This window comes from Bacillus sp. FH, assembly GCF_052216825.1.
Taxonomy (GTDB): Bacteria; Bacillota; Bacilli; order Bacillales; family Bacillaceae_G; genus Bacillus_A; species Bacillus_A paranthracis.
In genome coordinates, this window is record NZ_JBQOUU010000001.1 from 2,256,536 (window position 1) to 2,487,221 (window position 230,686).

Sequence of the window (230,686 nt, forward strand, 5' to 3'; positions counted from 1 at the left end):
TACTACATTTGGATTTACGACTACGTTATGTCCCCAAACTTGGTTCAAAAGCATTTCACGGCTCAATATTGTATTTTTATTCTTGATTAAAAATACAAGTAAATCGTACTCACGCTTCGTAAGCGAGAGATTTTTACCACCTTTTTTCACAATATTGCTAGATGCATCAACAAAGAGATCTTTAAACTGATAAAAGGTTATCTCATTTTGCTGGTTACAGTTACTTCTCCTTAAAATAGCTTGCACCCTTGCTACTAATTCTTCTTTCGCAAATGGTTTTCTTATATAATCATCAGCTCCAGCTTGTAACCCTGCTACGCAATCCTTGCTAGAAATATTGTCGGTCACAATAATGATGGGTGTCATTTTAACAAGTCGTATTTTCCTGCAAATTTCTGGTCCAGATATACTTAATGAATCCCAATCTAATATGATAATATCCCAATCTTGTTCATATGCTATATTTAAACCTTCGTTTTCATTGTGAAGTTTTAAAATGAAATGGCCTTCTTCCGTTAAACCGCTTACGATTTTCTTTGCTAAAGACCGTTCATTTTTAATTACTAACACCTGCCTCACCGATGGTTCACCTCTACTTCAATATAACTTAGTTACATAAAAAATTATTTAAGATTTATAAATATTAAATCCCTAAAAAATCCATTAAAACAGCTTATTAGGAGAACTCTATATAATCTTACAATAGGTATAGATAGAAACACAAAACATATTAAGATTTGAATAAAACGAATTTTTAATTTATATCAATCGGACTTTTACAGACATCTCGGCAGATAATAGGATAAAAGAAAACATAACAAAAGCACTTATCCATAGAATAAGTGCTTTTGTTATGTTTTCGCGATTGTATGATATTGATTTCCTTTAGGGAAATGTATAGTCACTTTTGTATATTCATTCTCTTTCGATTCGATAGAAATATCATGCCCTAATTTATGAGATAAACGTTTCGCTAAATATAACCCTAATCCCGTTGACTTCGTATGGACTCTCCCGTTCGCTCCTGTAAAACCACGCTCAAATACACGCCCAATATCTTCAAGCTTAATACCAATTCCATTATCTTGAATAATGAGTCGCTTTTCTGCTTTGTCTTCTTCCCCAATAAACTTAATTTCTCCATGCGAATCAGTATACTTCAATGCATTTGCCACAATCTGATCGACAATAAAAGATAACCATTTTGTATCACTCTCTACTAAAAGTTGCAAGTTTGTGCGTTCAAATTGAATGCGTTTTGCAATAAATGTCTTAGCATATTTCTTCATACTAGCACCCGTAATCGCCTCTAGAGAAACTTCTTGAATGAAATAATCTTTTGAAAAGGAATCAAGCCGTGAATAATACAAAGCTTGTTCAACAAAGTGATCTATTTTTCCTAACTCATCTTCTAATTTATCAATTAAAATATCCGCTGGCTTGCCACTGCGCATCAATAGTTGACTAGCAGCAATCGGTATCTTAACTTCATGAATCCAAGACATAATAAAATCATGATATTCTTTCTTTTCCTCATGCAATACGTACATTTGCTCTTGTTGCTCTAAGTATAGTTTTTTTAATATATCCGTATATAGTTCCTGTTCATATGTATGTGGATTGGGGATTGCAATCACTGTATCCTGCTCTAAATGAAGAGCAATATGAAGTTCTTTATAAAATCTTTTATGATAAAAATATCCGATTATAAGATAGATAAGAATAAAAATTGCACTTACAACATTGATATATATAAGATTTGCTTTTGTATTACTTAATCCCTCACTTAAATAAATCATGGTAGAAATAAATAACATAATCAAAAAGTACAGAAGCATAAAATAACGGCGTTCTTTTATGTAACGAAAAATACTCATGTAATAATGTAACCTTGCCCTTTCTTCGTATGGATAAACTCCTCTTTTCCAAGTTCGGCAAGCTTCTTCCTTACACGAGCGACGTTTACTGTTAATGTATTATCATCAACAAAACTTTCATTTTCCCAGAGTTTACGCATAATATTATCTCGACTTACAATCGATCCTATATTCTGCATTAATATCTGTAAAATTTTAAACTCATTTTTTGTTAATTCCAATATTTGATTATGATAGGTTACTTCCCCGCTCTGTAAATTTAATACGACCCCTTCATATTCAACAACATTTGTTTCAGTTTGTGTATAAGAATATGTACGTCTCATAAGAGCCTGAATTTTAGCCACTAAAACATCTGTATAAAATGGTTTCTGTACAAAATCATCTCCTCCCATATTCATGGCCATTACCATATCCATAGGATTATCACGAGATGACAAGAAAATAATTGGTACTTTCGATACTTCACGAATTTTTCTACACCAATAAAATCCATCAAAATAAGGAAGATTAATATCAAGTAAAACAAGTTGCGGAGATTGAGCTAAAAAATCGTTTAAAATATGTTCAAAGTTTGTACTCGTCCATACTTCAAATCCCCATTTCCCTAACTCATCGGCCACTGTTTCACGAATGGTTGGTTCATCTTCAACTAATAAAACTTTCATAAAAAGTTTGCCTCCTAGTACTATTTTAACCTTACAAGTTTGTAAGGTTTGAATTATAATTTGTAAGGTTGTCCTATGGTTTAGGTTATAAAATTACCATACAATAAGCTTATCATACAATAGAGGAGGATCCATATTGAACCCCGTATTACAGGCAAAACACGTAAGGAAGGTCTTTAGTAATAGAGGTAGCATATTTACTGCCCTCCATGATATTGATCTCACAATTTTTGAAGGTGAATTCGTTGGCATAATGGGTCCATCTGGATCTGGGAAATCTACTTTATTAAATATATTATCGACAATTGATATACCAACCACAGGAGAAATTATTGTTAATGGAAAAAATATTATAAAAATGAAAGATGAGCAGCTTACTACATTCCGTAGTGACACATTAGGCTTTATTTTTCAGGACTATAATTTACTTGATACGTTAACGATAAAGGATAATATACTTCTACCACTTGCTTTAAGAAATATGAATGCACACGAAATTGATGTGCGTGTAGATGAAGTTGCAACAATGTTTGGCATTCAACAATTGCTAAATAAATATCCGTATCAAATTTCTGGTGGACAACAGCAGCGTACTGCAGCAGCGAGAGCTATTATAGGAAAACCAAAATTAATTTTAGCTGATGAACCTACAGGTGCACTAGATTCTAAATCAGCAACTGATTTACTACACAGCCTACAAGTGTTAAATAAAAAACAACTTGCCACCATTTTGATGGTTACGCATGATCCCTTTGTAGCAAGTTATTGCAAACGCATTCTCTTTATTAAAGATGGAAAACTTTTCACAGAACTTGTAAAGGGCGAGATGCCACAAGAAGAATTTTCCCAAAAACTATTACGTATTCTTTCTGCTCTTGGAGGTAGCGGGCATGACTCCATTTAGTATCATCCAAAAAAACTTACAAAGAAATCTTAAAAATTATGTACTCTACTTGGCATCTATGATACTTAGTATTGTCATTTATTTTATTTTTGTATCCTTACAATATAACGACTATATCGTAGAACAAACGAGTACAGCTAAAGGGATTTCAGATGTTTTTAAAGCCTCTTCTGTTATTCTAATCATTTTTGTAGCAATATTCATTTGGTATTCAAACTCATTTTTCACAAAGAAAAGAAAAAAAGAAATTGCATTATATTCCTTACTAGGTGTTCCAAAACGTCAAATTGGTACCATGTTATTTTATGAAAATCTCATCATAGGAATTATTGCACTCATTATAGGAATGAGCATAGGAGCTTTACTCTCAAAGGTGTTTTCCATGTTACTTTTAAAAGTAATGCAATTATCAACTGCTATTTCCTTTTCTATTTCTCTAGAAGCAATCATGCATACCATACTCGTATTTACCCTTATTATTTTAATAACATCTTTTCATGGTTATAGCATAATTTATAAGTTCAAATTGACGGAATTACTTCAGGCTGAAAGACAAGGCGAACTCATTCCAAAGGGATCCATATGGACCGCTTTATTAGGGATTATTTTAGTTATCTCTTCTTACTGGTTCGCACTTCAACCCATCTTCTCTTCTATATGGCTGGACCATAAGATACGGAATATGTGTATTATTTTAGGTGGTTCTATCATCGGTACATATTTCATATTTCGTTCTTTTACCGTTTTTTTATTACTTGGCTTACAGAAGAATAAAACACGCTATTACCGTGGGATTAATGTGGTTAGTGTATCTCAACTATTGGCACGCATTCAATCAAACGCCAAAACACTAACTGCCATTGCGCTATTAAGCACAGTCACACTGTGTGGAATCGGTGCTTCTTATAGTATGTATTATAAAAATAAAGTAATGATTGATAAAACAGAACCGTTTAGTTTTATGTATGTAAAAACAGATTCACAAGTAGATCAACAAATTGAAAATACAATAAAAAATTCTAATCATACAATAAAAGAGAAGATTACTATTCCTTTAATAAAAGTAAAAGCGGATTTACAGGTGAATGGTCTCATGCCAATTAATTTTGAAAGAAATCCTAATGAGTTAAATTTATTATCTGAGAGTACATTCAATATGCTAGCCGATAAGACTAATAAGGATATAAAAGTATCCCTTCAAAATACAGAAGTGGTTGCTCTCGATGCAAATAAAAGTCATACGTTTCAAACTGAATATAAAAACGGCAAAGTAGACCTGCATCTTTCAAATAATGATTATTCATTGCAATTTGTAGGAAAGATTCAAGACAACATCCTAAATGATTCATTACACGAATTTACTATCGTCGTGCCCGACCAAATTTTTTATGATATGAGCAAACAACAAAAACCTTATATGCTACAAGCATATAAGGTTTCCGATGACAAAAATACAAAGAAGCTAACAAAAGCTATTCAAATACTCCTTAAAGATATTCATTTAATATCCAAATACGGTGCTTATAAAAGTGTCGTGGAAGCATCAGGATTAGTCATCTTCGCTGGTGTATTTTTAGGACTCGTCTTTTTAGCTGCAACTGGAAGCATTATTTACTTTAAACAATTAACAGAAGCAACTATAGATCAAGACAAATATATCATTTTACGTAAATTAGGTGTAAGCAAGCAAACCATTTTTAAATCGATTGCAAAACAAATTGCCTTTATATTCATTTTGCCACTTACTATCGGTAGCTTGCATAGTATTGTCGCTTTAAAGGCACTTTCTAATACACTTGGCATAGATATTTTCATTCCAGTTTTAACTACCATTGTCGCATATACACTGATTTATTTTGCTTACTATATACTGACAGTAAAATCCTATAATAATATCGTGAATAAATAAAAAAGCATCTCAACAGATGCTTTTTATTTATTTGTTCTTTTTAAAAGTTATCACATTATACGTTTTACTCATTTTCTCATAGAATAAACGCTTATCTCGTTTGAAAATATGCAATGCAAAATGCAATAAGATTAAACCATTGAAAATAAAGAATAGTAAAAGGAAAATTATCTCTAATTGCTCATTTAATACTCTAGAAGCAATTAAAATATAATTGATACCACCAATCCCGTAATATAACAGGCCATAGCGTTTACATAATTCAATGAAAGTAATTCTCTCTCCTTGCCCTTTTACTCTAAAATGAAGAATCCATTTCCCAATTGTTTTCCCATTTGTGAAATAAGGAACAACAATAAAATAAACGAATATCCAAACGAAGCCAAGTAAAAGCTCGTCCAATTTTTCAGCAGGGTTAAATATAAATGCTATGGAAACTTTCACATTGAATATTAAAGAAGTCACAATCCCAATAACAAACCAATCCATCCAAAGAGCAAGGAAGCGTCGTGTCATACGAACTGGTTTATTTTCAAAATCAACTTTTTCATCCATCGCATGTACATCTGGTAGGAAATAAGTGAATATTGGTGCAATCATATATCCTGCAAATCCACCAAGCGTATTTAAGAATAAATCATCAACATCAAATAAACGATATGGACAATTATATAATCCATAGAATCCAGTTAATTGTGTGACTTCGAAGAATAGGGAAACAAAAAATGTAATAATAACAGTTTGTAACAGATTACGACGGAAATAATATCGCAAATAAACGCCTAATGGTAACAATAAAAGAAAATTAAATGCTACCTGTAAAAATGCACGCTCTTTCAAAATTCCAATGTATGACATTGGATTTGCAAAATTCACCTTTGTTTCTCTCAAAATGTCCATGATTGAAGTAAAAGGTGTTATTTGATAATGCTGTGTTCCTGGACGTTGCATACTACACGTATCAAACGTAGCCGGAAACGGTAAAATAATTAAATAATAGGCCGCCATTGAAAATAATAATAAAGAGTACAAAACAAACATACGTAAATAATTAATATACCCATGCTTCCGATACTGCCAAATTAAAAAAGGAATTAATAAAATAAAACCAGCGATTGGAAAGGTAATTATCGCTGTCTTAATCGGGAATAAATAAGCACCCAATTTCTTCACCTCCAAAATATACAACATTCGCTATTATAACAAATTTTTCTTTTTATGCCATTTTCAGTTTTATTTGTTTTTTCATTCAATTTATTTGGTTTTCAAGTTAACTTATTACTCATCAAAAAGACCCTAAAGAATTACTACTTACCAGTAATTCTTTAGGGTCTTTTCATGTATGCAAAAAAACATCTACATGAAGGTTCCTTACAAAAATGTAAGATTCCAGTTAGATACATCGATGTTTGCAACTTTTAATCACTTGTACACTAACAATAGTTAACCAAGCAACACTTCGACATTAATCTGCTGTCATCGCAAATTTAATACATGCACTAAAAATCATTATAGAAAGGATAGGTAGATTATGAATGTAATAAAACAAAGCTTACCTCAAAAAAATCGAATTGTTGATTTAGATGTCATACGAGGTTTTGCCTTGATTGGTATTTTCTTAGTGAATATAAATATGTTTTTTACCGAAGCGGGTGTCTCCAATAAAGGATTACCAGGTGCCAAGTGGATTGACATTCTTGTCGATGCCAAATTTTACGCAATTTTCTCTTTGTTATTTGGTGCAGGGGTATCTCTATTCCTCACTCGAGCAAAAACAAAAGGTCAACCATATTTGGTATATATACGCCGCATGGTTGTACTAGTCCTCATCGGTTTATTACATGCTAATGTTTGGGGCGGAGATATACTACGTTCGTATGCAATCATTGGCTTGTTATTATTGGCTCTTCATAAATTACCAGGTAAATGGTTGTTAGTAATTTCTTTAAGTTTACATGTAATGGGAATTGTCGTTAATACATTATCCTATGATTATATACTAGGCGGGCATCCCAACATGCCACCTTTACTCAATATTCTTCAACTCATTCTCTCATTATTTGCACCTTTAATATACTTTATAGAAGGTTTCTCATTAATGCAGATTGATGCTCTAAAGAAATTAAAGAAGAGCCCTCAGCTTCATACAGCACTCATTATGATTCTTAGTAGCATTTGTATCGTTGGAGTAGCTATACAGTTTCTAACACCTAGTGCAAAAGCATATTTTATCCTAAAAATTATTTTACAACCTCTTCTTGCATTACTTTACACTTTAATCCTTGTAGCTCTACTGAAGAGTACGATAGGGAGCACTGTGTTAAAACCATTACAAGCTTACGGAAGAATGGGAATGAGTAATTATTTGGGACAGACTATTATGGGGATGTTTATTTTACCAATATTCCTAAACGTATTTTCATCAGCATTCGCTATGGTGAGTGTGTGTTTCCTAACATGGATTCTCCAAATCGTGCTTAGCAACGTTTGGCTAAAATATTTTAGTTTTGGACCTATAGAATGGATTTGGCGCTGCTTAACTTATTGGAACTTAATGCCTATCCGAAAAAATAATAGTAAGAAATAACATATAGGAGGATATAAAAATGCAAAGACCTGTTGTAGACGTAAAAAATGTTCAGAAAGTATATGGTAAAAAAGGTGAGAATCAATCATATGCCTTAAAAGGTGTATCATTTTCAATCCGAGAAGGTGAATTTGTCGGTATCATGGGACCATCTGGATCTGGAAAAACAACATTACTAAATGTAATTTCTACATTAGATAATGCAACGGACGGAAAAGTTGAAATTGCTGGAACTGATATTACAAAAATGAAGCAAGGCGCACTCTCTGATTTCCGCTCCAAAAAATTAGGATTTATTTTTCAAGACTTTAACCTTTTAGAAAATTTATCAATCTATGAAAATATTGCATTGCCACTTTCCTTGCAAGGTGTTCCTTCTCGAAAGATTGGGCCAAAAGTAACAAAAGTAGCAGAGATGTTAGGGATTTCATCATTACTTCAAAAGTATCCTTCAGAAGTATCTGGTGGACAAAAGCAACGTTCTGCTGCTGCACGTGCACTCGTTCATGAACCAGCGATTATTTTAGGAGATGAACCAACAGGAGCACTTGATTCTAAAAATGCAACGAGCCTTTTAGATGCAATGAAAAGTCTTAATGAAGAGCAAAATGTTTCAATTATGATGGTTACCCACGATCCATTTAGCGCAAGTTACTGCCAGCGTATTTTGTTCATTCAGGATGGCGAGCTGTATAAGGAACTACATCGTACAACAAACCGTGAAATGTTTTATAAAGAAATTTTAAATGTACTTGCTGATTTGGGTACACAAAAAGCATAAGAAAGGAATTTACAACATGTTACTTAAACTTTCCATGTCAGGACTAAAAAGTAAAATAAGAGACTACATTGTCTTATTAATTGGGCTTGTTATGTCCATTTCAATCTTTTACATGTTCCAAACACTAGCAATGAATGATTCATTTATTAAAGTAAATTCAATGATTAGCTCTATTGGAATCATCTTCCAAGTCGGTTCATTTTTATTGGCAACTATCACGTTTTTCTATATCCTATATGCCAATTCATTTTTACTGTCATTAAGACAAAAAGAGTTCGGTATGTATATGATGTTAGGTGCGAAAAAATATAAAATTACGCTACTCATGTTTATGGAAACTTTAGCTATCGGGATCACTTCACTTATTATTGGGATTGGAATCGGTATCGGACTTTCTAAGGGAATTGGACAACTTCTCATGAAAGAATTAGAATTTGCTTCCGATGGATACCATGCTCTATACATTCCATCTATTCGTGTAACAGTAATATTTTTCTTCATTCTGTTTTTCTTAGCTGCCATTATGAATATAGCAAAGCTATCTCGCATTACAATATTACAACTCGTTCATTCTGAAATGAAAATAGACAAACCCTCAGTAAAAGGGATTAAAACATTCTTTGTAGCAGTAATTGGTGCTGGCTCATTAGCAATTGGATATGCAGCATTAATAAATATAAAGGCTTTATCATTAGCTGGATTTCCTATCGCTACAGTAGCAACGACATTAGGAACATATCTTATTTTTATCTCTTTATTACCGCTAACTATTAGATTACTGAAAAAAATTAAACCATTAAATGAAAAAGGATTAAACTCATTTACTTTTTCTCAATTAAGCTTCCGCGTAAATGATTTAACAAAGGTATTAGCAACTGTAGCAATGTTAATCGCACTTGCAGTTGGAGCAATTGCTGGCGGAATGGCTTTTAAAAACAATATTAGCCTAACTACTGATATTGCTAGCCTATACGACGTATCAGTTCATAATCCAACAGCAGATGAGAAAAAAATATTAAACAAGATCAAATTTGAAGAAAAAGCGAACTATCGCTACAAAGTAGATCAAAAATTCGTTTATTACTTGAAAGAAGACTTAGAAAAAAATCGCCCTCTTGTTCAAAATGGTTTCGGGCAAAAGAAAGTCGGTCAAGTAGAACGAACTGCAAATGAACTTCCAGTCGGAGCAATTGTAAAGAAAGGTGCAAATGATACAATTGGTGGTCTTGCTCTTTCTGAAGAATGGAAGAATGCATTCAAAGAAATACAACCTGAATACTTATACAAACAACAATATATAAAAATTGTAGACCAAAAAATGTACAATCAAATAAAAACAAAAGAACAAAATGTTGTAATTGGAAAAACAAATGATTTCGCAGCGTATAAGAAAGAATGGAAGGAACTTGATCAATTACAATTGGCAAAATATAAAGATGTAACTAAGGATCAGTTAAATAGTAAATTTAGCTTTTACGAAATTATGTACACTTTCACAAGTGGTACAGTCTTTATGGGCTTTTTCTTAGGAATTGCTTTCTTAGCTATGATGGCAAGTTGCTTAATGTTCAAAATCCTATCTGGCGCAACGAAAGATACAAAGCGCTATCAAATGTTACGTAAAATAGGAGTTCGTCGTGAGCTATTAGCGAGATCAATCTATAAAGAGTTATTGTTAGTATTCTTATTCCCAGCTACCATTGGTATCTCCCATGTAATTGTTGGTATGAATATGTTCTCTTTCATTTTGATTGACCCATACTTCCGTATTTGGGTTCCACTCGTAATTTTTGCGGTAATCTATACTATTTACTACTTAATTACAGTTCAATTGTACAAAGGTATTGTACTTCCGAAAGAAAGATAATAAAAAAGCTGATGACATGCTGTCATCAGCTTTTTTATATCCCATATCAGTGATTTATTTACTATACTAGTATATGTACTTGATTTTATTACTAATTTTCAACACCTTATATAAATGAAAGAAAGGAGCTATGTTATTGCAACATGTGAAACAACTACTGAGAAATTTTTTATATTTTTTCTTCAGTAAACAAATTGAAAAGTTTCTAACCTATAATTTAAGAAAAAAAACAAATACATTTATTCGTATCGCTATTTATATTTATTTGGGAACCAAAATTATTTCCCTACTCTTTAATTTTAAGACATCTTACGGAGTAGGGCTCTTTAATATCGGCTGGCTTATAAGCATGTCACTCTATCTATATTTCGCTAAAAATATTTACTTCGAAATGAAACAAGAGCATCAAAAAGTGAAAGAGCTAACCTTCTTTTCTCTCTTTGACTCCAATAAAGATTTACCTTATCGAAGATATATTTACAAGTGCTATACAAAAATATTGTATAGCTTACTTATCGCTGCATCGAGCTTCAATAGCTTATTACAAATTAATGCATCCATCTCACCGTCTATTTCAGACCTAGTCTCTAATGTGATGCATATGATTTTACTTTTAAGTGCGGTCACAGTAACCAGCCTTTATCTTGCACTACAATGGACAAATATATTAATGACTATACTATTAATACTCTCTTCAGTTATCACTGGAGCGATAATAAGTACTGGTTTATTATCAACAATAGGCAGTTTAACTCATTTTGATCTTTTAAATAACTTTTCCATCATTTTAACAATTTTCATTGGCATTATTGTTCAAATGGGAATTGTATGGATACGCCCTCCTTATCAGCTAAGTCGTACAGAAAATGCTTTTTTTATATCCAATTCAATGATTGCTACAACGCTATTATTACTAGTTATTTTCATTCAAGATATTTCTGTACTAACTGTTGGAGAAACGAATTTAGAAAAGAAAGCTCAATTAGCCTTATTACCTTATACAATTGGTGCAACCATTAATTTTATGTATATAAAGTTTAAATCAAATCGTATCGCCCAAAAAGCAGAAAAAAACATGCTAGAAGTTATTTATTTGTTAGAAGAAAATGATATTGATTGTCTTTCTCCTTCACAAAAACAAAAAATAGTTACTAAAATCAAGAAATGTGTCTATTACGGTGGCACATCATTCCGCTTACTTCTCCTTATGAATCCAGAAACGAAACGATTTATAAAAAACATGAAGTTAGATGAGAGAACTCCATAAAAGCATCTATCTCAGGCCTCGGCTATTCTTTCAATAGAATAGCCTTTTTTCATACTTCTGTAAGATTCCTTACAATACTGTAAGCCAATCGTTAGTTACTTCGATGTTTCCAATCTTACATTTCATATAAACTAAAAGTAGATAATCAATCAACAATAAAAACACTTTTAAAGGAGCGAATTCTCATGAAAGAAAACCAAGACTTATTATTCAACCAAATTGTTACTGTTTCTTGCTTAGGCGGCTTCGTTTTACTAACTGGTGTTGCGGCTATTACTAAAATCGCTCAACAACTTTTCATGTAATATATAAATTCATTGCAATTATAAATTATCAAATCACTTAAAGGAGCGAATTCTCATGAAAGAAAACCAAGACTTATTATTCAACCAAATTGTTACTGTTTCTTGTTTAGGCGGCTTCGTTTTACTAACTGGTGTTGCGGCTATTACTAAAATCGCTCAACAACTTTTCATGTAATATATAAACTCATTGCAATTATAAATTATCAAATCACTTAAAGGAGCGAATTCTCATGAAAGAAAACCAAAACTTATTATTCAACCAAATCATTACTGTTTCTTGCTTAGGCGGTTCCATTTTACTAACTGGTGTTGCTGCTGTTATTAAAATCGCTCAACAACTTTTCATGTAATATTTCTTCATTACTACTTTAAATTTAAAATCATTCAAGATGACTAAAAATCACTTTTTATATAGATAAATTTCAAAATAAGGGTTCCTTACAAAAATGTAAGTTTCCAGTTAGATACATCGATGTTTGCAAACATTTATTCCTTGTAAACTAATAACTAGTTAGTCCAATTTAAACACACAAATAACTTATAGAGGAGTTTTCATATGAAAAAATTACTTGCTTCATGCGCTACTTTCGCCTTATTCGCTAGCTTTGCGGTGGGATGTAATGTATCTTCTCCAAGTAAAATTGGTACAGAAGAATACTACGTTCAAATCCAAGGTGAAGGTGAGATTAAAGATAATAGACGTGTCTATACTTTACCTACTTATAATGAAGATGGAGACGAAAAGAAAGTTACTTTCACTAGTCAAAAACCAAATAATGAAAAAATGAAAGAAAATGCATTTTTACGCCTTTACATTAAACAAGAGGACGAAAAGAAAACAGATATACCAGACACGGAAGTTAAATCTTATGAAGAAGTACAAAAATCAGATTTACCCGCAAAAACAAAAGAAAAATTAGGTGTAAAATAATAAATAATTATTAAAAACACATAAAAGGAGTATTTCTTGTTCAGCAAGAAATACTCCTTTTATTTTTGGAACCATTAGTTTGCCACAAACAAAAAGAACCATAACCTTGCCAACCTAGCAAAGTTATGGTTCATATCATACAAAAATAAAAAAACCACCAAATATGTATTGGTGGAGACGGTGGGAGTCGAACCCACGTCCAAAAATATCGGCACTTAAGCTTCTACGAGTGTAGTCGATATATTAACATTTCGCGAACTCTTCGGCCTATCGACAGGCTTCCAAGTTGCTAGTCTGGTTATTCTCTTCCTTTGTCCTCAGACGGCGAACTCCGGCGTAGTCCACTTAGTTTGAGTCCCTTACCCTACCACATGGACGATGGAGGGAGGAACCTTTAGTGCAATTAAGCAGCTAAAGAAAGATTGTTTTGTTTGCCAATTATAGGCTTTGACGTTTTAACGAGGCCGATCCCCTCGACTCGCAACCTAAGCTCGAACTATCCCTGTCGAATCCGTAACGTCCCCATGATAAAAATGGAGCATACGAAGAAAATTTCGTGATAGCTACTAAGAGCTGTTTTTCAATGTGCAACAATCTTACATAAGTTATTATAACATACGCGCGCCGTTTTACAAATGTAAATATCTGTATTACATCTTTTGGCGATCACGGAACGCGCGTGCAATTTCACGTTTTGCTTCTTTCTCTTTTAAATCGTGACGCTTATCATATTGTTTCTTACCTTTTGCTAAACCAAGTGCCATTTTCGCAAATCCATTTTTCAAATAGATTTTTAGTGGAACTAATGCATATCCTGTTTCTTTTGCAGCTCCTGCTAATTTATCAATTTCTTTTTTATGCAGAAGTAACTTTCTCGTGCGAAGCGGATCGTGGTTGAAACGATTCCCTTGTTCGTACGTACTAATATGCATATTATGAACCCATACTTCACCATTATGTACACGTGCAAACGCATCTTTCAAGTTCACGCGTCCAGCGCGAATCGACTTAATTTCCGTTCCTTGAAGGACAAGCCCTGCTTCGTATGTTTCTTCGATGAAATAATCATGAAATGCTTTTTTATTTTGTGCGATAACCTTACCTGAACCTTTTGGCATATAACGTCCCTCCTCTATTTTTACTATTGTAACAAATGTAAACAAAAAGCGAAAGTGGCTCGCTCAGAATGTGAGGTGGATGGAGCTTCTGACCTTGAGGCGTTCTTTGCCTCTAGAGAAGAAGCGAAGCCGCCGAACATTCTAGCCACTGTAGCTGGATTCCGATAAAAAGCGAAAGTGGCTCGCTTAGAATCTTTGGACATTGGAACTCCCGACAGAGAAGCGCTTTTTGCTTCGTCCGAGGGAGTGAAATGGCCAACAGATTCTAGCCACTGTAGCTGGATTTCAATAAAAAGCGAAAGTGGCTCGTTCAGAATGTGAGGTGGATGGAGCTTCTGACCTTGAGGCGTTCTTTGTCTCTCGGGAAGAAGCGAAGCCGCCGAACATTCTAGCCACTGTAGCTGGATTCCATAAAAAGCGAAAGTGGCTCGTTCTCCAGCCACTAAGAAAAAGAAAAAGCCCCGCTTTTTATCAAAGCGAAGCCATCCTTTTCTTACTTACGCTTTTTCTTCTTCTTCTTGAATCCTGGTACGTTTTCGAAGAATGCTTTTTTCTTCTTGCCGTTACCATCTTTTTTCCCTGGTTGGCTAGCGGACGCGGATGCAGATCCTCTTCCTTTACCTTTGCCACCACGGTCAAATTTTCTACCTGTGCCACGTTCTCCGCCGCGCTCATTACTGCGTTCGCTACGTCCGCCGCGTTTCTTTCTGCCTGTTCTTGGCTGTTCAATCACGACTGGACGATCTTTGAACTTACGACGAGGCGTACCTTTCATGCCAACGATTTCAAAGTCGATTGCTCGCTCGTCTTTGTTTACGTTAATAACGCGAATTGTAATTTCGTCACCGATGCGGAATACGTTACCTGTACGTTCTCCGATCATTGCGAAATGCTGCTCATCATAACGATAGTAATCATCCGTTAAGTAGCTAACGTGTACAAGACCTTCAATTGTATTTGGAAGCTCTACGAATAAACCGAAGTTTGTTACAGAGCTAATCATACCGTCATACTCTTCGCCGATCTTATCAAGCATATATTCTGCTTTTTTCAGCTCGTCTGTTTCACGTTCTGCTTCAACTGCACGACGCTCCATATTAGAAGAGTGCTCTGCAATCTCAGGTAATTTTTCACGCCATTTTGCTTGTGTTTCATTGTCGACTTTACCGTTAATGATGTATTCACGAATTAATCGATGAACAATCGTATCTGGGTAACGACGAATTGGTGATGTGAAATGTGTGTAGAACTCAGTTGATAAACCAAAGTGACCTAAACTTTCTGCATCGTAACGCGCTTGCTTCATAGAACGAAGCATAACTGTTGAAATGACTACTTCTTCAGGCTGCCCTTGAACCATTTCAAGAATTTGTTGCAGCGCACGAGGATGTACTTCATTTGCACGTCCTTTTACTGCATATCCGAAGTTCGTTACAAACTCAAAGAAACGCTCTAGCTTATCTTCTTTCGGATCTTCATGGACACGGTACATGAATGGTACGTTCATCCAGTGGAAATGCTCTGCTACTGTTTCGTTTGCAACAAGCATAAATTCTTCAATTAACTTCTCTGATACAGAACGATCACGCATAACAACGTCTGTCGGTTTTCCTTCTTCATCTACTAATACTTTCGCTTCTTTAAAGTCAAAGTCGATTGCCCCGCGGCGCATACGTTTTTCACGTAAAATTTGTGCCAATTGGCCCATCTCTTTAAACATCGGTACGAGCGGCTCATAGCGTTTAATTAATTCTTCGTCCTCATCTTCTAAAATGCTTCTTACGTCAGCATACGTCATACGCTCTGTCGTTTTAATTACACTTTGGAAAATCTCGTGTTTAACAACGTCACCTAAATTATTGATTTCCATTTCACAAGATAACGTCAGACGGTCTACTTTCGGATTTAATGAACAAATACCGTTAGATAGACGGTGCGGAATCATCGGAATTACACGGTCAACAAGATATACACTCGTCGCTCTTTCCGCTGCTTCTACATCAATTGGAGAACCTTCTTGAACATAATGGCTTACATCCGCAATGTGAACGCCAAGCTTATAGTTACCGTTCTCAAGCTTCGTTACTGTAACAGCGTCATCTAAATCTTTCGCGTCTGCACCGTCAATCGTTACGATCATTTGGTCACGCAGGTCACGGCGATCTTTTAAATCTTCCTCTGAAATCGTTTCTGGTACACTGTTTGCGTGTTCCATCACTTCTTCAGGGAACGCTAAAGGTAAATGATGTTTATGAATAACAGATAAAATATCTACTCCTGGGTCATTTTTATGACCTAGAATTTGAACAACTTCACCTTCTGCACTTAAACGATTCTCTGGATAGCTCGTAATTTTCACAACTACTTTATGACCTTCTACAGCACCCATTGATGCGCTTTTCAATACGAAAATGTCACTTGTCCAGCGTTTATTGTCAGGTATAACAAATCCAAAGTTTTTCGATTCTGTATATGTACCAACTAATTCTTTCGTTCCGCGTTCTAAAATGCGTACAATGGAACCTTCTTGACGCGAACCACTCGATTGGGAACTAAGGCGTGCTAATACTGTATCGCCGTGAAGTGCACCGTTTAATTCTGTAGGCGGGATGAAAAGATCATCGTCTCCTGTTTTCTTCTCGTCTGGTACAACAAATGCAAAACCACGCGCATGTCCAATTAACTTACCACGTATTAAATTCATCTTTTCAGGAAGACCGTAACGGTTGCTACGAGTACGAATAACAAGTCCCTTTTCTTCCATCGTTACAAGTGCTTTTACGAAATCTTTAAAGCCCTCAGAACCTTCAATCCCAAATGCCTCTTCTAACTCTTGTATCGTTAGCGGTTTATACGCTTCTTCTCTCATAAATAATAACAACTTATCAATATGTTCTTGTATGATTTCTTCCAAGCAAAAATACCTCCTTTAAAACCTTATATTATTTAGTGTATCCGAAAGATAGGGGATGTATAAAGCGAAACTTCAATACTCCCCTTATGATTTTTACAGTTTTCACAAAAAATTCCTTATGAAAAAAAGAGGCAACTAGATCTTACCAATCTAGTTGCTCCAAGAAGTTATATACATCCTCATGTAGCTCGTCACGCTGCTTATCAAGTGTAATGACATGCGTAGAGTCTTCATACCATTTAATGTCTTTTAACGTTGATTCTACACCGTTATAAATAATGTTCGCACTATCTGTATTAATCATTTCATCATGACGCGCTTGTACAACAAATGTTGGTGCATAAATCATGTCCACATTGTTACGTACGTCAGCAATTAATTGTTGTAATGCTTTTAATGTATTCATCGGTGTCTTTTGGAATTCCAACATTTCTTGTTCGATTTGCTCTGGTGATTTTTGCTCACGCTTTTTATATTCGCGGGCATATGCCAATATACCTTGGTACATCGTTTCTTCACTCTTAATATACATTGGTGCACACATCGGCACTACACCTAAAACCGGTACTGTATAACCTAATTTTAGTGAAAATACTCCGCCAAGTGACAATCCAACGACAGCAATTTTCTCAAAACCTTTATCTTTTAAAAGCTGATATGCCTCCGTTACATCTTGCCACCAATCTTCAGGACCTGTATGAACAAGCTCTTCTGGTGGTACACCGTGCCCTTTATAAATTGGGGCATGACAAGTGTAGCCTTTCTTTTCTAAGAAACGCCCTAACATACGTACATCAGCTGAGTTTCCTGTGAATCCATGTAGTAATAAAACAGCGCGGTCTCCACCCTCAAATGTAAATGGTTTCGGAGATGCTAATTTCATCATGTACTTCTCCTCTTTCTCTTCTGTAATCTAGTCGTATTCTTTCTATATCTAGTGTACCATATTTATATTTCTATAATCTAATTAGAAACATCTTTCAAATGGCAAAACAAAAAAAGAAGAACCATTAGTACATCCTACTAACGCTCCTTCTTTCAATTCTATAAGTTTAAGTACGTAACACCAATTGTTAATGCGAAGAACAATACAGCTAAAACAATTGTAATACGGTTTAATACCGCTTCAATTCCACGTGCTTTTTGCTTACCAAATAATTGCTCTGCACCGCCTGAAATTGCACCTGAAAGGCCTGAGCTATTACTAGACTGCATAAGTACCATAACAATCATTAAAATCGATACAATAATAAGTAAAACGGATAATAACGTATGCACTTGGCGTACCTCCTACAAAGATTCAGTTATTGTAACTGTAGCATAAATTCTATAGAAAAGCGAGAGCTATAAGGTTGCTCTCGCTTTTCTTCTATTACATGAACATCATTGCAAATAGCGGCCCGAGCAAACATGTCAAAATGGCTGTTAATGTCATTGTTACCGATCCAATAACACCTTCATGTTCATTATTTTTCATCGCTCTCATCACGCCCATAATATGAGAAGCACATCCAAATCCGATACCTTTACCAACTGAGTTTGTAACGCGGCTCCATTTTAATAAAAGCGGGCCGGTAATCGTTCCAGTAATACCTGCAATAACAACGAAAGCTGCTGTTAATGACGGTACACCACCAACTTGCTCCGAAACACTCATCGCAACTGGCATTGTCACCGATTTTGGTAAAGAAGATAAAATTAAGCTTTTATCTGTTCCCATAAGTGACGCAATAGCAAAGTCACTTGCAATGGCAACTGTTGTACCTACTAATACACCACCGGCAATCGGTACAACATACTTTTGCAGAACGTGACGTTGTTTATAAAGAGGAATTGCAAATGCTACAACACCGGGTCCAAGTAGCTTTGCAATCCAGCCGCCACCACTTTCCATATAATGTTGATATGGTATATCAAGCACGATAAATAGGAAAGCCATTAATCCTGTTGCTACAAGCATTGGAATGGTGAATGGTGTTGGAAATAATTTATAGATTTTTTTAGATAATTGATATAATAGCACCGTAAAAAGAACCCAACCGATCCCGATTAATATTTGACTCATCGCGACTCTCTTTCCTTTCTATTCGCAAGATATTGTCCTGTATGTCCTGCGACAATAATGATTAAAAATGTACTCGCTACAACTGTAATGAAAAGAGAAATTCCTTTACTCATAAAAAAAGCACCGTAATTCATTAGGCCAAGCGTTGGCGGAATTAATAAAAACGGCATAATAGCAACGAGTGTTTCTGCTCCTAAATCGAACCATTTCACTGGAAGAACTTTTAGGCTAAGTAAAACAAGTAAGAGGAACATTCCAATCAAACTTCCTGGGATTGGAATATTTAACATTTCTTGTACCCAAGTTCCAACCATATAAAAAACGTAAAGAGCAGCAATTTGGACAAGAATCTTTGTAAATTTCATGTTCATCATCCCTCTTGTTTATACGATCTTCTGTTAATATCTTTATCATAGTATAAATTGTAAAAAGCTGCAATTTATCAACTTGACATCAAAAAACGCCTATGTTATACGCTTACAACCTTGATATGACTACATTTCTAAAAGAAAATTAAGTCAAAAACCTTGACCTAATATAAGAAGTTTTTATTTTCTGAATTTTAAAGGTTGTTATTTCAATAAAATAATCTTTTTACCTTTAAGCTTACATATATATAAACAAGATAGGTGGTGAACATATGCCCAAAAAAGTTCTTATTTTTTGTGATCCTGGCATTGATGATACGATGGCTCTCCTCTTAGCATTCTTTATCGATGAAATAGAAATCATCGGTATTGTTGCTGATTACGGCAATGTTCCAAAAGAGATGGCCGTACAAAATGCTCATTTTCTTAAGAATGAAACAAGGAATAGAAATATTAAGATATTCGGTGGTTCAGAACGCCCTCTTACTGGTGCCCCGCCTGCTTTTTTTACAGAAGTACACGGGAAACAAGGGCTTGGGCCAATTATCCCAAATGGGAATGTGACTAACGGAGAAATGGAGAATTTCTTTGAAGTGATTCCTCTTATTGAACAGTATAAAGATGAATTAATCATTGTAAGTTTAGGAAGACTTACCTCTCTAGCAATTTTATTTATCATGTGCAAACAGTTAATGAAACAAATTAAATCTTACTACGTAATGGGCGGTGCCTTTTTACATCCTGGTAATGTCACCCCTATTTCTGAAGCAAACTTTTATGGTGACCCTACTGCCGCTAATATAGTCCTTCAATCCTCACCTAACATGTACATCTATCCATTAAACGTCACCCAATATTCCATCATTACACCAGAAATGGCTGAATATATTGAAGCAAAAGGAAAAGCCCCACTCGTCAAACCGTTATTCGATCATTATTACTACGGCTATTATAAAAATGCTCTACCACATTTAAAGGGTAGCCCCTTCCATGACACAATGCCAATACTCGCTTTACTTGATAACTCTATGTTTACGTATCACAAATCCCCTATCGTTGTCATGACAGAATCCTCTGCACAAGGAGCAAGCATAGGGGAATTTCGTTCTTTAGTGAACCAAAAGCCATTTATTGATTGGCCGGGTCATCAAATTGCAATTGATTTTGATTATAACAGTTTCTTTAAACATTTCATGTCACTTATGACGGGGGAACAATTTTAGCATAAAAAAACAGACCGTGATTTCTCACGGTCTGTCGTTATTTTCTACAATTATCGTTTGATGTTGTAGAAAGATTTGATACCATCGTAAACAGCGATTTCGCCTAGTTCGTCTTCGATGCGTAATAATTGGTTGTACTTAGCAATACGGTCAGTACGGCTCATAGAACCAGTTTTGATTTGGCCAGCGTTAGTTGCAACTGCGATGTCAGCGATTGTAGCATCTTCAGTTTCACCAGAACGGTGAGATACAACTGCTGTGTAACCAGCACGTTTAGCCATTTCGATAGCTTCGAAAGTCTCAGTTAAAGTACCGATTTGGTTAACTTTAATTAAGATTGAGTTAGAGATACCTTTTTCGATACCTTCAGCAAGTTTTTGAGTGTTAGTTACGAATAAATCGTCACCAACTAATTGTACTTTGCTTCCAAGACGCTCAGTTAATAATTTGTGACCATCCCAGTCGTTTTCGTCTAAACCATCTTCGATAGAGATGATTGGGAAGTCTTTGCAAAGCTCTTCGTAGAAATCAACCATTTCTGCAGAAGTTAAGCCAGTACGGCCTTCGCCTGCAAGGTCATATTTACCAGTTTCTTTGTTGTAGAACTCAGAAGAAGCAACGTCCATTCCTAAGAATACGTTCTCGCCAGCTTTGTAACCAGCTTTTTCGATAGCTTCGATGATTACTTCTAATGCTTCACGGTTAGAACCAAGGTTTGGAGCGAATCCACCTTCGTCACCTACTGCAGTGTTAAGACCTTTGTCATGTAATACAGCTTTAAGTGCATGGAATACTTCAGCACCCATACGGATTGATTCTTTGAATGTTGGAGCACCAACTGGTAAGATCATGAACTCTTGGAAGTCTACGTTGTTATCAGCGTGAGAACCACCGTTGATGATGTTCATCATTGGAGTTGGTAATTGTTTTGCATTGAATCCACCAAGGTAACGGTATAATGGAAGACCTACGAAGTCAGCTGCTGCGTGAGCTACTGCCATAGATACACCAAGGATAGCGTTAGCGCCTAGTTTACCTTTGTTTGGAGTGCCATCTAATTCGATCATAGCACGGTCGATACCAGCTTGGTCAGTTACGTCGAAACCAACGATTTCTGGAGCGATAATTTCGTTAACGTTGTTTACTGCGTTAACAACACCTTTACCAAGGTAACGAGATTTGTCACCGTCACGTAATTCTACTGCTTCGTGTTCACCAGTAGATGCACCACTTGGTACGATAGCGCGTCCGAAAGCGCCGCTTTCTGTGTAAACTTCTACTTCTACAGTTGGGTTACCACGAGAGTCAAGGACTTCGCGAGCATAAACATCAATAATTGTTGACATAATAAATTCTCTCCTTTTTATATAAGCAAATTATTTAATAATTGTTTTACCTGTCATTTCTTTCGGTTGCTCAACACCAAGAAGTGTAAGCATAGTTGGAGCGATATCACCTAAGATACCACCTTCACGTAATTCTACGTCGTTCTTAGTAACAATGAAAGGAACCGGGTTAGTTGTATGAGCTGTCATTGGCTCTCCGTCAGAAGTTAATTCTTCGTCAGCATTACCATGGTCAGCAGTAATAAGTGCTACACCATCTTTTGCAAGAATCGCTTCTACAACTTTTCCTAAACATTCGTCAGTTGCTTCTACTGCTTTAATTGTTGGTTCCATCATCCCAGAATGGCCAACCATATCACAGTTCGCAAAGTTAAGAATGATAACATCATGTTTATCATTTTCGATTTCATTTACTAAAGCGTCCGTTACTTCGTAAATGCTCATTTCAGGTTTCAAGTCATACGTTGCAACCTTCGGTGAGTTAATTAAGATACGTTCTTCTCCTGGGAATTCAGCCTCACGACCACCGCTAAAGAAGAATGTAACGTGCGGATACTTTTCAGTTTCCGCGATGCGAAGTTGCTTTAATCCCGCTTGCGCAACAACTTCACCTAAAGTGTTATCAAGGTTCATTGGCTTGAATGCCACGTAACCATCTACTGTTTCACTAAAGTGTGTCATACATACGAATTCTGGAATGTGAGGTACTTTTTCACCACGATCGAACTCACGGAAGTCTTCGTTTGTAAATACACGAGCAATTTGAATTGCACGGTCTGGACGGAAGTTATAGAAGATAACTGCATCATCATCATTGATTGTTGCAACTGGCGTGTTATCTTCGTTAACAATTACAGACGGCAATACGAATTCATCGTAGATACCATTTGCATAAGAGTCTTCTACACACTCTTCTGCTGATTTATAAGTAGGTCCTTCACCATTCACCATAGCACGGTAACATTTTTCTACGCGATCCCAACGCTTGTCACGGTCCATGGAGTAATAACGACCAGAGATAGTCGCGAATTGTCCTACTCCTGTTTCTTTAATTACTTCATTTGTTGCATCGATATAGCTTTGTGCTGTTTTTGGTCCAACATCGCGGCCATCTAAGAATGCATGAATGTATACTTTCTCAACGCCTTCTTTAGCTGCTAAGCGAAGAAGAGCAAACATGTGGTTCATGTGACTGTGCACACCACCGTCAGAAAGTAAACCGAATAAATGAAGTGCAGTACCTTTTTCTTTTACGCTTTTAATTGCACTTTGGAACGTTTCGTTCTTATCGAACTCACCTTCACGAATTGCAACGTTTACGCGTGTTAAGCTTTGATATACAATGCGGCCAGCACCGATATTTAAGTGACCAACCTCAGAGTTACCCATTTGACCTTCTGGAAGACCTACTGCCTCGCCACAAGCTGTAAGCGTTGTGTGAGGGAATTTGTTCCAGTAACCATCAAAATTAGGTTTCTTAGCTTGTGCTACAGCATTCCCGTAAGTTTCTTCACGAAGTCCGAAACCGTCAAGAATAATTAGAGCTGTTGGCTTTCTCATTTTACCGCCTCCAGAAGACCTAAGAACGAAGCAGGCTCTAAGCTAGCACCGCCAACTAAAGCGCCGTCGATGTCAGATTGTGCCATGTACTCTTTAATGTTTTCTGGTTTTACGCTACCGCCGTATTGGATACGAACAGCTTCTGCAGCAGCTGGAGAAACAGCTTCTGCAACAACTTTACGGATGTGCGCACATACTTCGTTTGCATCTGCAGAAGAAGAAGATTTACCTGTACCGATAGCCCAGATTGGCTCATAAGCGATAACAGTTGCTTTAACTTGCTCTTCAGTTAAACCTGCAAGTGCTTTTGTCACTTGACCTGCTACTAGATCAAATGTTTTTCCGCTTTCGCGCTCTTCTAAAGTCTCACCACAACATACGATTGGTGTTAAACCATGTTCAAATGCTGCGATAGTCTTTTTGTTTACTGACTCATCTGTTTCAGCAAACATTTCACGACGCTCAGAGTGGCCAAGTACTACATAGCCAACTTTTAAGTCGCTAAGTGCTACTGGGCTAATTTCGCCAGTGAATGCACCATTTTTTTCGAAGTGCATGTTTTGTGCACCTACTTGTAAATCAGTTCCTTCAGTCGCTGCTACAAGGCGCTCTAAGAATAGAGCTGGAGAGCAAACTACTGCATCAACAGCTGAAGCTGCTGGGATTTGACCTTTAACTTCCTCTACGAAGCTAACTGCTTCAGATAGAGTTTTATTCATTTTCCAGTTACCTGCGATAATTGGTTTACGCATGCTTTGCACCGTCCTTTTTCTTTGGCTGCTACTTATTTGTCGTTAAGACAAACTACACCTGGAAGCTCTTTACCTTCCATGAATTCTAATGACGCACCGCCGCCAGTAGAAATGTGGCTCATTTTATCAGCCATACCGAATTTTTCAACAGCTGCTGCAGAGTCACCACCGCCGATAACAGAGTATGTACCTTCTGCATCTGCTAATGCTTGTCCTACTGCTTTTGTACCTTGTGAGAATGGAGTCATTTCGAATACACCCATTGGTCCATTCCATACAACAAGCTTAGAGTTTTTAATTACATCTGCATAAATTTCACGTGTTTTAGGACCGATGTCCACGCCTTCCCAGTTAGAAGGGATAGAATCGATATTAACGATTTTAGTTGTTGCAGTTTCAGAGAATTCCTCAGTGATTACAACATCAACTGGCATGTAGAAGTTTACGCCTTTTTCTTTTGCAAGTTGCATAAATTCTTTTGCTAGTTCGATCTTGTCGTCTTCACATAGAGATAGACCAATTTCATGACCTAAAGCTTTAACGAATGTGTAAGCAAGTCCGCCACCGATGATTAAGTTATCTACTTTGTCTAATAGATGACGAATTACACCGATTTTATCTTTTACTTTCGCCCCACCGATGATAGCTGTGAATGGACGATCTGGGTTAGAAAGTGCTTTTCCAAGAACATCTAACTCTTTTTCCATTAGTAAACCAGATACTGCTGGTAGGTAGTCCGCGATACCTGCTGTAGAAGCATGAGCACGGTGAGCTGCACCGAATGCATCGTTTACGAAGATGTCAGCAAGAGCTGCAAATTCTTTCGCAAGTTCTGCATCGTTCTTTTCTTCGCCCGCATAGAAACGTACGTTTTCAAGAACTAATACGTCGCCTTCGTTCATTGCTGCAACCATTTCTTGTGCAACTGGTCCGAATGCTTCGTCTGCTTTTTTAACATCTTTACCAAGAAGCTCGCCTAAACGTGCTGCTACTGGAGTAAGACGTAATTCTTCTACTACTTGACCTTTTGGACGGCCTAAGTGGCTTGCTAAAATAACTTTCGCACCTTGCTCTACTAAATATTGAATTGTAGGAAGAGCTGCACGGATACGAGTTTCATCTGTAATTTTGCCTTCTTTCATAGGTACGTTGAAGTCAACGCGGCAAAATACACGCTTACCTTTTAAATCTACGTCACGAATTGATTTTTTGTTCATTGGATTTCCCTCCGACTACTAGTTAGGATTGACAAAACCCACTCAAAAGCTTAACACATTTGCTTTTAAAACGAAAGAAGAGAGAGAGGGAACAAACCCTCTCCCTCGTTTTGTCATTGATAACTTATATAATTAAGAATTAAAGACCTTTTGAAGTCATGTAAGCTGCTAGGTCTACTACGCGGTTAGAGTAACCAGTTTCGTTATCGTACCAAGAAAGTACTTTAACCATGTTACCTTCCATTACCATTGTAGATAATGCATCGATTGTAGAAGAAGCTGTACATCCGTTATAGTCGATAGATACTAATGGCTCTTCGCTGTATCCAAGGATACCTTTTAATTCGCCTTCAGCTGCTGCTTTGAATGCTGCATTTACTTCTTCAACTGTTACTTCTTTGTCAAGTTCAACAACTAGGTCAACTAGAGAAACGTTAGCAGTTGGAACACGTACAGCGCCACCGTTTAATTTACCTTTAAGTTCTGGTAATACTAATGCTACTGCTTTAGCTGCACCAGTAGATGTTGGGATCATGTTTTCAGCTGCTGCACGAGCACGACGTAAATCTTTGTGTGGTAAGTCTAAGATTTGTTGGTCGTTAGTGTAAGAGTGAATTGTTGTCATCATTCCGCGTTTTACGCCGAATTTTTCGTTTAATACTTTAGCGAATGGAGCTAAGCAGTTTGTAGTACAAGAAGCGTTAGATACTACGTTGTGGCTAGCTGCATCGTATTGTTCGTGGTTAACACCCATAACTACAGTGATATCTTCGTCAGAAGCTGGAGCTGAGATGATAACTTTTTTAACTGATCCACCTAAGTGTTTTTCAGCGTCTGCTTTTTTAGTGAAACGGCCAGTAGATTCTACTACGATTTCTACTCCGTAGTCGCTCCATGGTAATTGTGCTGGGTCACGCTCAGCGATAACTTTAATTTCTTTACCGTTAACAACGATGCTGCTTTCGTTAGCAGATACTTCTGCGTTTAAAGTTCCGTGAACTGTGTCATATTTTAAAAGGTGAGCTAAAGTTTTAGCATCTGTTAAGTCGTTGATTGCTACTACTTCTACCTCTGGGTTGTTAAGTGCTGCGCGGAATACGTTACGTCCGATACGTCCAAATCCATTAATACCAATTTTAGTCATTTGAATTTCCTCCTTGGGGGATTATATTAAAGGGTAATACCCTTTGTTAACTGTTTTGCTGCACCTTCATCTGTAATTAGAATTGAAGTGTGCCCTTGTTTAATTACAGCCTGTATTGCCTTTGCCTTTGAAGAACCTCCAGCGACTGCAACAACGTGAGATACATTTTGTAAATCCTCTAGTTGCATACCAACTGTTCTTACTTTATGAACAACATTTCCTTGTTCATTAAAGTAGTAACCGAAAGCTTCGCCAACTGCTTCGCTTGCCTGAATCTTTAACCAATCTGCTTCTGAAGTATTTCTGCGACGTGCCATTGTTAACGCATCACCTATTCCATGAATGACGATATTGGAAGATCGAATCAACTCAAGAACTTCTTTCACGGAAGGCTCTGTCACAATAGACGCATATGCTTCGCTGCTAACATGGTCTGGAACATACAATAAGCGATAATTACTCATCGTATTTTGCGCCATTTTGGCACAAATGGTATTGGCTTCTAACTCGACGCCTTCTCCAATTCCACCACGTGCTGGGACAAATAGCATATGTAAATCTTTGCAATCAAGCTGCATCATGTCCGCAACAGCAGCTAGCGTAGTTCCTCCAGCCACAGCAACGATATTATTCGCTGTCAGACGGTCTTTTATACAAGTCACACAAGCACGGCCCATCTCCAGTTTGACCCAAGGTGATTCATCACTATCACCAGGGACAACGAAAACTTCATCCAAGTCTAATGTTTCCTTAAGTTGCTTTTCTAAAACCTTTAACCCGGAAATTTCTTTCATAAAGTCTTCCAAAGCAAGAACTAAAGCTGTTCCTTCTTCTGTCAAAGTCATTCCAGAAGAAGCGACGTGAACTAAGTTTTGTTCTTTCAAAACTTGAACTTCACTTCGCAATACTCGTTCTGTCATACCGAGACTTGCTGATAAATTTCTTCTTCCAATCGGCTGCATAAGCCTAATGTATTGAAGAATTTGCATTCTCGTTTGCATAACAGGTAGCAGATCAGGTAATAATTTTTTTGTGTTCTGAATCCATGAGCGCATATCTTTTCTCCTCACTACATCGGTTCATTTTCCCTCGTGGTCACTTTACGTCCCGTAGTGACATTTTGTGTCCCACATAGGTTAAAAAAATAATCCCTGCTACGTGTATTATTGTAACAGGAGATAGAAACTTATTCAACTCTTAACTGCATTCTTTATATAGTTTATTATGACACCTTTGTGAATGTTACCATATTCTACTTGTTTTCCGTCTATTTCTACAACCGGAATCATTAGATGATATTTTTCTAAAAGGTCATTATCTTCATATATATCTATTTCCTCAATTTGAAAAGAATATTCACATTGTACTTCCTGTAAAACTTGTTTCGCCTTCACGCAAAGGCCACAATCTTTTTTTGTATACAGTACAACTTTCATCTTCTTCACCTATCCGATTGTTTTTCGTAATGACGACGCTGGAATGTGCATTTGCTCTCTATACTTCGCCACTGTTCTTCGAGAAATAACGATTTCGTGCTCTTCTTCTAACAATTTTGAAATCTTTTGATCTGAAAGTGGCTTTTTCTTATTCTCTGCCTCAACAAGCGTTTGAATAAATTGTTTTACACGCTTTGTAGAGACTGCTTCATCTTCAGTAGTCGAAACGGCATTACTAAAGAACGATTTCATCTCAAATAAACCGTGTGGTGTTTGCACATATTTATTTCGCGTTGCGCGACTAATTGTCGATTCATGCACACTTAACTCTTCAGCTACTTCTTTTAAAGCAAGTGGCTTTAAATACTCCGGACCTTTCCAGAAGAAATCACGTTGTTTTTCCATAATAATGGTCATTACTTGCAAAAGCGTTTGTTTTCTCTGTTTCAAACTACGCATAATCCACTGCACATGCTGATACTTTTCTGAAACGTAAGATGCTACTTCACTTTCACTATTATTAAGAAGCGCACTATATTCAGAATGAATTTCAATTCTCGGCATATTTCTCTCATTCATTTGTAAAACGAGACGATCACCATCTTTTTTCACCGCCATATCAGGCACAATATAAAGTGGTTTATCAGAAGAAAACGCAAGACCTGGTTTCGGCTGTAATGACGTAATACAGTTCACCGCCGATTGCAATTCCTCATTACTACACTTCAACACTTGAACGAGCTTTCGCCAATCTTTCTTCACGAAATAAGCGAAATGGTCTTCTACAACCTCTTCTGCTAATCCATTCCGCCTTTGTAAGCGCTTCAATTGCAAAGTTAGACATTCCTGAATATTACGCGCTCCTACCCCTGCTGGCTCCAGTGATTGGACAAGCTCTACAGAGCGGTCAACTACATGAAGTGGTACGGAAAGAAGATTTGCTAACTCTTCGTTCGTCTCTTGTAAATACCCATTTCCATCCATGTTCATAATAATGAAAGAAGCTACTTTTCGCTCTTCTTCCTCTATTTTATAATACTGTATTTGATTTAATAAATGTTGCTGAATCGTTGTAGAATCCACACTGTAGATTTCCATCTGATTCTCGACTTGTTTGCTGGTACTTTTACTTGTGTTAGAGCTCTTTTTCTTCTCCCTCTCAAAACCACCTAACTCAATAAGGGGATTCTCTAACGATTGCTCATACAAAAACTCCGATAATTCTTGTACATTATACTGGAGCATTGTAATCGCTTGCCTTAACTCTTGTGTCATTGCCAAACGTAAGCTTTGTTCTTGTAAAAGACTTGCCTTCAAACTAATCTCCCCCTTGTTTCTATTGTACAATAAGTTTGGTAAAAGGAGAATGCTATCACAGACACCCATTCCAAAATATTATTAATTTATATGTATTAATGAGATTTACAACTTACAACCGAAATTTGAATAATATTGAAAGAAAATAATAACGGAATTAATTTATAATCAAGTACTAATAGTAAATCTTATTACCAGATATAACAAGAGGAAAATAAAAAAAGTCCTAACCTACAAAACGTAAGTTAGGACTTTTTGACGCGCCCAGAGGGATTCGAACCCCCGGCAGACGTGGTACCGGAAACCACCGCTCTATCCGACTGAGCTATGGGCGCATGATAATAGAAAACACTTCATTTTCTTCTCATAATAATAGCAATAAAATCCATCTAAATCAATAAAAATATCCCCGTAATCCTTTATGACGCTTAGTTATGAGTATATTAACAAAGCACCCACCCCTAAATTTTCCAATCATAAATTCACCCCAACTCACAAATTATAATCTTTGAATTGATATTCCAAAGGGGGCTTCATTCAATGACTGTAATTACGAAATTAAAACAAACTGTTTCTGGATTAAAAAGTGCACAAGCTAGCTTAGAGGGATTCGCTCTTGATACGGATAACCAACAAGCTAAGCAACTTTTCCAAACAGCTGCACAGCAAACACAAACGATTATCGATTCTTTAAACCCACGCGTTGAAGAAGTCCAACAAGAAGAACCACAATACTCACAGCAATAACGAATCAGTCTTGCTGTGAAATAGAAAAAGGATGATATGCAGTCATCCTTTTTCTATCACATTACATATTGCAATAGAAATGGAATGATAAATATGCAAAAACTCGGACTCATAACCGTATTATTTGCCCTTCTATTTAGCTCTTTTACCGGATGTGATAATAGTCCTTTAGATAAAAAAGTGAAAGAAGAAGCAAAACGAACGGAGAAAGAGAAAGGTCCAAAGTTAACAAAAACGAGTATGGAATCCTTTAATCAATCTATATCACAAGGAGCCAAGAAAAGAGCTCTCACTATGGATGAAATTATAAAAAGTACAGCAGTAAATTCAAATTTAGATCTCTACATAGCAGTTACACCTGAGCATCACGAAAGATTTGGATTAAAACCTCTCCGTAAGAAGCTCCAAAAGCAGCTAAGTGATGAGCACCCCACTTTCGATGTTCGTGTAAGTACAGATAAAAAAATCTTTATGTTACTTGAAAAGCTTGAAAGAAAAATTAAGGAAAAGAAGGTATCTAAAGATGAAATTAATAAACAATTAAAATTCATTGGTAAAAAAATGGAGTCTAACACTTAACGCTTTTTAAAAGAAAAGGAAGGTTTGCAATGTCTAGTAAAGATAAAAACTTAACCCCTGTGCAACAGGAATATAAAAAATTCGAGCAAGAACGCGAACCGAAGCGTCCTGTCTTAAAAAACTGTATAAAAGCCTTTTTCGTTGGTGGTTTCATTTGCCTAATTGGGCAACTCATTTCTACTTTTTATATTACGTATTTCGATTTCACTGAACGCTCAGCAGGGAATCCAACAGTAGCAACTCTTATTTTCATCTCGATGTTACTAACTGGGTTCGGCGTATATGATCGTCTCGGTCAATTTGCAGGTGCTGGGACAGCTGTACCTGTCACTGGATTTGGTAACTCTGTTGTCGCCGCATGTATCGAGCACCGGACGGAAGGGTTTGTCCTTGGCGTTGGCGGTAACATGTTTAAATTAGCCGGCTCCGTTATTTTATTTGGTGTATTTTCAGCTTTCGTCATCGCACTTATTAAAACGATTCTCGTTCAATGGGGAGGGCTATAAATGTTACAAGGACACCGAACGTGGGTATTTGAAAACAAACCAGTTATTATTTCGACAGGAGTCGTCGGCGGGCCGTTTGAAGCAAAAGGAAAAATCCCCGAAGACTTCGATATCCTTCATGAAGATTTATGGCTCGGACAAGATTCCTATGAAAAAGCACATAAAATTTTGTTCGAAGAAGCTTGTAGCCGCGCCACTGAAAAAGCAGAACTTCGTAAAGACGATATCCAATTTGTACTCGCAGGAGATTTAATTAATCAAATTACCCCTACAAGTTTTGCTTGCCGTACACTGGGCACTCCTTATCTCGGACTATTCGGCGCTTGTTCTACTTCTATGGAAGGTTTAGCACTTGGGGCGAGTATCGTAAATGCAAAAGGCGCAAAATATTTATTAACTGGGGCATCAAGCCATAACACCGCTGTAGAAAAACAGTTCCGCTACCCTACTGAATATGGTGGACAAAAGCCACCTACCGCGCAGTGGACAGTAACTGGAGCAGGAGCCGCTATTTTAAGTGATACTGGAAACGGCCCTAGGGTAACATCAGCCACAATCGGAAAAGTGGTTGATATGGGATTAACCGATCCGTTTAATATGGGAGGCGCAATGGCTCCAGCCGCCGTCGATACAATTGAGGCCCACCTACGCGAACGCCAAATCGACGCCTCTTACTACGATTTAATCGTAACCGGTGACCTCGGACATGTCGGCCGCGAAATTGCTTATGACTTATTACATAAACACGGAACGAAAGTAACGAGCGAACAGTTTCAAGATTGCGGGCTGCTCATTTATAGAGAAGGGCAACCTGTCATAGCTGGGGCTAGTGGACCAGGATGTTCCGCAACAGTCGTGTACGGTCATTTATTAAACAGAATGAAAAGAGGAGAGTTCAAAAAAATACTTGTCGTTGCGACAGGCGCTTTACTATCTCCACTTACATTCCAACAAGAAGAAACGATTCCGTGCATCGCTCACGCCGTTTCAATTGAATTCGGAGGTGCAACGCAATGATTTTTTTCTGGGCTTTCGTCATTGGCGGACTCATATGTGTAATTGGCCAACTTATGTTTGATGTCGGCAAACTAACACCCGCTCATACAATGGCAACACTCGTTGTTGCTGGAGCTATATTAGATGGATTTAATTTGTATGAACCATTAATTGACTTCGCTGGAGCTGGGGCAACCGTACCTATTACAAGCTTTGGTAATGCCCTCGTTCACGGCGCAATGGAAGAAGCCGCAAAACATGGCATCGTTGGCGTTATTACCGGCATGTTTAAAGTAACAAGCGCCGGTGTATCCGCAGCTATTATTTTCGGCTTCATCGGAGCATTGTTATTCAAACCGAAAGGATAAGGAGTGTTTGTATGACTGTTATCGCTAGCGTAAAAACCTGTCTCGCTAGTGTAAGGGGCGCTCAAGCAAGTTTAAGTTCCCTTTCACTAAATTCACAGGATGAAGAAACAAAACGTGTATTTCACGAATGCATGCTAGAAATGGACAGCATCATCGCTGATTTACAAAATAGAGTTTCAGTATTAGAACGTGAAGAACCTCAATATAAAGGGTTTTAAGTAGACTGGAGGAAATGACTATGTCTCACCTGCCGGAATGGACACTTGTCATTCTTCGCTCTGTATTCATATTAATTATTTTATTCGCTATTACGAAATGGTTAGGGAAAAGACAAATCTCTCAGCTCTCCTTCTTTGAATACATAGCCGGAATGACAATCGGTGACATCGCTGCCCAAGTATCTACAGGGCTCGATTCAAAATTTTTTCACGGCGTCTTTGCGATACTCATTTTCGCTGTGGTACCTTTTTTAACAGGAATCCTCTCTTTAAAGAACAAAACAGCTCGGGACTTCTTTGAAGGGAAATCTACCGTGTTAATAAAAGACGGAAAGATACTCGAAGACAACTTAAAGAAAGAAAAATATACAAGTGATGAATTACTGGAACTTCTCCGTGGAAAAGGTGCTTTCAGCGTAGCTGATGTTGAATTTGCTGTCTTAGAACCGAGCGGAGAATTAAATGTATTATTAAAGAAAGATTCCCAGCCACTTACAGCAAAAGACATCGGTTTAAAAGTAGCAAACGAAAAAGAACCACAAACTGTTATTATGGATGGCAATGTCTTAGATGAACCGCTATCCGCAAGTGGACATAACCGCGCTTGGCTACATGCTGAACTAGAAAAGCTCGGTGTTGTTATTGAAAATGTCTTTCTCGGTCAAGTTGATTCATACGGACAACTGACTATCGACATTTATAATGACAAACTACAAATGCCTTCTCCTCAAAACAAACCTTTATTATTAGCATCATTAAAAAAATGTCATGCTGATCTTGAACTATTTTCCTTAGAAACAAAGTCGAAATCAGCGAGCGAAATGTATAGTAAAAACGCGAAACAAATCGAAAAGATTTTAAATAAAGTAACCTATCTTTTAAAAGAATAGATATCGAAAGAACGCTTCAGTCAAAAGGCGTTCTTTTCTTTTTTTCTACAGTTTTTATAACGTTTAAATTTATGTAATTCGGTTATGATGTTGAAGATACATAAGCAGGGAATTTCAAAAACATAGCGAATATTTCATGGTACAACTACATATTTTTTTGATTTAAAGTGGTTTCGTTTGACCTTTATTGACCATAATTGTATTATAAGACTAAGAAAGCTTTATAAGGAGGAAATAACAGATGAATTTAATTCCTACAGTAATTGAACAAACAAATCGTGGAGAACGCGCTTACGATATTTACTCTCGACTATTAAAAGACCGCATCATTATGCTTGGTAGCGCAATTGATGACAACGTAGCTAACTCAATCGTTTCCCAGCTTTTATTCTTGGAATCTCAAGATCCAGAAAAAGATATTCACATCTACATCAACAGCCCTGGTGGTTCTATCACAGCAGGTATGGCAATTTACGATACAATGCAGTTTATTAAACCGCAAGTATCAACAATCTGTATCGGTATGGCTGCATCTATGGGTGCATTCTTACTTGCAGCAGGTGAAAAAGGAAAACGTTATGCACTTCCAAACAGTGAAGTAATGATTCACCAACCACTTGGTGGTGCACAAGGTCAAGCGACTGAAATCGAAATCGCTGCTAAACGTATTCTATTCTTACGTGAAAAACTAAACCAAATTCTTGCTGACCGCACAGGTCAACCACTTGAAGTGCTACAACGCGACACAGACCGCGACAACTTCATGACAGCAGAAAAAGCTTTAGAATACGGTTTAATCGATAAGATCTTTACAAATCGTTAATACTTAAAAGCGGAAGCGCCCTATAACAGGGCGCTTTTTTTATATGCTGTTCTCCGCCCGTATACCCCACCTAGTATCAAGTAAAATATATCGGCGATTTTTCAAATATATCGACCGTAACTCCAATTATATCGGCGATTATTTTAATATATCGACGTTTCGACACAACTTATCGACTTACCGACAATTCTCGACAAGAACGCACATCCCACATACCCCCACCAACAAGCCCCAAACAACAAAAAAGCTATCGCACATGCGCGATAGCTTCTTATTGTACATATGCAGCTAATGCCTCTAAAGCCTCTTCTGCATCTGAACCTTCTGTTGTAATTGTTATCATGCTACCAGTTCCAATTGCTAAGCTCATAATCCCCATTATGCTCTTTGCATTTACTGTCTTCCCATCTTTTTCGATGAAAATATCTGCATGAAAGCGATTGGCCTCTTGTACAAACAACGCAGCCGGACGTGCTTGTAAACCGTTTTTTAATGAAACCTGAACTCTTTTTTGAACCACAGCTCCATTTCCCCTTTAACCTCTTATTTTTTTGCTACCGTTTCCCCCGCGCGTAATTTCTCTGCAATATCATCAATTTTACGCAAACGATGATTAATACCCGATTTACTAATTTTCCCCCCGGATACCATCTCACCTAACTCTTTCAATGTTACATCTTGATAATCTCTTCGTAATTGCGCAATTTCTCGTAATTTATCCGGCAATATATCAAGACCAACTGTCTCATCAATATAACGGATATTTTCAATCTGCCTTAGCGCTGCACCAATTGTTTTATTTAAATTAGCTGTTTCGCAGTTCACTAAGCGATTTACAGAATTACGCATATCACGTACGATTCGAATGTCTTCAAATCTTAAAAGTGCATTATGAGCACCTATAATATTTAAAAACTCTGTAATCTTTTCTGCTTCTTTCAAATACGTAATGTACCCTTTTCTTCTTTCCAACGTCTTACTATTTAAATCAAATCCGTTCATCAGTTCACATATAGCATCATTATGTTCCTTATATAACGAAAAGATCTCTAAATGATAAGATGATGTTTCTGGGTTATTTACTGAACCACCTGCTAAAAATGCACCGCGTAAATACGATCGTTTACAACATTTCTTCTCAATTAATTCTTGTGATATATTTCGAATAAATGAAAAGTCGTCTCGAACGATATGAAGATCAGCTAATATTTCGCGTGACTTCTCAACAAGCCTTACGATATATACATTGTTTTTCTTCAATCGCATTTTTTTACGAACAAGTAATTCTACCGTCACGTCATATCCTTTTTTCAAAAGCGTATAAATCCTTCTTGCAATTGCCGCATTTTCCGTTTGAATATCGATTGATAGACGACGGTTTGAAAAAGAAAGCGATCCGTTCATGCGAAGTAACGCTGATAATTCTGCTTTCTCACAGCATTCCTTCATCTCCAGATTCGTCAACTCTTTCTTTGTTTCTGATGCAAATGACACAGTCAACACCTCCTTATACGATTATTGTGGAACAAAAATCTTGTCCTATATGAAATGAGGAGCGTTACCTCAAACGAGGCAACGCACATCTACAACAGTGAATATAAAATAGAAGCTAGTTTTAATGTATCGTGTCTTACAACACGGTCATCATACTTCGCTAATTGATCTTGAATCACATTAATATTATTTTCAGTAAAACGCTCTTCATCTACTACAACTGGTGCTGACATTTCTTCCTCATATAACTGACGTAATTCACAAGGAATATCACGGTTATTTACAATTGCAGTATCGATAAATGGTTCACCTAAATGATCATGTAACGCCTGCACATGATCAAACGCAGTATATCCCATCGTTTCACCAGCTTGCGTCATAACATTACACACATATACCTTCTTTGCTTTTGCAGCAAGAACAGCGTCCCCAATTTTGTTAACAACTAAATTCGGTAATATACTCGTATACAAACTTCCTGGACCGAAAACAAGTAAATCAGCTCGTTTAATTTCAGTCAACGTTTCATGTAACGGCTCTACATCTTCTGGAGTTAAAAAGACACGGTTAATTTTCTTTCCGAAATAAGGAATCTTTGATTCACCTGTTACAATTTCTCCGTCTTCTAGTTCCGCATGTAGTACTGCACTTTGATTCGCTGCTGGTAATACACGTCCTCTAACATTTAAAACTTTACTCGTTTCTGTAATAGCATGGAAGAAGTCTCCTGTAATCGAGGTCATACCTGCCAATAATAAATTTCCTAACGCATGACCTTTCAGCCCATCTCCCGTTGTGAAACGATGCTGGAATAAAGCTTCCACCAGTGGCTCTACATCTGATAACGCAACAAGTACGTTACGAATGTCACCTGGGGGTGGAATTTCTAGCTCATCACGTAATCTACCTGAACTGCCACCATCATCAGCGATTGTAACAACTGCTGTAATATCAACCGGATATTGTTTTAATCCTCGTAATAAAACAGAAAGTCCAGTTCCGCCTCCCATGATGACAATTTTAGGTTTTCTCTCTTTTTCATCCCTTAATGGCCCTTTCTCTTCTCCACATCACGATGAGATACATGAACACTATACTCTGGTTTCAAATGTTTCCCAAGGTATTCTGTAAGCGTAACAGAACGATGCTGTCCACCTGTACATCCAATTGCAATTACAAGTTGACTCTTGCCTTCTCTTTTATAATGAGGCAGCATGAAAGTGATAAGATCAGTCAATTTCTCTAAAAACTTATGCGTCTCATTAAATTTCAGCACATACGATGAAACTTCCTCATCTAGTCCTGTTAATGGCTTCATATGTGGAATGTAATATGGATTTGGTAAAAAACGAACATCAAATACTAAATCGGCATCAATTGGAATACCGTACTTAAATCCAAATGACATAACATTTACACGAAATGCTTGCTCAGTTTCAGTTGAAAATAGGTGAACAATTTTTTCACGTAATTCTTTCGGTTTTAAATCAGATGTATCAAGCACAATATTCGCGCGTGCCTTCATATCTGTTAATAAATTACGCTCTGCTTCGATTCCCTTTAACGGCAGACCAGTTGGTGCAAGTGGATGCGAGCGTCTCGTTTCTTTATAACGAGTTACAAGTGTGCTATCTTTCGCATCTAAGAATAAAATATGAGGAATAATCCATGTACGTTCTGATAAATCATCAAGCGCTTCCCATAAATGTTCGAAAAACTCTCGGCCACGTAAATCAATACCAAGTGCTACTTTATTCATTTTTCCTTTTGAATCCGCCATAAGCTCAATAAACTTTGGCAATAACATCGGTGGTAAATTATCCACACAGAAATATCCTAAATCTTCAAAACTTTGTAAAGCTACTGTCTTTCCAGCTCCAGACATTCCTGTAATAATTACCATTTTTATATCATTATTCTCTGTCATCGTATCCTCTCCTTGACGGTTTAACTCGGATCTAATCGATATGAAAGCAACTCAAAATCTGGGGTATATACAAATGTACCGTAGATTATGCCATTTCCTTTAATTAAATAATCAATAATGTGATAATCTCCTGGTGCCATTGCTAAATCATCAATTTTATCAAATGTATGCCAACCAATGATGCCTTCTTCGCTCTCTAGTTTGTTTTCTCCTGCAAAATCTGTCGCTAAAAAGGAGAACATCATCCATTCAGAAACAACTTTATCACCTTCTTGGATGACAAAGGTGAAGACCCCCTTTAACGCTGGGTTCTTTAAATAAATACCTGTTTCTTCACGATACTCGCGAACAACGGAATCTCTTACAGTCTCACCACGCTCCATTTTCCCGCCTGGTGCAACCCACCAATTCCGGCGAGGTTTTTGGAGTAAGAGTACTTCATTATCTCTAATTAACACACAGTTTGTCACTCTTTGCATGTTTCTTCACCTCAGCTACTTGCAGCAAATTTCTCACTGCATACTCATTTCATTATACTATCAAAAACAGTTTGCTACAACGAAGGAGCCAGTCCCCCTTTCGCTAAGCACTGCTACTCAACAATTTTAAAAAAGCTTTTTATAACAAGCAATGTAAATGCCTGGACTTTCCGTGAATAGCATGAAAAATCCCCTTAACGACTTTTATCGCCAAGGGGACTCCAGCGCCCTTACTTCTTACCGAAATAAGTAACAATCGCAAATCCTAAAATAAAGGTAATAATTGAACTTATAATTGAAAATCCTCCAGTTGGAATACCAGGGAACACAATTACAATCGAACCGATAACTAGTCCAATAATTGCCGCAAATGTCATACTTTTATATCGATCTAATAAGAAACTAATTCCTTTACTACTTACAACGAACCCTACCATAACGCCAGCACCAATAACTGCAATTAAAGGTAAGTTGAGTGTAGTTAAAGCATTAATTGCTGTCGGATATACACCAATAATTAATAAAATAAACGATCCGCTAATTCCAGGAAGTAACATCGCCATACTAGCCATCCATCCTGCGAAAAATAAACCAATTGCATTTAAAATTGTTAACGTCGTAATTGGATCTGCTGTCTTATCTGGTTTAAAGAAAGCTGTGATGGCAACAAGAATTGCTGCAACGATTAATAAAACAATGTGCTTACCTTTAAACGACGACTTTGCATCAGCTTCTCTCATTAACATCGGTAATATACTAATAATTAAACCGAGGAAGAAAAATTGAGTCGGTTCATAATGATTTGCAAGTAAATATTTAATAACGTGACTTAACGTTAAAAACGCTGCTGCCACACCAGCTGCAAGTGGAATTAAAAATCCTAAATGTTTTTTCCATTCACGACTAAAGAATCCACTAATTGCCGCAAGCAATTGTTCATAAATCCCTAACACAACAGCGATTGTACCGCCGCTCACACCAGGAATTAAATCACTAACGCCCATACAAAATCCACGATATATATTACGCCATTCCATACTGAATAAATTCCTCATTTCTTATAGTGATTTTTTCCGTAAAGTCCAGTATATCAATAAGAAAGCTTATAATCCCAATATTTTTTGACAAAACTTTGACATTTTCACACAAAAAAAGAAGAAAGCTCCTATCGGTAGCTTTCTTCTCAAAAGGTATATTATCCCTTATTTTTCTGATACAGTTTTTAGTTCTTCTAATAATTCTTCTACGTAATGTTGTGCACTTTGTGCTGCAATACTACCATCACCTGTTGCAGTTACAATTTGACGTAGCATTTTTTCACGAACATCACCTGCTGCGAAAATACCAGGAACTTTCGTTTCCATACGCTCGTTTGTTTCAAGGTAACCATTTTCATTTGTAATACCTAGTTCAACAAATGGTTTTGATAGTGGTAACATACCGATGTATACGAATACGCCGTCAGTTTTGACTTCTTTCTCTTCTCCACTGTTTACATCTACAAGTGTTACACTTCCTACTTTACCATTTGCTTCGTTAATTTCTTTTATCGTGTGGTTCCAAATAAAGTCTACTTTTTCGTTTTGGAAAGCACGATCTTGTAAAATTTTCTGTGCGCGAAGCGTGTCACGACGGTGAACGATCGTTACTTTTGATGCGAAGCGTGTTAAGAACACACCCTCTTCAACAGCAGAATCTCCGCCGCCAATAACTACAAGTTCTTTCCCTTTAAAGAATGCGCCATCACATACCGCACAATATGATACACCGCGGCCGCCAAGTTCTGTTTCACCTGGTACACCGATTTTTTTATACTCTGCACCACTTGCAACGATAATTGCACGTGCTTTATATTCTTTTTTACCAGCAATAATTGTTTTGTATTCTTTACCATCGATGACTTCTTTCACATCACCGTATGCATATTCAGCACCAAATTTCTTCGCATGCTCGAACATTTTATTTGATAAGTCTGGTCCTAAAATAGACTCATAACCTGGGTAGTTTTCTACATCTTCTGTATTTGCCATTTGCCCGCCTGGAATACCACGCTCAAGCATTAATGTGCTTAAATTCGCACGAGATGTATATACTGCAGCTGTCATACCAGCTGGTCCTGCACCAATAATAATGACATCATAAATTTTTTCTTCTGACACACTATTCACTCCTATCCATTCCTACACAATTAAGTTACCCTCATTATACTGTTCGCATCATTTTTTTCCCAATGATTTGCTTATCTATGTGTGCGTACGCTTAACAGCTTGCACATACTTTCGAACAGTCGCTACAGATACATTATACACATCTCCGAGCTCCGACTGTGTCATCTTATTTCCTTGTTCACTGCGTACGATATATTCAACCGCAGCTGACCAGCCGTATACATTTGTAAAAACTGCCCCAGATGTATATAAACGTATAAACGTACAAAACCAAAATTGTAAACACTCTTCGATTAATTCATCATCTTTTTTCGTATAATTGTATAAAGCATCCGCGATTCGCGCGCACTGTTCAAATTGCTGTAAATCAGCTGGAATACTCTTATGGCTATTCAGTAAAAAGAAATACTTTGCAAGTTGCGATACGATTGGAACACCATTCTTCGCCTGCGTTACATCAAAGAAGAATCCAACCTTCTCCGGCGTTGATAATTCATTCATTAAATATAAAGCTAGCATTTGTTCCTCTAGCGTCGCACTTTGCTGGAATGATTTTCGTAATTCTTCAAATAACACATTTTGTCCTTCATCCGCTAAATTCAATGCATTCCACGGTTCTTTTCCCTTTTTATCAGGGTGCAATTCTACAACATGTTGCCACATTTTTTCAGCTACTTGCTGATCTTTCACCATATACGCAGAATATGCAAACCAATAATAGAAACTAACGTCTCCTTCGTATCCTTGACGCTTTAATAATTTGAACCATTTATATGCAGGCTCGAAATGACCAATTGTTGCAAGTGTCGTCCCAAGTTTCAAACGATGTTCAAACGAAATCGGATATACCGAAACTAACTGAGCAGCTAACACCTCTACTTGTTTATGCTCTCCAATTGAATATAGAAAAATAAGTGTATTACAAAGCGCATGTATATTACCAGGATTTTTCTCTAAAATCATTTCCGTTAATTTCAGCGCCTTATCTACATTACCAGATTGAAAATGCGCAATAGCTAAATTATTATGCCCCGACCAAAATTCCGGATAGTCTTTCGTAACAATTTCTAATGTAGCAATTGCTTCTTCCAATTGTCCGTTACGAATATAACGATTGGCTTCTTCCTGCATAACAATTAAATCATCTTCATCCTCAATCTCTTCCGCACCCATCGCTTCTTCTTCCATAATTTCAAGTAATTCTAATGTATCTTCAACAAATTCCTTCTCTTCTGCAACTTCTAAATAGCGATCCGCATACTTCTTCGCCTGCTGAAATAGACCCATATACGCATAATTATTTGCAATAAAATAATAACACTGTTCAAGTTCTGGATTAGATCTAACAAGCTTAAAGAAGGTTTGATTCGACTCTTGATATTCACCAGCCTCAGATAATACTGTTGCTAATTGACATAAAATAAACGGCTCCTTCTCGCTTTGTGCCGCTCTTCGAAAATATTTAATTGCATCTTGCAATTTTTGTCCTTTGTAAGCCCTCATCCCTTTTTTATAAAAGAAGTCCGCTAATTGATTAAAAGAGATAACTTGTCCGTTCTCCTTATATATTCTTTGATTTTTCCCCATATATCCTCCAGTTTTTTGTTTTCTTCGTTCACACATTCTTCTATCTATAAGTATAAACGATTCCGTAAAAAACAAAACAGTATATTATACTCAATTATTTCCTTTTTATTCATTAAAAAAGAAGAGAAATGTTACATTTCTAGTATGAACCTTCTCTAGCCTCCATTTGCTCTTTCGTATAAATAACACGCATTGGATTCCCACCCACGAAAGCACCGCCTGGCACATCTTTATGAACAAGTGTGCCAGCTGAAACAATCGCGCCATCCCCAATTTTCACACCTGGTAATATAGTCGTATTTGCCCCGATCATCACTTCGTTTCCAATAACGATTTCCCCAAGTCGATATTCGCGAATTAAATATTCGTGCGCTAAAAGCGTCGTGTTATAGCCAATAATCGAATTATCTCCCACAGTTATCTTTTCCGGGAACATAATATCCGGCATTACCATAAGCGCAAACGATGTTTTCTTTCCTACTTTCATCCGCAAAAAGGTGCGGTATAACCAATTCTTGACCGATAAAAAAGGTGTATAACGTGCAATTTGGATAATCATAAAGTTTTTCATTACCTTCCAAAAAGACACTGTTTTATACACGTTCCATAATGAATTTTCTCCTGAAACAGGATAGCGCGTTGTCCGTCGCACTTCACTCGCTCCTCTACTTATCTTTACGAACGATTCATGTCGGACAAAATCGGCAATAAATCACTCATTTTATCTAGCATAAAGTCTGGCTTGTAAGCCTCTAAATACGCTCTACCTTTCAATGTCCATGAAACCGCAGCTGTTTTCGTACCCGCATTTTGTCCGCCAACAATATCATGATGATTATCCCCAACCATCAATGCTTCTTCCGGTTTCGCATCTAATAACTGAAGCGCTTTTTGAAGTGGCTCTGGATGTGGTTTCACATGCTCGACATCATCAATTGTCACAACAACATCAAAAAACTCATCAAGCTTCGATAACTTTAATCCCATCTCAACAGTTTGTCGTGCTTTCGTTGTAACAATACCAACTTTATAACCTTGCTTCTTCAACTCTTGAACTGTTTCATATACAGTTTCATATTCTTCTACTAATTCATCATGATGATCATGGTTAAATTGACGATAGCTCGTAATTAACTCTTCAACCTTACTTTCATCAATCTTGCTGAAAGTGTCATGTAAAGATGGACCGATAAATGGCAATACATCCTCACGCTTATATTGATTTGGATAATATGTATGTAAAGTATGTAAAAAAGAAGAAATAATAAGTTCATTTGTATTAATTAACGTTCCATCTAAATCAAATAACACTGTATTTATTTTCATTGCCTTAGTCCTTTCTCTTTCCTGAATATGAAAGAAGCAGCATCTTATAATAAGATGCTACTTTTCTCTAATTTTCTAAATATCTTTTATCAGCTTGCCCCATTTTTCGTCTCACAATAATGAAAATAATAGAAATAACAACAAGTCCAATTGACATTACTTGTGCAATACGAAGTGGCCCTAGCATTAAACTATCTGTACGTAAACCTTCTACGAAGAAGCGTCCTATTGAATACCAAATTAAATATGTGAAGAATAATTCCCCACGGCGCAAGTTCACTTTTCGTAACGCTAGTAATAAAATGACACCTGCAAAATTCCATAATGATTCATATAAAAACGTCGGATGGTAGTATACACCATCAATATACATTTGATTAATAATAAAATCCGGTAAATGAAGGCCTTCTAAAAACTGTCTCGTTACTTCATCACCATGCGCCTCTTGGTTCATAAAGTTTCCCCATCGGCCAATTGCTTGTCCCAGTAAAATACTTGGTGCAGCAATATCCGCCAACTTCCAGAATGAAACTCCGCGACGTTTCGCAAAAAGAATCCCTGTAATAACAGCCCCGATTAAGCCACCATGAATCGCCAAACCACCTTGACGAATATTAATAATTTGACTCGGGTTTTGCGCGTAATATTCCCATTCAAAAATAACATAGTACATTCTCGCAAATAGAATAGCGATCGGTACTGCAATTAATACAAGGTCAACAAATGTATCTTTTGGAATACCTAGCCTTTCTCCTTCACGAGTTGCTAGCCAAAGACCTAATAGCACACCTGTACCGATAATAATCCCGTACCAATAAACAGGAAACGGTCCAAGTTGGATAGCTACGCGGTCAAGCTGTGGTACAGAACCTAACAGCATATGTATGACCTCCCTCTCCAATGTTTACTCCTGATTTCCTAACTCAATCGCACTCATTAATCGTTCTGAGAACTGCTGTGCTGCATTGACTCCCATACGTTTTAAACGGAAGTTCATCGCTGCCACTTCAATAATAACAGCTAAGTTTCGACCAGGACGAACTGGAAGTGTAATCTTCGTAAGTTCTGTATCAATAATCTTCATCTTCTCTTCATCAAGACCTAAGCGATCATAATTTTTCTTTTGATCCCAAATTTCAAGATTAATAACAAGTGTAATACGCTTATAATTTCGCACTGCTCCTGCACCGAATAACGTCATAACGTTAATAATGCCTAGGCCACGAATTTCTAATAAATGCTCAATTAAATCTGGTGAGCTTCCGACTAACATGTCTTCATCTTCTTGACGAATTTCTACACTATCATCCGCAACAAGGCGATGACCACGTTTTACAAGCTCAAGAGCTGTCTCACTTTTACCGACACCACTTTGTCCTGTAATTAAAACACCAACGCCGTAAATATCTACTAACACACCATGAACAGCTGTTGTTGGTGCTAACTTACCTTCTAAATAATTTGTTAAACGACTTGATAATCTCGTTGTCGTTTGAGAAGAGCGTAATAAAGGCATGCCCGATTCACGCGATGCTTGCAGCAACTCATCTGGTACATCTTGATTACGAGTTACAATAATACATGGCGTCTCCTCAGTACAAAGCGCTTTCATTCTCTCTTGTTTTTGCTCTGACGTTAACGTGTCAAAGAACGTCAGCTCCGTCTTCCCAAGAAGCTGCACGCGATCAGCTGGATAATATGTAAAAAATCCTGCCATTTCAATTCCAGGTCGTGATAAATCACTTGTATCAATCGGACGATGAATTCCTTCTTCACCACTTATTAACTCCAATTGAAATTGTTCAATTAAATCTTTTGTCCTTACTTTCGGCATATGTATAAACCTCCACTCCGCTGCGGGTTCAGTCTCATTTGATGTAAAATTCCATTCTATCGGATATTGTACCATTTTTTTCTGGAAACAAGAAATACGGTTTCTAATAAATAGAAAAAAACATTTCATACATATCATGAAATGTTTTTCTTTTTGTCATTTTCTCTTTTTTTCATATAAAGGTTCCACAATTGCCTTTTCAATAATCATATTAAAAATTGAAATACAAATTGCCGCAACGATCGCTACACCGAAACCTGATATATTAAATGCGTCTCCTAATAATGAATCTGCTATTTTTAACGTAATCGCATTAATAACAATTAAGAAGAAACCGAAAGTTACAACAGTAATTGGTAGCGTAATTAAAATTAAAAACGGTTTTACGAACACATTTAAAACAGCCAAAATAATACTCGCAATAATTGCAGTTTGTATATTTGCTACGTAAAACGCGTCTGGTGCAATCCCTTTTAAAAGTCCCGATACAGCGATTAACACAACGCTATTTACAAGAAGTGATACAATCCATCTCATTTTCTTACACATCCTTTTAAACATATATCTTTCATCATACGCTAATAGATAATAAACGCAAGTATGATACGAACACTTATATCAACTTATTCTACTCTTCATGCTTGTATACCTACCAACATCTCTTTGCGAAATAAGGCCCACACCATCTATGCTCATGCGTTTTCACAAAGGTCCAAGTGAAATATTTATCTACAATGTAAATATCGCCTTTATACATATCATCCATACTTAATAAACTTGCATCTTTTATTAGTAGTACATCATCACAGTGTTGATAGAAGATGTAGCACTCCTTTTTCACTTCATTATGAAACGCGTTTTCCGCTTCTTCTCCCTCTAAACACTTCTTTTTCTCATAACTAAATATGTGCCAAAGATACCCACATGCATACTTATCTCCATAAAGGAAAATGTCTTCTTTTTCTTCATCACTTAAATGATTTGCAAAATAATCCTCACAGCGTTTCCGAAAATATACACCCCACTTTTGGAACTCTCTTACCTTCATATTTTTCTTTCGCAACACATCTAAAAACTCCACCTTCTCCCCCTATACAATAAAAACCGAGTGTCATTGCCACTCGGTTTTTCATAATACCTTATTGTGATAGTTCTACTTCTTTTATCTTCTCTTTCATTCTTGCTTTATCACGATTTAAAATCTCTTTTAAATACTTACCTGTATACGAGCGCTCTTCTTTCACTACTTGCTCTGGCGTTCCGGAAGCAACGATTTGTCCACCTTTGTCTCCGCCCTCCGGTCCAAGGTCAACGATATAATCCGCTGTTTTTATCACATCTAAATTATGTTCAATTACAAGAACCGTCTCACCACTCTCAACAAGACGTTGCAACACTTCTAGAAGACGTGCAATATCATGAGCATGTAAACCAGTCGTTGGCTCGTCTAAAATGTATAGTGTACGTCCTGTAGAACGACGATGCAATTCAGAAGCTAATTTCACACGCTGTGCTTCACCACCAGATAACGTCGTAGCTGGTTGCCCTAATTTCATATAACCAAGTCCAACATCTACAAGCGTTTGAAGTTTACGCTTAATTTTTGGGATATTAGCGAAGAACTCTACTCCGTCTTCAATCGTCATCCCCAACACTTCAGAAATATTTTTATCTTTATATTTCACTTCTAACGTTTCACGGTTGTAACGTTTACCATGACAAACTTCACACGGCACGTATACATCTGGTAAGAAGTGCATTTCGATTTTAATAATTCCATCACCACGGCACGCTTCACAACGTCCACCTTTTACATTAAAGCTGAAACGTCCTTTTTGATATCCACGCACTTTCGCTTCATTCGTTTGGGCAAACACATCACGAATATCATCGAATACACCTGTATAAGTCGCAGGGTTAGAACGCGGTGTACGACCGATTGGCGATTGATCAATATCGATTACTTTATCTAAATGCTCAAGACCTTTAATCTCTTTATGAGTACCTGGCTTCGCTTTCGCTTTATATAACTTTTGCGCTAACGATTTATATAGTACTTCATTAATCATCGTACTTTTACCAGAACCAGATACACCCGTTACCGCTACAAACGTACCAAGCGGGAATGACATTTTCGCGTTCTTTAAGTTATTCTCCTTTGCACCAACAATCTCCACTTTTCGTCCGTCACCTTTACGTCTTTCAAGTGGAACTGGAATAAACTCTTTACCGCTTAAATACTTACCGGTTAGCGAATTCTCGTCTTGCATCACTTCAGCTGGTGTACCTGCTGATACGACTTGTCCACCGTGAATACCTGCGCCAGGCCCGATATCAAGTAAATAATCAGCTGCCATCATCGTATCTTCATCATGCTCAACAACAATTAACGTATTACCTAAATCACGCATTTCTTGCAATGTACGAATAAGACGATCGTTATCGCGCTGATGCAAACCGATAGAAGGCTCATCAAGAATGTAAAGTACGCCAGTAAGACGAGAACCAATTTGCGTTGCTAAACGAATACGTTGCGCCTCACCACCTGATAAAGTTCCTGCGGCACGACTTAACGTTAAATAATCTAAACCGACGTTCACTAAGAACCCAACGCGCTCCTGAATTTCTCTTAAAATTAAATGAGCAATTTTTTGTTGTTTCTCTGTTAGCTCCACACTTGAGAAGAATTCCTGTACTTCTTGAACAGAATATTTCGTTACATCAGCAATCGTTTTTCCGCCAACGAAAACAGCTAAACTCTCAGGCTTTAAACGTCCACCTTTACACTTCGGACAAGCTTGCTCTGCCATATACTTTTCCATTTGCTCACGAACGTAATCAGAACTCGTTTCACGATAACGACGTTCAATATTTGGAATAACACCTTCAAATAAAATCTCATTTTCCTTTACTTGACCAAATTCATTTACATAGCGGAAATAAACTTTCTCTTCACCGCTTCCGTACAACACTTTATCAAATAAATCTTTCGGTATATCTTTTACAGGCACATCCATATCAACGCCGTAATGATTACATACAGATTGTAAGAGCTGTGGGTAATATTGTGAACTTGTCGGTTCCCAAGGTGCAATCGCATGTTCATTTAATGATAAATCCCAGTTCGGAATAACAAGTTCTAAATCTACCTCTAACTTTGAACCAAGCCCATCACAAGAAGGACATGCCCCGAACGGACTATTGAATGAGAACATACGCGGTTCTAATTCTCCAATTGAAAAACCACAATGCGGACAAGCATGATGTTCACTAAATAGAAGTTCCTCTTCTCCCATAACATCGATTAACACTCGTCCCCCGCCAAGCTTTAATGCACTTTCAAGAGAATCTGCAAGACGGCTTGCGATTCCTTCTTTTACAACAATACGGTCTATTACAACTTCAATGGAATGCTTCTTATTTTTATCTAACGCAATATCTTCAGACACATCAAGCATTTCACCATCAACACGTACACGAACATATCCTTGCTTCTTAATGTCTTCAAGTACTTTCACATGTGCACCTTTACGACCAGAAACGATAGGAGCTAACACTTGTAATTTCGTACGTTCAGGATATTCAAGGACCCGGTCTACCATCTGCTCTACTGTTTGTGATGTAATTTCAATGCCATGATTCGGACAAATTGGCGTACCAATTCGCGCAAATAATAAACGTAAATAATCATAAATCTCCGTTACCGTTCCAACAGTTGAACGCGGATTACGACTCGTCGTTTTTTGATCAATTGAAATTGCTGGTGACAATCCTTCAATCGTATCTACATCCGGTTTATCCATTTGCCCTAAAAACTGGCGTGCATACGCAGATAACGATTCTACGTATCTACGCTGCCCTTCTGCATAAATCGTATCAAATGCTAATGATGATTTCCCCGAACCAGACAATCCCGTTACAACGACAAGCTGATTTCTCGGAATGGTTACATCAATATTTTTTAAGTTATGTGCTCTAGCACCTTTTACAACAATAAAATCCTTGCTCTTACTCACTCTTTTCACCCTTCCGCTTTTAATTCTAATAGTAAATCTCTTAATTCAGCTGCACGCTCGAAGTCTAACGCTTTTGCTGCTTCTTTCATTTCTGCTTCCATCTTCGCAATTGTCTTTTCACGCTCTTTTTTCGTCATCTTCTTAGCTGGCGTTGCTTCATATGTTTCCGGCTCTTCAGCAGCTGTCGTTGCACGGATTACATCACGCACACCTTTTTGAATCGTTTTCGGCGTAATACCATGCTCTTCATTGTAAGCTTCTTGTATACTACGACGACGCTTCGTTTCTTCAATCGCAATTCCCATCGATCTCGTTATACGATCTGCGTACATAATAACGCGGCCGTTTTCATTACGTGCTGCACGGCCAATTGTTTGAATTAATGAACGTTCTGAACGCAAGAATCCTTCCTTATCAGCATCTAAAATCGCTACAAGGGATACTTCTGGAATATCTAATCCTTCTCGCAATAAGTTAATACCAACGAGAACATCAAACTTACCAAGGCGAAGATCTCGTATAATTTCAATACGTTCTAACGTTTTCACTTCAGAATGCAGGTAATTCACCTTAATTCCTACATCTTTTAAGTAGTCTGTTAAATCCTCTGACATCTTCTTCGTTAAAGTCGTAATTAATACACGTTCATTTTTTGCAATGCGATCTTGAATTTCTCCTAATAAATCGTCAATTTGCCCTTCAATTGGTCGTATATCAATTGGCGGATCTAAAAGCCCTGTTGGACGAATAATTTGTTCTATTACTTCTGGCGACTGCTCTAATTCATACGGTCCTGGCGTTGCTGAAACGTAAATAACTTGATTCGTTTTCTCTTCAAACTCATCAAAAGTAAGCGGTCTATTATCTAAAGCTGATGGCAGACGGAATCCATGATCCACAAGTACTTGCTTACGCGCTTGGTCCCCGTTATACATCGCTCTTACTTGCGGCACTGATACGTGCGACTCATCCATAACAATTAAGAAATCTTCCGGGAAATAGTCTAATAACGTATACGGCGTTGCCCCCGCTGGACGAAGTGTTAAATGACGGGAATAGTTTTCAATACCTGAACAAAAGCCCATCTCACGCATCATTTCTAAATCATAACGTGTACGCTGCTCTATACGCTGCGCTTCTAACAACTTGCCGTTATCATTTAATTCCTTTAAACGCTCTTCTAGTTCTTTTTCGATATTTTCAATAGCGACCTTCATCTTTTCTTCACGTGTAACGAAGTGAGATGCTGGGAAGATTGCTACATGATCACGTTCTGCTAATACTTCCCCCGTTAAAGCATTTACTTCGCGAATACGATCAATTTCATCGCCAAAAAACTCAATTCGAATACAATGCTCGTCAAGTGATGCCGGGAAGATTTCAACTACATCTCCGCGCACACGGAATGTACCACGCTTGAAATCAATATCATTACGACCATACTGCACATCAACAAGTTCACGAAGCAATTGATTGCGATCCTTTTCCATACCAACTCGAAGTGAAACAACTAACTCGCGGTATTCTTCTGGAGAACCTAAACCATATATACACGAAACACTCGCAACGATAATTACATCATCCCGTTCAAATAATGCAGACGTTGCCGAGTGACGCAATTTATCAATTTCATCATTAATCTGTGCGTCTTTTTCAATAAACGTATCTGTTTGCGGCACATACGCTTCTGGTTGATAATAATCGTAATAACTAACAAAATATTCAACTGCATTATTCGGGAAAAAGTCTTTCAACTCACTATATAACTGTCCTGCTAACGTTTTATTGTGAGCCATGACAAGTGTTGGCTTTTGCACTTCTTTAATGACATTTGAAATCGTAAATGTCTTACCCGTTCCTGTTGCTCCAAGCAACACTTGCTTTTTCTTTCCGCTATTAATTCCCTCTACAAGCTTCTCTATAGCTACCGGCTGATCACCTTGTGGGGAATACGCTGAGACAATTTCAAATTGATGTTCCACGTAAGATCCGACCTCCTCATAAAAATCTGTATTATTATTTTACCACGAATGCCCATAAAAAACCTAAAAAAACGAACAGATATTCGGTAAAGTTTTCGACAATATATATAGAAAAAGGAAGGAGAGTACACTTCCTTCCTTATCAAATCTTCTTCCGCATGAGCAAACAGTAAGCACCACACTGATTAAGATTCCACTTCATTTAAAATCAGCTCTTTTTCCTACTGTCATCCTCTCCTATACAAACTATCGGTATACTAAAAAAGCTACTTTCCTCTAAGAAAGTAGCTTCTCTTTCCCCTTCTCCTTCTTCGGAAAAAGAACATATGAAAATGAAATAACTGTATCCACTAAAAGTATAATCGCCCAAACTTGGCTAACCCGACTCGCTGCTTTATTTAAAACAATTCCCGTTTCTAACCAATTACGCCATTGTTCAACCGGGGCAAGACCGTACAGAAAGAAAAAGAAAATATGCACAACAACAAACAAACTAAGGTGCAATACCCAATTTTTCATTTCCTGCTTCGCATAAGCTATACCTGTTAATTCTACCTGTTCTTCTATAATAGGCACCGGCTCATTCCGCCATTTCGCAACTAATTTTTGCGCAAATATATCAAGCTTCTTCAAATCCTTTTTCCCGTAGAAGACTGCATACAATAAAATGATTACAGTAATGATTTGAAAGTTAGAAAACTTTCCTGTTTGATAATAGTCCACTACCCCTAAAGTTAAAATAAACACTTCATTTACGAGTAGCACAATTCCCATAATAAAACTCGCCTTTTTCAAACGAAATCCGTAACGGAGTAAAAAGAAACCGATAGCCGCTAACCAAAATACAATTTCTGCCCCAATTAAAAAATACCAACGATATTCTGCGAGTATACTCATTTAGCCCTCTCCTTTTCATCATAGATACGAAAAGCTTCATCCATATATAGTAAAAGTTCTTCTTCAATCGGATACAGGCTCATTTTCTGTGAATCTTCCTTCGATTTTCTAACTTCCCATAACTTATCTAAAAACGCTTCATCACCATTAGCCATTTCTAAACATTTCTGCATTAATTTCTTCGTTGCCCCTTGTACCTCATCACTAGCTACTTCTTTACCGTCTTTCATAAAAGTACGGAATTGCTTTAATAAATCTACCCATTCTAAAACATTCGTATCTTCCTTACTCATGTTTGGTAAATTATGAAGCAATTTTTGTTCTTCCTTTGAAAACACTTCATTTTGAAATATTTCACGTATACGAGAAGACTGCTTCGAAAGCTGAATCAGTTCAAACATAACTTTCCAATCGAGTTCTCCTTCCACATCTACCGAATAAACAACTGCTTGTAAAACACTCTCCATTCGATTAAATTTCTTTTGTTCTTCTTGTACAAACCGAAGTTGTTTTTCAAGAGAATTCTTTAAATCCAACTCACCTTTTACTAACATATTCGCAGTTTCTTTTAACGAAAATCCCATTTCCTTTAAAAACAAAATTTGTTGCAAACGAATAACGTCCGCTTCACTATATAACCGATGTCCACCCTCTGTTTTACCACTCGGCTTTAATAAATCTATTTGATCATAATAACGTAATGTACGTACCGTAACCCCTGTTTCTCTCGTCAATTGTTGAATTGAAATCACTACCATCACCTCTTCTCCTTCATTATAAAAGATGACGTTACGTAACTTTCAAGTGTTTTGTAAAAAAAATACAAAAGGCTGTTTATACGCTTCGTATAAACAGCCTTTACGGAAATAACCCCTTTTGCACAGCACGACCACAAAATAAAATAAGTGCCCCAACAACAACACTCGTTGCTGTTTTATGATAATGAGCTGAAACTAATAAATAATACGATAAACCTACAGTACCAAGCATAATACAAATACTCGGCACTGGATTATGAGAGAAGTTCTGCATTCCCCAAAACAAAGCAAAAATAGCCGTAGCGACACATAATACCGGTAATCCCATCCCAGTTCCCCTTTTTCTATCTATTCCTTGTTGCTAACACGCTCGTCGATGCCATACTTATTAATAGACCAAAAATAGCAATATATAATAACTCATTTACATGTACTACTAGCCTGTCTAAATACTTATTTACACAAAGATACATAATGAACAAGAAAACGAAGCTTGTCATACTAATCGTAAAATATGACTTCATCTTATTCACAACTCGCTCATCAATCGACGGTATTCCCTCTTCTTTCAAACGCTTCTGTTCTCTATATTCCGCAATTCCATATAGAATGACTAACGCTACATTTGATATGAAGATTGTTCCCCATGAAATATTTAAAATCATTAAGCTCACATTTAGCACAAGCCCCGCTAAAAATAAACTTCCTATGAACCGTATAACCTCTTGCTTACTCATACACGATTAACCTCTTTACTATTTCTATATCTCCACTTCGGCCAATAGTTCACAAAGGAATAAACAAACTGCCCTAGTACAAATAACACAAACGGCATACCAGCACTTCCGTAAACAATTAAATTGTACAAACTCCATATGGCTAAACTAATCGCTAAAAACAACCCTAAATATTTAAACGCTTTATCTGACTGAAATCTCTCAAACTCATCCTGCATTTTTCTCTCCCCTTACTCTAGCGTAAATATTTCTTCCACCTTCACTCCAAAATATTTGGCAATTTTTAAGGATAACTCTAGACTCGGGTTGTAATGATGGTTTTCAATCGCCACGATTGTCTGCCGCGTCACCTGCATCGCCTTTGCCATTTCAACTTGCGTTATATGATGTTGCTTTCTTAATTCTTTAATTTTATTTTTTACACCCATAGGCTCCACCTTCAAAAGTAAAGATATCTTTACTTGAATTATAAATTTTTTCCAGTTATAAGTAAAGATATCTTTACAAATTTTAGAAAAATATTTCACTGAACATCCACTCTAACAAAGTACAAGAGTAATTCAATTTATATCGGCGATTTTTCAAATATATCGACTTACTGACGTCCGTAGCAAGATAAGCATAAGAAAAAGCTGTCCCCAAATACCTTCGGGAACAGCTCTCTCCTCTACTACATAAATCCTAACGCATATACAAGAACATATCCAAGCACCGATAAGCAAACCGAGCCAATTAGCCCTGCCACGAATGCTTTGCTTCCTAACTTCCGGAACGTTTTAAACTCTACATTTAAGCCAAGCCCCGCCATCGCCATTGCGATAAGCATATAAGCGATGACTACAATATATCCCGCAACAACTTCTGGGATCACGCCAAGAGAATGCACCGCACTCATCGCTAAAAATCCGAAAATGAACCACGGAATTGGAAGGTCGCGCCATGATCTTTTTTCCTTGCTTCCCTCACTCTTACCAAACCATAATCCAATCAAAATCGCTACTGGTACAAGCATTGCAACGCGCGTTAACTTCACGATAACTGCGATGTCTACAGCCGTGCTTCCTCCTGGCGCCGCAGCTGCGATAACATGAGCGATTTCGTGCAGCGTCGCACCCGAGAATACACCGTAGCCGTACGGAGAAAAGCCAAGCACTGGATATAATAGCGTATAAATAAGCGTAAATATCGTACCTAAAATAGCAATGATTGCAGCCCCAACTGCTGTTTCATCATCTTTTGCTTTCACTTGCGGCGCAATTGCCACGACCGCTGCCGCGCCGCAAATTGCTGTTCCACATGCTGTTAAAATTCCAAGCTTCTTCTCTACTTTAAATACTTTCGTTAGTCCGTATACAACGAAAATCGTAAATGTAATAACAACCGCTGCGATGACCAATACTTTCGGTCCCGCCTTCGCAATATCAACAAGATTTAATCGCATTCCAAGTAAGATGATCCCAAAGCGCAGCAACTTCTTACTCGCAAAGTTCGTCCCCGCAATTGCTTCATGAGGGACTCCAATTGTCGCACGCCAAACCATCCCAATTAGAATAGCAATTACTAATTGTCCCATAATATTTAAAAATGGAAGCTCCGCTAAATATTTCGCCACAATTGCGATTAATAGTGTAATCCCAATCCCTTGCGAAAATCCAAAACGCTTCTTCTTTTGTATAACAAGTGTTTGTTCCACTTTGAACCACTCCAATAATCGTATTGGAACATGCATGTTCTTTCTACTTACATTATAAGAGAGTTTCTATAATAAGTTTAATACCAATACCAAATCTCTATCATCAGAAATACTTATGATAAGATGATAGAAAAAGAATGGAGCAGATGATATGAACGTAGACATTTTAAAAATTTTTGTTACTGTCGTTGAGCAGAAACATTTCTCCCGTGCAGCAGAATTATTAAACCTTTCACAGCCTGGCGTAAGTATGCACATTCGCAACTTAGAAAACGAATTTGGAACTACACTCATTCAGCGATCCCCGAAGCACGTTCAAGTGACCGAGGCCGGAAACATATTATATATACACGCAAAGCAAATGCTCTCTCTTTATGAAGATGCCAAACAAGAAATTAATGAACTACATAACGTTGTAACAGGAACGCTTCGCATCGGTGCTAGTTTTACAATTGGCGAATACTTACTTCCAAAAATACTCGCTAATTATGCCAATGAAAATCCACGCGTCGAAGTTCATACCCTTATTTCAAATACAGAAGACGTTTTGCAAAGCCTTCGCTCTAATCAAATTGATATCGGCTTAGTAGAAGGTCAAGTTGTATACGCCGACGTTGACGTTGAAACGTTTATGCAAGATGAAATGAAACTCGTCGTCCCGCCAAACCATCCACTACTCCGCACAAATGAAATAAATGAAAGGACACTCCAAGATCAAGTATGGGTATTAAGAGAAAGTGGTTCTGGTACACGTGCCTATAGTGACCGTTTTATTCATCAACACCATTTAAAACTAAAGCGTTCCTTTACATTCAGCAGTATTCAAAGCGTGAAGGAAGCGGTGAGTGCTGGGCTTGGCATCGCTATCCTTTCTGATTGGACTGTACGGAAAGAGCTACTGGCAAAAGAACTATTCCACGTCGAAGTTCCAGATGAACAACTCATCCGTCCATTCTCCATCGTGCGCGGCAAATATTTTATTCCGTCTAAAGCTATTCAAGTGTTTCTAAATCATGTAAATTCTTTTGCGAAAAAACAGCATTGACCTTCACATTAGTGTGAAGGTTTACAATACATGTAGAAGGAGTGAAACGTATTGCGAATCGGGGAGTTATCAAAAGAAACTGGCGTTAGCGAAAGATCACTAAGACATTACGAAGAAAAGGGATTACTTCCTTCGAAGCGCCTCGCAAATGGCTATCGTGATTTTGACGAAAGTGCCATCGAAAAAGTGGAGCTTATTCAAATGTACTTACAAATTGGCTTGAATTTAGAAGAGACGGCAAGGATGCTGCGCTGCCTTGAAATTGAACCGCACTTATACGACAATCCGTGCAGCAGCATCCTTACGCTTTATGAAGATAAACTTAATGAAGTAACAAAGCAAATCTCATTGCTTTCCAATATTCAAACGAATTTGCAAAAACACGTTTCACTCCTAAAACAAGCAAAAGAAAAGGAATGATTACATGTTTGTTATACACGGCAGTTCAAGACAAAATGGAAATACGGAAGCTTTAACACATATGATGGTTGATGGAATTGAAACAGAACAAATTTATTTACGTGATCACACAGTCTATCCTATTACAGACCAGCGTCATGATGCTGAAGGATTCCAACCTGTAGATGATGACTACGAGCAGTTAACGAAACGCATGTTAGAGCACGACACAATTATCTTTGCTACACCATTATATTGGTACGGGATGAGCGGTCATATGAAAAACTTTGTCGATCGCTGGTCACAAAGCTTGCGCGATACATCTCTTCATTTCAAAGAAAAAATGAAAGGTAAAAAAATGTATGTTGTCATCGTTGGCGGCGATAATCCAAAACTAAAAGCATTACCGCTTATCTCCCAGTTCCAATACATCTTTGATTTTGTTGGTTCATCATTTGAAGGTTATATTATTGGGGATGCGAATGGATTAGATGAAATCCAAAATGATGCTGAGGCGCTGGCAAAAGCACAAATTTATAATAACGAATTCAAAAATTACAAGCTGAAATAAGTTTGACAAACTTATTTGTATGCGCATACAATAAAAGTAATATTATGAAAGGAAGGTACTTTGACCAATGAAGTTCTAATTCTCTTATTTATTTCATCCATCACAAATAGTGAACAAAAATGATGAAAACTAGCAGAGGATTAGTCTGTCCATTTGTCGATACTTTCTTTCGAAACGATCATGTGAAAAATCGTTTATTTATGTACGATTTTTACATGCAAGGGCGACGTTTATCCTCTCTAGTGAAACTAGGGAGGTTTTTTTATGACTATTTTATTCGCACGTAATATTGAAAAGGGCTTTGGTGATCGTACACTATTTACGTTACCATCACTGGAAATTCAATCACAGGATCGCATAGGAATTGTCGGAGTCAACGGTGCTGGTAAATCTACGTTATTACAAATATTAAGTAAAGAAATAGAAGCTGACAAAGGCATAGTAACTCATCATAGTTCTATCAGCATCATTCCTCAGCTTAGCGAGGAAGTACCGGAAACCACTTCTTCTCTCGCAAAAGGAAAATGGAGCATTTCAAACGTTTCAAATTCAATGAGCGGCGGTGAACGAATGCGTCTAAAGATTGCCCACGCTCTTGAACAGAATGCAGGCATTTTATTCGCTGATGAACCAACAAGCCACTTAGATATGGCCGGTACAGAACAATTAGAAAAGGCACTTTTATCTTATAAAGGGGCACTTGTTTTAATATCACATGATCGTGACTTTTTAGATGCGATATGTACAAAAATCATTGAAATCGAAGATGGTACGATTCAAGAGTATAAAGGTAATTATTCAAACTATCGCAAGCAAAAAGAACGTGAGCGAATACAAAAACAAGCAGAATATGAGCAATATGTACAAGAAAAAAATCGTTTAGAGCAGTCCATTTTACAAAAAAAGCAACGTGCTTCTAGCATGACAAAAATCCCAACACGGTTCAGTTCATCTGAATCTAAACTTTATAAATTAAGTGGGGCTCATGGCCAAGAACAGGTTAGTAAAGCAGCGAAAGCATTAGAAACACGTCTCGAAAAACTAGAAAAGAAGGAAAAGCCAAAGGATCTTTCTCAAGCTCAGTTTGACGTGCAATACCATACACCTATTCATAGTAAAGTGGCAGTACAGTTCAATAAAGCGACAAAGAAAATAGGTAATCGTACACTATTTAAAAATCTGAATGGAACTATTGCTCCAGGTGCAAAGCTTGCTATTTTAGGCGCAAACGGAAGTGGAAAAACGACTTTGTTCAACATGCTTCTCGCAAACGAGCGTGGCATTCAGCTCTCAAAGAGTTGTAAAATTGGATACTTCGAACAAACACTATCCATTTTAAAAACAGATAAAACCATTTTAGAAAATGTTCTAGAAGAAACAAATTATACAGAATCGTTCGTTCGCACAATACTTGCAAGGCTTCTATTCCGCCGTGAAGATGTTCATAAGCCTGTGCACGTTCTAAGCGGGGGTGAGCGAATGAAGGTTGCACTCGCAAAAGTATTTTTAGGAAACTATAATATGCTTCTGCTCGATGAACCGACAAACTATTTAGACTTAGCAACGCAAGAAGAATTAGAAAGCATGTTACAAGAATATCCTGGCACTATACTTTTCATTAGCCATGACCGTGCCTTTATTCGCTCTGTGGCAGACCATATTCTAAAAGTAGACGAGAGTGAACCTAGAGTATTCCACGGCAATTACGAGCAATACACCAAGAGAACAACCGAGGATTCTGTAAATGTTACTGAACAAGAATTGTTACGATTACAAACAAAATTAACAGAAATCATCGGCCGAATTTCCATACAAAATCATCACGATGACATCACATCTCTCGAACAAGAATACGAAACATTATTAGTTCAAATCCGGAAATGTAAAGAAGCGCTCTAATGTCTTCCCTATATATCGACGGGACCTGCCGCATTTCCCAAGAAATATTGAATCTTCGACATAGCATATAAAAAGCCGTGCATCAGCACGGCTTTTTACTTCAGATACGAACAGCAGTCCCGCTCACAGCAACCATTAGCATCCCTTCGCGAACGACTTCATAATCCACATCGATACCAACGATGGCATTCGCATTTTTTTGCCTTGCGAGAGTTTTCATCTCTTCCATTGCAATGTCACGTGCTTCTTTCAATTTGCTTTCGTAAGCGCCTGAGCGACCGCCGACAACGTCACGAACAGAAGCAAAAAGGTCACGAACGATATTCGCGCCCATAATCGCTTCTCCATTCACGATATCGACATAATCAATAATTTCTTTCCCTTGAATTGTAGAAGTTGTTGTTACAATCATACCGTATAGCCTCCCATATAAGATTTTCACTTACTTATGGTGCGCTAATTCGGCAAAAATTATATTTACGAACTAAACTGAGCTTCGTATAACCTACTGTATCCTCCGCCTTGCTCAATTAATTCATCATGTGAACCTTGTTCTGCAATCCCATCTTTATTTACAACGACGATGCGATCTGCATTTTTAATCGTTGCAAGTCTGTGAGCGATAACTAACGTTGTACGGCCGACAGATAGTTCAGCAAGTGATTTTTGAATTGCAAGTTCCGTCTCTGTATCTAGCGCAGAAGTCGCTTCATCTAATATTAAAATTGGCGGATTTTTCAAGAACATACGAGCAATCGCTAAACGCTGCTTCTGTCCGCCTGAAAGTTTCACGCCGCGCTCACCGATAACAGTATCTAAACCGTCTGGTTGTGAGTAAATTAAATCTTCTAATTGAGCTCTCTTTACCGCCTGCCAAATTTCAGCCTCTGATGCTTTTAAATTTCCGTAAGCAATGTTTTCACGAATTGTTCCTGAGAATAAGAACACATCTTGCTGCACAATTCCAATTTGCTTACGGAGTGAAGATAACGTCATGTCTTTCGTATCAATACCATCAATTTGAATCGATCCAGATGATTGCTCATAAAAGCGTGGTAATAAACTACATAACGTCGTTTTTCCAGCTCCAGATGGCCCAACGAACGCAACTGTTTCACCTGCATGTATTTTCAAACTAATATCATTTAAAATCGGTTCTTTGTTTTCATATCCAAATGTAATGTTGTTATATTGAATATCACCATGTACATGTTTTACTTCCATTGCATCTTTAGAGTCCACAATATCTGGCTCTGTTTCAAGAAGCTCTACATACCTTTTAAAACCGGCGATCCCTTTAGGATAGCTTTCGATTACCGCATTAATTTTTTCAATTGGACGGAAGAAAATATTCGTTAATAGAACGAATCCGATAAATCCACCGTACGTTAATTCTCCTTGCAGAACAAACCATGTACCGCATATTAAGACGAAGAGCGTTACGAGACGCATAAGCATATAACTAATTGACGAATTTAGCGCCATAATTTTATACGCCATTAATTTCGTTGTACGGAAACGAGCATTATTAACAGCAAATTGCTCTTTCTCAAACTTTTCATTTCCGAATGCTTGTACAACGCGAATACCACCAACGTTGTTCTCAATACATGCATTGAAATCAGCAACATCTGAGAATAAACGTCTAAATGTACCTGTCATTTTTTTATTGAAGTAAAGTGCTAACCATAATAAGAATGGAATGACGAAGAACGTTAATAGCGCTAACTTCCAGTTGATCATCATCATAAATGAAAATGCCCCAACTAAAGTCATAACGGCAATAAATAAATCTTCTGGCCCGTGGTGAGCAATTTCCCCAATCTCCATTAAATCGTTTGTAAGGCGTGAAATTAAATGACCTGTTTTATTATTATCAAAAAATCTGAATGATAGCTTTTGAATATGATCAAATAATTTCTGCCTCATATCTGTTTCAATGTTAACACCAAGCATATGTCCCCAATATGTAACGACATATTGTAAGCCTGCATTTAACATATAAACTGCGAGTAAACCGAAACAAGCCCATAAAATAAGCGTCCAGTTTTGCCCTGGCAATAACTTATCAATAAATTGATTTACGATAAGCGGGAAGCCGAGCTCTAATAATCCTGCGACGACCGCACAAGAAAAGTCGAGTATAAATAAACCTTTATACGGTTTATAGTAAGAAAAAAATTTACGCAGCATATCTTACCTCCATTTTCCAAAATTAAAAAGACTCCCTAAATGATAACCATTATCAAATAATTATTCAAGTTATCCGTCTATGAAACTGAAAATAAGCTTTGCGATAGTTGTCGTTTTTGGCCGGAAAGTCGATATATTCGAATAATCGCCGATATATTTCGAGTTGCGCTGATATATTTGCAAAATCGCCGATATAAATTTCATGTACTATAACTACCGCCCTGCTTACACAAAAAAAGGCATCACCACAAGGTGATACCTTTTCTTCTATTACATCGCTTCCGAATCCCACTCATGCTCCTGCTGAACAAACACAATACCTAATTCGTGATGTCCACCAGCGTATAATGCCGTTTGAGCAAGGCGAAGTTCTCCATTTGTATCTAAAACTTCTAACTTACAAAATGCTCCTGTCGTCTTCGTTTGAAGCGCATCATAAAATTCCTCAGCACTTCTTGGAATGACTCCATTTACTTTCGTAATCATTTCTCCAGGCAGTAAATTCAGCTCTGCTCCAATTGTATTTGGAATTGTATCTAGTACAACGAGTCCATCATTACGTGCAGCGAAGTACGCTGGTCTTGTTTCATCCGCAATTTTCTCTTGCATGGAAATTGTAAAACGTCCAAGCATTGCAACGCCCATTGCAATAATGGCAAGTACGTGCCACCAATAACTTGCGATTCCTAAAACAAGCACAAGTCCTGCTAATCCGTACACACGTCTTCCTGTAAATAATAAAGCTTCCGTCGGCTCATAACTTCTAATCCTTCTCATAAATCCAATTAAAAATGGAACGAGGAATAGAGAATATGTATGTGAACCGATTGAAACGACAGGCCACCATGAAATAAACTGCGTTACTGCGTCACCTGGCACAAGAATAAAAATAGGAATGATCCATAAACGCTTTGATTCGTGTAAACCAATCTTTAATCCGCGCTTACCCTTCCTAATCTTCGGCGTCGAATATCCTACTGCATTTTTAGAAATCAACAAGCCCTCTACAACGAGCATGATGCCTAGCAAAATAGCAAGGGATACGATTGTATTCTCTTCACCTTCTCCAAGCTGTAAGAAAGAAACTGGTAGCTTAGAAGATAATAGAACACATACAATCGCGATACTAAACGTATAAGCTGCTGATAAATATCGATACATAGCAGTTAATCCAAATAGTAACGTCCAAAGTAAAATGGCCCATAAGCTCGCCTTAGAAACAACAAGTCCGAGCCCAATCGTAATGATAGATACGATTAATCCGTATTTAACTCCCGCCAATAAAGATGTTCGCAGTTCAAACCAAATATCATAAACTTTAAAAGAAAAATCTTTTCGTTCTCGTAACATACGTAAGTATCCAACGAAGATACTACTTATTAAAAATACATAGACAGCAGGGTGTAAGAAAAAACGTCCAACTGCCCGCATTATTTCAAAAATCCATGCCTCCACGAACCCATTCACCACCATTTATATCATTCTTTCTTTTTATATTATCATAACTGGACAAACGTTTGTTTAACACAAAAAAATACAGGCAGCAAACCGCCTGTATTTCTTTTTATCCCACTTTAATGGGCAGTAAGCCTCCCACCTCAAAATTCAGCGAAAACAAAGAATTTAGGTGGGGAGTCAACTGTCCATAAAAGTCCGATTGGTTCAACTAATAATCAGTGGGGGATGAAGCTCCCCACTGATTAAAGTTTCACTTTACTTCGCCATTAATTTTAATGCTGACTGTAATTGTAGATCATTTTCTCCAGAACGGATTTTTTCAATAATTTTCGTTTGAATCGCCTCAGCTGTCTTTTTATCGAGCTGTCCTGTCGCTTCCATCTTATTCGCATTTTGGAATGCTTTCAGTGCTGATTCTGTCTCTTTACTAAAGTAGCCATCTTCACGTCCTGGTACATACCCTAAACTCTTAAGCATTTCTTGGGCATGTTTTACTTGTACATCATTTGCATTGTATGAAAGTGTCTTTTCAATTTGAATTGGTGTCGCATGATAATAATCTGGTTGTTTCACTTCTACAGTTGGCTTGATTCCTTTTTTATGAATCCAGTTTCCATCCGGTGTTAACCATTTGAACATCGTTAATTTGATGTTGCTGCCATCTTTAAATGGAACAGCTTGCTGAACAGTACCTTTGCCAAACGTTTTTTCACCAATTAAATCGTATCCTTCTCCCTCTTTTAGCGCACCCGCTAAAATCTCTGAAGCAGAAGCACTTCCGTTATCAATTAGTACTGAAATCGGATATGGCTTTCTCTCTTTTAGTTCCGTAGAGAATTTCTTCTTCTCACCATTTCTTTGCTCTACTTGTAGCATCGGCTTTTTATCCGTCATAATTTCTCCTAGTATCTCTTCTACACTATTTAAGTAGCCACCTGGATTACCACGTACGTCAATAACTAAGCCTTTTATGTTTTTCTTCTCTAACTCTTTTAACTGATCCTTAAATTCTTTCGCTGTATTTTCAGCAAAAGAAGTGATTTGCATATAACCGATATCTTTTCCACTCTCTTGTTTCACAGAGCTAAACACTGTGAAGATTGGAATTTTTTCACGCTTAATTTTAAATACAATCGGATCAGCTACTCCTGCACGCTTAATTTCAATCGCAACAGTCGTTCCTTTTTTACCACGAATCTTTAATACTGCTTCTTCACGTGATAAATCTTTCACACTATTTCCATCTACAGATAAAATTTGGTCATTCGGTTTAATTCCAATCTTTTCTGCTGGTGAGCCTTTAATTGGAGATACGATAATAAGCTTACCGTCCGTTTTGTTCACCTCAGCCCCAATCCCTTCTAACTCGGGATCAAGTGATTCACTAAACTGTTTAGCCGTTTCTTTATCCATATACGTGGAATAAGGGTCCTTCAGCGTAGACAACATGCCTTGTATTGCACCTTCGACTAATTTTTCATCTTTCACGTCTTCCACATAACGTGAATCAATTAGTGCATACGCCTCATTAATTTTTGCCAAATTCCCTTGCGCAGTGCTAGCGTTTCCATTCGAAATTGTTTGCGTTACTTCTGCTGGGTTAACCCCAAATAAAGACATACCCGCAAACATTCCGCCAGCACCAATTAAAAATGCAACAACCATTCCAATAATTGCAACTCTACGTTTCAATGCGGAATTCCCCTTTCCAAAACACACAGGTGGTGTAGCAAAAGGCATCACACAGTGTGTGATGCCTTTACCTATTTCTACTATATGATAAGCTTGTACGAATTATGTTTGCAACTTTTTATACTTTTAAGAAGCGACGAATTGACATTACACTTCCCCACATACCGATTAAAGCCCCGATTAACACTAGTAAACCAGCTAATTGGAATACGAATGGACTGTATGGTAGAAGTTCGAAAATTGTTCCGCCAAGTTTTTCGTTAAACACACCTTGCAACGAATTATACGTAACTAGAATTAAGCCAATTGGAATAATTGATCCTAATACTCCTAGGAATAATCCCTCTAATAAGAACGGCCAACGAATAAACCAGTTTGTTGCACCTACAAGTTTCATAATTTCGATTTCTGTACTACGAGCATAAATTGTAATTTTAATTGTATTAGAGATTAAGAACATCGCTGTGAATAAAAGACCAGCAATTAACACAATCCCGATGTTACGACCAGTTTTTACAGTATCAAATAATCGTTCAACTTGCCCTTTTCCGTACTGAACATTACTTACAAACTGCATTTTTTCAATCTTTTTCGCAATTGTTGCTGTATCTGTTGGTTCTTTTGCTTTTACAACGAATACGTTTTTAAGTGGGTTATCTTGTTCAAATAACTCAAATGTCTTTCCGCTATCGCCTAAACTTTTAATTAAACGTTTTAACTCTTCTTCTTTAGAAGAATATTTAATAGAGTCTACTTTTGCAATCTTACTCATATCATCTTCTAATTTCTTTTGGTCAGCTTCTTTTGCTGCTGGATCAATGTGTACACGAATTTCTACATCTTGCTCTACTTTCGTCGCAAAATGGTTCATATTCATAATCGCTGTTAAAAAGACACCTACAAGTAATAATGTAACTGTTACCGCACTAACAGAAGCAAACGTCATCCATCCGTTACGTGATAGATTCTTTACACCTTCTCGCAAATGTCGACTAAGGGTCTTAGCCTTCATATCCGTATCCTCCCTCCATCTCATCTCGAACAATTTTTCCGCCTTCAATCGCGATTACACGATGACGGATTGTATTTACGATATCTGCGTTATGTGTCGCCATAACGATCGTTGTACCACGCTCATTAATGCGCGTGAAAATCTTCATAATATCAAGAGCTGTTTCAATATCTAAGTTACCTGTTGGCTCATCGGCAATTACAACCTTTGGTCTATTAACAATTGCTCTCGCAATCGCAACACGTTGCTGCTCCCCGCCTGAAAGTTCGCTTGGAAGTGCGTCTGCACGATCTTCAAGACCTACAAGACCTAACACTTCTGTTACACGCTCACGAATTGCATCTGGCTCTTCTTCAATTACTTCTAAGGCAAACGCAACATTCTCATATACCGTTAATTTAGGTAGTAATTTAAAGTCTTGGAAAATCACGCCTAATTGACGACGGAAATATGGAACGTCTCTTTCTGCTAATGACTCGATAGTAAGACCATTTACATTAATTGATCCTGTAGATGGCTTCTCTTCACGATACATCATTTTAATAAATGTAGATTTTCCGGCTCCACTCGGTCCAACTACGTATACAAACTCGCCTTGTTTAATGTTAACTGTGAGACCAGCAATGGCTTTCATACCATTCGGGTACTCCTTATAAACATTCGTCATTTTTATCATTATTTATCACCCAATACTTAATGATTTTTTTCGAAATACTTTTCTGTACATTTGAAAATAAAAGCTAAACCTTTATTCTCTTTTAAACCACTCTTGTTGAAGGTAGTCTACTTATACTCTTTTTCTAAGCAATACTACTCTATGTAATATATTTCAGCAAAATTCTACAAACCTCATTGTAACATCAAACGGTTTCCAGTTTGGATACATTTTTGTTACAGTTATGTTACATTCCAAAAAAAGGGAAACGAGTTGATTATATGAATCAACTCGTCCATTTTACCCCTTTTTATTTATGTTCAGCTAACCACTCAGCTACTTTTTTCGCATCTTCACCTTGAATAAGTCCTGGCGACATTGAACCGCGACCTTTTTTAATAATTTCTTCGATATCTGCAGCGTCGTACTTCCCGCCTACTTTTCTTAAATCAGGTCCAGTTGCTCCTGATAAATCTGTTGCGTGACACCCAGCACAACTTCTTTGGAAAATTTGTTCTGCACTGTCTGTACTTGCAGACTGGTTCGAAGACTTACTCTCTTCTTTATTTCCACACGCTCCTAAAGCAAAAACGACTGATGTTCCTAGCGCAATAGCCAATAATTTCTTTTTCACTTCTATCGCTCCCCATTGTTGATATTCTTTTCATTCCTAACACACTCATTTTCATTATAAGCATTATCTTTATATAGAAAAACTAAGGTGTATTTCATATTCTTCAAAAATAAAGTGAGAACCCTAATGATATAAAGCTTTTATAAGTTGTTTCAATTCTGTGAACAACTTATAAACTTCTATAAAGGATTCTTTTTGAACGGGAATTTAGAAAAATTCTGTAGAAAGCCTTACTCTATTGCCAATCTGTTTTACTATTTTCTACTTTTTACAAAACAATATACAACATTGTATGCTACATATAATCCCATCAAAAAGAGAAGTTGTCGTTTCCAACTTCTCTTCCTCTGTACTTCATCCATATAAATAAAATAGCACTCTTTATGTCCTCTATATCCTCAACGTGCGCCAACAATTTTGTTGGCTTTTTTTCACTTAGCTTATTAGATGCGAGAACGTAAGTAAGCATCAATAAACGGATCAATTTCTCCATCCATAACTGCTTGCACATTACCGACCTCAGTATTTGTACGGTGGTCTTTCACAAGAGAATATGGGTGGAATACGTAAGAACGGATTTGGCTACCCCATCCGATTTCTTTTTGTTCTCCGCGAATTTCATCTAACTCCGCTTGTTGCTCTTCTAATTTCTTTTGATATAATTTCGCTTTTAACATCTTCATCGCATGCTCACGGTTTTTAATTTGAGAACGCTCTGACTGACACGTTACAACCGTATTTGTCGGTGTATGCGTAATACGAACTGCTGAATCTGTCGTATTAACATGCTGTCCACCCGCTCCACTTGCACGATACGTATCAATTTTCAAGTCTTCTGTACGCACTTCAATTTCAACTTCGTCATTGAACTCAGGTACAACTTCACAAGATACGAACGATGTATGACGACGGCCTGAAGAATCGAATGGTGAAATACGTACAAGACGATGTACACCTTTCTCAGCTTTTAAGTAACCGTAAGCGTTATGACCTTTAATTAATAAAGTAACACTCTTAATACCAGCTTCATCACCTGGTAAGTAGTCAACAGTTTCTACTTTAAACCCACGTTTTTCAGCCCAACGTGTGTACATACGTAGTAACATAGAGCCCCAATCTTGTGACTCTGTTCCACCAGCACCTGGGTGTAATTCTAAAATGGCGTTATTTTTATCATAAGGATCGCTAAGTAGTAACTGCAGCTCATACTCATTCATTTCTTGAATTAAGCCTTTTACTTCTGATTCAAGTTCCTCATGTAAATCTTCATCATACTCTTCTTTTAAAAGCTCATGCGTAATTTCTAGGTTTTCGAACGTCTCATCTAGCTGACGGAACTTTCCAACCATATCTTTCAGTGCATTTGCTTCGTTAATTACAGCTTGTGCGCCTTGTTGGTCATCCCAAAATCCTGCGCCCATCATTTTCTCTTCTAATTCTGCAATTTGTTTCTCCTTAGTAGGGAGGTCAAAGAGACCCCCTAAAAGCCGCTAATCTCTTAGCCATTTTCTCTAATTCCTGTCTAATTTCTACTAATTCCATTTCCTTCACCTCTATGTAATTGCTGTTACTTTCGCATGAAAACAAGGGAAACTCTCTCCACTTATGACGGAGAGAGTTTAATCCTTCTTAATTATACATTTTTGATGTAAAAGTTTGCAAAGCAGCCTGGTCTACCGCCCTATATTACTTCCCAATGCCACAGCAGTTTTTATATTTTTTACCGCTACCACATTTACATAAATCGTTGCGGCCCACTTGGTCACCTTTTACAACTGGTTTTTTCTTCGCCTCTTCGCCATCGCTAGATGGGTGAACAGCTTCACCTTGAACAACTTCTTGACGCTCTAAGTTTTGTTCAATTTCAGCCTTCATAATGTAACGAGAAATTTCCTCTTCAATAGAAGCAATCATTGATTCAAACATTGCGAATCCTTCCATTTGATACTCACGAAGTGGATCAATTTGACCGTAAGCACGTAAATGAATACCTTCACGAAGGTGATCCATCGCATCGATATGCTCTGTCCATTTCGTATCTACAACACGGAATACAACAACTTTTTCGAATTCACGCATTTGCTCTTCTGGCATAAGCTTCTCTTTTTCGTTGTAACGCTCTATTAATTTCGCGATAATTGGCTCGCTCATTTCCTCTGGAGCAAGGCGACGTAATTCTTCTTCTTTCACATCTCCTTCTTGCAGAAGGTTTGTATTTAAGTAGTCAACAAGACCTTTAATGTTCCAATCTTCTTCAATTTCCTCTTGTGTATGAAGTGCAACCGCACGCTCTACTGTAGATTTCATCATACCTTCAATAATACCGCGTAAGTTCTCAGACTCCATTACCTCTTGACGCTGTTTGTAAATAACTTCACGTTGCTGACGAAGTACATCATCATATTGTAGTAACTGCTTACGTGCATCATAGTTATTTCCTTCTACACGTTTTTGCGCAGATTCTACTGCACGAGAAACCATTTTACTTTCGATTGGCTGAGAATCATCCATACCAAGGCGATCCATCATCGCTTTCATATTATCTGAACCGAAGCGACGCATTAGTTCATCTTCCATTGATAAGTAGAACTGCGTAACACCTGGGTCCCCTTGACGACCAGCACGACCACGTAACTGGTTATCAATACGACGACTTTCGTGACGCTCTGTACCGATAACGGCTAAACCAACGTTTTTCACATCGTCTCCAAGCTTAATATCTGTACCACGACCTGCCATGTTCGTCGCAATCGTTACAGCGCCTTTTATACCTGCTTCTGCAATGATATCCGCTTCACGCGCATGGTTTTTCGCATTTAAGATGTTATGACGTACACCTTTACGCGTTAACATTTTTGAAATAAGTTCTGACGTTTCGATCGCAACTGTACCGACAAGAACTGGTTGCCCTTGTTTATGACGATTTACAATATCCTCAACAACAGCATTAAATTTACCTTCCATTGATTTGAAGATTAAATCTGCACGGTCATCACGAATAATCGGTTTGTTCGTTGGAATTACGATAACGTTCATATTATAAATGTTACGGAATTCCTCTTCCTCTGTTTTCGCTGTACCAGTCATACCAGATAACTTTTCGTACATACGGAAGTAGTTCTGGAATGTAATTGTCGCAAGTGTCATACTTTCATTTTGAATTTCTACGCCTTCTTTTGCCTCGATAGCTTGGTGTAACCCTTCGCTATAACGACGACCTTTCATAAGACGACCAGTAAATTGGTCTACAATTACGATTTCGCCTTCTTGTACAACATAATCTGTATCACGATGCATAACAACGTGCGCACGAAGTGCCTGATTAATATGGTGAAGAAGCGCTACATGTTTTAAATCAAATAAGTTTTCAATATGGAAAGCTTTCTCCGCTTTCGTAATACCATCTTCTGTTAACATTACATTTTTCGTCTTCACATCAAATGAATAATCTTTTTCATTTTCTAACGTACGAACGAATGCATTTGCAAACATGTACAGCTCTGTTGATTTTTGAGCTTGTCCAGAAATAATAAGTGGCGTACGCGCTTCATCGACTAAAATAGAATCGACTTCATCGATAATAGCAAAGTGCAGTGGGCGTTGAACGCACTGCTCTTTATATAAAACCATGTTGTCACGTAAGTAATCGAATCCAAGCTCATTATTTGTGCTATACGTAATATCAGCAGCATAAGCCTCTTGTTTCTCTTCGCGTGACATACTGTTTAAATTAATTCCTACTGTTAATCCTAGGAACTCATGAAGTTGTCCCATTTCGCTCGCATCACGTTGTGCTAAGTATTCATTGACTGTAACAACGTGAACACCTTTTCCTGTTAAAGCATTTAAATATACAGGTAATGTAGATGTTAACGTTTTACCTTCACCCGTTTTCATCTCAGAGATATTCCCTTCATGTAAGGCAATACCACCCATTAACTGTACACCATACGGACGCATTCCAAGAACACGAGTCGCAGCTTCACGAACAACCGCAAAAGCTTCAGGTAGTAGATCATCTACTGTTTCACCTTTTGTTAGACGTTCTTTAAATTCAAGCGTCTTCCCTTTTAATTGTTCATCAGTTAATGGCTTAATAGATGGCTCTAATGCATCAATTTGCTCAACTGTCTTCTGCATACGTTTAATTTGGCGTTGATTTACATCAAATACCTTTTTTAAAATACCGATCATAGGAAATACGCTCCTCTTTTTATTAAAATAAAACTTCCGATTGTTTTTTCTTTTTCTCTATTACAATCAGTCGTTATAAAAATCAAATGTATGTTATGCCAATTTTTCTCCTAATTAAAAAAACTAAAATGTATATACCTAATGATAATTGTAACACTTGTCTTATAACTATGACAACAATCGGCAAAATGTCGGGCCTTATATTCAAAAAAAGTTTTTATTTTATTTGTTACGTTCCTTTTCTCTGTCTCGCTATTTCAATTTCACGTTACAAATTTCGTATTAAATCTAAGTCCTATTCTTTCAAGTTTCCTTTTAAAGAACATGACTACCAGAAATTCCTTAATAAAATCTAAATCGACAATTACAAAAAGCCGGAAACTTCGCAGGTGTAGCATCCATGGGTACTTACACCTGCAAAAAAACCCCGACTTTAAAAAATATTGTTATGTTGCAAGATCTACAAACAACATTAAAATATAGCTGTATCAATCATAAATTTTATTAATTTATCGGTATTTCTAATTCATGATATTTCCCTTCCTTATCCTTTATACACGAAATGAATTTCACTTTAGTTGATTCATTTGAAAAGTTTTTATAATTTTTATAAGGGTCATCTCCTATAAAATAATTTGTCCCTATATACCCTCGTACTGTTTTACCAGCAGGTATTACAGGATCAAACTGATATTTTTTAGGTAATTCCATTGAATAAGGGATTACATTATAAAACTCACCTATTTTAGAATAAAACATTGTATCGGAAATAGACTTATTACTAAGCAAGTTAATATCTCGATTTGTTGTATTTGTAATATCTAAAGGTAAAACATACGTCACTACTTCACGGTCTTCATAGGGATCATAAACTTTTGTAGGATCAAGAGGATTAAGTGCATGAAACGTAACTCCTTGCCCATCTTCAAAAGTTCTATTAGATAAAAACTCATCTTTTACCACTTTATAAGATTCATTATTAAGATTTAATGTTTTAAATCTTAATAAACTAGCAAATATACATAGCAACAGACACAATCCAACGCTTATTAAGACATATTTTCTTGCCACTCTTAATCTACCAACTTTCCATTATTAACATGTACAATACGATCTACCATTTCATTATCTAGAACATGCACATCATGACTGGCTACAACAATAGTCGTTCCCTTGGCTTTTTCTACTTTCAAAATATCTAAAACATCTTTTATCCCATCACTATCTAAAGCATTCGTTGGCTCGTCTAATAACAGTAATTTTGGTTGTTCCATTAAAGCTTGCGCTATCCCTAAACGTTGTTTCATACCTAAAGAGTATCTTTTATACTTTCTCTTATCTGTTTTATCAAGTCCAACCCTTTGAATAATATTATAAATCTCCTCATCGGAGATTTTATTGTTAATCGATGATAAAAATTTCAAGTTCTGAAAACCAGTATACCCTGGAATAAAACTTGGATATTCAATCAATATTCCCATAGAATCAGGAAATTGCTTTTGTTTTCCAATTATTTCATTATCTATATAAACAACTCCAGAATTCAAACGCATTAACCCTGAGATAGCGCGTAAAATCATCGTTTTACCAGAGCCATTATGCCCCTTCAAAACTAAAAATTCGCCTTTTTTTACTGACAAACTAATATTATCTAACACAATATTTCCTTTTAATCTTTTCGTCATACATTCACATTTAATATAATTGTCCATAAATTATTCACCTATCACATCTAGTTTTTTAAAACAAAAACTACCTAATAAAATCATTACAACAACAATTACTACTCCGATTAAAAGTAACTCATGCCATTGAATAGATTGATTATTACCTAAAGTCAATTGAATTGAGCTGTGATCAACAAAATACCAACGATTTGGCATAACAAAAGAGCCTAAAAAATAAATACTATGAAAGAAAATAGACAAAAATAGGTATAACAACATTAGTACAAAAACAATAGTTATTGGTATATAAAATGTTAAAAACTCAAAAATCAAAGCTAATAAAAAGCTTATAATAATTTGAATTAGCATAGTACCTACTATCTTATAAGAAAATTGACTATATACATTTGAAAAAGAATGCCCGCCAAAAGTAAGCAAATAATAAACAGTAAACCAAATCAAATACATAACAATCCAAATACTAATTATGTAAAAAAACAAAGATAGTATTTTCGTTAACCAAAGAAAATGCTTCTTCTTAACACGAGGAAATAAATAAACACCATTCTGCTGAATATCTGAAAAAGCAAACTTCCCTACTAGCAACAAAGGAGTAATTTGAAAAAATATCCAATAAAACGGGATAGAAAATCGCCCCTCCTTATAAAAATAAGATAAATCCACAAAGTCTACTCCATGAAAAAATCGATAAAAGGTAACATCTACTAATACAGGTTCTTTACCATTACTCAGAGGCTGATTGTATAAAAAGGTAACTACAATCATAGCGTAAATTAAGAATAAAAAAGCCATTATCTTGACGGAATCTCTAAACCTTACATATAAATCTCTTTTTAACAAATGATATAAAATCATAATGTAAACTAGATCACCTCTGTCTCATCATTCATAGCAATATAACTTTTTTTAGATAAAATCCATACACTTATAAAAAAGATAAAAAAACATCCAAATAAGCGTATAAGTAAACCAGTAGCATCTTCAAACACATTTATATAAAAAGCATTTGTAAATAAAAATCCATGTAATATAAATCTATCTAATAAAACGGCAGTAATCATACATATTATTACAAGTAAACTAGGTAAAAATAATTGCAACAAAGCACTTATCATACATATAAAAATAGTCGCAAATAATTGAATGCAAAATAATAATGGATAATTCACAGAAATACTATTTACAGCCATCATATTTGACATCAAAAATAACTGTAAAATCATACTCCCAGCGAAAAAACAAACGAAAACAAATAGTTTCAAATAATATATAGAAACTAATTTCAATGCATTATTCACTCGGTAAACTACATAAATACTAAAAAAACTCGACATAGAATATACAGAAAAAACGATTGTTAAAGGAATAAATATGGTCGACAAATTATAAAACGACATAACCTTATACAGGGTTTCCAATTCGTTCATTTTCTCTTTTACAATTCCAGATTCAAAATAATTGAACAAGCAACCAATGATACTAGCATTAAGTAAAAAGAGAATACTGAACCAAATATATTTCATCCTTATAGTTTCTTTCATTACATTATAAAAGAACATGCTTCCTACTCCCCCGTAAATAAAGAACTACAGAACAAAACCAAATACATAACAGCACACTAAGAAAAATTTGTAATTCAAAAAAGCCGAAGTCTTTAATTAAATAATCTTTAGGATTGAGAATTCCCTTTCCAATACCAAGCCAAAAAATATGTAAAATAAATGGCACTAAATAAATAAAATAAACTCGTTTTATAAAAAATGACACTGATAAAGCCAAACTTGAAAAAACCGCACCGTATAAACCATTTAAAAATACATACATAAGAAAATATAAAGTCGGATACTCATAATAAACCGTATGAAATTGAGCTGTTGGTGAAACAGTAGCAGCCATATAATTTAATATCGGATGCGGAGCAACTGTCGGATAAGTCATCACATATAAATAAAAATGAAATAGTAAAGGGACACTTATAATAAAAAAAGATACAATAAAATTAATAAAATAAAGTAATCTAAAATAATGACGCGTTCCCATCTTAGAAATGACAGGATAAATAAATCCATAATTTTTATCAATTCTATAAATCCCAGCTACAGCCATTGCAGAAATCACAGGAAATATAAGTAGATAAAATTCACTATAAAATGGTAATCTATTAAAATATAAAATGTTAGATAAATATGGAGATACCTTTATGATCCCAGCATCATTAAATCCTTTCGTTGTTACACACATAGAAATATATTGAGCAATGACAATTACTAACATAATAAATAAAGACAACCAAAACATCCTACCTTTTAAAATCCTTCCTAAAAAGTAACTCATCTACAGCTCCTCCATAAACCATTAATGAAATTTAAATCTTTTTTAACATGAACATTTGATCCGCAACACCATAACATTTATTTTCTTTATTTAACCAGAGGTAACGAAAAGAAACATTTACTCTCTCACCTTCAAATTTAGGAAACTCAACTTCATACTGATAAACATCATTTGTACCTTTTCTTTTTACACTCTTAACTTCTTGTTTCCACTCAATTACTTTTCCATCAGTTTGTTCAATCCGCCCCAAAAGATACGCTGGTTTTTTCTTGTTCGTAACACCCGTTAAAAAAACATAATAATTTTCTGGTATAACTCCTGACTTTAAATTTTTATCTGAAAGCCTATCTTTTATTGCAATATCATTTCTATCTATTTGCCCTTGAAAGAAATCATCACCAGTTTCATTTTCCAAAAATACTTGTTCAAAAACAGTATTTTTATTAATTTCTTTCAACTGAATACTTTTCAAATTATCTTTTTCCGTTAAAGTATCTTCAATATTTACAATAGGTTCATCTACTTTCTTATGGCAAGAAGCTAATAAACAAATAATCAATATAAAACAACAGAATAAAATATATTTTGAAATAAGCTTCATTGCAGCACCTCCTATTCAAAAAATGAAATAGTAGAAAAAGTCGTATAATCCAGATGACGAACTAGACGACTTTTTCTAACGTTACACAATAAATAATTTTAATTTATAATTTCTAAATCAATATTCAGTGTAAGGTCCACTAGGTCTTACACTATCAGGACTCCAAGCAGTAGGATAAGCATTATTTTCTCTAGAATAACCACCGAATCTCACAGGTACATTTTTCCCATAGTTTTCATATGCGTAATTTTGGAAAAGATACGTTTTACCTGGTCGCACCGTTCCTTCATGCTTACCTGACTCACCTGAAACATTTACCCAATCTCTATCACCTTTACCTTTATTTTTATCCGCTTCTGTCCAAACATTGAAAGAACCACCGCCCTTCTCACTGCTCTTCACACGCATATACATAGAAGTAGGTGTCTCTTTAGGACGTGCGTTAGTAAAATCATATGCACTCCAAAGTCTAAAGGTAAATTCTACATGATCATCCCTTGTATCAGCATTAGCTGGTTCGGTTAAAACGAAAGTACTAGCTAAAATACCTAAAGATAAAACAGATCCAAGCATAAAACGACTTTTTTTCTTAATACTCACTAAAAGCACCTCCGATAATTTGTAGCATTATACTAATCTTATTTTTTCACCGAGGGAATAAATAAAATCTCTATAACGCAATATAACAATAACAATCTCTCGATGTACTCTCAATAGCATTCAGAAAACTTAATGTTATATTTATAATGGTAAACATTTTGACAAATTAACAAAAATAATAATACACTCCTAGCAAAAAATTACTTATAGAGATAACTACTTACCTATGCCTGTTCCAAATCATAAAGAGTAACTCACCTTTCGAAAAACAAAAACTAAAATATAAAAAAAGCGCAGCCATTTCGGCTACGCTTTTGAATTATTATTTAGTTTCAATTAAACCATATTTCCCATCTTTACGGCCATATACAACGTTAGTTTCATTTGTATCAGCATTTGTGAAGACGAAGAAATTATGTCCTAGCATATCCATTTGTAAGATTGCCTCTTCAACGTCCATCGGTTTTAAATCGAATCGTTTTGTACGTACAAGTTCTAGTTCATCCTCTTCTACCTCATCCAGAACAGCTACTGCTTCTGGAAGGATAAAGTTCGTTTTCATAGAACCTTTCTCACGTAACTTACGATTTACTTTTGTTTTATGTTTACGAATTTGTCGCTCAAGTTTATCAACTACTAAATCGATAGCAGCGTACATATCGCTATTAGTTTCTTCTGCACGAAGTAATAAATCAGTAAATGGAATTGTTACCTCGACACGTTGCTTGTCAGAGTATACTTTTAAATTAACTTTAATCTCTGGGAATGTATCAAAATAACGCTCTAACTTACTTAGTTTTTTCTCTACATATTCCTTTAATGCTGGAGTTACTTCAATATTTTCACCACGAATGTTGAATTTCATAGATGAATTCCTCCTTTCAAGCCTATGTACTATAATTTCGACACCGGCTTAAAAACTCCTTCTAACTTTTTTAAAAAAATTAGTGGAATTGCGATTTTTTTATCGTTTTTTGTTGAAATGAAAAGATGCATCGTTTCTATCTTTATTTTATCCTATTAACATCGTGAATAACGAATATAACTGTGGACAATTCGTTACAGAAAAGAAACAACTTTTTGACAACTCATTTTATAACAAAAACCCCTTGCAAAAAAACAAGAGGTTCTACTACATATATATAACGTTGCCACAAACGCAGCTTTCTCTTCCCAAAAACAATATACCTACAGTTTTACAACATTAGCTGCTTGCGGTCCACGTGCTCCCTCTACAATATCAAACTCAACTTGTTGCCCTTCTTCCAATGACTTATATCCATCTTGTTGAATAGCAGAAAAATGAACAAACACATCATCACCGTCTTCACGCTCAATAAACCCAAATCCCTTTTCTGCATTGAACCATTTTACTCTTCCTTGCATGTTCATTCCATTCCCTTCACTCTAAAAATCAGGGCATTTGCCCCATAATTTCACTATAACGAATGACAACTTACGAAGTCAAAGAAGACTTATCGTCTTTTTATTATCTCTTTCGACAGTTACAGATCAACTTCTACAGAGCGTCAAACTAGAAACTTCGCTTGCTCCTTTATCATAGAAAAGACTTCCAATTTGTCTCACTGTAATTCCTGTCGTATATACATCATCAACAAGTAAAATATGTTGACCATGAAACATCTCTTCTCTCTGAAAATAAAAAGGATTACTTCCCGAAAGCCTTTCTTTACGCGACTTCTTACTTTGCTTTTCTGTTTCCTTCCTTCTTAATGATGAATAAAAATTTTTGACAGGCAAACAAGCTGCTAATAACTCTGCTTGATTAAAACCTCGTTCATATTCCCGTTCCCTACTAAGCGGAACAGCAATAACGGTTGAAACGTCCGTAAAATACTTTTGAAATAACACCCGAAAAGATTGATAAAAAATACGAACTAACTCCGCATCACCTCGAAACTTAAATTGCGCTAGTATACCTTTCATATCATCATTGTACACGTACAACGAACGATTTTTAAAAGGACGATATCCTTCCTCATTCCTCCATCTTACACAGTCCATGCAAATGTCATTTTCTTTATATCGAGTAGGTAAGTCATCTAAAGGACGACCACAATCCATGCAAATTCCTCCTATAATATAGGAAAGTTTTTGCTCACATCTATCACATACATATTTTTTTGGGGACTTTACAAAAAAGGTGTACCAACTAACTGTTTCCACCATATATTCATCACAAAGTAAACAATGCATTAATCGATCAATCCTTGTTCTTTCGCATTTTTGTTCATACTTTGAATATGTTTTTTCGCGCGTACCATTGCCTCTGTCTTACCGTAATGAAAATACATAACCTCACCATATGGCTCTTCAAAACTACGCCCCGCTCGGCCTGCAATTTGTACGAGCGCACTCTCTGAAAAAATTTCTTCTTCAGCTCCTAACACAGCCACTTGTAAGTTCTTCACAGTTACTCCTCTTTCTAAAATTGTCGTTGTAACTAATAACGGAATGTCTCCCTTTCTGAAAGATGCTACTTTTTCTTTTCTCATCGAATCTTCTGCATGCACGCCATCGATTCTATTATCCAACCCTTTCAACAACTGACTTATTTCTTCTATATATCGCACATGAGGAACAAATAAAAAAATAGGATACTTTTTGTTTAAGTTCATTTTTAACCATTGTAGTAACACACGAGGAATTTTTTTATGATGGAGGCTTTTCTTCCAATTTCCGCACCAACTAAATAGAGGAACTGGTAACGGGTGACGATGGTATCTTCCCGAAACAATGATACCTTTTTGTTTCCCTCTTCTGAAATTACGCTTCCACTTTTCATCAGGGGTTGCAGTTAAATAAATACGCGCTGCTTTCTCTTTCATTGCTTGCCTAACTGCATACTGTAACATTTGATCCGCATGATACGGGAAGGCATCAATCTCATCTACAATCATCACATGAAACGCTCTATAGTAACGTAACAGTTGGTGAGTCGTTGCAACGACTAACGCTGCATCTTTTTTATGATCTACACTCCCTCCGTATAAAGCAGCTACAGTTATACTTGGAAACACTTCTTGTAATCTCGGCGCTAATTCCAGTACAACGTCAGTCCTTGGCGTTGCGATACAAACTCTTTCTCCTTTTTGGAGCGCCTCTTCTATACCGTAAAATAACATTTCTGTTTTTCCAGCCCCGCACACAGCCCAAATAAAAAAAGATTCTTTCTGCTTAATCGCTTCTATAACTCCTTGCGCCGCCAACTCCTGACCAATCGATAAAGCCCCATTCCACTGTAATGGATTTAGCTCCCTGTCTCCGTTTCTTTCATGAATCCCGCGAACAAGTACAGTACATTCGCTAACTCTCCCCATCGTGATACACTTCCGGCAATACGCACATGCTTTACCGCACCTTTTACATAAAAATGATGCAAATAGCCGCTGCTCTATATTTCCGCAGCGCTGACATATATATTTAGAAGTATTCTTTGTTATACCTTGTACACATACAACCTCTCCCTTCTTTTTCAAATCACTTAATTCTCTCCGTAAATCTGAAGAGAGTTCTTCTAATAGCAACTGTTTTCCAGCAAGCATTAGCACTCACCTCCAGCACTACTATAAACCTTTCTTATAATCTCGTAAAAACGCAAAAAAGCCGATAACCTACTTATAAAATAGTAAGCTATCGACTTTATACACATGTTTTATTCGATTATAAATCCTAGAATCTACCGTATCCTAAGAAATGTTTTTGGTTGTAGCTACTGCTTAAGCTAGCATAAGCAATACCTTTATCACCAGCATGAATCATTTGGCCATTACCAACGTAAATACCGATGTGAGATGGGCCTGGTTTATAAGTACCTTGGAAGAATACTAAATCTCCAGGTTGTGGGCTACTTACTTTAGAAACTGAGTTCCAGTAACCTGCAACGTCTTGACGACCTACACCGAATACGTAAGAAATGAATCCACTACAGTCAAAACCACCGTTTGATGGAGATGCACTTCCCCAAACATATGGTAAACCTAAGTATTGTTGTGCTTTACCAATTACGCCAGGAGCTGGAGCTGGGCCTGGTGTCGGTTCTGGTTTTTTATCTTCTTTTTTAGGTGCTTCTTTTTTAGGCTCTTCCTTTTTAGGTACTTCTTTTTGAGCTTGTCCACCGTTGTTTACTGGCGCTGCTGGCTGAGCAGGTGCCGCTTGTGCTGGTTGAGCTTGCGCATCTTTAGCAGCTTGCTCTGCTTGTTTTTGAGCAGCAGCTTCTTGTGCAGCTTTTTCTTGCGCTTCTTGTTCAGCAATACGTTGTAATTGTAATGCTTGTTTTTCAAGATCTTTCAATTGACTTTCCGTACTTGTCATTGAAGTTACAACTGTATCCATTTTACCGCTTAAATCGTTTACTGCCGCTGCTTTTTTCTCTTTTTCAGCGTCAAGTTCTTTCTTAGCAGTTTCAATTTGAGCTTGTGCTTCTTTTAATTCTTTTTGCTTTGTTTTTACCGTTTCAACATCTTTTTTCACGTTCGCTTGATCTTCTTGTTGTGTTTTCATGATATCTTCGTCAGACTCAAGAATTTTAGAAACAGAAGTTAAACGATCAACTAAATCTGCAACGTTTTTAGAGTTTACAAGAACTTCTGTTACAACGTTTGTGTTTGGTTGCTCTTGAAGTGCAACTAAACGTTTTCTTAATAACTCCTCACGTTTTGCAATTTTCGTTTGTAATTCTGCAATATCTTTATTTTTCTTTTCGATTAATTGCTCAGTGTCCGCAACTTTTTTCGTTGTTTCATCAAGCTTTGCAGCATTCTCTTGAACAGACTTATCTAAACCTTGAATTGTTTTGTTTAAGTCATTCATTTGTTTTTGTAATTCATCACGTTCTTGTTGTTGTTTATGTAAAGTGTCATTTTGTGTATTAATTTGTGATTTCACGTCAGAAATTTTATCTTCTGCAAATACATTTGGTGTTAGTCCTGAAAACATTAACCCTGCCACTAATGCGCAAGATGCCATTTTTAGCTTTTTCATTTTATTTTTTACACCGCTTTCTTTTTTCTTTTTCCGTATATAACCTATAAAATTTATACCATAATTCGGGATTTTTTTTGCTAATGTTACGCTTTTGTAAAACAAATGTAATATTATATGTAACACTATCGCAAAATATGCATATTTTTGTATATATGTGTAGAGTTTTAAAAGGTTTTTATAAGCAAAGAAAAAAACGCAAGGTTTCCCTTACGTTTTATTAAATATACTAATACGGATGAAATCAAAACGTTATTTCATCCATTTCTCAGCCCAATTTTGGACTTCATCCATAACACTTTCTAACGCTTTTCCCTTGTCCGTTAAGCCGTACTCGATTCGAACTGGTACTTCTGGATAAACATTACGAACTACAATGCCTTCGCTTTCCAATTCCTTTAAACGCTCTGATAACATACGATCGCTCATATTCGGTATAATATCTGCGATTTCTCTAAAACGTTTTGACTCTTCCAGCAAAGATTTAATAATTAAGCCAGTCCATTTCTTACTAAGCAAAGTAAAAGCTGACTCAAACTTTGGACATAAACAAGAATTATGCTCCATATGTTTCACCTCTCTTCTATTATAATATAGTTTCTTGTAAAAAGTAAGTTATAAAACTTTCCTCATTATTTTATTTTACGTACATTTTACCATTTCCAAATATTAACTTGTCAACTTCACGTAAAATATCCGTAAAAAAACCCTCTTCCGAAAGAGAGCTTTTTATATCTTTATTACTTCGTATACCATCCAAGACCTAATGCACCTTCACCTAAATGCGTTCCAATTACAGCACCGAAATAACCTGTGCGGATTGTAACATGAGGATATTTTGCTTCTAATTCTGCCTTCCATTCATTCGCTTCCTCTTCACGTTGTGCATGAATGATAACTGCTTCCATAGGTACACCTTTACTTGCTTGCTCATCAAAAATTTCAATGATACGTTTTAACGCTTTTTTACGCGTACGAATCTTTTCAAACGGGATAATGATTTTGTCTCTAAAATATAAAACCGGCTTTACTTGTAACAGACTACCGATGAAAGCTTGCGCACTATTTAATCGGCCTCCACGTTGTAAATGGTGTAAATCATCTACTACAAAATAAGCGTCCATCGTTTTCTTCATTTCATCAAAACGGGCGATAATCTCTTTTGGATCCTTCCCTTCGCTTGCTAGCTTTGCACCTTCACGCACGTAGAATCCTTGTACTTCACAACTAATTTCAGAGTCGTACGTATATACATCAATACCCTCTACCATTTGACCAGCTGTCGTTGAAGTTTGATATGTACCACTAATCCCACTTGAAAGATGAATGCTAATAACTGCATCATAATCCTTAGATAATTCTTCATATAGCTCAACAAACTTTCCGATTGCTGGTTGAGAAGTTTTTGGAAGTTCTTCTTGCTCACGTACTTTTACATAAAAATCATCTGCTGAAATTTCAGCTTCTTCTTGATAAGATTCCGTTCCAAACACAACGTTTAATGGAATCATATATATATTGAGTTCATCACGAATATGCTTCGGTATATATGCTGTACTATCAGTAACAATAGCTGTTTTCATTTTCGTACCTGCCTTATAAAAAAGTTTTTATTTCCTAATTTTACACGAAAACTAAAAATGGTGCATCCATACATGAAAATGCGGGTTTGAAATTATACTCATCATCTCGACAAATTACAACAAAAAGGTAAAACACTCACCAAAAATTTCAGCTTATTTATAAAAAATGTTTGAATATAAAAACGCCCGCTTTTAAAATGTAAAGTACTAGTCATTTTGATGGATAGGAGCGTATACAAGTGTTATTACAATATTTAACAATAAAAGACTACGGTGAACACGAAATTGTTATTCAAAAATCAAGATTCATCTGTTATGTTAGTCGTGCTACAACCGAAGAAGAGGCTCAAGAATTCATACAAAAAATCAAAAAACAAAACTGGAATGCAACACATAATTGTTCTGCTTATTTAATTGGCGAACAAGATCAAATTCAAAAAGCAAATGATGATGGTGAACCTAGCGGTACAGCTGGCGTACCTATGTTAGAGGTACTAAAAAAACGCGGTTTAAAAGATACCGTCGTTGTCGTTACCCGCTATTTTGGTGGCATCAAACTGGGCGCTGGTGGATTAATTCGCGCATATGGAAAATGTACAAGCGAAGGCATTAATCATGTCGGTGTTGTCGAGCGAAAATTAATGCGTGTTATGCAGACCGAAATTGATTACACATTACTTGGTAAAATTGAAAATGAATTACGCAATTCAAAATATGCCATTAAAGATATACATTACCTCGAAAATGTCACATTTGATACGTATGTAGAAGAAGATGGAAAACAACCATTCACGGATTGGATGATTGAATTAACAAATGGGAAATGTACAATTACAGAAGGAGATATGTTGTACTTAGAACAAGATGTTATCTAAGAATAAATACTGTATCGCCTTTAAAGATTAATGTAGTGAATTACTTTCCTACAAATGAACTAAGGAGATTATATATGGAAGAACGTTATTATCATCTCCAAAATAGCAGAATAAAAAAGAAACGAAGAAGAAAGTTTTTCTACTTCCTTATTTTCTTATTTTTATTTGGTAGTGTAGGACTTTATATATTAAATTCCTACTCTTCTCTCATGGGGATGTATAGTGGTTTTACTCGTGAAAAATCGGATTTGAGAACCGAAGATGTAGAAATTACAAAGGAGCCTTTTACACTCCTTATTATGGGTATAGAAGATTATGCAACAGACGGCCAAAACGGTCGTACAGATTCATTAATGTTTGCGACAGTCAATCCGAAAACGCAAAAGATTTCGCTTATGAGTATTCCTCGGGATAGTCGCGTTCCAATTGTCGGAAAGAATAAAGAGGACAAAATTAACGCTGCGCATGCTTACGGCGGAGAAGAAATGGCAATCAAAACTGTCGAAGGTTTTCTAAAAGTGCCTGTCGACCATTATCTTAAAATTGATTTCCAAGGCTTTAAAGGTATTGTTGATGCTGTTGGCGGTGTTACTGTTGATGTCCCCTTCGATTTTTGGGAGCGTTCAGACGTGGATTACTACAAAAAAATCGAATTTAAGCAAGGACAACAAGAATTAAATGGTGAAGAAGCACTCGCTTACGTTCGTATGCGAAAGCAAGATCCGAATGGTGACTATGGCCGGGCTGCTAGACAAAGACAATTACTAGCTGCTGTTGCTCAAAAACTAAATTCCACCTCTACCGTATTTAAAATTAAAGATTTGACAGCAGTCGTTGGAAAATATATAAAAACTGACATTCCTATTTCAGATGGCCTTGCTCTTTACAAGAAACTTTCTGGGTTTGACCCTTCCACAATACAAACACTCAAACTTGAAGGAGAAGACAAAAAAATAGGTGGTATTTATTACTTCCTTCCAGATCCAAACGGTGTTGAGGCAGTACGTAACGAAATTAAAAAAGAACTAGGAGAAAAGGTAACCACGCAAGAAAATTCAACAACAAAAACGGAATCCACTCCTTCTTCAAATTCGAACTCTAACGAGAAAGCAAAGAAAGAAACGAATCAGAATCAGAACAAAACACCAACTGATCCCCCTCCTTCTACGAATGCTCATGCAGAGTGGATTATGAGAAATCAGCAATAAAACAGCCAAATCGCATGCGATTTGGCTGTTTTTTTATTTATTAAAATGTTTTAAGATTGCTTCTACAATACGCTCTGATGCACGACCATCACCGTACGGATTAGATGCTTTTGACATCTTATCATGAGCTTCTTTGTCTGATAACAACTCATCTGCAAGACTAAAGATTGTCTCTTCGTCTGTTCCCGCTAATTTCAACGTACCTGCTTCAATACCTTCTGGACGCTCTGTTGTATCACGAAGAACAAGAACCGGTACACCTAATGACGGAGCTTCCTCTTGTACACCACCAGAATCAGTTAGCATTAAGTATGAACGAGCTGCAACATTGTGGAAATCAATTACATCTAGCGGCTCAATTAAATGAATGCGGCCATGATCGCCTAAAATATCATTTGCAGTTTCACGAACAACAGGGTTCATATGAACAGGATACACAACTTGTACGTCTTCATGCTTATCAACAAGACGCTTAATTGCACGGAACATATTACGCATTGGCTCTCCTAGGTTTTCACGACGGTGAGCTGTCATAAGTACAAGACGATCACTTCCAAGTTTCTCTAGTACAGGATGACTATATGTTTCTTTTACAGTCGTTTTTAGTGCGTCAATCGCTGTATTTCCTGTTATGAAAATACGTGATTCATCTTTATTTTCTTTCTGTAAGTTCGTTGCTGATTTTGCTGTAGGTGAGAAATGAAGATCTGCCATTACACCTGTTAATTGACGATTCATCTCTTCTGGGTATGGAGAATATTTATCCCATGTACGAAGTCCTGCCTCGACATGGCCTACTGGAATTTGATTATAGAAAGCAGCTAAGCTTGCGATAAACGTTGTCGTCGTATCACCATGTACAAGTACGATATCCGGCTTTGCTTCTTTCATTACTTTATCCAAACCTTCTAAACCACGCGTTGTAATATCGATTAACGTTTGGCGATCCTTCATAATATTCAAATCGAAATCTGGTGTAATTCCAAAGATACTTAATACTTGGTCTAACATTTGACGATGTTGTGCTGTTACAGTCACAATCGATTCAATTTTCTCTGGATGCTTTTGCAACTCTAATACAAGAGGTGCCATTTTAATTGCTTCTGGACGTGTCCCGAAAATTGTCATTACTTTTAAACGTTCAGTCATTTCATTGCCTCTTTTCTTTCACTAGTTACAAATCCTATTATGACATATAAGAATATACATGAATACATACCTTTTTAACGAATAACGGAAAAATCCCTCTTATGAATACTTTCTCTTCCAACAGAATAATAATCTATTCCTTGTTTCTTAACATCCTCATTAGTATAACAATTTCTTCCATCAAATAAAATAGGTTCTCTCATAAGTTGTACGTACTTTCCTAACGGATACGTTCGGATAGCCTCCCATTCTGTCACGATAAAAGCCGCACTCGCTCCTCTAATCGATTCATCTATACATTCACTATATTGTATAGCCTCCCCAAAGATATTTTTCATATTTTGAATCGCCTTCGGGTCATATAGCACTATGTCTGCACCTATATTCATTAATTCTTGTATCATAATAAGGGACGGTGCGTCTCTTATATCATCTGTATTCGGTTTAAATGCTGCTCCCAGCACTGCAATTCGCTTCTTGTTCATATTCATTACTTTCTTCGCTTTCTCAATCAATAATAGCTGTTGTTTATTATTTACTTCAATGACGGCTTTTAACAAACGAAAATCATGTGCCACATTCCCTGCAATTTGCACAAGCGCTTTCGTATCTTTCGGAAAACAAGATCCCCCGTAACCAATGCCTGCATTTAAAAAAGACGACCCAATTCTCTTATCCATTCCCATTCCTTTTGCAACATCTAATACATTAGCTCCTACCTTCTCACATATATTTGAAATTTCATTGATAAAACTAATTTTTGTCGCTAAAAAGGCATTCGATGCGTATTTAATCATCTCTGCACTTTTTATATCTGTAACATACGTTTGCAAATGTAATTTACTATATAAATTCTCAACTTTTCGCGCCGCTTCCTCATTATCAGCTCCAATTACAATACGATCTCCCTGAAAAAAATCGTAAATCCCTGAACCCTCCCGTAAAAATTCGGGATTCGATACAATATGTAATTCATGCCTATTTTGTAATGTCTCCTCAATCCATCCCCTCATAGCACCATTCGTCCCTACAGGAACAGTACTTTTTGTAACAACAATAATGTCTTTAGTCGCATATGTTCCAATATCAAAACATGCATTTTGAATATATGTTAAATCTGCTGTCCCATCTAATAACGATGGCGTTCCAACTGCAATAAATATAAATTCTGCATCATGAAATGCTTCTTCTTTACTTGTTGTAAAAGTTAAACGATTATTCTCACACGCATCATGTATTAATTCATATAAGCCAACTTCATAAATAGGCAAATCCCCTTGTTTTATCCGTTCAATTTTCTCATCATTTATATCAAAACATGTAACCGAATGTCCCAATACTGCCAATCCTACTCCTGTAATCAATCCAACGTATCCGGTACCTATTATCGTAATTTTCATTTCCTTTTCGCACAGGAATATACAATAGAAAATATACGAATACATAGAATTTCCCCTGTGCTTCCCCCTCTCACATTAAAAATGAGAAAACTTTTTTACTTCTTTATTATATGAATTGCTTTCTTCATTCTTTTTTAAGTTTTTGTAAAATTAAATATTGTCCATAAAACAAATAGAAATTTTACCGAGATTAAAGCTGCACGTTCAGACTTGAAAAATTCCCACATTTTAACACGGAACTTACTCATTTCTACGTGTAACACTTATAATATTGAAATAAAATTATTCGCTATTAAAGAGAAAGAGAAAATGTCATATTCCAAAGCCCAATACGATTAACCTTCTCAAACGATTCAACATTCTGTATACCATTGTCATATATTCTATCTGCTTCCATTTACCATAAAACGAAAAAAAGATTGAATTCTAATCTTTTTGTGATACCATATGTTATGAGCCTGTAAATAAACATCATAATTTTCAGATAAATATATTAAAAAAAATTACGTTAGACTATAAAAGGGTGGGGTATTAATGGACTCACAAGTGATTTATGCCATTTTGGCATCTTTCATCACTGTACTCGTCGTTACTCCTTTAGTTATTAAGTTAGCTTTTAAAATAGGAGCAACAGATAAGCCAAACGCGCGTAAAGTGCACCAAAAGATTATGCCTCGTCTTGGCGGGTTAGCAATATTTATTGGTGTGGCTGTTGGATTTGTTGTCGGTGGCTTATATGAACAAAGAATGTTATCGATAACGCTAGGTGCGATTATCATTGTAATCATCGGTATTTTAGATGATATGTACGAGTTATCTGCGAAGGTAAAATTCGGTGGACAACTATTAGTTGCCATTATGATTGTAAAAAGTGGATTATTAGTGCAAGTATTATATATTCCAATCCTCGGGGATACTGAACTTGGATGGCTTGCTTACCCAATTACAGTATTTTGGATTGTAGGTATTACAAATGCAATCAACTTAATTGACGGCTTAGATGGATTATCCGCTGGTATTTCATCTATCGTACTGGCAACGCTAGCATACATGGCCTTCACTAGCCCATGGGGTACTGGAACGGCTATCATTTTACCGCTAGCACTAATTGCACTTGCAAGTACAATTGGATTTTTATTCTACAACTTCCATCCAGCAAAAATTTTCATGGGAGATACAGGAGCACTATTTTTAGGATACTGTATTTCTGTTATATCGTTACTTGGATTATACAAAAGTGTAACGTTATTCAGCTTTATCGTTCCAGTTATCATTTTAGGCGTACCTGTATTTGATACGGCATTTGCAATTATCCGTCGTATCGTAAATAAAAAACCTATTTCAGCACCAGATAAATCGCATTTACATCACCGTTTACTTGCAATGGGCTTCTCACATCGCAAAACGGTACTAATTATATACGCGTTTGGTATCTTCTTTAGCGTAAATGCTATTATTTTTACTAGTGCAACATTATGGTTATCCATTATTCTTCTTTTCGTTTTAATCTTCTTTACAGAAATTATTGCTGAAGTAATTGGACTTGTACATGAACGTTACAAACCACTTATTTCCTTTTATAAAAAAGTGAAAAAACGCGAAGACTAATTGTAGTATAGCCTTTACTATTATGAAATATTCAAATAGCATCCTCTTTCTTATAAGAGGATGCTATTTTTTATTCATTATTTTACATTTCCAAAATATAGCTTGTTTGAGAGTTCCACTATTGGAGAAAGATATACATAATAAGAAAAGGATTATATTTTCTTTTTTACATCTTGATTGTCAAACTGAGGGTGAATGTTATGATCAAGCGAGTATTTCAATACATTATTTTATTTTTAACGATTACTATGTACGCGTCATCTCATGCAGGAGCGACTACCATTCCCCCTGCTGAACATCATCCAAATACCGAAACTACCTCTTCTACCAAAAAAATCGCGTACTTAACATTTGATGACGGACCAAACAAATATACTACGCAAATTTTAAACATCTTAAAAGAAAAGAACGGAAAAGCAACTTTCTTTGTTATTGGTGGAAAAGTGCCACATTATAAAAAGACAATGCAACGATTAATTAAAGACGGACATTATATCGGGCTTCACAGTATGTCACATGATGTAAAACGCCTTTACACCGGTGATCCATCTGCTTTAATTACAGAGATGGAACAAACACAAAGCATCGTTCAGCAAGTTACAAAATTAAATTCACATCTCGTTCGTGTCCCGTATGGTAGCATGCCTTATTTAAAAAAAAATTACCGTGATGCACTTGTATCAGCCCAGTATAAAATGTGGGATTGGACAATCGATACATACGACTGGAAAAGCTATGATAACCCTTCTGCCATACTAGAAAGGGTACGTAATCAGAGCGATGAACAAGTCGAAGTAATTTTAATGCATGATTCGAGTGTAACCGTACAAATACTGCCACAAGTAATTGATTACTTACAGTCACAAGGATACAAGCTTCTTCCCTATAATCCATCTTCTCATCTCGAAGTAAACTTTTGGAAAGACACAAGATTGTAACAGCTTTAGTGCCTATGTGCTAAAGCTGTTTTATTTTTCTCTTCCCACCCTTCCCATTTTTGTGTAAAATTTTAAATAGTGATGAAGTTTCGAGGTGAATAGAAATGAAACGAATAGATCTCATTTTTAACGCAATACAAAAAAGCAATTATACAGAAGGTGTAACTGCATCAGAACTCGCTACCCTGTTGCAGCTAGATCGAGCCAATGTAAGTAGCGACTTAAACAAACTCGTAAAAGATAAACGTTTATTAAAAACAAATACGCGTCCTGTTCGTTTTTATATAGAAACGAACACTTCGTTGGAAACGCATTCAAAAGAAGCAACTTCATTAGATACATTTGCAGTTGAAAATACGAGCCTTAAAATCGCAATCGAAAAAGCGAAAGCTTCTATTCTCTATCCTCCAAACGGTATGCATACTTTACTGCTCGGAGAAACAGGCGTCGGAAAATCCATGTTTGCTTCTTTAATGCACGAATATGCAATTGAAGTTGAACAGCTTCCTAAAAATGCACCATTTATCGTCTTTAACTGTGCTGATTATGCAAACAACCCACAGCTACTACTCGGGCAATTATTTGGGATTAAAAAAGGAGCGTATACAGGGGCAAGTGATCAAAAAGGGTTAATTGAAAAAGCACATGAAGGGATCCTTTTCTTAGATGAGGTACATCGCCTTCCTCCAGAGGGACAAGAAATGCTTTTCACCTTTATTGACCGCGGAGTATATCGCCGCCTTGGAGAAACAGAAAACGAACGTAAAGCACAAGTATTGATCATTACTGCAACAACAGAAGAACCAAATTCATTTTTATTAAAAACATTTACAAGACGTATACCAATGACTGTCACGCTGCCACCACTTCGTGAGCGTACACATAAAGAACGTTTTGCTTTACTGCAACTATTTTTCACAAATGAAGCAATTCGCTTGCGAAAAGAAATTCACGTTAGCCCGAATGCAATGCGTGCTTTCGTCTTTTACAATTGTCCTAATAACATCGGCCAATTAAAAACGGATGTACAAATTGCCTGTGCGAAAGCCTATTCTGACTTCGTGACAAAGAAACGTGATTCTGTCTATGTTTCAAGCACAGACTTACCTTGGTATATGAAAGAAGGACTATTCATTGAAAGAAAGAGCCGTCATCTATACCAAATACCGAATGAAACATTTATATTTACAGGTGATGAAGGTTGGAGTAATCATAAAATAGAAAATGAAAAACAGTCTTCTATTTACGATTATATTGACTATAAATATGAAGAACTTCAAGCTCGTGGTATTGAAGAGGAAGAATTAGAATTACTAATAGAAAATGATATTCAAAGCTTTTTCGTACAATATTTTAACCAAATGTCAAAAAAGACAAGTCATGAAAATGTTTTTAAAATTGTAGATCGTAATATCGTTTCCGTTTGTGAAAAAATTGCTGAACTTGCTGAAAAACATTTATCCAAAACGTTCGATGAAAAAGTATTTCTCGCTTTAAGTTTACATGTACAGACAACTCTACAACGTTTACAGGCCGGAAAACAAATTCATCACCCGCAATTAAATCAAATTCGTACGAAATATAAAGAAGCTTTTTCCGTAGCTATGCAATGCATTCAACTACTGGAAGACGAATTACAAATAACAATGCCTATCGATGAAGCAGGCTTTTTAACAATGTTCTTCGTTGTTGATCCAATTCCTGCCTCACAAACAGAAGTAAAAGTATTAATATTAGCGCACGGCAACGGCATAGCAACAGAAATGGCAAACGTCGCAAATGAACTGCTCGGCATTGACGAAGTAACCGGTATCGATATGCCGTTACATGAATCGCCGAAAGATTTCTTAGAGCGTGTGAAAGTGTATATGAAAACACTCCAAAATGTAAACGGGCTTCTCTTACTCGTTGATATGGGATCTCTCGCTTATATTGGTGATATATTAGAAACTGAGTTCAAAATTCCAGTGCGTGTTCTTTCCATGACAAGCACTCCACATGCACTAGAAGCGGCTCGAAAAGCTCAGCTTGGCTACTCGTTAGATGCATTATATGAAACGGTGAAGAACTTAACACCGTTTTACTTAAACGTACAAGAAGAAAAGAAAAAACCACTATCACCAATGAAATCTGTTATTTTGACAGCTTGTTTAACTGGGGAAGGCAGTGCTTTAGCTATTCAAAAAATGTTGGAGAACTATTTGCGATTTGACAAAGACTTAATTGAAATCATTCCGATTAGTATCGTCCATGAAAAAGATTTAACGAAAATGATTGAGAACATAAAAAAAGAGCGGAATATCATTTGTATTGTTACGAATTTTGATGTGCAAGTGCCATGCTTAACGTATCATTTCCAAGACATTGTAAACTACACAGCGATTCAGCCAATTCAAGAATTAATTACGTATGAAGAAACATATGCAAAAATGGCTGATATCCTGGAACAACAAATGCAGCGTAACGACGGAGCATTACTTATCAAAACAATTCGTTACGCATTAAATACAATTCAAGAATTAATTTCCTTACAGCTAACTCCTGACAGTTTAATGGGTGTTATTCTGCATATGAGCTGTATGGTTGACCGTCTTCAAAAGGGAGAAAGCCTTCTCCCTCATCCAGATAAAGAGAAACGAAGACAAGATGAATACTGGATGTATATGAAAGTAAAAAAGGCATTGCAGCCAATTGAAAATACATTTGAAATACAAATACCTGATGACGAAGTGTTTTATGTTATGGACTTCTTCATTAAAAATCAGCCTCTAAAAAATTAATCGTGGCAGTTTTTTAGTATATCGATCTTAACTCAGATTTTATCAGCGATTTTCAAAATATATCAGCGCAACTCGAGTTTTATCAGCGATTTTCAAAATATATCAGCGCAACTCAGGTTTTATCGGCGATTTTCAAAATATATCAGCGCAACTCGAGTTTTATCAGCGATTTTTCTAATATATCGATTTACCGTCAATAATCGCTAAAATTCGCACCTTATAACAGAAAAGGCTGTTCAATATGAACAGCCTTTTTGCTACTTCTTTACTTTCCTAATTCTCCCCCTTATTTCACCCTTCTTATGGGACTTCGTATAAACATTTACATATACATTCGCCTGAATGATTTCTTGCAGTAAGCTATCAAACGCTCGCCCCTGTAAAGGCCCTTCAAAATCCCCCACATTAACTACACCAGTGACGACTCCTTCATTAACACTAATACCTTGCTTTAATGGACCAAATAAACTTAAAACAATTGGACCAATTTGATTTGCTTTCCCTAAATGAATTTGGCATGATGTAACTTTTTCGATGTTTTTCAATATGACCCGATATTGCAACTTCTTTAAATCCTCACTAAATATAAACTCTGCTACGCCATAAGCTTCTGTATTTACAGGAGGTATTTCCCTCTTACCTGTTAACCTCGCAAAGAAATGTGTTGTCATACGGGCATTCTCCTTATATAAATTTCCCAGCACTACTTCTACTACTTTATGGTTTATACATAATCATTTATGACTTTTTCAAGTGTTAATTACGAAGAAAAGATTCACATAATCTTTACACTAGAATCGTTCCTTTTTCTTTACTACCTCTTGTATAATGCACTTAGAAAAACATTCTAGGAGGTCGTTTTGGAAAATAACAAATACACTTTTCACACATTATTAGAGATTTTTCTCGTCTCATTTAAATTAGGACTTACTTCGTTTGGTGGCCCCGTCGCCCATCTCGGCTATTTCCACCACGAATATGTACAAAAAAGAAAATGGATGGATGAACGAATCTATGGAGATTTATTAGCACTATGTCAATTCCTCCCTGGTCCTGCTAGCAGCCAAGTCGGTATGGGCGTTGGATTATTAAGAGGCGGGGTATTCGGAGCTATTATTTCATGGATTGGGTTCACTTTACCGTCTGTGCTTGTTTTAGTTTTCTTCGCCTCATTCCTTAATCAGTTCGACCTTGGAAGTGCTGGCTGGATTCATGGGCTAAAACTTGTAGCAGTCGCTATTGTCGCTCATGCAATATGGGGAATGGCGCAAAAATTAACGCCAGACCGAAATCGTGCGACGATTGCAATTGCAACTGCCTCAATCGCCCTATTATGGCCAAGTAGCTGGACACAAGTCACTCTCATTATCATATCTGGCTTTATCGGCTGGCTTTTATATCGCAACGAACCAATTAGTCAATCTCAACATATAAAAGTACCTATTTCAAAAAAGATAGCAGTTTCTTGTCTCGTCTTATTCTTCGGACTATTACTACTGCTACCAATATTAAGACCGTTCTCTTATTACATCGCTTTATTTGATAGTTTCTATCGCTCTGGCGCACTTGTATTTGGAGGCGGACACGTCGTCCTCCCCCTTCTTGAAGGTGAGTTCGTACAAAACGGAATGATGACGAAAGAACAATTCCTAGCTGGATACGGATTAACACAAGCAATGCCAGGACCACTATTTACATTCGCCTCTTATATAGGAGCAGTGTTAAACGGGACGCTTGGTGCCATACTTGCAACAATTGCGATCTTTCTTCCTGCTTTCTTACTCGTTATTGGTGTTTTACCCTTTTGGGACAGTGTGAGAAAAATATCTTTCATACAAGGCGCACTACTTGGAGTCAATGCGGCCGTTGTCGGTATTTTAATTGCCGCTTTTTATGACCCTATTTGGACAAGCACGATTATGAACGCTGTAGATTTTGTTTTTGCATCTCTTCTATTTTGCTTGCTCGCTTTTTGGAAAACACCACCTTGGGTTATCGTTATACTTGGAGCCTTTGGCGGATATATTCTATCCATTTTGTAAATAAAAAAAGACGGCATAATGTAGCCGTCTTTTTTCTATTAAAACTTTACAAGCTCTATTCCTTCAGGCAACTCACTCTCTGTTAAAATACGCAATTCTTTCACGCGATCCATTACGTAAGAAGAACGCTTCACAAGCTCTGGGTCAATATAAGCTGGATGAACCATAATTTCTACCGTTTGTTCACCTTGTACTCTTTCTTTTAACTTCACGAAGTAATCTTCCGTCACACCATCTGCGTAAAAATCACTGTAAAATACGTCAGAAAATGGGCGTACTGCTCGCTCTTCTTCACAACGACGAATTGGAACATTATATTTAACAGCTAACCTTTCAAGAACATCGTGCAAAATTGGCAATCCATGCACGTGATGATGACTATCTAAATGCGTTGGTTGTAATCCGTAAGATAGGAATTTCTCAATTTGAGCAGTCCACTCTCTCTCAACTTCCTCTGGATTTACTTTCCCTTCCCATACGACACTTTGTTTATGAAACAATCCATCGCTACTTACGAGTGACGGTACATCTCCAAGAAGCGGTTTCCCTGCCGTTAATACGAGATGTACTCCTACCCCTAACGTTTTATACTCTTTTGCTAAGCGTACCGCATGCTCTGTTCCTGGCATATTCATCATCATCGTCGTTGAATTTACAAGTCCATTTATATGTCCATCAATAATGCCGTAATTTGTACCTTCTGTAAGACCGAAATCATCTGCATTTACAATTAACTTAATCATCATAATACCTCCTAATAGAATAAAAAAAGCGGGCTAAATAGCGCCGCTTTTATTTCTCTACCTTTTTGAAGAACTGCGGAAGATATTCTTTATGCGCTTCCAACATTTCATCTAAAATTTGTTTTGCCACTTTATCTGATGGTACAAGTGGGTTAATTGTCATAGCAAGCAGCGCTTTATGATAATCCCCTGTAACAGCAGCTTCAATTGTTGTGCGCTCAAATGATTTAATTTGTTGTACTAAACCGCGAACTGGTACTGGAAGATCTCCAACTGCAATTGGTTTTGGACCTTCTTTCGTAATAATACAGTTCACTTCAACAGCCGAATCATGTGGCAAGCTTGCAATTGTTCCGTTGTTTCGTGTATTAACAGGCTGGATATCACCTTTATTATTATAAATAGACGTAATTAAGCTACATGCTGCGTCACTATAATAAGCGCCTCCACGTTTTTCTAATTGTGGTGGTTTAATATCTAAATTCGGGTCTTTATATAACTCGAATAAATCATCTTCTAATTGTTTTACTACTTCTGCACGTGTACCTTTTTCAACCGAAGCTTCTTTCTCTTCTTCTAGCATTTCACGTGTTTTGTAGTAGTAACGATGGTATGGACATGGAATTGCACGAAGGCCGCGAATAAAGTCTGGCTCCCAGTTAAGCGCAGCGATATTTTCCATCGTAATTTGCTTTTCTGGATCTGTTACAAGTTCTAACACACGATCCATTACACTTACGCCATCTAAGTATACGTCTAATCCATATACCATGTGATTTAAACCTGCAAAATCAACGTGAACACGACTTGCATCTACTTCAAGCAATTTTGCAAGACCCATGCGGATTCCGATTGGAACGTTACATAGACCAACTACTCTTTGAATATTTGTATAACGAAGAACAGCTTCTGTTACCATACCAGCTGGGTTTGCAAAGTTAATTAACCATGCATTCGGACAAAGCTCCTCCATATCCTTACAAATATCTAAAATAACAGGAATCGTTCTCAATGCTTTGAATAAACCACCAGGACCATTCGTTTCCTGACCGATTACATCATATTTTAACGGGATTGCTTCATCTTTTGCGCGAGCTTCTAATAAACCTACGCGAAGCTGCGTCGTTACGAAGTCAGCATCTTTTAATGCTTCGCGACGATCAAGCGTTAAATGTACCTCAATTGGTAAACCAGATTTTTTTACCATACGTTTCGCTAAGTTACCAACGATTTCTAACTTTTCTTTTCCTGCCTCAATATCTACTAACCAAATTTCACGAACAGGAAGCTCATCATAACGTTTAATAAATCCTTCAATTAACTCTGGTGTATAACTAGATCCACCGCCGATTGTAGCAATTTTAATTCCAGGCATGCTTTATTCCCCTTTCGCTTCAAGCTTTTTATAAAGATCGATAAACTCTGCTGCTAATTCTTTTACTGTAATCGCATTCATTAAATGATCTTGTGCGTGAATTAAAAGAACACTAATCTCTGTTTTTTCTCCTCTTGCTTCTGATTGTATGAGCTCCGTTTGGAAATGATGCGCTTCATTAATCGCTTCTTTCGCCTTTACCATCGCTTCATCAGCCTCTGCCATTTTCCCCTGTTTGGCAAATTGAAGTGCCTCCATCGCAAAGCTTCGTGCATTACCACTATTTAAAATCAATTGGAATGGAATTTGTTCTGCTGTAGTCATCATAATTACCGCCCTCTCTATTATCGTTCAACCGACTTACATACCCCTTCAGTTTGAACATGTCTATTAAATTATTATTTTATGAATGATAGTTTGGTGTTCTTGTAGATGGATTTCATCTTTTTGAACATGATATAAAAGTTAGTTGTTCTGACGAGCTATAAAAACTCGTCAGAACAATACTTTTTAAAGTGATACTGAATTGTCATTTCCTTTTGTTTCAGCTTTTGCAGCTTGTACATAAGTACGGTCACACATTAATACAAATGGATAGTAAATTACTACCGCAATTGCAAAGTTCACTACTTGTAATGCTGCACCAGCAATGCTTCCGCCCGCTACAAGATAACCACTAAAGATTGGTGGCATTGTCCATGGAACTAAAGCAACTGTTTTTGGTACCCATCCTAAAGAGATTGCTGTATAAGAAGTAATAACTAATACCACTGGTGTAAGTACAAATGGAATAATTAATGCTGGATTTAATACAATTGGTGTACCGAAAATAACTGGTTCGTTAATATTGAAGAAACCAGGTCCGATAGATACGCGACCTACACCGCGAAGCTGCGCACTTTTTGCAACAAGCATTACTGCAACTAAGAATGCTAATGTTGCACCAGATCCACCAATGTACACGTATACATCAAAGAATGGCTTTGTGAAAATATGCGGTACATCATATGCAGACATACCACCATCAAATAGTTTCATGTTTTTTTCTAACGCTGGCAAATAGATTGGGTCAATAATACCCCCAATAATATTCGGACCATGTAATCCGAAGAACCATAATACGTGAATAAGCAACGCTATAATAATGGCACTTGGCAATGTACCTGCTAAACCTTGTAATGGTACTTGAATTGTTTCAAATACGAATTTATGAATACTTGTTCCTGCTAATTTTACTGCTAATTGAATGCCTGCTGTTACGATTAAAATAACGAATGCTGGAACTAATGCTGCAAATGATTTCATTACTGCTGGTGGAACACCATCAGGCATTTTAATTGTAATATCTCTTTGAACAAAGAATCTAAATGCCTCAGTTACAAGAAGAGCCACTATGATAGAAACGAATAGACCTTGTGCCCCTGTCCAAGCTAAATCAATACCACCTTCTTTTGGCGTTGTCGGAGAAATAATAATTAATGCACCGAATGTAATAATTGCTGCTGACAACGCATCTACGCTGTAAGATTTTGCTAAATTATAACTGATTCCAACTGCGACTATGAGGGCAAGTATAGCAAAGGAACCAGTCCACATACCGCCACCGACGTCTTTCCAAACTTCCCCGAATGCACCTTTCATAAATTTTTGGAATGCATCCACTGGTAAGTTATTAATAAGTACTGCAAATGATCCAACTAAAATAAGAGGCATAACTGCGATAAATCCATCACGGATCGCAACTAAGTGGCGCTGCGATCCAATTCTACCTGCGATAGGAACTAAATATTTCTCCATAAATGCAATAAACTTTTGCATTTCGCTTCCCCCCTAATTATTTTTTTAGTGTTAATGCGTGATCTAAAACTGCTTCTCCATTCATCATGCCGTAGTGCATTGGATTGATAACGTCGATTCCAACGTTTTTCTCATCAGCAAGCGTTTTCATTGAAGACAGCATGTAACGAACTTGTGGTCCTAGTAATAATACATCTGCTTGATCGATATTTGTTTTTACTGCATCCCCAGATACAGCCCAAATCTTTCCTTCTAGACCGCGAGCTTTTGCAGCCGCTTCCATTTTTGTAACTAGTAAACTTGTAGACATCCCTGCTGAGCAACATAATAAAATATTCATTTGAAAATCCCCCTTGTGTAGTATAAAAAATTTATATTTTATTTATTTTTCTTTACGCTATTTATTAATGCAATTAGCGTGCCAACTTTTTAAAACCACTAAAATCAGCACTTTTTCGACCATTTTCTTTGTGTGTTAACGCTTTCAATTAGTGTGTCGACCAAAAAACACACAGTGTGTTATAAAACAACACGCTTTTAACACATAACTGTATGAAAATAGATTAGTGTTTAGTTGTCTAGTTGTATTTAAAACAAAAAAACACTAAAAAAATTTTTTTAGCGTGAAAATCTATTAAAAAAACTCCTCTATCTATTGTCCAAGCAAAATCTACTAAATTACATAGAATAGAATAAAATAACACAATTCGAAAGGGGATTCCTATGCCAAAACATAGAAAACAAAGCAAAATAAAGATTTATAGAATAACAAGCTATAAAAAAGACAAACGTTCTGAATTAGACTCTAACAAATTCGAACTAGAACAGCAGGAGGTAGAAAATAAGCAGGACAAGCATGGTAAACAGGACAAACAAGACAAGCAGGATAAACAAGTACAATCCGAAAATGTAGTCATAGTACCCACAGATTCACACAACTTAGATATATGGGATGAAATTTCTCTAAAGCAAATACAAGCTGGTGAACATACAAATTTATTTGCGGAACAAAGTAATTATCAAAATATTAATTTGTTACAAGTTAGCGATATCCGTTTATATTTGGACAAGCAACTACAATTCAGTTCCGTCGATGAGCAAATTTATCATGAAGCACTTGTGCATCCAATTATGTCAAAAGTAATTGATCCAAAACGTGTTCTCATATTAGGCGGTGGCGATGGCCTTGCCCTACGAGAAGTTTTGAAATATGAAACTGTGCTACATGTAGACCTTGTTGATTTAGATGAGGCAATGATTAATATGGCACGTAATGTTCCAGAAATAGTATCTTTAAACAACAATGCATTTTTGGATAGTCGCGTGAATGTGCACGTATGTGATGCGAAAGAATTTCTAAATTCTCCTTCATCCTTATACGATGTAATTATTATTGATTTTCCTGATCCAGCAACAGAAATTTTAAGTACTTTATATACAAGCGAACTTTTTGCTCGGATAGCTACATTCTTAACAGAAGATGGGGCATTCGTCTGCCAATCTAATTCACCTGCTGATGCACCTCTAGTATATTGGAGTATCGGTAATACAATTGAACATGCGGGATTAACTGTGAAAAGTTATCATACAATCGTTCCTTCTTTCGGAACTGACTGGGGATTTCATATTGCCGCTAATTCTGCCTATGTACTCGATCAAATTGAGCAATTATATGTAGTGCCAACGCCTCGAACATTACCTTCCCTTCTTTCTCCTTTATTTCAATTTAGAGAAGAACATTTAGAACAACGTAATCTCGCTCTTTTAAACTCAGAATCGAATCTTATCCTACATCAATGTTACAAACAGGAAATGGAATTTTAACAACATTATAGTAAGGAGCGCTACCTTATGGAATATTCTACTTTCGGTAAGCATATAATAGTAGATTTATGGGGAGTGGATTTTTCCCTATTAGATGATATTTACTTTTTAGAACATCATTTAGTTCACGCTGCTGATCAATCTGGTGCCCACGTTTTAAACGTAAGTACAAAAGAATTTCATCCGCATGGCGTTACTGTTTTAGTTTTACTATCAGAAAGCCACCTTTCTATTCACACTTATCCAGAAAAAAACTTTGCAGCCATCGACTGTTATACGTGCGGTACAACCGTTGAACCGCAAATAGCGATTGATTATATCGTAAGTATATTGAAACCAAATGAGATGCATATAAAAAAACTGATTCGTGGTATAGGAGAAATTGTTACTGTCGATTAAATATCACTCTTACTCATTTGTAAAAAGGAGGATTGTAAATACCATCAGTGGAACAAACACTCCACTGATGGTACAGACACATACATAAAAAACCTTGCATACGCAAGGTTCATTCAGCTACCGACATCTTCTTATATAATTCTACAAATTCACTCGCTAATTCCTTCACCGTAATTGCATTCATTAAATGATCTTGTGCGTGCACCATCAGAAGGGTAACTTCGGTCTTTTCACCACCGGCTTCTTTCTGTATGAGATCCGTTTGTACACGGTGTGCCTCTTTTAATTCCTCTAACGCTTCTTGTAATTTCGCTTCTGCTTCTGTAAACTCCCCACGCTTCGCGCAATCAATTGCTTCCATTGAACAACTTCTCGCATTTCCCCCATGCAAGATTAAGTGAAAGGCCTTCGTTTCTATCGTATCCATTTTAGTTCTTTACTCCCCCTTTTCTTCCGCCACTTTTTGTTTATCCCATATTTTTAAGAACGGTAAATAAATGAAGAATGCAAGCGCAAAGTTAACAAGTTGTAAAACAACACCTGAAATTTTCCCACCTGATCCTAAATATCCACTAAATAGAATTGGTGTCGTCCAAGGAACAGCAGCACCGCTCGGACGAGCAACTAATCCCCATTCCATTGCAAAGTAAGAAACAATTGTTAACACAACTGGAACCAATATAAATGGAATTAATAAAATTGGATTCATGACAATTGGCATCCCAAAAGTTACCATCTCATTAATATTAAATATACCAGGCGCAATTGACAATCTACCTATACTTTTTAATTGCTGACTTCGGGCAAATAATAACATTCCTACAACTAAAGCAAGCGTTGCACCAGATCCGCCCATATAAATCCATAAATCAAAAAACTGTGCAGTAATCGTATTTGGTATATCTTGCCCTGCTTGGTAAGCAATTCGGTTTTGATCCATTAACGACAACCAAACGGGACTCATTACACCACCAACAATAGTAGCTCCATGAATTCCACATGACCAAAGAACATGAACGAGAATAACAGCTATTATTGCGCCCCAAAGACTAGCACCAAGTACACTAAGTGGTTCCTGTAAAATTTGCCCTACAATATTATGGATACTGCCAAAAGAAGTATTTTCTATAATTAAGCGTAAAAGCCAAATAACCGTTACAACAATAAATCCTGGAACAAGCGCGGCAAATGAACGTGTCACAGCTGGCGGAACTGTCTCTGGCATCTTTATAATTATCTTTTTTTGTACAATAAACCGATAAAGTTCAGTAGATATAAGTGCAATAATCATTGCTACAAATAACCCTTGGCTTCCCATTAATACAGCTGGGATAGCACCTTCTACAAGTACACTCTCTTTTGTACTTGGTATAATATATGCAACTTGAAATGGTGTCGCAAGTAAAAACGTCACAAGCGACAATGCCCCGGATGCTAAAGCGTCCACTTTATAATATTCTCCAAGTCTGTAAGCGATTCCAAAAACAGCTATTAAAGCCATTATATTAAAAGTTGCACTAACTGGATACCCCAAAGCCCTCTGCCAATTCTCCCCAAACAAACCTGCCATAAAATCATTATAACCTGGTATTGGTAAAGCACTAATGATGAGGAAAAATGATCCTATAATTAAGAACGGCATCGTCAATACAAGTCCATCACGAATTGCTAGCAAATGCCTCTGCTCTGCAACCTTTCCTGCTACCGGCATTACATATTTCTCTAAAAACCGTATCATCTATCCCACTCTCCTCATGGTTTCATTGACAAAGCTGCTTGCAAGATAGCTTCCCCATTACAAAGTCCGTAATGAACGGATTGAATGACATCAACAGGTACCCCTTTCTCCTTACATAATTCCTTCATTTTCGGTAATAAATAACGTACTTGTGGTCCAAGTAAAAGTACATCGGCTTTATCAATATGGCTATTTACTTCAGAACCTGATACAGCCCAAATCTTTACCTCTATTCCTCTTGCCTCTGCTGCTTTCTCCATTTTAGTAACAATCAAACTGGAAGACATTCCCGCTGCACAGCAAAGCAAAATATTCATCCCGCTTCCCTCCCCCTTCTTCTCAACCTAAATGATGGCGCATCCCTTACCACAACTAGGTTACAAATATATATGTCTAGATTTCCTGCTGTATGCCGAGCTTAAAAACAAAAATTTCTCGGTTTTCACGCTATTCCATCTATCCGTATTCTCCTAGTAAAGAAGGCTTTAACTCGCTATAATAATTCAGTATGATTTTTTTAATTGATAGGAGGATATATTTATGAAGGCATATCGCTTTCCACTTATTTTATTATCTTCTATCCTAATTGGTGGTTTCATTGGTTATTTCATGGGTGCCGATGCAGTTGCTTTAAAGCCGCTTGGTGACATTTTCTTAAACTTAATGTTTACGATTGTTGTACCGTTAGTGTTCTTTAGCATCGCGTCATCTATTGCTAATATGGATGGATTAAAACGTTTCGGTAAAATTATGTCTAGTATGGCTGGGACTTTCTTATTTACAAGTATTTTAGCTGCTATTTTTATGATTATTGTCGTGAAAGTATTCCCGCCAGCACAAGGTGTTGTATTAGAACTAACCCAACCTGACAAAGCTGAAAAAGCAGTTAGTGTTGCAGATCAAATCGTCGGTATTCTAACAGTATCTGACTTCTCGAAGTTACTATCTCGTGAAAATATGTTAGCTCTTATTTTCTTCTCTATTTTAATGGGGATTGCAACTTCAGCAGTTGGTGAAAAAGGAAAACCATTCGCTACATTCTTACAAGCTGGTGCAGAAATTTCAATGAAAGTCGTATCTTTCATTATGTACTACGCTCCAATCGGACTTGCTGCTTACTTCGCAGCATTAGTTGGTGAATTCGGACCACAGCTTCTTGGAACTTACTTCCGAGCAGCAATGGTATACTATCCAGCGTCTCTTATTTACTTCTTTGTATTCTTTACGTTCTATGCATACCTTGCAGGTCGCAAGCAAGGTGTACAAGTATTTTGGAAGAACATGGTCTCTCCTACAGTTACATCTCTTGCAACTTGTAGTAGTGCCGCAAGTATTCCAGCGAACTTAGAAGCAACGAAGAAAATGGGTATCTCTTCTGACGTTCGTGAAACAGTTGTCCTTCTTGGATCTACACTTCATAAAGACGGCTCTGTTTTAGGCGGCGTATTAAAAATTGCTTTCTTATTCGGTATTTTCAACATGGAATTCGAAGGACCAAAAACATTAGCAATCGCACTTGTTGTTTCTCTATTAGTAGGAACAGTAATGGGCGCTATTCCAGGCGGCGGTATGATTGGTGAAATGTTAATCGTTTCTTTATATGGCTTCCCGCCAGAAGCATTGCCAATTATCGCAGCAATCAGTACAATCATTGATCCTCCTGCAACGATGTTAAACGTAACAGCAGATAACGCTTGTGCCGTAATGACAGCTCGCCTTGTAGAAGGTAAGAACTGGATCAAAAACAAATTTGCTTAATAGATAGAAAGAGGATGCTCGTTTTGAGCATCCTCTTTTTGTCGTTATTTGTTGATAAGTCGATATCCCTTGTCGAAACGTCGATATATTGAAAAAATCGTTGATATATTTGAAGTTATGAACGATATATCCGAAAAATCGTCGATATAATCTATTCCGCCACAAATTTGTTAAAAACTTCACAAATATTCCACACCTCTTATCTATTCTCCGTACTATAATCATGTATGGAAAAGGAGATGGACCTAATGACACAAAGCGCACCTGAATTTAAAGTTTTGCAAAGCATTGCATTCCTTGCTGTCGTTTTGCAAAGTTCGTTATTATATACAATGAATCAAGGACATGTTTTACTTGAGCAATCCCTCATTATGGGTATGCTATTTAATCTCGCAAAATTTTCAGCACCTGCATTCATATTTATCGTCGGCTTCCACTTAATTCGTCAATATACAAAGCAACTTGCCTACGCAGAATATATTTATGAAAAAGCCGCACATTTACTCATTCCTTATCTCTTCTGGTCTATTCTTTACTTATTAACAACAAACGATATGATTACACTACAAAGCGGAATAAAAAGTTTATTACTCGGAACAGCCGCACCCCATCTTTGGTATGTGATTATGATGTTTCAAATTCACCTACTGTTCCCTTTACTGTGCACACTATTTTATTGGTTTCAAAAACGAACAGAAAATAAAAAAGACATATATAAATATATGACCGTCTTTGCTTGCCTATATTTCCTCTTAATGTGGTATTCTTCGCACTACATTTTTAATGGCGAGAAATTGACTAGCTCAACCATTTTACATTATACAGACCGTTCCTTCTTCTTCTACTCATTCTATTTCGTCATGGGAGGAATCGCTGCTGTCGCACTAAAAGCGTGGCGTACATTTGTCATAAAACATATTCCGCTTATTACAATCTTATTTTTTATCTTATTTTTATTCATCAATTATGAGTTATTTAGTTTTTACGGAGCAAACTCTATTCATTTAACCGTTTCGACTTATTTAAAACCGTCTATGTTTTTATATATCGTATGCGAAATTATCATACTTTACGTGCTATCTATTACAATCGTACAACGACGCAGTTTCTTATATAAAGCTTTACGATTTATCGGGAATTACACATATGGTGCTTATTTAGCTCACTTTTTCTTCTTGCAACTATGTACAAAGTTTCTTTCTCTATTCACACTGCAAGAAAACACAATATTATATAGCCTATTATTATTTACAATAACAGCCACAATCTCGATTTCAGCAATAGTCATATGCAGTGCACTACCATTTCATACATGGATTACAGGACCTTCTCCTACGACAAATATGAGATGGGCGAAGATTGTACTTCGGAAAAATCACGAAAAGGTATTCAAACCATATCTTTGATATAATAGAATTCCATACACGAAAAGAAAGTAGGACACACCTATGATTAATCAAATTGGACAAATTATGCTATATGTAAATAATCAAGATGAAGCCATGCAATTTTGGACTGAGACAGTAGGATTCCAAATTATTGCGGAAGAAAATAACGGACAAGGTTTTCGCTGGATTGAAATTGCACCGTCAAAAGAAGCAGGAACAAGCATCGTCCTTCACGATAAAGAGTTAATTGCAAAGATGCAACCTGAATTAAACTTAGGTACTCCTTCACTTATGTTCTTCTCTAACAACTTAGATCAACTATATAAAGATCTTTCTGAGAAAAACGTTACTGTTGGACAAGTTGTAGATTTACCTACTGGCAGAGCTTTTAACTTTGCTGATAATGAAAACAATTACTTTGCGGTAATGGAACGCAAATAAAAAAGAAGCTATCCGAAAAAGTCGGATAGCTTCTTTCATTTTAAGAAACTTGTTCTGCATTCGTTTCCCTATGTTGTATATGGCTCGTGATCCAAGCAATTCCGCCAGCAACAACGAGATAGCATAACAATATTAAAATTTGCATTTGTAATTGCGACCAATCCCCTAAAGAAATCACATCTTGCAATCCTCTAAGAGAATGGGACATTGGGAGAAATTGTCCAATCTTGCTAAGAACAGCTATATTTAATTCTCCTGGGAAAGTCCCACCGCTCGTCGCTAATTGCAAGACGAGAAGCGTTACCGCTAAGAACTTTCCAACAAGACCAAATACTGTTACTAACATAAGAATAAATGTCATGAACGTAAAGGAAATAACAATACTTGATAAAACAAAGAGTGGCACACTTGCAACTTCTAATTTCATAACACCTAGCACAACTACATCCACAAGTAGTGCTTGAATAAGTCCAATTACATATACTAACCCTAATTTGTTAATAAAATGTACTGTTCCACTTACTTTCATATTTTGTCTACGGCCAAGCGGTAAAATATTTGATGCCATAATTCCGCCAACATAAAATGCAAGTGATAAGAAATATGGTGCAATACCTGAACCGTAATTAGGCACGTCAGAAACTGTTGACTTCACTAGTTGAACTGGCTCTGAGAACATCGTATTGCGTGCATCATCATTGCGAACATCCGCTATCTTCTCTGCGCCCTCTCCCAATTTCGTAGAAAGTTCTTTCGCACCATCGTCAAGTTTAACAAGTCCGTTCGTTAACTGATCAGCACCATGATTCAGCTCTGTTCCCCCGCTCGCAAGTTGATTTACACCTTCTTGTAATGATGTAAATCCAGTTCCCCATTTCGTAAATCCACTAGCTAAATTTGTAGCACCATCTGCTATCTTTTTCGTTCCAGCAGTAGCTTCATTTAACTTAATTCCGAATGTATTCATACCTTCTTCAACCTTATGCTGACCATCTGCAAGCTTCTGTGCACCTTGTGTCAATTGTTTCTGACTATTATTTAAAGTGTTTGTTGCTTGAGCTAATCCATTAGAAGTAGCGATAATCTTTTGAAAAGCAGGGTCTTGCTGCACCTCTGGATGACTTTTCACGTACTCTTCTAATTGTTGTTTTACACTATTTGCTGCATTGTCCGCTTTCACTTGCCCGTCAGCAAGTTTCTCACTTCCGTTCACCCATTCATTTGTACCAGCACTTAATTCACTAACCCCTGATTGTAAGTTTTTTTCACCTTGTGCTAATAACTCCATACCACTATGAAGGGATTTTGCCCCTTCACTCAGCTCATTCGCTCCATCAGTTAAAGCTGATTGACTAGAAGCAAGTTTTTCACTTCCCTCTTTCACTTTTGATGTCCCGTCACTTAAACGATGAATACCATCTGCAAGCTGATTTGCCCCATTTCTTGCATCTGTCGTTCCTTCATGTAACTTCCCAGCACCATTACTTGCATCACTCAACCCTTGTGCTAAGTCTTGAAACTTTGAAAAGACACCTTCTGTATAAGATTTCGTAATACTATTTGAAATTTTTGTTTTCATATTTTCAACAGCTGTCGTTCCAATTTGCGCTGCTACAAAGTTTTTACCCGGATTTACTTTGTACTGCAATTGTGCTGGTTCTGGTTTTTCATCCATAAGTGTACTTACCTTTTTAGAGAAATCGGCTGGAATCGTAACAACCATATAATACTTATCTTCTTTTAGCCCTTCCTCAGCATTTTTTTCTGATACGAAATGAAAAGCCAGTTCCTTATTCTCTTTTAAATTTTTTACAAAATCGTCTCCTGCATGAATTGTTTTCTCATCCATTGCAGCACCCTTATCTAAATTTACAATCGCAACAGGTAATTTATCTAATTTTCCGTATGGATCCCAATATCCAGCTAAAAAGAACCCTGAATAAATTAAAGGAACGATTAACAAAAAAATTAAAGCGATACGCCCATGTTTATGGTGCCACATCGCTTTCCAATCTTTAAATACAAGTTGAATTCCTTTCATGAAACATACTCCTTCTCCGAATTTCACACCATTAGAATGGTTTAACAGATTTACTATACACGTCCATTTCCATACTGTATAATACATCTTTAATTATCAATCCATTCCTTTTGGTCTATAGAAAGGAGAGTCAAAATGGAACTTCTTCAACTAAAATACTTTCAAACAGTTGCACGATTAGAGCATATGACAAAAGCCGCTGAAGAATTGCATATCGCACAGCCTTCACTCAGCAAAACAATTGCTAGATTAGAAAAGGACTTGGGCGTTCCGTTATTTGACCGCCAAGGGCGACAAATTACATTAAACTCTTTCGGGAAAGTATTTTTAAAACGAGTAGAGCGCATTTTTCATGAATTAAGTGAAGGCGAACGAGAAATTAAAGATTTAGCTGACTTACAACAAAGCTCTATTACGTTGGCTGTTTCTATTCCAAGAATATTACCCGAACTAATTGGTTCTTTTTTACTAGAACATCCTAACGTTCGATTCCAACAATTTCTCGCATCTACTCCTTCTATGAAACGACAACTAGATAATATAGAAATTGACTTTTGCATTTCTTCTGTGCCAATTGAAGGCGAAGAGATTATTTGGGAACCACTTATTACAGAAGAAATTTTCTTAGTCGTCCCTTCTGGGCACCGTTTATCAGAACGTGAAAGTGTATATTTGCATGAAGTAAAAGACGAACCGTTCATTAGTATGAACACTGGTTACGGATTTCGGCACTTAACAGATGAATTTTGTAAAGAAGCTGGCTTCACTCCACATATTGCTTTTGAAGTAGATGAACCAACCGTGATTAGCGACCTGATTAAGCAAGGCCTCGGCATCGCCTTTGTCCCAAGTTTAACTTTATTAAAAAACTCTACTTTAGCATTAAATAAGTTACGTATTATTGAACCAAATTGTGAGCGAACGATTGGGTTAAGCTGGTCAAAAAAACGTTACTTATCGAAAACTGCTCAGAAATTCCGTGAATTCGTAATTGATTACTTCTCCAATATTAGGACTTAAAATGATATTAAACAATAAAAGATGCCATCCCCATAGGGTGGCACCTTTTATTTTTCACTCTTCTCTAATTCTATTTCAGCTAAAAGCGGCAAAACATTATCAAAAATATGCGTATTGTTATTTTCGCCTGTTACATATCCACCGTAGTATCTACTAAATACGTTGTCATTTCGGAATGTGGCCATATGATCATATAATTCCTTTGCGAACTTTGTATCACCTGTTTGTAGTACGTACAAAATCGTTAATCCGTAAGCGGCTGGCGATTCATAATTCACAGTTTGTTTTCCCGTTTCTAAATTGTAACGACCGTATAGCTTTCCATCCTCCTGGAATTTCTTCTTTATAAATTCCAAATAAGCATCTGATGAAAGACCACCTAAACTACGATGATATGCAACGTATGATTGGTCAATCAGATTCACTTCTTTGTCGTACGTAAATGTACCATCTGCTTTATACTCTTTCGGGAATGCCCATCCATGCCTTGGATAATCCGCTAAAAATTGAACAACTTCCTCATATTGCTGAGCAGAAACTTTTCCATACTTTTTCATATAGGAGAATGCATGCGGATTTACATATGACGTTGTTGCAAAATCATTTTGTTTCCTTGCATCTGCATCATAATAATCAACATAATAATTATCTTTCTTATTATAACGAATTACAGCATCACTCAATTGATCTGCCAAGTTTTTATATCGCTCTTCCTTGTACATTTCATAAGCGCGATATAACTGTTCTATAATACGAAGATCATCAATAAGTGCATTTGTAGCTGACTGCATTTCTCCCTTTTCAGAGATTTTCCATAAAACAATTTGGTTCTTATGTACAAAGTTATTTTGAATAACCTTAACTTGTTCATCGAATAACGCTTGATCGTCTTTATCGAGTGTATATTGCAGCCATAGTCCTGCTGATTCCGATAAAGCTTCACGGCCTTTCGCTTCACCAGTACCTGCTTTTGTATCCTCTAAACGATATGTAGCAAGCGTCCCATTTTCATTCACCATATGTCTTAAAATAAAATGTTCCGTACGGTTTCCTTGCAAAGCTGACCAAAATACAATTCCACCTAAAGCGATTAAAAGAATAACGCCAATCACTATATATATACGTTTCCGCAAACTTTTCACCTCCCTAGTAAGGCTATCCTTAATTTTACCAGAACATACGTAAATGTAAAAAAGACAATCTAATAGATTGTCTCCCGTTCCTTTATCCCTCACAAGCCTCTTTAGAAGGTCTATATAGCGATTCTACGAGTCGATCATACTCACTACGCGTAATCTCTTTATTATACAGCTTCAATAATAAATCTCTATGCTCTTTTGAAAATGCCATCTTTTTAATGACTTCAGGATACATAAAACATCCTCTCCATTTCACATAAACTTCTTCACTCCGAAAACAGAACTTATGTTCGCATAAAAGATTATAAAATATTCCTTACTAAAAAACAAACAAAATATTAACTTCTTTCTATTTAGAATATTCAAACACAATATTATCATATCCACTTTTTAAATACATATATATTTTTGGAAGTTTTTTTGAATAAATCTTCCAATTCAATCAGAAAATAATGGCAAAAAAGAAGAGGAGTTTACATATGGATACGGTAACATTAGCAAGAGCATTTTTCGGTTCTTCACTAGCATTCCACATTATCTTCGCAACACTTGGTGTCGGACTTTCATTAATGATTTTTATAAGTGAAATACTCTATCACTGGAAGAAAGATTCCGACTACGCCATTATGGCAAAAAGATGGACAAAGGCCTTTGCCATCCTTCTCGGTGTAGCAATTCCAACTGGAACAATCGTTGGTGTGCAAATCTCACTGCTTTGGCCGGGTTTTGCCAAAATTGTTGGGCAGGTTATTTCTGTTCCCTTTCAAATTGAGATTTTCGCCTTCTTTTTAGAGGCTTTGTTCATGTCCATTTATGTATATGCAGCTGACAAACTACCTCCATTCATGAGATTAATCTCGCTATTCTTCGTCATGATTGGTGCCACGGCATCCGCCGTGCTTATTACATCGGCAAATACATGGATGAATACACCCGCGGGCTTTTCAATGGGACCAGATGGATCAGTTTTTAACGTTGATCCGTGGAAAGCTTTCTTTAATCCGAGTTTTGGCACGAGCGCATTCCACGTTGTGATTACAGCCTACGCAACTGGAGCTGCCGTCATTGCCTCTATCGCCGGATTTAAATTATTAAAGAAGAATGTAAGTGAACGTGAAGTGGCATATCATAAAAAAGGACTACTGTTAGGACTCGTCGTAACATTTATTACAGGCGCTACGATGTGGCTTTCGGGACACGAATCGGCAATTGCTTTACATAAGCATTCCCCTGAAAAACTGGCATCTGCTGAAGCTTTATTTGAAACGACATCACATGCACCGTTATCAATTGGCGGCGTTGTAGATCCTAACACACTTGAACTAAACTATGCACTAGAAATCCCGAACATGCTTAGCCTACTAGTAGGACTAGACCCTAACACTGTCGTAAAAGGACTAAAGGAATTTCCACAAGAAACATGGCCACCATTTTACACGCATACACTGTTCAATTTAATGGTTGGCACTGCTGCTTTTACCTTTGCAGTTGCAGCAATTGCCCTCTTATATTGGTACTTTGTTTACCGAAAAAAAGGAACAGAGCTACCGAAATGGCTTCTTTGGGGAGCTGCCGCATGTGGACCAGTTATGATGCTCGGCATTGAATTTGGGTGGATTTTCAGCTGTAGCGGTCGTCAGCCATGGACCATTTACGGTATGCAACGTACAGTCGACGCTTCTACACGCGCTGATTTTGTCGGTCCTTTATTTATTCTATTCATCATTTTATATATTGGACTCGGTATTTTAACAGTTTTTGTACTACGGACATTCTTTAAGAAACATCCGCTTACAAATGATTTACATCACGAAGGAGGCGATTCTCGTGCATGAGGAAAGTATTGCAATCATCATCTTATGGGCTCTTATTTTCGTATACAGTATATTAGGGTCCATCGATTTTGGAGCAGGTTTTTGGGGCATGGTATACGCAAAACATCCAACGCTAGCTGCCAAGCTTGCCAACCGATACTTATCACCGACTTGGGAAGTAACAAATACATTTCTCGTCTTTGTCGTTGTCGCTTTTCTTGGCTTCTTTCCGAAAGCTGCTTTTACCCTAGCAACGGTAATGTTCGTACCCGTTATGTTAATTCTAGTACTCGTGGCAATTCGCAGTACATTTATGGTATTTGCTTATTCCCTGCCGAAGTACCAACACCTTCTTCGTATTATTTCAGGTATTACAGGACTCTTAATTCCAGCCCTATTAATTACCGTTTTACCTGTTACAGAAGGTGCCTATATTACAATGTCTGAAGGAAAAGAAGTACTCCTATATGGAAAACTTCTTTCTAGTCCTGTTATTTATTGTTATATGCTCTTCGGACTAACTTCGGAACTATTTCTTTCCTCTCTCTTTCTTGCTGATTTTGCGAGAGAACAAGGTTCAGAAGATGCATATAGAATTTATAGAAGAAACGCGATTATCCTTGGTCCTGCAACGCTCGTTACGGCGATTATTGCCCTCGTTGTAATGGATCCGGAAACACACTGGCTTATGCAAGGGCTAATAAAGCAATTCACATGGTTTACAGTTTCTATCGTTTTATTCATTATCGGATACTCTTCTCTTTGGTGGACAAACAAGAAGTATGACACACTAGGATACCCTCGCATTGCCGTTTTAGCAGTCGTCGCTCAATATGCATTTGCAAGTTATGCTTACGGCGTTGCGCATTTACCGTATATTATTTATCCTGATGTAACTGTATTTACAAGCTTTACAACGGTCGAAACATTCTATGCATTGCTTATTCTATATGCAATTGGGATTGCAATTTTATTACCAGGATTTATTTTCTTCTGGAATTTATTCTTGAAGGATCGAACTTTTTTGAAGGAAAAATAATATTGTAGGGCCTGTTCCAAAAGGTATTTTGGGGTGGGCTCCTTTTGTCATGTTTTGTCGATAAGTCGATATAATTTAAAAATCGCCGATATATTTCAATAATCGCTGATATATTTTGAGTTGCGCCGATATATCTCCATAATCGCCCATATAAATTTCATTTACTATCTTACTGCCCCATTAATTTCTAGACTCCTCTCACAATAGTTATTTCACTAAGAGAGATACTTGTCCCATAACTTGAAAAACACATATTTATTGCACTCCGTTATACGTCTAGTTCTTCTTATTTTTTGCTGAATATACTACCAATACAAACCTTAAGACAAGCTACATTACTTTAAGGAAAAGTAGAAAGGTAGGTAAAATATGAGCATTGAAATATGGATTACTATTATTGTATTCTTCTTAACAATGATTGTTATCTTTTGGCGACCTCGTGGTTTAAATGAGGCGTGGCCGGCAGCAATTGGCGCTGGCATTATCCTGATTACTGGACTTGTATCAAAACCAGACGTCATGGACATTATTAGTAAAATTGGCGGTGCCTCCATAACAATATTAGCGACCATCGTTATGGCGGTTATATTAGAAAGCTTCGGATTCTTCCACTGGTCCGCAGCAAAACTTGCAAACCTAGCAAAAGGCTCCGGGCGCCGATTATACTGGTATATTCAATTATTATGTTTTCTTATGACTCTTTTATTTAATAACGACGGTAGTATTTTAATTACAACGCCAATTTTAATTCTTCTCCTAAAAAATCTTCAATTAAAACCGCATCAACAAATCCCTTATTTATTAAGCGGTGCTTTAATCGCTACTGCATCTAGTGCACCAATTGGTGTAAGTAATATCGTAAACTTAATCGCATTAAATATCGTAAATATGACTCTTTATATGCATACTGCTATGATGTTTGTACCTGCAACATTAGGACTATTGTTTATGTCATGGCTTATGTATACGGTTTTGAAGAAAAAACTTCCGAAAAAATTGCCTGTTTCTTCATATGATATTGAAGAAATATTCTTCACGAAAAACTTTCATCCGTTAAAAGGAAAAAATTCGGTTGATACGAAACAAAAACGGACAAGGTTCATGCTAAAAGTATTAGGCTTCGTCTTCCTTATGCGCTGTCTTCTATTCGTTGCATCCTTCTTATCCATCCCAATCGAGATTGTTGCCGTACTCGGTTCACTCGTTCTTCTTATTTGGAGATGGTACTACTTACGAACGAACCCTGTCGACATTTTGAAAAAGACACCTTGGCACATTTTGATTTTTGCTTTCTCTATGTATGTCATTATTTACGGGCTCCACAACGCAGGATTAACAGCAGCGCTTGTCCAATGGCTTGAACCAGTTGTAAGTCAACATCTGCTTTATGCTAGCTTTGCAATGGGTGGACTCGTTTCTCTCCTCTCCAATGTCTTCAATAATCACCCTGCACTTATGATTGGGACCATTACGTTAACAGAAATGGGATTAGATCCAGTCACATTAAAAACTATCTATCTCGCAAATATCATTGGTAGTGACATCGGTTCACTATTATTACCAATCGGTACGCTAGCTTCTCTCATTTGGATGTATATCCTGAAACAAAACAAAATTAAAGTAAAATGGAAAGACTATTTAAGTGTATCCCTTATCGTTATTCCACTCACAACAGTCGTTACATTATTCCTCTTATTCTACTGGGTACATCTCTTCTTCGCCTTATAAAGTGAAACTTTAATCAGCCCTAACTAATCGGGCTTTTACGGGCAGTTGCCCCCCACCTAACTTCTTTGCTTCCGCTGAATTTTGAGGCGGGGGTCTTACTGCCCACAAATAGCGGAATAAACAACAGAAGCCCGCTTTGCTACCGTCTTAGCAAAGCGGGCTTCTTCTATATTTAAGTTAGGTACTACAGTGTGATCAATCAAGTAAAGAGGTGTAACGTGTTATTGGTATAAATGACTACCTGTTTCTTTAAATTCTTTCGCTTTCTCTTTCATTCCTTTTTCAATTGCTTCTGTCGTTTCTAAATCATTTTCTTTTGCATATTCCCGAATATCATGTGAAATTCTCATACTACAAAACTTCGGTCCACACATGGAACAGAAATGAGCCGTTTTCGCACCTTCTGCTGGCAACGTTTCATCGTGATACTCCATCGCGCGTTCAGGATCTAAAGATAAATTAAATTGATCGCGCCAACGGAATTCAAAACGAGCTTTTGAAAGTGCATCATCACGCTGATGAGCCGTTTTGTGCCCTTTCGCCAGATCAGCTGCATGCGCAGCGATTTTGTACGTAATAACACCTTCGCGTACATCATCTTTATTCGGTAAACCTAAATGTTCTTTCGGCGTTACATAACAAAGCATCGCTGTTCCAAACCAGCCAATCATCGCAGCTCCAATTGCGGATGTAATATGGTCATAACCTGGTGCAATATCTGTCGTTAACGGTCCAAGTGTATAGAATGGTGCGCCCTGGCAAATATCAAGCTCTTTCTCCATATTTTCTTTAATTAAATGCATCGGTACATGCCCAGGCCCTTCAATCATAACTTGCACATCATGTTTCCAAGCAATCTTCGTTAATTCACCAAGTGTTTCAAGCTCAGAGAACTGCGCTTCGTCATTTGCATCTGCAATCGAACCTGGACGTAATCCATCTCCAAGAGAGAACGAAACATCATACTGCTTCATAATTTCACAAATCTCTTCAAAATGAGTGTATAGGAAGTTTTCTTTATGATGGTATAAACACCACTGCGCCATAATTGAACCACCGCGCGAAACGATACCTGTCGTACGCTTTGCAGTAATCGGAATGTAACGAAGTAATACGCCAGCGTGAATCGTAAAGTAATCTACGCCTTGCTCCGCTTGCTCAATTAACGTATCACGATACACTTCCCACGTTAAATCTTCTGCAATTCCGTTTACTTTTTCAAGCGCTTGATAGATCGGTACAGTTCCAACTGGTACAGGCGCATTACGAATAATCCACTCACGCGTCGTATGAATGTTTTTACCTGTAGATAAATCCATAATCGTATCTGCACCCCAGCGAGTAGCCCACGTCATCTTCTCTACTTCTTCTGCAATAGAAGAAGATACAGCAGAGTTTCCGATATTTGCATTCACCTTCACGTGGAAATTACGTCCAATAATCATCGGCTCTGCTTCAGGATGGTTAATATTCGCTGGTAAAATAGCGCGACCTTCCGCAATTTCCTTACGAACAAACTCAGGTTCTACCCCTTCACGAATCGCAACATATTCCATCTCAGACGTAATGATGCCATTACGTGCATAATGCATTTGCGTAACATTTGCACCTTGCTTCGCTCTAAGTGGTTTACGATCCATTTGCGGGAAAACAGGTGTATGTTTCGAAGCCACCTTCACACCGTCATCCTCTGGTTTCACTTCGCGCCCTTCGTATGCTTCTACATCATTACGCTCCAGTATCCAAGAGTGGCGTGGCGTTGGAATCCCCTTTTCCAGCTCCACTTTATACGCGGGATCCGTATAAGGACCGCTCGTATCATATACGCGAATTGGCGGATTCGGAACGCCGTTTGTATCGCTTTGTTCAATCTCACGCATCGGCACTTTCATACCTTCTCGTGGTCCATCCACATACACTTTCTTACTTCCTGGTAAACTCGATTTCAATTCAATTTGCTCAGCTGAAACAGACTGTTTCATAACCTTTGTTGCCCCCCTGTACGTGACAAGGACGAGATATGGCCAGCGTATGCCAAAATAAAAAGAGCCAGGTCCATAAAAAAATAAGGACCTGGCTCATAAAGACATCATTATGTAAAGCCGTTAACTTCCCTACGCTGGTACGAGCCAGATCAGGTCCAAAGGGTTAAGAAGTTCACGCGCTTCTCTCTCAGCCTACGCATACGTTAGGCACCCCTAGTTTATCACTGATTTAATTTTCAATACTTTCTCATCATACACGATAATCTGAAAAATGCAAAGTTTATTTCTTTTGTTGTTTATGGAATCATCCACGTTAAATAATATGCCTGTACATACGTCATAATACCAACAATAATTACGAAGAATAAACTATGCTTCACTGTAAACCGGAATAAATCTGATTCTTTTCCAGCAAGTCCAACTGCTGCACAAGCAATGGCAATCGATTGCGGAGAAATCATTTTTCCGGTTACACCGCCCGTTGTATTCGCTGCAACGAGAAGTACTTCAGATACACCGACTTGCTGCGCTGTAATTGCTTGTAAATTTGAAAATAATGCATTCGCTGAAGTATCAGACCCTGTTAAGAATACACCAATCCATCCTAAGAATGGTGAGAAGAACGGGAATAGTCCGCCAGTTCCTGCTAGTGCTAACGCTAGTGTAGAAGATAGCCCAGAATAGTTTGCGATAAATGCAAATCCTAATACGAATCCAATAGATAGAATTGGCATTTTAAGTTCACTTAAAGTTTCTTTAAATGTTACCACTGCATCTTTTACACTCATTTTCAAAATAAACATGGAAATGAGACAAGCAATTAAAATTGCTGTTCCCGTTGCTGATAATACATCAAACTTCAAAATTGCCTCGTAAGGCGTCGCTTTATTTACAATAGGCTCTGCTTTCATTACTAAATTGTGCAAGCCTGGAATTTCAAACTTAAATACAAGACTTTCTAACGCGCCTCCTGGAGCAAATAATGCTTTAAAGAAACTTTGACTCCAAATGACTACCATAACCGTTAATACGATAAATGGAGACCATGCCTTTACTACTTTTCCTAACGTTAATTTCGGCATCGATGCCGCTGTTGTTGCAGCTACTTCTCTATTTGCTTGCCCTGATTGATAAATTTCTTTTGGTTGCCATACTTTTAAGAACAGCGCTAAACTAACTAAACTTACAAGTGCCGACGTAATATCCGGAAGTTCTGGTCCTAAGAATGTCGCTGTTATGAACTGCGTAATTGCAAATGAGCTACCTGCTACAAGTAAAGCAGGCCACGTTTGTCTTACTCCTTTCAACCCGTCCATTAAAAATACGATAAAGAATGGAACAAATAATGATAAGAACGGTAATTGATGTCCAGCCATTTGTCCAATTTTATGTGGATCAATACCTGTTACTTGTCCAGCAACTGTAATCGGAATACCCATCGCTCCGAACGCTACTGGTGCTGTGTTTGCAATTAAACAAAGACCTGCCGCATATAAAGGATTTAGCCCAAGGCCTGCAAGAAGCGCTGCCGTAATCGCTACTGGTGCACCGAATCCCGCTGCCCCTTCTAAAAATGCTCCGAATGAAAAACCGATTAAAATAACGAGTAAACGATGGTCATTCGTAATGGATAATACAGATGCACGAATCACATCGAATTGACCTGTTTTCACAGATATTTTATATAAAAATACCGACATAATGATAATCCAAGCAATTGGCCATAGTCCGTATAAAAAACCATATCCAGTCGCTGCCATTGCCATCGTGAACGGCATCTTATAAGCGAATAATGCCACTAAAATTGTAAGTACAACTGTAATAACTCCTGCCACATACCCCTTCATGCGGAAAACTGCTAAAGCTAAGAAAAAAAAGATAATCGGAATAAGTGCGACCGCCGCCGAAATCCAAATGTTTCCGAACGGATCATAAACTTGTGTCCATGTGTTCATTGTTCTCTCCCCCTAAAGAATCCCCTTTTAAGTAGAATAACCTCATCAATAGACTATCAGGTCATCATACCTTTAAGTCTAAAAATAAAAAAACGTTTAAGAAAACGTTTTCAATAACTTTCATTTATACTGTACCATAACAATTTCCATTTAAAAAGATTTTTTTGAAAATTTTATTATTTAACAAAAAAATCTTACAAAACCGTCATGTTCTTGTAATGTTCATCGATAGAAAGCTTGCCAAAACTATTGCATAATAATAGTATAACAACGGACATTATTTATGAGGTGATATATATGAATGGAAACAAAATATTAGCAGCTTTATCATACTTTAGTGTATTATTTGCCCCTATCTTATTCCCTATTATTGTGTGGATTGTAGGCGATGCTGAAACGAAACCACATGCAAAACGTGCTCTATGGACACACATTATCCCAAGTATCGCTACATTCATTGGCGTAACTATTTTAGGAATTATGGGTCTTGGATCTGATCAACCGGATGTAACACTGGGCATCGGTACAATGATTGTCTTATGTATTTGCGGAATCATTAGCTTATACTACTTCATTTGGAACATCGTGAAAGGTATTAAAGTACTGAAAGCTTAATCTCTTTTTAAACAAACGTTTGATTAAAAAGAAAAACCGTCCCAAAATACCTTTTTGGGACGGTTTTTTTATCTTCTGCGTTTCTTCTTTTTTCTCATCATTTTCTTACGGCGCGTATTCACTTTATCCGCTATAATGTGAAGCGTGCTTGCCACAACAATTCCCATTACGAACGTTACAATTTCAACCTCATGTTCCTTCGCCATTTCTATTAAATTCCCGTCAAGCGCGATTACATTTAATAGGAATAAAAACGGAGAAAACACAATTAACATGTATGCAATACGAATCACATCACCAAGTATAATTGTGTGTGTAAAGAAGGAGCGATGCGGCATCACCTTCTTATACGGATACCAAAATATACGCAGGAATCCCCATTTATTATACGCATTACTATACGTATCTAAATCCGGTGTTAAAAATGTAGTACCTACTAAAAAGCCAATTGCAAAAGTTAATAAAAAATCAAAATTTGTTAGTCCATACGAAAAGAGCAGAAACAAAACAACCGGAAGGGATATTAAGTTTATTTTCGTATGCGTTCTTCCTGATGGCATAATACACTTCCTCGCTTACGTTCGCCCTGTCACCATGTGACAGTTCTCACCTATTGATCTAATTTCTGATCGATAAAGGATGTGTCTATATCCGAACCAAACCATTCTGCCAACTTCACTCGCGCCTTATCTTTTACATCATCATCGACGTATAGCGACGCTTGTAATAATGCAGCCATTAACGCCCCTAAATCATCCGTATAACCAATTCCAGCAACGAAATCTGGAATCGCATCAATCGGTGCAATAAAATAAGCAAGTGCTCCAATTACAATAATTTTCACTCGTTTTGGAACATCTGGTTTCTGCAAAACGTAAAACAACAATAAACTTGCATAAATAACTGACTGCCCTGCCTGCTTTGCGACATGTTTTACTTTCTTCCAAAATGCTTCAACTGAAAATTTTTGCTCCATGTAAAGGCCTCCCTATTTTTTAAAAGAAATAAGCTACAATATGTTTTCAGTAAAAGTTCATCAAAATTACACATAATCTATCAATGAACTTTCATTGTAACAAACAAACTCAAAAAGAACAAGTGTTCGTTAATTTTTACATATTTCCCTTCATATAATAGGTTTCTAGATAACCACTTACCCATTGTCATTTCTTATTTCTCAACAAGAGATTTTTCACTTTCACTTAACATTCTGCTCTACCTTTGTTATATTTTCTAGTTGACGGACATATAAACGAATGTTAAAGTTTTCTCTGGTAGTGACAAATCTCATACAAAAAATGTAAAATGTTATAGTGTTTCTCAGAAATGAATTTTGTTGTATAATACAGAAATGACGTTATGCTTATGAGTAACACAGGAAACTAAAAGGGTATGCATAGTTATAGTCGTATATGGGTGAATATAGAACCTCTAATTATGGCCAAGAAAACTATGTATTTTTTATTTTAGCATTTTTCGCTCCAAAATCGACCAAGCCTGATAGAGAAAGGGTGGAAATGAATGAAAGAAACCTTGAAATCACAATTTCAAAATGTGCGTTTCACTGTATTCGTAGCTTTAGCCTTATGGTTGAAGACATATCTTATTACACGCACAAGCTTTGATTTAAAACTTGAATCTTTCATGCAAGAATTCATTTTATTCCTTAGCCCATTAGCAGCATCATTACTGCTTGTTGGTCTTGCATTATTTGCAAAAGGGAAAAAACGTAACTATATAGCACTTGGAATTAATTTTATTTTAACAATCGTTCTTGTTGGTAACGTAATGTTCTACGGATTCTACAATGACTTCGTTACTTTACCAGTACTAGGACAAACATCCAACTTCGGAAGTTTAGGTTCTAGTGTAAAAGAATTGTTTAACTACAAAATTATCCTTGCATTTGCTGATATTATCGTATTCTTCATTTTATTGAAGAAGATGAAGAATTTTGCACCGACAGAACGTGTAGCACGCCCAATGCGTTCCCTATACTTCGTGTCAACAATTGCTATTTTCTTCGCAAACTTAGGACTGGCAGAAGCTGAGCGTCCAGAACTATTAACACGTTCATTCGACCGCGTTATGCTTGTTAAAAACTTAGGTTTATATGTACATCAAGTGTATGATCTTGGCTTACAAGCAAAATCAAGTTCACAAAAAGCATTTGCTGACGGTAGTAAGTTACAGGAAACAGAGAACTACGTAAAAACAACGCAAAGCAAACCAGATCCAAATATGTTTGGTACTGCAAAAGGGAAGAACGTAATTGTTGTCTCTCTTGAGTCATTACAAACATTCTTAATTGGTGCAACAGTTAACGGACAAGAAGTTACACCATTCTTAAACCAATTTACGAAAGAAAGTTATTACTTTGATAACTTCTTCCATCAAACTGGGCAAGGAAAAACATCTGATGCTGAATTCTTAGTAGATACTTCAATGTATCCACTAGACCGTGGTGCTGTATTCTTCACACACGGTAACAACGAATATACAGCAACTCCAGAAATTTTACGCCAGCAAGGATACTACACTGCAGTATTCCACGCAAACAACGCAACATTCTGGAACCGTAACATTATGTATCCGGCACTTGGTTATGATCGTTACTACAACGAGCTTGACTACAAGATTACGCCAGAAACGAAATTAAACTGGGGATTAAAAGATATCGAATACTTTGATCAGTCAGTCGATATGTTAAAACAAGTGAAGCAACCGTTCTATACTCGCTTCCTTACTTTAACAAACCATTACCCGTTCACTTATGATGACAATACAAAATTAATTGATGAATACAATTCTGGTGATGGTGTATTTGACCGTTACATGGTAACAGCTCGCTACTTAGACGAAGCAATGAAACACTTTATTGAGCGTCTAAAAGCAGAAGGTATTTACGATAACTCAGTTATCGTATTCTACGGTGACCACTACGGTATTTCTGAAAACCATAACCGTGCAATGGCACAGTTCTTAGGAAAAGAAGAAATTACTGCATTTGACCATATGAACTTACAAAAAACACCGATGTTTATTCACGTTCCAGGTCAAAAAGAAGGTAAAACAATTTCAAAACCAACTGGTGAAATTGACATTAAACCAACTATTCTAAACTTACTTGGTGTAGACTCTACGAATGACGTTCGATTCGGTCATGACGTATTCTCACCTGATAATAAAGGCTTCGTTGTTCTTCGTGATGGTAGCTTCGTTACAGATAAGTACATGTACACGAACAGTACATTCTACGACCGCGCTACTGGCGAAGTTGTACAACTGCCAAAAGAGGAATCTCAACCACTTATTGATCGTGCCCAAAATGAATTGAACATGTCTGACAAAATCATTGAGGGTGACTTACTTCGCTTCTCTGAAAGCAACAAGATCAAAACTGGTGAAGTAAAGACAGCTATTAAAGAAGAAAAGAAGAGCGCTGAGTAATCTCAGCCTCTTTTTTTATATTTCTCCATACAATTACTTATATTCATTAACTTTAACATTACATAACCTTTACCAAATATTCATATAAAATTAATGAAGTATCTCTATAATAAAATATGTAAACGAGGTTCTATATATTTCTTATCTCTCATCTGTAATAAGATCCCTTAAAGAAATATGTGAATCGTTTATTTCTACTTTCTTATAATTGTCTTTCAATATGTTTTGTTTCCATACACAAAACATTCAATAAGACGATGTCCCTATGAAAGATAGCTACCCTCCTTGTGCAGCATTCCATAAGAATGTTGCTTTTTTTTATTTAAAAGCAGGATTCTTATTTCTTATTTTCGAATTTGTATATACGAAATGCTGTAAATCACTACCACTTCTCTACCATTTACAAATACATATACGTCATATGTAAAGAATTACTCACATAAAAATTAGTATTGTGACTTCTTTACTTACGAAAGGATGGGATCGAAATTGGCATATGAAAGATTTGTACTTTGGAATGATGCAGTTATTGATACAACGAAACAGAAAACGTACATAGACCTTGAAGAGAGAGGCTTGCAGTTTGGGGATGGTGTCTACGAGGTTATTCGTCTATATAAAGGGAACTTTCACTTATTAGATCCGCATATCACAAGATTATATCGCTCCATGGAAGAAATAGAATTAACACTCCCTTTCTCAAAAGCGGAACTGATTACCCTACTTTATAAACTAATCGAAAATAATAATTTCCACGAAGATGGAACGATTTATTTGCAAGTATCTCGTGGTGTACAAGCTCGTACCCATACGTTCTCATATGACGTCCCTCCAACAATCTATGCCTATATTACAAAGAAAGAAAGACCAGCGTTATGGATTGAATATGGTGTACGTGCCATATCAGAACCGGATACGCGTTGGCTACGCTGTGATATTAAATCATTAAATTTATTACCAAATATATTAGCTAATACGAAAGCGGAACGAAAAGGTTGTAAAGAGGCCCTTTTCGTACGAAATGGTACTGTAACTGAGGGAAGCCACTCTAACTTCTTTCTAATTAAAAACGGAACTCTTTACACACATCCAGCTAATCACCTTATTTTAAACGGCATTATTCGTCAATATGTCCTTTCTTTAGCGAAAACCCTTCGTATTCCAGTACAAGAAGAGCTTTTCAGCGTTCGTGATGTTTATCAAGCGGATGAATGCTTTTTTACAGGAACGACGATTGAAATTTTGCCGATGACTCATCTTGATGGAACCGCAATCCAAGATGGTCAAGTTGGCCCTATCACTAAAATGCTGCAACGATCATTTTCTCAGAGTTTGTTACAATCCAATATGTCATCTTCTTAAACACGAATAATTTCTATCCTTTCTACATTCAATATATGTATTTAAATGGAAATCAAGGTATAGATTTATGCCTTGATTTTTTCTTGTAATCTTTTTGTCATATTCAGATTCCCGCATAAGTCTTGACAGTAATCGACATGCTCTTTAGAATTTTTAACAGTTGGTAAATATTTCTTCACTACATTACAGACAGAAAGGAATCGACAAATTATGAAAAAATACCTTGCCGGTCTTGCGGCAGTGTCTGTAGCAGGAGGAGCAGCACCTACACTTGATAGTGTTCAAGCTGCCCCTGAACAAAATACACAAAAAGCTGCTACAACTGTCCAAGCTTCTGCATCAAACAGCTCATCTTATACGGTAAACGCTAGCGTATTACATGTTCGTGCAGGATCAAGTACTTCTCACGACATCATCTCGCGCGTTTATAACGGTCAATCATTAAACGTGATTGGCGAAGAAAATGGTTGGTTCAAAATTAACATGAATGGACAAACAGGCTTTGTTAGTGGCGAATTTGTATCAAAAAATGGTGCAAGCAATTCCAATGTAAGTACAACAGGCGGAAACAATAAAGTTACTGCTGATGTATTACGTGTACGTACTGCTCCTAACACTTCTAGTTCTGTTTCAGGACGTGTATATGCAGGACAAACATTAAACGTAATTGGCCAAGAAAATGGTTGGGTGAAAATCAACCATAATGGACAAGTTGGCTATGTAAGTGGCGAATTCGTATCTGGTGTTTCTGCTAATGCAGGTTCTTCAAACAACAATACGAATAATAATAACCAAGAATCTGTAAAACCAACAAGCGGAAACTATACAGTAAATGTATCTTCCCTTCGTGTTCGTACAGGTCCTAGCACTTCTCACACAACTGTAGGTTCTGTTACAAAAGGACAAGTCGTACAAGTTGTTGGCGAAGTTCAAGATTGGTTCAAAATCAATTATGCAGGACAAACAGCTTACGTAAGTAAAGACTACGTAACAAAAGGTGGTTCTAGCGATAACGTTACACAAGGAAACAACCAAGATAACAAACAAGAACAAAATAATAATGTAACTGTTCAAACTGGCGGTACTTACGTTGTTAACGCAACATCTCTACGCGTACGTACAGGCCCTGCTACTTACCATAGCGTAATTGGTGGCGTATTAAATGGTACGACATTAAACGTAATTGGCTCTGAAGGTAGCTGGTTTAAAGTTAACTATCAAGGAAAAACAGGCTACGTTAGTAGCGAATTCATGAAATTCGTTAAAGGTGGCACTACTACTCCTGAGCAACCAAAACAACCTGAACAACCTAATCAAGGTGCAATTGGTGACTACTACATTAATGCTTCTGCCTTAAATGTACGTAGTGGTGAAGGTACAAATTATAGAATCATAGGCGCACTTCCACAAGGACAGAAGGTTCAAGTAATCTCTGAAAACTCTGGATGGAGCAAAATTAACTACAACGGTCAAACTGGTTATATCGGAACACGTTACCTTTCTAAAACACCAGTTGGCGGCGCAGTAGATAATAAGCCTAACAACAATCAAAATAACAATCAAAACAATAACAACAATACAGGTAATAATAGCGGCAACAGTTCTTCTATACTTGCATATGCAAAAGGAATGCAAGGCGTACCATACGTTTGGGGCGGAACTTCTGCTAACGGTGTGGACTGCAGTGGCTACATCTACCACGTATTTAAGAAATTTGGTCATAACATTAGCCGTCAAAGTGTTGCGGGATATTGGGGTAGCCTACCACAAACTTCAAATCCACAACCAGGCGACTTAATTTATTTCCAAAACACTTATAAATCGGGTCCTTCTCACATGGGTATTTACCTTGGGGGCGGATCATTTATCCAAGCTGGAGACAAAGGTGTAGCAATCGCTTCATTAAGCAATTCTTATTGGAGTAAGCACTTCTTAGGTTATACGAAAGCACCTTAAGTTATATTTTTAGAGCCTTCTAGATTACTAGAAGGCTCTTTTTAATGTGTATAACCTATTTCCCTAAAAAAATAATGTATCTATTTTCCTATTTCATACACTATATTCTACAATAATGATCCATAACGTTATCATAATGTATATTTTCACATAAAAAACATAACCTATTTCATGTCTAATCATTTTATATGTGTTTTTTTGAAGAATTTTCTTTTTATTTAAACTTTTCGTTAGACGTTTGACCTCTGATGTCCATTATGATAAGTTACTTAAGATGTTATATTTGCAGAAGTATAGACAACTGTTTTATACATTTTTTTACTATGAGGAAGGAGCATACACTGCATGAATCTTTTATGGGGAATTGGCGGCGTGATTGGAGTATTAGCAATCGCTTTCTTACTATCTTCCAACCGCAAAGCTATTAATTGGCGCACGATTTTAATCGCGCTAGCATTACAAATGTCATTTTCATTTATCGTATTACGATGGGATGCCGGAAAAGCAGGTTTAAAACACGCTGCAGATGGCGTTCAAGGATTAATTAATTTTTCTTACGAGGGAATTAAGTTCGTTGCTGGGGATTTAGTCAACGCAAAAGGACCTTGGGGATTTGTATTCGTTATTCAAGCACTACTTCCAATCGTATTTATTAGTTCATTAGTAGCAATCTTATATCATTTCGGTATTATGCAGAAATTTGTTAGTATCGTTGGTGGCGCATTAAGTAAACTTCTTGGAACTTCTAAAGCAGAAAGTTTAAACTCAGTAACAACTGTATTTTTAGGACAAACTGAAGCTCCAATCTTAATCAAACCTTACTTAGCACGTTTAACAAATAGTGAATTCTTCGCTATTATGGTAAGCGGTATGACAGCTGTTGCTGGATCAGTTCTTGTCGGCTATGCAGCAATGGGTATTCCGTTAGAACACTTATTAGCAGCAGCAATTATGGCAGCTCCATCAAGTCTATTAATTGCAAAACTAATTATGCCAGAAACAGAAAAAGTAGATAATAACGTTGAACTTTCTACAGAGCGTGAAGATGCAAACGTTATTGATGCAGCAGCACGTGGTGCATCAGAAGGTATGCAACTTGTTATTAACGTAGCAGCAATGTTAATGGCTTTCATCGCATTAATCGCTTTATTAAATGGCCTATTAGGATGGATTGGCTCTTGGTTCGATATTAAACTTAGCCTTGATTTAATCTTCGGTTACTTACTATCACCATTTGCAATTTTAATCGGGGTTTCTCCTGGTGAAGCCGTACAAGCAGCAAGCTTTATCGGTCAAAAACTTGCAATCAACGAATTTGTTGCATACGCAAACTTAGGACCACATATGGCAGAGTTCTCTGCAAAAACAAATCTAATTTTAACATTCGCAATCTGTGGATTCGCAAACTTCTCTTCTATCGCAATTCAATTAGGTGTAACAGGAACATTAGCTCCTACTCGCCGTAAACAAATTGCACAATTAGGGATTAAAGCAGTTATCGCTGGTACACTAGCTAACTTCTTAAACGCAGCAGTTGCAGGTATGATGTTCCTATAAAATAAAGCAAGTCCCCTCTTTCTAAAGAGGGGACTTTTTATTTTCTTAGTATATATTAAATACTTTATGCCGAAATATAAAAACATTATGATACAATAATTATCAAGTCTGTTTATTTTTTCTTACAAAAGAGGGATACTACTTATTGTTGCTCTCTCAAAAAGAATATAGTCATCCGGTCTATTTCTTAATAATTGCGCATACTACAAGTATCCTTGTATGAATTATCTTTAAGGAGGAAAGTTTTGTGAAAGATAACTTCTATAAAGTCCTCTCTATGTGGATTTTACAAATTTTATTTTATTTTACAACTGTACATGTAACGCAATATGAGCATGCTCTCATTTTTACAATTATATATGTAATTGTTAATGTACTATTTCTATTTTTGCCTGATAAAACTGCATTTGTTTTCTTCATATTAGGAACCATTATTTCGGTATTCTACCTGTTCTACCAAGCATGGCTTTACTTATGGAGTACATCAGAACAATGGGAATACATTATTACTCACTTCCTAATGGCAGCAAATTTCTTCATTGTATATATCTCCACTCATCTATTAAAGAAGGTTATTCATGAAAATAAAGAATTAACCGAACGTGTGAGAACGTTAGAACAATACATCGGAGAATCGAAATTATTAACAAGACAAGAATTTGAGAGACGACAAGCATTATTAATCAATGCAATGAATCGTCGTAATGAAACAGGCGTTATGATTTATTTTGATTTCACTTCCTTTAGTAAATATACGAAGGAAAGTGTTATGGACCGTGTAGCTTCCTTATTAATTGAAACGGTAAGAGCTGACTTCGACCTTGTTGCTGAGTATGATAACAACACATTAGTCACTTTATTACAAAATACAAATGAAGCGGGTGCTGATATTGTAATGAACCGTCTACAGCCTAAAATGGAAAAATGGCTTGCAGATGAGGCTATTCAAGACATCAAGATTAAACGAGAACAAATCGCTACAAAAGGACCGAAGTTATTATGATGACACTCGTTATACTTCTTTTATTCCTTCTATTTTGCGTACTCGTTTTTTGGATCAGCATCACATTTTCAATTAAGTATGTACTTATTTTTACAGCCTTTCTATTCTCTGGCTTACTCGTTTACTATTCTTTCTTAACACTCGCAGGTTTAGTTCACCGAAGTAGGAAACAAAAAGATCGTACGCTAGAACATTACCCAAGCGTCGATATTTTAATACCAGCTCACAATGAAGGCGTCGTTATTAAGGATACTTTAGAGGCGATGGCAAAGATTGAATATCCAGGCAAACTAACTGTTTATTTATTAAACGATAACTCGCAAGATGAGACACCTGAAATTGGTGACGATTTTGACAAAGCTTATGCTCATATTCGTCACATTCGTGTTCCACCTGGTGAACCAAAAGGAAAATCACGTGTATTAAACTATGGCCTTAGTATTTCAGATGGTGAATACTTCTGTGTTTATGATGCAGATAACCAGCCTGAACCACATGCATTGCGAATGCTTGTAGAACACGCTGAAACAACCGAGGATGCTGTTGGAGCTGTTGGGCATGTTCGTACTGTAAATGAAAAAAGAAACTGGCTAACACGAATGATTTCGTTAGAATTTCAAATCTTCCAGCTCCTTATGCAATCCGGACGCTGGTTACTATTCCAAACAGGTTCACTAACAGGAACAAACATGCTTCTTCGTCGCGCTGCATTAGAAGAGCTTGGCGGCTATGACCCTTATGCAATTGCTGAAGATGCTGAATTAACATTACGAATTACACAAAAAGGTTATCTCCTGCCAATCGTTCCAGAGTCAATTACATGGGAACAAGAACCTGAGCATTTAAAAATCCTTATTAAGCAGCGTACACGTTGGCTTCAAGGGAACTTGTACATTTTAGAAAAAATGTTTTCTTCATTAAGTTTCTTTAAAGGAAAACTGCTCGTCCATTCTTTACAACAAGTTTTAGTGTATGTTGTATTTTGGTTATTCTTAATCATTTCGAACGTTTGGTTTGTAATTGGGTTACTCGGGATATTCCAAATTCAATATAGCATTCCACTACTATTTATGTGGTATGTCGCATATGTTACATATGTTTCTCAATTATTTAGTGCCCAGAGTGTGGAACGAACCTTTACACCAACTAATATTTTTATTAGTGTGATCATGTACTTTACGTACGCACAGCTCTTTACGTACTTATTCATTCGTAGCTTAATTTTATACTTACGTGCAAAAAGCAAGAAACAAGTCATTGGCTGGGATAAAACTGTTCGATTCAAAAAAGATAAATAATAAAAATAAGCACAGAGCGCCGTATGCTCTGTGCTTATTTATTGCCGTATAAAATATATATCAGACAATACCCCTTAGCTGAAAGTAATTTCACGTCCATCCCCCAACGAACGATCGACCTTCATTTATATACGAAAAAGTGATTGCTATTTTTGTAGAACCAATTGCTTCTCTTGTTGCTCTTTACGCGTTTCAGTCTTAGGTTCCGTGCTTTCTTGGACACTACGATGTGCCACACGTTTCAAACAAATATGCTTCCACTTTCTTTCGTAACGTTTCATTATTCTAGATGTCCCCCTTGAATACGCTTTAAAACTATTTGAAATCGCTTACAGGAAATAATATAGCACATATATATAAACGTGACAACACATTTCCGACAATTTTTTGTCAAAAATATGAATAGAATCCGCCATATATCGAACATTGTCGAAATGTATCGATTTTTCTCCATATAAAAGGCATACTACTAATATATTGACACTCCCACGGCTAAAGCCGCAAGCTGACTAACGTCAGTGGGATTCTTGCTACCAAAGGCGACGTCTATTTCTAGTATTGCTGACGTGCAAGATTGCGGTGTGCCATCAACACTCCGTATCCAGTTCATCTAGTAGATACGGCACTCGTTCTATTACCAAACGAGTCAGATTTTGAGTTCTCAAATGTGTTTTAGCGTCTTGTACTTGACGACTCAATACATTTTACGGAGCAGAAGAATTTGTTACTCCAACCTCATATGTATTCTGTTTTCAGAGAACAAGATTGTTTTAGAGACTTTTACTTGTCTGTTATGAAAATTATACCATTTCAAATACTTGATGTGCAGAACATACTTTAGGTATTTTATCTGTACATCGCATTTGACCTCACTATCATCCCACCCCCTAAAGGGGGTACTATCGCACCGTAGTGGGCTTTCCTATTCGGAAAATCTGTAAAGTATTTTATTTCCCTTACTTGCAGTTCAAGTTCCTTCTATATAAAAAAGAGCTGATACATAATCAGCTCTTTTTCCTTCTATTATTTATGACGCTTCATACGCCCTTCTTTTTGTAACTCTTTAAATAATGCTGCCATCATAAAGAAAATAACGAAGACGAATGGGAATGCTGCAATGATAGCTGCCGTTTGTAAGGCCTCTAAGCCACCTACATATAATAAAATAGAAGCTAAGGCTGCTAAAACGATACCCCAGATCATTTTAATGCGGTTTGGCGGATTTAAACTACCATGTGTCGTTAACATTCCTAAAACGAATGTCGCTGAATCTGCAGATGTAATAAAGAATGTAGAAATAAGAAGAATAGCTAGAACAGATAAAGCCGATCCAAAGCTTCCCATCTGGTCAAACATAGCGAATAACCCTACTTCTGTTCCCATCTCTTTCACTTTTTCAAAAATATGTGCATCACCGAACAGCTCCATATGAATACCAGTTCCGCCGAAAACAGAGAACCAAAGGGCACCAATTACGGTCGGTACGAGTAACACACCGATAACAAACTCACGAATGGTACGTCCTCGTGAAACACGAGCAATAAATGTACCTACGAATGGTGACCATGCAATCCACCATGCCCAATAGAAAATTGTCCACGATTGAATCCATTGGTTTCCACCTTCATCTAATGGACTCAATCGGAAACTCATGCTTGGTAATTCCTGAATGTAAGCACCAATTGTTGAGGTGAAGTAATTCATAATAAAGTTTGTTGGACCTGCAAATAATACAATAATCATAAGTGCAAATGCCAAAATAATATTCGTATTACTTAAATATTTAATTCCTTTATCAAGACCTGTTTGCGCAGATAACATAAATAACACTGTTACGATTGCAATAATAACTAACTGAGTCGTTAATGAATTCGGGATGGATGTTAAATAACTAACACCACCGGCAATTTGTTTTGCACCAAGACCTAATGATGTTGCCACGCCAAACACAGTCGCGAAAACAGCTAACACATCAAATAAATGAGCAATACGTCCATGGTCCCCGCCTTTAAATAACGGTCCTACTGTCGCACTAATTGTACTTGCTTTTCCTTTTCTAAAAGTAAAGTAAGCAATACAAAGCGCTACAAATGCATATAGTCCCCAAGGATGTAATCCCCAATGGAAAAATGAAAAACGCAGTGCAAGACGTGCACTTTCCTCAGTTGCACTCTCTCCAAACGGAGGTGCATACAAATGGTTTAATGGTTCCGCAACGCCCCAGAAGACTAAACCGATACCCATACCAGCACTAAATAACATAGCAAACCATGTCATATAACTATAATCAGGCTCGTCATCATCTTTACCTAAACGAATAGAACCGTATTTCGAAACAATTAAAAAGATAGACACACCTAAAATAATAGAAACAGAAATAATATAGAACCATCCAAACTTACTAACTAATGCAGTTTGAATTGCGGTTGTTACATTTCCTAGGCTACCTTTTCCCATAATAGATTCGGGAATAATCCCCCAAAGTGTAAATGCAATACATAATGTTAATGAAACGATGAATGTTTTTGTCAGTTTCCTCATCAAATCCCCCTTCGTAGGTTTCACTTTTGTAAATAACATAAATTCCGATATGTAAAATCGGATAGAAAACTATGATTTTTGTGGTGTTTTTCTTACTTTCACCTTCACCAATTCGAATTCTTATGGACAGCCTTACCTTCCGTATAACCTTTTTCACTCTGCAAGAGCTATAAGATCGAAATACTGCTGTCAAATTGTGCGAGAAAAATGCGGATGGGAATATATTTCCCCAAAAAAAGGTGTGTTACAGATGTAAAAAAGGGCATTTTTCTTCCTTGCAACCCTTTCTTTTTGTAACAATTATGCGGTTTTTTTGCTAGTATATAGCACGTGTTTATAATTTCACAAATGAAATGTTTATGTTTATATAACTATATTACCCATAAAACGGTAAAATACTCAAGGAATGTAATCGTTTAGTAAACATCATGTAACACACCTGTAATATTTTTATTTACGTCGAAAACAATATGTTGTATTAAATATTTTGAATATAAGTAGAAACCTACTAATCATATAGAATGAAAAACGCTTTCCTATATTTTTTGTTATATTACAGCATGTTAACGACTTATTACGAATGGTTTGTAATTGTGTGTTTTCCCCAAATCCGAAAAAATCTGTTGCTATAATGAGGACACGAAAACAAACGCAATGGAGGCTATCATGAAAAAATTAATTGGTATAGCAACAGCAGCAGTTTTTGGTCTTGGGATTTTCACATCATCTGCTAATGCAGAAACTGTTGTAACAACAGACGTACTAAATGTACGCGAAAACCCTACTACTGAATCAAAAGTTGTCGGTAAATTACTAAACGGTAATAAAATAGATGTTCAAAATACAGAGAACGGATGGTCAAAAATCACTTTAGATGGTAAAGACGCATTCGTAAGTGCAGAGTTCACTAAAAGCATCTACTACGTAACAGCTAACGTATTAAACGTACGTGCTGAAGCGAACACAAACTCAGAAATTCTTGGGACGCTTAAGAAAGATGATATGATTGAAACAACGAACCAAGTACAAAATGAGTGGTTACAATTCGAATATAACGGAAAAACAGCTTATGTTCACGTTCCTTTCTTAACAGGTACAGCACCTGTTATTGAGAAACAAGAACAACCTGCTCCTGCTAAAGCTGTAGCACCAGCTAAAGCACCTGCAGCACAAGCAAAACAAGCTGCTAAGCCTGTTGTAAAAGCTGCTGAAACTAGCACACCTTCTGGTGGTCGTGAGTTAACAGTTGTAGCTACAGCATATACAGCTCATCCGAGCGAAAACGGTGGCACATATGGCGGCCGTGTATTAACTGCAATGGGTCATGACTTAACAGCGAACCCAAACATGAAAATGATCGCTGTTGATCCGAAAGTAATCCCATTAGGATCTAAAGTATGGGTAGAAGGTTACGGAGAAGCTATCGCTGGAGATACTGGCGGTGCAATTAAAGGTAACCGTATCGACATCCTACTTGGATCAGATAGCGCTGCTCAAAAATGGGGCCGCAAAACTGTTAAAGTGAAAATTTTAAAATAACCAATGACTGCTGAAGCCAGTTCTCCTTGTTGAGAGCTGGCTTTTATTTTTTTATAATACATATAAGGAGGTTATATCCATGAATGTACAAGCAAAAGTAGACTGGATCGGTACACCAAAACCGTATATATATAAAGATGAAGTAACATATGACGCTACTTCTATTGATTTTTCACTCGCTGGCGACGACAATCGCTATAAATTAATTGTGCTCAAGTCTGAAGAAAATACACATTACAAATTTGTCCAATATGGAGTCAAACCCGGCTCACAAAAGCCATTCCCTATCGACATTCCATTCGAACAAAATATGTTACCAATCATAGAGCAAATATTACATGATCCGTATGTACAAGCGATATTAAAAGAAACGCGCTTCTAATCGAAAAAAGACTATCTCAATCATGAGATAGTCTTTTGCATTAATGAGTTGGACCAGATACTTCCTCTGATTTCAACGTATTATTCGCTCCAAGAGAATGGTACAATATCTTTCCATTTCCATTCACAGTAACGATATGATCATTATTAAAGCTTTTGAACTTCACAGAGCCATCACCGTAACGAATATGATACTCTTCATATGTCGTTACTTTATATTTCGTAGCACTTTGACGCTCTACATTACGAATTTCCATTGTTAATAAATCTTCTGTAATTCCTTTTTTGTGTAAATACTGTATATAATCACGGTCTTCCTTGTACGATTTCCCGCTCTTATCATAATTATTTTCAATTAGGCTAAAATCATTTAATGAAATCGCACGTACATTATCATAAATATGATTTCGTACAAAGTCACCAACAGCCGAACTTGATGTTTCTTTCGGGAATTTTAAGTAATACGTGCTCTGGTCTCCGATTTTAACACTTTCAGATTTCATCACACCAAAATCAGTAGTTTTCTCTAAATGTACTTCTACTGTTTCATCTGTGGATACAGGACCAAGCTTATAACTTCCATAGCTTAATTTTCCACGTTTTTTTCCATTCACAAATACAGTTGCATCATTTTCATCAGAAGAAATGGTTACATAATTTCCTTCTAATGATAATGTCACATCCACTTTCGCCTCTTTTTCATCTGCCAAGTCCACTTCTTTTTCTGTTTCTAACTCAGTTAGTTCCGTCTTCGCTTTTGCCTTTACAACGTAAGAACCAGGGAAATATGGACCAACTTCTTTTGAAGTTTTATCACTTGATAACTCTGTCTCTTTCTTATCATTCACATATATTTCAGCGCTTTTCGCAGTTGTGCTTACATTCATATAATAAGATTTCATATTAAATTTATATTTCGGATATAAGAACCATTCTTTACCGTCTTCTATAATTTGACCATCTTTAAATGATGCTTTATCACTTGCTAGTTTTTGATCTACTGTCTCTCTTTGTAAATAAGATAGCAGTTCTTTATTATAAGAAGGATTTTCTTTTAAATAACGGATATATCCTTTAATATCGTCAACTTTCACTTTCAAACTCGGATCATCTACTTTTACAAACTCATCAATTGCATTCGCATCTTTCTTTTGGAATGCTTCAATCATAGCATTGACCTGCTTTTCTTTCGAAAACTTGCTTGCTCCAAATTTATACGCACCAAACAATATAGCAAAGATAACAACAAAGCCTATAAGTAACATTATATTTTTCTTACTTTTCACTGGCTTTATTTCTCGTTGTACTTCTGAACGAGAAGAAGTTGCCTGATCAGCAATTACATCTACCTTACTTCCACACTCGGAACAAAAGTTCAAATGATCTGCAACTTGTTTATTACATTTCCCACAAAACTTCAAATGGCTCTCCCCCTTATTTTTTCCCTAACTTCATACCGGCGAATGTTAATGCGTAAGAAAGAAGAAAACTACCTACAATTAAATACAGCGCGCTACTTTGAATAGAAAACAATGGACCGGAAATCCCAGCAAATTCTTTCATCACTTCTTTACTCCCTGAGGCCTCAACATGAATTTTGGCCAATCCATTTACACAAAGCATCATCACAGTATACACCACACTAAACACAGCGATAGTTACGTACATATTTTTCATCGGATATTGAGCCAATTTCATTCCAGCTCTAAATAGTAAAATACATGGTAATAAAATTAATAACCCCCACCAGTGCATATAGGAATTAAAGTCATCAATTTCTTTTACTCGTTGAAGATTAGCTCCGTTAGCAATTTCCAAATCTTTTAATGACGTACCATTTATTGATATTCCTGACGTATAAGATAAATGCAATGGCCCTTTTTCCATTGCGTATCTTCTCATTTCTCTATCCATATCTCCCCATTCAATTGCTGTTGGAGCAAAGTGAGCCATATTCCACATGTATGGTGTTGCTTCTAATGAAATGAATGTTTTATATGTTTTCTCTGGAAAATCAATTGGTCCCACTGACTTTGAACTGCTAAATAAAATTGTAATAAGTATAATACCAAATGTAATAAGCAATCCTTTTAATACAGTTACCACACTATAATAAATAGATGTTGCATATGGAATACTTCGACTTATAGAAGATAATAGACGGTGTGGCCCGGCTTGAATACACATACCAATAAAGGTAAATAATAAACCAAATATAATGCCATACAATAAACTACTAACATGTGAATAACCAATACTGATTGTCATCGTTTTATAGAATTGAGAAATTGTCGTAGAAGAACCTGCAATAAAGCTAACAATACACAAGAAAATTCCATATACGATACCGATGACACTCGATGTTAGTAACTTCTCACGCCAAATAGCAGAAGGGTTGCTTTTCTCTACAAAGAATCCAATTCCACCTAATATAAGTGCCGGAATTGCTAACAAGATGAACAATGGGAAATGAAGGATAAATGACATCGTATATGCTCCGCTCCCACTAACTTCAAGGCCTATTAAATGATACATTAAAATTAATGGTGCTATGCCAATGAAAGATTGATTAACAGTAGTCTCATTCAGCATACCGTCCATCTTTGTGAGCATCGTTCTCACTAGATCGTTAATCGCCGCATCGACAACTAAGCTACCAATCCAACCGGCTATAAACATACATGCAATTGCAAGCCCACCACCAAGTAAACCCTTTTTCAAAGTGCTTCCAGATGGACTTACATGCAATTGTAAACCTTCGTCTGGTAATCTCGTTTTCATTTCTTTTTTTATAATACCTAATAAGGAATCCCCGCATTTCTCACAATATGTAGCGGTCCCTTTACTTTCCACTCCACAAGTTCGGCAATACTTTGAGTCTTTCGGTGCTAACATAACTTCACTTTCTACACTACCTGTACTTGATCCATCATGTGTACAATAATTCGCTACATCCGATTGTTCTAAACCACAAGTTTTACAATACATGTTCCTCACTCCTTACTTTGCTTCATACCACAAACTGGACAGAATGTAGCCTCTGTTGCAATTTGTTCACCACATGAAGTACATGATTCATTTTCATCATTTTTTGATTGAAGGAGTAACTCATTTTCTTTCCCACACTGTCCACAAAACTTATCATTTACTGATAAGGGACCGCCACAGCTACATTGCCCTTTCTGTCCTTGATTCTGTAAATTAGCTATTTGCTTACGCGTATTATAAATAGCTACATCCAGCTCTTGTACTGGTTCTATAATATTTTTTAACACATCTACTCGAACTTCATCATTGCGGAGTTGCATATAGGCCATTTGACCAAGTTCCAGCAAAATTTCCGTTTTCGCCTGTAGTTTCTCTTGCGTAATTTTCTTTAATTGCGCAACCTCTTGAGCTACTTGTAATTTCATCTTCCCTTGCTCGATTCCCTCTTGCAATTTGTTCATACCGCTACCAAACTTCGATTGTAAATCTGACAAAACCTAATCCCTCCATAAATATATAGTAATATACAAAATTAACATTTTATATATTACCATGATTTTCAAGTAATGTAATCTAAATTTCATTTTTTCTGTTTTGAGCATTTTTTGTTTATAATGGTAAAGGAAAGAAATATGTGTACGGAGGAATATTATGCTGCAACACTCAATTACGAAAGATGAAATTATGATGATTGCGAATGAGTTCGTTCAAGGACTAGATCCACAGCAAACAGCTGATCAGGAACATGTCGCTACAGCTCGGCACCTATATCGTAGTGGTGTTGTCTACAACGTTGACTTTGATGGCTATACGCTATCAGGAACTGTAGATGCTGAAGGCAGCGTATATAGCGTCCATATCCCGATTCGTAACGTCGCTGAAAGCTATTGCGATTGCTTCGCACCAACGCAGTGTGAGCATATGCTCGCTGTGTTACTATCGGCAGCATCTAGTTTCGGGCAAGTAGGAGATGTATTAACTTTATTCAAAAATAATACGAAACCTTCCCTTCCTCCTATTCGAACTGCAAGACAAGTATTGCAATCATCAGCTTTTGAAGAAACGGATTATAAAAGTTGGCAATCATATTTTGATAACGAATATGATTCATTTAAAAAAGAACAAGCTCGGCTTACTTATAAACAAATGTATTTTCTTATGAGTATTTTTACGGACTTCTATACGAAACTCGAGCGGAAAGCCCCGCGTATCGTTGTAATACATGAGTTGTTCAGGCTACATGCAGCGCTTTATTGCTTTCAAAAATTATTAGAAGAAATTCAGAACTTTGAAGCAAATAAAACGTATTCTTATCATCAGCCTGTTAACGTCGTTCGCTTATTTGTAGATAAAGTGGAATCCATCGTTCGGGACTTACAATCAGAATCGATTCCTTCAGAGTCTAAATCAATTCTACAGGAAACAGCTCGTCTCGTTCACGAAGTATTCTTCTCCACCGATGCCTATACGCAAGAGAGGTTCTTTATTTATCGTCACATATGGAGTGAACTGTTACACAATAACGAGCAACTACAAGAAGAAGAAAAACGAATCGATACGAAAATGAATCCACTTTCCAAAGCATTAGCATCTTCTCATCTACTCTTTTTAAATGACGAAGATCGATTAGCGATGGACTTACTAAAGAAACAACCTGCTTCTGTTGTAAGTCTGTACTTCTATTGGTTAGAGGAATTATTAAATGCAATGAAATGGGATCGTGCGAAAAACTGGCTTTCCTTTACGTATAAACAAGTGAAGAAAACGATACATGAGCACGAAAATACAATTTTCATAAAAGATATCGTTCGCTTATTCGTCATCATGTATGAAACATATGCAACCCATACAAATGAACAAGCAGGACTCGAAATGATTTTGCAAGAGCTATTACCATATAGTTTCGCAAACTATGAACAATACGTACTGGCGAAAAAGCAGTATCGCACATGGACGGAACTTCAGCTCTTACACGGTTTTGAAGCAATTGAACTTTTGAAAGAACCGCTGAAAGATATTGAGAAGGAAGCACCAGAAGCAGCCCTTCCTCTTTATCACCTTGCTGCTACCGAAGCTATTGAAGAGCGAAATCGCAAATCATATAGACGTGCAGTTCGTTACTTAAAGAAATTACGTACATTATATAAACGATTAAAGCGTACCGATGAATGGGATGCTTTCATTATTCATATCGCAAACTTACATTCACGTCTGCGTGCACTACAAGAGGAATTACGGAAAGGAAAATTAATCGATGATCAATCAAACTGAAGTAACAATTAGGCTCCAGCACGTTAGTCACGGTTGGTTCCTTTGGGGAGAAGATGATAGCGGTACTCCATTATCCGTAACAAGTTGGAAACGAAATGCATTTACATGGCACTCCACTTCCTTCTACGGCACGTTTCTAAAAGAAGCAAGCTTTGAAGGAAGACAAGGTGTTATGCTAACAAACGCACAAGCATTTGAATACATCGCGAATAAACCGATGAACTCCTTTGCCCGTATTCAAATGAACGGCCCTATTACAGCACTTACGGAAGATGCGAACGAATTGTGGGATGCCTTCACAAGCGGTAGCTTCGTACCTGATATGGAGCGCTGGCCTAAACAACCATCTTGGAAAGTTCAAAATACTCCAATCGAAGATGAAACATTGGCATCTCTTTTCTCGGCTGCAGTAAATGAAAGCATATTACAAGATAACCGTTCAAATGACGGATGGGAAGATGCAAAGAGACTTTATGAACATTACGACTTTACGAAAAGACAATTAGACGCAGCACTACATGAAGAAGATTGGCTTCGAAAAATTGGTTACATTGAAGATGACCTTCCCTTTACAATCGGACTACGACTACAAGAGCCGCAAGAAGAATTTGAAATGTGGAAGCTTGAAACAATTGTTACACCAAAGCGCGGGGCACATCGCATATATGTATATGAAAGTATCGATTCTTTACCAAAACGATGGCACGATTATGAAGAACGTATTCTTGAAACACAAGAAGGATTCAGTAAGCTCGTACCGTGGTTAAAAGAAGGGGATACATTCCGAAGTGAACTCTTTGAAACAGAAGCGTGGAACTTCTTAACAGAAGCAAGTAACGAATTACTCGCCGCAGGTATTACAATCTTATTACCATCGTGGTGGCAAAATTTAAAAGCGACAAAACCAAAATTACGTGTGCAACTGAAGCAAAATGCTACGCAAACGCAATCTTTCTTCGGTATGAATACACTCGTTAACTTTGACTGGCGCATTTCAACGAACGGCATTGATTTATCAGAAAGCGAATTTTTTGAACTCGTTGAACAAAACAAACGGTTATTCAATATAAATGGTCAATGGATGCGACTAGATCCAGCCTTTATTGAAGAAGTACGAAAGCTCATGAACCGTGCTGATAAGTATGGACTTGAAATGAAAGATGTCCTTCAGCAACATTTATCAAACACTGCTGAAACAGAAATTGTAGAAGAGGATAGTCCATTTAACGATATTGAAATTGAACTAGATGGATATTATGAAGATCTATTCCAAAAACTATTGCACATTGGAGATATTCCAAAAGTAGATGTCCCTTCTTCACTAAACGCAACACTCCGTCCGTATCAACAACATGGCATTGAGTGGTTATTATATTTAAGAAAGCTTGGATTCGGTGCATTATTAGCTGACGACATGGGACTTGGAAAAAGTATTCAAACGATCACTTACTTACTATATATAAAAGAAAACAATCTCCAAACAGGTCCTGCCTTAATCGTGGCACCGACATCTGTTCTTGGAAATTGGCAAAAAGAATTTGAGCGTTTCGCACCGAATTTACGCGTTCAGTTACATTATGGAAGTAATAGGGCGAAAGGAGAATCATTTAAAGACTTCCTTCAATCAGCAGATGTTGTATTAACGTCTTATGCATTAGCTCAGCTTGATGAGGAAGAACTTAGTACGTTATGCTGGGATGCTGTTATTTTGGATGAAGCACAAAATATTAAAAACCCACACACGAAACAGTCTAAAGCAGTGCGAAACTTACAAGCAAATCACAAAATCGCATTAACTGGAACACCGATGGAAAACCGCCTTGCCGAGCTTTGGTCTATTTTCGACTTCATTAATCATGGATACCTTGGCAGCTTAGGACAATTCCAGCGCCGCTTCGTCTCACCAATTGAAAAGGACCGTGACGAAGGAAAAATCCAACAAGTTCAACGTTTTATCTCGCCGTTTTTACTGCGTCGTACGAAGAAAGATCAAACAGTCGCATTAAACTTACCAGATAAACAAGAACAGAAAGCTTACTGTCCACTAACTGGTGAACAAGCTTCCTTATATGAACAACTTGTTCAAGATACATTGCAAAATGTAGAAGGATTAAGCGGAATTGAACGACGCGGATTTATATTACTCATGCTGAACAAACTTAAACAAATTTGTAATCACCCAGCTCTTTATTTAAAAGAAACAGAACCGAAAGACATTATCGAACGTTCCATGAAAACGAGCACGCTCATGGAACTTATTGAAAATATAAAAGATCAAAATGAAAGTTGTTTAATCTTCACGCAATACATCGGTATGGGGAACATGCTAAAAGATGTGTTAGAAAAACATTTCGGTCAGCGCGTCCTCTTCTTAAACGGTAGTGTACCGAAGAAAGAACGTGACAAAATGATCGAACAGTTCCAAAACGGAACGTATGACATCTTCATTTTATCGTTAAAAGCAGGTGGTACAGGGTTAAACTTAACAGCTGCCAACCATGTCATTCACTACGATCGTTGGTGGAATCCAGCGGTAGAAAATCAAGCAACAGATCGTGCATATCGTATTGGTCAAAAGCGTTTCGTTCACGTTCATAAACTGATTACAACGGGGACACTTGAAGAGAAAATCGATGAAATGTTAGAAAGAAAACAGTCATTAAACAACGCCGTCATTACAAGCGATAGTTGGATGACAGAACTATCTACAGATGAGCTAAAAGAATTACTTGGTGTATAAACAAAAGGAGCTAATCTTTTCGAGATTAGCTCCTTTTTCTATTCCAAAACCAATTACTTATTATAATACCTGTTAATCCGCCGCACGTATCCAGTAATGAATCTTGCCACATCGGTGTACGATCGCCCGTAAACCATTGATGAATTTCATCAAATGTTGCATATCCCGCAACGAAAAGGAGAGCGTATATAAAACACCTTTTTCTCGAACAACCTGATCGATGAAAAGCGTAATACGTCAATGAACCGAGCATAAAGAACACCATAAAATGAGCACCTTTACGAAGGAAAAACTCAATAAATCCACCTACACCTTTATTTGCAATACTAACAGGTGTACCACCGCCGTAATCGATAGATACCCATGAAAAATGCTCTTTCACAAACTCCACATTTACATATTGTTCAATATCCGAACGCATATCCTGCTTTTTATACGGTTGTGCCGAGGAATAGAAAATCAGCCCCATCCATAGTAAAACAGGAATCCAAAATAACCATTTACGATTCATTCTTCCGAAACCCCTCTCTTATTCTTTTAAGAGTACCAAAAAAAAGAATAAATTTCACGCCAAAACATGACATTTGCATCCTATTTATATAGTGAAAGGGGGTGATAAACATGGCAGTCGAAACAATCGTAATGGATTTAACTTTACGTCTCGTCTTAAACAATGGATTAGATAAGAATGGAAAAACAGTTTTTAAGAACAAACAATTTAAGCGCGTAAAAACAAACGCAAACTTAGAGAAAGTACAAACCGTAGCTCGTGCTCTAGCTTCTCTACAAGCATCACCACTTCACGCTGTACAACTTGTTAGCACATCAGATCTTTCTAACCTTTAAGGTGGCAATGTAATCAGTGGGGATGTCCCCACTGATTACAAGATAAATAAAAAGGAGGAAACAACGTATGCAAGTACTAGAATTAATTTTCGCGAAAGAAGATGGAAAAACAGTTGTCTTTTCTATCGAGAAGCCGATCACACCTATTGATGCACAAGTCGTAAATCAAGTAATGGATACGATTCTTGCCTCATCTGTATTTTCATCAATTAATGAAAATACCCGAAAAAAAGGAGCTCGTCTCGTAGAAAAGACTGTATCTGAAGTTCCCATTACCTTATAGACAAAAAGACGAATCTGCATCATTTTGCAGATTCGTCTTTTTTCTTCGGCATTTCAATTGGAATAAAGATTTTTGAAAAACCGACGCATACATATTTATAATGTTCTCCGCCGATATCAAATTCCGTCTTATATGTTGAGAAGAATATATAATCATCTCGCTTCGTATAATGATCGATTAATAATCCAACTTGCGGCTCAACATATTTTTTCGCCAACTTCTTACCAGCCGATGCTAAATCGCCAAGGAGACCCTCTTCATTTTCCTTTTGAACTTCATCTAGCTTCTTACTTACATCATTACGTTTCATAAACTGCTTTGCTGCCCAATCTGTATATTCACCTTTACTCGGATTACTATTTGCTAAATATACTAGAAGAACAACAACTAGAGCCATAATAATATACCTTTTCTTCATACTATCTCACCGCCTACTCTTTTCTATTTTCATATATATGTACAAGCGATGCAAATTAGAAAGACTATCATCTATTGATTGTAAACGAATAGCCAAAATTTACAATATGAAATAAAAGATTAACAACCAATTTACTTAATTCGCATATAATTATATTGAGAATTATTATCATTTATAAAGGGGGAATTAAATTTATGAATGACGAAAATGCTATTATTATTTCTAATTCAACAATGATGTTAGAACCTTGCAAGCACCCTTCTTATTACACAAAAGTGATCGACAGTAGTGGGAACCATCTTTACTCCTGTCAAACCGCTCTCCAGCTCATAAAAAAATCTTGTTTAACCAATGTTCACTCTACTTATCAAGGCAGACGGAAAGCAGTTCAAACAAACTTTCATTTCAAACAAAATGTCCCGATTCCAATTAATCATCGAGAATATATTTGTGCTTTCCCAACAGAGTCTCCTTCTTCTCCAAACTGTATATGGCTGTTTTATAACCATATAGATGACATAGAGTTTTTCAAAAAAAGTAAAAAAGCTACCATTCATTTTTCAAATGGCACAACTACAACTATACATATCAGTCCCCATAAGTTAAAACAACAATTATTAAAAGCTGGATATGTATTATCACGTATGAACATGCAAGATTCACTACAATTTAAAAACCTCTTATTACATTTACTACCTTAACAAAATAAGTAGAATGGAAAGCAATATCCCTTGCCTTCCATTCTTATGATACTATTTATCCTCTTAAGCTATTTCGCATTTTCTCAAGCGCCTGCCGATATATCCACCTCACTTGATAATAGGACATCTCTGTCTCTAAAGCGATTTCCCCCATCGTCTTTCCTACAAAAAAACGTTCAAAAATAATATACTTCTCCTTCTCATCTAATACACTCATAAAATCCTTCACTTTCATTTCAATATCTTCAAAACGAAAGATATCCTCATACTCTCCTACACATACACACTTTTCTTGCACTGTGAATTCTTTTTTCAACCTCTCTAATATATAACCACGTACCGTTATAACTGCATATGCAGGAAAACTCCCTTTCTCCGCATCAAACTTTTCATACGCATGCCAAAGACCGATTAACCCACATTGATAATACTCTTCATAATCTTGATAAATCCCTAACTTCTTTATTCGATTCACAATCATACCTTCATACAACACAACTGCCTCTTTAAAAGTCGCTGGTTTCACACAGTACCCGTTTCTAAAAGGTATACCTTTCTAATATTCCGCGGTACCTTCACAATATAAAAATAAAGAAAGGATTGCACTGTGGGTAATTTTAAATACTATCACTGAAATTTGAAATTACATGAAGTAGAATTTGAAATTCTGTTAGTGGTATTTGAAATAGGGGTAAAAATAAAAAAGGTGACTCTAAAGAGCCACCTTTTTAAAATAATATGTTATGCACCAAAATCAGAGAACATGCCGCCTAACACACTAAACCCAATTGTCAAGATAAAGAATATAGAAATTAAAATTATTGCTTGTTTTTTACTTAAACCAGCAACAATATGCAAGCCTAAGCCAGTTAAAATTAAACTCCAAATGTTAAAGACTTCAAATGCAGAGCCAATGCCATATGCAATTGTTCCTTGTTCAAATAAAGGTCCTAAACTTGTATATTTATCAGCGCCATTCCCACCTAAAATATATCCTAAAGCTACATTAAGAAGACTACCAACATAAAAGACAACATTGGCATATATATAAATAGATAGTATCTTCATATATGGAGTATCATTGCTCATAAACATCATAATAATTTTATAAAATCCTGCTACTACAAAAAGACCAAAAGCAGTTCCAACTAGACCTCCAATAGCTCCAAACCCAAGTGTAGTCCATTTCATTATACCTGTCGTATCATTCTTAACCAGCTTCGCCAACTCCGGGGTATTAAGTAATCCTAAATAAGATACCGCTGCTGCCAAGATTGTCCCCATTAGAAGAAATAAGAAAAACCCTCCCCATACAGGACTTTTCGTCTTCATTCTCTCAAACTGCTCACCTGGAGAAGTAATCATTCCAAATAATGATGGCTTTTTTGAACCTGCATCTTGCGTATTAATATTAGCTTCCATTATAACGCCTCCTTCTATTTATATAACCCGTTCTAACGGGCGGTTCACTTCCTCATATAGAGGCTACGAACCGCCCACTAGAACGGTAGTGTGTAGTTTTACTACACTATTAATTACTCATAACGAAGTGCTTCAATTGGATCTAATTTCGCAGCTTTGTTTGCTGGAATTAATCCAAAGATAATACCAAGTGTCATAGAGAACAGTACGCCTCCAACGACAACTTCCCATGAAACGAGTGGTGGCCATTTTGCGAACGTGGAAACGATATATGCTCCGCCATATCCAAGACCAATTCCGATCAAACCACCTAGAAGCGTTAACATAACTGCTTCAATTAAAAACTGTAATAAAATTTTACTACGCGTTGCTCCAAGTGCTTTACGTATTCCAATTTCGCGCGTACGCTCCGTTACGGATACGAGCATGATGTTCATAACACCAATACCACCAACGACTAATGAAATACCAGCAATACCGCCGATAATCATCGTCATGATGCTAGTGACTTTAGAAACATTTTCTTGTAATTCTTTTAAATTTACCAGTTCATATTTACCTGGAATTTCACTTGGCTTACGACTATTCAGTACATCAACAGCTTGTTTCCCAGCTTTTTCTAAATCGTCTACATTTTTAGTTTGAATTGCGATATTTTGGATATCATCTGTTCCGAATAAAACAGGCCATAACGTAAGGGGGATTAAAGCTTCTTCCATTTCAAATCCCATAAACTCATTATCAGATGTATACACACCAACAATTTGCATTGGCTGTCCCTTCATCTCAATAATTTGTCCGACTGGGTTTACATCCTTAAATAACGTCTTTTCTGTTTTTGTACTAATCATCACAACATTATTTGCATGAGAAATATCTGATTCACTTAAAGTACGTCCCTTTACGACCTTTACTTTATTAACCGCAAAATATTCATTATCAAGACCAATAACATTCAGATTTGCTTTTTTATCATTTACATCCAATATCTCTGTTGTCGAATTTGTCGTAATAACATGTGAAACATCTTTCACTTGTTTTACTTCCATAATATCCTCTTCTGTTAACTTCGGTATTTCAAATCCGCCTATAGCAAACTCATCATTCATATCTGGTTTAAATTGAATTGGCATTAGGTTATTACCACCAGAACCTGCGAATTTCGACTTCAGCATCGCTTCCCCGCCTTGCCCGATTGCAACGACAGTAATAATAGAACCTACCCCGATAATAATACCGAGCATCGTAAGAGCTGAACGCAGTTTATGAGCTAAAATAGAAGATAGGGCAATTTTTATACTATCTAGTAAACTCATACCGCACACCTTCTATCTTCTGTAATTTTCCCATCTCGCAGCACAATGCGGCGGGAAGAATACGCTGCTACTTCCTCTTCATGTGTAACCATAACAATCGTTGTACCTTCTGCATTAAGCTTCGTGAAAATATCCATAACTTGCTCACCAGACTTCGTATCAAGCGCACCAGTCGGCTCATCGGCCATAATGAACGTTGGATTATTCGCAATCGCTCTTGCAATTGCGACACGCTGCTTCTGTCCACCTGACAATTCGTTTGGTAAATGATGCACGCGGTCCGCTAATCCGACTTTACCAAGCGCCTCTAAAGCACGCTTGCGACGCTCTGCTTTCTTCACGCCGCCATATACGAGCGGAAGTTCAACATTTTCTACTGCCGAAAGACGCGGGAGCAAATTAAAGTGCTGAAACACAAAACCGATATATTCATTACGAATTAAAGCAAGCTTTGACTCGTCTGCTGTTAAGATATTCACATCATTCAGCATATATTCGCCTTCTGTTGGACGATCTAAACAACCGATAATATTCATAAGCGTTGATTTACCAGAACCAGACGGTCCCATAATCGAAACGAACTCACCGCCTTGAATCGTTAAACTAATACCGTGCAAAATCGGTACTGCCAATTTTCCTTGATAATACGTTTTAGCGATATTATTTAACGTAATCATTTCTCTTTCACTTCCATTCCGTCATACACATCGTCGGAAGGATTTTTAACCACCTTTTGCCCCACTGTTACGCCTTCTACAACCTCTGTCCAGTCTCCATCAGTAGAACCTTTTTTCACATTTTGTTTGCGAAGCTTTCCTATATCCTCAACGTAAACAAATGCATCCTCATCTTTTTCTACAATGCTCTTAGTTGGAACAGCAATCATCTTCTTATTCTCTAAATTTACTTGCAATGAAACGTGATAACCTGGAGATAAACCATCTTGACTATCAAGACTTGCTTTATATGTATATTGGGACATATTTTGAGTCGCCTCACCCATACCGCCTGCTTGCGCCATCTCTGCACTCGTTGGGAATTCACTTACTTCTGTAATCTTACCTGTCCACTTCTTCTTACTATTTGCTTTCGCAGTTACAGTAAATGTTTGATCCTTTTGAATTTGTGATTTTTGAAGCTCAGTTAACGTTCCTTGAATTTGGAACGGATCTTTAGAAGCCACTTGTAAAAATGCTTTCCCTTGACCACCTAACGCTTGAGATGAACTTTGCGCCGCATCTTTATCTAACTTTTGAACAACACCAGCAAAATTACTATAAATCGTAAGCTCTTTCTGCTTTTTACTTAACTCTTCTTTCTGCAACTTCCCTTTTTCTTTCTCAAGATCAGTTGTCTTTTGAGCTATCTCCAGCTCACTTACTTGCTCTTCCATCGGATCTGTTACTTCTTTCCCAGCTCCGCTATCTTTCGCCTTCTTAATTTCTTTCTTGAGCGAATCAATCTTCTTCTTCCCTTGATCATAACGCATATCAGCCATCTTCTGATCAAGCTCAGCTTGCTTCATTTGCAAATTAATCTCTTCATTATCATAAGAGAATAACTTCGCACCTTTCTCTACCTCTTGTCCTTCTTTCACCTCAATATCTTTTACTTTTCCTTTAGTCGGATCCGCATAAAAACTTTCGATATTCCCTGGCTTTACCTGACCAGAAATTAACTTCGTATTATTCAGCTTTCGCTCCGTTACCTTCTCAAAACTTACAGCATCAGCAGATGTTGATGCCCCCTTCTTCTTGCCTTGCATAATAAAAATATTAACTGCTGCTACAATAACAATTAGTGCAATAACCCCGATGATAATCCATTTCTTCTTCTTGTTTGGAGTACGAACCGTATTTGGTACCATATTCTCTCTCCTTTTTATAACTTAATAGTTTAATTTGAAATTGTATAAAACTTTCTGAAAACAAAATACATATTATTACATTCTTTTTACAAAGTTTTACACATTCATTTTTATTGTAACAAAAATTTCCATGATTAGAAATATGACATTATATCTTTTAAGATAGATTTAAGGAAAGATTATCTTAATATAAGAAAAGCCATCCAAAATGATAATTGGATAGCTTTTCAAACAAAATATTACGCTGCTTTAGGCGCTTTGCTTTCATGTCCACGTTGAACGATGAACAAGAAGATCGTTGATAAAATAGCACCTGTTAATAGTAAGATGAAGCAACCATCCCAGCCAGAACGATCAACAATAACACCAATTGCTGCGTTTGCTACAAGACTTCCGCCTACGTAACCGAACAGACCACACATACCAACTGTCGTACCTACTGCAAATTTCGGTACTAATTCCATCGCACTTAAACCGATTAAGAATTGTGGTACATAAATTAAACAACCGATAATAGAAACTGCAATACTTACAACAAGTATGCTAGTTGCTTGCCAATATACAAACGTACCAATAACAACTCCGACCATACTAATGATACATAATGGCATACGTTTTCCTTTAAATAATTTATCACTTAAAAGACCAACGATTAATGAACTTGGAATTGCCATACCTTCAAAGATTGCGTACGCCGCGTGTGCTTCATTTTTTGAGAAACCTTTAACTGTCGTTAAATAAAGTGGAACCCAGTTAATAACACCGAAGCGAATTAAATAAACAAATGCATTTGCAATACATAAGAACCATACAAATTTATTTTTCACTACATACTTCATTAAAATTTCTTTTGGTGACATCTTGTTAGCATGATCTGCTTTTTCAAGATTTTCATAGTCATTACGATACTCATCAATTGGAGGAAGACCTTCTGATTCCGGTGTATCCTTCGCATTAATCCAAACAAGAACTGCAATTACCATTGCGATAATCGCTGGGAAAATAAACACGCCGCCTTGCCAATGGTTTTCACCAAAAATACCTACACCAATTCCGACAAGTGGTGGCACAAGCATTCCACCAACGTTATGTGAAATATTCCAAAGACCTGTTTTCGTACCACGTTCTTTCTTCGAGAACCATTTCGTCATAACGATACTACAAGGAGGTGCACCCATACCTTGTACAATACCATTCACAACAAGTAATGTAACGATCATCCCAAATGAAGATGCAAAACCGAAGCAAATATTTACAAGCCCTGATAAGAATAAACCGACTGCGATAAAGCGCTGGGCGAAAGCTTTATCTGATAAATTCCCCATAAAGAACTTACTAAATCCATAAACAATTGCCATTACTGAACCTAGTAGACCAATTTGAGCTGTACTAAAACCATATTCTTGTACTAAATACGTACTTGATAACGTAAAGTTACTACGAACTAAATAATAAGCAGCATATCCAACTGAAATTCCGATTAACACACGAATACGTAGTAATTGATATACACGGTCGATCATATCCGCAGGCAATCTTTCAATTGCAGGTGCTGGCTTGAGCCATTTAAACATATTCTTTCGTCTCCTTTTCTCACTTCTGAGAGAGACGTTGTCTATTCCATATCTCGATTATTCCACTATTTGATATATGTTGGTTCGTTCTTCTAACCGGCTGTCCTTCTATTTCTTTCTCGTTCTTCGCAAACATCGTTGGTACGCCAAACGAAACCTTTTCTAAAATGTGACCCGCTTCTTCTGATAAACAATAATCAATAAATAAATCCGCAATAATACCATTCGGTGCACGCTTTAGTTTCGAAATCGCATTAACAGATAGCCCTGTTTGCTCAGGTACGATACTTACAACTGGAAAGCCTTGTTTTTGAAGCATTCTCTGATCTCCCATGAAATTGATGCCGATCATATACTCACCACTCGCAACAAGCTCTACTGGCATGTAACCATTCACCGTTACTTCACCAACTTGCCCTGCAAAACTCTTAACATATTCTTTCGCTTTCTCTTCACCTACAGTATCAATAAGTGATTGAAAAAACGTATAAGCTGTTCCTGAAACATTTGGATCTGGCATAACAATCTTTCCCTTATATACTGGATTTAATAAATCTTGCCACCTTGATGGATAAGGAAGTCCGAGCGGGGCTAATTCTTCGTTCCACCGCTCTTTATTGATTGCAATTGCCAGCTTCTCCACTTCATAACCGTACCAATAACCATCTTTATCTTTCACAGTTTTTGAAATACGGTTCGCATGCTGACTCGTAACAGGAATAGATAGATTTTTTTGCTTCATCATTTGATGCGCGTCTACCGTACCGCCAATAATAATATCCGCTTTCGGATTTCCAGCTTCCTCTTCTACCCTCCGAAGAAGCTCTTCTGTCGAAAGACGAATAAATTCATACGTACAGCCGCGTGGTTTACAAAATGATGAAAGCAACGCTTCCCCAACTTCCTCGCGAGCCGCTACATACGCAACAAGATGACGATCATTCAAAATAGGGAGACCACTTTTATTATATTTAATAGAGGTCGTATCTCGAGAGCAACTAGACATCGCTCCTCCAATTACTAGCAAAAAGAAGAAAAAGGCTATCTTTCTCATGACACATTCTCCTTTACAAATACATTTGCGAGGGAGCTTTTCATATACATGACATTCCCATTATTATCACCGAGATATTGCACAACAAAATACGATGGATACACAGAAATAGTAAGAATGTCTTCACGCTCATTCTTTATACGCTTACCAGTTTTATAAGCGGTAACATAAGCGATCGGTTCATTCTGTGATTGTAATAACTTCTGAATTTCTCCGTAATCTGTAATTTGCTTTGCATACCGAATCGAATCAAGTATGTGCGTAACATTCACCGCACGTTCTACATCACCTTGGCGTACTATGACATCCTGTGCTGACGCAAAAAAATCATGAATACGTTCCGGTGTGTAATACAGGCTTAACAAATACGTTTGCAATGCTGAAATCATTGGATCCGTACCATTCTTTCCGTACATATCAGCCCCGTACTGGAACAAGTCACCTACTGCAAAAGTACGTTTCTGACCATTCAAGTACGTTACTTCTCCAGTAAATACTTGTTCTTGATTCTTAGCTTCACTCGGATTGATTTGAATTCGGTCAAAGAATGAAACAATCGTATGCAAACGAACTTCATCCGTTATAACAATTTCTCCCCACTTTTCATGCCTAACCTTCATTTCAGTAGGCAGGGATTCATTCACTCTTTGTAAAACAGCTTGTTTGTCATTCACAATTGTGATCCGATTATATATTTGCTTCTCCATCACATAAAACAAAATAAGAGAAACAATGATACAAAAGACAAACATAAGAATTTGAAATGATAGCCTTTTCATTTCTGCCTACCTCCAAGATAAAAAAACGTTGTTTCGAAAATACCGCATAATTGTTTCATAAATGTATCATTTAACCGCTTTCAAGTTTTTTATGTCTTCCATCCGTCTCGGAAGTAAGAATGTAATAAATATGGTAGTACCAACCTCTTCACTACTCTCAATCCGCATACTTCCGCCCTGCTTATTCATAATCTCCTGACAAATATACAAACCATACCCATTCCCGTAACTAGAAGAAAGTACCTTCCCTTCTGGCGATTCATTCCACTCTGCCAGCACCCCTTCATCGATACCAATGCCATCATCATGAACAAACACCTTCGCCTCACGCTCATTTACAATGACATTCATACGAATTTGCGTAGCATCGCTATATTTTATCGCATTATCAAGCACATTTAAGAAAATCTGTTTCGTCTTATCGAAATCGGCAACAACATATACATCTGTTAACTCATTAATAACTTCAATCTCAAACTTCTGCAGACGAGGTTTCACGATTGAAACTGCTTCTTCGGCTAACTCCTTTATATTCACAACTGTAGGTGATATTTCAAACGTACTCGTACCGTACTTTGAAGACTTAAGTAATTCCTCTACAAGTGATAATAAACGCTCACTTTCTACAGCTACATAACGCAAGCTCTCCTGTACATCTTCCTTCGCCTTTAACTTCGGAATTAAATCCACATAGCCAATAATCGCCGTTAGCGGTGTTTTTAGCTCATGCGTAATACGGTCTAAGAAATCTTTCTGCTTCTCTTTCTCTTCCTTCAATTGCTTAATATGTAGTTCAATCCCATCAGCCATCGCATTAAAAGACGCTGAAAGCTGCGCAATTTCCACATATTCATTTAACTCAATCTTACTTTTATAATCACCATTCGCAAGCCGGTGCGCCATTTGTCTTAACTGATCAATCGGCTTATGAAGAGACTTTGCCAAACGAATTGCAAAGAAAATACCTGCAGCTACGAGACAAAGAGACGTCATTAAAAACGTCCAACCAACATTTGTTAAAACTTCCTTCTCACCCGTTAACTCATTTATAAAACGAACACTACCAATGACATCGTTTCCATAATAAACCGGGCTTGAAAACAAAAGAATTGGAGCTGGGTCTCCCTCTTCAAACACATAAGATTTCTTCCCCTTCAAGGAACTCTCAATATCAATATTCCGATGAAGAAGCGCTCCCTTTTGCGTATCCGCCACAACATCTCCATTCTTCCCAATCATCTGTACACGGACATCCATGCGCTTCGCTAAATACGAAGCAATTAAAAGTGAATTCGGACCGAGCGTCTCTACCTCTGCTTCCTTCTCTAAATAATTCATCGTATAAATTTGTGCTTCTACACTTAACTTTTCTAAAGAATTTGCCGCATTATGATACATATTCTTTTCTAACGTAATATAAACAACTGCGTACAAAAGGACAAAAATCGGGATTAACAGTCCAACGATTCCAAACACCATATTTCTTTTTAAAGACATACCATCACCACTTAACAATCCAGTTTATAGCCAACGCCATAAATCGTCTTAATATATTCCCCGCTCTTCCCGAGCTTCTTCCGCAATCTTTGCACCATAATATCAACCGCTCTCGTATTTCCGATATACTCAAATCCCCATACTTTCTCAAGTAACTCATCTCTCATAAATACACGTTGCGGATTGGAAACAAACAACTGACATAAATTAAACTCTCTGTACGTTAACTGAATCTCTTGTCCACTCACATGCACTTTTCTTTCCTTAGGACAAATCGTTATCTCTCCCGCCCCGATTACTTCATGGCTTACCGTTACCTCTTTCTTCTTCACGCGTCGCGTCATATTCTTAACCCGAAGAATAAGCTCCGCATAATTAAATGGCTTCGTCACGTAATCATCAGCTCCAAGCTGCAAACCAAGCAATTTATCATTCATCTGACTCTTCGCAGTTAACATGAGCACTGGAATATCCCGATCCTTCTCCCGGAACAAACGAAGTAACTCATACCCATCTGTATCCGGAAGCATAACATCCAAAATCAAAACATCCGGCCCTTCCCTCCATCTCTCTAAAGCTTCTCTCCCGTCAGCCGCCGTAAGCACTTCATATCCTTCCATCTCAAGCTGCATCCGAATCAAATTACGAATACTCGACTCATCATCCACTACAAGTATCTTCATTATTCTCCTCCTTCCACCCTGTATTATAGTACAGTTTAGTATAGCAAAAATCTTATAAAAAAAGAGAGGGTATTGTCGAACATATATTGAACGACAATACCCCTCTTTCACTTATTATATTTTATTTCTCATACCCATTAGGTTTCTTCTGATGCCAATTCCAAGCATGCTCAATGATTGTCTTCACATTTACATACTGAGGATCCCAACCTAACTTCTCTTTCGCTTTCTGAGAAGAAGCAACTAAACGTGCTGGATCTCCCGCACGACGTGGTGCTACTTCAGCAGGAATTTCATGATTTGTAACTTCACGAACTGCATCAACGATTTCTTTTACACTGAAACCATTACCATTTCCTAAGTTATAGAAATCACTCTCTCCGCCGTTCTGCAAGTCTTTAAGACCTAAGAAGTGAGCTGCCACTAAATCTTCAACATGAATATAATCACGGATACAAGTACCATCTGGTGTATGATAGTCATCACCAAACATCATAATCTTCTCACGTTGACCTAACGCCACTTGCAATAAAAGAGGAATTAAATGCGTCTCTGGACGGTGATCTTCCCCAATAATACCATTTGGAGTTGCACCAGCCACATTAAAGTATCTGAAAATCTTATAACGTAAATTAGAAGCTTGGCTATACCAATGAAGCATCTTCTCGATTGCTAACTTCGTCTCTCCATACGTATTCGTTGGATTTGTCATCGTTTCCTCAGTAATAAGGTCTACATCTACCTCACCATACGTCGCCGCAGTAGAAGAGAAAATAAACTTATCTACCTTAAACTCATCCATTACCTCTAATAAGCAAAGTGCACCATACACGTTATTATTATAATATTGCAGAGGCTTCTCCATACTAACTCCAACTAAAGAATCAGCTGCGAAATGCATAACCGCCTCAATATTTTCTTGTGTAAACACATCTCTTAAAAATGTTTTATCACGAAGGTCGCCATTATAAAACTTAGCACCTTCCGTAATTGCATCCTCATGACCCGTTTGTAAGTTATCTACTACTACTACAGATAAACCTTCGTCTACTAATTTTTTCACAGCGTGAGAACCGATGTATCCAGCTCCGCCGCAAATTAGGATTGAACTCATTGTCTTCCTCCTACTATATATTAGGATTTTTTATTCACTCTCTTATTATAAAAGGTATACGATTGCTCGTATACCTTTTGTGTACCTTTATTACTTAGCAACGAAATAATCCGTTACATATTGTGCCCAAACTTCGTGACCTTTAGCACTTGGGAAACCAAACTCTTCTGTTAAGTACGGCAGGATAGCCTTCGTTGATGCATCAGGCCATGCTCCCCAATGATCCACATATGTATAACCATTTTGTGTCGCAAATTGCTTTAACGCCTCAATTGCTTTTGGATAATTCTTCGCACCATACACTGGGTTTGGTGGTTGAATCATAATTGTAGCACCCTTTGCGCTAGTAGAAAGTGCTTGTACAAACTTCTGTGTACTCGCAACAGAGTTTCCATTACCAGTTTTACCATTGTCAGTAATAAACGGTGGCTCAAATAAGATCACATCTGGCTTTTCTTTCGCAATCTCTTTATCACGTTTATTCGCAATCAACTCGTCTGTACTTTCACCCTTATATTCTTTTACCGTCACATTCCATAAACCTTTACCATAAGAAGCATCTAGGTTAGCCGTTAACTTAGCTGCCCAAGCATCTTTTGCAGATGAAGAAGCTTCATCACCAACAATAACAAGGTTTACTGCCTTTTTATCCTCAGCGGCTTTCTTTAACTTCTCTTTCACTTCATCTGGTAAATTCTTCGCATATGCTTCATTAAAAGATGCTTTCGCATCTTGTTTCTTCTCTGATTTCTTCGTTCCACTATCTTTAACTTCAGACTTCGTTTTCGTTACTTCACTCGTCTGTCCTGTTGCATTCGCAACCTTCTTATTCCAGTATAATTTACCGCTCACAACCGAAGCGACAAACAATACAAAAATAACTAGGACAAGTACTGCTTTCTTATTCATCGATTCACCTCATCTATTATTCTCACAACATATAATACTAATATAAATTCACGCAAAAATAAACCCAACTCCTACCAAAGGAGTTGGGTTATTCCATAATTACTTAATCACTTCAAGATGTGATCTTAACTTATTCGTAATATCTTGTTTCGCTGCATCTGGAACATAGTAGTACCAAATACCATCAGCGGCTTTGTGGCCGTCACCTGGGATTTGGATTTCTTCACTATTCTCCATGCAGTCTTTATAGTTCTTTTGAATCTCAAACATTTGATCCTGAGTTAAACTTGTTTTAACGTTTTTCTCAATCGCTTTTAACACATCACCGTAACTAGCTAGAGAAGATACACTTGCACCTTTTTTAATTACAGCTTGGATGACTTGGCGTTGGCGCATTTGACGACCAAAGTCACCGCGTGGGTCTTCGTAACGCATACGAGTATATTTTAATGCTGTTTCACCATTTAAATGGATATTACCTTTAGCAAAATGTTGATCTCTCGATGTAAACTCCAAATCGTTATTTACATCAACACCTCCAACAGCATCTACAATATCTTTGAACCCAGCCATGTTTACCTCAATATAATGATCAACTGGTACATTAAGAAAATTCTCTACTGTTTTTACAGACATATCAACGCCACCAAAAGCGTACGCATGATTGATCTTGTCCTTTTTATCCTTACCAATAATCTCTGTATAAGTATCACGAGGAATACTTGTTATCTTCATTGATTTTGTTTTCGGATTCAATGTAAATAACATTAAAGAATCCGATCTAGAAGTTTCACTTTCTCGTTGATCAGTTCCCATTAGTAAAATTGAAATTGGTTTCTGATCAGAAATATCTACCTGTTTATCACGTTTTTCAGATTTATTACGATCCAATGGTTTGTGTACTGCATCTAAAGTATTAGATACATTAGAGTAAACAGTATATGCATAGACACCGCCAGCAATAACAAGAACACCAATGATACCTAGAATCCAAAATAGAATCTTTTTCTTCATCGTTTTTCCTTCTTTCGGGTAACAATTTCAACATTATAAATTTCATTCCATATAATACTATACGGATATACACATAACTTGTAAATGACTTGTAAACTAAATGCTACTCTACTATTTCATTAATAGAAGGCATACATGTTTATATATCAAGAATTTAAAAATAAACTCTCATAATCATTTACTATTTTCTCCCATGAATATTCATGATTAATTCGATCTTTAGCTTTGTTACTTAAATTATCAATTTTATCTCCAGAATAAGCCTCTACTTCTTGAATTAAATTAGCTAAAGAGCCTTCTTCTTTAGAGAAATAAACCGCACCTTCTTCGCCAACTTCTTTATTGAATACTACATCCAAAAGCAGATTCAACTTCGTAGACGCTAACGCCTCTAATAATGATGGGTTTGTCCCACCCACTTCATGTCCATGGAAATAAGCAAATGCATCTTCACGAATTTTTCTTAACAAATCTTGGTCATATACAGTACCAACGAATTTAATGCGAGGATCTTTATTAAAATTCGTTTTTGTTAATAATTCTTGATAAAATTGGTTTTCTTCAACATTAGAAATAATAACAAAATCCTTTTTAGAATTGGATTTCATAAATTCACGAACCATTAACTCATAGTTATTCTCTGGAACAAAACGACCAACTACTAAATAATATTCACCCGCAGCTACATCATGTTTCTTATACCATTCAATTAATGTGCTGTCATCTTCATTTAAAGAAGAAGTTGTAACATCTGCACCATAAGCAATAAATGTTGTCTTTGGTTCATGCTTTTTATAATCCTCTTGAATATAAGACTCAATACCTTTAGAATCACATACCAGTAAATCAGCATGCTTGACCATTAGATTTTCAGATATTTTCCAATAAGCTCTAATAGCTGGACTCCATTTACTTCTTTTCCATTCGTGCCCATCTGGATTTACAAAAACTTGAACACCCATTTTTTCTAATTTCCTTTTATAGAAAGAGAAAAATGGACCAATACGACATGCGAGTATATATACAATACAGTTTTTAAGATTATTTTTTTTTATATAACTAATACACTCTCTTAAACTCAATATATCATATGCTACAGCTTTCGCACTCCCAATTTCAGGTGTCTTCACATTGAAGCATCTCGCCTTATTATGCTCAAATTCTTCATTGTTATCCGCTAAGCAAGACACATGATACTGAATATCCTTACTTTGCCTACGTTCTGTTAAATACTCTACAAATGTTTCAAATCCCCCATACTTAGCTGGGATTCCTTTCGATCCAATAATAAATACGTGTTTCATCTATTCTTCTCCCGCTCTTACCTCTTGATACAGGTTTATTATTTCTTTAGTATGTTGCTTCATTAAATGAGGAAAATCCAATTTCAATAAATTTCCATTTACATAATCTAATAATGAAGTGTCGTCAAGAATCATTGATAATTTATCAATAAAATCGTGCTTATTTACTTTATATATAAAGCCAGTTTCTCCATCTTGTACTAAGTCCTTGAAACCAACATATTCAGAAACCATAATTGGAACACCATACGATTGTGCTTCTAAACCAATAAACCCAAAAGTTTCTTTCCAAATACTAGGGATAATTAATAAATCAACTTCATTAAAAATATCTTTTAACTGACTATAAGTATAACGACCATAAAAAGTATAATATTTAGGATTATATGTGTCTGGATCATTTACAAAATCACCATAAACTCCTAGGTGCCAATTAGTATATCCCTTTTCCTTTAAAGAATCCAATTGATCTTTTAAAGAGTAAAATCCTTTATAGGTATCTATGGGTCCTAAATATCCTAATCTAACTACTTCATTTCCTCTTTGTTTAACATTACGCTCTTGACGATAGTCAGAAATATCTTGATGACTAATAGAGACTATCTTCCCATTTACCTCAAGATATTTTTCAAATTGCTCTTTTGCTATAGAGCTATTGAAATGGAAATAGTCTATCAATCTGAATATTGTTAAATAATAGTCGCGTAATTCTATATAATGCGTTGCTAAATTCACATCTACTTCTTCGATTTCTCGTTCTACACTAGTACCTATAGTATTATTTTTAGTCTGATTCTTTTTAATTTTTCTAAGCGATTTTACGATACTACTATCTTTTAAATAACGATATGGATACGATTGCATCACATGAACCATCGGAAGACTTAATGCATTCACATTACATTCTATACAGCTTTTCCCATCATCAAAATCATTACAAACGTTACCTTTTGAGTCCATCAAATTTACTTTTGGACAAAGACCAAAATAATCATGTGTAGTAAATACAATTTTTATATCTAATTTCTTTGCCGTTTCAAAAAATTCTTTGTGTATCCCCATCAAGGTATGTACATGAATTATCTCTGGTTTTAATTCTATTAAAAATTCCTCATATACCTTATGATCTATTTCCTTCATAAAATGTTCAGGTTGATTAATCCCATTTAATAAAGGAATCGGTAAAGGGTTAACTAATTCATATACCGATATACTTCCATATGGTTTATTTTTCTTAATAGCTGTCTTTTTCGAAAAGGTAAATTTTCCCGGATACAAAAGAAACACTTGATGCTCTTGTCCTTGTGAATGCATTAAATCTACTGAGTATTTCGTTAAGCCACCTGTGCGATAAGGTGGTAAACCCAGTGAAATATGCAATATTTTCAATTTGTTCCCTCCCCATTCTCTATTCGATTTTTTACAATCTTGACAGGGTTCCCCACAGCAACACTAAAAGGTGGAATATCTTTATTTACTAAAGTATTAGCACCTATCACAGAGCCCTCTCCTACTTTAACTCCATCTAAGAAAACTGCCCCGGATCCTATCCAGCAATCATCTCCAACGATTATACCCTTATTAGTAACGCCCTGTTCTTTAATAGGAATATCTAATCTATCAAAATTATGATTTTCTGAATGAAATCTCACATTTTGTCCCATAATAACATTCTTCCCAATTCTAATTCCACCTGCTGCTCCAAAAAAGCTAAAATCTCCAATACCACTATTATCTCCGATAGTCATACCTTTTCCAAGGTGCTTCAGACTCCCTGAGCATGCAATAATTGTATAAGAACCAATATTCACGTTATTACCAATCTTAAGTCCTTCTTTAGATAATCCATCTAAAGATACATAATTACCTAAAGTTACTCCATTCCCTAACTCAATTGCATTTTTATTTTTTAAAATTACCCTTCTCCCTATAAATAACACCTTTCCACACTTCTTTAAGCCAATACGTTTAAAAAAACCGCGCCATAAGCTTATTGTTCTAGAAGAAACAATACCTAGTATATTAATAGTTGTTATACTACTATCTAACTTATATTCTGTTTTCTTTAATTTACTTATGAGAAAATTTAAAAGTGAAATCATACGTAATTATAATCCTCTTATTTCTAATTTTTTAATATCAATATCCCAAAATAGAAACTAACATAAATTTTTACACAATAAAAAAATAAAAGAGATAAGTTATTCAAAACTTATCTCTTTTACTTAATAAACTGTTTAATTCAATTTTTTATAATGATGAATATTGCTTAGCAAAATACCCCTGATACTCACCGGATACAATTGCTTTCCACCATTCTTCATTATCTAAATACCACTGAATTGTTTGAGCAATTCCTGTTTCAAATGTGTAAGTTGGTTTCCAACCTAATTTCTCTAATTTTGTTGGATCAATTGCGTAGCGCTTATCATGACCTAGTCGATCTTGAACAAACTCAATTAGTTCTTCCGATTTGCCAAGTGTACTAATGATAGTTTTGACTACCTCTAAATTTGTACGCTCATTATGTCCACCAACATTATAAACATCTCCATTTGCACCCTCATGCATAACTAAATCAATTGCGGCACAATGATCAATAACGTGTAACCAGTCGCGAATATTTTTACCGTCCCCATATACAGGAACTTTTTCATCATTCAATACACGTGAAATTGTTAATGGAATTAATTTTTCTGGGAAATGGAATGGTCCATAGTTGTTTGAGCAACGTGTAATGTTAACTGGTAAACCAAATGTCTCATGATATGCTCGAACTAATAGGTCAGAAGAAGCCTTACTTGCACTATATGGGCTATTTGGTTGTAAAGGTGTATCTTCTGTGAAGAATGTAGTTGGATCAAAATCTAATTCACCGTATACTTCGTCTGTTGATACGTGAACGAATTTAGTAATACCATATGCCTTTACTGCATCTAATAACACTTGTGTCCCTAATACATTTGTGCTAATAAATACTTCAGGTTCAGTAATTGAACGATCAACATGGCTCTCTGCAGCAAAATGAACAACATAATCGAATTTTTCTTGTTCAAATAGTTGGTTTACCGCTTGACGGTCTACGATATCAACCTTAGCAAATGAATAGTTATCTTTATTCTCAATATCTTTATGCTTTGTTAAATCTCCAGCATATGTCAGTACATCTAAATTAATAATATGATATTGAGGATATTTATTTACCATATATTGAACAAAATTACCCCCAATAAAGCCTGCGCCACCTGTAACTAATACTTTCTTTTTTTCCAACTTATTTCACCTCTTGTTGTAATTGTTTAATATAATGTTTTGTCGCTTTTTTCCAATCTTGTAATGGCTCAAATCCATTATCAATTAATTTCTGCTTAGACATACGTGAATTTTTAGGACGTACTGCACGAGTAGGATATTCTTCTGTTGTAATACTATTTACTTTTACATCTTGTCCTGCAATCTCAAAAATTTCTTGTGCAAATTCAGCCCAACTGCAAAAACCTTCATTTGTAGCATGATATGTACCATATTTCTCTGTTACGACCATATCAACTAACAAACGAGCTAAGTCATATGTGTAAGTTGGTGATCCTATTTGATCGCCCACAACGTTCAGTTCGTTACGTGTTTCACCTAAACGAAGCATTGTTTTAATAAAGTTATTTCCATTAATACCGAATACCCATGAAATACGCACAATAAAGTTTTTATCTATTAGGCTTCTAACTACTTTTTCTCCCTCATACTTTGTTAAACCATAGTATCCAACCGGATTAGGTGTGTCATTTTCTACAAATGCATGAGTTCCTTCTCCATCGAATACATAATCCGTACTAATATAAACAAATTTAGCATTTAATTTTTTTGCTGCTGTAGCAAGGTATTTTGTACCTTCTACATTCACATTCCAACAAAGATACTTATCATCTTCAGATTTATCAACAGCCGTATATGCCGCACAATGAATAATTGCATCTGGTTTTACTTTATCTACAAATTCATAAACCGCAGCTTCGTTTGTAATATCTAAGTCTTCTATTCCAATACCTTGCATTTCTAGTCCTTGCTTCTCTCCACGTTTTACTACGTCATATCCAAGCTGACCATTATAACCGGTTACTAAAATTTTCATTTTTTTTACTCCCCGTATACAAAGTTAGTTTCTGCTTCTTTTAATGAAGGTGCTTTTTCATCTTTTTCAGATAACACTGGTTGAATTTCCATTGGCCAATCAACACCAATTTCAGCGTCGTTCCAAACAATGCCTCGATCACATTCCGGAGCATATAATTCATCAACTTTATACTGAACCTCAACATCGTCTGTTAATGTCATAAATCCATGTGCAAATCCTTTTGGAACTAATAACTGTTTTTTATTTTCTGCACTTAGCTCAATACCGAACCATTGACCGTATGTAGGACTTCCCTTACGAATATCGACCGCTACATCAAAAATTGATCCGCGTGTACAACGTACAAGCTTAGTTTGTGCTTTAGGATTTAACTGATAGTGTAAACCACGAAGTGTTCCTTTTGTTGCAGAAAAGGATTGATTGTCTTGTACAAATTGCAGATCAATTCCAGCTTCTTTCATTGCCTTATCGCTATAAGTTTCCATAAACCAACCACGATGATCTCCAAATACTTTTGGCTCAATTACTTTTACACCTAATAGATTCGTATCTAACACTTTCATTACATTCACTCCAAATTAGTATTTAATGCTACCGTTTGCTACTTTTAATAAATATTGACCATAACCATTTTTAGAGCACTGATCACCTGATTCAATTAAAGTTTCTTTATTAATCCAACCATTAATAAAGCCAATTTCTTCAAGTGCTGCAATTTTAATTCCTTGATGATCTTCAACTGTTTTTACAAAGTTTGTTGCATCCACAAGACTTTGATGTGTACCTGTATCTAACCATGTGTAACCACGGCCTAATAATTCAACTTCTAACTCACCATTATTTAAATATGCTTCATTTATAGATGTAATTTCTAATTCTCCACGTGCCGATGGTTTAACATTTTTCGCAATTTCAACTACGCGATTATCATAGAAATATAAACCAGTAATTGCGTAATTTGATTTCGGCTCTTTCGGTTTTTCTTCTACACTCAATACTTTCCCGTTCTCATCAAATTCAACTACACCAAAACGCTCTGGATCATGTACATGATAACCAAACACTGTAGCTCCACTTTCCTTCTGAGCTGCACGCTGTAACATTTTGCGCATTCCGCTACCATAATAAATGTTGTCCCCTAGTACCATCGCTACAGAATCATCACCAATAAATTCTTCACCAATAATAAATGCTTGTGCTAATCCATCTGGACTTGGTTGTACTTTATATTGAAGAGAAATACCAAATTGAGATCCATCTCCTAACAAAGATTCAAAACGTGGTGTATCCTCTGGTGTTGAAATAATTAAAATTTCACGAATTCCCGCTAACATCAGTGTAGATAGTGGGTAATAAATCATTGGTTTATCGTATATAGGTAACAATTGTTTACTTGTCACCATTGTTAATGGATATAATCTTGTTCCACTTCCACCTGCTAAAATAATGCCTTTCATGTTCACTTTCCTCTCTTAACCAATTTACTATTAATAACATTTACTAATTTACCAATCATTGAATCTCTAATTATCAGTAATCCAGCAAGATAAAATGCCCCACCAACAAGCAATTGTATTACCGTAATTAAAAGAGGTGAGCAACTCATAATATTACCGATTAAGATAACTAAAATATAAACTCCTATACTCAAAACGGAGTATCTACAAAATAATTTCATGAAATAACTCATAATAAAATATTCTCTAGCATAAAACATTAAAATTAGCGCTCCTATTACCTCTGCCACCAATAGGGCTACTACTGTGCCGATACCTCCATAAGAAGGTACTAGTATTAAGTTTACTACTAAACTTAATACAGCTCCGACAGTCACAGCTATAGAATATTTATTTGACTGATTGGTTGGGATTAATATTTGAAGTCCAAAGATATTTGCTAAACCTACAAATAGAATTACTGGGCTCATCAAAATAATTAATGTAGCTACTTCCGAATACCCTTCACCAAAAAACCAATTTACAAAATTAGGTGCTATCGACATCATTCCAAAAGTCATTGGCAGTGTTATCATTAATACAAATTGTAATGTATACTTTGTATACATCTTTATTTGAGATATATTTCCTTTAGAAAATTCTAATGCCATTCTAGGTAATAACACTGTCCCTAACGACGTTATTACACCTAAGGCTAATTTTATGATTTTATTAGCTTGATTATAATAACCCACTTCTGTTTCACCAGATATATTTCCAAGTACAACCTTATTAGCTAGTACATATACTTGAATCAATAATTGTGGTATGAACAAGGTAATTATCGGTAAAATATGAGGCTTTATATTTAAAAAAGTAATTTTCACATACCTAATCTCTTTTAATAATGGAATCCACATTATTAGTTGTCCTGCAAATAATGTTGTAGTATTAATTATTATATACAACGATAAATCATTATAATCTTTTACTAACGCAAAGACTAAAAATATTCCTAGTAATCTAATCAAAATATTTCTTATTGTAATTTTTTTTATTTGTTCTTTCCCAATAAAATACCATGAAATATCTATAGCAGCAGCTACTAAGCTAAAAATATGAATAAAAAATAGTTCCTTATAATCAGTAGTTACACTAATAAATAAAAAATACATAATACAAGTAAATAATGAAACTATTATTTGAATTATATAAATAGACCAGAATTCTTTTGATGTTTCTGTTATATTTTCTTTTGTTGCAACTTGCCTACTCCCATATAAGGGTATACTTAAAATAGCAAATACCAAAAAAAGTTGAACAACCGACATTACATATGCATCAATCCCAATTCCTTGTGGCTTTAAAACCCGTGAAACATATGGTGTCGTAATAAATGGTGTTATCATCAAAAGTAACTGGTACGTTACTGTGAACAAATAATTTGATACAAGTTTACCCATAAACTAATTACAACCCTTTTATAAGATTTTTCATCTTGTATTTTCGATGTTGTAACTCGCATTTAAGATACGCGAAAATTAAGCTTTTACGTTTATTCAAACATTCATATGTCAACTTTTTCCTGATTTTCTTGATTTCATTATCTGACTTTTCGAAGTGGTTCAATTCATTATAAAAATGAGGATACCTCTCCTTTATAATTTTCGTGGCATTTTTTCTTAAAATTTCCTTTTCTGCACCAAATGAAACTCCCCCGATATGAAAGACATATGATTTAGGGGTAACTATTAATTTATACCCCTGCTTTCGCGCACGTCCACACCAATCCGTTTCTTCTCCGTATCCTCTTGGAAAAGATTCTTCATCTAATAATCCGACTTTATTTAATATTTCTCTTTTAAAATACATACAGAATCCGACCAAGCATGGGACTTCTATATAATCTGGAATATTATCCATTAATGCCAATAATTCCACTACATTTTGGTAATCCATCCCTAAATTAAACCCCTCAAACTTAGTGGGTATGGAAGAAAACTGTCCATAATTACTAAATGGATTTACCGCAGCTATCCAATCGTCTTTATATGCTACTTGTTCTAATTTTTCCAACCATCCTAATGTTACAATTGTATCGCTGTTTAAAATCACTACATCATTTTTGGTATTTTTCAATCCAAAATTCACATTTTTAGTGAAACCCATATTCTCTTCTTGGTGATAAGTAATAATATTTTCACTAGCATAACTATCTAATGTCTCTTTTACCAATGAATCCGTGCTACAATCATTTAAAATATGCAATACATATTTATCTTTAGGAGTATTTTTTACAATACTTTCAATACATTGAATTGTTTCTTGTATTGAATTAAATACAGGTAAAAGTATATCTATTTTATTCATTTGAAACTCCTCGAAAAATTTATTTTTCAACTATCTCTAATAATTTTTCAATCTGTCTATTCCAACTAAAATTTTCTAAGCAAAACTCTCTTATTTCAGAGCCCTGACTAGTGATTGAATTATAGAACTTAACCACTTGTTCTAAGTCTATAGGATTCCCATTACTAGGTATATCAAGAACAAACTCCTTACCTAAATAGTATTTCTCATTCTCATCAACTATTATAGGTAGTCCTGCCAACATATACTCTTTTGCTTTTAGAGAATCCCCAGCCCCGCCTTTTTTAAATAACCCTAGGCTTGAAACTCCAATATCAGATTCCCCATAAATTTCTTCTAATTCATCACCGTTTTTATAGCCATAGAAATAGATAAATTCATTCAGTGATAAATCATTGGTTAAATTCTCTAGATTATTTCGTTCTGGCCCCTCCCCCACAAAATGTAGCTTTATAGTATATTCATTAAGTCCCTTATCTTTATATTCATTTAATCCTAGAATCAATCTGTCATATGCATGCCAAGAAACTAACGTAGATACAGCTAGAATATTTATTTCTTTTAAGTTTGATTTTTCCTTTTTAATTAGTGGCATCTGACTTTCACTAATACCATTTACTAATTTAATATTTTCGATACCAAACACCGTATCTTCAAAGTAATTAAATGTAACAATATGATCAATATACTGTGAAATCAACTTACTAAAACAAAATTGATCCAAATAGAAGTTAAGCTTATTCTTCACGCTTTGTGCATTACTTCTTTCTCCGTAATATGGAAAAGTTGGAATTTCGAGAATAACCTTTAAATTCGGGTTCTTTTTGATCCCTCGTAAAAAATTAAAATAAGAAAAACTCATCGGTGGAAGATGTCTGATATAACACAAATCATATTCTGAAAGAAAGCTAGAATTTAAAATATAATTATATATATCTTTATAATTCAAAAAATCTAATACTTTTTCTTGATTTAAATATAAACCATTTGCCCTAACATATAACAAATCGCATTTTCCTAAAAAATTGAGTGCTTCTTTTTGACCCATTACTTTCTTTTTTATGCCTACGAATTCTTTAGCATCTAAATCTACCAATGCTAAATACAGTACTTTTCTAATCGCTACTCAATCCCCTCATGAAACTTATGAATCCACAATTAAAGAGTCATTATTTATAGAGAACTCATTAATCTCCATAATTTTTAAACTATTATCTTCTAAAGCTATTAATTGGATCATAAATATTTTGTAATGATTTTATAAACCATATAGACTTTCGCTTACTGCCATAAAAAATTATATTATAATGCATAATAGTTTTTTATATTATATTCTTGCCATATCCCTTTGACGTCTATGATATTTTGATTAATATCGATTTCATCTTCTTTAAAAATTTCATGTGCCACAGCGTAAATAATTACATCTACATCATCATTATATTCCTTTAGCGCTTCAAATCCGTAATACTGCTTTAAGTCTTTGTTATCCACTATCGGATCAACAACAATGACCTCTGCACCACTTTTCTTCAAGGCTTCAACAATGGTAACAGTTTTACTATTACGAACATCTGGGCAATTCTCCTTAAACGTAATCCCTTTGACTAAAATTTTTGAAGTTGATAGGGCCTTCCCACTCTTATTTAACAATTCCATTGTTTTAACAACAATATGGCGCGGTACTTCTTCATTAATATAACGTGCTTCTTCTAATAATGTGAATTTATTCCCTCTACTACGTGTTTTATGAATTAAATATTGAGGATCTTCAGCAATGCAATGTCCACCAACTAATCCACTTGTAAAGCCTAATGCATTCCATTTTGTATTCATAGCTTTTACAACCGCATTCGTATCAATTTCTGGGTATAACATTGCAAACTGATTAATTAATGCTATATTCAAATCACGCTGCGAGTTTTCCAAAACTTTACAAGCCTCTGCTGCTTCTAATGTATCCACGGGATAAACTTTTTCAATAACACTTCTGTAAAATTCCCCTAACTTATACGTTGTTTCTTCATCATAGCCAGCGACAACTTTTGTAATATTCTTGATTGTATTTTTTTTATCCCCTGGATTGACACGCTCTGGAGAGTAGCCAACAGAAAAGTCTACTCCGCATTCTTTCCCACTATATTTCTCTAGAATTGGAATGCACTCTTCACGTGTGAAGAATGGATATACCGTACTTTCATATACAACTATAGCTCCTTGTTTCATATAAGGTGCTATCATTTCAGATGCTTTTTTAACATAAGATGCATCAATTGTTCCAGCTACTGTTGGTGTTGGTACAGTTACCAAAATAATATCTGCTTCTTGTATATCTTCAATTTTAGTTGTAAAGTCAATTCCTAATTGATTAACCCTTTTTCCAATTTCTTCAGTTCTATCAATGCCTAATTTATATTCTTCAACTTTTTCTTTATTCACATCAAATCCAATAATATGATGCTTCTCTGAAAAATATCCTGCTAAAGAAATACCTACATATCCTAACCCAATTACAGCTACCTTCATTTTCTATTCTCCTTAAGCCTTTTATTCTCTCCCATATTGTTAAAAATAAAATCTCGTATTCCCCATAAAGTGCTCTTTAATTTCGAAATTTTATTTCTTTCAAATAGAATGATAAAAAAGGTTTCTTTTATAAAAGCTTTTAACTCTAAAAAGCAATATTTTTTATCAAAGTCAATATAATCTTTGACCATCCTTAAGCGGTTTCTTGAAATGTAATATCTACGAATATAACTATGATTTGTTGGATATACTATCTGCTTTAAAAATTTTTTAGGCGTTATATTACCTAATTCATGTATTAGATAAATCTTATTTATTTGAACAATTTTATATCCATGTTTTCGAAGTCTCAAACAAAACTCGTGATCAACGTTATCAATAAAATAATCCTCCCTAAAAACACCTACTGACTCTATAACAGATAGTTTGAGAAAGTTTCCCGAAGTCATAACCGCTTTCTTGTACTCGAAATCCTCATCTTTATGCAACAAATCGAACTTTGTCTTATGATAAGGTGTAAAAAGTGCTACATCTGATTTCTTATCCTCAAATTCCCCAATATAATTTATATATTCTTTAAAACTATCTCCTTGAAATAAACTATCCTGATCCATTGTTAATAGCCAATCAGAATTATACTTTTTTGCCAATTTAATTCCTTGATTTAAAGCATGAGCAATTCCAAAGTTCCCATTTTGAAATATATATTGAATATTACAATCTGATTTTTGCTCTTCACAAAAAGAGATTAACGATTGGCTGGGCTTTTCAGAGTTATCTACTAAAAATAAATAATCAAGCTGTCCATAAAAAGTTTTTATATTTTCTACAAGGTTTTCGACATCTGGATTGTATAAAACCACTACCCCTGAATAAATCAATTCTTCACCTCTTTAATTCTTGCAAAAGATAAATAACAAGTAAAATAAATAAAAACTAACATAGCAACAACATAATGATCTCTAAATGGTTGTGTAGCGTACGAAACAATTAGCATTGTTACAAAAACAATTATATACATGACAAATTTTGTAACCCGCTTATTTATAGAAATTAAATCTAATATAATCAATGTATAAAAATTAACTATAGCAAAGAAATACACTAGACCGCCTTGCATCATAATAAACGATGAACTACTAATCCCTAAATGTTGATGAATTGACTGGTTATTTAAATCAATACTATTTAATCCTATACCGGAGGTTGCTGCATTATATACCTCAAATGCCAAGTAATTTAAATACGCTCTCTCATTATGATGATCGGGAATATCGTTAGATATAAAATCTTTTAATAAATTAAAAACATTATTTATTTCGTTTGCTATATTTTCATTTAAAATATACAAAATAAAAAATCCTAAAATTGAGAAACAGACCACCTGAAAAAATCGCCTAAAATGTTTCGCGCCTATCCCTACTCTTACTAATTGAATAAAGAAGAATAACAGTAAATATATAATTACTGTTACAAAAAACATTTTATTTTCATTTACAACAGAAAGCCCCATCATAGTTATCATTTCTACTAAAATTATAATTAGTCTTTTTACAGATTTTTTATCAAAGTAAAAATAAAGATTAAAGAGGAGCGTCGCAATCCATAAAAAATTTAAGATATTGCCCCCACTCATTCCAATAAAACCTGTCATATGATCTTCAATTAACGGATTAATTTTAAAAAATTGTACCATCATAAAACTTCCAGTAAGATACTGTACAACGATAATGCTAGAATTAAATAAAAAATAGATATTTAAAAACTTAGTAAACCGAAATGCTTCTGCGTGAAGTACTTCATATCCATAAACTGTTTTTAAATATATTGCATAAAAAATTATTGTTAATGGCATAAAAGTCATTAGCAAGTTATCTATTGCTACTGCCCCTATCCCAAATTTCATAATATTAATACAAACAATCAAGACTAAAAAATAGAAAGACAACACAATACTTAACTTTAATTTAAATTTAAACTTCAATAATCTCATGCACAGATAAATCATAATCAAGAAATCAATTCTATACCATTCTGGATAAAGAACCTTAAAATATCTCGCAAAAAAAGTCGTAATAATTAGCCCAACTATTATTAATGTGTCTATTTTTTTTAATTTGTTCATTTCAAACCTCTACATTTCTTTTTGAATCCTCTTACATATATTTTTCACTTTTTTATTAAAATACAAAAAGACCCTCACATTAATTGGGTACCACCAATGATTTTTTAAGAGCTTCTTCTTATTTTCAAAAATCAGTTGTGCTTTTTCATCTTTAAATGAAGTACTTCCGTAATGAAAGATGAATGTATCGTCTGCTAAAATATTTTTGTACCCTTTTCTAATTAAACGACAAGAAAAATCCATTTCTTCCCCATATCCCATTCCAAAAGAATCCTCATCAAAAAAACCAATCTCATTAATCATGCTTCTTTTAATGTACATCGCATGCCCCACAGCTGTAGGTATAGTTGGATAAGCCCTTTCCGAGACCCTCTCCACCAAATTTGCAAATCCTTCTATTGTATATCCTTTGGGCAGTTCGTTGTCTTGATTAAAATACGGAACTGAAGCAATCGTGCCATTATTAGTTAATGCCGTCACTGTACCAACTTTTTCATTAGAATAAGCGGCCTTATACATTTTATCAATCCAATTTTCTGTAACAACAGTATCCGAATTTAGGAGAATCACATCATTCTCCGATGCACTCATTCCTCTATTAACTGTTTTAACAAACCCTAAGTTTTCCTCATTATTTAAAAGCGTAACACGGCCATCATCAATACTATTTAATAATTTCAAAATATCCTCATTTGGTGACTTATCATTTATAAAAACAAATCGATGCGCTATCTTATTATTAGATTTCAATAACGCTTCAATGCATTCTCTTGTTTCTTCGTACCCATTATATATAGGTATAATCACATCTATCATTCTACACCTCTGGATTATCATTTTAATTTTTTATCCATTATCATTATTTACGATTACATATAAGTTTTATATTGAAAATCTCTTCTATAATGAATAAAATATTTATTAATATGCTTCTTTACTACAAAATACTTCTTTCACTGTCTTGAAAATAATAATAATATCAAATAGGATCGACCTTTTTTTTATATATTGTAAATCTAATTGAACCATCTCTTTAAATCCAAGGTTATTTCTACCACTTACTTGCCATAGCCCCGTACATCCTGGAATTACTAGCAATCTTTGCTTATCATATGTTGTATATTCCTTTACCTCCCGTGGTAAAGGCGGCCTTGGTCCTACAAGACTCATTTCACCTTTTAAAACATTAATTAGCTGAGGTAGTTCGTCTAGGCTTGTTTTCCTAATAAACTTTCCAATTTTTGTGATCCTCGGATCTTCTTTCATTTTAAACATAGCACCGTTCACTTCATTATATTGCAGTAAATCTTTAAGCCTTTCTTCCGCATCTGCAACCATAGAGCGAAATTTATACATATGAAACTCTTTTCCATCTTTACCTACACGAATTTGCTTAAAAAGTACTGTTCCATTTGGATCCTCATATTTAATAATTAACGCTATAATTAAAAAGAGTGGTGATAATAATATCAATCCACATAAAGCTCCTATAAAATCCATGCAACGCTTAGCAAACAAATACCCTTTACGAGCATTTACCGCTTCCCAATCTATTTTTTTCTCATTTACCTCTGTGACATCCCCATCAGATAATTTTACCAAGGTCAAAACCCTTCCACCCCACTTTTATATATGTATATTTTCTTTTTCAACAAGCCCACTCATATATTTCATTAATTCATCTTTCAAATCTTCATTCTGAAGTGCCATTTCAATCGTTGTCTTAATAAAGCCAAACTTCTCACCAACATCATAACGAGTACCTTCAAAATCATAAGCAAATACACGTTGAATTTCATTTAACCTTTGAATTGCATCTGTTAACTGAATTTCCCCACCAGCACCTGTTTGTTGATCTTCCAAGAACATAAAGATTTCTGGTGTTAATACATAGCGTCCCATAATTGCTAAATTAGACGGTGCAGTACCTTCTACTGGCTTTTCAACAAACTGGCGCACTTGATAACGACGTTCATTTTGTTCAACTGGATCGATAATACCGTAACGATGTGTTTCATTTTCAGGCACCGTTTGTACACCAATTACAGATGATTGTGTTCCTTCATATTGATCCATTAGTTGTCGTAAACATGGTGTCTCTGCTTGTACAATATCATCACCAAGTAATACCGCAAATGGTTCATTTCCAATAAACTTACGTGCACACCATACTGCGTGCCCGAGCCCTTTTGGTTCCTTTTGTCTTATGTAATGAATGTTAATTCTTGAAGAAGCTTGTACCTTTTCAAGCATTTCATACTTTCCTTTTTCTAAAAGGTTTTGTTCTAACTCAAAAGAATGATCAAAATGATCTTCAATTGCACGCTTTCCTTTTCCAGTAACAATAATAATATCTTCAATTCCTGATTCTATCGCTTCTTCTATTATGTATTGAATCGTTGGTTTATCGACGATAGGTAACATTTCTTTTGGCATTGCTTTCGTTGCTGGTAAAAACCTCGTCCCAAGACCAGCCGCTGGAATAATCGCTTTTCTTACTTTTTTCAATTGTAGACCCCCAATATCGTTTTATTTGTATGTAACAATAACAAAAACCCTACCTATAAAGTCATGTTTATAACTCCATAGGTAGAGTTTCTATTACAAATAAATTATGGGCATCTAACCCATCCTCACGTCATACTCCCGACGACAAGCGTCTAAGGTAGGTTCGAAATAAAAATTTCTACCCACAGCACGACCGAGTGCCTCCGTTGATAACGGTTAGGAGACATCACCAGTTCTTTATTTAAAAAATACCGAACAATTTTTTACGACGGATTTGTTCTGGATCTTCTTTATAAATTGCTTTCCCGCTAATTATTAAATACGGATTCTCTCTTAAATCATACATAACACTTGCGCCGAATTCTTTCTCTATTAGTTCATAACTTTCTGCTAAATGAAATCCTCTTGACGTTGTATTATGTGCATCTGATGCGATCATATGGGTTAAGTTATGTTCGACAAGTTGTAGTGAAAACTTTTTGATTTTTTTACCAAACTTACCTAGTAAACAACATGCCGTTACTTGTGTTAATGCGCCTTTATTTACAAGATTATATAACTTATCTGGCCGCTCGATTAACTCGGCATTACGTTCCGGATGAACGATAATTGGAATCATTCCTTTTACACGTAATTCATAAAATAATTGTTCTGCATAACGAGGTACATGATTAGATGGAAATTCAATAAATATGTATTTGTTTGTTTCATTTAAAGTAACGATTTTATCAGCTTCATAGTCTTCTAATATGTCACCATATAACCTGACCTCTTGCCCCGGTAAAATGGTAAGTGGAATATTATGTTGTTGTAGTTCATCATTTAGTTGTTTTACTTGATGAATAATTGAGGTACGTTCATTTATATATTTTCCATTTTGATGGTGTGGTGTTGCGACAATTGTATGAATACCTTCCTCTATTGCCTTTTGTGCCATTACTAAACTATCTGTTACTGTCTGTGCACCGTCATCGATACCAGGTAAAATGTGACAGTGTAAATCTATCATTTGTTTCATCCTCCCTCTCTCATATAAATCTTTTTTCCCTTGAATATGAGATTTCTCATATTCAAGGGAAAAAGGAGATATGTTCTTCCCATATCTCACTCTTTCAATTAATTTGCACCGTAGTAATAATATAAGCCCTGTTCACGTTCACGATCATTCAGAACAACGCCTAACAATTTACCTTTTGCTGATTCTAATAAACCCTTTGCTTTTGCTGCTGATTCTTTTTCTGTTGATTCACTACGAACAACTAGAATAGAAGCATCACATACATTTGCCATAATTTGCGCATCTGTAACAGCTAAAATTGGCGGTAAATCAAAAATGACTAAATCGTACATACTGTATGCTTGCGCAAGAAGTTCTTGCATTGATTTTGAGCCTAACAATTCCGCTGGATTCGGCGGGATTGGACCACAAGCTAAAAAGTATAAATTATCAACTGATGTTGTTTGTACACATTTTTCTAAACGCTCACTATGCGTTAACACATTTGTTAATCCAAAAATGTTATCTACTTGAAACATTTGATGCATCGCTGGTTTACGCATATCTGCATCAATTAATAATACTTTCTTTCCTTGTTGGGCAAACACAACTGCCATATTCGCTGTCGTTGTTGTTTTCCCTTCACTTGGGTTCGCAGACGTAACCATTAACGAATGTAAATTCGTATCAACAGCTGCAAATTCGATATTTGTTCGAATATTACGATACTGTTCTGAAATTGGTGATTTCGGCTGTTGATGAGCAATTAATTGACGACGTTGGCGATGATTTTTTTTCTTTTTAAATAAATTAAGAGCCAATTGTTTGTCCCCTCACTTTTCTTGATGATGGAGCATGTGATTTCACACTTGTTGTTTCTTCATCCATACGAGCTACAATACCTAACACCGGTAATCCAAGTAAGTTCTCTACATCTTCTTCTTTTTTTACTGTATTGTCTAAGTACTCTATTAGGAATGCAAGGCCAACTGAAGCCATTAAACCAAAAGCGAAAGCAATTATTACATTTAACATTGGATTCGGTTTAATTGGTGATTGTTTCTCCACAATTTCTGCTTTTGATAATACTGTTACATTATCTACACTCATAATCTTTGCAACTTCACTCTTAAAAACTTCTGCTGTTGTATTTGCAATATCACGAGCTAACTTCGGATTTTTATCTTGTGTAGTTACTGAGACAACCTGCGAATCTTTTTCATTCGTCACTTCAATTTGTTTATTTAATTCTTGCGTTGTTATATTTAAACCTAATTTTTCTTTAACTTGGTCTAAAATAACAGGACTCTTAATAATAACCTTATATGTATTGGTCAATTGAATGTTTGTTTGCACTTCATTAAACTGAATTGCTGCACCTTCTTGCTTCTTCTGATTCACAAGAATTTGCGTCGAAGATTGATAGATTGGTGTCATAAAGAAGAAGCTAATGATAGCACTTACAATAGCTGCACCAAAGGCGATTACGAGGATCATTGCTAAACGTTTTTTTAAAATATGAAATAACTCTTTCAAACTAATTGTTTCTTCCATAAGTTCCTCCAACTTTCTAAATTTTACACATAACAAAAATTATAACATATAATCTTACATTTTTTTATTTTAGTAATATCTATGTACGATTGTTATTTAAAAACATATATAATCTTACAAAATAATCTTAAATATGACAACACATTCCATCAATTTGCCAAAAATTCTATTATATCATGTTTTTTATATAATACGATACTAAATTTCAAAACAATTCAAAAAAGCTAGCAAAAAAATTACTAGCTTTAAAAAATACTATTTCATACATTATTTTCTAATAATATCCATATTGTTCTTGTTCTTCTCTTTTATCGTTTAATATAACACCAAGTAGTTTTCCAGATGCTTTATCTAATATTTGTTTTGCTTTTATTAGTTTATCTTTTTCTGTTTTTTCACTGCGTGCTACTAATACAATTCCATCACATTTATTAGCGAGTATTTGTGCATCTGTAACGGCCAATATAGGTGGTGTATCGATCAGAACGATATCAAACATCTTATATGCCTCTAGAAGTACTTCATCCATTTTACGATATCCAAGTAGCTCTGCTGGGTTTGGCGGGATTGGACCTGCTGACATAACATATACGTTCTCTATGTCTGTTTTTTGAATACATTGCACAAATGATGCTTGTCCTGATAATAAATTCGTTAATCCATTTGGATTGTGTGCAGCGAATAAATTTTGCAATGTTGGCTTACGTAGGTCAGCTCCAATTAACAATACTTTTTTCCCTTGTTGCCCAAAAACAACTGCTAGATTAGAAATGGTCGTTGTTTTCCCATCACCTGGATCTGCTGAAGTAACAATGATAGAACGAATATGGTTATCTACAGATGTAAATTCAATATTTGTACGGATATTACGGTACTGTTCCGTAATGCGTGATTTAGGCTCTTTATGTGTAATTAATTGTCTTAATGGCTTTCTTTTCTTTCTTCCGAACATGTTATGGTCTCCTTTTTTCAGAATACGATATTTTCCCCTTTTTCTCTTTTATGCTCGATATGCTACGCCAATTTTTTATTTACTTCTACCGTTAAATTTCTCCATTACATCCCTCTACTCTTCATCATAGCGAATCAGAATAATCTTTGTCCTATCCCACACCTTCTATAATGTGACAACGATATCTCTATTTTTATCGTGCTATCATTTATCTTAATTTCAAGATATTTATAGCGCCATTATATACAAATTTCCATTCATTTACAATAAAAATTCTGATTAATCTGCATTTTAATATTTCGAACAAAAAAGAGGAATTAAAAAATCCTTCTGCATTTCACAGAAGGATTTTTTATTACTCTCTATTCTTTTTTATCACCAATCGCAAATGTAATTTCAGCTTCACATGCAACTTCACCATCTACTGTTGCGATTGCTTTTCCTTTTCCGATTGGACCACGTACACGCGTCATTTCTACTTCTAGACGAAGTTGATCACCTGGACGTACTTGTTTTTTGAAACGACAATTGTCGATACCTGCGAAGAAAGCAAGTCTTCCGCGGTTTTCTTCTTTCTTTAATACAGCAACTGCTCCAACTTGTGCTAATGCTTCTACAATAAGTACACCGGGCATAACTGCGTAGTCAGGAAAGTGCCCGTTAAAGAATTCTTCGTTGGCGGATACATTTTTAATTCCAACCGCTCTTTTTCCTTCATCTACTTCTAATATTTTATCAACAAGTAAAAATGGATAGCGGTGAGGAATGATTTCTTTAATTTGTTCTATATTTAGCATATAACAATCGCCCCTTTTGTAATATTGGTCTTACCACTTGGACATATTGTTTATTATCCCATTTTGTTTATTGTTTGTCATTATAAAGTGAAACTTTACTTCCTATTTATAAAAAAATGCATACACTCTATTCTCTTAAAATAGTTGCATATCCTTGCAACTGACACGGAGGTAGAAAAGAGTGTATGCCCAGATTAGGGAAAGGCAATATGTATTTGAACATGATTTGCCTTAATGTCGTATTCGACTCATTATATTACAAACGTTTTCAAATACGGAAATATTAAATTTAACCATATATATGAATATTTTACCTATATTCTTCGTTTTTCTTTATTTTTCTTCTATTTTCTCAAAAAATCGAAATAAAAAAATAAAAATACAAAAAAAGAACTAAGGTTTACACCTTAGTTCCTTTCACTTTATCGTAAAGCACGCTTTGGTAATCTATCGATATTCTCTAACATAATACCTGTACCAACCGCAACGCAGTGCATTGGGTTTTCAGCAATTAATACTGGTACTTTTAGTTCTTCTGCTAGAAGCATGTCGATACCGTGTAGTAAAGCTCCACCGCCTGTTAGAATCACACCGCGGTCGATGATGTCCGCTGATAGTTCTGGTGGTGTGCGCTCTAGTACGCCTTTTGCAGCTTGTACAATAACAGCCGCATTTTCTTTTAATGCTTCTGTAATTTCTTCTGAGCATACTGTAATTGTACGTGGTAAACCTGTTACCATGTCACGTCCGCGAATTTCAAGTTCTTCGCTACGTGCACCTGGGAATACTGTACCAACTTTAATTTTAATATCTTCTGAAGTACGTTCTCCAATTAATAGCTTATACTTACGTTTAATGTAGTTTAAGATCTCCATATCAAACTTATCGCCAGCCATTTTGATAGAGGAAGAGGTAACAATATCACCCATAGATAGTACAGCGATATCTGTTGTACCTCCACCAATATCAACAACCATGTTACCGCTTGGTTGGAAGATTTCCATACCAGCACCAACTGCGGCTACTTTTGGTTCTTCTTCTAAAAATACCGTTTTACCACCTGAACGTTCAGCAGCCTCACGAATTGCTTTTTGTTCTACTGATGTGATATTTGTTGGACAACAAATTAAAATGCGAGGTTTTGAAAAGAAGCTCTTTACGTCCAATTTGTTAATGAAATACTTTAACATCGCTTCTGTAATTTCGAAATCTGCGATTACACCATCTTTTAGTGGACGAATGGCTACAATATTACCAGGCGTACGTCCCACCATACTTCTTGCTTCTTCACCTACTGCTAATACTTTACCTGTGTTACGATCAATAGCAACAACAGATGGCTCATTTAATACAATACCCTTACCTTTAACATGGATTAATACGTTAGCCGTACCTAGGTCAATTCCGATATCTCGCGCAAACATTCCCGTTTTTTCCTCCTCGATATTCAAAATCAGGTTACACCCGAATTCTTTTACACCTAATTTCTGATTTTATCATAAATTTAACAGAAACGTAATATTCGCAAAAAGAATTTTTCTGAAAAATATTACCGAATTGAAACGGAATGTTTGCGATCGCATATTTATTGACGTACCGGCTTTTCTACATCTTCTTTTCTATACTTTTGTTTTGTTGCTTCTCCGCCTCTTAAATGACGAATAGACTTATGATAATCAAGAATTTCTTTCACTTCATTTGCGAGCTCTGGATTAATTTCTGGTAGACGTTCCGTTAAATCTTTATGGACTGTACTCTTTGATACCCCAAATTCCTTTGCAATGACACGCACTGTCTTTCTTGTCTCCACGATATACTTACCAATCTTGATAGTTCTCTCTTTGATGTAATCGTGCACACCACTCGCCTCCCTAAATTGGATGTGAGAAGGGTGAAATGAGCCTCGCTGCATACGACTAAGAAGTAAGTGTGAGTGCTGTTTGTAAGCGTTAAACATTCTTGGATTTATAATGAAATGATTCACGATTTCTCACCTCAAACACTCTCTTTGCTTTGGTTTATACCATTGTATTGCCCGCACTACTGATATATGCTACATGTTCACTATTTTTGCGGACTAAGTTAAGAAAAATTACGTTTTTTTGTGAGAAATACGTTAACAGTGACTATTTTGACAAAAAAATGACACCTTATATAAGGCGTCATTCTTCTCGTTCAAACTCTTCTTCTAACAATTGATGGTGGGGAACCTCTTTCTTACTGGCAATGTAATAATATAAAGTGAATAAAACAAACAATAAAATAATAGCGGTCGACAGAACAAACAAAAATGACACAGTATCCCCTCCCTTTTGTAATATATATTCGAGAATCTCGTCATTTTTCCTTGTTATTGCAACTTTTTTCTCGAAATTGAGTATTTTTATATAAAAATAAAAAAATCAGCTCTCTAGTGAGAACTGATTTTTTCACTTTCTTATTCTTGTGAAGAAGAACTATTAGATGATTCTGTAGAACCATTTGTTGATTTTTCTTCTTTCTTCGGTTCTTCTTTTTTGTCACTAGTCGAACCGCTTGTTGATTTCTCTTCTTTTTGAGACTTATCTTCTGTTTTACTTTCTGGTGTCGTGCTCGTTGACTTCTCTTCTTTTTGAGATTTGTCATCAGCTTTTTTACCAGAAGCATTCGTTGCCTTTGCAGCACCTGCATCAGCTTTAATTTCTGCTACTGATTTATTTAAGTAGCGCTCAGGGTTCACAGCCACGTTGTCTTTACGTACTTCAAAGTGAACGTGAGAACCTGCTTCTTTATTCATTGCACTTAGACCGGATTTTCCTAATACTTCACCTTGTACAACTCGTGCACCTTTTTCTACTTTTACACTGCCTAAGCTTTGATAAGAAGCTGCTACACCATTTCCGCTATCAACTGTTACAACATAACCAAGAAGTGAATCTTTTTCAGCTTTCGTTACTGTACCACTTAAAGCAGCTGTAACATTGAATTCTTTTCCATTCTTCGCAGCAATGTCAATTCCTTTATTTGGGGAATATGTGTTGTTATAAAAGACAAGTGCTTTTTCTTGTTCCGCCTCAGTTGCTGCATCTTCATAGAACTTCTTCTGTACGACTACTTCCGCATTAGCAGGAGCTGGCATTTTCACTACTTCTGAAGACTTCGTTACTGGTACTGCTGGATCTTCCGTTTGTGTATACGGTGTTGCTTGATCTTGGTTCGGAGTCTTCTTCGGATTAGCTCCTTGGAACCATAGCGCAACCATTAAGATTACCGCTGCACAAGCAATGTATAGTGCCGGAAATACCCATCTTTTTTGAAATAAATGTACTACCTTTTGCGACTTTTTATTATTTCTTCCTCGCATTCCATCATCACCTCAGCAATCATTTTGAACAATATTCACGTATCCTATACAACCTATAACTAATTACTTTTCGACAAAATCTGTAAAAATATGTATAGGAATTGTAAAATTTCCGAGGAAATGATAGAAAAAGAAAAAACTGAGCGTTTTGGCTCAGTTTTTAATCTAATTGTTTCTTTTTATATACGATTAAACATGCAATAAGTGAAACAATAAGCCAAGCTCCAACATTTATCATATGCCCACTAATACTACTAAACCCAGCGCCCTCTACTAAGCTTTTAATTGCCTTTTCAAGATGAGATGTTGGAAGATAACTAATTATTGTCTTAATGACTTTATTTTCAACCATTGGTTCAAATTGCACAGCTAAATACATCGTCATTAATATCGGCATTCCAATTAATGATGTTTGTGGGACAGAATCAGCTAGTAATCCAATCACCGTTCCAATTAAAGTAAATAAAATTGTTCCACATAAGAAAACAAATGCTAGTAATAAGAAATTTCCACTTAATTGATCTAAAATGAATAAGTTTACAATAGAAATACCTAGCGTTAAACATGTTGTTAATATACTTTTTCCAAGAAGGACTTCAACAGAAGAAGCTGGTGATAGCATTAACACACGTAACGTATGTTTTTCTTTCTCTTCCGCAATTACCATTGATTGAACAAACCCTGCAACGAATAGAAAGGCCATTAAAGTAATAATGCCAACCCCTGCACTCCCTTGTCCAAACCTGCTATATATAAATGCAAATATAATTGGTAAAGATGCCATTAGCAGCACTTGTGAATTTGCCTTAAAATCTTGTACTTCTTTTCTAAAAATAGCTGATACACGTCTCATTGAAAATGTCATTATAATCCCCTCCCAGTAACTTCAATAAAGATATCGCCTAGCGTTGGCTCGTGAGAATGGATAGATAATAGCTCTCCTTTTTTCATCCATTCTGAAATGCGTTTTGCACCTAATTCATCTTTTTGTACCGTTTCTTTCTTCTTATCCTTTAACACGACTTGTATTTGATCTTTCGCGTATTGTAAGCGAAGGTTCTCCGGTGTATCAAGCGCTACAATTTCTCCGCCACATAGAAAGGCAATGCGATTACAAAGCGTTTCTGCTTCGTCCATATTGTGAGTCGTTAAGAAAATCGTCGTTCCTTCTTTATTTAAATCCTTTAAGATTTTATGAATGTTTTGTACGTTAACTGGATCAAGTGCAGATGTTGGTTCGTCTAAGAAGAGGATATCTGGTTTATGAAGGATTGCTCTAGCTAATGTAACGCGCTGCTTCATTCCCTTTGATAGTTTCTTTACTAATGTTTTTTTATCATCTAATAAGTTTACTTGCGCTAATACTTCATCGATTCGTTCTTTTTTGCAATCGTATAAGTCACAAAATAATAGTAGATTATCATAAATGCTAAGTCTCTCATATAAACCGCTGTTGTCTGTTAAAATACCAATTCGTTTGTAATCGATACTACTTGGCCCTGTAATATCTTTCCCTAATACTTTTACCGTTCCAACGCTATGAAGTAATTGAGAAGTTAATATTTTTACTGTCGTCGTTTTCCCAGATCCACTCGGTCCGAGGAATCCAAAAATTTCTCCTTGCTTCACTTCAATATTTACATTTCGAAGTGCTGTTTTTTCGTTGAAACTTTTCATTACATCTTTCATTTCAATTGCCAATGTCATCTCGTCATCCCCTTTGTTTTTTTCTTTTATAGATGAAAGTCGCTTTAGCGCTTTTCGTTTGTTTGTTTCGCTTTTCTTGACTCAATCATATGAAAATCAAAGGGTTTACGCAGTAAAATACCGGTAAAAGGAGTATTTTTACCGGTGAATGAATCGTATTTTGAGCTTATTGGAGTACTTTTTATAGCCCAATTACACCTTTCAACTCATCCATTCGTCCTTTCGAAAGCGGAATTGAACTTTTTCTTTCGTCGTCTAAAATTAAGCTGAAACTGTTACGAGTCCAAGTAATTACTTCTCGTACTCTTTGTAAATTCACAAGATAAGAGCGGTGACATCTAAAGAAACCAAAACCTGTTAATCTCGCTTCTAGTTCACTTAATGTTAATGCACATGCGAAATCACCTTCACGCACATGAATATGTGTTACTCCGTTTTGCGTTTCAATAAAATGGATTTCCATTGGGTCTAATAAAATGATTTTATCGTTTACTTTCGCTGGTATTCTTTCTAACTTCATTTGCGGAATCATTTGAACGACTTTTTCTTCATCGACCTCTTCTGCTTCCTCTTGTTCGATTTCTACTTTTTTCACACCATCATTGTTTAATATGTATACATCTTCTGTTAACGAAAGGGCGTCCGATAGAAACGATGATGTAATAAAAATTGCCTTTCCTTGCTCTTTCATTTTCATAATTGCTTTTCGAATCATAATCGTACTCTCTGTATCTACATTTTGCTCCGGCTCTTCCAAAATAACTAAATCCGGATTATGGATCATAACTCGCCCAATATGAAGACGACGTTTCTCTGAAAATGATAGTTTTTCTATTTTAACGTTTAATTTATCTAAAAGGCCGACATATTGTACAACTTCTTCCGTACTCATATTTGATTCATAAAGTCCTATTAAGAACTTGAAGTATTCCTTTACCTTCAAACGATCATATGCTTCATCTTTCAAAAAACAAAAGCCGATGCGAGAATAATTTCTCTTTCCAATCACTTCATCTTCAAATAGCACATTGCCAGTTGAAGCTTCTTCCTCACCAATAATAATACGGTGTAACACTTTAGCTGTATGGTTATTACATTGCAAAACAACACATTGCCCCTTCTCAACCTTCAGTTCAACTGCCGGTAACTGGTTCGTCTTACCTAATTGTTTCAACTCCAGCAACGCCATTTTGTCTCCCCCAAATACTTTTTATCTTATTATACCAAACAATTAATGGAAAATTATGATATTTTAAACAAAAAGCAGGTGCCAGGAGACCCTGACACCTACTTCTTCACCATCAACTTACCTTCATAATCGTTCATCGTCTTTATTTCAACGCCTTTGTAGTAATGAGCGACGATATCTGTATATTTCTTGCCTTCTGCTGCCATGCCGTTCGCGCCGTATTGGCTCATGCCAACGCCGTGACCGAAGCCCTTCGTCGTAACAACGATTTTATCTCCCTCTTGTTTCCACGTGAAATCAGAAGAGCGTAAATCTAATTTGTCACGCACATCTCTTCCGGTTAATGTTTTCCCTTGAAATGCTACATCTTTTACACGTTTTCCTTCCGTACGCCCTTTAATGTCGCCAACTTTTCCGTCTGCTAACACTTTCACACCGAGACGTTTTTGAAAGTCAGCTACGGTAAAGGTTTGCTCACTCGTAAATTTCGGAGAAGCTTGATCCCACGGACTATCTACACTCTTTAAGTACGGATAATCATTTCCCCAATAATCGGCTGCATTTTCTGTCCGGCCATTACTCGTTGAGAAGAAGGATGCTGAGATTGGTTTTCCCTCATACGTTAAAACTTGTCCTGCGGTTTTCGAAACAGCTTCCTCGATTTTCTTGAAATTATTTTCGTAGTTATTGCCCCATTGTTTTTTCAATTCTTCTTTACTTTTGTACACTTGATCTTTCACCGTATCTGTCACGTCCGCATTGTTTTTCTTACCTCCGCTTAGCATACGCTGGACTACAAATGTTCTCGCTGCTAATGCCTGCGCCTTTAGCGCCTCTATTTCAAAACTGGCATTCATCTCAGAAGCTACTACACCGGTCACATACTCCTCCATAGGTAATGACTCTACCTTTTTCTGTTTCTCGCGATATACAGCAACTTGAACCGCTGTATCCACTTTCCCTGGAGCTGGTATACTTTCTATCGCTGGAGGAGTTTTAGAAGCTGCTTTTTCCTCTACTTTTGCTTTCGCAAACGGAATCACAAGAGCAGCAGGTACAATGATAACGAGCGCTATGAGAAGCGCTACTGTAATAAAAAGTGGCTTTGAAAATTTCATCTTATTTCCCCCAATATGAAAAAGCTTTACTCCATTCATTCTTATGGAACAACTCTTTCTTTTAGAACATACTTAAGGGGAACCATATAAAACAAAAATTTTCTAAATATTTTTACTGGTACGTGCATAAGTATAGAATTTCTTGACTATAACAGTAATAAGCCCAAAAAAATAGCCTCTATGTCAAAAGACATAGAGACTATTTCAATTAAGCGTGAAGATCAGAAACTTCTTGTTCTTTCACTTCTTCTACTTTTTCGTTTACACGTTCAATAGTTGCACCTAATGCAGCTAATTTCTTATGGAAGTTTACATAGCCACGGTCAAGATGTTTTAACTCAGTTACACGAGTGTAACCTTCTGATACTAAACCAGCTAAGATTAATGCAGCTGCAGCACGTAAATCAGTTGCTGCTACTTCAGCACCTTGTAAGCTGTTTGGACCGTTCATAATAACAGAACGACCTTCGATTTTAATATCAGCATTCATACGACGGAATTCTTCAACGTGCATAAAGCGGTTTTCAAATACCGTTTCTGTAATCATACTTGTTCCATCAGCTTGTAGTAATAATGCCATCATTTGTGATTGCATGTCTGTTGGGAAACCTGGGTGAGGCATAGTTTTAATATCAACCGCTTTTAACTTATCTGGGCCGATAACACGTACACCTTCATTTTCTTCGATAATTTTAACACCCATTTCTTCCATTTTCGCTGTAATTGAGCGTAAATGTTCAGGTACAGCATTTTCAATTAAGATGTCTCCACCAGTAATTGCCGCTGCAACCATGAATGTTCCCGCTTCAATACGGTCAGGAATAATAGAGTGGTTTGCACCATATAATTTATCAACGCCTTCGATACGAATCGTTCCAGTTCCAGCTCCGCGTACTTTCGCTCCCATCGCATTTAAGAAGTTAGCTAAGTCAACGATTTCTGGTTCTTTCGCTGCGTTTTCAAGGATTGTTGTCCCTTTTGCTAATGTAGCTGCAGACATAATGTTTTCTGTCGCGCCCACGCTTGGGAAGTCTAAATAAATTTTAGCTCCTTTTAGTTCTCCCTCAACGTATGCCTCAACAAAACCGTTACCAACCTGTACTTTTGCTCCCATTGCTTCGAAGCCTTTTAAATGTTGGTCAATTGGACGTGAACCAATTGCACATCCACCAGGAAGTGCAATACGAGCACGACCGTTACGTGCTAATAAAGGTCCCATTACTTGAACAGATGCACGCATTTTACGTACATATTCAAATGGCGCTTCAATGTTTAGCTCTTTAGAAGCATCGATTGTTACTTTGTTATTTTCAAATACGACTTCAGCATTTAAATGACGTAATACCTCATTAATTGTGTATACATCAGACAAAACTGGTACTTCAGATAGTACATTCTTTCCATCACTCGCTAATAGGGCTGCAGCGATTATAGGTAATACAGCATTTTTTGCGCCCTCAACACGCACTGTGCCGTTTAACCGCTTTCCGCCACGGACGATGATCTTTTCCAAATTATTCCCCTCCGTGTCCTTTTTTCAGTATCTATTCACTCAATACTCAGAAGTTATGATCGGTGTGCCAACCACAATTGTATCTTTGTTGTCTGTAGAACGTATTGCTATTTGCACATTTATTTTCTCTCTATTTGTTGAAAGAGCGTCATCCCACTTTTTATTGTATGCGGAGACTGACACAAATGCTCTTTCTTCTATCTGTTCGATCGCTCTTGCTGAAAGATCTTTCAAAACCTGATTGGTTTTATTTTGCAAAACACCTTCAATCTTATCATTCAGTACACCTTGAACACAAGTGTAAATTATAGGTTTTTCACTAAAAATTTTATTCGTTTTCTGAATATACTTCGGGTCCCATTTTGCCCCGCTTACTTCAAAGATAATGAAAGTGTTTTCTTTAGTATTTTCCTTACTCCAAGTTACTACTACTCGTTCTTCATAGGAAGAAAATTTTTTATAGGATGTAGCTTTATATCCATCTGGAGATTGCTCTAATTCCCACTTTTGAATATTTGCCTTATCCTTCACATCGTTTAACAACTTTTGAAACGTATGTATATTAGAAATTGTTTTTGTTTCTCTTGCTAACCATGACCATTTCTCTACTTTCGCATCATTTTTCTCTAAGGATGCGATCATGCCCTCCATCTTCTGTTCATCACTGATTGGTTTCATCTCTCTATACCCAACCAAAAATAAAACAACACTAAGTGCAACAATAAGAATGGCTTTAAGCTTCAATTTCATCCCCTCCTATCCCCATTGTTAACGGAGATATGAGGTTCTATACACTTACTTTACTAAATACGTTAAACTCTTTGAATAGCCTAAATAATCAAGGAAAAAGTTACTTACAGATGTCCCAATTGCAATTGTAATTAAGATGAGTAATACTCTCGTCTGCATCACCTTTCCAGGCTTCATTAAACGCTCAATGTGAATACCTTGTAAGGCCCACCACGTGATGGTAATAAACAATAAATGCGAAACAATGGCAATCAGTGCTTGTTGCCCTAAAAGATGTGCCAAAAAACCGACCCCTTTTTACCCAGCTACTACTTACGAAATACTATAAAAACGATACCATAATAAGTAGGAGCCACACTTTTTCAAATACAAATAAGCATCTTACATTTTACATCGAAATTTTTCTCTTTAAAAACGTATACCTATATGTATTTTCAATTGTAGTTCACACAAAATAAAAAGCGCAGAGTAACGACTCCACACCTTTTATTTTCACTATTGTACCACGTTCCCTAAGAAGAAGAAATCTTTCATTAATGGAAAATATTCATAAAAGAAATTGTATCCAATCATCGGCACAATCCCTAGTATTACAATCGAAATTGCACAAAAGCTCATCACAATCTTTATGTTGAGCGGCAAGCGAATTTTCTCTTCTACTTCTCCCGTACGGAAAAACATTTGCTGTAAAATACGGAAATAATATACGAATGAAATGACTGTCGTCCCCATCATAATAGAAGCTAGTACGTAATGAGCTGGCTCTACATGAAGAGCCCCTAAAAAGATGTTAATTTTCCCAATGAAACCAGCTGTTCCTGGTATCCCCGCTAGCGATAAAATAAAAATCGTCATCACAATCGCTGTAAATGGCGACCTTTTATATAATCCAGTGAAAATGGTGATATTTTCTTTATCGCTTTGTAAGATTAAGCCGTGGATAATTGCAAACGCGCCTATATTCATAAGCATATACGCAAGCATGTAAAACCACATGCTATCCATCGTAAATGGTGATAATGCGACAAGCGGAACGAGTAAATATCCCGCATGCGCGATTCCCGAATAAGCAAATAGGCGTTTTACGTTATATTGCTTTAATGCGACTACATTTCCAATAATCATCGTAATACTAGCTAGCACAGCGATGTATATGCTCATACGTCCGTATAAAGATTGCATGTCTCCTTGCACCGATACACTTGCAAAAACCATGAGGAACAAACGAATAATGAGTAAGAAACCCGCCATTTTAGAAATCGTTCCAAGAAAAGCAGTAACAGGTGTAGCCGCTCCCTCATACACATCAGGCGCCCACATATGAAACGGCACTGTAGCAATTTTGAATGAGAGCCCAACGAGTAAGAGTAGGAATGCGAGAGCTAGCAATAACTGAATACCACCAGCCAGTTCTCCGGCAAATACTTTTTGCATATCCACGATATTAGTTGACCCTGTAATGCCGTATAAGTAACTCATTCCAAAGAGTGTAATTGCCGTTCCAATTCCTCCATTAATGACATATTTCATGGCCGCCTCATTTGATGCACGGTTCTTTTTTCGTATTCCTACTAAAATGTAGGAAGAAAGTGAAAGCAATTCTAAACCGACGAAAAGTGTAACGAAATCAACGCTAGAAGCCATAAACATCGCCCCAAGAAGCGCCATTAAAAATAAGTAATAATACTCTCCCTTATCTTCAATTGGATTTTTCTTATCATCGCTCATTGCGGTGCACAAAATGAGGGCCGCCCCGCCTAACAACAACGTTTTAAATCCTTTTGAAAATCCATCTAACACAAAAGATCCATTTAAAATATCTCCCGCTGGTTCACCGTATAGCGTAATTAATGATACGATCGCTAATACGATAGCTGCGATTGCACCAAGCGCTACATACCTATGGTTCAGCTTAAAAAACAAATCACATATGGAAAGAAGGATGGCAGCTCCGAGAATGATGAATTCTGGCACCATGAGATGCCATGATAAGCTAAGTAACGTATTCATATCCACCCTACTTCACCCCCAATGTTTTCAATGTATTTTGAAGCGGATCCCCTAGTATTTCTGGCATTACTCCAATTGCAATAATGCAGAAGATAAGTAGCAAAATCGGGACATACTCCCATCCGTGTATATCAGCTTTCGCTTCCCACTCTTTCTTACCAAATGTTACTTGAAGGGTTGCTCTTAATACGTATACAGCAGTTAAAATGATGCCAAGTACTCCGGCCGCAGCAATAACTGGCTCCCCTTGGAATAAACCGAGAAAGGCAAGAAACTCGCTAACAAATCCAGACATTCCCGGCAATCCAAGCGATGCCATTCCTCCCGCTAAGAAGAAACCGCTAAGTACTGGTACACTTTTCGCAAGTCCGCCAAGCGCTGTAATATTTGATGTTCCAAAACGCTGTTCTATAACACCAAGTAAGAAAAAGAGTAAGGCTGCAATTAAACCGTGCGAAACAACTTGGAATAAAGCGCCTTGTGTACCTGGTGCATTTAACGCCGCAAGGCCCATTAATACAATACCCATATGCGAAATACTAGAATAAGCAAGCACCTTCCGAAAGTCTGTTTGAATGAGCGCTAAGAAGGCTCCGTACAATAAGTTGATAACTCCTAAAATCGCAATGAGCGTTGCAAACTCGCGAAAGTATTCCGGAAATAGTCCCTGTCCGAAGCGGATTATACCGTATGCTCCAATCTTCAATAAAACACCTGCATGAAGCATAACGACAGCCGGATGTGCTTCAATATGTACATTGACCATCCAGCGATGTAACGGGAAAACGGGTAGTTTAATCGCAAAAGCAATCATTATGCTAAGAAACAAGCCGAACTGTAAGCTATTTGGGACAGCCATTCCTCCACCAGCACCTACACTCGTTAATATTTCTTTAAGCTCTGTAATATTTGTTGTACCTGTTTTCGCAAATAAAACCGAGAAAACGATAAGCAAAATAGCGGAGCCAATACCGTTATATATTAAATAACTATAAGCAGCCTTTTCACTCGACAATTTCCCCCACTTCCCAATTAATAAAAACATCGGTGGCAATGTAATTTCAAAGAAGATAAAGAACAACATTAAATTTTGAGCAGCGAAGACACCGAGCATCCCTATTTCTAACATGAGTAACAGCATATAAAATGCTTTCAAATTCCTTTTAATCGTAAATGCCGCAATTGCTGCAAGCATCGCTAGAAGGGCCGTCAGTACCATCATAACGAGCGATAAACCATCAATACCAAGTTCGTAATAAATGGAAAACCACCTTTTATCCACCGCTGCAAAATCCCCAAATTTAATCCATTTCACTTTTTCATCAAATAGAGACAAACTCTTTCCAGAAGCATATGTACAAGCGAGGACGATAGCCATTCCGAATGGAAGCACCGTTCCAAATAAACCGAGCGCTCGCACTGTACGTGATTCTTTTTTCGGTGTTAATGTAAGTAAGAGAATTCCTAAAAGCGGGGAAAAAATGAAGAACGTTAATAACAAATCATTCATCGTAAATCCCCTCCCGTATAGAGCAAAATAATGAAGAGTACTGCAAGTGAAACAGCTGTTACAGTCCCGTACACTTGTACATTTCCGTTTTGGAGTCTAGAGCCAATTGCACTTATCCCTTTCACTAAACTCCCTATTAAAACGGCAATTCCTTCGACTACATACACTTCAAATAGGCGAAGCACATGAGCGATTCCTTTCGTAATAGGAAGCACCGTCATATTGTATAGTTCATCCACATAATATTTTTCTTTCAAAAGTTTATAAAGAGGCGAGTCCTCGCTACCAGCCCAATCTCTAGCAATAGATTTCTTGCCATATATGAAATATGCAAGAGTAATCCCTGTCAAAGAAACGAGCGTCGCAACAATCATAATCCAAACTGGTCCGTGTGCCTCTCGCACTTTAAATGCTACATCTTTCGTAAGCCAATCCCCGAGAAACGTTCCAAACCACGGTGTATTTATATAGCCTGCCACGACTGCAAGAACGCCAAGGACAATCATCGGATACGTCATGATGCGGGGCGATTCATGCACATCTTCCTTCGTCTTCGCTTCCCCAGTAAAGACAAGAAAGTATAGGCGGAACATGTAGAACGCTGTTAGGAATGCTGCAATTATCGCTAAGACGAATAAAACATAATTGCCGTTCATCCAAGCTGCCGCTAAAATTTCATCTTTACTAAAGAAACCGGAAAGGAGTGGCACACCACTAATTGCAAGAGTACCGATTAAAAATAAGGCACCTGTTACTTTCATCTTCTTCTGTAAACCGCCCATTTTATTAATGTTTTGCGTATGCACGGCATGAATGACACTTCCTGCCGCCAAAAATAGCAACGCTTTAAAAAAAGCGTGTGTCGTTAAATGGAACACACCAGCTACATAACCGGCAGATCCTAATGCAAGCATCATATACCCGAGCTGGCTAACTGTAGAATAAGCAAGTACTCTCTTTATATCCGTTTGTACAAGACCGATGGAAGCTGCAAAGATTGCAGTAAAGGCGCCAACAATTGCTACCGTCTGCATCGCCACCGCACTTGCTGAAAATAGCGGAAACATCGTTGCCACTAAATATACGCCAGCTGCTACCATCGTCGCCGCATGAATAAGTGCCGAAACAGGCGTCGGCCCTTCCATCGCATCCGGTAACCACGTATGAAGCGGGAACTGACCTGATTTCCCCATCGCCCCGATAAAAATTAATATCGCCGTTATTGTAATCATTGTCGGAGTCAGATCACCCGTATGAATCGCTCTAAAAATTGCGTCATATTCAAAACTACCTGCATGCCAGAAAATTAAGATCATCCCAATAAATAAACCGACATCGCCAATACGTGTCATAATAAAAGCTTTTTTCGCAGCAGCCTTCGCTTCTTCTTTAAAGAAATAAAAACCGATGAGTAAGAACGAACCAAGGCCGACTAACTCCCAAAATATATAAAGCTGTAATAAATTCGGTGATATAACAAGCCCGAGCATCGCAAATGTAAAGAGTCCTAAATAGGCATAAAAGATTGGTAATCTTTCCTCACCTTTCATATAACCTTTCGAATACACGTGTACAAGTAAACTCACAAGTGTAACGATAAACAACATTAAAGCCCCTAATGCTGTCACTTCAAAGCCAAATGATATATCAATATCTCCAGCTCTAAGCCATACCCACTTATGCTTCACTGGTACTGTCGTAAATCTTTCTATTAATACAAGTACCGCACATATAAAGGAGAGAAAGACGAAGAAAATACTAAGTACACTGCTTCCTTCTCTAATTTTCTTCCCGAATATAATTAATAACAAAAACGAAACAAGCGGGAAAAGCGGTATGAGCCATGCATAATCGATCATTGTTTCCTTCCCCCTTTTCGGTCACAATGTTATCCTTTGAGCGTATCCATTTCATCTACATGAACTGTCGTACGATTACGATATAAAGCAATTAAAATGGCGAGTCCTACCGCCGCCTCCGCTGCTGCTACAGCCATCGTAAACAGAGAGAAAATTTGCCCTGTTAAATTTGGGAACAAACCTAATTTACTAAACGCTACTAAGTTTAAATTGGCTGCGTTCAGCATTAATTCAATACAAACTAATACAATCACTGTATTTCGCTTCGTTAAAGCTCCAAACAAACCGATGCAAAATAAAATAATCGCAAGCGTTAAATACGCAGAAGCAGGAACGCTACTCATTGGAATCCTCCTCTTTCTCATCCTTCTTCGCAAGAATAATTGCACCGACAAGTGCTACAAGTAAAATAACTGAGGTTAACTCAAATGGAATGATATATTTTGAATAGAGAAGCGTACCGATTTGAAGTGTGTTTTTTTCATGGAGAGGTAAACTTCCTTGTGTGCTTTCATTTGCGAAATCAATATTGTTAACAGCGAAATACATAACTGCCCCAAATGCTACAACCGCAAAGAAGATAATCCATTTTCGAAGAGTAAGACGCGATTCATTTTCCGCGTTATGTTTCGTTAACATAATGCCAAAAATCATAATAATTGTGATCGCACCCGAGTAAAGTAAAATTTGTGCAACCCCGATAAATTCAGCTGATAAAAGAAAGTACAAACCTGCAATGCTGAGAAATGTTAGAACGAGAGCTAGCATCATATGCATGACCTTCGTTAAATTCAACATAAGAACGCCGCCGATAATTGCAGACAAGGATAGTATAAAGAATGCTATAAACTCGCCATTCATGCTTTATTCTCCTTCCTGACGTTTTCGTCGTTTTCATCAAGCCACTGCAAATTTTTAAATAAGTCATCCCGTGAATATTCCGCGAGTTCAAAGTTATTTGTCATAACAATCGCTTCTGTCGGACAAACTTCTGTACATAAATCACAAAGAATACAAATTTCAAAATTAATATCGTACGTGTCAATAATTTTTCCTTTTTTCGTAGGATCCGGATGTTTTTTCCCCGTTAACTGAATACAGTCTGTCGGACAAATATTGGAGCACTGGTTACAAACGATACACTTTTCTGGATAAAACTTTTGAATCCCTCGAAAACGATCTGGCAATGGCAACGGTTGATTCGGATAGTCATAAGTCACCTTCTTCTTACTCAAATTGCTTAATGTATATTTTAATCCTTTAAATAGCCCTTTCATCTCTTACTGGCACCCCCTTCATAGATTAGAAGAATAACTCCTTAATCAATGCCGTTAAGAAAATATTTGCAAGTGCAATTGGCAATAATACTTTCCAGCCAAATTCCATTAACTGATCACCTCTTATACGCGGAAACGTAACGCGGAACCAAATTAATAGAAAAACTACACTGCTAAACTTTAAAGCAAACCATACGGCACCTGGGATGAATCCAAGGAACATAACTGGATTCCATCCGCCTAAAAAGAGCACTGTAATTAAAGATGCCATCCCGAAGAAATATACGTATTCTGAAAGCATAAAGAACGCCCAGCGAAACCCTGAGTATTCCGTATGATATCCAGAAACAAGCTCCGACTCAGCTTCTGGTAAATCAAACGGCGTCCTATTTAACTCTGCTACTGCTGCGATTAAAAATACGATGAAACCGATTGGTTGCACGAAAATGTACCAAACATTTTCCTGCGCTGCTACGATTTCATTTAAATTTAAACTACCAGCTAACAAAACGATCCCAATTACACTCATTACGAGCGGAATTTCATAAGAAATCATTTGCGCCGCTGCACGCATCCCTCCTAAAAGGGAATATTTATTATTCGATGCCCATCCTCCGGTTACGACACCAATCGTCGTAATGCCAGAAACAGCAATGTAATACAGTAAGCCTACGCCAATATCCGCGAACTGAAATTTATCAGTAAACGGGATGACTGCAAGCACCATAAATGCTGGTGCGAACGCAATGACAGGTGCTAATATAAACAACGGTTTATCTGCCGCCTTCGGAATACTATCTTCTTTCAATAATAGTTTTAAAACATCGGCTACCGTTTGCAACAGACCAAACCGGCCCCCGACTTGGTTTGGCCCAATCCGCCCTTGCATAAAACCCATCACTTTCCGTTCTGCCAAAATACCATATGTAACGAAGCCAAGGACTGCAAATAATAGGAGCACCGCTAATCCGAAAAAAATGAAGAAATTCGTCCAGCTAGAAGGTGATTGTAAGAGCGTTTCAATCATTAGCCATCAACCTCCCCAAGTACAATATCCACTCCACCTAAAATCGTAATTAAATTGGCGATGTTTTCACCTTTCAATAACTTCGGTAAAATTTGCAAATTGTAAAAAGACGGCCTGCGAAACTTCAAGCGGTACGGCTCTTTCTTTCCGTCACTAGCAATATAGCAACCAATCTCTCCTCGCGGCGACTCTATACGGACGAATGCTTCCCCTTTAGGAGCCTTAATAATTTTCGGTACTTTCGCAAGTACTGCTCCTTCTTTCGGGAACTGCTGGACTGCTTGCTCGACAATTTTTAACGACTCCTCAATTTCCTTCATGCGGCAAACGTAGCGATCCCAAGCATCCCCCACGCTCCCAACAGGAATATCGAAATCAAAACGGTCGTAAATGGAGTACGGTTCATCCTTGCGAAGATCCCAGTTTACTCCGGTGCACCGCAAATTCGCTCCGCTTAAAGAATACGAAATCGCTTCCTCCGCGCTATATATACCAACGCCTTTTACACGATTTAAGAAAATCTCATTGCCGCTAACAAGATCATGATACCCTGCCAATTGTTCTCTCATATACGGAACAAATTCTTCCACTTTTTCAATCCAACCATCCGGTGCATCCCACTTTACACCGCCGACTCTCATATAGTTAAAAGTAAGCCGGGCACCGCATAATTCGTTTAATAAATTTATAATCATCTCTCGTTCACGAAACGCGTACAAAAATGGGCTGACCGCTCCTATATCGAGAAGATTTGTCCCCCACCAAACGAGATGGCTTGCAATCCTTCCAAGCTCCATTGCAAGCACTCGTAAGTATTCGGCCCGCTCTGGGATTTCAAGCCCCATCATCGTCTCTACAGCATGGCAAATGACGTAATTATTCGTCATAGCCGATAAATAATCCATCCGATCTGTATAAGGGATAATTTGCGTATACTGTAAGCTCTCTGCAATCTTTTCGGTCCCGCGATGCAAATATCCAATAACCGGTGTAGCTTCTTTAATAATTTCCCCGTCAATTTTAATAACGAGCCTGAACACACCGTGCGTACTCGGATGCTGAGGACCTACATTCAAAAGCATTTCTTCCGTACGGATCATTTAGCTACACCTCCACATCATACGGTTCATAATCTTTCCTAAGCGGGTGCCCTACCCAATCATCAGGCATTAAAATACGTGATAAATTCGGATGCCCCTTAAATACGATACCAAGCAAATCATACGCTTCCCGCTCTGGCCAATCTGCCCCTTTCCAAAGCGCTGTCACCGATTCCACTTGCGGTGCTTCCCTATCCAACTTCACCTTCACCGCTACTGACTGTTTCTTTCCATATGAAAATAAATGAACATACACTTCCATATGTGTCATAAAATCCGTCGCATGTAGCTCTGACATATAATCAAATGCAAGTCCCTCATGGAATCGCAGTAACTCCATTACTTCATAATATTTTGAGGGCTCCACTACAAGAGTTGGTACATCTTTGGAAAGTTTATTAATGTAGCAATCTACTAAAGCATCCTCTCCTACTTTTCCCTTAATAACTTCAACATACTGATTTAAATACGGTTGATTCACAGATGGCTCTTCCTGCTTCGTCTCTTCTTCCTTCTTACCTTCAGCACCCTTCATCTTCGCCCTTACAGCCGCTGCCGCTTTTGCCTTCGCTGCTGCAATTGCCTTCGCCTTTTCATCCCCCGAATCCCCATCACCTTGCGATGCTTTCTGCTTCGCTAACGCCGCTGCTTTTGCTTTCGCGGCGGCGACTGCCTTCGCTTTCGCCTTGGCCTTTTCTTCTTCCGTCACTTCTTCTGTTCCTTCTCTTTTTTGCTTCGCTAACGCCGCTGCTTTCGCTTTTGCGGCTGCTGCTGCCTTCGCCTTTGCTTTTGCCTTTTCTTCTTCTGTTCCTTCTTCTGTTCCTTCTCTTTTTTGTTTCGCTAACGCCGCCGCTTTCGCTTTTGCCTTTTCTTCTTCCGTCACTTCTTCTGTTCCTTCTCTTTTTTGTTTCGCTAACGCCGCTGCTTTTGCTTTTGCAGCCGCTGCTGCCTTCGCCTTTGCTTTGGCCTTTTCCTCTTCCGTCACTTCTTCTGTTCCTTCTCTTTTTTGCTTTGCTAACGCCGCTGCTTTCGCTTTTGCCGCGGCTGCCGCCTTCGTCTTCGCTTTGGCCTTTTCCTCTTCCGTTACTTCTTCTATTCCTTCTCTTTTCTGTTTCGCTAACGCCGCTGCTTTTACTTTTGCCGCCGCGGCTGCACGTCGTTTTGCTTCTTCTATAGTCATATCGTCATTTTTTGGTAGCGCTTTCTCTTTTTCGCGATTTTCTTCCTCAAGTTTACTTATTTCCACACCATGTTTCGCAACAAGACGCTTTCTCGCCTCTTCTTTCGCACGCCTAGCCGCTTCTCTTTTTAAATCCTCTAAATCTTTGTTAGGATCACTCATTTATTCGTCACCTGCTTTCCAGTCTTTGCTTCGTAACGAATTTTTTCTTTTAATTTATTAATTCCATAAATTAAAGCTGCAGGATTTGGTGGGCAACCAGGGATATACACGTCAACTGGCACAATTTGATCTACACCTTTCACAACAGCGTACGAATTTACATATGGACCACCTGCTGTCGCACAAGATCCCATTGCAATAACCCATTTCGGTTCAGGCATTTGGTCATATAAGCGCCGAACAATAGGAGCCATCTTCTTCGTTACCGTTCCCGACACAATCATAACGTCCGATTGCCTTGGTGAAGTCCGAAAAAATGACCCAAATCGATCTAAATCATAATGTGATGAACCTACTCCCATCATTTCAATTGCACAGCATGCCAGTCCGAATGTCATCGGCCATAAAGAATTACTTCTCGCCCATCCTTTCAACTGTTCCAATGTAGAAAAAAAGATATTTCGTTCTAATTCCGCTCGCTCATTTGGATGTAATTCCTCAAAATTTATAACCATTGTAACACCTTCTTTTTCCAAGCATACGCTAATCCAACTAGCAACATTACAACAAAGATGAGCATTTCAATCAGTGCAAATAAACCGAGGTTGTCATATGCAACAGCCCATGGATATAAAAATAAAGTTTCTACATCAAAGATGACAAACAATAAAGCAAAAATATAATAACGAGCATGAAACCGAATATTCGCATCATGAAAAGGCTCAATCCCGCTCTCATACGTCGTCGCTTTCGCTGCACTTGGTTTATTTGGGCGCAGCATCCTTCCTAATGTAAGAGCCACTACCGGCAGCAATATACCTAATAGCAAGAAAATCAAAACGATCATATAACTATTTTCATATACACTTGCCATTGTGAAACCCTCCCCCCTAAATTAAGAACAAGTTCACTTAGTAAACAATATGTCCTAGTTGCAGCAATTATTATTTTTAAATTTTTCTAAATAATGCAACTATTTTAATCATTATAGCAAACTTCAAATTCCTATGTCGATATGTTGGGGACAGAAACGAGAATTATTAAAATCTGTTTTTATAACTTGCTATACTTGCGCAAAATAAGTATATAGGTTATATATGTTTTTTAAGAAACTATAAAAAATACAAAAGAGGAATTTATATGTATATACCGTGGGTGAGATAGATGAAAAAACAAACACATGTAAGTATTCTTATAAGCATTACATTGCTACCTATAGTAATTCATTACGTGGCAATGCCTTTTCTATATGAATACTCATTTCCCTTTCAAATATTAATTGGAATGAGTACTTTATTCATTGATATTATCGCTTGTAGTTATATACTTTATTTTTCAAATATGAAAGAAGGGTTACCTCGTTTATTTTGGACGATATTATGCGTTGGAACTCTCTCTTATTTCATCGGGGATATCGTCGTTGCCTATCAACGTTTAATTTTAAAGGACTACTATACATTCGTTGATCCGTCCGACTTTTTTTATTTACTTTTTTTAATTAGCTTTGCATTCGCCTTTCTATATGAAATCATTTATAACCGAGATTTATTAGAAAAGCTTTTTATGATATGTGATATTTGTATTATTGTTACAGCACAATTCACTTTAAGTTACTACTTACTTATTGAAAGAACCATTCACATTTCTTCAACATCCTATATCGACATATTTGTTCAACTTACTTATCCAATGACCGATTTACTCTTTTTCCTCATAGGAATTAATCTGTTATTCAAGCCTTTATCTTTATTATCCAAAAAGGTTGGCGCACTTCTTGGCAGTGCTTTACTTTTATATGCTACTACAGATGCGATTTATGCTTATATCAAATACTTCATACCCGAGTATTCTATGTTTACAGTTACTCCTCTTTATCAAGTAACTTTAGTACTAGTAGCAATCGCATGTATTATCCATACAAAAGAACCTGAAAAACAAGAACAAGTGCTATTAACACCTAAATTTGGGGAAGCGATCAGATTATCATTACCTTATATTTCTGTCGTAATGCTTATTGTTTTCATATTAGTCGAATATGTTTTCGCGCCTATTGTAGTAATTGGGCTTATGATAACTTTCTCCTTCGTTCTCATACGCCATAGTTTAGTTCGAAAACAAAATAAAATATTATTATTAGCCCAAATGCAATTCAACTCAGAACTCGAAAAACAAATTGAACTGCGTACAGAAGATTTAGTAGAACAAAAAAATGAACTGTATCATAACCAACAAATGTTTAAATCTTTATACGAGCATCATCCAGATCCAATCTTCACATTAGATTTATACGGTAATTTTCTTAACGTGAATAACGCTGGTACGACTTTACTCGGTTATCAAACGAATGAATTATTAAATCAGCCTTACTATTCACTTACGTATGAAGAAGATTTGGAAGAAATCATTAATGCCTTTCATCGCGTAAAAAAGGGGAAATCTATTTCTTTAGAAATACGGGCATATCATAAAAATAGAGATATTTACTACTTGCATGTGACAGCTGTTCCTATCTTTTTAAAGGATCATATTTCCGGAGTTTATTTAATGATTAAAGATATTACGGAAAGCAAACAACAACAAGAACAAATTAATTTTTTAGCATATCATGATACACTAACAGAGCTTGCAAATCGACGTGCATTTCATCAATATGTAGAACAAGCAATTGCGCGATCCAAAATATCAAAAATGCCTTTTGCTGTTATGTTTCTTGACCTAGATCGCTTTAAAGTTATTAACGATACCCTCGGTCATAGGGTAGGAGACCTTCTATTAATTGCAGTAGCAAAAAGACTCGAAAGTATAGCGACACCAAATATGAAGCTTGCCCGATTAGCTGGAGATGAGTTCACAATCCTTATCGAAAATTATAAAAAGAGGCCAGACGTAAAAAAAATAGCTGATACAATTGTAGCAGCCATGAACGAACCATTCGAAATTGAAAATCAACATTTACAAATCTCACCGAGCATCGGGATTGCAATATATCCTGAAGCAGGTGAAGATCCGTTATCAATTTTACAACATGCTGATATGGCCATGTACGAAGCAAAAAATAAAGGAAAAAATGGTAGCTCTCTGTACACGAAAGAATTGTATAAAAAAACGGAACGAAAAGCCCGAATTGAAAAAGATTTACCACTCGCTTTAGTAAACGAAGAATTTTATCTCGTCTATCAACCACAAATTGATATTACGACGAAAAAGATTATTGGTGCTGAAGCATTACTACGCTGGAAACACCCACTCCTTGGTGACATTCCGCCATGTGAGTTCATTCCAATTGTAGAGGAGACTCCTCAAGTCATTCCACTTGGTCATTGGGTATTAAATGAATCTTGTCGTCAGCTAAAAATATGGCATACTTTTGGCTACAAAGATTTAAAAATAAGTGTTAACTTATCAGCTAAAGAGTTCCAGCAAAATAATTTAATCGAGAACATTTTACAAATAATAACAGACGTTAAAGTCGATCCAAAAGATGTAACACTTGAATTAACAGAACGAATTGCAATGATCGATGAAAAGGAAACGTTATCCAAGCTAAAACAATTAAAGGAATATGGTATTCAAACGTCCATCGATGACTTCGGAACCGGCTATTCTTCTCTCGCTTATTTATCTATTTTCCCTATCGATACATTAAAAGTACCGAGAGAATTTACACAACTAGCTGATCATCGACCTGAAGAGAGAGCCATCGTGTCCACTATCCTTTCCCTTGCAAATACGTTAAACCTATCTGTCGTTGCTGAAGGAATTGAAACAGAAAAACAACTTAAGTTTCTACAAAAGAACAACTGTAAATATATGCAAGGTTACTATTTCAGTAAACCACTTACTAGTCATCAATTTATAAAATTTCTACAAAAAACACCTAGTATGAACCAATAACTTGAAGTGAACCCGAATAGTGGCACATGAAAAAAACACCTCCTGAATTCGCATACTAAGTATGCAAATTCAATGGAGGTGTTTTTGGTTTGAAAACAAGAGTTCATTACCCAGAAGAAATAAAGTGGAAAGTGATTGAAATGAAAAAGGATGGATATTCCAATCGGATAATTATGGAGAAGCTTGGAATTAAAAATGTTTCCCAAATTAAGACATGGATGAAATGGTATCGTACCGGTCAAACGTACCGTTTTCAACAACCTGTAGGAAAACAATATTCTTATGGAAAAGGGCCAAAAGAGTTAAATGAATTGGAACAGTTACGCTTAGAAAATAAACATCTAAAAACAAAATTACTTGTATGGGGAAAGTATCTAGAAATCGAAAGGGGCTGAAACCAGAAACTGTAGTTACTTTATGGAACGATTTAAAAACAAAGCTAACGGTAAAAGAATTGTGTAACGTATTAGAATTACCCCGGTCCACATTTTATCGTTGGTTACAACGAACGGAAGATCTAAAAGAGGATATAGAAGAGAAAGTAAAGGATGTTTGTCTTAGGCATAGATTCCGGTATGGATATCGAAGAGTGACCGCTACTCTTCGAAAAATGGGACTGTGTGTCAATCATAAAAAAGTATTACGAATCATGAGACAAAATCATATTCTTTCAAAAGTACGTCGAAAGAAAAAGAAATATATCAATGGTGCGGAACCAATGGTAGCCCCTCATCGATTGGAGCGCCAATTCGATGCATCCAGACCAAATGAAAAGTGGTTTACGGATGTAACTTATTTATTATTTGGAGAGCGTACCTTGTATTTATCAACGATTATGGATGCCTTTAATCTTGAAATTATTAGTTGTGTCATCAGCGAGTCGCAAACACTAACATTGGCGATGAAGACATTAAAACAAGCAATGAGAGGGCGAAAAGTAAAAGGTGTCCTTCTTCACTCGGATCAAGGAAGTATTTATACAGCAAAAGAATTTCAAGCGTACGCCAAAGAAAACGGCATTATCACCAGCATGTCCCGGAAAGGAAATTGCCATGATAATGCCGTCATGGAAAGCTTCTTTGGTCATTTGAAAAGTGAAGCTTTCTATTCACAAAAGATAACAAAAGTATCCAACACAACTGTGCGAAAGATTGTGCTAGAATACATTCATTACTACAATTGTGTGCGAATTCAAGAAAAATTAAACCACCTATCCCCTAAAGAATTTAGGGAACAAGTGGTTTAGGTGTTTTGATTGGTGTCCCGTTTTCAGGGTTCACTTCAACTCATACTAGGTGTTTTTATCATGCTATTTGCGCACTACAAAGCTATTCATCGACGCAGAGTGTCCGACTCACTTTATAATGTCGGAATTTTTTTTTCGTAATATTCCTCTGCAATCTCTTCATAAAAAGCTGCTGACGTCGTATAAAAATATGGAATTAGCCATAAGAATCCAATCCCGAGTGTAATACAACTTAATATAAACCAACCAATAAAACTCAAACATAAAATGAAATACTCCATCTTATGTCCATCCATCATACGACGGCTTTCTGTAATCGCTTGATTTATAGAATACTCCGGGTGATCATTTATAATAAAGTACGTCATCGCATAAGAAAATGATTTAATAATGCCTGGGATAATGAACAGTAACGTCCATAAGAAAAGATAAAAATTTACTAATAAATATAATAAAAATGACTTTAAAAATCTCTTTCCCTCTGAAAACCAAATGAACACATTACCGATACTAGCTTGCTTTTCACGAAGGATATTTAAAGCAAGATAATATCCACCTAAAGTTAAAGGCCCAGTAACAAAAAATGTAAGGATATTTATTGAAATTGAATTTTTCGTTTCTTTCCAATCAAAAATTGAAGAAAATCCCCACTCAATACTAAAACTAAAAATCATGATTAGAATTGAAATAAGTAATGTCGCCCCGACAGCTAATCCCCATTTCCCTTCTAATGAATCTAATGCTTCTCCTTTTAAATCACCAATCATACGTAACCTCCTATACACAATAACTCTATTAGTATAGCATGTTCCTACTACAATTCATCTTTTGAAATATAGCGGTAAAAATGCGCTGTCGTTGTACTCACGTACGGACTAAGCCATAGAAAACCTATTCCAAGTGTAAAAATCGCTAAAATAGCCCACCCTATAAAGCTTAGCCATAAAAGAAATAGATCTAATTTATGCCCCTTCATCAGATTCTTACTTTCTTTCATTGCTTGCGAAACACTGTATTCCGGTTTTTCAACCATCACATAATATGTCATCGAATATGAAAAATACAAAATAGCCATTACAATAAACGAAATAGCTAATAAAATAAAGAAAACAATTATAAATGATGGATTTGCATTCTCATCAAGAAAACCTAATAGCCCAAATACAATCGTTCCTAACATCGGAACCCATATACCTGTATATAACAAAATTGCAAGCATAGCCCACATTGTTTTCATCATTCTTTTAAAGCCACGAAATCCTTCAAATAAATAATCCACTCTAGCATCTTCTCGTTTGCTTATTTGTAGAAACAAATTCGTATGACCATATGTGGTAATGCCATAAGCCGCATAACTTAAAATTATCATAAGGCAGTAAAAAACCCCAAACGTAATAGCAGCTCCAATTGCCATTGTTTCTTCTTCAATTGAACCAGTTAAAATAGATGCTAAAATAAATATTATAACTCCTGGAATTAATACTATAAGCATTACAGCCATTGAAACGACGTAACTTACAATATGATATAAAATCGTTGATCCAACACCTAGTCCCCATTTTCCTTTTAAAGAGTGCAATGCTTCTCGCTTCATTTCACCGATCATTTATTCATCCCCTTTATAAATTGTTGTACATTCTCTACTTATACGAGCACCAATATAATTATACCATTTTTGTAAAATTATCCATTAACTACATAAAAAAAATCCGTAAAGGCTTTGCCTTTACGGATTTTTTTATTTCATATCGGAAACGTTTAAACGGTTCACAGCGCGTTGTAATGCCATTTCTGCACGTTTAAAGTCAACATGTGCTTGTTTATCTTGCAGACGTTGCTCAGCACGACGCTTCGCTTCATTTGCACGATGGATATCGATATGGTTTGCTTCTTCAGCAGATGATGATAATACAGTTACTTTATCTGGACGAACTTCGATAAAGCCACCACTTACCGCTACATAATCAGTGTGTCCACCATTTTTCAGACGAACTGCACTAATTTTTAATGGTGCAACAGTTGGAATGTGACCTGGTAAAATCCCCATTTCCCCACTCTCTGCTTTTACACTTACCATTTCTACTTCTTTTTCGTAAACCGGTCCATCAGGAGTTACAATACTGACTGGAAATGTCTTCATACTTCGTCCCTCCTAAGGCCTTACGCCATCATTTTCTTCGCGTTTTCAATAACTTCTTCAATGCCACCAACTAAGCGGAATGCATCTTCTGGAAGGTCATCATATTTTCCTTCTAGAATTTCTTTGAAACCACGAACTGTGTCTTTTACAGGTACGTAAGAACCTTTTTGACCTGTAAACTGCTCCGCTACGTGGAAGTTTTGAGATAAGAAGAATTGAATACGACGAGCACGATGTACAACTAACTTATCTTCTTCAGATAACTCATCCATACCTAAGATAGCAATGATATCTTGAAGCTCTTTGTAACGTTGTAAAGTTTGCTGTACTTGACGAGCCACTTCATAATGCTCTTCTCCTACGATTTCTGGAGAAAGTGCACGAGATGTAGATGCTAATGGATCTACGGCTGGGTAAATACCCATTTGTGTTAAACGACGCTCTAAGTTTGTTGTTGCATCTAAGTGAGCGAACGTTGTAGCTGGTGCTGGGTCAGTATAGTCATCGGCTGGTACATATACCGCTTGGATAGACGTGATAGACCCTTTATTTGTAGATGTAATACGCTCTTGTAATTGACCCATTTCTGTTGCAAGTGTTGGTTGGTAACCTACCGCAGATGGCATACGGCCAAGAAGGGCAGATACTTCAGAACCTGCTTGCGTGAAACGGAAGATATTATCGATGAACAGAAGTACGTCTTGTCCTTGCTCATCACGGAAATATTCAGCCATTGTTAAGCCTGTTAATGCAACACGTTGACGTGCTCCAGGTGGCTCGTTCATTTGTCCGAATACCATCGCAGTTTTCTTAATTACGCCAGAATCGCTCATTTCGTGGTATAAGTCATTACCCTCACGAGTACGCTCACCTACACCAGCGAATACAGAGATACCACCGTGCTCTTGTGCGATGTTGTTGATTAACTCCTGAATTAATACTGTTTTACCTACACCGGCACCACCGAATAGGCCGATCTTACCACCCTTAATGTAAGGAGCAAGTAAGTCTACTACTTTAATACCAGTTTCAAGAATTTCTACTTTAGTAGATAATTCTTCGAATGCAGGTGCTTGACGGTGAATTGGATCACGGCGTACATCCGCAGGAACCTCACCATCTAAGTCAATAGCATCACCTAATACGTTAAATACGCGACCAAGTGTTGCATCACCAACTGGTACAGAGATTGCTTTACCAGTATCTTCTACTTCTGTGCCACGAACAAGTCCATCTGTGGAAGACATCGCAACTGTACGAACTGTATCATCACCTAAATGAAGTGCAACTTCAAATGTTAAGTTAAGTTCACCGTTTTCGTTGCTCTGTTTTACCGTAAGGGCGTTGTAGATTTCTGGTAGCTTTCCGCCATCAAACTTAACGTCTACAACCGGACCCATGATTTGCGTAACGCGCCCTTTATTCATCGGGTTCCCTCCTAGCTTTCTTTTAATTAGCTAACTTTCTACGAGCAGCTAGCTTTTCATTTTTTATTAGTTTATAGCTTACGCGACTCTTTTGACAGAGCCGCCTACGCTTTTTATTACTATTCTAACGCTGCTGCTCCACCAACGATTTCCGTAATTTCTTGCGTAATCGCTGCCTGACGCGCACGGTTGAATGAAAGTGTAAGTGAATCGATAACTTCCATTGCGTTGTCTGTAGCACTCTTCATTGCTGTCATACGCGCTGCGTGCTCACTTGCTTTACCGTCTAGTAATGCACCGTACACTAAGCTTTCTGCGTATTGTGGCAATAGTACTTTTAAAATTTCTTCTTCAGAAGGTTCGAATTCATAAGCTGTCGTCGGTTTATCAGACGCCACATCAGTAAGCGGTAAAATTTTATTTTCCGTTACTTCTTGTGAAATTTTACTTACGTAATGGTTGTAGTAAATATACAGCTCATCATAAGCACCATCTGCGAACATCGCAATTGCTCGAGAAGCAAGGTCTTTAATATCAGTAAATGATGGGTGGTCAGATAATCCAACTACTTCATCAATGATGTTAAAGCCGCGACGTTTTAAATAATCACGTCCTAGTCGTCCAAGCACAATAATTGAATATTGGTTTGAATCCATATTATGACGTTCACGAATTACGTTACTTACTGTACGTAATACGTTACTGTTATAACCACCTGCTAGTCCGCGATCAGATGTAATAACGATGTATCCTGTACGCTTTACAGGACGCGCATTTAGCATTGGATGATTAATTCCTTTACTTCCTTGCGCAATGCTCGCTACTACTTCTTGAATCTTTTCCATATACGGAACGAAAGATTTAGCATTTTGCTCTGCACGGTTTAACTTAGATGCAGATACCATCTCCATCGCTTTCGTAATTTGACTCGTTTTCTTTGTCGAGTTAATCTTCGCTTTTATATCGCGTAAAGATGCCACAGGTTTTCACCACCTTTTTTCCGGAAGTTGGCACGATTAGTAAGAATCCTCTTCCTAATCTACGTTGCAAGATATTCTTGCTCATGATTGAAGGAAAAGAATAGGTGCACCTACTCTTTTCCTTTACATAACCGTCAGCAATCTCAGAAATTGAGATGCCTTTATATATTATCTAGCTCCAGCGGCTTCCGCTTTTATTAATCTAGTTCCGCCTCTTAGCCGATGGGGCTAAACAGTCGGCTTCACTTTTTATTATTCAGAAGCTACGAATACTTTTTTAAATCCGTTAATTGCTGCTGCAAATTTGTCGTCATCCGCAAGTTTCTTAGTTGTGCGGATTTCTTCTAATAAGTCAGTCGCATTAGAATCTAACCAAGCATGGAATTCTTCTTCGAAACGAGTGATATCTACTACTGGGATATCATCTAGGAATCCACGTGTTAAAGCGTAAAGAATGATAACTTGTTTCTCTACACGTAACGGTTTGTGTAATCCTTGTTTTAATACCTCAACAGTACGAGCACCACGGTTTAGTTTCGCTTGAGTTGCTTTATCTAGGTCAGAACCGAACTGAGCGAACGCTTCTAACTCACGGTAAGATGCAAGGTCAAGACGAAGTGTACCTGATACTTTACTCATTGCTTTAATCTGAGCAGATCCACCTACACGAGATACAGAAGTACCCGCATCGATCGCTGGACGTACGCCAGAGAAGAATAGGTCAGATTGTAAGAAGATTTGTCCATCCGTAATTGAGATTACGTTTGTTGGGATGTAAGCTGATACGTCCCCTGCTTGTGTTTCGATGAAAGGTAGTGCAGTTAAAGAACCGCCGCCTTTTGCATCACTTAATTTTGCTGCACGCTCTAATAAGCGAGAATGTAAGTAGAATACATCCCCTGGGTAAGCTTCACGACCTGGAGGACGACGTAATAGTAATGACAGCTCACGGTAAGCTGCTGCTTGTTTTGATAAGTCATCATATACTACTAATACGTGTTTACCATTGTACATGAACTCTTCACCCATTGTTACACCAGCGTAAGGAGCTAAGTATAATAATGGAGCTGGTTGAGAAGCAGATGCAGTTACAACGATTGTGTACTCTAATGCACCATGCTTACGTAGTGTTTCTACTACGTTACGTACAGTTGATTCTTTTTGTCCGATAGCTACGTAAATACAAATCATATCTTCATCTTTTTGGTTAATGATTGTATCTAGTGCAACTGCTGTTTTACCTGTTTGACGGTCACCGATGATTAACTCACGTTGACCACGGCCAATTGGTACAAGAGCGTCAATCGCTTTAATACCTGTTTGAAGTGGCTCATGAACAGATTTACGATCCATTACACCTGGTGCTGGACTTTCGATTGGACGAGTGTTTGTTGTATTGATTGGGCCTAAACCATCAACTGGTTGACCTAATGGGTTTACAACACGACCAATTAGTTCTTTTCCTACTGGTACTTGCATGATGCGACCAGTACGACGAACTTCGTCACCTTCACGGATTTCTGTGTAAGGTCCTAAAATGATAATACCTACGTTGTTTTCCTCTAAATTTTGTGCTAGTCCCATAACGCCGTTAGAGAACTCTACAAGTTCACCAGCCATAACGTTATCAAGACCATGAGCACGCGCGATACCGTCACCAACTTGGATAACTGTACCAACATCACTAACTTCGATTTCAGACTGATAGTTCTCGATTTGTTGCTTTATCAGTGCGCTAATTTCTTCAGCTCTGATGCTCATGTGCTTCACCCCTATCTATTCTTCATTAATTCACGCTGAATACGTGCTAATTTTCCTTGTAAACTTCCGTCATAAATGCGATTTCCAATACGTACTTTAATGCCGCCTAGTAAATCTTCATCTACAACATTTTTTACGCGAATTGCATCTTTTCCTGTTCTCTTTGCAAATGCTTCTGCAATGTTAAGCTTCTCTTCTTCTGATAGAAGACGAGTAGAATATACAGTTGCGTCCGCTACGTTACGTTCTTCATTAGCAAGAACAACATATTCATCTGCAATTTCAGGTAAGATATCAATGCGCTTGTTATCAATTAAAATATATAACGTATTTAAAATAGATTCAGAAACAGACCCGAATACGTTTGCAAGAAACGTTTTCTTTTGTTCCTTTGAAATGTTCGGTTGCGTTAAAAAGCTATGTAGTTCTCCGTTCTTTATATAAACGTTTTGTACAAGGCGTAATTCCTCTTCAAACATTTCTAATACGTGTTTTTCTTTAGCAATTTTAAAAAGAGCGACAGCATAACGTTTTGCTACAATCCCATTGCTCATCGCGCTTCTCCTACTTCTTTAATATAATCGCGAATTAACTTCACTTGATCTTCTTCTTTTAATTCTTTTTCAATTACTTTAGAAGCAATTTGAACAGATAAAGAAGCAACTTGTTCTTGTAAAGCAGCAATCGCTTGCTCTTTTTCGCGTTGAATTTCTTGTACAGCAGATGCTTTAATTGATTCTGCTTCTTCTTTCGCAGCAGCAACAATAGCATCTTTTTGATCTACAGCTTGTTTTTTCGCTCTTTCGATTAACTCTTGTGCTTCAACACGTGATTGTTTTAACATTTCACGTTGTTCTTCTACTAACTTCTTCGCTTCAGCGTTACTTCTTTCTGCAGCGTCGATTTCATTAGTAACATGCTCTTCACGTTCTTTCATAATCCCCATTAAAGGACCCCACGCGAATTTGCGTAGCATTACTAATAGAAGTAAGAAAATGAACAATGTATAAGCAATCGTTCCAAATGGAATGGCAGCCCCTAATAATAAAGTTGGCACAAGGATTCACTCCCTTCAAAATATCTAAATTGATCATATGAAAAAAAAAGACATACGTTTCGTTCATAAAGCAATGGCGAAGAAAGTTCGGAAAAACACTCTTCGCCATCTATGTAAGGGGAGTCTCCCTTATTTGTTCATTACGATGAATGCAATAACTACACCGATGATTGGAAGTGCCTCAACTAAAGCAACCCCGATGAACATAATTGTTTGAAGTGCGCCTTTTAATTCTGGTTGACGAGCAACACCTTCGATTGTACGTGATACGATAAGACCGTTACCAATACCTGCACCTAATGCTGATAAACCAATTGCAATTGCAGCTGCGATTACACCTAAACTCATTTAATTTGTCCTCCTTTGTATTATAAAAAAATAAATTTTTTCTTACTTAAATTATATTAATGGTCATGACTTACTTTATGAGCCATATAAACCATCGTTAACATAACGAAAATAAATGCTTGGATTGATCCAACGAATACACTGAATCCCATCCATGCTAACATCGGCACAAGTGCACCTAATGCTCCAAGGAATGATGCTCCGCCCAGCTTAGCAAGTAATCCTAATAAGATCTCACCTGCATAAATGTTACCAAATAAACGAAGACCTAACGTTAATGTGTTAGCAAACTCCTCAATAACCTTTAATGGGAATAAGAATTTCATAGGTTGGAAATAACCTTTTACGTATTCTTTCGTACCCTTCATCTTAATTCCATAATAATGGGTGAGGGTAACTACCATCACGGCTAATGTTAATGTAACTGCTGGATCAGACGTTGGTGATCTCCACCATGCAATATGTTCGCCAGCTTCAGTTGCTGAATACATGAATGGTAAACCAAGGAAGTTCGATACGATGATAAACATGATAAGCGTAACGCCAAGCGTTAAGAAACGTCCACCTGTTTTCCAGTCCATCGTACTATTGATAATCCCTTTCACGAAGTCAAACACCCATTCCATGAAGTTTTGCATTCCTGTTGGGCGAAGAGCTAAGCTGCGAGTTCCGATAACAGCGATTAAGAAAACAATAACTGCTGCTACAGTAACCATCATAACTGATGACAAATCGAACGTTAAACCTAGAAATTCAACTAATTTACCGTGTTCCACTAGTAATTCACCTCTCTTCCCTGCTCTTATACTCTAAATAAAGAAAATCTATGATCATGACAAGGTATCCTGTCAGCAATCCTACACCTAAGCCCCACATCGCAATTAACTCTTGATATTTGGCTGCAAATAAAATTAATAACCCAATCGTGGCGAATCTTGAATATGTACTTACCGCTGTCGCCTTAAACTTCACGTTTTCTCCATTTGTCACGCGATCCAACAGCTTGTCTGTCCTGCGTGCAATGATGCGCAAACTAAGAAAACTGAAAATCGTTCCGATAATCAGTCCAAGAAATACATCCTTGTAAGAGGTGAATCCCCATCCTAGCACTAGAAGCGCAAGCAAGTAGTACATATATTTCTTTTGTCTTTGGACAAGTCCATGTACGTCTATCATCATTGCTCTCCCGAATAGTAATGTCGAATGAGTCGAATCATTGCGTATACCCCTGTTCCTAATCCGAGTAATAACCCTATAATAAGAAACAATGGAAACGTTCCAACCTTATTATCAATCCACTGCCCACCAAAGATCCCAACAAGAATAGAACCGACTAACTGAGCAAGAATACCTGACATTAAAGCATAAGCTTTTATATGGCTGCGATCGTTTTTTTGCAAGGATTCATCCCTCCAATATGTAACCCTCATTCACGATGTGTTAATAATAACTCATTTTTTTGCATAAATCCTATACAAAATAAAAAGTTTACATTTTCGTCACGGAATAGATGTATTTTTGTCACTGAAAGCCCTACCATCTATCCCCGTTGTTAGCATACAATAGGGTATTAACAGTGTCAACGAGAAATCGTAAAAAATCAAAAAATTTGAGTATTAGTCATTTCCTCCCAAAAATGAAAACGTTCCCCTTCTAAATACTGGTTAGAGATATGCAATTTCTAACAGTTTTCTCTTTATAATAGAAGGAAATGTTCACAAGTTTGTCACTATTATATTTTTACGATATAACGCTTTCCTTCCATAATATAGTGCTCTTTAGACGTAAGACTTCTATATTATATGTGATGTGTATGCAACTTATGTTGTATATACTATGTATATTTATCCTCTCCCCTCCCCTACTTGCTTACATCAAAAAAAGACGAGCTGAGGAATCCCCCTGCTCGTCAGTTGTCTTACTTCGTTCCGAATAAACGGTCACCAGCATCACCAAGACCTGGTACTACATATCCGTGGTCATTTAATTTCTCATCTAATGCTGCTACATAAATATCAACATCAGGATGTTCTTCTTGTACTACTTTTACTCCTTCTGGAGCTGCAACGATACACATTAATTTAATTTGTTTTGCGCCGCGCTTTTTCAGAGAGTTAATTGCTTCAGCTGCAGAACCACCTGTTGCTAGCATCGGATCTAGTACGATAAAGTCACGCTCTTCTACATCCGTTGGAAGTTTCACATAGTATTCTACCGGTTGCAATGTTTTAGGGTCGCGGTATAAGCCAACGTGTCCTACTTTTGCTGCTGGAATTAATTTCAGAATTCCATCAACCATTCCTAAACCTGCACGTAAAATCGGAATTAAACCAAGTTTTTTACCAGCGATCACTTTTGTTGTCGCTTTGCTTACAGGAGTCTCAATTTCAATGTCTTTAAGTGGAAGGTCGCGAGTAATTTCAAAAGCCATTAAGCTTGCTACTTCGTCCACTAATTCACGAAAATCTTTCGTACCTGTATTCTTGTCGCGAATATATGTAATCTTATGTTGAATTAACGGGTGATCAAATACATACAGTTTTCCCATGTGAATCTCTCCTTTAGATGATATTCATGCGTTTGCACGCTTTTTTACACTATTTACGATTGTAAAGAAAACGCTACTAATATTCAAGGGCAAATTTGGAAAAGTCATGATTTACGATGAATCTATCTAGTATCTTTACCAATTATGGGAGCTGTATCCTTCATTATATCGCCAAAATTTATTCATCATTTGTATACATACTTAAAGAACAATATATGTCCACAAAAAAAACTGCCAAAACAATTATGTCTCAGCAGTCTTCTTCAATCTATTATAGATTTGGATACATTGGGAATTTGCTCGTTAACGCTTCTACACGCTTACGTGCTTCTTCTAATGCAGCTTCATTTTCATGATTTTTTAATGTGTAAGCAATAAGTGACGCAATTTCATCCATTTCTTCTAAACCGAAACCACGAGATGTTACAGCTGCTGTACCGATACGTACACCACTTGTTACAAATGGGCTTGCTGTTTCAAATGGAATTGTATTTTTGTTCACTGTAATACCAACTTCGTCTAATACGTGCTCTGCTACTTTACCTGTGATCTCTAGGTTACGAACATCAATTAGGATTAAGTGATTGTCTGTTCCACCAGAAACAAGTGTAAGTCCTTCTTTTTGAAGACCTTCAGCTAAGCGGTTCGCATTGTTAATGATATTTTGTGCATATGTTTTGAAATCATCTTGAAGTGCCTCACCAAACGCAACAGCTTTTGCAGCGATTACGTGCATAAGTGGACCACCTTGAATACCAGGGAAGATTGATTTATCAATTTGTTTTGCAAATTGCTCTTCACATAAAATCATACCACCACGTGGACCACGTAATGTTTTATGTGTTGTTGTTGTAACGAAATGTGCATGTGGCACTGGATTTGGATGTAAACCAGCCGCTACTAAACCTGCGATATGTGCCATATCAACCATTAAGTATGCGCCCACTTCATCTGCAATCTCACGGAATCGTTTGAAATCGATAACACGAGGGTATGCACTTGCACCTGCAACGATTAATTTTGGTTTATGTTCTTTCGCTTTTGCTAATACATCATCGTAATTAATACGGTGAGATTCAGCATCCACGCCATATTCTACGAAATTATATTGTACTCCACTGAAGTTAACAGGGCTTCCGTGTGTTAAGTGACCACCATGAGATAAATTCATACCAAGTACTGTATCGCCTTGCTCTAAAATCGTGAAGTATACTGCCATGTTCGCTTGTGCACCAGAATGCGGTTGAACATTTACGTGCTCTGCGCCGAAAATTTCTTTTACGCGATCACGTGCGATATCTTCTACTACGTCTACATGTTCACAACCACCATAGTAACGTTTCCCAGGATATCCTTCAGCATACTTATTCGTTAAAACAGAACCTTGCGCCTCCATTACTGCTTCACTTACGAAATTTTCCGAAGCAATTAACTCAATCTTCGAACGCTGTCTTCCTAGTTCTGCCTCAATTGCAGCAAATACCTTTTCATCTTGACGTTTTAAATGATCCACCAAAATCCCCCTTTTCTGAACGAATTACATCGATTCCCAACAGTTTTTTCTTATTTATTCAGAAAAAACGAAAATTCAGGTTGTAATTCTTTCGAACCTTCATGTTTTCAACTACATTCTAACATGACTTTCTATATCATAAAAGAAAAAAAAGACCGAAAATCGGTCTTTTCTTTCTTCTATAATAAAGTCAGACAACATACCTTATTCATAACTTTAACGGCAAGTGATAGTCTCTTCCTTCGCCGCATAAACAGCACGTGCTCCACCAATTAGCTTTCCACGTGTTGTTGCCATCGTTACATGTGCACTTCCAATTTCCTTCACACTAGTACGAACCGGAACAGCTACGTGCTTTAAATGCATACCGATAAATGTATCACCAATATCCATTCCCGCATCTGCTTTAATAAACTCAATTACTACCGGATCTTTCAAATTGTGATAAGCATATGTTGCTAATGCACCACCTGCTGATCTAACAGGCGTAACTGTTACAATTTCAAATTGATATTTCATCGCCAACTCTTTCTCAACTACTAAAGCACGGTTTAAATGCTCACAACATTGAAACGCCAACTCAATACCTGTTTGTTCTTGAAATTGTTTTAACTCAGAAAAAATCGCCTCTGCTACTTCCATCGTTCCTGATGTCCCAATTCTTTCTCCTAGCACTTCGCTCGTACTACACCCCACTACAAAAATTTGACCACTTTGTAATGAAGCTTGTTCTTGGAAATCAGAAAGCGAAATTTGTAGCTGTTCTCTTACCTTTACGATTTCTGTCATTACGCCTCTTCCTTTCACAGGTTGGTTCACCAAATTATATTTCCTACTGCTTCTAGTTAGAATCTATTACTTTGCTTCGTATGTTTTAATTTTTCCTACGCGGTTTTCGTGACGGCCGCCTTCAAATTCAGTTGTTAACCAAATTTTTGCGATGTCGCGTGCTAGACCAGCACCAATTACACGCTCGCCCATTGCTAACATGTTTGTATCGTTATGCTCTCTCGTTGCTCTCGCACTGAAAGTATCATGAACTAACGCACAACGAATACCATTTACTTTGTTTGCAGCAATTGACATACCGATGCCTGTCCCACAAACTAAAATACCACGATCTACTTCGCCATTTGCTACCATTTCCGCTGCTGGAAACGCAAAATCAGGGTAATCAACAGAACCAGCTTCACATTCACAACCTAAATCAATATATTCAATATTTAACTCTTCTAATAAACTTACAAGTTCTTTACGGATATTCATACCGCCGTGATCAGATGCTACTACTACTTTCATTTTTACCCCTCCAAAGTTTCAATCCATTATCTTCATTCTCACTTAATCCTTTAATGGGACGAAGTGATCTCCAATATCGTATTATACACGAAACATCAACCTTCTGAATGTTTTTTCAGTAAAGTTTGTACAAGTTTTTCCATCTCTTCTAATGTTTCTTTATAAATAGAGAGAGATCCGCCGAACGGATCTGAAATATCCTTACTCATCCCCTCAGTTACTCCATATAATGTATCTACTTTCCCTTCAACACTTGGATAATGCCCAAGGATAATTTCCTTATGGTTTTCCGTCATTGTTACTACAATATCTGCCCAATCAATTAAGGCTTCGTTTACCTGCTGCGAAGCATGATCGATTGCAATTCCCTTTTCAGCTAAAGCTTCCTTTGCATGTACCGACGCATCACTTCCAGGATAGGCGAAAACACCAGCAGATTGCACTTCAAACTTACCTTCCCCATAATGGCGCAGTAACGCCTCAGCCATCGGACTACGGCATGTATTTCCAGTGCAAACAAATAATACTCGTTTCATCTAAACCCACCCCTTTTCTCTATTTCCTTCCTTTTATCATAGCGTACATTACAATAGAACAAAAGAAATGTGAATATACGAAAGGCGCATTTCTCTTATATTTTTTCTAAGAAAAATGCGCCTTATCCACATATATGTGAAACCCTATTTCCAAGTGCCCAAAGTATTTTACCATATATAAGGAACAGACTACAAAACAAAATAAGGAATCCATTTCATACGAAACGGATTCCTTTCATGTGATAATTATTTCATTGTAACTTTCATTACTTCTGTTGAACCTTTTGTAGCAGTTACACCTACAGTTGTCTTAATAGACTCAGCTGCATCTGTGTTTGTAATAACGATTGGAGTAATTGTGCTTTTCGCTTTTTCACGAATTAATTCTAAGTCGAATGAGATTAATTTATCTCCAGCTTTTACAGCTTGTCCTTCAGAAACGTGAGCTTCAAAACCTTCGCCTTCCATTTTTACAGTTTCTAATCCAACGTGGATTAAAATTTCTGTACCGTTTTTCGCTTTAATTCCAATTGCATGTTTCGTGTGGAATAATTGTACGATTTCGCCATCAACTGGAGATACAACTACACCTTCAGTAGGATCGATTGCAACACCGTCACCCATCATACGACCAGCGAATACTGGATCTGGTACTTCTTCAATATTTTTCACCGCTCCAGTTAATGGAGCTACAATTGTTTCTTCATTTGTTTTTGAACCAAGACCGAATAATTTTTTAAACATAGGATAGTCCTCCTTATAATTTACCTAAAAGTTTATAGGGCAATCTCTATTAAAGATCAGAATAAACGTAAGACTTCATACTTCGAATATTATACTGTAAAAACGCTTTCGAAATAAATTACGTCATTACTACTAGACTCTTATTGTAGCGTCTCACAAAATTCCAGTCAATTCTGATTGTCTGAATAACAATAAGAAGTTAACTTCTACTTATATTTTCTCTTTTTTTACCTAACTTGTCTAGAGGTCTTTACTACATTTTATTTTTTGTTGTTAATTTGTAAAATTTTTTTCAAACTTTTTTCGAAATCCACTTGACTAAAGTAAGTAACTATTTTATTATTACTTACGTAAGGTAAGTTAATAACTTTTAGGAGGTTTTAAAAAATGATGGATTTCGGTCTTCTTATTATTCGTCTTATTATAGGTATTACATTCATGGGTCATGGTGCTCAAAAATTATTTGGTTGGTTCGGCGGTTACGGTTTAAAAGGAACAGGTGAGCTGGATGGAATCAATCGGTTTACGCCCTGGTGTATTTATGGCATTTATGGCTGGTGCAACTGAACTATTAGGTGGTTTCTTATTCGCATCAGGTATTTTCACTGCAATCGGTTCATTATTTATTGTTGGAACAATGTTAATGGCGATCTTCACTGTTCATGGAAAAAACGGTTACTGGGTAACTCAAAATGGATATGAATATAACTTAATGTTAATCGCTGTTGCTATCGGTGTAGCTTTAATCGGTCCTGGCGCATACGTTTTACTATAATTTTTATCTTGAATTCGAGATTATTTAGGTGGAACTTACTTCATTGTGGTTGAAGTAAGTTCTTTTTATGTAATAAAAATATTATTTTCAGCAGGAGTTTTCCACTAACATCTTGTAAACAAACAATAAGTCGTCATATTTAGAAAGGGGATTTCAATCATGTTATCCATTAATCCAAATGAACAATCGGAAAAAGAGAATTACAAATTATTAACGGGAAGTATCATCCCACGCCCTGTTGCATTCGTTACTTCTGTAACAAAAGACGGCGTATTAAACGGTGCACCATATAGTTACTTCAACATCGTTGCTGCAAATCCACCACTTATTTCAGTTTCTGTACAACGAAAAGCTGGAGAAAGAAAAGACACTTCCCGAAACGCAATTGAAAAAGGAGAATTTGTCGTACATATCTCTGATGAATCATATGTAGCGGCAATTAACGAAACAGCAGCAAATCTCCCTCCAAATGAAAGTGAAATTGAATTAGCAAAATTAACACCAATTGAAAGTGATGTCATCTCCGTTCCAGGTGTAAAAGAAGCAAATATTCGAATGGAATGCGTACTAGAACGCGCAATCCCCCTTGGCGGAACAGAAGACTCACCAGCTTGCGATCTACTAATCGGACGCGTCGTTCGTTTCCACGTCGCAGACCACCTATACGAAAATGGACGCATTCACGCAGAAGGACTAAAACCAGTAAGCCGCCTAGCAGGACACAACTACGCAAAACTAGGAGAACAATTTGAATTAGTGAGGCCAATCTAACAGCGGAAGCGGCTCGCTCAGAATGGGAGGAGGATGGAGCTTCTGACGTAGAGGCGCTTTTTGCCTCGCAGGAAGACGCGAAGCCACCGACCATTCTAGCCGCTGGAGCTGGATAACAACTAAAAGCGGAAGCGGCTCGCTCAGAATGGGAGGAGGATGGAGCTTCTGACGTAGAGGCGCTTTTTGCCTCGCAGGAAGACGCGAAGCCACCGACCATTCTAGCCGCTGGAGCTGGATAACAACTAAAAGCGAAAACAGCTCGTTCAGAATAGAAGTAACAATAATATAAAAGGGTGTACCAAATTAATTTGGTACACCCTTTTCATAGAAGAAGAAAAATAATTTTTCATTATTGGTCATCGACCTCTTTTCCCATTATTGGTCATCGGTAAAAAGTAACAGTGTGATCGGTTATTGGATGATTGGTTGTCCTTTGGCCATCACAAATCTCATTTTTACAAAAGTGGTCTTCTTCTATGCCTTGAAGCGGAGTCTCACCACTTCAAGGTTTAAAAGTATTTTTCACCATCAAAGTCTAGTTCAATGGCGTAGTTTTTCGCATTAATTAAGTTAGATAACCTATTAGCTTGTCTCTCTAACTCTAAACCTTTTACACGATATACTTCAGGATCAAACATGGCTACTTTTACAAGCGACGATGTTTCACCGTACGAATATACATGTTCTTCTTTCTTACTCACGCCAAACTCTTTACACTTTCGAGCTTTTGCACGTAACTGCGTTGCAAGTTCTATCGCTTCAACAATCGTTATATTCTCTCCGTTGAAATTCACTTCATTTCGGATATTTGCTTCATACATTAATTTATCTAAAAGACGAAAATCAGCGCGAACTTCATCTAGCTCCTGTTCAACTTGTACCAATGTACGCGTCTGTTTTGGAAGTGTATCACCTTTTTCAATTTCAACAAATCCAATTTGGTTCATCTCTTCTTCTAATTCATGTATTCTTTTCGATAATACACTTTTTAATTTTACAGCTTCTGCCAAAGAAATGTTAGACATAGTATCCCCCTTATATCTCTTCTTTCTGCTCCTCTAAAGTAGGTACTTTCTCTTTTTTCGGTTTCCCAAGCTTAATGACTAAGAAATATAGGGAAAGCAATGTAATAAGAAAAACAATTATAAATGGATACGGAGAATAAAAGGCACGCGCTGCCTCCGTTTTCCCCGCAACAAACTTCAATGACTCAATATCTAAAAACTCAGCAAACATTTGTACACCGAGCATACTAAACCAAAAAACAAAAAAACTAATAATAATACCAAAAACTTGCTTCAATCTCGTCATCCATCTCATCCTTTCTATATGTTTAATTTTTTAGCGCAATCAGTATAGTACAAACAAAACTATGCACAGAAAGGAACTATCTTACCATTCGCGAATTAATTTAATCCAACCTAAAATTGAAATTTGTAAAATAATACCCCAAATAACAAGTAGTCGTAACCATCTCGGAAAAAAAGTTACAAATCGAATATACCATTCCAATAATTTGTTCATAACGCCCTCCCCCTAAAATTATATAGGAAAAAGGAGATATAATCCAAATCCAACCAAAATGATACCACCTACTATCTCACCATATGTACCGAGCATACCTTTCGCATGCCTACCAATGAATAAACCAGTCCACGCTAATAACATACTAATAAATCCAAAGAGTAATATCGTAATAACTGTCTGTGCTCCGTAAATACCAAGACTAAGCCCTACTGAAAAACTATCTATACTAACACCAAATGCAAATACGAATAAACTAATTCCAATAGGGGCTGTTCTAGTCTCTTCATTCTCTAAAATAGAGGAATACACAATATAAAATCCTAGTCCTATTAATAAAATAGCACCTGCAAAATGTGCAATTTCTCCATACTGCTCTGATAAAAAACGACCTAATACCATCCCAATAAATGGCATGATAATATGAAATATCCCTATCGTCACACCGATATACAGGATCTGTCTTATCTTTAAGGCCATCATTCCCATACCAAGACTCACCGAAAATGCATCCATCCCTAAGGCGAATGCCATAATTATTAAAGGTATTAGCTGTTCAAACGTCATTCATGTCCCTCCTCGGACGTGCTACTTCACAATATGCTTATCCGAGGAGAAATATTCTGTTTGCTAATCGTACCTTATCATTCAGTAATAATATGATGTCCTGCCGCTTTTGTTAAGCGATTCATAATCGCGTTTCCTATTCCTTCATTCGGGAACGATTCACTAAAAATAACATCCACTTCACTTGCATCAAACGTTCTAAGTACATCATATAATTTAGTCGCAACGCTAGCTAAATCACTTCGAACACCACATGATAATACAACATCCGCATTATATATATGGTGATACTCTTCTGTCGTTAATACACCTACTTTGAATCCTTCTTCCTTCTTCTCATCCACAAGGCGCTGGATAAACTCACGTGATCCTTCAACAATACTGAGCGGCGCTTTCGGTGCATAATGTGTATACTTCATTCCAGGTGATTTCGGTTTTTCCTTCTCATCCTTTAGAGCTGGATCTAAAGAAACCGTGCCAATCACCGCTTCCAATTGTTCTTTCGTAATCCCACCCGGGCGTAAAATCGTTGGAATAGCGCTCGTACAATCAATTACAGTCGATTCAACACCGACTCCTGTTGCACCACCATCTACAATACCTGCGATTTTCTCATTTAAATCTTCATATACGTGAGATGCTAACGTCGGGCTTGGACGACCTGAACGATTCGCACTCGGTGCTGCAACAGGTACATTTGCCTCTTCAATAAGAGCAAGAGCTACCGGATGATCAGGCATCCTCACTCCAACTGTATGAAGGCCTGCCGTCACCTTCTCTGAAATTCCTTCTTTTCTAGGTAAAATAATTGTTAACGGACCTGGCCAAAAATGCTCCATCAACTTCTCTGCAACTGGCGGAATTTCCTTCACAATACCATCTAACTGCGATTTTGTACCGATGTGGACAATAAGTGGATTATCACTCGGTCTTCCTTTCGCCTCAAAAATTTTCGCAATCGCTTCATCATTCATCGCGTTTGCACCTAGTCCATATACCGTTTCTGTAGGGAAGGCAATCGCCTCATTTTCCCTTAATAATTTTGCTGCTTCTTGTAACTGTGGATAATATTTTTTTCTTTCCACAACATTATCCACAACCCACATATTTGTATGCATTTTTTCCCACGTCCTTTTCTACCCTGAAATACTTGTCTATTTTTAGTTTACTATGAGATTTATCCAAAAGACAAACAAGGTTTATCCACAAAATGTGGATAAACCTTGTTAATCCGTGGATAACTTTGTGAATAGCTGACAATTTAGTATTATTGCATTTGGCTCTTTTATATTTTTACAAAAGTGTTCTAACTGTCGAATTCCCTCTGGTACGTTCTCTTTCTCTATCGTAACAAAGTCAAAAAACTGAAAGATCGTTATAGATTGTGGATGATTTGTTAGTAAGTACAATTGTCGAATATTTTTTTCTTTCATATACTGCAAAAACATTTCAAAAAAATATAAGAAAGTCTGTTTATCCACATTAGGTGTGAATAAACAAGAACGAATAAGTGCGTTTTCTTCACTTTGTTCATATCCAATGACTGCCCGTATTTCTTCCGCCTCTTCCAAAATCATAAACTGTGCGTACAACTCATTTATTTTATCATCTTTTTTATTAGCTTGTCCGAAAAAAGAATGCAATCTTTCCACATCTGCCTTCGTCGCAAAATATACCTTCTTCATAATAAATCCCTCCTCTTTTTTATATATGAGAAGGGATTTACGAATAGTACTATTTAGAGAATAAAGATGTAAAAGCTTCTACAATAAATAACTTAACTTCCGGCTTTTCTTCTTCCTCCTCTACTTTTACATACTCATTTCGCTTTTCTTGTTTTTGTTCCACAGGTTTCTCCACTTTTTCCACAGTTTTTGTTTCCTCTTTACTTACAGGTTGTTCTTCTACTTTCGTTTCATTTTTTACTACTTTCTTTTCAGAAGCTGTTACTTTTTTTGCGACTTCTTGCTTTACAACTTTCTTTTCTTTCACCTCATCCTCTTTTTTCTCTTCTGCATTTACTACTTCTTCATCATCTATTTGTTTCACTTGCTCCTCTTCAGGAGATTCAGCCTTCACAACATGTTCTTCTTTCCTTACAGCTGTACCACTTGAAAAATCTAAGAAACACATTGGTGGAAATAGTACACACCACCAGTTTGCCCCTTCACCTTCCCCAATTGTAATTAAGACTGCTTCATATTCCCCTGCCGGATAAATAAAATTCCCATATACCTTTGTAGGAAACTTTACATTTTTACTGAAATTCACTTGAAATGAATCTTTACTTCCTTCTTTTTTCAACGTATTTGCTACTGTTTTTTCGATTTCTGGAATATGACTTTGAATGACCTTGCGTGCCTCTTCAAATGAAGTTAAATCAGCTACCCATCCATCAATTTGTGCTTTTACTTCATCACGCACTTTGCGCTTTAACGCCTGGTCTTTATCTGAATCACTATTTGCTAAAATCCGTAATCGAACGGCCTCTTTCGGAATAACTGAAGGCCCTTTCGCATCAGCTTTCATATATCCAAACTGCACAAGTAACTGTGCACCAATTAATAATAGAAGAAGATAAGCAATAACTTGTTTTTTCATTTCCTCCACCGTCCCTTCTACAAACAGTGTGGACAGACTTTCATCTTTCTAAACTATTAAATTCAAAATCTATATGAATTTTTCCACAAAAAAATAGAGTAAGGTGTAAACCTTACTCCATCTCCGCAAATACCATACGATCTTTTCCATTAATATCAAAAACAACCTCAACATGAGCATGTGGAAATGCTTGTTGTAACAGCCCTTTCACGTCCTCACCTTGCCCTACTCCAATTTCAAATGCGACAATTGCTTTCTTCTGCAACACATTCGGCAACTCTTCCATAAAGCGGCGATAGAAATCTAATCCGTCTTCACCACCAACAAGCGCTCTCTTTGGCTCATGCTCTTTCACCACGGGAGAAAGACCACGCCAATCTTCTTCCGGTATATATGGAGGATTTGAAACAACAACATCTAACTTTTGACCCGTTTCATAAAATGGTGATAATAAATCACCATGATAGAACGTTACTTCTGCGCCCAAAGTTTTCGCATTTTCTTTTGCAACTTCAATCGACTCCTGCGCAATATCTACCGTATACACATGAAGATTTTTATTTTCCAAAGCAAGCGTAATCGAAATCGCTCCGCTACCTGTACCAATATCTGCTACATGTATTTTCTCATCACCAAAATGACGCTCGATTCTTTCTAACACTCCTACTATAAGCTCTTCTGTTTCTGGTCTTGGTATTAATACTTCTTCATTCACAAAGAACGATCTTCCATAAAACATTTCATGACCAATCATATATTGAATAGGAATACCTTCTACATGCTTGTGGATAAACTCTGTAAAACTTTTTTCTTGTTCCGCAGTTATTTCTTCACGCATGTTCATCAATAATCCTGTTCTATTCGTCTTTAATACATGACAAAGGACAATTTCTCCCGCATTTTCATCTCGTCCATTCTCCTGTAAAAAAGAAGAAGCCCATTTCAGGGCTTCATAGACACGCATTACTCAGCTGCCTCCATCCTTTGAGCCTGATCTTCCATTACTAAGGCATTGATGAAATCATCTAACTTACCTTGTAAGATTTGATCTAACTTTTGAATCGTTAAACCGATTCGATGGTCTGTAACACGGTTTTGCGGGAAGTTATACGTACGAATACGCTCTGAACGATCACCCGTACCAACAGCTTGTTTACGGTTTTGATCATACTCAGCTTGCGCTTCTTGTCTAAACTTATCATAAACACGTGCGCGTAATACTTTCATCGCTTTTTCTTTATTCTTAATTTGTGATTTCTCATCCTGACATGATACAACTACACCAGTCGGTAAATGCGTTAAACGTACCGCTGACATCGTTGTATTAACGCTCTGTCCACCAGGTCCACTAGAAGCGAATGTATCAACACGAACATCTTTCTCATGAATATCAATTTCTACTTCTTCTGCCTCTGGTAATACAGCTACAGTTGCTGTAGATGTATGGATACGTCCACCAGATTCCGTTTCAGGAACACGTTGTACACGGTGAGCGCCATTCTCGAATTTCAGCTTCGCGAAAGCACCTTTACCGTTAATCATAAAGATAATCTCTTTATATCCACCTAACTCTGTATAGCTAGCCTCGATAATCTCCGTTTTCCAACCTTGCACCTCAGCATAACGGCTATACATACGATATAAGTCACCAGCAAATAAAGCGGCCTCGTCGCCACCAGCAGCTCCACGAACCTCAACGATAACGTTCTTATCATCGTTAGGGTCTTTTGGTACAAGTAAAATTTTTAGACGCTCTGATAATGTTTTTTCTTGTGATTCTAACTCAGAAACCTCTTCTTTTACCATTTCACGCATTTCTGCGTCTAACTTATCTTCTAACATTGCTTTCGCATCTTTTAATTGCTCACGAACATCCTTATACTCACGATACACCTCTACCGTTTCCTGTATATCAGACTGTTCCTTTGAATATTCACGAAGCTTATTTGAATCACTAATAATTGCTGGGTCGCTTAGCAATTCATTTAACTTCTCATAACGATTTTCTACAGCTTGCAAACGATCTAACACATCATTCACCTCTACATCCTAGTATCTAATACAAATAGTATATGGTACTTACTCAAAAAAACGCAAATTATATTTAAAAGTGGCGGTGGCTCGTTCAGCTCTGACCAGCTAAAGTTCTTTCGACCTAAAGGTGCTTTTTACCTTTCGGGCGGAAGGTTCTTAGATGCGAAGAGCTAGCCACCAGAACTAGATATATTTAAAAGCGTAAGCGGCTTGCTCAGAATCGCAGGCCATTGGAACTCTCGACCTTGAAGTGTTTTTTGCTTCAAGCGAGAGAGTGAAATGGCCGGAGATTCTAGCCGCTGGAGCTAGATATCACAACTTAAAGCGCAAGTGGCTCACACCACTCACACTCTCTATTCTGAAAAAAACCCGCCTTGTGCAGCGAGTTTTACTTATCTTTGTTTGTAGGAACTGCATGACAATGACGACAGCGTGGTTCATACGATTCTGAAGCACCAACTAAAATAATCGGATCATCAAATGCCGCTGGTTCTCCATCAATTAATCGTTGTGTACGACTTGCCGGAGATCCACATGCAGAACATACTGCTTGTAGTTTTGTTACATGTTCAGCAATCGCCATCAGCTGAGGAACTTGTCCAAATGGTAGACCACGGAAATCTTGGTCTAAACCAGCTACAATGACACGATAGCCACGATTTGCCAATACTTGCACCACTTCCACAATGTCCCCATCAAAGAATTGCACCTCATCGATTGCAATTACATCCATTTCTTCAGTGATATGTTCAAATATATCTTTTGAAGCTGAAACAGGAACTGCTTTTACCTTTAATCCGTTATGTGATACAACGTCTTCTTCACTATAGCGATTATCAATACATGGTTTAAATACAATTGCATGTTGTTTCGCAAATTGCGTACGACGCACACGGCGGATAAGCTCTTCTGATTTACCAGAAAACATACTACCGCAAATCACTTCAATCCAACCGTTCTGATTTATTAAGTACATGAAGCTCTCCTTTCATCTACTTTTTAATTAAAAGTAGGGTAAAGGTATAATATTTTCGCAAAAAAAACAGACAAGCGAATAGATACACTTGCCTGTTTTATGTTTTTATTACTTAAGACCGTATTTCTTATTGAAGCGGTCAACGCGTCCGTCTGCAGTAGCAAACTTCTGACGTCCAGTGTAGAATGGGTGAGAATCAGAACTGATCTCAACTTTTAGTAATGGATAAGTGTTACCATCTTCCCACTCAACAGTTTCGTTAGATCCTCTAGTAGATCCGCTTAAGAATTTGAAGCCTGTGTTTGTGTCCATGAATACAACTTTCTTGTAATCTGGGTGAATTCCTGCTTTCATTCTTTTCATCTCCTTCCGCCCTGAATCATTTTCGAAACAGAGTTTTTCATCTTCAGCTGCATACACAACTATATTGATGAAACACATATGATGAAATTATAACAAGGCTAACTTCATTTTGCAACTACCTGTTTTTGTCTTTTTAATTTTAAAAGCAGAAGCGGCTCGTTCAGAATGGGAGGGGGATGGAGCTTCTGACGTAGAGGCGCTTTTTGCCTCGTAGGAAGACGCGAAGCCACCGACCATTCTAGCCGCTGAAGCTGGATATTATCTTTAAAGTGGAGGGGGCTCGCTCAGCTCTGACCAGCTAAGGTTCTTTCGCCCGAAAGGTGCTTTTTACCTTTCGGGCGGAAGGTTCTTAGATGCGAAGAGCTAGCCACCGGAACTGGATATCATTTAAAAGCAGAAGCGGCTCGCTCAGAATCGCAGGCTATTTGGAACTCTCGACCTTGAAGCGCTTTTTGCTTCGAGCGAGAGAGTGAAATGACCGGAGATTCTAGCCGCTGAAGCTGGATATTATCTTAAAATGGAGGCCGCTCATCCAACTAGAACCAACTAATGCCCTTCCACTCATCTCTCTTTAAGATCACCTAAAAAACATAAAAAACTCGCTTACCATAAAATAAGCGAGTCCCAATCTTTTCCCTTTACTTCGTTGTTACATATCTTTTCGAATCTGCAACAATGTTTTGTAAAAATTCTTCATTTGTCTTTGTTTGACGAAGTTTACGTAAGAAACCTTCAACAAAGTCTGGTGTATCACGCATTGTTTTACGAATACCCCATAGTTTGTCTAAATGTTCTTTCGGAATTAATAGATCCTCTTTACGTGTACCAGAACGGCGAATATCAATTGCCGGGAAGATACGACGCTCAGCTAATGAACGATCTAAATGAAGTTCCATATTTCCAGTTCCTTTAAATTCTTCGTAAATTACATCGTCCATACGAGATCCTGTATCAACAAGAGCTGTTGCTAAAATTGTTAAGCTACCGCCTTCTTCGATATTACGTGCAGCTCCAAAGAAACGCTTCGGTCTATGGAAGGCAGCTGGGTCGATACCACCCGATAATGTTCTACCACTTGGCGGAATAACAAGGTTGTAAGCTCGCGCTAAACGGGTAATACTATCCATTAAAATGATAACATCTTTTTTGTGCTCTACAAGACGCATTGCACGTTCTAACACAAGTTCTGCTACTTTAATATGATTTTCTGGTACTTCATCAAAAGTAGAGCTTACAACATCTCCTTTAACAGAACGTTCAATATCTGTTACTTCCTCTGGACGCTCATCAATTAAAAGGACAATTAATTCAGCTTCCGGATGATTTGTTGTAACACTGTGTGCGATTTCTTTTAATAGACTAGTTTTACCAGCCTTTGGAGGCGCGACAATTAAACCACGTTGTCCAAATCCAACTGGTGCAATTAAATCCATGATGCGTGTCGGTAACTTTTTCGGTTCCGTTTCCAATTTCATTTGGCGATCTGGGTATAATGGTGTTAATGCAGGGAAATGCACACGCTCTTTTGCTGACTCTGGATCATCTCCGTTTACAGCTTCAACTTGTAATAACCCAAAGTAGCGTTCATTTTCTTTCGGAGGTCGTACTTTACCAGAAACCTTATCTCCATTACGTAAATCGAAACGACGAATTTGCGAAGCTGAGATATAAATATCTTCTGAGCTTGGAGAGTAGTTGATAGGACGTAGGAATCCAAATCCTTCTGATTGAATAATTTCTAATACGCCTTCCATGAAGAAGAAACCTTCTTTTTCTGCTCGAGCTTTTAAAATGGCGAAGATTAACTCTTTTTTCGTTAATTTGCTATAATACGAAATTTTAAATTCTTTCGCAAGCTCGTATAACTCTTTTAATTTCATGTTTTCTAATGCTGCAATTGACAAATTCATTCAGACACCACACTTTAACGTTATTCTCTTTTCACATGGGTAAAGGGAAAAAATACGGAAGGCAAATAATTAATAATGAAAGGCAATAAGTTCAAGTAGGGTAATATTCACTATTGTAACCCTTTTATCTAGTTTTAATCAATACGTTGAAACACAAATACAAGAAGCGAAGACAAGAAAATTTGTCTTCGCTTTTTATTTAATCCAGCTTCAGCGGCTAGAATGTTCGGTGGCTAGAAGGATCAGTCATTCCCCCCTTCTGAGCAAGCCACCTCCGCTTTTTACTTAATAACCAAGTTCGGTTTTTTATTTAAGCTGTGACGTCCGTCTACGAAGCGTACTGTGCCTGATTTTGCGCGCATAACAAGGGATTGTGTTGTTCCTACGCTACCTTTAAATTGAACGCCGCGTAGTAGTTCTCCGTCTGTTACGCCTGTTGCTGCGAAGATTGCATCGTCACCTTTTACTAAGTCCTCCATGCGAAGGATGCGGTTGATGTCTTCTATGCCCATCTTTTTGCAACGCGCCAATTCAGCTTCGTTTTGTGGTAATAATTTCCCGTGAATTTCTCCACCTAAACATTTTAATGCAACTGCTGCTAACACACCCTCAGGCGCGCCACCAGAGCCGAATAAAATATCTACACCTGTACGATCAAATGCGGTGTTGATTGCGCCAGCTACGTCTCCATCATTAATCAATTTAATGCGAGCACCAGCTT

The 230,686-nt window shown here is 36.7% G+C and carries 231 protein-coding genes, 1 tRNA gene, 1 other RNA gene, 1 pseudogene and 1 riboswitch (2 of these 235 cut by a window edge); of the genes and pseudogenes, 55 read left to right on the plus strand and 179 right to left on the minus strand.

Annotation, left to right across the window (positions count from 1 at the left end):
- From ACTT1L_RS12050 to ACTT1L_RS12060, 3 genes are all read right to left on the minus strand, one after another.
- A protein-coding gene (locus ACTT1L_RS12050) for a response regulator transcription factor (protein WP_001250243.1) crosses the window boundary here: on the minus strand, window positions 1-579 show its 5' portion. Its footprint begins 99 nt before the window's first position; 579 of the gene's 678 nt are visible here — the first part of the coding sequence; it begins with the start codon at window positions 577-579; its stop codon lies beyond the left edge, outside the window.
- A gap of 272 nt (window positions 580-851) precedes the next feature.
- Window positions 852-1,877: a sensor histidine kinase gene (locus tag ACTT1L_RS12055; RefSeq protein WP_086707180.1), complete on the minus strand. Its 1,026-nt coding sequence runs from the start codon at window positions 1,875-1,877 to the stop codon at window positions 852-854.
- A complete protein-coding gene (locus tag ACTT1L_RS12060) occupies window positions 1,874-2,545 on the minus strand; it encodes a response regulator transcription factor (protein WP_086707183.1) in 672 nt (223 codons plus the stop codon). Before ACTT1L_RS12060 ends, ACTT1L_RS12055 begins: the two co-directional genes overlap by 4 nt.
- A 136-nt stretch (window positions 2,546-2,681) precedes the next feature.
- Between ACTT1L_RS12060 and ACTT1L_RS12065 the strand changes: the two genes are divergently transcribed.
- Entirely contained in the window at window positions 2,682-3,449 is a 768-nt protein-coding gene (locus ACTT1L_RS12065; RefSeq protein ID WP_086707185.1) for an ABC transporter ATP-binding protein, read from the plus strand.
- A complete protein-coding gene (locus ACTT1L_RS12070) occupies window positions 3,436-5,358 on the plus strand; it encodes an ABC transporter permease (RefSeq protein WP_086707187.1) in 1,923 nt (640 codons plus the stop codon). Before ACTT1L_RS12065 ends, ACTT1L_RS12070 begins: the two co-directional genes overlap by 14 nt.
- A 27-nt stretch (window positions 5,359-5,385) precedes the next feature.
- On the opposite strand, the gene ACTT1L_RS12075 is transcribed toward ACTT1L_RS12070, so the two are convergent.
- Window positions 5,386-6,522, minus strand: a complete 1,137-nt coding sequence (locus ACTT1L_RS12075) for a VanZ family protein (RefSeq protein ID WP_086707189.1) — start codon at window positions 6,520-6,522, stop codon at window positions 5,386-5,388.
- A gap of 367 nt (window positions 6,523-6,889) precedes the next feature.
- On the opposite strand from ACTT1L_RS12075, the gene ACTT1L_RS12080 reads away from it, so the two are divergent.
- The 7 genes from ACTT1L_RS12080 (at window position 6,890) to ACTT1L_RS12110 (ending at window position 13,096) form a co-directional block, all read left to right on the plus strand.
- The gene (locus ACTT1L_RS12080; RefSeq protein WP_086707191.1) at window positions 6,890-7,945 is read left to right on the plus strand and encodes a DUF418 domain-containing protein; all 1,056 of its coding nucleotides are present in this window, start codon (window positions 6,890-6,892) and stop codon (window positions 7,943-7,945) included.
- Window positions 7,946-7,964: 19 nt separating this feature from the next.
- On the plus strand, window positions 7,965-8,726 hold the full coding sequence (locus tag ACTT1L_RS12085) for an ABC transporter ATP-binding protein (RefSeq protein ID WP_001189526.1): 762 nt from the start codon (window positions 7,965-7,967) through the stop codon (window positions 8,724-8,726).
- Between the two features lie 16 nt (window positions 8,727-8,742).
- Window positions 8,743-10,593: an FtsX-like permease family protein gene (locus ACTT1L_RS12090; protein ID WP_442821925.1), complete on the plus strand. Its 1,851-nt coding sequence runs from the start codon at window positions 8,743-8,745 to the stop codon at window positions 10,591-10,593.
- A 130-nt stretch (window positions 10,594-10,723) separates the two neighbouring features.
- Complete coding sequence (locus ACTT1L_RS12095; protein ID WP_086707195.1) at window positions 10,724-11,860, plus strand: hypothetical protein; 1,137 nt, start codon at window positions 10,724-10,726, stop codon at window positions 11,858-11,860.
- Between the two features lie 185 nt (window positions 11,861-12,045).
- Window positions 12,046-12,165: a DUF4027 family protein gene (locus tag ACTT1L_RS12100; protein WP_162876064.1), complete on the plus strand. Its 120-nt coding sequence runs from the start codon at window positions 12,046-12,048 to the stop codon at window positions 12,163-12,165.
- 55 nt (window positions 12,166-12,220) lie between these two features.
- Window positions 12,221-12,340, plus strand: coding sequence for a DUF4027 family protein (locus tag ACTT1L_RS12105; protein WP_162876064.1), 120 nt, complete (start codon window positions 12,221-12,223; stop codon window positions 12,338-12,340).
- A gap of 381 nt (window positions 12,341-12,721) precedes the next feature.
- The gene (locus ACTT1L_RS12110) at window positions 12,722-13,096 is read left to right on the plus strand and encodes a YxeA family protein (protein WP_000734553.1); all 375 of its coding nucleotides are present in this window, start codon (window positions 12,722-12,724) and stop codon (window positions 13,094-13,096) included.
- Window positions 13,097-13,265: 169 nt separating this feature from the next.
- On the opposite strand, the gene ssrA is transcribed toward ACTT1L_RS12110, so the two are convergent.
- From ssrA to ACTT1L_RS12145, 7 genes are all read right to left on the minus strand, one after another.
- Window positions 13,266-13,620: a transfer-messenger RNA gene (ssrA, locus tag ACTT1L_RS12115) on the minus strand.
- Window positions 13,621-13,746: 126 nt separating this feature from the next.
- On the minus strand, window positions 13,747-14,214 hold the full coding sequence (smpB, locus tag ACTT1L_RS12120; protein WP_001123901.1) for an SsrA-binding protein: 468 nt from the start codon (window positions 14,212-14,214) through the stop codon (window positions 13,747-13,749).
- Between the two features lie 493 nt (window positions 14,215-14,707).
- Entirely contained in the window at window positions 14,708-17,128 is a 2,421-nt protein-coding gene (rnr, locus tag ACTT1L_RS12125) for a ribonuclease R (RefSeq protein ID WP_000391094.1), read from the minus strand.
- A gap of 142 nt (window positions 17,129-17,270) precedes the next feature.
- On the minus strand, window positions 17,271-18,011 hold the full coding sequence (gene estA / locus ACTT1L_RS12130; RefSeq protein WP_000761976.1) for a carboxylesterase: 741 nt from the start codon (window positions 18,009-18,011) through the stop codon (window positions 17,271-17,273).
- Window positions 18,012-18,172: 161 nt separating this feature from the next.
- The gene (gene secG, locus ACTT1L_RS12135; RefSeq protein ID WP_000557262.1) at window positions 18,173-18,406 is read right to left on the minus strand and encodes a preprotein translocase subunit SecG; all 234 of its coding nucleotides are present in this window, start codon (window positions 18,404-18,406) and stop codon (window positions 18,173-18,175) included.
- 94 nt (window positions 18,407-18,500) lie between these two features.
- Window positions 18,501-19,193 (minus strand): LrgB family protein, encoded by a 693-nt coding sequence (locus ACTT1L_RS12140; RefSeq protein ID WP_000078304.1) that lies wholly within the window; start codon window positions 19,191-19,193, stop codon window positions 18,501-18,503.
- The gene (locus tag ACTT1L_RS12145) at window positions 19,190-19,558 is read right to left on the minus strand and encodes a CidA/LrgA family holin-like protein (protein WP_000673222.1); all 369 of its coding nucleotides are present in this window, start codon (window positions 19,556-19,558) and stop codon (window positions 19,190-19,192) included. Before ACTT1L_RS12145 ends, ACTT1L_RS12140 begins: the two co-directional genes overlap by 4 nt.
- 275 nt (window positions 19,559-19,833) lie before the next feature.
- Here ACTT1L_RS12145 and ACTT1L_RS12150 point away from each other — a divergent pair, with 275 nt between their 5' ends.
- Window positions 19,834-20,784 (plus strand): nucleoside hydrolase, encoded by a 951-nt coding sequence (locus tag ACTT1L_RS12150; protein WP_001125031.1) that lies wholly within the window; start codon window positions 19,834-19,836, stop codon window positions 20,782-20,784.
- A 50-nt stretch (window positions 20,785-20,834) separates the two neighbouring features.
- Here the strand turns inward: ACTT1L_RS12150 and eno are convergent, their stop codons facing one another.
- The 9 genes from eno to ACTT1L_RS12195 form a co-directional block, all read right to left on the minus strand.
- The gene (gene eno / locus ACTT1L_RS12155; protein WP_000103957.1) at window positions 20,835-22,130 is read right to left on the minus strand and encodes a phosphopyruvate hydratase; all 1,296 of its coding nucleotides are present in this window, start codon (window positions 22,128-22,130) and stop codon (window positions 20,835-20,837) included.
- Between the two features lie 30 nt (window positions 22,131-22,160).
- Entirely contained in the window at window positions 22,161-23,690 is a 1,530-nt protein-coding gene (gene gpmI, locus ACTT1L_RS12160; RefSeq protein ID WP_001231150.1) for a 2,3-bisphosphoglycerate-independent phosphoglycerate mutase, read from the minus strand.
- A complete protein-coding gene (gene tpiA / locus ACTT1L_RS12165; protein WP_001231036.1) occupies window positions 23,687-24,442 on the minus strand; it encodes a triose-phosphate isomerase in 756 nt (251 codons plus the stop codon). Before tpiA ends, gpmI begins: the two co-directional genes overlap by 4 nt.
- 32 nt (window positions 24,443-24,474) lie before the next feature.
- Window positions 24,475-25,659: a phosphoglycerate kinase gene (locus ACTT1L_RS12170; protein ID WP_001036343.1), complete on the minus strand. Its 1,185-nt coding sequence runs from the start codon at window positions 25,657-25,659 to the stop codon at window positions 24,475-24,477.
- 139 nt (window positions 25,660-25,798) lie between these two features.
- Window positions 25,799-26,803 carry a type I glyceraldehyde-3-phosphate dehydrogenase gene (gene gap / locus ACTT1L_RS12175; protein WP_000161231.1) on the minus strand — a complete coding sequence of 335 codons (1,005 nt, stop codon included), beginning with the start codon at window positions 26,801-26,803 and terminating at the stop codon, window positions 25,799-25,801.
- A gap of 26 nt (window positions 26,804-26,829) precedes the next feature.
- On the minus strand, window positions 26,830-27,858 hold the full coding sequence (gene cggR / locus ACTT1L_RS12180) for a gapA transcriptional regulator CggR (RefSeq protein ID WP_001258187.1): 1,029 nt from the start codon (window positions 27,856-27,858) through the stop codon (window positions 26,830-26,832).
- 135 nt (window positions 27,859-27,993) lie between these two features.
- Window positions 27,994-28,239, minus strand: a complete 246-nt coding sequence (locus ACTT1L_RS12185) for a glutaredoxin family protein (RefSeq protein WP_000869729.1) — start codon at window positions 28,237-28,239, stop codon at window positions 27,994-27,996.
- A 9-nt stretch (window positions 28,240-28,248) separates the two neighbouring features.
- A complete protein-coding gene (gene rpoN / locus ACTT1L_RS12190; protein WP_000647985.1) occupies window positions 28,249-29,556 on the minus strand; it encodes an RNA polymerase factor sigma-54 in 1,308 nt (435 codons plus the stop codon).
- Window positions 29,557-29,815: 259 nt separating this feature from the next.
- Window positions 29,816-29,891: transfer RNA gene (locus tag ACTT1L_RS12195), tRNA-Arg, on the minus strand.
- A 205-nt stretch (window positions 29,892-30,096) separates the two neighbouring features.
- Between ACTT1L_RS12195 and ACTT1L_RS12200 the strand changes: the two genes are divergently transcribed.
- The 8 genes from ACTT1L_RS12200 to clpP all read left to right on the plus strand — a co-directional run bounded on the left by ACTT1L_RS12200 (window position 30,097) and on the right by clpP (window position 34,683).
- Window positions 30,097-30,303, plus strand: coding sequence for a DUF1657 domain-containing protein (locus ACTT1L_RS12200; protein ID WP_000216166.1), 207 nt, complete (start codon window positions 30,097-30,099; stop codon window positions 30,301-30,303).
- 93 nt (window positions 30,304-30,396) lie between these two features.
- Window positions 30,397-30,882, plus strand: a complete 486-nt coding sequence (locus ACTT1L_RS12205) for a YhcN/YlaJ family sporulation lipoprotein (protein ID WP_001170598.1) — start codon at window positions 30,397-30,399, stop codon at window positions 30,880-30,882.
- A gap of 29 nt (window positions 30,883-30,911) precedes the next feature.
- On the plus strand, window positions 30,912-31,388 hold the full coding sequence (spoVAC, locus tag ACTT1L_RS12210; RefSeq protein WP_000095407.1) for a stage V sporulation protein AC: 477 nt from the start codon (window positions 30,912-30,914) through the stop codon (window positions 31,386-31,388).
- Window positions 31,389-32,405 carry a stage V sporulation protein AD gene (gene spoVAD, locus ACTT1L_RS12215; protein ID WP_000938956.1) on the plus strand — a complete coding sequence of 339 codons (1,017 nt, stop codon included), beginning with the start codon at window positions 31,389-31,391 and terminating at the stop codon, window positions 32,403-32,405.
- Entirely contained in the window at window positions 32,402-32,752 is a 351-nt protein-coding gene (spoVAE, locus tag ACTT1L_RS12220) for a stage V sporulation protein AE (protein ID WP_000575919.1), read from the plus strand. Before spoVAD ends, spoVAE begins: the two co-directional genes overlap by 4 nt.
- Before the next feature lie 11 nt (window positions 32,753-32,763).
- Entirely contained in the window at window positions 32,764-32,970 is a 207-nt protein-coding gene (locus ACTT1L_RS12225) for a DUF1657 domain-containing protein (RefSeq protein WP_000215911.1), read from the plus strand.
- Window positions 32,971-32,990: 20 nt separating this feature from the next.
- Window positions 32,991-33,860 (plus strand): DUF421 domain-containing protein, encoded by an 870-nt coding sequence (locus ACTT1L_RS12230; RefSeq protein WP_000018916.1) that lies wholly within the window; start codon window positions 32,991-32,993, stop codon window positions 33,858-33,860.
- 241 nt (window positions 33,861-34,101) lie between these two features.
- A complete protein-coding gene (clpP, locus tag ACTT1L_RS12235; protein WP_001049162.1) occupies window positions 34,102-34,683 on the plus strand; it encodes an ATP-dependent Clp endopeptidase proteolytic subunit ClpP in 582 nt (193 codons plus the stop codon).
- A 271-nt stretch (window positions 34,684-34,954) separates the two neighbouring features.
- On the opposite strand, the gene ACTT1L_RS12240 is transcribed toward clpP, so the two are convergent.
- The 23 genes from ACTT1L_RS12240 to ACTT1L_RS12350 form a co-directional block, all read right to left on the minus strand.
- Complete coding sequence (locus ACTT1L_RS12240; protein ID WP_000250307.1) at window positions 34,955-35,203, minus strand: HPr family phosphocarrier protein; 249 nt, start codon at window positions 35,201-35,203, stop codon at window positions 34,955-34,957.
- Between the two features lie 23 nt (window positions 35,204-35,226).
- A complete protein-coding gene (whiA, locus tag ACTT1L_RS12245) occupies window positions 35,227-36,177 on the minus strand; it encodes a DNA-binding protein WhiA (RefSeq protein ID WP_000006561.1) in 951 nt (316 codons plus the stop codon).
- 89 nt (window positions 36,178-36,266) lie between these two features.
- The gene (locus ACTT1L_RS12250) at window positions 36,267-37,187 is read right to left on the minus strand and encodes a gluconeogenesis factor YvcK family protein (RefSeq protein ID WP_442821926.1); all 921 of its coding nucleotides are present in this window, start codon (window positions 37,185-37,187) and stop codon (window positions 36,267-36,269) included.
- A gap of 35 nt (window positions 37,188-37,222) precedes the next feature.
- A complete protein-coding gene (gene rapZ / locus ACTT1L_RS12255; protein ID WP_000138457.1) occupies window positions 37,223-38,104 on the minus strand; it encodes an RNase adapter RapZ in 882 nt (293 codons plus the stop codon).
- 20 nt (window positions 38,105-38,124) lie between these two features.
- On the minus strand, window positions 38,125-38,583 hold the full coding sequence (locus ACTT1L_RS12260; RefSeq protein ID WP_001190080.1) for an NUDIX hydrolase: 459 nt from the start codon (window positions 38,581-38,583) through the stop codon (window positions 38,125-38,127).
- Between the two features lie 230 nt (window positions 38,584-38,813).
- The gene (locus ACTT1L_RS12265) at window positions 38,814-39,620 is read right to left on the minus strand and encodes a DUF368 domain-containing protein (RefSeq protein ID WP_000455203.1); all 807 of its coding nucleotides are present in this window, start codon (window positions 39,618-39,620) and stop codon (window positions 38,814-38,816) included.
- Between the two features lie 165 nt (window positions 39,621-39,785).
- The gene (gene trxB, locus ACTT1L_RS12270) at window positions 39,786-40,742 is read right to left on the minus strand and encodes a thioredoxin-disulfide reductase (RefSeq protein WP_001288072.1); all 957 of its coding nucleotides are present in this window, start codon (window positions 40,740-40,742) and stop codon (window positions 39,786-39,788) included.
- Between the two features lie 84 nt (window positions 40,743-40,826).
- Window positions 40,827-42,338 carry a tetratricopeptide repeat protein gene (locus ACTT1L_RS12275; RefSeq protein ID WP_000517738.1) on the minus strand — a complete coding sequence of 504 codons (1,512 nt, stop codon included), beginning with the start codon at window positions 42,336-42,338 and terminating at the stop codon, window positions 40,827-40,829.
- A 139-nt stretch (window positions 42,339-42,477) separates the two neighbouring features.
- Entirely contained in the window at window positions 42,478-42,990 is a 513-nt protein-coding gene (locus tag ACTT1L_RS12280; RefSeq protein WP_071742122.1) for an acyltransferase, read from the minus strand.
- A 23-nt stretch (window positions 42,991-43,013) separates the two neighbouring features.
- Complete coding sequence (gene ppaX, locus ACTT1L_RS12285; protein WP_000700956.1) at window positions 43,014-43,664, minus strand: pyrophosphatase PpaX; 651 nt, start codon at window positions 43,662-43,664, stop codon at window positions 43,014-43,016.
- A 67-nt stretch (window positions 43,665-43,731) separates the two neighbouring features.
- Entirely contained in the window at window positions 43,732-44,544 is an 813-nt protein-coding gene (gene lgt / locus ACTT1L_RS12290) for a prolipoprotein diacylglyceryl transferase (protein WP_071742121.1), read from the minus strand.
- 24 nt (window positions 44,545-44,568) lie between these two features.
- Window positions 44,569-45,498, minus strand: a complete 930-nt coding sequence (gene hprK, locus ACTT1L_RS12295; protein WP_001127250.1) for an HPr(Ser) kinase/phosphatase — start codon at window positions 45,496-45,498, stop codon at window positions 44,569-44,571.
- Window positions 45,499-45,654: 156 nt separating this feature from the next.
- Window positions 45,655-46,035, minus strand: coding sequence for a phage holin family protein (locus ACTT1L_RS12300; protein WP_001267308.1), 381 nt, complete (start codon window positions 46,033-46,035; stop codon window positions 45,655-45,657).
- 112 nt (window positions 46,036-46,147) lie between these two features.
- On the minus strand, window positions 46,148-46,579 hold the full coding sequence (locus ACTT1L_RS12305) for a DUF4275 family protein (RefSeq protein ID WP_076868048.1): 432 nt from the start codon (window positions 46,577-46,579) through the stop codon (window positions 46,148-46,150).
- A 58-nt stretch (window positions 46,580-46,637) separates the two neighbouring features.
- On the minus strand, window positions 46,638-49,514 hold the full coding sequence (uvrA, locus tag ACTT1L_RS12310; RefSeq protein WP_000045569.1) for an excinuclease ABC subunit UvrA: 2,877 nt from the start codon (window positions 49,512-49,514) through the stop codon (window positions 46,638-46,640).
- A gap of 5 nt (window positions 49,515-49,519) precedes the next feature.
- A complete protein-coding gene (gene uvrB / locus ACTT1L_RS12315) occupies window positions 49,520-51,496 on the minus strand; it encodes an excinuclease ABC subunit B (RefSeq protein WP_000401007.1) in 1,977 nt (658 codons plus the stop codon).
- A 276-nt stretch (window positions 51,497-51,772) separates the two neighbouring features.
- Entirely contained in the window at window positions 51,773-52,393 is a 621-nt protein-coding gene (locus ACTT1L_RS12320; RefSeq protein WP_442821927.1) for a hypothetical protein, read from the minus strand.
- Complete coding sequence (locus ACTT1L_RS12325) at window positions 52,390-53,151, minus strand: MerR family transcriptional regulator (protein WP_000260368.1); 762 nt, start codon at window positions 53,149-53,151, stop codon at window positions 52,390-52,392. Before ACTT1L_RS12325 ends, ACTT1L_RS12320 begins: the two co-directional genes overlap by 4 nt.
- 100 nt (window positions 53,152-53,251) lie before the next feature.
- Entirely contained in the window at window positions 53,252-53,479 is a 228-nt protein-coding gene (locus ACTT1L_RS12330; RefSeq protein ID WP_000524119.1) for a hypothetical protein, read from the minus strand.
- Window positions 53,480-53,495: 16 nt separating this feature from the next.
- Window positions 53,496-53,888 carry an ATPase gene (locus tag ACTT1L_RS12335; protein WP_074543830.1) on the minus strand — a complete coding sequence of 131 codons (393 nt, stop codon included), beginning with the start codon at window positions 53,886-53,888 and terminating at the stop codon, window positions 53,496-53,498.
- The gene (locus ACTT1L_RS12340; protein WP_001150193.1) at window positions 53,885-54,106 is read right to left on the minus strand and encodes a hypothetical protein; all 222 of its coding nucleotides are present in this window, start codon (window positions 54,104-54,106) and stop codon (window positions 53,885-53,887) included. Before ACTT1L_RS12340 ends, ACTT1L_RS12335 begins: the two co-directional genes overlap by 4 nt.
- Before the next feature lie 12 nt (window positions 54,107-54,118).
- Window positions 54,119-54,316: a helix-turn-helix transcriptional regulator gene (locus tag ACTT1L_RS12345; protein WP_000538359.1), complete on the minus strand. Its 198-nt coding sequence runs from the start codon at window positions 54,314-54,316 to the stop codon at window positions 54,119-54,121.
- Window positions 54,317-54,558: 242 nt separating this feature from the next.
- Window positions 54,559-55,581, minus strand: coding sequence for a YeiH family protein (locus ACTT1L_RS12350; protein WP_000438463.1), 1,023 nt, complete (start codon window positions 55,579-55,581; stop codon window positions 54,559-54,561).
- 151 nt (window positions 55,582-55,732) lie between these two features.
- Here ACTT1L_RS12350 and ACTT1L_RS12355 point away from each other — a divergent pair, with 151 nt between their 5' ends.
- From ACTT1L_RS12355 to abc-f, 4 genes are all read left to right on the plus strand, one after another.
- Window positions 55,733-56,626 (plus strand): LysR family transcriptional regulator, encoded by an 894-nt coding sequence (locus ACTT1L_RS12355; RefSeq protein ID WP_001100010.1) that lies wholly within the window; start codon window positions 55,733-55,735, stop codon window positions 56,624-56,626.
- Window positions 56,627-56,677: 51 nt separating this feature from the next.
- Complete coding sequence (locus ACTT1L_RS12360; protein ID WP_001219201.1) at window positions 56,678-57,046, plus strand: MerR family transcriptional regulator; 369 nt, start codon at window positions 56,678-56,680, stop codon at window positions 57,044-57,046.
- Between the two features lie 4 nt (window positions 57,047-57,050).
- Entirely contained in the window at window positions 57,051-57,596 is a 546-nt protein-coding gene (locus tag ACTT1L_RS12365; protein WP_061131807.1) for a flavodoxin family protein, read from the plus strand.
- Between the two features lie 264 nt (window positions 57,597-57,860).
- Window positions 57,861-59,495, plus strand: a complete 1,635-nt coding sequence (abc-f, locus tag ACTT1L_RS12370) for a ribosomal protection-like ABC-F family protein (protein ID WP_214328439.1) — start codon at window positions 57,861-57,863, stop codon at window positions 59,493-59,495.
- A gap of 100 nt (window positions 59,496-59,595) precedes the next feature.
- Here the strand turns inward: abc-f and ACTT1L_RS12375 are convergent, their stop codons facing one another.
- The 23 genes from ACTT1L_RS12375 to ACTT1L_RS12485 form a co-directional block, all read right to left on the minus strand.
- Window positions 59,596-59,907 (minus strand): YbjQ family protein, encoded by a 312-nt coding sequence (locus ACTT1L_RS12375; protein ID WP_000637521.1) that lies wholly within the window; start codon window positions 59,905-59,907, stop codon window positions 59,596-59,598.
- 65 nt (window positions 59,908-59,972) lie between these two features.
- Window positions 59,973-61,688 carry an ABC transporter ATP-binding protein gene (locus tag ACTT1L_RS12380; RefSeq protein WP_000944619.1) on the minus strand — a complete coding sequence of 572 codons (1,716 nt, stop codon included), beginning with the start codon at window positions 61,686-61,688 and terminating at the stop codon, window positions 59,973-59,975.
- Window positions 61,689-61,958: 270 nt separating this feature from the next.
- Window positions 61,959-63,161, minus strand: a complete 1,203-nt coding sequence (locus ACTT1L_RS12385) for a PDZ domain-containing protein (RefSeq protein ID WP_033671838.1) — start codon at window positions 63,159-63,161, stop codon at window positions 61,959-61,961.
- Window positions 63,162-63,401: 240 nt separating this feature from the next.
- Complete coding sequence (locus ACTT1L_RS12390) at window positions 63,402-64,838, minus strand: S41 family peptidase (protein WP_000830290.1); 1,437 nt, start codon at window positions 64,836-64,838, stop codon at window positions 63,402-63,404.
- Window positions 64,839-64,956: 118 nt separating this feature from the next.
- Window positions 64,957-65,850 (minus strand): permease-like cell division protein FtsX, encoded by an 894-nt coding sequence (gene ftsX / locus ACTT1L_RS12395; RefSeq protein ID WP_000645019.1) that lies wholly within the window; start codon window positions 65,848-65,850, stop codon window positions 64,957-64,959.
- A complete protein-coding gene (gene ftsE, locus ACTT1L_RS12400) occupies window positions 65,840-66,526 on the minus strand; it encodes a cell division ATP-binding protein FtsE (RefSeq protein WP_000594318.1) in 687 nt (228 codons plus the stop codon). The genes ftsX and ftsE overlap by 11 nt, the downstream gene beginning before the upstream one ends.
- A 289-nt stretch (window positions 66,527-66,815) precedes the next feature.
- Window positions 66,816-67,139: a cytochrome c551 gene (gene cccB / locus ACTT1L_RS12405; RefSeq protein WP_000727972.1), complete on the minus strand. Its 324-nt coding sequence runs from the start codon at window positions 67,137-67,139 to the stop codon at window positions 66,816-66,818.
- Window positions 67,140-67,582: 443 nt separating this feature from the next.
- Window positions 67,583-68,681, minus strand: a protein-coding gene (gene prfB, locus ACTT1L_RS12410) for a peptide chain release factor 2 (protein ID WP_096001716.1) whose coding sequence is annotated in 2 segments (ribosomal slippage) — window positions 67,583-68,608 and window positions 68,610-68,681 — 1,098 coding nt in all. Because the reading frame shifts where the segments join, the coding sequence is not laid out codon by codon here.
- 144 nt (window positions 68,682-68,825) lie between these two features.
- Window positions 68,826-71,333, minus strand: a complete 2,508-nt coding sequence (gene secA, locus ACTT1L_RS12415; protein WP_000579366.1) for a preprotein translocase subunit SecA — start codon at window positions 71,331-71,333, stop codon at window positions 68,826-68,828.
- A 504-nt stretch (window positions 71,334-71,837) separates the two neighbouring features.
- Complete coding sequence (locus tag ACTT1L_RS12420) at window positions 71,838-72,365, minus strand: hypothetical protein (RefSeq protein ID WP_071742125.1); 528 nt, start codon at window positions 72,363-72,365, stop codon at window positions 71,838-71,840.
- Window positions 72,366-72,406: 41 nt separating this feature from the next.
- Window positions 72,407-73,045: an ATP-binding cassette domain-containing protein gene (locus ACTT1L_RS12425; RefSeq protein WP_000371027.1), complete on the minus strand. Its 639-nt coding sequence runs from the start codon at window positions 73,043-73,045 to the stop codon at window positions 72,407-72,409.
- 3 nt (window positions 73,046-73,048) lie between these two features.
- Window positions 73,049-73,813, minus strand: coding sequence for a hypothetical protein (locus ACTT1L_RS12430; RefSeq protein WP_061131956.1), 765 nt, complete (start codon window positions 73,811-73,813; stop codon window positions 73,049-73,051).
- A 71-nt stretch (window positions 73,814-73,884) separates the two neighbouring features.
- Window positions 73,885-74,580: a hypothetical protein gene (locus ACTT1L_RS12435; RefSeq protein ID WP_442821928.1), complete on the minus strand. Its 696-nt coding sequence runs from the start codon at window positions 74,578-74,580 to the stop codon at window positions 73,885-73,887.
- Window positions 74,567-75,355: a hypothetical protein gene (locus tag ACTT1L_RS12440; protein WP_061131811.1), complete on the minus strand. Its 789-nt coding sequence runs from the start codon at window positions 75,353-75,355 to the stop codon at window positions 74,567-74,569. The genes ACTT1L_RS12435 and ACTT1L_RS12440 overlap by 14 nt, the downstream gene beginning before the upstream one ends.
- Window positions 75,356-75,386: 31 nt before the next feature.
- Window positions 75,387-75,956: a hypothetical protein gene (locus ACTT1L_RS12445; RefSeq protein WP_061131812.1), complete on the minus strand. Its 570-nt coding sequence runs from the start codon at window positions 75,954-75,956 to the stop codon at window positions 75,387-75,389.
- Between the two features lie 117 nt (window positions 75,957-76,073).
- Window positions 76,074-76,556: a hypothetical protein gene (locus ACTT1L_RS12450; protein ID WP_016718925.1), complete on the minus strand. Its 483-nt coding sequence runs from the start codon at window positions 76,554-76,556 to the stop codon at window positions 76,074-76,076.
- Window positions 76,557-76,878: 322 nt separating this feature from the next.
- Entirely contained in the window at window positions 76,879-77,421 is a 543-nt protein-coding gene (gene hpf / locus ACTT1L_RS12455) for a ribosome hibernation-promoting factor, HPF/YfiA family (protein WP_000671190.1), read from the minus strand.
- A 323-nt stretch (window positions 77,422-77,744) separates the two neighbouring features.
- Window positions 77,745-77,942 (minus strand): cold shock protein CspC, encoded by a 198-nt coding sequence (cspC, locus tag ACTT1L_RS12460; RefSeq protein ID WP_001162041.1) that lies wholly within the window; start codon window positions 77,940-77,942, stop codon window positions 77,745-77,747.
- A gap of 126 nt (window positions 77,943-78,068) precedes the next feature.
- Window positions 78,069-78,773 carry a ComF family protein gene (locus ACTT1L_RS12465; RefSeq protein WP_074541125.1) on the minus strand — a complete coding sequence of 235 codons (705 nt, stop codon included), beginning with the start codon at window positions 78,771-78,773 and terminating at the stop codon, window positions 78,069-78,071.
- On the minus strand, window positions 78,773-80,122 hold the full coding sequence (comFA, locus tag ACTT1L_RS12470) for an ATP-dependent helicase ComFA (RefSeq protein ID WP_000879439.1): 1,350 nt from the start codon (window positions 80,120-80,122) through the stop codon (window positions 78,773-78,775). Before comFA ends, ACTT1L_RS12465 begins: the two co-directional genes overlap by 1 nt.
- A gap of 127 nt (window positions 80,123-80,249) precedes the next feature.
- Entirely contained in the window at window positions 80,250-81,665 is a 1,416-nt protein-coding gene (locus ACTT1L_RS12475) for a C40 family peptidase (RefSeq protein ID WP_142243322.1), read from the minus strand.
- Between the two features lie 147 nt (window positions 81,666-81,812).
- On the minus strand, window positions 81,813-82,127 hold the full coding sequence (locus tag ACTT1L_RS12480) for a winged helix-turn-helix transcriptional regulator (protein WP_000400857.1): 315 nt from the start codon (window positions 82,125-82,127) through the stop codon (window positions 81,813-81,815).
- 173 nt (window positions 82,128-82,300) lie between these two features.
- Entirely contained in the window at window positions 82,301-83,143 is an 843-nt protein-coding gene (locus ACTT1L_RS12485) for a DegV family protein (protein WP_000844764.1), read from the minus strand.
- 239 nt (window positions 83,144-83,382) lie between these two features.
- Here ACTT1L_RS12485 and ACTT1L_RS12490 point away from each other — a divergent pair, with 239 nt between their 5' ends.
- Window positions 83,383-84,018, plus strand: a complete 636-nt coding sequence (locus ACTT1L_RS12490; RefSeq protein ID WP_000926683.1) for a YigZ family protein — start codon at window positions 83,383-83,385, stop codon at window positions 84,016-84,018.
- A 74-nt stretch (window positions 84,019-84,092) separates the two neighbouring features.
- On the plus strand, window positions 84,093-85,226 hold the full coding sequence (locus ACTT1L_RS12495; protein WP_000392770.1) for an LCP family protein: 1,134 nt from the start codon (window positions 84,093-84,095) through the stop codon (window positions 85,224-85,226).
- Between the two features lie 33 nt (window positions 85,227-85,259).
- Here ACTT1L_RS12495 and wecB read toward each other — a convergent pair whose 3' ends face one another.
- Window positions 85,260-86,375, minus strand: a complete 1,116-nt coding sequence (gene wecB, locus ACTT1L_RS12500; protein WP_000140134.1) for a non-hydrolyzing UDP-N-acetylglucosamine 2-epimerase — start codon at window positions 86,373-86,375, stop codon at window positions 85,260-85,262.
- 74 nt (window positions 86,376-86,449) lie between these two features.
- Window positions 86,450-87,820 carry a UDP-glucose dehydrogenase family protein gene (locus tag ACTT1L_RS12505; protein WP_139303568.1) on the minus strand — a complete coding sequence of 457 codons (1,371 nt, stop codon included), beginning with the start codon at window positions 87,818-87,820 and terminating at the stop codon, window positions 86,450-86,452.
- Between the two features lie 489 nt (window positions 87,821-88,309).
- On the opposite strand from ACTT1L_RS12505, the gene ACTT1L_RS12510 reads away from it, so the two are divergent.
- From ACTT1L_RS12510 to ACTT1L_RS12520, 3 genes are all read left to right on the plus strand, one after another.
- Entirely contained in the window at window positions 88,310-89,383 is a 1,074-nt protein-coding gene (locus ACTT1L_RS12510; RefSeq protein WP_000378309.1) for a glycosyltransferase family 4 protein, read from the plus strand.
- A gap of 200 nt (window positions 89,384-89,583) precedes the next feature.
- Complete coding sequence (locus ACTT1L_RS12515; RefSeq protein ID WP_000597163.1) at window positions 89,584-90,321, plus strand: polysaccharide deacetylase family protein; 738 nt, start codon at window positions 89,584-89,586, stop codon at window positions 90,319-90,321.
- Between the two features lie 104 nt (window positions 90,322-90,425).
- Complete coding sequence (locus ACTT1L_RS12520; RefSeq protein ID WP_046198054.1) at window positions 90,426-93,101, plus strand: PRD domain-containing protein; 2,676 nt, start codon at window positions 90,426-90,428, stop codon at window positions 93,099-93,101.
- A 257-nt stretch (window positions 93,102-93,358) separates the two neighbouring features.
- Here ACTT1L_RS12520 and exsM read toward each other — a convergent pair whose 3' ends face one another.
- Window positions 93,359-93,772: an exosporium regulatory protein ExsM gene (exsM, locus tag ACTT1L_RS12525; RefSeq protein WP_000207029.1), complete on the minus strand. Its 414-nt coding sequence runs from the start codon at window positions 93,770-93,772 to the stop codon at window positions 93,359-93,361.
- A gap of 189 nt (window positions 93,773-93,961) precedes the next feature.
- Between exsM and ACTT1L_RS12530 the strand changes: the two genes are divergently transcribed.
- Window positions 93,962-95,143, plus strand: coding sequence for a chromate transporter (locus ACTT1L_RS12530; RefSeq protein WP_442821929.1), 1,182 nt, complete (start codon window positions 93,962-93,964; stop codon window positions 95,141-95,143).
- Window positions 95,144-95,181: 38 nt separating this feature from the next.
- Here ACTT1L_RS12530 and chbG read toward each other — a convergent pair whose 3' ends face one another.
- The 5 genes from chbG to ACTT1L_RS12555 all read right to left on the minus strand — a co-directional run bounded on the left by chbG (window position 95,182) and on the right by ACTT1L_RS12555 (window position 99,398).
- Complete coding sequence (gene chbG, locus ACTT1L_RS12535) at window positions 95,182-95,886, minus strand: chitin disaccharide deacetylase (protein ID WP_442821930.1); 705 nt, start codon at window positions 95,884-95,886, stop codon at window positions 95,182-95,184.
- A 49-nt stretch (window positions 95,887-95,935) separates the two neighbouring features.
- Window positions 95,936-97,261: a 6-phospho-beta-glucosidase gene (gene celF, locus ACTT1L_RS12540; protein ID WP_061185458.1), complete on the minus strand. Its 1,326-nt coding sequence runs from the start codon at window positions 97,259-97,261 to the stop codon at window positions 95,936-95,938.
- Window positions 97,262-97,264: 3 nt separating this feature from the next.
- On the minus strand, window positions 97,265-97,588 hold the full coding sequence (locus ACTT1L_RS12545; protein ID WP_000989050.1) for a PTS lactose/cellobiose transporter subunit IIA: 324 nt from the start codon (window positions 97,586-97,588) through the stop codon (window positions 97,265-97,267).
- Window positions 97,589-97,771: 183 nt separating this feature from the next.
- Window positions 97,772-99,079, minus strand: coding sequence for a PTS cellobiose transporter subunit IIC (gene celB, locus ACTT1L_RS12550; RefSeq protein ID WP_442821931.1), 1,308 nt, complete (start codon window positions 99,077-99,079; stop codon window positions 97,772-97,774).
- A gap of 16 nt (window positions 99,080-99,095) precedes the next feature.
- Window positions 99,096-99,398, minus strand: coding sequence for a PTS sugar transporter subunit IIB (locus ACTT1L_RS12555; RefSeq protein WP_001023567.1), 303 nt, complete (start codon window positions 99,396-99,398; stop codon window positions 99,096-99,098).
- A 383-nt stretch (window positions 99,399-99,781) separates the two neighbouring features.
- Here ACTT1L_RS12555 and ACTT1L_RS12560 point away from each other — a divergent pair, with 383 nt between their 5' ends.
- Window positions 99,782-100,882 (plus strand): polyamine aminopropyltransferase, encoded by a 1,101-nt coding sequence (locus ACTT1L_RS12560; protein WP_229132595.1) that lies wholly within the window; start codon window positions 99,782-99,784, stop codon window positions 100,880-100,882.
- A 27-nt stretch (window positions 100,883-100,909) separates the two neighbouring features.
- Entirely contained in the window at window positions 100,910-101,281 is a 372-nt protein-coding gene (gene speD / locus ACTT1L_RS12565) for an adenosylmethionine decarboxylase (RefSeq protein WP_048557375.1), read from the plus strand.
- Between the two features lie 109 nt (window positions 101,282-101,390).
- Here speD and ACTT1L_RS12570 read toward each other — a convergent pair whose 3' ends face one another.
- From ACTT1L_RS12570 to ACTT1L_RS12580, 3 genes are read right to left on the minus strand one after another with little or no spacing between them, the layout of a single operon-like run.
- Window positions 101,391-101,708 (minus strand): PTS lactose/cellobiose transporter subunit IIA, encoded by a 318-nt coding sequence (locus tag ACTT1L_RS12570; protein WP_000379634.1) that lies wholly within the window; start codon window positions 101,706-101,708, stop codon window positions 101,391-101,393.
- Between the two features lie 9 nt (window positions 101,709-101,717).
- Window positions 101,718-103,019, minus strand: coding sequence for a PTS cellobiose transporter subunit IIC (gene celB, locus ACTT1L_RS12575; protein WP_000617774.1), 1,302 nt, complete (start codon window positions 103,017-103,019; stop codon window positions 101,718-101,720).
- Window positions 103,020-103,033: 14 nt separating this feature from the next.
- Window positions 103,034-103,336, minus strand: a complete 303-nt coding sequence (locus ACTT1L_RS12580; protein WP_001023546.1) for a PTS sugar transporter subunit IIB — start codon at window positions 103,334-103,336, stop codon at window positions 103,034-103,036.
- Window positions 103,337-103,559: 223 nt separating this feature from the next.
- Here ACTT1L_RS12580 and ACTT1L_RS12585 point away from each other — a divergent pair, with 223 nt between their 5' ends.
- The 3 genes from ACTT1L_RS12585 (at window position 103,560) to ACTT1L_RS12595 (ending at window position 106,606) form a co-directional block, all read left to right on the plus strand.
- Window positions 103,560-104,777 (plus strand): dicarboxylate/amino acid:cation symporter, encoded by a 1,218-nt coding sequence (locus ACTT1L_RS12585; RefSeq protein ID WP_000649370.1) that lies wholly within the window; start codon window positions 103,560-103,562, stop codon window positions 104,775-104,777.
- 248 nt (window positions 104,778-105,025) lie between these two features.
- Window positions 105,026-106,183, plus strand: a complete 1,158-nt coding sequence (locus ACTT1L_RS12590; protein WP_101218660.1) for an acyltransferase — start codon at window positions 105,026-105,028, stop codon at window positions 106,181-106,183.
- Between the two features lie 42 nt (window positions 106,184-106,225).
- Window positions 106,226-106,606, plus strand: coding sequence for a VOC family protein (locus ACTT1L_RS12595; RefSeq protein ID WP_000609839.1), 381 nt, complete (start codon window positions 106,226-106,228; stop codon window positions 106,604-106,606).
- A gap of 40 nt (window positions 106,607-106,646) precedes the next feature.
- On the opposite strand, the gene ACTT1L_RS12600 is transcribed toward ACTT1L_RS12595, so the two are convergent.
- Window positions 106,647-108,647, minus strand: coding sequence for a YhgE/Pip family protein (locus ACTT1L_RS12600; protein WP_442821932.1), 2,001 nt, complete (start codon window positions 108,645-108,647; stop codon window positions 106,647-106,649).
- A 135-nt stretch (window positions 108,648-108,782) separates the two neighbouring features.
- On the opposite strand from ACTT1L_RS12600, the gene ACTT1L_RS12605 reads away from it, so the two are divergent.
- Window positions 108,783-109,667, plus strand: a complete 885-nt coding sequence (locus ACTT1L_RS12605; protein ID WP_000421916.1) for a LysR family transcriptional regulator — start codon at window positions 108,783-108,785, stop codon at window positions 109,665-109,667.
- A gap of 47 nt (window positions 109,668-109,714) precedes the next feature.
- Here ACTT1L_RS12605 and ACTT1L_RS12610 read toward each other — a convergent pair whose 3' ends face one another.
- A complete protein-coding gene (locus ACTT1L_RS12610; protein ID WP_046198046.1) occupies window positions 109,715-110,800 on the minus strand; it encodes a transcriptional regulator in 1,086 nt (361 codons plus the stop codon).
- A 91-nt stretch (window positions 110,801-110,891) separates the two neighbouring features.
- On the minus strand, window positions 110,892-111,041 hold the full coding sequence (locus ACTT1L_RS12615; RefSeq protein WP_000283184.1) for a hypothetical protein: 150 nt from the start codon (window positions 111,039-111,041) through the stop codon (window positions 110,892-110,894).
- A gap of 244 nt (window positions 111,042-111,285) precedes the next feature.
- On the opposite strand from ACTT1L_RS12615, the gene cydA reads away from it, so the two are divergent.
- From cydA to ACTT1L_RS12630, 3 genes are all read left to right on the plus strand, one after another.
- Window positions 111,286-112,641 (plus strand): cytochrome ubiquinol oxidase subunit I, encoded by a 1,356-nt coding sequence (gene cydA, locus ACTT1L_RS12620; RefSeq protein ID WP_061131825.1) that lies wholly within the window; start codon window positions 111,286-111,288, stop codon window positions 112,639-112,641.
- On the plus strand, window positions 112,634-113,659 hold the full coding sequence (locus ACTT1L_RS12625; protein ID WP_000544181.1) for a cytochrome d ubiquinol oxidase subunit II: 1,026 nt from the start codon (window positions 112,634-112,636) through the stop codon (window positions 113,657-113,659). Before cydA ends, ACTT1L_RS12625 begins: the two co-directional genes overlap by 8 nt.
- Before the next feature lie 369 nt (window positions 113,660-114,028).
- Entirely contained in the window at window positions 114,029-115,387 is a 1,359-nt protein-coding gene (locus ACTT1L_RS12630) for an arsenic transporter (RefSeq protein ID WP_000021134.1), read from the plus strand.
- 221 nt (window positions 115,388-115,608) lie between these two features.
- Here the strand turns inward: ACTT1L_RS12630 and thiC are convergent, their stop codons facing one another.
- Window positions 115,609-117,369, minus strand: coding sequence for a phosphomethylpyrimidine synthase ThiC (thiC, locus tag ACTT1L_RS12635; RefSeq protein WP_000814470.1), 1,761 nt, complete (start codon window positions 117,367-117,369; stop codon window positions 115,609-115,611).
- A 112-nt stretch (window positions 117,370-117,481) separates the two neighbouring features.
- Window positions 117,482-117,597: riboswitch (TPP riboswitch) on the minus strand.
- Between the two features lie 71 nt (window positions 117,598-117,668).
- Window positions 117,669-119,327, minus strand: coding sequence for an L-lactate permease (gene lldP / locus ACTT1L_RS12640; protein WP_061131827.1), 1,659 nt, complete (start codon window positions 119,325-119,327; stop codon window positions 117,669-117,671).
- A 297-nt stretch (window positions 119,328-119,624) separates the two neighbouring features.
- Here lldP and ACTT1L_RS12645 point away from each other — a divergent pair, with 297 nt between their 5' ends.
- A complete protein-coding gene (locus tag ACTT1L_RS12645) occupies window positions 119,625-119,942 on the plus strand; it encodes a DUF4870 domain-containing protein (RefSeq protein ID WP_001014100.1) in 318 nt (105 codons plus the stop codon).
- 68 nt (window positions 119,943-120,010) lie between these two features.
- Here the strand turns inward: ACTT1L_RS12645 and ACTT1L_RS12650 are convergent, their stop codons facing one another.
- Together ACTT1L_RS12650 and ACTT1L_RS12655 are read right to left on the minus strand one after the other, a co-directional pair.
- Window positions 120,011-120,502, minus strand: a complete 492-nt coding sequence (locus tag ACTT1L_RS12650) for a metal-binding protein (RefSeq protein ID WP_001139074.1) — start codon at window positions 120,500-120,502, stop codon at window positions 120,011-120,013.
- Window positions 120,503-120,552: 50 nt separating this feature from the next.
- Window positions 120,553-120,918 (minus strand): YkvA family protein, encoded by a 366-nt coding sequence (locus ACTT1L_RS12655; RefSeq protein ID WP_000435502.1) that lies wholly within the window; start codon window positions 120,916-120,918, stop codon window positions 120,553-120,555.
- A 545-nt stretch (window positions 120,919-121,463) separates the two neighbouring features.
- On the opposite strand from ACTT1L_RS12655, the gene ACTT1L_RS12660 reads away from it, so the two are divergent.
- The 6 genes from ACTT1L_RS12660 (at window position 121,464) to ACTT1L_RS12685 (ending at window position 130,568) form a co-directional block, all read left to right on the plus strand.
- On the plus strand, window positions 121,464-123,392 hold the full coding sequence (locus ACTT1L_RS12660) for an LTA synthase family protein (protein WP_048553009.1): 1,929 nt from the start codon (window positions 121,464-121,466) through the stop codon (window positions 123,390-123,392).
- A 477-nt stretch (window positions 123,393-123,869) separates the two neighbouring features.
- A complete protein-coding gene (locus tag ACTT1L_RS12665) occupies window positions 123,870-124,754 on the plus strand; it encodes a D-amino-acid transaminase (protein ID WP_074543814.1) in 885 nt (294 codons plus the stop codon).
- A gap of 210 nt (window positions 124,755-124,964) precedes the next feature.
- A complete protein-coding gene (locus tag ACTT1L_RS12670) occupies window positions 124,965-126,710 on the plus strand; it encodes a C40 family peptidase (protein ID WP_061131829.1) in 1,746 nt (581 codons plus the stop codon).
- 345 nt (window positions 126,711-127,055) lie between these two features.
- Window positions 127,056-128,267 carry a NupC/NupG family nucleoside CNT transporter gene (locus tag ACTT1L_RS12675; RefSeq protein WP_001051025.1) on the plus strand — a complete coding sequence of 404 codons (1,212 nt, stop codon included), beginning with the start codon at window positions 127,056-127,058 and terminating at the stop codon, window positions 128,265-128,267.
- A 247-nt stretch (window positions 128,268-128,514) separates the two neighbouring features.
- Complete coding sequence (locus ACTT1L_RS12680) at window positions 128,515-129,270, plus strand: dGTP triphosphohydrolase (protein WP_000654291.1); 756 nt, start codon at window positions 128,515-128,517, stop codon at window positions 129,268-129,270.
- Entirely contained in the window at window positions 129,267-130,568 is a 1,302-nt protein-coding gene (locus tag ACTT1L_RS12685) for a glycosyltransferase family 2 protein (RefSeq protein WP_000988770.1), read from the plus strand. The genes ACTT1L_RS12680 and ACTT1L_RS12685 overlap by 4 nt, the downstream gene beginning before the upstream one ends.
- A gap of 146 nt (window positions 130,569-130,714) precedes the next feature.
- Here ACTT1L_RS12685 and ACTT1L_RS12690 read toward each other — a convergent pair whose 3' ends face one another.
- Window positions 130,715-130,849: a hypothetical protein gene (locus ACTT1L_RS12690; RefSeq protein WP_000833067.1), complete on the minus strand. Its 135-nt coding sequence runs from the start codon at window positions 130,847-130,849 to the stop codon at window positions 130,715-130,717.
- A 742-nt stretch (window positions 130,850-131,591) separates the two neighbouring features.
- Window positions 131,592-133,109, minus strand: coding sequence for a glycine betaine transporter OpuD (gene opuD / locus ACTT1L_RS12695; protein WP_001230133.1), 1,518 nt, complete (start codon window positions 133,107-133,109; stop codon window positions 131,592-131,594).
- Between the two features lie 666 nt (window positions 133,110-133,775).
- Here opuD and ACTT1L_RS12700 point away from each other — a divergent pair.
- Window positions 133,776-134,648 (plus strand): cell wall-binding protein EntA, encoded by an 873-nt coding sequence (locus ACTT1L_RS12700; RefSeq protein WP_071742102.1) that lies wholly within the window; start codon window positions 133,776-133,778, stop codon window positions 134,646-134,648.
- Between the two features lie 79 nt (window positions 134,649-134,727).
- A complete protein-coding gene (locus tag ACTT1L_RS12705) occupies window positions 134,728-135,030 on the plus strand; it encodes a DUF3910 family protein (RefSeq protein ID WP_001102524.1) in 303 nt (100 codons plus the stop codon).
- A 40-nt stretch (window positions 135,031-135,070) separates the two neighbouring features.
- Here the strand turns inward: ACTT1L_RS12705 and ACTT1L_RS12710 are convergent, their stop codons facing one another.
- The 3 genes from ACTT1L_RS12710 to ACTT1L_RS12720 are packed head-to-tail and all read right to left on the minus strand — an operon-like array spanning window position 135,071 to window position 138,511.
- Window positions 135,071-136,450, minus strand: coding sequence for a zinc ribbon domain-containing protein (locus tag ACTT1L_RS12710; RefSeq protein ID WP_071742101.1), 1,380 nt, complete (start codon window positions 136,448-136,450; stop codon window positions 135,071-135,073).
- Window positions 136,451-136,463: 13 nt separating this feature from the next.
- A complete protein-coding gene (locus tag ACTT1L_RS12715; protein ID WP_000271593.1) occupies window positions 136,464-138,017 on the minus strand; it encodes a hypothetical protein in 1,554 nt (517 codons plus the stop codon).
- 5 nt (window positions 138,018-138,022) lie between these two features.
- Complete coding sequence (locus ACTT1L_RS12720; protein WP_001281743.1) at window positions 138,023-138,511, minus strand: zinc ribbon domain-containing protein; 489 nt, start codon at window positions 138,509-138,511, stop codon at window positions 138,023-138,025.
- A 157-nt stretch (window positions 138,512-138,668) separates the two neighbouring features.
- Between ACTT1L_RS12720 and ACTT1L_RS12725 the strand changes: the two genes are divergently transcribed.
- Together ACTT1L_RS12725 and ACTT1L_RS12730 are read left to right on the plus strand one after the other, a co-directional pair.
- Window positions 138,669-140,288 carry an SWIM zinc finger family protein gene (locus ACTT1L_RS12725; RefSeq protein WP_071742100.1) on the plus strand — a complete coding sequence of 540 codons (1,620 nt, stop codon included), beginning with the start codon at window positions 138,669-138,671 and terminating at the stop codon, window positions 140,286-140,288.
- On the plus strand, window positions 140,272-143,028 hold the full coding sequence (locus tag ACTT1L_RS12730; RefSeq protein ID WP_071742099.1) for a DEAD/DEAH box helicase: 2,757 nt from the start codon (window positions 140,272-140,274) through the stop codon (window positions 143,026-143,028). The genes ACTT1L_RS12725 and ACTT1L_RS12730 overlap by 17 nt, the downstream gene beginning before the upstream one ends.
- Before the next feature lie 25 nt (window positions 143,029-143,053).
- On the opposite strand, the gene ACTT1L_RS12735 is transcribed toward ACTT1L_RS12730, so the two are convergent.
- Window positions 143,054-143,539 carry a VanZ family protein gene (locus tag ACTT1L_RS12735; RefSeq protein ID WP_001080713.1) on the minus strand — a complete coding sequence of 162 codons (486 nt, stop codon included), beginning with the start codon at window positions 143,537-143,539 and terminating at the stop codon, window positions 143,054-143,056.
- A gap of 110 nt (window positions 143,540-143,649) precedes the next feature.
- Between ACTT1L_RS12735 and ACTT1L_RS12740 the strand changes: the two genes are divergently transcribed.
- Entirely contained in the window at window positions 143,650-143,874 is a 225-nt protein-coding gene (locus tag ACTT1L_RS12740) for a DUF1659 domain-containing protein (protein WP_000257701.1), read from the plus strand.
- A 67-nt stretch (window positions 143,875-143,941) separates the two neighbouring features.
- Window positions 143,942-144,157 (plus strand): DUF2922 domain-containing protein, encoded by a 216-nt coding sequence (locus tag ACTT1L_RS12745; RefSeq protein ID WP_001197595.1) that lies wholly within the window; start codon window positions 143,942-143,944, stop codon window positions 144,155-144,157.
- Between the two features lie 19 nt (window positions 144,158-144,176).
- On the opposite strand, the gene ACTT1L_RS12750 is transcribed toward ACTT1L_RS12745, so the two are convergent.
- On the minus strand, window positions 144,177-144,575 hold the full coding sequence (locus ACTT1L_RS12750) for a DUF4359 domain-containing protein (protein ID WP_000747726.1): 399 nt from the start codon (window positions 144,573-144,575) through the stop codon (window positions 144,177-144,179).
- Between the two features lie 194 nt (window positions 144,576-144,769).
- Between ACTT1L_RS12750 and ACTT1L_RS12755 the strand changes: the two genes are divergently transcribed.
- Entirely contained in the window at window positions 144,770-145,276 is a 507-nt protein-coding gene (locus ACTT1L_RS12755; protein ID WP_000997432.1) for a competence protein ComK, read from the plus strand.
- 55 nt (window positions 145,277-145,331) lie between these two features.
- Here ACTT1L_RS12755 and ACTT1L_RS12760 read toward each other — a convergent pair whose 3' ends face one another.
- The 56 genes from ACTT1L_RS12760 to nuoA all read right to left on the minus strand — a co-directional run bounded on the left by ACTT1L_RS12760 (window position 145,332) and on the right by nuoA (window position 199,825).
- On the minus strand, window positions 145,332-145,802 hold the full coding sequence (locus ACTT1L_RS12760; RefSeq protein ID WP_442821933.1) for a sigma-70 family RNA polymerase sigma factor: 471 nt from the start codon (window positions 145,800-145,802) through the stop codon (window positions 145,332-145,334).
- A gap of 215 nt (window positions 145,803-146,017) precedes the next feature.
- A complete protein-coding gene (locus ACTT1L_RS12765; RefSeq protein WP_000387913.1) occupies window positions 146,018-146,698 on the minus strand; it encodes a Yip1 family protein in 681 nt (226 codons plus the stop codon).
- 113 nt (window positions 146,699-146,811) lie between these two features.
- A complete protein-coding gene (locus tag ACTT1L_RS12770; protein ID WP_061131835.1) occupies window positions 146,812-148,014 on the minus strand; it encodes an ABC transporter permease in 1,203 nt (400 codons plus the stop codon).
- Window positions 148,011-148,691 (minus strand): ABC transporter ATP-binding protein, encoded by a 681-nt coding sequence (locus ACTT1L_RS12775; RefSeq protein WP_016085521.1) that lies wholly within the window; start codon window positions 148,689-148,691, stop codon window positions 148,011-148,013. The genes ACTT1L_RS12770 and ACTT1L_RS12775 overlap by 4 nt, the downstream gene beginning before the upstream one ends.
- Window positions 148,688-149,881 carry an efflux RND transporter periplasmic adaptor subunit gene (locus tag ACTT1L_RS12780; RefSeq protein WP_442821934.1) on the minus strand — a complete coding sequence of 398 codons (1,194 nt, stop codon included), beginning with the start codon at window positions 149,879-149,881 and terminating at the stop codon, window positions 148,688-148,690. Before ACTT1L_RS12780 ends, ACTT1L_RS12775 begins: the two co-directional genes overlap by 4 nt.
- Window positions 149,882-150,120: 239 nt before the next feature.
- Window positions 150,121-151,455 carry an MFS transporter gene (locus ACTT1L_RS12785; RefSeq protein WP_442821935.1) on the minus strand — a complete coding sequence of 445 codons (1,335 nt, stop codon included), beginning with the start codon at window positions 151,453-151,455 and terminating at the stop codon, window positions 150,121-150,123.
- Between the two features lie 19 nt (window positions 151,456-151,474).
- The gene (locus ACTT1L_RS12790; RefSeq protein ID WP_416504027.1) at window positions 151,475-152,509 is read right to left on the minus strand and encodes an ABC transporter substrate-binding protein; all 1,035 of its coding nucleotides are present in this window, start codon (window positions 152,507-152,509) and stop codon (window positions 151,475-151,477) included.
- Window positions 152,506-153,288 (minus strand): DUF3919 family protein, encoded by a 783-nt coding sequence (locus ACTT1L_RS12795; RefSeq protein ID WP_074541148.1) that lies wholly within the window; start codon window positions 153,286-153,288, stop codon window positions 152,506-152,508. Before ACTT1L_RS12795 ends, ACTT1L_RS12790 begins: the two co-directional genes overlap by 4 nt.
- A gap of 66 nt (window positions 153,289-153,354) precedes the next feature.
- The gene (locus tag ACTT1L_RS12800; RefSeq protein WP_000054049.1) at window positions 153,355-154,785 is read right to left on the minus strand and encodes a HAMP domain-containing sensor histidine kinase; all 1,431 of its coding nucleotides are present in this window, start codon (window positions 154,783-154,785) and stop codon (window positions 153,355-153,357) included.
- Between the two features lie 11 nt (window positions 154,786-154,796).
- Window positions 154,797-155,468, minus strand: coding sequence for a response regulator transcription factor (locus ACTT1L_RS12805; RefSeq protein WP_242227863.1), 672 nt, complete (start codon window positions 155,466-155,468; stop codon window positions 154,797-154,799).
- Window positions 155,469-155,589: 121 nt separating this feature from the next.
- Window positions 155,590-156,582: a UDP-glucose 4-epimerase GalE gene (galE, locus tag ACTT1L_RS12810; protein WP_442821936.1), complete on the minus strand. Its 993-nt coding sequence runs from the start codon at window positions 156,580-156,582 to the stop codon at window positions 155,590-155,592.
- Window positions 156,583-156,672: 90 nt separating this feature from the next.
- A complete protein-coding gene (locus tag ACTT1L_RS12815; RefSeq protein WP_061131842.1) occupies window positions 156,673-157,491 on the minus strand; it encodes an SGNH/GDSL hydrolase family protein in 819 nt (272 codons plus the stop codon).
- 99 nt (window positions 157,492-157,590) lie between these two features.
- Window positions 157,591-158,505, minus strand: a complete 915-nt coding sequence (tagU, locus tag ACTT1L_RS12820) for a polyisoprenyl-teichoic acid--peptidoglycan teichoic acid transferase TagU (protein ID WP_086707024.1) — start codon at window positions 158,503-158,505, stop codon at window positions 157,591-157,593.
- Window positions 158,506-158,651: 146 nt separating this feature from the next.
- The gene (gene cps2T / locus ACTT1L_RS12825; RefSeq protein WP_061131844.1) at window positions 158,652-159,809 is read right to left on the minus strand and encodes a beta 1-4 rhamnosyltransferase Cps2T; all 1,158 of its coding nucleotides are present in this window, start codon (window positions 159,807-159,809) and stop codon (window positions 158,652-158,654) included.
- Complete coding sequence (locus ACTT1L_RS12830) at window positions 159,810-161,198, minus strand: glycosyltransferase (protein ID WP_061131845.1); 1,389 nt, start codon at window positions 161,196-161,198, stop codon at window positions 159,810-159,812.
- A complete protein-coding gene (locus tag ACTT1L_RS12835) occupies window positions 161,195-161,911 on the minus strand; it encodes an acyltransferase (protein ID WP_061131846.1) in 717 nt (238 codons plus the stop codon). The genes ACTT1L_RS12830 and ACTT1L_RS12835 overlap by 4 nt, the downstream gene beginning before the upstream one ends.
- 148 nt (window positions 161,912-162,059) lie before the next feature.
- A complete protein-coding gene (rfbB, locus tag ACTT1L_RS12840) occupies window positions 162,060-163,082 on the minus strand; it encodes a dTDP-glucose 4,6-dehydratase (protein ID WP_061131847.1) in 1,023 nt (340 codons plus the stop codon).
- Between the two features lies 1 nt (window position 163,083).
- Window positions 163,084-163,938 carry a dTDP-4-dehydrorhamnose reductase gene (gene rfbD / locus ACTT1L_RS12845; RefSeq protein ID WP_061131848.1) on the minus strand — a complete coding sequence of 285 codons (855 nt, stop codon included), beginning with the start codon at window positions 163,936-163,938 and terminating at the stop codon, window positions 163,084-163,086.
- A 5-nt stretch (window positions 163,939-163,943) separates the two neighbouring features.
- Window positions 163,944-164,504 carry a dTDP-4-dehydrorhamnose 3,5-epimerase gene (gene rfbC / locus ACTT1L_RS12850; RefSeq protein ID WP_061131849.1) on the minus strand — a complete coding sequence of 187 codons (561 nt, stop codon included), beginning with the start codon at window positions 164,502-164,504 and terminating at the stop codon, window positions 163,944-163,946.
- 15 nt (window positions 164,505-164,519) lie between these two features.
- Window positions 164,520-165,398 (minus strand): glucose-1-phosphate thymidylyltransferase RfbA, encoded by an 879-nt coding sequence (gene rfbA / locus ACTT1L_RS12855; protein ID WP_061131850.1) that lies wholly within the window; start codon window positions 165,396-165,398, stop codon window positions 164,520-164,522.
- Window positions 165,399-165,400: 2 nt separating this feature from the next.
- A complete protein-coding gene (locus ACTT1L_RS12860) occupies window positions 165,401-166,840 on the minus strand; it encodes an oligosaccharide flippase family protein (RefSeq protein ID WP_086707022.1) in 1,440 nt (479 codons plus the stop codon).
- A gap of 7 nt (window positions 166,841-166,847) precedes the next feature.
- Window positions 166,848-167,747, minus strand: coding sequence for a glycosyltransferase family 2 protein (locus ACTT1L_RS12865; protein ID WP_061131852.1), 900 nt, complete (start codon window positions 167,745-167,747; stop codon window positions 166,848-166,850).
- Between the two features lie 19 nt (window positions 167,748-167,766).
- Entirely contained in the window at window positions 167,767-168,843 is a 1,077-nt protein-coding gene (locus ACTT1L_RS12870; RefSeq protein WP_061131853.1) for a glycosyltransferase, read from the minus strand.
- A gap of 206 nt (window positions 168,844-169,049) precedes the next feature.
- Entirely contained in the window at window positions 169,050-170,273 is a 1,224-nt protein-coding gene (locus tag ACTT1L_RS12875; protein WP_061131854.1) for a nucleotide sugar dehydrogenase, read from the minus strand.
- Complete coding sequence (locus tag ACTT1L_RS12880; RefSeq protein ID WP_061131855.1) at window positions 170,270-171,154, minus strand: glycosyltransferase family 2 protein; 885 nt, start codon at window positions 171,152-171,154, stop codon at window positions 170,270-170,272. The genes ACTT1L_RS12875 and ACTT1L_RS12880 overlap by 4 nt, the downstream gene beginning before the upstream one ends.
- Window positions 171,151-172,398, minus strand: coding sequence for a hypothetical protein (locus ACTT1L_RS12885; protein WP_061131856.1), 1,248 nt, complete (start codon window positions 172,396-172,398; stop codon window positions 171,151-171,153). Before ACTT1L_RS12885 ends, ACTT1L_RS12880 begins: the two co-directional genes overlap by 4 nt.
- A gap of 9 nt (window positions 172,399-172,407) precedes the next feature.
- Complete coding sequence (locus ACTT1L_RS12890) at window positions 172,408-173,214, minus strand: glycosyltransferase family 2 protein (protein WP_061131857.1); 807 nt, start codon at window positions 173,212-173,214, stop codon at window positions 172,408-172,410.
- Between the two features lie 105 nt (window positions 173,215-173,319).
- Window positions 173,320-174,006, minus strand: coding sequence for a sugar transferase (locus ACTT1L_RS12895; RefSeq protein WP_061131858.1), 687 nt, complete (start codon window positions 174,004-174,006; stop codon window positions 173,320-173,322).
- Window positions 174,007-174,024: 18 nt separating this feature from the next.
- Window positions 174,025-174,906 (minus strand): UTP--glucose-1-phosphate uridylyltransferase GalU, encoded by an 882-nt coding sequence (galU, locus tag ACTT1L_RS12900; protein WP_061131859.1) that lies wholly within the window; start codon window positions 174,904-174,906, stop codon window positions 174,025-174,027.
- Between the two features lie 241 nt (window positions 174,907-175,147).
- On the minus strand, window positions 175,148-175,915 hold the full coding sequence (locus ACTT1L_RS12905; protein WP_061131959.1) for a tyrosine-protein phosphatase: 768 nt from the start codon (window positions 175,913-175,915) through the stop codon (window positions 175,148-175,150).
- A gap of 107 nt (window positions 175,916-176,022) precedes the next feature.
- Window positions 176,023-176,724 carry a CpsD/CapB family tyrosine-protein kinase gene (locus ACTT1L_RS12910; protein ID WP_061131860.1) on the minus strand — a complete coding sequence of 234 codons (702 nt, stop codon included), beginning with the start codon at window positions 176,722-176,724 and terminating at the stop codon, window positions 176,023-176,025.
- A complete protein-coding gene (locus ACTT1L_RS12915) occupies window positions 176,714-177,457 on the minus strand; it encodes a YveK family protein (RefSeq protein ID WP_061131861.1) in 744 nt (247 codons plus the stop codon). Before ACTT1L_RS12915 ends, ACTT1L_RS12910 begins: the two co-directional genes overlap by 11 nt.
- A gap of 274 nt (window positions 177,458-177,731) precedes the next feature.
- On the minus strand, window positions 177,732-178,409 hold the full coding sequence (locus tag ACTT1L_RS12920) for a CpsD/CapB family tyrosine-protein kinase (RefSeq protein ID WP_061157826.1): 678 nt from the start codon (window positions 178,407-178,409) through the stop codon (window positions 177,732-177,734).
- 362 nt (window positions 178,410-178,771) lie between these two features.
- Complete coding sequence (gene fabZ / locus ACTT1L_RS12925) at window positions 178,772-179,206, minus strand: 3-hydroxyacyl-ACP dehydratase FabZ (RefSeq protein WP_000931959.1); 435 nt, start codon at window positions 179,204-179,206, stop codon at window positions 178,772-178,774.
- A gap of 422 nt (window positions 179,207-179,628) precedes the next feature.
- Entirely contained in the window at window positions 179,629-180,630 is a 1,002-nt protein-coding gene (locus ACTT1L_RS12930) for a rod shape-determining protein (RefSeq protein WP_000457987.1), read from the minus strand.
- A gap of 161 nt (window positions 180,631-180,791) precedes the next feature.
- Window positions 180,792-181,064, minus strand: a complete 273-nt coding sequence (gene spoIIID / locus ACTT1L_RS12935) for a sporulation transcriptional regulator SpoIIID (protein WP_000544012.1) — start codon at window positions 181,062-181,064, stop codon at window positions 180,792-180,794.
- 304 nt (window positions 181,065-181,368) lie between these two features.
- Window positions 181,369-181,503 (minus strand): hypothetical protein, encoded by a 135-nt coding sequence (locus ACTT1L_RS12940; RefSeq protein WP_000008905.1) that lies wholly within the window; start codon window positions 181,501-181,503, stop codon window positions 181,369-181,371.
- A gap of 140 nt (window positions 181,504-181,643) precedes the next feature.
- Window positions 181,644-182,549, minus strand: coding sequence for a M23 family metallopeptidase (locus ACTT1L_RS12945; protein ID WP_001214945.1), 906 nt, complete (start codon window positions 182,547-182,549; stop codon window positions 181,644-181,646).
- A gap of 160 nt (window positions 182,550-182,709) precedes the next feature.
- The gene (locus ACTT1L_RS12950) at window positions 182,710-183,414 is read right to left on the minus strand and encodes an ABC transporter permease (RefSeq protein WP_061157825.1); all 705 of its coding nucleotides are present in this window, start codon (window positions 183,412-183,414) and stop codon (window positions 182,710-182,712) included.
- Entirely contained in the window at window positions 183,414-184,256 is an 843-nt protein-coding gene (locus tag ACTT1L_RS12955) for an ABC transporter ATP-binding protein (RefSeq protein WP_139896262.1), read from the minus strand. Before ACTT1L_RS12955 ends, ACTT1L_RS12950 begins: the two co-directional genes overlap by 1 nt.
- A gap of 181 nt (window positions 184,257-184,437) precedes the next feature.
- Window positions 184,438-185,445 carry a LytTR family transcriptional regulator DNA-binding domain-containing protein gene (locus ACTT1L_RS12960; RefSeq protein ID WP_442821937.1) on the minus strand — a complete coding sequence of 336 codons (1,008 nt, stop codon included), beginning with the start codon at window positions 185,443-185,445 and terminating at the stop codon, window positions 184,438-184,440.
- Window positions 185,446-185,543: 98 nt separating this feature from the next.
- A complete protein-coding gene (gene spoIID / locus ACTT1L_RS12965; protein ID WP_442821938.1) occupies window positions 185,544-186,563 on the minus strand; it encodes a stage II sporulation protein D in 1,020 nt (339 codons plus the stop codon).
- Window positions 186,564-186,771: 208 nt separating this feature from the next.
- On the minus strand, window positions 186,772-188,076 hold the full coding sequence (gene murA, locus ACTT1L_RS12970; RefSeq protein ID WP_000411259.1) for a UDP-N-acetylglucosamine 1-carboxyvinyltransferase: 1,305 nt from the start codon (window positions 188,074-188,076) through the stop codon (window positions 186,772-186,774).
- Window positions 188,077-188,115: 39 nt separating this feature from the next.
- Entirely contained in the window at window positions 188,116-188,820 is a 705-nt protein-coding gene (locus ACTT1L_RS12975) for a YwmB family TATA-box binding protein (RefSeq protein ID WP_442821939.1), read from the minus strand.
- A 51-nt stretch (window positions 188,821-188,871) separates the two neighbouring features.
- A complete protein-coding gene (locus ACTT1L_RS12980; protein WP_000940742.1) occupies window positions 188,872-189,108 on the minus strand; it encodes a DUF1146 family protein in 237 nt (78 codons plus the stop codon).
- A 213-nt stretch (window positions 189,109-189,321) separates the two neighbouring features.
- Window positions 189,322-190,836, minus strand: coding sequence for an NADH-quinone oxidoreductase subunit NuoN (gene nuoN, locus ACTT1L_RS12985; protein WP_442821968.1), 1,515 nt, complete (start codon window positions 190,834-190,836; stop codon window positions 189,322-189,324).
- A 7-nt stretch (window positions 190,837-190,843) separates the two neighbouring features.
- Window positions 190,844-192,346 carry an NADH-quinone oxidoreductase subunit M gene (locus ACTT1L_RS12990; protein ID WP_061185231.1) on the minus strand — a complete coding sequence of 501 codons (1,503 nt, stop codon included), beginning with the start codon at window positions 192,344-192,346 and terminating at the stop codon, window positions 190,844-190,846.
- Window positions 192,343-194,205, minus strand: coding sequence for an NADH-quinone oxidoreductase subunit L (gene nuoL, locus ACTT1L_RS12995; protein ID WP_442821940.1), 1,863 nt, complete (start codon window positions 194,203-194,205; stop codon window positions 192,343-192,345). The genes ACTT1L_RS12990 and nuoL overlap by 4 nt, the downstream gene beginning before the upstream one ends.
- 29 nt (window positions 194,206-194,234) lie before the next feature.
- Window positions 194,235-194,549, minus strand: coding sequence for an NADH-quinone oxidoreductase subunit NuoK (nuoK, locus tag ACTT1L_RS13000; RefSeq protein WP_000100078.1), 315 nt, complete (start codon window positions 194,547-194,549; stop codon window positions 194,235-194,237).
- A complete protein-coding gene (locus ACTT1L_RS13005) occupies window positions 194,542-195,066 on the minus strand; it encodes an NADH-quinone oxidoreductase subunit J (protein WP_001012803.1) in 525 nt (174 codons plus the stop codon). The genes nuoK and ACTT1L_RS13005 overlap by 8 nt, the downstream gene beginning before the upstream one ends.
- Window positions 195,063-195,482, minus strand: coding sequence for an NADH-quinone oxidoreductase subunit NuoI (nuoI, locus tag ACTT1L_RS13010; protein ID WP_000677191.1), 420 nt, complete (start codon window positions 195,480-195,482; stop codon window positions 195,063-195,065). The genes ACTT1L_RS13005 and nuoI overlap by 4 nt, the downstream gene beginning before the upstream one ends.
- 25 nt (window positions 195,483-195,507) lie before the next feature.
- Entirely contained in the window at window positions 195,508-196,509 is a 1,002-nt protein-coding gene (gene nuoH / locus ACTT1L_RS13015) for an NADH-quinone oxidoreductase subunit NuoH (RefSeq protein ID WP_000573429.1), read from the minus strand.
- Window positions 196,509-197,609 carry an NADH-quinone oxidoreductase subunit NuoD gene (gene nuoD / locus ACTT1L_RS13020; RefSeq protein ID WP_000621432.1) on the minus strand — a complete coding sequence of 367 codons (1,101 nt, stop codon included), beginning with the start codon at window positions 197,607-197,609 and terminating at the stop codon, window positions 196,509-196,511. The genes nuoH and nuoD overlap by 1 nt, the downstream gene beginning before the upstream one ends.
- Window positions 197,610-197,613: 4 nt before the next feature.
- Window positions 197,614-198,951, minus strand: a complete 1,338-nt coding sequence (locus ACTT1L_RS13025) for an NADH-quinone oxidoreductase subunit C (protein WP_442821941.1) — start codon at window positions 198,949-198,951, stop codon at window positions 197,614-197,616.
- Window positions 198,948-199,466, minus strand: a complete 519-nt coding sequence (nuoB, locus tag ACTT1L_RS13030; RefSeq protein ID WP_000236331.1) for an NADH-quinone oxidoreductase subunit NuoB — start codon at window positions 199,464-199,466, stop codon at window positions 198,948-198,950. Before nuoB ends, ACTT1L_RS13025 begins: the two co-directional genes overlap by 4 nt.
- A complete protein-coding gene (gene nuoA, locus ACTT1L_RS13035) occupies window positions 199,457-199,825 on the minus strand; it encodes an NADH-quinone oxidoreductase subunit NuoA (protein ID WP_000179275.1) in 369 nt (122 codons plus the stop codon). The genes nuoB and nuoA overlap by 10 nt, the downstream gene beginning before the upstream one ends.
- Before the next feature lie 290 nt (window positions 199,826-200,115).
- Between nuoA and ACTT1L_RS13040 the strand changes: the two genes are divergently transcribed.
- Window positions 200,116-202,845, plus strand: coding sequence for a putative bifunctional diguanylate cyclase/phosphodiesterase (locus ACTT1L_RS13040; RefSeq protein WP_442821942.1), 2,730 nt, complete (start codon window positions 200,116-200,118; stop codon window positions 202,843-202,845).
- Window positions 202,846-202,934: 89 nt separating this feature from the next.
- Window positions 202,935-204,091 (plus strand): IS3 family transposase gene (locus tag ACTT1L_RS13045; protein ID WP_442821943.1). Its coding sequence is split into 2 segments (ribosomal slippage): window positions 202,935-203,187 and window positions 203,187-204,091, totalling 1,158 coding nucleotides; the frame shifts between segments, so codons are not numbered across the junction.
- A gap of 113 nt (window positions 204,092-204,204) precedes the next feature.
- On the opposite strand, the gene ACTT1L_RS13050 is transcribed toward ACTT1L_RS13045, so the two are convergent.
- The 19 genes from ACTT1L_RS13050 to ACTT1L_RS13140 all read right to left on the minus strand — a co-directional run bounded on the left by ACTT1L_RS13050 (window position 204,205) and on the right by ACTT1L_RS13140 (window position 218,444).
- Window positions 204,205-204,858 (minus strand): DUF975 family protein, encoded by a 654-nt coding sequence (locus ACTT1L_RS13050; RefSeq protein WP_000578699.1) that lies wholly within the window; start codon window positions 204,856-204,858, stop codon window positions 204,205-204,207.
- 47 nt (window positions 204,859-204,905) lie between these two features.
- Window positions 204,906-205,697, minus strand: a complete 792-nt coding sequence (locus ACTT1L_RS13055; protein ID WP_000578798.1) for a DUF975 family protein — start codon at window positions 205,695-205,697, stop codon at window positions 204,906-204,908.
- A gap of 132 nt (window positions 205,698-205,829) precedes the next feature.
- Window positions 205,830-206,231 (minus strand): F0F1 ATP synthase subunit epsilon, encoded by a 402-nt coding sequence (gene atpC, locus ACTT1L_RS13060; protein WP_000847211.1) that lies wholly within the window; start codon window positions 206,229-206,231, stop codon window positions 205,830-205,832.
- A gap of 20 nt (window positions 206,232-206,251) precedes the next feature.
- A complete protein-coding gene (atpD, locus tag ACTT1L_RS13065; RefSeq protein ID WP_001032591.1) occupies window positions 206,252-207,658 on the minus strand; it encodes a F0F1 ATP synthase subunit beta in 1,407 nt (468 codons plus the stop codon).
- A 119-nt stretch (window positions 207,659-207,777) separates the two neighbouring features.
- Window positions 207,778-208,638 (minus strand): F0F1 ATP synthase subunit gamma, encoded by an 861-nt coding sequence (atpG, locus tag ACTT1L_RS13070; protein ID WP_000157696.1) that lies wholly within the window; start codon window positions 208,636-208,638, stop codon window positions 207,778-207,780.
- A gap of 252 nt (window positions 208,639-208,890) precedes the next feature.
- Complete coding sequence (atpA, locus tag ACTT1L_RS13075) at window positions 208,891-210,399, minus strand: F0F1 ATP synthase subunit alpha (RefSeq protein ID WP_000027518.1); 1,509 nt, start codon at window positions 210,397-210,399, stop codon at window positions 208,891-208,893.
- 11 nt (window positions 210,400-210,410) lie between these two features.
- Window positions 210,411-210,953, minus strand: coding sequence for a F0F1 ATP synthase subunit delta (gene atpH / locus ACTT1L_RS13080; RefSeq protein WP_061131872.1), 543 nt, complete (start codon window positions 210,951-210,953; stop codon window positions 210,411-210,413).
- Window positions 210,950-211,456: a F0F1 ATP synthase subunit B gene (atpF, locus tag ACTT1L_RS13085; protein WP_001142617.1), complete on the minus strand. Its 507-nt coding sequence runs from the start codon at window positions 211,454-211,456 to the stop codon at window positions 210,950-210,952. The genes atpH and atpF overlap by 4 nt, the downstream gene beginning before the upstream one ends.
- Window positions 211,457-211,585: 129 nt before the next feature.
- Window positions 211,586-211,804: a F0F1 ATP synthase subunit C gene (gene atpE / locus ACTT1L_RS13090; RefSeq protein ID WP_000052064.1), complete on the minus strand. Its 219-nt coding sequence runs from the start codon at window positions 211,802-211,804 to the stop codon at window positions 211,586-211,588.
- Between the two features lie 56 nt (window positions 211,805-211,860).
- Complete coding sequence (atpB, locus tag ACTT1L_RS13095; RefSeq protein ID WP_000399870.1) at window positions 211,861-212,580, minus strand: F0F1 ATP synthase subunit A; 720 nt, start codon at window positions 212,578-212,580, stop codon at window positions 211,861-211,863.
- Between the two features lie 7 nt (window positions 212,581-212,587).
- Window positions 212,588-212,980, minus strand: coding sequence for an ATP synthase subunit I (locus ACTT1L_RS13100; protein ID WP_000567600.1), 393 nt, complete (start codon window positions 212,978-212,980; stop codon window positions 212,588-212,590).
- Window positions 212,980-213,204, minus strand: coding sequence for an AtpZ/AtpI family protein (locus ACTT1L_RS13105; RefSeq protein WP_001171223.1), 225 nt, complete (start codon window positions 213,202-213,204; stop codon window positions 212,980-212,982). The genes ACTT1L_RS13100 and ACTT1L_RS13105 overlap by 1 nt, the downstream gene beginning before the upstream one ends.
- 26 nt (window positions 213,205-213,230) lie before the next feature.
- Window positions 213,231-213,344 carry a DUF4024 domain-containing protein gene (locus tag ACTT1L_RS13110; protein ID WP_000232961.1) on the minus strand — a complete coding sequence of 38 codons (114 nt, stop codon included), beginning with the start codon at window positions 213,342-213,344 and terminating at the stop codon, window positions 213,231-213,233.
- Window positions 213,345-213,722: 378 nt separating this feature from the next.
- A complete protein-coding gene (gene upp, locus ACTT1L_RS13115) occupies window positions 213,723-214,352 on the minus strand; it encodes a uracil phosphoribosyltransferase (RefSeq protein WP_000517539.1) in 630 nt (209 codons plus the stop codon).
- A gap of 271 nt (window positions 214,353-214,623) precedes the next feature.
- Complete coding sequence (gene glyA / locus ACTT1L_RS13120; protein WP_000349817.1) at window positions 214,624-215,865, minus strand: serine hydroxymethyltransferase; 1,242 nt, start codon at window positions 215,863-215,865, stop codon at window positions 214,624-214,626.
- A gap of 216 nt (window positions 215,866-216,081) precedes the next feature.
- Window positions 216,082-216,654, minus strand: coding sequence for a TIGR01440 family protein (locus ACTT1L_RS13125; RefSeq protein ID WP_000136362.1), 573 nt, complete (start codon window positions 216,652-216,654; stop codon window positions 216,082-216,084).
- Between the two features lie 66 nt (window positions 216,655-216,720).
- Window positions 216,721-217,164: a ribose 5-phosphate isomerase B gene (rpiB, locus tag ACTT1L_RS13130; protein WP_000869919.1), complete on the minus strand. Its 444-nt coding sequence runs from the start codon at window positions 217,162-217,164 to the stop codon at window positions 216,721-216,723.
- A gap of 95 nt (window positions 217,165-217,259) precedes the next feature.
- Window positions 217,260-217,700 carry a low molecular weight protein arginine phosphatase gene (locus ACTT1L_RS13135; RefSeq protein ID WP_000832384.1) on the minus strand — a complete coding sequence of 147 codons (441 nt, stop codon included), beginning with the start codon at window positions 217,698-217,700 and terminating at the stop codon, window positions 217,260-217,262.
- Between the two features lie 246 nt (window positions 217,701-217,946).
- Complete coding sequence (locus ACTT1L_RS13140) at window positions 217,947-218,444, minus strand: PTS sugar transporter subunit IIA (RefSeq protein WP_000473666.1); 498 nt, start codon at window positions 218,442-218,444, stop codon at window positions 217,947-217,949.
- A 387-nt stretch (window positions 218,445-218,831) separates the two neighbouring features.
- Here ACTT1L_RS13140 and ACTT1L_RS13145 point away from each other — a divergent pair.
- Both ACTT1L_RS13145 and ACTT1L_RS13150 read left to right on the plus strand, forming a co-directional pair.
- Window positions 218,832-219,219, plus strand: a pseudogene (locus ACTT1L_RS13145) (DoxX family protein).
- Window positions 219,220-219,378: 159 nt separating this feature from the next.
- Window positions 219,379-219,990, plus strand: a complete 612-nt coding sequence (locus tag ACTT1L_RS13150; RefSeq protein ID WP_429677930.1) for a flavin reductase family protein — start codon at window positions 219,379-219,381, stop codon at window positions 219,988-219,990.
- Between the two features lie 509 nt (window positions 219,991-220,499).
- Here ACTT1L_RS13150 and ACTT1L_RS13155 read toward each other — a convergent pair.
- From ACTT1L_RS13155 to glpX, 13 genes are all read right to left on the minus strand, one after another.
- A complete protein-coding gene (locus ACTT1L_RS13155; protein WP_000065590.1) occupies window positions 220,500-221,015 on the minus strand; it encodes a hypothetical protein in 516 nt (171 codons plus the stop codon).
- Window positions 221,016-221,025: 10 nt separating this feature from the next.
- Window positions 221,026-221,301, minus strand: a complete 276-nt coding sequence (locus tag ACTT1L_RS13160) for a DUF3935 domain-containing protein (protein ID WP_000197468.1) — start codon at window positions 221,299-221,301, stop codon at window positions 221,026-221,028.
- Between the two features lie 81 nt (window positions 221,302-221,382).
- Complete coding sequence (locus ACTT1L_RS13165; protein WP_001037628.1) at window positions 221,383-221,514, minus strand: hypothetical protein; 132 nt, start codon at window positions 221,512-221,514, stop codon at window positions 221,383-221,385.
- An 18-nt stretch (window positions 221,515-221,532) separates the two neighbouring features.
- Window positions 221,533-222,081: a manganese efflux pump MntP gene (locus ACTT1L_RS13170; protein WP_442821944.1), complete on the minus strand. Its 549-nt coding sequence runs from the start codon at window positions 222,079-222,081 to the stop codon at window positions 221,533-221,535.
- Window positions 222,082-222,158: 77 nt separating this feature from the next.
- On the minus strand, window positions 222,159-223,199 hold the full coding sequence (locus ACTT1L_RS13175) for an L-threonylcarbamoyladenylate synthase (protein WP_061131877.1): 1,041 nt from the start codon (window positions 223,197-223,199) through the stop codon (window positions 222,159-222,161).
- Between the two features lie 108 nt (window positions 223,200-223,307).
- Entirely contained in the window at window positions 223,308-223,766 is a 459-nt protein-coding gene (locus ACTT1L_RS13180) for a mechanosensitive ion channel protein (RefSeq protein WP_000758435.1), read from the minus strand.
- 49 nt (window positions 223,767-223,815) lie between these two features.
- Window positions 223,816-224,682 carry a stage II sporulation protein R gene (gene spoIIR / locus ACTT1L_RS13185; RefSeq protein ID WP_442821945.1) on the minus strand — a complete coding sequence of 289 codons (867 nt, stop codon included), beginning with the start codon at window positions 224,680-224,682 and terminating at the stop codon, window positions 223,816-223,818.
- A 112-nt stretch (window positions 224,683-224,794) separates the two neighbouring features.
- Window positions 224,795-225,646: a peptide chain release factor N(5)-glutamine methyltransferase gene (gene prmC, locus ACTT1L_RS13190; RefSeq protein WP_001267033.1), complete on the minus strand. Its 852-nt coding sequence runs from the start codon at window positions 225,644-225,646 to the stop codon at window positions 224,795-224,797.
- Complete coding sequence (prfA, locus tag ACTT1L_RS13195; RefSeq protein WP_000887065.1) at window positions 225,646-226,713, minus strand: peptide chain release factor 1; 1,068 nt, start codon at window positions 226,711-226,713, stop codon at window positions 225,646-225,648. Before prfA ends, prmC begins: the two co-directional genes overlap by 1 nt.
- A 391-nt stretch (window positions 226,714-227,104) precedes the next feature.
- Complete coding sequence (locus ACTT1L_RS13200) at window positions 227,105-227,692, minus strand: thymidine kinase (protein ID WP_000280862.1); 588 nt, start codon at window positions 227,690-227,692, stop codon at window positions 227,105-227,107.
- A 108-nt stretch (window positions 227,693-227,800) separates the two neighbouring features.
- Entirely contained in the window at window positions 227,801-228,046 is a 246-nt protein-coding gene (locus ACTT1L_RS13205) for a type B 50S ribosomal protein L31 (protein WP_000643437.1), read from the minus strand.
- A gap of 647 nt (window positions 228,047-228,693) precedes the next feature.
- A complete protein-coding gene (gene rho, locus ACTT1L_RS13210) occupies window positions 228,694-229,965 on the minus strand; it encodes a transcription termination factor Rho (RefSeq protein ID WP_001053898.1) in 1,272 nt (423 codons plus the stop codon).
- 281 nt (window positions 229,966-230,246) lie between these two features.
- On the minus strand, window positions 230,247-230,686 hold the end of the coding sequence (gene glpX / locus ACTT1L_RS13215) for a class II fructose-bisphosphatase (protein WP_000442336.1). It continues 526 nt past the right edge of the window; only the last 440 of its 966 coding nucleotides appear in the window; its start codon lies beyond the right edge, outside the window; its stop codon occupies window positions 230,247-230,249.

Bases quoted from the DNA above. Each gene is read 5' to 3' on its own strand.
- ACTT1L_RS12055 (WP_086707180.1), bottom strand. From the start codon at position 1,877: ATGAGTATTTTTCGTTACATAAAAGAACGCCGTTATTTTATGCTTCTG.
- ACTT1L_RS12060 (WP_086707183.1), bottom strand. From the start codon at position 2,545: ATGAAAGTTTTATTAGTTGAAGATGAACCAACCATTCGTGAAACAGTG.
- ACTT1L_RS12070 (WP_086707187.1), top strand. From the start codon at position 3,436: ATGACTCCATTTAGTATCATCCAAAAAAACTTACAAAGAAATCTTAAA.
- ACTT1L_RS12080 (WP_086707191.1), top strand. From the start codon at position 6,890: ATGAATGTAATAAAACAAAGCTTACCTCAAAAAAATCGAATTGTTGAT.
- ACTT1L_RS12085 (WP_001189526.1), top strand. From the start codon at position 7,965: ATGCAAAGACCTGTTGTAGACGTAAAAAATGTTCAGAAAGTATATGGT.
- ACTT1L_RS12090 (WP_442821925.1), top strand. From the start codon at position 8,743: ATGTTACTTAAACTTTCCATGTCAGGACTAAAAAGTAAAATAAGAGAC.
- ACTT1L_RS12095 (WP_086707195.1), top strand. From the start codon at position 10,724: ATGTTATTGCAACATGTGAAACAACTACTGAGAAATTTTTTATATTTT.
- ACTT1L_RS12100 (WP_162876064.1), top strand. From the start codon at position 12,046: ATGAAAGAAAACCAAGACTTATTATTCAACCAAATTGTTACTGTTTCT.
- ACTT1L_RS12105 (WP_162876064.1), top strand. From the start codon at position 12,221: ATGAAAGAAAACCAAGACTTATTATTCAACCAAATTGTTACTGTTTCT.
- ACTT1L_RS12110 (WP_000734553.1), top strand. From the start codon at position 12,722: ATGAAAAAATTACTTGCTTCATGCGCTACTTTCGCCTTATTCGCTAGC.
- smpB (WP_001123901.1), bottom strand. From the start codon at position 14,214: ATGCCAAAAGGTTCAGGTAAGGTTATCGCACAAAATAAAAAAGCATTT.
- estA (WP_000761976.1), bottom strand. From the start codon at position 18,011: ATGAAATTAGCATCTCCGAAACCATTTACATTTGAGGGTGGAGACCGC.
- ACTT1L_RS12140 (WP_000078304.1), bottom strand. From the start codon at position 19,193: ATGAGTCAAATATTAATCGGGATCGGTTGGGTTCTTTTTACGGTGCTA.
- ACTT1L_RS12145 (WP_000673222.1), bottom strand. From the start codon at position 19,558: ATGAAATTTACAAAGATTCTTGTCCAAATTGCTGCTCTTTACGTTTTT.
- ACTT1L_RS12150 (WP_001125031.1), top strand. From the start codon at position 19,834: ATGCCCAAAAAAGTTCTTATTTTTTGTGATCCTGGCATTGATGATACG.
- eno (WP_000103957.1), bottom strand. From the start codon at position 22,130: ATGTCAACAATTATTGATGTTTATGCTCGCGAAGTCCTTGACTCTCGT.
- gpmI (WP_001231150.1), bottom strand. From the start codon at position 23,690: ATGAGAAAGCCAACAGCTCTAATTATTCTTGACGGTTTCGGACTTCGT.
- tpiA (WP_001231036.1), bottom strand. From the start codon at position 24,442: ATGCGTAAACCAATTATCGCAGGTAACTGGAAAATGAATAAAACTCTA.
- ACTT1L_RS12170 (WP_001036343.1), bottom strand. From the start codon at position 25,659: ATGAACAAAAAATCAATTCGTGACGTAGATTTAAAAGGTAAGCGTGTA.
- gap (WP_000161231.1), bottom strand. From the start codon at position 26,803: ATGACTAAAATTGGTATTAATGGATTTGGACGTATCGGACGTAACGTA.
- cggR (WP_001258187.1), bottom strand. From the start codon at position 27,858: ATGCGCTCATGGATTCAGAACACAAAAAAATTATTACCTGATCTGCTA.
- ACTT1L_RS12185 (WP_000869729.1), bottom strand. From the start codon at position 28,239: ATGAAAGTTGTACTGTATACAAAAAAAGATTGTGGCCTTTGCGTGAAG.
- ACTT1L_RS12200 (WP_000216166.1), top strand. From the start codon at position 30,097: ATGACTGTAATTACGAAATTAAAACAAACTGTTTCTGGATTAAAAAGT.
- ACTT1L_RS12205 (WP_001170598.1), top strand. From the start codon at position 30,397: ATGCAAAAACTCGGACTCATAACCGTATTATTTGCCCTTCTATTTAGC.
- spoVAC (WP_000095407.1), top strand. From the start codon at position 30,912: ATGTCTAGTAAAGATAAAAACTTAACCCCTGTGCAACAGGAATATAAA.
- spoVAD (WP_000938956.1), top strand. From the start codon at position 31,389: ATGTTACAAGGACACCGAACGTGGGTATTTGAAAACAAACCAGTTATT.
- spoVAE (WP_000575919.1), top strand. From the start codon at position 32,402: ATGATTTTTTTCTGGGCTTTCGTCATTGGCGGACTCATATGTGTAATT.
- ACTT1L_RS12225 (WP_000215911.1), top strand. From the start codon at position 32,764: ATGACTGTTATCGCTAGCGTAAAAACCTGTCTCGCTAGTGTAAGGGGC.
- ACTT1L_RS12230 (WP_000018916.1), top strand. From the start codon at position 32,991: ATGTCTCACCTGCCGGAATGGACACTTGTCATTCTTCGCTCTGTATTC.
- clpP (WP_001049162.1), top strand. From the start codon at position 34,102: ATGAATTTAATTCCTACAGTAATTGAACAAACAAATCGTGGAGAACGC.
- ACTT1L_RS12250 (WP_442821926.1), bottom strand. From the start codon at position 37,187: ATGGGAGGCGGAACTGGACTTTCTGTTTTATTACGAGGATTAAAACAA.
- rapZ (WP_000138457.1), bottom strand. From the start codon at position 38,104: ATGACAGAGAATAATGATATAAAAATGGTAATTATTACAGGAATGTCT.
- ACTT1L_RS12260 (WP_001190080.1), bottom strand. From the start codon at position 38,583: ATGCAAAGAGTGACAAACTGTGTGTTAATTAGAGATAATGAAGTACTC.
- ACTT1L_RS12265 (WP_000455203.1), bottom strand. From the start codon at position 39,620: ATGGAATGGCGTAATATATATCGTGGATTTTGTATGGGCGTTAGTGAT.
- ACTT1L_RS12275 (WP_000517738.1), bottom strand. From the start codon at position 42,338: ATGGGGAAAAATCAAAGAATATATAAGGAGAACGGACAAGTTATCTCT.
- ppaX (WP_000700956.1), bottom strand. From the start codon at position 43,664: ATGAAAATAAATACAGTGTTATTTGATTTAGATGGAACGTTAATTAAT.
- lgt (WP_071742121.1), bottom strand. From the start codon at position 44,544: ATGCTGTTAGGTTCTGTACCACAGCTTGACCGCGTAGCTATCCAACTT.
- hprK (WP_001127250.1), bottom strand. From the start codon at position 45,498: ATGCCGAAAGTAAGGACAAAAGATTTAATTGAACAATTTCAATTGGAG.
- ACTT1L_RS12300 (WP_001267308.1), bottom strand. From the start codon at position 46,035: ATGAGATGGATTGTATCACTTCTTGTAAATAGCGTTGTGTTAATCGCT.
- ACTT1L_RS12320 (WP_442821927.1), bottom strand. From the start codon at position 52,393: ATGAGTATACTCGCAGAATATCGTTGGTATTTTTTAATTGGGGCAGAA.
- ACTT1L_RS12325 (WP_000260368.1), bottom strand. From the start codon at position 53,151: ATGGTAGTGATTTCAATTCAACAATTGACGAGAGAAACAGGGGTTACG.
- ACTT1L_RS12330 (WP_000524119.1), bottom strand. From the start codon at position 53,479: ATGGGATTACCGGTATTATGTGTCGCTACGGCTATTTTTGCTTTGTTT.
- ACTT1L_RS12335 (WP_074543830.1), bottom strand. From the start codon at position 53,888: ATGAGTAAGCAAGAGGTTATACGGTTCATAGGAAGTTTATTTTTAGCG.
- ACTT1L_RS12340 (WP_001150193.1), bottom strand. From the start codon at position 54,106: ATGCAGGATGAGTTTGAGAGATTTCAGTCAGATAAAGCGTTTAAATAT.
- ACTT1L_RS12345 (WP_000538359.1), bottom strand. From the start codon at position 54,316: ATGGGTGTAAAAAATAAAATTAAAGAATTAAGAAAGCAACATCATATA.
- ACTT1L_RS12355 (WP_001100010.1), top strand. From the start codon at position 55,733: ATGAACGTAGACATTTTAAAAATTTTTGTTACTGTCGTTGAGCAGAAA.
- ACTT1L_RS12365 (WP_061131807.1), top strand. From the start codon at position 57,051: ATGTTTGTTATACACGGCAGTTCAAGACAAAATGGAAATACGGAAGCT.
- abc-f (WP_214328439.1), top strand. From the start codon at position 57,861: ATGACTATTTTATTCGCACGTAATATTGAAAAGGGCTTTGGTGATCGT.
- ACTT1L_RS12375 (WP_000637521.1), bottom strand. From the start codon at position 59,907: ATGATTGTAACAACAACTTCTACAATTCAAGGGAAAGAAATTATTGAT.
- ACTT1L_RS12380 (WP_000944619.1), bottom strand. From the start codon at position 61,688: ATGCTGCGTAAATTTTTTTCTTACTATAAACCGTATAAAGGTTTATTT.
- ACTT1L_RS12385 (WP_033671838.1), bottom strand. From the start codon at position 63,161: ATGGTGGTGAATGGGTTCGTGGAGGCATGGATTTTTGAAATAATGCGG.
- ftsX (WP_000645019.1), bottom strand. From the start codon at position 65,850: ATGAAGGCTAAGACCCTTAGTCGACATTTGCGAGAAGGTGTAAAGAAT.
- ftsE (WP_000594318.1), bottom strand. From the start codon at position 66,526: ATGATAAAAATGACGAATGTTTATAAGGAGTACCCGAATGGTATGAAA.
- secA (WP_000579366.1), bottom strand. From the start codon at position 71,333: ATGATCGGTATTTTAAAAAAGGTATTTGATGTAAATCAACGCCAAATT.
- ACTT1L_RS12425 (WP_000371027.1), bottom strand. From the start codon at position 73,045: ATGGACAATTATATTAAATGTGAATGTATGACGAAAAGATTAAAAGGA.
- ACTT1L_RS12430 (WP_061131956.1), bottom strand. From the start codon at position 73,813: ATGGCTTTTTTATTCTTAATTTACGCTATGATTGTAGTTACCTTTTTA.
- ACTT1L_RS12435 (WP_442821928.1), bottom strand. From the start codon at position 74,580: ATGTTCTTTTATAATGTAATGAAAGAAACTATAAGGATGAAATATATT.
- ACTT1L_RS12440 (WP_061131811.1), bottom strand. From the start codon at position 75,355: ATGAGTTACTTTTTAGGAAGGATTTTAAAAGGTAGGATGTTTTGGTTG.
- ACTT1L_RS12445 (WP_061131812.1), bottom strand. From the start codon at position 75,956: ATGAAGCTTATTTCAAAATATATTTTATTCTGTTGTTTTATATTGATT.
- hpf (WP_000671190.1), bottom strand. From the start codon at position 77,421: ATGAAATTCAACATTCGTGGTGAAAATATTGAAGTAACTCCAGCATTA.
- cspC (WP_001162041.1), bottom strand. From the start codon at position 77,942: ATGCAAGGAAGAGTAAAATGGTTCAATGCAGAAAAGGGATTTGGGTTT.
- ACTT1L_RS12465 (WP_074541125.1), bottom strand. From the start codon at position 78,773: ATGCATTGTTTACTTTGTGATGAATATATGGTGGAAACAGTTAGTTGG.
- comFA (WP_000879439.1), bottom strand. From the start codon at position 80,122: ATGCTTGCTGGAAAACAGTTGCTATTAGAAGAACTCTCTTCAGATTTA.
- ACTT1L_RS12480 (WP_000400857.1), bottom strand. From the start codon at position 82,127: ATGGAGCATAATTCTTGTTTATGTCCAAAGTTTGAGTCAGCTTTTACT.
- ACTT1L_RS12485 (WP_000844764.1), bottom strand. From the start codon at position 83,143: ATGAAAACAGCTATTGTTACTGATAGTACAGCATATATACCGAAGCAT.
- ACTT1L_RS12495 (WP_000392770.1), top strand. From the start codon at position 84,093: ATGGAAGAACGTTATTATCATCTCCAAAATAGCAGAATAAAAAAGAAA.
- wecB (WP_000140134.1), bottom strand. From the start codon at position 86,375: ATGACTGAACGTTTAAAAGTAATGACAATTTTCGGGACACGTCCAGAA.
- ACTT1L_RS12505 (WP_139303568.1), bottom strand. From the start codon at position 87,820: ATGTATTCGTATATTTTCTATTGTATATTCCTGTGCGAAAAGGAAATG.
- ACTT1L_RS12510 (WP_000378309.1), top strand. From the start codon at position 88,310: ATGGACTCACAAGTGATTTATGCCATTTTGGCATCTTTCATCACTGTA.
- ACTT1L_RS12515 (WP_000597163.1), top strand. From the start codon at position 89,584: ATGATCAAGCGAGTATTTCAATACATTATTTTATTTTTAACGATTACT.
- ACTT1L_RS12520 (WP_046198054.1), top strand. From the start codon at position 90,426: ATGAAACGAATAGATCTCATTTTTAACGCAATACAAAAAAGCAATTAT.
- exsM (WP_000207029.1), bottom strand. From the start codon at position 93,772: ATGACAACACATTTCTTTGCGAGGTTAACAGGTAAGAGGGAAATACCT.
- chbG (WP_442821930.1), bottom strand. From the start codon at position 95,886: ATGATTAAGTTAATTGTAAATGCAGATGATTTCGGTCTTACAGAAGGT.
- celF (WP_061185458.1), bottom strand. From the start codon at position 97,261: ATGCCTGGAATTAAAATTGCTACAATCGGCGGTGGATCTAGTTATACA.
- ACTT1L_RS12545 (WP_000989050.1), bottom strand. From the start codon at position 97,588: ATGATGACTACAGCAGAACAAATTCCATTCCAATTGATTTTAAATAGT.
- celB (WP_442821931.1), bottom strand. From the start codon at position 99,079: ATGCAAAAGTTTATTGCATTTATGGAGAAATATTTAGTTCCTATCGCA.
- ACTT1L_RS12555 (WP_001023567.1), bottom strand. From the start codon at position 99,398: ATGAATATTTTATTATGTTGCTCAGCAGGGATGTCTACAAGTTTACTA.
- ACTT1L_RS12560 (WP_229132595.1), top strand. From the start codon at position 99,782: ATGCCAAAACATAGAAAACAAAGCAAAATAAAGATTTATAGAATAACA.
- speD (WP_048557375.1), top strand. From the start codon at position 100,910: ATGGAATATTCTACTTTCGGTAAGCATATAATAGTAGATTTATGGGGA.
- ACTT1L_RS12570 (WP_000379634.1), bottom strand. From the start codon at position 101,708: ATGGATACGATAGAAACGAAGGCCTTTCACTTAATCTTGCATGGGGGA.
- celB (WP_000617774.1), bottom strand. From the start codon at position 103,019: ATGATACGGTTTTTAGAGAAATATGTAATGCCGGTAGCAGGAAAGGTT.
- ACTT1L_RS12580 (WP_001023546.1), bottom strand. From the start codon at position 103,336: ATGAATATTTTGCTTTGCTGTGCAGCGGGAATGTCTTCCAGTTTGATT.
- ACTT1L_RS12585 (WP_000649370.1), top strand. From the start codon at position 103,560: ATGAAGGCATATCGCTTTCCACTTATTTTATTATCTTCTATCCTAATT.
- ACTT1L_RS12590 (WP_101218660.1), top strand. From the start codon at position 105,026: ATGACACAAAGCGCACCTGAATTTAAAGTTTTGCAAAGCATTGCATTC.
- ACTT1L_RS12595 (WP_000609839.1), top strand. From the start codon at position 106,226: ATGATTAATCAAATTGGACAAATTATGCTATATGTAAATAATCAAGAT.
- ACTT1L_RS12600 (WP_442821932.1), bottom strand. From the start codon at position 108,647: ATGAAAGGAATTCAACTTGTATTTAAAGATTGGAAAGCGATGTGGCAC.
- ACTT1L_RS12605 (WP_000421916.1), top strand. From the start codon at position 108,783: ATGGAACTTCTTCAACTAAAATACTTTCAAACAGTTGCACGATTAGAG.
- ACTT1L_RS12615 (WP_000283184.1), bottom strand. From the start codon at position 111,041: ATGTATCCTGAAGTCATTAAAAAGATGGCATTTTCAAAAGAGCATAGA.
- cydA (WP_061131825.1), top strand. From the start codon at position 111,286: ATGGATACGGTAACATTAGCAAGAGCATTTTTCGGTTCTTCACTAGCA.
- ACTT1L_RS12630 (WP_000021134.1), top strand. From the start codon at position 114,029: ATGAGCATTGAAATATGGATTACTATTATTGTATTCTTCTTAACAATG.
- thiC (WP_000814470.1), bottom strand. From the start codon at position 117,369: ATGAAACAGTCTGTTTCAGCTGAGCAAATTGAATTGAAATCGAGTTTA.
- lldP (WP_061131827.1), bottom strand. From the start codon at position 119,327: ATGAACACATGGACACAAGTTTATGATCCGTTCGGAAACATTTGGATT.
- ACTT1L_RS12645 (WP_001014100.1), top strand. From the start codon at position 119,625: ATGAATGGAAACAAAATATTAGCAGCTTTATCATACTTTAGTGTATTA.
- ACTT1L_RS12650 (WP_001139074.1), bottom strand. From the start codon at position 120,502: ATGCCATCAGGAAGAACGCATACGAAAATAAACTTAATATCCCTTCCG.
- ACTT1L_RS12655 (WP_000435502.1), bottom strand. From the start codon at position 120,918: ATGGAGCAAAAATTTTCAGTTGAAGCATTTTGGAAGAAAGTAAAACAT.
- ACTT1L_RS12660 (WP_048553009.1), top strand. From the start codon at position 121,464: ATGAAAGAAACCTTGAAATCACAATTTCAAAATGTGCGTTTCACTGTA.
- ACTT1L_RS12665 (WP_074543814.1), top strand. From the start codon at position 123,870: ATGGGATCGAAATTGGCATATGAAAGATTTGTACTTTGGAATGATGCA.
- ACTT1L_RS12670 (WP_061131829.1), top strand. From the start codon at position 124,965: ATGAAAAAATACCTTGCCGGTCTTGCGGCAGTGTCTGTAGCAGGAGGA.
- ACTT1L_RS12675 (WP_001051025.1), top strand. From the start codon at position 127,056: ATGAATCTTTTATGGGGAATTGGCGGCGTGATTGGAGTATTAGCAATC.
- ACTT1L_RS12685 (WP_000988770.1), top strand. From the start codon at position 129,267: ATGATGACACTCGTTATACTTCTTTTATTCCTTCTATTTTGCGTACTC.
- ACTT1L_RS12690 (WP_000833067.1), bottom strand. From the start codon at position 130,849: ATGAAACGTTACGAAAGAAAGTGGAAGCATATTTGTTTGAAACGTGTG.
- opuD (WP_001230133.1), bottom strand. From the start codon at position 133,109: ATGAGGAAACTGACAAAAACATTCATCGTTTCATTAACATTATGTATT.
- ACTT1L_RS12700 (WP_071742102.1), top strand. From the start codon at position 133,776: ATGAAAAAATTAATTGGTATAGCAACAGCAGCAGTTTTTGGTCTTGGG.
- ACTT1L_RS12705 (WP_001102524.1), top strand. From the start codon at position 134,728: ATGAATGTACAAGCAAAAGTAGACTGGATCGGTACACCAAAACCGTAT.
- ACTT1L_RS12715 (WP_000271593.1), bottom strand. From the start codon at position 138,017: ATGTATTGTAAAACTTGTGGTTTAGAACAATCGGATGTAGCGAATTAT.
- ACTT1L_RS12725 (WP_071742100.1), top strand. From the start codon at position 138,669: ATGCTGCAACACTCAATTACGAAAGATGAAATTATGATGATTGCGAAT.
- ACTT1L_RS12730 (WP_071742099.1), top strand. From the start codon at position 140,272: ATGATCAATCAAACTGAAGTAACAATTAGGCTCCAGCACGTTAGTCAC.
- ACTT1L_RS12735 (WP_001080713.1), bottom strand. From the start codon at position 143,539: ATGAATCGTAAATGGTTATTTTGGATTCCTGTTTTACTATGGATGGGG.
- ACTT1L_RS12740 (WP_000257701.1), top strand. From the start codon at position 143,650: ATGGCAGTCGAAACAATCGTAATGGATTTAACTTTACGTCTCGTCTTA.
- ACTT1L_RS12745 (WP_001197595.1), top strand. From the start codon at position 143,942: ATGCAAGTACTAGAATTAATTTTCGCGAAAGAAGATGGAAAAACAGTT.
- ACTT1L_RS12750 (WP_000747726.1), bottom strand. From the start codon at position 144,575: ATGAAGAAAAGGTATATTATTATGGCTCTAGTTGTTGTTCTTCTAGTA.
- ACTT1L_RS12755 (WP_000997432.1), top strand. From the start codon at position 144,770: ATGAATGACGAAAATGCTATTATTATTTCTAATTCAACAATGATGTTA.
- ACTT1L_RS12765 (WP_000387913.1), bottom strand. From the start codon at position 146,698: ATGGAAGCTAATATTAATACGCAAGATGCAGGTTCAAAAAAGCCATCA.
- ACTT1L_RS12770 (WP_061131835.1), bottom strand. From the start codon at position 148,014: ATGAGTTTACTAGATAGTATAAAAATTGCCCTATCTTCTATTTTAGCT.
- ACTT1L_RS12775 (WP_016085521.1), bottom strand. From the start codon at position 148,691: ATGATTACGTTAAATAATATCGCTAAAACGTATTATCAAGGAAAATTG.
- ACTT1L_RS12780 (WP_442821934.1), bottom strand. From the start codon at position 149,881: ATGGTACCAAATACGGTTCGTACTCCAAACAAGAAGAAGAAATGGATT.
- ACTT1L_RS12785 (WP_442821935.1), bottom strand. From the start codon at position 151,455: ATGTTTAAATGGCTCAAGCCAGCACCTGCAATTGAAAGATTGCCTGCG.
- ACTT1L_RS12790 (WP_416504027.1), bottom strand. From the start codon at position 152,509: ATGAGAAAGATAGCCTTTTTCTTCTTTTTGCTAGTAATTGGAGGAGCG.
- ACTT1L_RS12795 (WP_074541148.1), bottom strand. From the start codon at position 153,288: ATGAAAAGGCTATCATTTCAAATTCTTATGTTTGTCTTTTGTATCATT.
- ACTT1L_RS12800 (WP_000054049.1), bottom strand. From the start codon at position 154,785: ATGTCTTTAAAAAGAAATATGGTGTTTGGAATCGTTGGACTGTTAATC.
- ACTT1L_RS12805 (WP_242227863.1), bottom strand. From the start codon at position 155,468: ATGAAGATACTTGTAGTGGATGATGAGTCGAGTATTCGTAATTTGATT.
- galE (WP_442821936.1), bottom strand. From the start codon at position 156,582: ATGAGTTCAATCCTAATTTGCGGCGGAGCTGGATACATCGGTTCTCAC.
- ACTT1L_RS12815 (WP_061131842.1), bottom strand. From the start codon at position 157,491: ATGAATAAGAAAGCAGTACTTGTCCTAGTTATTTTTGTATTGTTTGTC.
- tagU (WP_086707024.1), bottom strand. From the start codon at position 158,505: ATGAAGAAAAAGATTCTATTTTGGATTCTAGGTATCATTGGTGTTCTT.
- cps2T (WP_061131844.1), bottom strand. From the start codon at position 159,809: ATGAAACACGTATTTATTATTGGATCGAAAGGAATCCCAGCTAAGTAT.
- ACTT1L_RS12835 (WP_061131846.1), bottom strand. From the start codon at position 161,911: ATGATTTCACTTTTAAATTTTCTCATAAGTAAATTAAAGAAAACAGAA.
- rfbD (WP_061131848.1), bottom strand. From the start codon at position 163,938: ATGAAAATTTTAGTAACCGGTTATAATGGTCAGCTTGGATATGACGTA.
- rfbC (WP_061131849.1), bottom strand. From the start codon at position 164,504: ATGAAAGTGTTAGATACGAATCTATTAGGTGTAAAAGTAATTGAGCCA.
- rfbA (WP_061131850.1), bottom strand. From the start codon at position 165,398: ATGAAAGGCATTATTTTAGCAGGTGGAAGTGGAACAAGATTATATCCA.
- ACTT1L_RS12860 (WP_086707022.1), bottom strand. From the start codon at position 166,840: ATGGGTAAACTTGTATCAAATTATTTGTTCACAGTAACGTACCAGTTA.
- ACTT1L_RS12865 (WP_061131852.1), bottom strand. From the start codon at position 167,747: ATGAATAAAATAGATATACTTTTACCTGTATTTAATTCAATACAAGAA.
- ACTT1L_RS12875 (WP_061131854.1), bottom strand. From the start codon at position 170,273: ATGAAGGTAGCTGTAATTGGGTTAGGATATGTAGGTATTTCTTTAGCA.
- ACTT1L_RS12885 (WP_061131856.1), bottom strand. From the start codon at position 172,398: ATGAACAAATTAAAAAAAATAGACACATTAATAATAGTTGGGCTAATT.
- ACTT1L_RS12890 (WP_061131857.1), bottom strand. From the start codon at position 173,214: ATGATAGATGTGATTATACCTATATATAATGGGTACGAAGAAACAAGA.
- ACTT1L_RS12905 (WP_061131959.1), bottom strand. From the start codon at position 175,915: ATGATAGATTTACACTGTCACATTTTACCTGGTATCGATGACGGTGCA.
- ACTT1L_RS12915 (WP_061131861.1), bottom strand. From the start codon at position 177,457: ATGGAAGAAACAATTAGTTTGAAAGAGTTATTTCATATTTTAAAAAAA.
- ACTT1L_RS12920 (WP_061157826.1), bottom strand. From the start codon at position 178,409: ATGTTCGGAAGAAAGAAAAGAAAGCCATTAAGACAATTAATTACACAT.
- fabZ (WP_000931959.1), bottom strand. From the start codon at position 179,206: ATGCTAAATATAGAACAAATTAAAGAAATCATTCCTCACCGCTATCCA.
- ACTT1L_RS12930 (WP_000457987.1), bottom strand. From the start codon at position 180,630: ATGTTTGCGCGAGATATCGGAATTGACCTAGGTACGGCTAACGTATTA.
- ACTT1L_RS12945 (WP_001214945.1), bottom strand. From the start codon at position 182,549: ATGCGAGGAAGAAATAATAAAAAGTCGCAAAAGGTAGTACATTTATTT.
- ACTT1L_RS12950 (WP_061157825.1), bottom strand. From the start codon at position 183,414: ATGACATTTTCAATGAGACGTGTATCAGCTATTTTTAGAAAAGAAGTA.
- ACTT1L_RS12955 (WP_139896262.1), bottom strand. From the start codon at position 184,256: ATGACATTGGCAATTGAAATGAAAGATGTAATGAAAAGTTTCAACGAA.
- ACTT1L_RS12960 (WP_442821937.1), bottom strand. From the start codon at position 185,445: ATGGCGTTGCTGGAGTTGAAACAATTAGGTAAGACGAACCAGTTACCG.
- spoIID (WP_442821938.1), bottom strand. From the start codon at position 186,563: ATGAAATTTTCAAAGCCACTTTTTATTACAGTAGCGCTTCTCATAGCG.
- nuoN (WP_442821968.1), bottom strand. From the start codon at position 190,836: ATGAATACGTTACTTAGCTTATCATGGCATCTCATGGTGCCAGAATTC.
- ACTT1L_RS12990 (WP_061185231.1), bottom strand. From the start codon at position 192,346: ATGAATGATTTGTTATTAACGTTCTTCATTTTTTCCCCGCTTTTAGGA.
- nuoL (WP_442821940.1), bottom strand. From the start codon at position 194,205: ATGATCGATTATGCATGGCTCATACCGCTTTTCCCGCTTGTTTCGTTT.
- nuoK (WP_000100078.1), bottom strand. From the start codon at position 194,549: ATGAGTAGCGTTCCTGCTTCTGCGTATTTAACGCTTGCGATTATTTTA.
- ACTT1L_RS13005 (WP_001012803.1), bottom strand. From the start codon at position 195,066: ATGAATGGCGAGTTTATAGCATTCTTTATACTATCCTTGTCTGCAATT.
- nuoI (WP_000677191.1), bottom strand. From the start codon at position 195,482: ATGAAAGGGCTATTTAAAGGATTAAAATATACATTAAGCAATTTGAGT.
- nuoH (WP_000573429.1), bottom strand. From the start codon at position 196,509: ATGATTGAAACGCTCTTACAATCACCTTCTAGCTGGACGAATTTCTTC.
- nuoD (WP_000621432.1), bottom strand. From the start codon at position 197,609: ATGATCCGTACGGAAGAAATGCTTTTGAATGTAGGTCCTCAGCATCCG.
- ACTT1L_RS13025 (WP_442821941.1), bottom strand. From the start codon at position 198,951: ATGAGTGATCCTAACAAAGATTTAGAGGATTTAAAAAGAGAAGCGGCT.
- nuoB (WP_000236331.1), bottom strand. From the start codon at position 199,466: ATGGTTATAAATTTTGAGGAATTACATCCAAATGAGCGAGCGGAATTA.
- nuoA (WP_000179275.1), bottom strand. From the start codon at position 199,825: ATGGCAAGTGTATATGAAAATAGTTATATGATCGTTTTGATTTTCTTG.
- ACTT1L_RS13040 (WP_442821942.1), top strand. From the start codon at position 200,116: ATGAAAAAACAAACACATGTAAGTATTCTTATAAGCATTACATTGCTA.
- ACTT1L_RS13050 (WP_000578699.1), bottom strand. From the start codon at position 204,858: ATGATTGGTGATTTAAAAGGAGAAGCATTAGATTCATTAGAAGGGAAA.
- ACTT1L_RS13055 (WP_000578798.1), bottom strand. From the start codon at position 205,697: ATGATCGGTGAAATGAAGCGAGAAGCATTGCACTCTTTAAAAGGAAAA.
- atpC (WP_000847211.1), bottom strand. From the start codon at position 206,231: ATGAAGACATTTCCAGTCAGTATTGTAACTCCTGATGGACCGGTTTAC.
- atpD (WP_001032591.1), bottom strand. From the start codon at position 207,658: ATGAATAAAGGGCGCGTTACGCAAATCATGGGTCCGGTTGTAGACGTT.
- atpA (WP_000027518.1), bottom strand. From the start codon at position 210,399: ATGAGCATCAGAGCTGAAGAAATTAGCGCACTGATAAAGCAACAAATC.
- atpH (WP_061131872.1), bottom strand. From the start codon at position 210,953: ATGAGCAATGGGATTGTAGCAAAACGTTATGCTGTCGCTCTTTTTAAA.
- atpE (WP_000052064.1), bottom strand. From the start codon at position 211,804: ATGAGTTTAGGTGTAATCGCAGCTGCAATTGCAATTGGTTTATCAGCA.
- ACTT1L_RS13100 (WP_000567600.1), bottom strand. From the start codon at position 212,980: ATGATAGACGTACATGGACTTGTCCAAAGACAAAAGAAATATATGTAC.
- ACTT1L_RS13110 (WP_000232961.1), bottom strand. From the start codon at position 213,344: ATGGTAGGGCTTTCAGTGACAAAAATACATCTATTCCGTGACGAAAAT.
- upp (WP_000517539.1), bottom strand. From the start codon at position 214,352: ATGGGAAAACTGTATGTATTTGATCACCCGTTAATTCAACATAAGATT.
- ACTT1L_RS13125 (WP_000136362.1), bottom strand. From the start codon at position 216,654: ATGACAGAAATCGTAAAGGTAAGAGAACAGCTACAAATTTCGCTTTCT.
- rpiB (WP_000869919.1), bottom strand. From the start codon at position 217,164: ATGAAAGTAGTAGTAGCATCTGATCACGGCGGTATGAATATCCGTAAA.
- ACTT1L_RS13135 (WP_000832384.1), bottom strand. From the start codon at position 217,700: ATGAAACGAGTATTATTTGTTTGCACTGGAAATACATGCCGTAGTCCG.
- ACTT1L_RS13140 (WP_000473666.1), bottom strand. From the start codon at position 218,444: ATGTTTAAAAAATTATTCGGTCTTGGTTCAAAAACAAATGAAGAAACA.
- ACTT1L_RS13150 (WP_429677930.1), top strand. From the start codon at position 219,379: ATGTTATCCATTAATCCAAATGAACAATCGGAAAAAGAGAATTACAAA.
- ACTT1L_RS13155 (WP_000065590.1), bottom strand. From the start codon at position 221,015: ATGTCTAACATTTCTTTGGCAGAAGCTGTAAAATTAAAAAGTGTATTA.
- ACTT1L_RS13160 (WP_000197468.1), bottom strand. From the start codon at position 221,301: ATGACGAGATTGAAGCAAGTTTTTGGTATTATTATTAGTTTTTTTGTT.
- ACTT1L_RS13165 (WP_001037628.1), bottom strand. From the start codon at position 221,514: ATGAACAAATTATTGGAATGGTATATTCGATTTGTAACTTTTTTTCCG.
- ACTT1L_RS13170 (WP_442821944.1), bottom strand. From the start codon at position 222,081: ATGACGTTTGAACAGCTAATACCTTTAATAATTATGGCATTCGCCTTA.
- ACTT1L_RS13175 (WP_061131877.1), bottom strand. From the start codon at position 223,199: ATGCATACAAATATGTGGGTTGTGGATAATGTTGTGGAAAGAAAAAAA.
- ACTT1L_RS13180 (WP_000758435.1), bottom strand. From the start codon at position 223,766: ATGAAGAAGGTATATTTTGCGACGAAGGCAGATGTGGAAAGATTGCAT.
- spoIIR (WP_442821945.1), bottom strand. From the start codon at position 224,682: ATGAAAAAACAAGTTATTGCTTATCTTCTTCTATTATTAATTGGTGCA.
- prmC (WP_001267033.1), bottom strand. From the start codon at position 225,646: ATGCGTGTCTATGAAGCCCTGAAATGGGCTTCTTCTTTTTTACAGGAG.
- ACTT1L_RS13200 (WP_000280862.1), bottom strand. From the start codon at position 227,692: ATGTACTTAATAAATCAGAACGGTTGGATTGAAGTGATTTGCGGTAGT.
- ACTT1L_RS13205 (WP_000643437.1), bottom strand. From the start codon at position 228,046: ATGAAAGCAGGAATTCACCCAGATTACAAGAAAGTTGTATTCATGGAC.
- rho (WP_001053898.1), bottom strand. From the start codon at position 229,965: ATGAATTTGTCAATTGCAGCATTAGAAAACATGAAATTAAAAGAGTTA.